Genomic DNA, 230,686 nt, shown 5'->3' with positions numbered 1-230,686 from the left:
AAATGATTAGCTTGTTCAAGCTGTATGAGAATGATTCCAAGTAATATAATCATTGACATGAGTAAGCCTTTATAAGGAATTTTCCCTCTAATTTTTATAGGGCCCTTTTTAGTTAGGATTGTTTCATAAAAAAGCGGGGCAAGTAGTGAACCAGAAATGATGGTTACTTGCCAAGTAGCCGCGATTAACCAACCTGGTGCATAGGCAGCTGAAAAACAAATAGGTCCATAGAACAATCCGAACCCCACTGTACTCCAAATTATCCATGAAGTTGGACGACTTTTCATCTCTACAAGCAATGGTCTAAGGTTCTTCCTACTAAGAACAATCAAGAAAAGAAAGGGTACCATAAAAAAATACCTGAGTGATGCACTCCAAATCCAGCTTCCTCCAGCCAAGTCCATTGATCTGTTTAATATAAATGTAAATGCAAAAAAGAAAGCTGCAAAAACTCCTAAAATGATAGGCCTCACTTTTCTAATACCTCCTTTTCTGAAAATATAAAATAATCTATGTATTAAAAGAGTATATAGTGTATTCTCCAATAAAAAACGGAAACCATCAAGCGATTTCCGTTTTTTTACTGAAGTTAACCTCTATTCTTTTTTATTTCAACAAATAGGGCCGATTTATTAATAAATGCAACAATAAAAGAAGCTATAAAAAAAATAGTAGCCACCAAAAATGTTACTCTCACCCCGAATCTTTCAGTAATCCAGCCCATTACAAGGGATGAAAGTCCGAATGCTGCAAATATTAAAGTTCCTCGAGCTGAATAGACCTTTGCTAAAAGATGTTCCCGAGCGCTATTTTGGATAATGGTTGTTTCCGCAATATCACGTGCCATTTGTGGAAAACCGAATAAAAAAGAGACAAATAGAGCAAACCATGGGATAGAGGTAGTTCCGAATAAAAAGGTTATCACAATTAAAATGAAAGTTGAATAGAAAATGGTCTTTCCAAGATTCCTTTCAATCAGGGAAGAAAAACGATAAATGACTAGCCCCCCAAAGAGCATACCTCCAAAGAAAGAGCCATTAATAAATCCCCACCAGCTCTCCCCTTTATTTAATGCCTCCGATACATATACATACAAGATAGCAGCAATCCATACCCCGTTAGCAAATGTTTCGAGAATGTTCATCAAACTGATTATTCGAAGCAGTCTCGACCTCCAAATAATAGCCCAGCCTTCCTTTAACACATCCATATGCGCTTCGTTTCCTTGGGGTGATTCTTTCCAGCCACCTTTAATCTGCCACATAAAAACAGTTGAAAGAAGAAACAGTATGAAAGCTAACCAAAGTATATTTATCGAACCAGATAAAACCAACAAAATACTCCCAATCGGCCAGGCAATAAGCTGAACTAATTGATCAGATATAGAGAGTAAACTATTAGTTTTCAGCAGTTTACTCTCATCAACTAGACTAGGAATTAGTGCGTTCCGAGCTGGGGACGCCCACCCGTCTAAAAAAGATATAAGGCAAATCAGAAGATAAATCCAAAACAACCTTTCTTCTCCCATAGTGGCCCCAACAAAACATAACAAAAGCAAAAGCACCGTCTTACCGGTTTGAGAATATGACAAGATTGATGTGAGCTTAAATTTATTTATTATTAACGGGGCTAATAGCCCGCTAATTAAGGCAGAAATGGTATTAAAAAATGGGACAAGCGAGATATAGGTAACTGATCCAGTCGCGTCAAAAATTAACTTAATTAAACAAACTACATACAAAATATCCCCTAGGTTAGCAAATATTTGCCCACACCAAAGAAACCGAAAAGAAGTCTCTTTTCTAACAAAATTGGACATAAAAGCACCCTCACTTTTTATTAAATTATTTATAAAAAAGTATAGGTGCTTACATTGGCCTACCTCCATTCACATTAGGTTCATTTTTAAGTTTAACAAATTTCTTTATTATCCGTAATACTGTTAACTCATACACTGACCATTATGATCATAAAGTGTTTTGTAGTTCGAAATTTTAAAAAATAGTTGTGAAACTTTATGCCGCATCGTTCGTACATATGTATGTCAAGATTCTTAAAAAGTGAGGTTGAGAGAATGTTTGGAAAAGTAGCTGCTGATATTTTAGGATTAAGTGATGTTGGTTCTGTTATTAAACCAGAGAATTATGATAAGGTTGATGCTGATGATTATGTTATGCACGAAGATAATGAGAAGATTTATTTTCTAATTAAATCAAAATCGGATGAATATTGTTTTACAAATAACGCCCTAATTCACCTTGATGGTACAAGTGCTACAAGCAAGAAGCGTATGCTGCATCGATATAGCTTTGCAACCAATCGGATTTCTGATGTTAAACTTGAAACAGCTGGGACTGTAGACCTTGATGTTGAAATTAAGTTTAAAATTGGCTCACAGCCTTTCTCAATTGATATTCATAAAAAACATATTGAAGAAGTGAAAGATTTATATAAAGCTTTGATAAAAATTGCCGAAATATCTCATGAAAATGAAATTAGCCTTCAATTTGCCAAACAAAGCCTTGATGTTGCCTCTACTACTATAGGTCGAATAACAAGTCCAGATAGCAATTTAGTTGTACAATTTAAAATGCTAAACCAAGCAGCTTTTCAATGGTTAGAAGATAGTAAAAAACAGTATTGTGTGAAAGATTTTGGTTTTGTATTTGAAAAATACATTAATAATTGATAAAAAATGGGCCTCACTATTAGTATAGTGCAGGCCCATTTTTTTCTTATGAGGGACTAGGACGATGAAACAGTCCCATTACTTCTATCGTTTCAGTTATATTGACGAATGCTGAAGGATCTACTTCAACAATGAGATTTTTAATCTCATTCAGTTCATATCGTGATATCACTGTTATTAATACATTTCGTTTATTATTGGAGTAGCCGCCAACACCATCTATAATTGTCAACCCTCGATACAGATTGGTTAACAGATGTGACCTCATCTCTTCACCCTTTTCTGTAATGATCATTATCGTTAGCTTAGCATGGTCAGTATAGATGGCATCAACTACTTTACCTGTTACAAAAATAGATACTAAGGTATTCAAAGCAGCATCCCAATTAAACAGAAATCCACTTATCAAAATAACAACTGCGTTCATACCTGATAGAAGTGCACCTATTGGAAAGTCCTTTTTTCTCGAAACAATCATTCCAATAATATCAAAGCCACCTGTAGATCCAGAACTTCGGAAGACAATGCCTACCCCAAGACCTGTTAAAGCGCCGCCAAAAATGGAGGATAATATCTTATCATTTGCAATTTCGTAGACAGGTACCACATAGAGCCCAACTGATATGATGAGCACTGAAAAGATCGAGTTCATAATAAATTTTTTGCCTAACATTTTGTACCCAATAACCAGTAACGGAAAATTCAAAAGAAAATTTGCTAACCCAGTATTAAGTGGTGTAACCATACCTACTATCATGGAAATACCACTTAGTCCACTGCTTAACACTTCGTGAGGTATTAAAAAAAGGTTAAATGCTAGTACAACAATTAGTGATCCCGTAATAATCCCAAAAATCCGCATGGAAAATACCTCCGAATACCTGCCATCATTATACTTAAAAATAATACCGATTATCATTTTTAAAGTAAATTTAATAGTTTTTTTCCAAAAGATTTAATTATCTGTTAATTACTGTTAGGTTGAATGAGTAAAAAAGTTATTCAAGAAAAACATATTGACAAATGTACAATATTATTTATACTTTAGAAATATATTAATTTCATAAGCTAAATCCTCATCAAACCGATGAGGTAGAGGTCGCGGTTTTTATTAGTAAAGCGGATGAGATGCAGAGACATTTTTGACCCCGTTTGAAAGGAAAAACTGCCGAAGTGTGCTTTACTCTCTGACAAAGCATGCTGGGGCTGTCTCCAAATAGGAACAGAACTGTCACGAATTGGACCTACCAGCCATTCGTGTTGAGCTATCTTTCGAAAGGTATGATGCGGGGTATTGATAATGCCATCGATTCTACTTCGATGGCATTTTTTATTCCAAACTCCTTCTCGAAAAAAGAAAGAAAACAAAAAAGGAGTAAAGATAATGCAAACAGCAAAAGTATTAAAAGAAAATGAATATAATGGTGATTTATCACCTAAAAAAGAACCCTCAGAGTTAAGACGAAGCCTTAAATCTCGTCACCTTACCATGATTTCTCTTGGAGGAACAATTGGTACAGGTTTATTCCTTGCCAGTGGCGGGGCCATACATTCTGCAGGACCAGGCGGAGCTATTCTCTCCTATATTATTATTGGTCTAATGGTTTACTTTTTGATGCAGGGGTTAGCAGAGATGGGAGCCTATATGCCCGTTGCTGGAAGCTTTAGTACGTATGCAACTAAATTCGTCGATCCTTCCTTAGGTTTTGCACTAGGTTGGAATTACTGGTATAACTGGGCAATTACCATTGCAGCCGAGTTAGCAGCTGTTACGATGATCATGAAATTTTGGTTCCCACAAACACCATCCTTCATTTGGAGTGGAATCTTTTTAGTCATTATGTTCCTATTAAATTATCTTTCTGTTAAAGGATTTGGTGAAGCAGAATACTGGTTTTCCTTAATAAAGGTAGTAACGGTTATTGTCTTTATCATAATTGGTACACTAATGATTTTCGGTATCATGGGAGATGAGGCAATCGGCTTCAAAAATTTCACAGTTGGTGATGCTCCTTTCCATGGCGGTTTTATGGCAATGCTAGGAATTTTTATGGCAGCTGGATTTTCCTTCCAAGGAACAGAGCTTTTAGGTGTTGCTGCTGGTGAGACGGAAGATCCAAGGAAAGCTATTCCACGAGCAGTGAAACAAGTATTTTGGCGAATTCTTTTATTTTATGTACTAGCTATTTTAGTAATCGGACTTCTAATTCCTTTTACAAATGAAAATTTAGCAAATGGTGATGTTACGGTTAGTCCCTTTACGCTTGTCTTTCAAAAGGCTGGAATTGCTTTTGCTGCTTCAGTAATGAACGCGGTTATCTTAACAGCAGTTTTATCTGCTGGTAATTCTGGTATGTACGCTTCTACCCGAATGCTCTGGGACTTAGCACGTGAAGGAAAAGCTCCCAAGTTTCTAGGGAAACTAAATAAAAATGGTGTACCTGTCAATGCTCTATTTGCAACAACTTTAGTAGGTACTTTGGCCTTTCTTGCCTCTTTCTTCGGAGATGGCACGGTTTATGTCTGGTTATTAAATGCTTCAGGTATGTCCGGCTTTATTGCTTGGCTGGGAATTGCAATCTGTCACTATCGATTCAGAAAAGCCTTTATAGCGCAAGGAAAGGATTTAAGTTTATTACCATATAAATCAAAATTCTTCCCTTTCGGTCCTATTTTCGCTTTTGCTGTCTGCGGATTCGTTGTTTTAGGACAAAACTATTCAGCCTTTATTGGAAGCACTATCGATTGGAATGGTGTGTTGGTTTCTTATATTGGTTTACCGCTTTTCCTTATCTTATGGTTGGGATACAAATTAACAAAGAAAACTAAAGTAATTCCTTTGGATAAATGTGATTTATCTAACTAAAATTGTTGAAAAAGCTAAAAAAAAAAACAGACTCACATGAGTCTGTTTTTTTCTTTAAGATTATGCTTCTTCAGCAGTCCATACATATAAATCTTCAATCTTGCAATTCAATTCTTTGGAAATGGTCATTGCAGAATTTAAACTCATTACCTTCTTGGATAAATAGTCATTGAGTTGACTTCTAGGTATATTAGTATTCTTTTCCAAACCAACCAAGTCCATGCCGTTTTTTGATAATAAGGCCTTGAGGTTACTCTTTTTTGCTTTATAATTTGTCAAAATGACACCTCACTTTTAACCATCATATCATAGTAGCATTAAAAATGAAAGGAAAAGGCAGTGTTTCCAATTTTTAACTTTATAGTATAACCTAAATGAAGGACAAATAGAATAAATTAATTTGTGTTATACTTAAGTTGTAATATAGAAGGGGTGTAATTAAATGAAGAATTCAAACAACCGATATAGTAGCGGCCAAACTGTAAACATTAAAGAAACTGGTGAAAATGTCACAATCTTAAAATGGCAATATGTAAAAAATATGAAGAGATATTCCTATACCGTTAAAGAGCACCCAGGTACATTTTATTTTGAAGAAGAATTACAGTAAGAAAAGCGCAAGCGCCTTGATCAGCCCCAACAATGTGAAAAAACACAAAAAAGACCAATTCACTGAATAAAATGTACCCGATAGAGTAGACACTTAAAAAAGTCCTCTATCGGGTACTTTTTTGTATACTTAAGAAAAATGGGATTGGGGAATGCAGATGAGTAAGAGATTATTTACAGAGAAAGAGGTTAAGATTCTTTCTAATAACCCTTATGTTAAATCAGTTAGATCAAAGGGAATAACCTATACAGATGAGTTTAAGCATCTTTTCATTGAAGAAAATGCAGGTGGAAAGCTACCTAGAGAGATATTTGAACAATGTGGATTCGATATTGATGTTTTAGGAATGGATCGTGTTAGAGCTGCTGGTAAGAGATGGCGCGCCTCCTATAGAGAAAACGGAGTAGCCGGTCTACGCGATACCAGAGGTGAAAATTCAGGGAGACTTGGTGAAAGGGAGCTAACACTAGAAGAGAAATTTGCGAGATTAGAAGCTCAAAATAATTTATTAAAGGCAGAAAATGAACTATTAAAAAAGATACGATTTGCAGAAAGGGGGCTGAAAAGGAACCTATAACCTTACCCACTGATCAAAAGTTTATCCTTATCCGTTCAGTTATACAGAAATATAAGTTGAAGAATATGGTGAGCTATTTATGTAACGTGGCTGGTGTTTCACGGTCTGGTTATTATAATTATTTCTCTGAACGGTCACAAAAAATAAGAAAAGAAAAAGAAGCGGAAGATGAGAAAGTGAAGGAGATCATCCTAAAAGCCTTTCATTTTAAACGCCGTAAGAAAGGGGCACGTCAAATTAAAATGACTTTGGCGGGTCAATTTAATGTTAAATACAATTTAAAACGGATTAGAAGAATCATGAAGAAATACGGTATTATTTGCCCTATTAGAAAGGCAAATCCCTATAGACGGATGATGAAAGCCACACAAGAACATAGAGTCGTACCAAACCTTTTAAATCGGGAATTTAAACAGGAAATCCCTTATAAAGTTCTTCTAACAGATATCACTTACTTATTTTACGGTGAAGGTCGGAAAGCTTATTTATCAGCCATAAAAGATGGTTCCACAGGTGAACTATTAGCCTATAATATTTCAGAACGTATGACCATTGATTTAGCCACAGACACTCTTAAAAAACTAAAGAAGAATAAACACTTTAAAAAAGCGAAAGATGCATTGATCCATTCAGACCAAGGAGTACATTATACGCATCCGGATTTTCAAAAAGCTGTAAAAAAACTTAAACTACGCCAATCTATGTCAAGAAGAGGTAATTGTTGGGATAACGCACCTCAAGAATCTTTCTTTGGCCACTTAAAAGACGAAGCTTATATAAAAGAATGTACAACCCTAGAGGAGCTAAAAAGAGAAATTAAGCAATATATGACGTATTACAACCACTATAGATATCAATGGAATTTAAAAAAGATGACCCCTGTTCAATACAGAGACCATCTTCTTAAATCTGCCTAGGCTTTTTTTAAAAATGTCCTTTACAACGGGTACACATTAGAATGAATTGGTCTTTTTTGGCTTAAAATTCTGCATTACCTGGAGTTCTTGGGAATGGAATGACATCTCTGATGTTTGTCATACCAGTTAAGTACATAATTAAACGTTCAAATCCAAGGCCATAACCAGAATGTTTAGTTCCGCCGTATTTTCTTAGCTCTAAGTACCACCAGTAATCTTCCTCATTCATACCAAGTTCATTAATTTTTCCAGCTAAAATATCTTCACGCTCTTCACGCTGGCTGCCTCCAATTAACTCTCCAATTCCTGGAACTAGTAAGTCTGTTGCAGCAACTGTTTTATTATCTTCGTTCAATCTCATATAGAAGGCTTTAATTTCTTTTGGATAGTCAGTAACAAATACTGGCTTTTGGAACACTTTTTCGCACAGATATCGCTCGTGCTCTGTTTGAAGGTCTGCTCCCCATTCAACGGGATAAGCAAAATTTTCACCGGATTCTTTTAACAGGTTAATTGCTTCTGTATATGTCACTCTGCCGAAATCCGCCGTAAAGGCATTATTTAAGCGATCTAATAAGCCTTTTTCAACGAAACTATTGAAGAAGTTCATTTCCTCTGGCGCTTGTTCAATAACATAACCAATAACAGACTTAACCATCTCTTCAGCAAGATCCATAATATCAGGAAGCTCCCCAAAAGCGATTTCTGGTTCAATCATCCAAAACTCTGCTGCGTGTCGAGCGGTGTTAGAATTTTCAGCTCTAAAGGTCGGTCCAAAGGTATAAACATTACGGAAAGCTAAGGCAAATGCTTCTGCTGAAAGCTGTCCACTAACAGTTAAGTTAGACTCTTTACCGAAGAAATCTTTTGATGTATCCGTTTTTCCTTCTTCATTTTTCGGAAGATTTTCCAAATCCAATGTAGTCACACGGAACATTTCTCCCGCACCCTCCGTATCACTTCCAGTGATAATCGGAGAATGGACGTTTACAAATCCTTTATCTTGGAAGAATTTATGGATGGCATATGCTGCTAATGATCTCACCCGAAAGACAGCCGCAAATGTGTTAGTTCTTGGTCGTAAATGGGCTATCGTTCTAAGGTATTCAAATGTATGTCGTTTCTTTTGTAACGGATAATCTACATTTGAGGTACCTTCAATAGTGATTTCAGTTGCTTTAATTTCAAATGGCTGCTTTGCTTGAGGAGTATAAATAAAATCTCCTTCTACTTTAATCGTTGAACTTATCGGAAGCTTTGTTATTTCTTTAAAATTATTTAATTGCTCGTCAAAAACGATTTGAACTCCTTTAAAGAAGCTACCATCATTTAATTCAATAAAACCAAATGTTTTGGAATCGCGGATGGTACGAATCCATCCTGATAATTTCACCTTTTGTTCCACATAACTTTCTGTGTTTCTGTACAAATCCTTGATTAAGGCCTGTTTCAAAGTAGTTCCTCCTAAATCATATGTATAAGGTCATCAATTGGCCAATGGCATTGTATTCCACCAATGGACTAGGTGACGAAATAAAAAACCTCCCATCCCATTGGGACGAAAGGTAAAATTCACTGACTATCCTCGTTTTTCTTTTATCCCTTCAATATTATATAAAATACCATTCAATGAAGCAATTTTCAACAAAATTCCCGTTTGTGAGCGAATTAATTTTTTGTTTACTGTTTATTCCGTTACAAAGATGTCATTGGGTAGTCCAATCTTATCAAGAAGCCAATTATGGCGATCTAAAAAGGCTTCTTCACACTGTGAAAATCCATGGTCTGTTTGATACCAACTTATTTTTTTTGGAGAGCTTGCTGCAGTATAAAAGGAGGTTGCCTGGTCACAATCAACATATTCATCATTTTTTGCAAATTGAAAATAAATAGAAGCGGGGGCTGCATTTTTAATATAATGCGTAGCAGCGAATTTACGTAAATTTGAAATAAAAAAATCAAATCGTTCTGGTGGCAAAAAACTCCGAATTAAAACAGCCATTGGATGTTCACTCGTCATATGCCAGGATGAGGTTTGGGAGGCACCAGCTATTAAAACAAAAGCCTTAATTCGGTTTTCAATGCCTGCAAGCACTCCTCCCCATGTAGCGCCGAAGCCGTGTCCGACGTAGGCTATTCGATTCGCATCTACAAATTCTAGTTTACTAAGAAGAGTAATCCCACGCCTTATATCCATTATCATTTGAGTGTAATTTTGAATATCCACCAACGTCTCTATTGTTTGAATGAATTTTTTATACTGTTTCCCTTCTTGATGACAGCCTACCAAAAACGGAGATTCAATAATAAGAGAAACAAACCCCTTTTCAGCAAGCAATTGAGCTTCCTTATAAAAACTTTTTCTACTCTCCTGGCCAGGATGCATAAAAATCACAGCAGGATGAGAACTTTTTTGATTAGGTACAATAAGAAAGGCTTTCACGCACCTTTTGTAAGGGCTTTCAAAATAAACTTCTCTAATAGAATATCCTTCTTTTATAATCGACTTCCTAACTTCAACACTTGTTAGATGTTCTTCTTTGAAATGAAACATTGTACATCGCCTCCAAGAAGAATCTTTAAAGTTAATTTATTTGAATTTTCTGTAAAATAGACTACCATAGTAGAAATTTTATTTTTTGGCTCTGTTAAACTTGTCTGTTGATTTCCGCTCCAATCAACAGGGTATAAAAATCAACAATGTTCTTTAACAAAGCCTATTTTATAAAATTGATTCCATGTGAGCGGTACAAACTACTAATAAAAATAAACCTATTAAAATCAACTTCCCACCTATTTTACCATGGTTATAGACAATTAAAAACCTTGACCGGAGAGTCAAGGCTTAAGAAATTCTAGTATATTATAAAATGAGATTCATATCACCAAACTCATGCCATAAATACCCTTCTTTTAGCGCTTCTTGATAGGCGTTGCATAAATGATCTTTCTCAATAAAGGCTGAGAGCAAATCTAGATGACTAGCTTCTGGTTCATGCATTCCCGTAATAATCCCATCTGCAATCTTTAGATTGTATGTTGGCTTTATATAAAGATTGGTCCATCCCTGTAGACAGCCATCCAAAGCTGCTGTTTCCATGGCACGTACCACTGTCGTTCCCACTGCAATCACTCTTCTCCTCTCCACTTTTGCCCTTAAAATAGTATCCCATGCTTCCTTTGGAATGTTATATTCCTCGTAGTTTTCTGTTGGGGAGTGGTCCCACTTGTCATCCATTAAATAGCTAAGCCCCGTGTGAAGTTGAATAAATACAAGATGAATCCCCTTTTTTTGGAGCTTAAATAATAGCTCCCAACTGAATGCCCTACCTGCGGATGGCATTTCTACAGAACCAGGCTGGGTAGCAAAGACAGTCTGATAATAGTTTAGTTCCCAAGGATTATTAATATATTCATATCGAACAGGTTCTCCAAGTGCGTAAATTTCATCATACAAAGCTGTTCCTTGCTTTGAGAATTGAATCGTAATAAAAGGGGTATTCGTTGAAGCGCGTGACACAACCCCATGAAGAGTTGAAGATAAGACTAGAAAATCTCCATTCTTTATTCCAGCAGATACTGCTATCGCTTCCCAAGTATGACCATTCTTCCGTCTTGCTAAGCGAACTTCTATCCCTTTTTGGATACAATTTTTGTTACGATATAAGTCTGCTAATAATATAGCAGGAACAGTTCTACTACTGTTTAATACAACTACATCTCCCTTTGATAAATAATGATCAAGATTAAAAAATATATCATGATTTGTTTGCCCTGTTCGCCGATCCTGAATCATTAACTTAACATGATCTCTTCGTAACCCCCTTCTTTCAGGTGGCATTTTGGCATTTAAGAAAGGCGGGATTTCAAAGTTAAGTGTCTCTACATGCATACTTATACCTCCCTTCCCATAAATTCCTGCGCCTGAAATCTCTGACCATTGATATGCTTGGATGAATCGGAGGCTAGATAAAGAAAAATATTAATTACATCTTTTGGATTCGCCAGTTCATAATCACAGTCTGGAACTGCCAATTGATGCATCTCTGTATCCATCTCACCTGGATCTACCATATTTACTCTAACTCCTGTTTCTTTGAGCTCATCTGCCCATGTTTCTGTTAAACCTTCTAGTGCAAATTTTGATATCCCATATGCCCCCCATCCAGCATAGCCTGTGTTCCCAGCCTCTGATGTGACATTAATAATTGACCCTTTATTGTTTAGGATCATTCCCGGAAGAATCCTTCTCGTCACTAAGAACGGGCTCACCGCATTTACTTTTAATACCTCTACAAAATCTTCTTCAGGATAATCCAGTAACAGTGGCATTGGGCTCGGACCGAGAATTGACGCATTGTTTATTAAGACATCTACTTTCCCGTATAATTCTTCTGTCATAGCAACAAATCTCTCTACATCCCTTGATTTAGATACATCCCCTGTGACTGCAAGCACACAAGAGGCACCCTTACCTTCTGCTTCTTTTTTTACTTCTTGTAAGTTCTTTTCACCTCTTGCACATATAGCCAAATATGCTCCTTTTTGTGCGAAGGCTAGCGTCAATTCCCTGCCAAGCCCTTTTGAAGCTCCTGTAATCATGACAACAGGTTTGTTTTCCATTTTCAAAACTCCTTAAGATCAATTTATGTTCTATGCTTCTATCTTAAGAAATCTTTGGTTTTTTCTCCTCGTAAAGAAGCTTGATTCTTTCTACAACTTTGGTCCGAGATAACTTCTTATTTTTTTGTCGGAATTTTCAATAATCATCATGAATTGTAGAAGGAAAAAGTTGGTTTCTCGTCGAATATGTATTAAACAAAAGATACTCGATTCTTGATAGGAGGTTACTTTGTGGACAAGATCACTTGTATTGCTTATCTTCTTTACACATCATCTAAGAATCAAGACATCAAAGAAAAAGCCATTCAATTATTGAATGGCGAGGTATCTATTCGTGATTTAAAAAGAAATATTTCTATTCAAGCGCACATCGTTTTAGCAGAATCTTTACTGAAGAAAAATAAAATAAATAAAAATGATGTTCAGTTGTTTGCAGAGGAATTTATGGTAATTGAAGTTTAGAGCTTCCTTTTGGAAGTTTTTTTAGCCCAATTGTTTTTGATAACATAAAATTCCACTTCCATTTTGTGCAATGACTGTATTATAATAGTCAAATCCTAAGGATTCCCAAAAGCGAATCGCTTTTTTATTTTCACTCAAAATACCAATACGAACTTTATTGACACCTCGTTTTAGCATCTCATTTTCATATATTGAATATGCCTGCTTGCCAAAGCCATAACCCTGGTAATCGCCATGAATCAATAATAGTCCTAGCCATGGATGATGATCTTTTGGATTTTCCATCAAGTAATCAATTACTCCAATATAGGTGTCATCAAGCTTAATAAATGCACTCGTTGAATGAGGATTTAAGAACTCCTCCTCTACTTCTACTAGTGTCCTTTCCTCGTTTCCGTTCTCAAATACATTATATTCTGGATTTGAATTAACCATCTCTAAAGCAATATACAGCGTTTCTTTTGTTACTTCTTCAAAATAGATTGACATGCTTACTCTCCCTACAAATAACTTTATGAAACAATTATATCAAAATTCATACCCGCTAACACTTACTGTCATACGCATAAGGCAGCATTCATACACTGAAATGTTGTTTATTTTTTATCCAATAAATAAACAACATTAGCAATAAAAAAAAGAAAGGTGATAACTTATGGTACAAATTGAAGTAACTATTACATTCGAAGGAAGAAGCTATTTAACCAACGTGATTACAAATCCTGAAACTTCAAATGAAGAGATCCTCCGCCTTGCATATGAACAAGTACAAAAGCAATGGAAAAAGTAAAACAGCCGGCGGCTGTTTTTATTTTTTCATTTTCATTAACTGTTGTGAATGAGTTTTACACAGTGTTATATAGGAAATAATTGCGCCGATTAATGCAAATAGCATATCCCACTGAGTATCCCATACATCTCCTTGAGTACCAAGGAACGCTTCGGCAGCTTCTCCAGTTAAAACAGCCACAAAAAATTCAACTAATTCATAAACTGCACTTATTGCTAAACACATCGACACCACTGTAATAGGCAGCCATTTAGAATTTTTTAATGGCGAAGTCCGTATGAGTAATTCTCGAATAATTATGGCTGGAATAAACCCTTGTGCAAAATGACCTAGCCGGTCATAATAATTACGGTCCAATCCCAAAATGTCCTTAAACCAATTAAACAATGGCATTTCTGCATAGGTATAATGTCCGCCAATAAATAATATTGACGAATGGATAAAGACTAAAAAATAGACAAGAGTTGTAAAGGTGAAGAAGCGATACGTGAAAAACAAAATTAACATACCTATTAATGCTGGGATGACCTCCAACCACCAGGTAAAACGATCAGAGGGGTGTATGGCTGACCAAATTAGTACTGTTGAAAAAAGTAGTAAGAAAACAATCAATAATCGATGTTCCTTTAACATTGAGACTCCCCATTTTCCATCATTATTAGCAATTACTTTATGTAAAAAGCTGCAAGACTCACTAGAGGATCTTACAGCTTTTTTAAACAGTTTAAACTAACTCGTAAGCATCCCTTGGAACAACCTCTAATAGAGGCGAAACCTGTCCCGTGGCAAATATATGCAGTTCATGCATAGCTCGAGTACAGACGGTGTAGAATAGTTTTCGTTCATTTTCTCTAATGTAAGGGGAACAATCATATAGAATGACCGCATCAAACTCTATACCTTTAGCTAAATACGATGGAATGACAAGGTTTCCGCGCTCATAAGAAACTGTCCCCTTCTCGATTAAGTGCAGTGGCACATCTTGTTTAAGTGCTTCAAAAACATTTTTACTTTCTTCTGCCGTCCTACAAATTACTGCAATCGTTCGATGTCCATCTGCTTTCCATTCTTTGATTTTTTCAAGAATCAAATGATTAATTTTTTCGTGATTAACCATTTCAATAACCGGCTTCCTACCTTTACGATTAAAGGGGATGATTTTCTCACCATCTGTAAGCAAACCACTCGTAAAGTGAACAATTTCGCTTGTAGACCGATATGTTTTTGTTAATACAAACCTTTCAATTTCCTCTCCTTTGATGTCTAATTCTGTTAACACCGTTTCGGAACCCGTCGCTCCAGAGAAGATAGCCTGATTAAAATCGCCTAGAAGTGTCATTTTACTATAAGGAAAAAGTTTTTGAATAAAAGCAAACTGGAACGGTGTATAATCCTGGGCTTCGTCAATAAAAATATGACGAATGGCAGTATTTGACTTTCTTCCTTCTATTAAATCCTGGAGGTACACATAGGGTGTGGTATCTTCATAGGCAATTTCCATTTTACTTAATTTATTTATTGTGAGACCGCAAATCTGTTCCCAATTAGATGGTTGTGTTTCTGTAATTATTTCCAAGCCTTTAAACAATTGAAGATAAATTTCCGGCATATTAATAAATTTTAAACTCTTCACCCGTGAAAATAAGGGTTTGAATTTTTCTTTGACTATCATTTCTGCTAATAATTTTTGCTCCCGTTCAAAATCATCAAATGTGTTATCTGAAAAACGATCTTTCTCCTGTAGTTTTTTGAATGCCTCCATAAAATCTTCTTTTTCAAGGTATTGCAACTCATCCTCTACCCAGCTTCTAGTACGCTCACGTTTCATTGCACGTTTTATTTCTTTCAATATCCAATCCTTTACTAGCTGAATTCGGTTTGGAATGGAATAACTATCCGGCAATGAATAAAAATAATTATGAATTTCTTCTTTAGAAACCAAGACATCTTTTCTAAAAGTTAAATCCTTAAAGATTAAGCCCTTCCTTGATAGCACTTTTGCGTACTGATCAATTTTGTCCTTAAACTCAAGACTCGCTTTATAACGAATTCCTAGGACTCTTATTTGATATTCAGGATTTCCTGATGTACGAAGTAAATATTCCATTTGTGTAAAGGGATCTTCTACCTCAAATTCCTTCCCAAGTCTATGCGTTAAGTATTCCTGAAAGGTGGATTGTTGCATGTTTTCTTCACCAAGCTCAGGTAAAACCGTTGCCACATAACTATTAAATAACGGATTAGGTGAAAAAAGCATAATATTTTCGGCATTTAATATTCCACGATAACGATATAACAAGTATGCAACCCGCTGCAATGCAGCTGATGTTTTACCACTACCTGCGGCCCCTTGAACAATAAGGATCTTACTTCTCTCGTTTCGAATAATTTCATTCTGCTCTCGTTGGATGGTTGCCACGATACTTTTCATTTGTGTGCTTGCATTGTTGCCAAGGACTTCTTGAAGTATTTCATCACCAATTGTTACACCTGTATCAAACATACCTTTAATTTTAGATGCCCTAATAATGAATTGTCGCTTCAATAACATTTCCCCTTTAATGTCGCCTTCAGGGGTTTTATATTCAGCAGGTCCTGGAGCATAATCATAATAAAGGCTAGAGATTGGGGCACGCCAGTCATAAATTATAAAATTTTCGTCATGTTGGTCCATTAATGATGCAATCCCTAAATACACTTGATCAGCGGACTTTTCTCCTTCTTCAAAAAAATCAATTCGACCAAAGTACGGAGAATATTTTAATTTTGCTAAGATTTTAAGTTGTTGATCCAATTGTTTATGTGTTCGTTCTCGTTCCGACAGCAATTCAGCCTGTTGCTTAATACTTGCTGCGGTCTCAATAATATCATCTGGTTCTTCGAAATTTACAGTTACATCTTCCCAAAAGGTCTTACGAAGCTCTAGAACGTCTGAGCTAACCTTACTGGTATTTCCCAATAGGTTCGCTACCTTTTGGTCGATTTCCTCTACGACTGCACTAACTCTTTCTTGTTCTAGTTGCCAGTCCTTGTTTTGTAAATCGCTCATTTAACCACACTCCAGATAATATTTTATTCTACTTACTTGACAATCAATAACCTATATGATAATGTTATATTAGGTTATTTTTAACTACATTATAATGATTTTTTTGTGCCAATTGTCATCTTATCATCACTTTACATAATTTTCAAGGATTTTTTATACAAAAAGCAAACGCCTGTTTAGGCGTTTTTTTTGTACATTAAGAATTCTTTTCTATTTCTCCTTCTCCATACACCCACTTCCTGTATTTTCCGTATAATGCAACCATTATGACCCTTTTTAATACATATGGATAAAACTTTATATTATTTTTTAAAAGCTTAATTTTTATAAAGAATTGATTTAAAAGAGTACAAAATATGACGACCCTTAGCTTGGCATCAAGAGTATTATGATTTTTTAAAGAAAATGCAGTGAATAAAGACACGGAAATAGAGTATAACGGTGAGATAATAAAATGTTCCTTCCATGAGTGATGTCTTCCCACCCCAAATCTTATCTTTCGAAATAGGGCCAGTATTAAAAACAAATTAGTCTCTGTAACCATGATCATTAAAAAGAAGGAAATACATCGGACAATCTCATTCTTTTTTTCAAGCAGGTGATACCAAATATCACTCCATTTAAAGTAAAAAGGAATTAAAACAAATGTATAAATAGTTTTCCATCCGGTGTGTTTATACACTCCCAAACGTAAAAATAACATTTCTATAAGATAAAAATAAATGCTAGCAGATATCTTCTTTAACCATCCCGAGTTTGAAACCGTCAAAAAAACAGATGTAAATGGGACAAAAACCGCTTGGGATAAAACAGCTCCAAAAATATTATCAAAAAAATTATTCCTAATGATATTCGGTTTATATTTATATAACTTAAATAAATTAAATACAAAATACTCAAACAGGTACGCAAGTCCTATATTGGATACCAGCAAAATAAATATGTTTTTTCTATTTTTGCTTTTATAAAAGGTTATTCCAAGAAGACAAGAATGAATCACGCATAATAACAAAAATGGAAGGTTCATTCCTTTTATTTTCCTCATTCAATTTCATTCCCCCATATTAGATATATAAGTAGTATTCGATAAAAATGAAAAAACATAATAAAAAAACAATTGACAATCAAATCATTTCCATCATATAATTTATCTTGAATTAAGTTATTTCAATTTCAAGATAAATGATTTCAAAACAAAAAGGGAGAGATTTACTAATGACAAAAACAAAATGGGCACTAGATACTGCACACAGCAGCGTAGATTTTTCAGTTCGCCATATGATGATTGCGAACGTAAAAGGAAGCTTTAATAACTTTAACGCAACAATTGAAGCAGATCCTACTGACTTAACAAATGCAACAATTGAATTTTCAATCGAGACTAGTAGTGTAGATACTCGTAATCAAGATCGTGATGGTCATTTAGTTTCTGCAGATTTCTTTGATGTCGAAAATCACCCAACAATGAACTTCCGCGCAACAAAGATTGAGAAAACAGACGAAGGTGAATACAATGTAACTGGAGATCTGACCCTTCGCGGCGTAACAAAACCTGAAACTTTTGTTGTTACATTTGAAGGCCAAGGAAAAGATCCATGGGGCAATGAAAAAGTAGGTTTCAGCGCATCAGGGTCCATCAATCGTTCTGACTACGGTTTAGTATGGAATGCTGCACTTGAAACTGGCGGCGTTTTAGTTGGCGATAAAGTTAAAATCAATCTACAGATCCAAGCTGCTAAAGCTTAATAATTATAAGACAACAAAGAGGCTGACCTTTTGGCCAGCCTCTTTTTCTATATGGTTATATTCAATAATTTAAAGTTGTGACTTCAAAAATTTAGCCAATTCTAGCATACCAAATTTCTGCGCCTTAGCTTCTGCCTCTGAATTGTAGTTTGTATTTGTATTAATATCATACGTATATATTTCACCCGCTGCATTGCGAATAAATTCAATGCCGGCCACCTGAATATGATTGGCAGCTAGTACCTTCTCATACTTATTAATAATAGGATCTGAAAAACCATCAATAATTTCAAACTTTGGTTTCTCTTCTTTTTCTTCCCCTACAGGACAGAATAAATCACCTATTTGACATGCATCCGCAGGACATAATTGGAAGCCTTCTGAAGTATCTACCTTTACTGCATAAACGAACTTTCCACCTACAAATTCACAGCGAGTAATATAGCTTTCTGGCGCTTGTATGTACTCTTGAATTAAAGTAATACCATCAACTGGCTCCTCAAACACTGGGCCTTCGATATAACTCTTCAAGCCATCATACGTTTGAAATAGTTGTACACCTAACCCCTTCCCTGCACGGTTATGTTTCGTTATAAAAGGGGTATCTAAAAATTCAACAGCAGCCTCGAGGATTTGTTCCTTCCCCACTGCAGCTATTGTACGAGGTGTCTGGATTTCAAATTTGTTTAGCTCTAAATATTGGATCACTTTGCTAATCTCCAGCTGAAGGGCACGTGTACCATTGATAACCTTCCTATCGTGCGCTTCTAACCAAGCAAGTACTTGAGCAGTAAATTCCGGTGCAAAACGGTGCCCCCTTGTATGGGAAGATGCACTCATCCTATTATAAAAAACGCCTTCTGGAGGCTCCTTTGTAAGATCGAGACGTCCGCTATCTAAATGCCACTCCTCGTAAGGCACCCCTATTTCATCTAGGCGCTTGGTTAAATGCTGTGTCCAATCACTATTCTCGTGTATAATATGAACTTTTTTCAAAAAGAAAGTCTCCCCTCGTGCTGAAACCTATATGTATTTTATCCTTAATTTATTCTATTTCCTATTTATATTTTAGTTTTCTATTGTCGATTTGTGAAGTAGAGAAAGTGGTAATTGTATAATATTTCTTTTTTGATTTACACAATTTGTAAATCACTTCCCTTTGTCGGAGTAACGCTTTACAGACTCTCTTTTAAACATAATTTATACAGATTTACTATTGTTAATTAAGATTTGTTCCTGTTGTTTTGCTAAATTTTTGCAAAAAAAATAGAATTGTCGTCGATAAATGAGTCAATTTAACTATAAATTGTTAGAATTTACAGAAATTTAAGGAAAATATCCTATTGTCTTGTCCTAATTTTCAAAATATTATTGAAAAGCAAGCTGATATTTTAAGGGGGAGTTTCATGAAGAAACTATTAAAAACAGGACTTTCCACTGCAGTCATAGCGGGAACATTGTTTGCCGGATTTCCTGGCAATTACGCTAGTACTTCCAGCGATGTCCTAAAGAAACCAGCAACAGTTTCACATAATTATGGTTCACTGGATATGGCTGTTGTAAACGAGGACAAATTATTGGAAGCCCTTATTAAACGTGGCGTTATTTCAAAAAATGCTTCTACTGCTGAGAAACAAAAGGCTCTACATAATTACTTAGTGGTTAAAGGGAAACAAGATAAAGTAACAGTAACTGACCCTTTGGCTGCAAAAGTTAAAGCTGCAGAAGCTGAAAAACAGCGGAAATTCAAAGACTTTAACAATGGTCTATTAAAAGGAAAAGGTAACAAGTATGGACAGTTAAAGGGTAATCCTGATCCTGTGCAAGAAGGAAAATCACCTGGGGTACAGAAAACAGGGAAATTACTAACATTAACAGTAGAATTCTCAGATCTCCCACACAATAGCATTCAACCAGGAGAAACAGACAATTATTACAGTGATTATAATCTTAAACACTACGAAGATATGATTTTTGGTAAGAATGACGATTATAAAGGGCCTAACGGTGAGGACCAAATTTCGCAAAAACAATTCTATGAAGAGCAATCCGGTGGCACTTATACCATTGAAGGTAAAGCATATGGCTGGTTAAAGGTGCCCGGTACAGCTGCCTATTATGGTGCTGATAAAGCCACTGGCGGTCATGACAACGTAACCCCTGGGGGTTCCAAGCAATTAGTAGTAGATACTTATAAAGCTGCATTGGCTGCAGGTATACCTTTACAAGATTATGATTTAGAGGATCCGCATGATTTAGATGGTGACGGAGACTTTTGGGAGTCAGATGGTTTAGTTGACCACCTACAAATCATTCACTCGGGTATTGGACAAGAAGCTGGCGGTGGAGCACAAGGTAACAATGCAATTTGGTCACATCGTTCTGCTAAATATGTTGACTCTGACCCACTAGGAGTTGGACAAGTTGGTTTTTACGATTATACTATGATGCCAGAAGATGGAGCAACGGGGGTTTTTGCTCATGAATACGGTCATGATTTAGGATTACCTGATGAATATGATACCGTATACTCTGGTACGGGTGAAGCAGTTGGATATTGGTCTATTATGGCAAGTGGCTCTTGGGCTGGTAAAGTACCAGGTGCAGAACCAACTGGATTCTCTCCTTGGGCAAAACAATACTTCCAATCCACTCTTGGTGGTAAATGGACAGCTCCAACTGTTGTCAATTGGGAAGATGTTTCTACTAAAGGAACACAATTCTTACTTGATCAAGCTAATTCTCCACTCGGTCAAAACAGTCAAGCAATTCGTGTGAATTTGCCTGGAAAGAAAACTCCTGTTAACACTCCAGCTGCTGGAAGCTTTGAGTATTGGGGTGGTCAAAAAGATGAAATGGATACAACTATGGTAACTGATGTAGATTTAACTGGAAAATCCTCTGCTACACTAACATTTGATGCTTGGTATGATATGGAGGAACAATGGGACTTCGCTTTTGTCCAAGTATCTACAGATAATGGAGCAACATGGAAATCACTAGGAAACGATAATACTCGGTCGGATGTGGTTCCTGAAGGTTATCCAACAATCTTAAACTCAATGCCTGGTTTCACTGGAAATTCAAATGGGTGGAAAGCTCAGTCGTTTGATTTATCACAGTATAAAGGTCAAAAAGTTAAGCTACGTCTCCGTTCTGCAACAGACTGGGGTCAATCAAATATCGGTTTCTTTGCCGATAATATCAAAGTAGTTGCAGATGGGCAAACTATTATTAATGATGGAGCTGAGAATTCACCATCGTCATTTACTCTAAATGGTTTTACTAAGATGGACGGAAATAAACTAACTGATCATTACTATTTGCTTGAATGGCGTAATCATAAAGGTGTTGACCTTGGTCTTAAAAACATTAAACGTGGAAATTCCTTAATGAGTTATGATGGTGGACTAGTTGTATGGTATGTGGATGATAGCTATACTGAAAACTGGACGGGCGTTCACCCAGGTGATGGTTTCTTAGGAGTTGTGGATGCTCATATTGGAAATGACTTAAGGTGGTTAGTAAATGATGGTACAACACCAGAAGCCAGCACTCGTTACCATATTGCAGATGCTGCCTTTGGATTAAATCCAACTTCTGGTTTAGACCTCATATATCCAACTCAAACATTAACTGTACCAAGTCAGGATGCCGTTTCATTATTTAACGACAGTAACTCTTTCTTAAATACCTTTATGCCAGATGCAGGCCGAAATATTGGTAATTATGGACTTAAAGTTCGTGTAAACGGACAAGCAAAAGACAAATCTGTTGGATCTATTGTAATCTACAAATAATAAAGTAATCCCACCTTCCTCTTTTCAAAAGGTGGGATTTTTTTGTAATTTTAACAAAAGCATCTTTCCTTTTTATATACTTTCGATTATCATCTAATTAGAAATATATCTAATTAGATGATAATCATATTTGGAGGATGGAGAGATGTTTCAAATTTTAAAAACAGAAAAATCCTATCGAAAATTATTTTTTGCTGGGATTATTAACGGTGTGGGAGACCGCTTTAGCCAGGTGGCGTTACTTGCATTACTTTTACACTTAACTGGTTCAGGCTTGACTGTTGGGATTACAATGGCTTTACGTATGATTCCCTTCCTTCTATTTGGTCCACTTAGCAGTATGATTGCTGAAAAATGGTCTCGAAAAAGCGTACTAGTTTTCACAGACTTTTCAAGAGCATTTATTGCACTTTCCTTCTTATTTGTCCAATCGTCCTATGATTTATGGATTGTCTATATTGGCTCCTTCCTTCTTGCAAGCGGAGAAGCCTTGTACGGACCTACACGAAAATCTAGTATTCCTGCCATTGTTCAATCAGACCATATTAAAGAAATCAACTCCTGGGAGCAAGTTTCACTTGGGTTTGTATTGATTGTCGGAGCACTTAGTGGAGGACTTGTCTCCTTTCTTTTTGGAGCAAAAGCGGCATTTATCGTAAATATCTTTTCTTTCATACTTGCAGGCTCTATTATTCGTACGATTCCAAATCTCGAATCTTCAGGAACTAGCATTAATGAGGGAAAAAAGACAGAGACATCTGGGAAAATTCTTCCCCTCGTCATGGCATCCTCTTTTTTATTCATGATTTTATCATTTGATGTCCTTGTTCCATTGGTAAATGGGATTGAAAATATATTGTTGAGTGTGTACGCTGTTAAGACCTTCCATGCAGGCGATCTCGGTGTAGGAATTTTATATAGTGTTCTTGGAACAGGGTTTCTAATTAGTCCGTTGCTAACAAAATGGATTACAGGAAAATATCTTTCCATTGCCTTTATGTGTCTGTTTATGGAAGGAGTGGTCCTATCCGGCATCAGCCAAGCCAACTCCTTTATTTTAGTAGTTATTTTGTTTGGGATCTTAACTATTTTTAGCGGAGTAGGAAATACCCTTTTGGATACTGCCGTCATGCAAACAATTCCTTCTAAATACCATGGAGTTTATTTTGGACTGTCAGCAACTATTGCTAATACTTGTATCGGGATTTCAATGTTCACGACTGGTGTATTACTTGAGTTTATCTCACCGCAAATGATGGGTCTAATTGGAGGGATTTTTTATAGTAGCCTGGGTATAGCCTACTTTCTATGGACAATGCGAATGGATCTTTTTAATGAAAAAAGGAAGCTTGTTACTGTTGCTGATAATTAAAACGGCTGATTCTATTCAGCCGTCTTATCTTATGGACGAATCATTACCCGAGTACCATTTGGGACCATATCTGCGAGTTGCATCACATCTCGGTTATACATTCTTACACAACCATGTGAAACAGCTTTTCCAATAGAACTTGGATCGTTGGTTCCGTGAATCCCGTACCCCTGTTTGGATAATGACATCCACAATACTCCGAATGGACCCCCTGGATTATACTGACGATTAACAATTACATAATCACCCGATGGGGTCTGTGTTAACATTTTTCCAACGGCAATTGGAAAAATTTTAACAAGCCTTCCGTTGTTGAATAAAGTAAGTCTTCGTTTCCCAACAGATATTTGGATGGAATAGGGAATGCTGCTTGGCTCTGGCAAACCAGGAATCTGGATTTGCTGCCCCACTTGCAAATGCCCCACCCCTGGATTTGCAGCATAAAGGCGGCGGAGACTTACTCGATAATTAGCTGAAATAATACTCAACGTTTCACCGGGGTTAACAATATGGATCATGCTATCCCACCTTTCTCTGATAGCATATGCCCATGACAGTTACTGGTTGCCTGCCTTGTTTTAAAAAGAAAAACGCCTATCAATTATTGATAGACGTTTCCCTATTTACCTACTTTTCACTAGCATATTAACTGCCTCTTCAACAAGCTTTGAAGAATCTTCATTGCCGGCTTCCATGGACTCACGAATGCAATGTTCGAGATTAGAACTAACAATAACAGCAATTGTCCTGTCAATCGCAGATCTTGCAGCAGATAGCTGGGTAATCACTTCTTTACATTCCTTACCTTCCTCTATCATTCTCAAGATGCCTTTTATTTGTCCTTCAGCCCGTTTCAAACGATTAATTGCCTTATCGTCGTAGATCAATATACTCACCTCTGTTGTATAGATTTTAAGCGATAATCCTACAGAAGTCTATCGAAATACTTATTAAATAAACAAATTCAATCCAGAATCCTCGGCATCACCAAGGTAGGAAGCCACTCCACCTATATCAACGCCGTCGATTAATTCTTCTTGTTTAATCCCCATAATGTCCATTGACATAGAGCAGGCTACAAGTTTAACCCCTGCATCCATTGCATTTTTCATCAATGTTTCTAAGCTATCAACATTCTTTCTTTCCATTGCATGGTTAATCATTTTGGCACCCATTCCCCCCATATTCATTTTTGAAAGAGGAAGCTCGCTAGCACCCTTGGGCATCATCATACCAAACATTTTCTCTACTAAATCTTTTTGTACAGGAGGTGCATCTTTACGTCGCAGAACATTTAAGCCCCAGAAGGTAAAGAACATGGTTACTTTTTTGCCCATGGCTGCAGCACCGCAGGCAATGATGAAGGAGGCAATTGTTTTATCAAGATCACCACTAAATACTACCATCGTAGTTCCATCCTTTGCTGCTGGCACAGCTGTTCCCTGAACAGGGTTCACCGCTTCCTTCGATCCTTTTTGAATATAAGCCTTAAATTTCTTATCTTCATATTTACTATTTAATAACGTATTTCCTGTTTTACTTGACCAAGATTGAATATCTTTAGCAAACCCAGGGTCAGTAGCATGAACTTCCAGAATCTCACCATCCTTCATACCATCTATTGCTTGGTATACCTTCATGATTGGTCCAGGACATTGTAAACCACAGGCATCAATTAATATAGTATCAACAGGTTCAACATTGGTCTTATTCACTTTTATCCCCTCGATCATGCCAGAATCATCGATTTTGACCTCACTATTTTTTGGCTTATTATCAAACACACTTGAATAAGTCTTAAATCCTCCGTCAAGATTCTTTACTTTAAATCCATTTTGTGAGAGGATACGTGCACCTAAATAACCACGTAGACCAACTTGACAAGTTAAATAGATCGTTTGATTTTTAGGCAGTTCATCTAAACGATCCCTTAATTCTCCAAGAGGGATATTAATTGAACCTTCTATATAGCCCATTTCTCTTTCAATTGGATCTCGAACATCGATTAATAACCCACCGTTTTGTACAATTTCATCGATTTCATGCCATTGAACGGTTTCAACTCTTCCTTCCGCAATATTACTTGCTGCATAGCCAGCCATATTAACTGGATCTTTCGCTGATGAAAATGGAGGTGCGTAAGCAAGTTCTAGGTCTGGCAAATCAAATATGGTTAACCCGCCTTTAATGGCTGTTGCAATCACATCGATTCTCTTGTCTGCCCCATCATAGGAAACAGCTTGTGCACCAAATATTTTTCCAGTTCCTTTTTCAAAAATTAGCTTCAGTGCGATTGGAAAAGCTCCTGGATAATAGCCAGCATGTGAACCGGGATGTACGTGTACAACCTCATAAGGAATTCCTAAGCGTTTTAACGTCTTTTCGTTATTTCCTGTTGAAGCAACTGTCATATCAAAGACCTTTGCGATAGAAGTTCCCAGTGTTCCTTTGTAACGTACTGCAATTCCATTGATATGATCCGCTACAATTCTTCCCTGGCGGTTGGCTGGCCATGCTAATGGAATTTGAGTTGGTTGGCCATTGATATAATCCTTCACTTCAATGGCATCCCCAATCGCATATATACTTGGATCTTCTGTTTGAAGGTATTCATTCACCTGAATGCCACCGCGCCCGCCTACTTTTAATCCCGCGCCAACCGCTAACTGATTTTCTGGTTTAACTCCTATAGCTAGGATAATCATGTCCGTGTCCATTTTTTGACCACTAGTTAACTTTACGATTTTACCATTTTGTTCAAATGCTTCTACACCATCTTCAAGGATTAAGTTCACTCCTTTTTCACGAAGATGACCATGTAAAATAGTAGCCATTTCAAAATCAATTGGGGCCATAATTTGGTTAGACATTTCAATTAAAGTTACTTCAATTCCTAAATCCCATAGGTTCTCTGCCATTTCAATTCCGATGAATCCTCCGCCGACAACTGTAGCTTTCTTCGGTTTGTTTGTATCAACATAGGACTTAATTTTATCTGTATCTGGAATATTTCTTAAAGTAAACAGAGATTCCGCTGTCTCAATTCCTGTGATTGGTGGTTTAATAGGACTTGCACCTGGTGATAAAACAAGTACTTCATACGATTCTTCGTATGTTTCACCCGTCCTCACATGTTTTACTTCTACTGTCTTTCTTTCTCGATTAATTTTTATTACTTCGCTTAAGTTACGAATATCAAGATTGAATTTTTTAGACATACCCTCTACTGTTTGAACTAACAGCTTGTCTCTTTCTGAAATCGTACCACCAATATAGTAAGGCAAACCACAGTTTGCAAAGGAAATGTATTCCCCTCTTTCAAACATGACGACTTCAGCTTGCTCATCTAATCTTCTCAATCTTGCTGCTGTTGTTGCTCCCCCTGCTACCCCACCTACTATAACAATTTTCTTAGACATCTATGATTACCTTCTTTCGAATGACTAGTAAATCAATACCATATGTGAAGTATAGCACAAACTTTTATTACGTATAGGGGTATAGGTAATTGTTCAAAAAATGGTCATAAATTGACCATTTTTAATGATATCATTCAAATCGAAAAAGATTCCCCATGTCTTCTCTCTTGTAGTTAACAAAGAAGTAATCATTGCTAGTCGAGTCATAAATATAGTCCTTTTTCCATTCATTTATGTTTATTGAAATTTCCTTCACAGCTTTTACAAACATAATAATTTCATCATTTGTCATAATTGGATGTAAGGAAAAGCGCACCCAACCGGGTTTACCAGATAAATCTCCAAGATTTATTTTTTCAGTAATCTCATTTGAAGAATCCTGATCAATTTCAAATAGATAATGACCATAGGTTCCTGCACAAGAGCATCCGCCCCGTACTTGGATTCCAAAGCGATCATTCAGTAGGCGAACCATTAAATTGTAATGTATATTCTCCATGTAAAATGAAACAATCCCCAAACGGTTTGTTATATGTCCATCTAAAACATGTAGTCCAGGGATTTCTGCCAATTGAGGCAATAAAATATCAAGCTGCTCTTTTTCTCTTTTGAGTATATTGGATATCCCCATTTGATATTTCAAGTTAATACATAGTGCCGTTCGGATTGCCTGTAATATTCCAGGGGTTCCACCGTCCTCACGGAGTTCGATATCCTTATAATACTGGTGATTCCCCCACGGATTCGTCCAGGTTACCGTCCCGCCTCCTGGGTGATCTGGAACATGATTGAAATATAATCTTGTATCAAAAACTAATACCCCACTTGTTCCAGGTCCCCCTAAGAATTTATGGGGAGAGAAAAAGATTGCATCGAGTTTCTCTAATGGATCCTTGGGATGCATATCAATCGTTACATATGGTGCAGAAGCAGCGAAATCAACAAAACACACACCTCCATGTTGATGCATGATTTTTGCTAATTGGTGGTAGGGTGTTTGAATCCCCGTGACATTGGAACATGCTGTAAACGAACCGATTTTCAGTGGTCTGTCCTTATACTTATAAAGCAGTTGTTCGAGTTGTTGCACATCCACTTCCCCGTCTTTATCTGGACATAATATAACCACGTCGCCCAAAGTTTCAAGCCAGGATGTTTGATTTGAATGATGTTCCATATGGGTTAGAAAGATAATTGGTCGCTCTTTTTCGGTTAGGTTCAAACGATGCTTCCATTTCTCATGTACTCGAATACCTAATAAACGCTGCAACTTATTGATTACTGATGTCATTCCAAATCCATCCAGGATAACCGCATCATGCTGATCCCCATTTACATGTTCCTTTATGATTTTCCTAGAATGCTTATAGATTCCAGTCATCATCAAACTGGTAATGTTTGATTCAGTATGTGTATTTGCCATAAAAGGTCCAAAAATCTCCGAGATTTTCTGCTCAATGGGACGATAAAGTCTTCCACTTGCCGTCCAATCTGCATAGATAATTTTCTTTTTTCCGTAAGGAGCATCAAACTCCTGATCCATCCCAATGACATGAGAACGAAATCTTTGAAAATATTTTTCGAGGTTATCCGGTATTGTGTAGGTTTTACTTCCAATCGTCGCGGTGATCATTTGTTTCACACCTCACAAAAAAATTCTGTTATTTAATATATGCATAACACTTAACCACTTGTTCATACAAAAAGCCGCCAAATGGTTGGCGACTTTTTGTATTTTACTCTTTAATTAAAATGTAGTAATTTTAGCTGTTTCCTTTTTTGTTACTTCTTCAATTTTTTGAATAAACATTTGAAAAACTCTTCTTTTTTCCTCTAAATCTTTTATGTATTCTTTCAACTGATTATAACTTTCCTCAAATGGCTTATGGTACATTTGGCGAATATTTTCTATTATTTCTTCATTAACCGTTGATTGTATTACTTGCTTTGTAATTCCATATTTATATGAATAAACCTTCAGTTCCTGCGCAACTTCATCATATTCATTAGCTATCTCATTTAAGACTAATGAAATATCGTCCTTCCACTCGTCCAGTGACTTTTGCAAATATGATTTTGCTATGGTCTCTTCCATATTGACACCTGCCTTCTAAAGTCTACATAACGTTTACACTATTATAATAATATTTGGTTACATAGAGATGTCGGGCAGTTTACAAGATTTTATCAATCACTTCAAATTATGAGGATTTAATAGATTAAGTAGTGTTAGATGTACTAGTTAAAAAAAATGCACCATTTTTCAGGTGCATCGTTCCAATTTTTTAGATAAAAGATGGTTTTCTTAACGAACACTGAGAACCCTCTGAATGAAGTACTGGGGCAAAATCCGCCAGTTTTTTTATGAAATAACAAGTTTCAGGAAAGTGATGTTCAATAAACCGTAAAGTAGTTTTATTTAAAATCCGTTCGCCTTTATATTTTTCTACGGAAGACCTAACAAACAAATTCATTTCAATAACAGCTCTTCCTACCTCTAATGCAAGTTCTTTTTGTCGTGGGAAACCCTGTTCGGTAAATCGTAAATACCCTTTTATATGGTGATTTTGCAAGATAAACATTTGGAACTTCTGTGCGAATGCCTCCGATTGTCTTTCTATCGCTATTTCTATAGGGTCAAGTACATTCCTTAATAAAATGATATGCCCTAACTGATCCTCCAGCCATAAATCTAAAAGCTGGTCAAGCCTTAGCGGCTCTGGAATTTGACCATTTACGAAGTAAGACAATAAACGTAAATATTCTTGATTTTCATTCAATGTCCCATTTAAATACGTTGGAGACAAGTTTAGGTTAATTTGATTTTGGATTCTTAGATTTTGCATATGGCCTTCAAACCGGTAATACTCATATGCTACTGAATATGCTTGCTTTGCCAATGCAATTTGTTCTTCAGACGAAATTTCAACCCCAGAATGTAACTGCCTAAGGTTATTGAGTACTATCCCAAAAGATTGGATAAATCTTTCAGCAATTGATATTTCCTTTTGTTCTTCAACAGACAAATGATCACGAACAAAAATCGCATGATCCTGTAATATTTCCAACCAAAATAAATGTTCTTCCCACACACTAATTGCAGTCATCGCTTTCCCCCCTCTTAAAAAATCATATTCAAGAGGATCTTCGACTATATCATGTTACTTTACTAAATTAATAAATTCGTCAAGAGTAGTTGAATACTTAACATATATTCTTGGTAATAAATAAAGCTCATTTTTAACTCCTGACGGAGAAAATACTTCTGGTGTGGTGGTAAGAGCAAATCTATAATATTTCTTTACCTCTGAAATTACTTTGTCATTGGTATTTCCATAAGGATAAGAAAGGACAATAACCGGTTTTCCTGTTATTTTCTGGACTTGCTCCTTAGAATTCTTTAATTCATAACCTACATTCTCCACCTTCGTTAAATCAGGGTGTGTAACTGTATGTGATTGAATTGAAAACAATCCGGAATCTGCCATCATTTTCAAGTCTGAGTTTGAAAGACGGTTGGACCTGCCGATAAAATCAGAGATAACAAATATAGTTCCCATCGGTTTAAATTGCTGAGTTTTTAATTTTTGAAAAATAGTATACGCATTTAAGTTATTTTTGTATCCATCGTCAAAGGTAATAAAAATGGGTTTAGGTACATAGTCGACTTCTTGCCACCGTTCAAATGTTAAGAGAGTGTATCCATGGTCTCTTAAAAACGCCATCTGTTTCTCAAAATTTCCTGGGGTTACATACAGTTCCTTTGATCCATGACCATTGTATTCTGCAATAGAATGATAAACTAAGATTGGCACTTTTTTCTCTGCACTCGCGATTTCCTCATGTCCGAACACAAAAAAACATAGGAATAGGAATAGAAACTTTTTCATAGAATTCCTCACTTTTTCCTTTTTGTTAGTATTCCACATGTGAAAAATCCTATAAAAAAAAGCTGCATGCTGCAGCTTTTAATCACTATACTCCTCTTTTGTTTCCCCACAAATAGGTATGCAATTGTGGTAACACTCTTACATTGGAAAATTCTTGATCTTCCATCACCTTGTTAATTAGCCAATCATATTTACTTAATAGACGGCTTATCAGCTCCTGATTATCCGATGTTGTTATATCATCATTACCAACCTGTAGATAAAAAGGGATCGTTGGATATCGGAGGTACACACCTTTTGCATATTCATAATCACGCTCATCAAATATGACTACTTTTAAACTAACACGATTGGACGAATCCTTCTCTTCCAACTTCTTTATAATGGAATCTAGAATCGTGAAGTCTGTAACCATTGTTGAGCTTGGTGGCTTTGGAGATAGGGTTAATTCATCAATTTCTAAAAACCAATCCTGCCATTTACTCCCCTGAGTTTCAAGGCAGATTTTAATATCGTTTTTCTTTAAAAGAGTGATTAAGTTAGCTAAATTCTTTAATAAAGCAGGATTACCGCCTGATATAGTAACATGGGAAAATCCAGCTCCACCAAGATTTCTTAGCTCTTCCCATATTTCTTCTGCCAGCATCATCTTTGTGTCATCTTTACCGGTCCCATCCCATGTAAAAGAGGAATCGCACCAGCTGCATGAATAATCACAGCCAGCCGTTCTCACAAACATCGTTTTCTGACCGATGACCATTCCTTCCCCTTGAATAGTTGGACCGAAGATTTCCATTACAGGTATTTTACTCAACTTCCATCCACTCCCTTCTAACTTCAGCATAGCTAGTAGGTGTTTCAAATAGGCGAACAAACTCCACTCTTGCACCAAGGTATTGCTGCTGTCTTTCTTCCTTAAGGAGAGCCTCTGCCATTTTTTCATAAATCCAAACAACAATATTTTCTGCCGTTGTATTCATAGGGGGGAGTGTTTCATTCAAATATTTATGGTCAAGGTAAATTTCAATTTCCTTCTTCCAAATCTCTTTTATATCGCCAAAGTCCATCATTAAACCACGGTCATCGACAAACCCGCTTAATCCGAAGACTACCTTATAGGTGTGACCGTGCAAATTCTTACATTTTCCCTCGTAGCAATGTAAATGATGTGCAGAATCAAAAGTAAATTCCTTACTTACTAATACTCGCTTTTGATGATATTTCAGCTGTTCTTTTTTAATATCTTCATCAATCTTTTGGAGTTTATCGACAATTCGAAAGCCATACATTAGATTATAACTCCTTTCTTACTTTAAGGTATTCGTCCAAACCTCTTTTTCTTAGTTTACAGGCAGGACATTCCCCGCAACCATCGGCAATTACTCCGTTGTAGCAAGTAAGTGTCTTTTCTCTGACAAACTCTAACGCTCCAAGTTCATCGGCTAATTTCCAAGTTTCTGCTTTATCGATCCACATAAGTGGAGTATGAATGACAAATTGTGAATCCATTGATAAGTTAAGTGTTACATTTAACGATTTAACAAAAATATCTCGACAGTCCGGATAACCGCTAAAGTCCGTTTCACATACACCAGTAACAATATGTTTAGCCCCAATTTGACTCGCTAAAATACCGGCAAACGTTAAAAACACTAGATTTCTTCCAGGAACAAATGAAGATGGTAATCCACCTTCTTCTCCATCCTTTACATCTATATCATCCCGCGTCAAAGCACTAGGAGCTAATTGATTTAAGAGAGCCATATCTAAAATATGGTGTTTGACACCAAGCTCATTTGCAATACTTTTTGCACACTCGATTTCAAGGCTATGACGCTGGTTATAATCAAAGGTCACTACCTCAACTTCATTAAAGTTTTTTAATGCCCAAAATAAACAAGTAGTACTATCCTGACCACCACTAAAGACAACTAAAGCTTTGCTGTTTTTCATATCCTTCATTCTCCTTAAATAGGAAAAACAGCACTACTAAGAAAGCAGTGCTGTTTCTCTTAGTTTTTTTTGAGAGGGGTGCTAGAACCTCTTTCGCAAAAAGCGAATTTTATTTTTATTTTCCGCTACTAACTATACCATAAATAATAAATTTTCATAGAGAAAAATTTTTCTAACTATCTTTTATCCACCGTTGAATGAAATATCTATGAAATAAGAAATAAGTGGTAAACTAGTTGTATGATTACAAAAAGGAGACCATTTATGACCGATTACAAAATCTTATTTTTAGATATCGATGGAACACTAGTTACACCAGAGGACACGATTGAAGAATCAACCAAAGAGGCTGTTTCTCAAATTCAGGAAAAAGGAATAGAAATTTTTCTAGCAACTGGTCGTCCGCTTCACGAAATTGCTGACCTTGCGAAGGAATTGAATATTAACTCTTTTATTGGCTATAACGGAGCATACGCAATATATCAAGGACAAGATATCTTTCAAGAACCGATGAACAGCGAAACTGTGAGACATTTTCTAGACATTGCCGCAGCAAACCAGCATCAGGCAGTTCTGTATACGCATGAAAAGAACTACTATACAGATTTAAACTCACAAATGATGAATGAATTTATAAAAAAATTCCATTTACATAAGAATGAAATCTATTCTCCTTCTATTAACAGCAGTGTATTGGGGATGACATTGGTCAATCTCCAAGAAAATGAAGCATCTCTTTATAACAGTGAGGAAGGAATCCATTTATCCCAAGTCAATGTAGAGGGCATGAGGCATTGCTATGATGTGATTAGAGACAAAGTGAACAAAGGCTATGGGGTTCAAATGGTTTTAAAGCGTCTCGGCTTGAATAAAGAAAGTTCTATTGCATTTGGTGATGGAATGAATGATAAAGAAATGCTTCAGAATGTAGGAGAGAGTTTTGCTATGGGGAATGGTCATCCGGAGCTTTTTCAATATGCGAAACACAAAACCACAGATGTGACCAACTCTGGTATATATAATGGGTTAAAAAAGCTTAAACTAGTAAAATAAATATGAAGAATAATTTCAAATCAAAAGAGGTTGACTCAAAACAAAGGAGTCAACCTCTTTTCCCATTTTGAATTACAATTTCGTAAAAATGATTCCAATTAATGCTGAAACTACACCTATGAGCTGATATCTTTTTAATTTTTCTTTATAAATGAAATAGCCTGAAAAGACAACTACTAAGCAATTTAAACTCACAATAGGGAATACAATACTGGCCGTCCCCGTTCTTAATGCAAAAAAATAACTACTGTAGCCTAAAATGCTTATTAGGCCAACGAGTGCACCCACATTTACTACTAGACCATTCCATTTTTCCTTCATTGTAAAACTACTTATTGCTAAATATATACTTCCCCCACCATACATAGCGATTAAGGTTTCTAACGAATGAATATGCAAATAAGAAGTCGTCTTCATTAAGATTCCAAGTAAACCAAAAGATAATATGGCTAGCCCAACTCGCAATATCCATGACAGATAATTTATATTTCTATTCTTATCAGATGAATACTGGATAATCATAGCAGACGCAAGCATAATAATTATTCCTATCCACTGGATTACAGTAATATGTTCATGAAAAATAAATCCAGCACATAGTATCGGAAAAATGGCATTAATACCAATTAAGGGAGAAGTTAAACTTGCTGGTCCCCTTTCAAATGCTTTTGACATTTGGATATTTCCGTTAGCATTTAATATCCCTATCAGAGAACCAAGTAATAAAGTTATTAGATTCATATGTACAGCGTCATGAACCATTCCAAAACCAAGTGTTAATATAAATGCTACAAAATAGAAAAAGAATTGAATATGCACTTTTGACAGTCCACGTCCAGTACTCCACTTAAAAATAGTATTATTAACTCCGAAGCTAACCATTGTCACAAATGCAGCTGCAATCCACATGTAGATCCTTCTCTCTTCCATCATTTCAACTCCCATATTAAACCTCTTTTTTTCTTTGCTCAACCACTTTTTTAGAATTTTTACAACAAAGCGCACCTTTTGCAAAAATATGTTGGTTTTCCAAGTTTTCAGTCTTGTTTTGATAGCTTTTGTCAGGTAGCAGGAAAATTGGATGCCTAATGGTGAATAGTTAATCTATCAAGAAATATTTCCTAGAAACAAAAAGAAAGGAAAGATTTTAATGAAAACTTATACCCTAAAAGAAGTGTCCAAAAAGATAAATGTTGCGCCTGGAATCTTACGCCAATGGGAAAAGGAGTTTGAAGATTTATTAGAAATTCCCCGTTCAAAACAAGGTGCAAGAATTTACACTGAGGTAGAAATTGATTTCCTACTAGAAATAAAACAAATGGCTTCAAAAAAATTAAGCAAAGTTTTAATCCGTGAACAATTACTAAAAGGATCGGAAGCTGAAATGGAGACAATTACAGCCGAGGTACCGCTAAGTGAAAAACAAGTAGAGCAAACACAAGAATTTGAACCTGAAAGTGAGACTATTGTAAGTGAAGTACCATTAGAAGTAATTGCTGATTCCCTAACACCTGTAGCTGTCCATGATGATGTTTTTAATAATACAGAACTATTTTTTGAAGCTATGGAGACTTATAAGAAAAATTTCTTAAATGAGGTAAAAGAAGAAATCAGGAATGTAGTTCGGAAGGAAGTCGTTGAAGAAGTAAAAAAAGAGATATATAAAGGAACATATCATACGGTTAAATCCATATCTGACTCTATTTATAAATCCTCAGCAACGACAAAAGCTGATATACAAGAATTATCGGAGTCACTTGAAAGAACATCAGAGAATACCTCCCAATCATTACAATACCTTTCCAAAAGCATTGCTAACGTTTCAATAGATACTTCAGAAGAAATTTTTACACTTTCAAAGCAATTATCTGAGACGACCGAGGAATTAGCGCATTACGTTGATGTAACGAATACCGAAATCTCAAGTCTCACTGAAGCTATAACAAAAGACCGGGATTTTTTCATTGAGGAGCGCAATCAATACCGTCATGAAGTTACGCAAAGAGAATTAGCTTTCCAACAAATGCTGACAGGTTTCAGAGATGTAGCTGCTGCTAAAGAAAAGAAATGGTGGAAATTTTGGGCTAATTAAGGAACATTCATTAAATGTTAAAGCTCCTTTTATTCATAATCATTTTACTTAGCCTATCGTCACTCGTGGTTTGGGATTATTTAATTAATAGGAGGTTTTGACATGAATACAAGTGAAGTAGCAAAATCATTAGGGGTATCCTCTAGTACTATTCAAAGGTGGGTGAAACAGCTCGAGCTTCCGATGGAAAAAAATGATCGGGGACATTATCATTTTTCTAACGAAGATATTAACCTACTAAAAAAAATTCATGAAGAACTTCAAACTGGTACTCTCTTGCATGATATTACTCCGGTACGAACAAAGAAGAGTGCTCGAAAAGGAGCTGTGAAAGCAGTTGAGAATGAGGAGGCCCTTGAAAAAGTGTGGAAGAAGGTAAACGAATTAGAACTTGGCATAAATTCTAAGGCAGATTCTGTTGCCTCCTATCAACTTTTACAACATCGCAGCGATATTGAGGAATTACAGAGTCAGGTAAATGAATTAACTAGTCAACTTAGACTACTTCAAGAGCAATTGGCTGAACAGAGAAACCAATCCAAAAAGGAAAAAACAATGGTTATTGATTCGTCTAAAGAGAGAAGAAAAAGAAAAAATATGATTGGTTCCCTTTTTGGCTTCTGATCAATTCAATAGAAATGAGGCTGAACTCTTTACTTTTGAGTCAGCCTCATTTCTATTTATCCCCCCCTGTTACTAAGGGGAAATTCAAGTTCAACCAATGGTCGCGTATATTTCTTTATTAAAAAACTTCCTAGTATTAAACAAATAATCAGTGAGATGAAGATGAGAAGAAAATAATTACCAATGATAGGATCTAGAACTTCTTCAGGAATAATGGATTGTATGGATTTAATGATAAATCCATGAAATAAATAAACATAGATTGTTCTTTCACCTATTTTCGTTACTTTGAATTGGCCAGATGGAATTAACATCATAAATCCGAAAATAACAATAAATGTAAGTATATATTGGATACCTCTAATTAATCCATCTGAAATCTCTTTTCCACCCATGTTCGCATAGGAAGTATCTCCTAACAGCCATGGGACAGCATCTTTCGGAAAAGCAACTCCAAAGTATATAAGAGTTCCAGCAATTATTATTAAGCCAATTGGAAGAGAATACCTGGTTCGAATAAGGCGTCTAAGCTGATTTTCTTTAAGTAAATATCCTAATAAGAAATATGGGAAAAATACAAATGTTCTTGATAAGCTTAAAAAACTTCCGGCTTGGTCCACATAACCTATACAAATACCTATTACAATGGCTAAAGCAAATCCTATCCATTTTAATTTCGCAAATAGATATAACAGTAAAATCCAGAAAAACAAACTTAACAAAAACCATAGCGACCAATGGGGATGTAAAAAATCAAAAGATAACCTTTCTTCTTGGCCATTAAAGTAATAATAAATGGAATAAATAATTTGGAAAATAAAGTAAGGTATTAATATTTTTTTTACTGATTTGGATAAATAGCCTTTCTTTTTAAAACCTTTTGCAAAATACCCTGATATCATGATAAAAGCTGGCATATGGAAAAGAAATATGACTGTATATAAAGTAAATAGAAAACCATCCTGTTCCTTTAAAGGACTAATGAGATGTCCAAAAACAACGAGAAATATTAAAATAAATTTTGCATTATCAAAATATTTACTCCTTTTTGAAGTAGAAGCCATTTTATCACCCCGTTGTGTATAGTTGACCCTAAAGGTATACAAAAAATTTATTACCCACTAAACGTAGACCTTCATTTATTAAGCATAACGGTCTAATTATTATACTACCCTTCTAAGATTACAGAATTGTGTTGTTCAATTTACATTTTGTTGCACACCAATTACAATTCTGAAATAATAATTCGAAATACCTACGATAAATTTACCAATATTAAAGAGAGCTTAGTAAACTAAGCTCTCTTCCTCAATGTTCAATAACATCCATTATTCTGCTGCTTATTATCTCATCGTAATTTTCCTTAATCTCTTCAAGTGATTCCCCAAGAACGTTCGAAAGAAATTTAAGAAATTCATGATCTGGACGAAGCCAGCATGAATTTTTTCGTTTAAGAAACCTTTCTGCTTCCGTAAATGTGTTAAAACTTCCCTCCAATTTCTTTCCATTATGTAAAATGCTAAAATCGTTATCCTCTTTTGATAAAACATAAAAATTTTCGCCCTGTTGGTTTTGATAACTTGTAACGGATGTTGAATTTTTCACATTGTATTCATTTCGATCTGAATCTGGTTTAAGTGGCATGAATTCAAAAATGTTCTCAATAAATAATTTAAAGGCCTCTCTTGTCATTTCTGAACCAGATGCTTTAGGGTGACCTCCTCCCCCATATCTCTTTGCAAATTCTGCCACATTGACCTCATCATGAATGGTTCGGAAGCCCATTTTCTTACCACTCACATTTAATAGGACAATCATATCCAAATGGGGATAAAGATTGTTTAAGGCATTCCCGAGCTCTGACAAATACTGCTCCGCATGGACAACTCCTACGCAGTAATCATCAACAAAGGTCTGAACCATTTGCCTGCTTTTAGAATGAATATATCGACTAATTTTCTGTTCTTCAATATCAAGAAGCAAATTTTCAGTCTCATTTAACATAAATGATTCTTTATTTTCAGTTAACCTTTTTAGCATTTCTTCTTCGAACTTTTCCCGATTCAAAATATAAAACAAATCATTTAACCGTTTTGCTGTTACATTATTGTTTTGATCCCATTCCCAAGTATCATACTGTCGAACTAATTCAATAAACTCCTCTAAAGCATTATTTCGCTCTATTTTTTGATTCTCAATTAAGTAATCATAAAACAAAGATGTTGCACAAGTTAGATTTCCTGTTTCATATTCTGTTTTTACAAAACCCCATTTATATTGGTTAAAATGCATCGCTGTTACATGGTGATCAATCATTTGAACTTGTTTCCCCTGCTGATAACGTTCTTCAAGTTTCTTCTCGATAAGTTGATTTACTGCTAAATCGGTAATATAGATTTCTTCCTTAGCATTCTCTGGATTTGTGATTACTGACTCAACTCTTTGATTGAGATTTCGATATGAACAATAATATACATTGACCTTATCCCCAAAAGCCATTTTTGCAATTAGTCCACACCCAAGTCCGTCTAAATCGATATCTGTAAAAAGCTTGACCATATATACACCTTCCCATCTCTATCCATAACTTTTAGTAGTTTGTTACCTTAAGATTACTATTATCCAAATAAAATTACAAAGTATAAAACCTACTTATATGACCAGGTGATAGTAATCACAGACATGAATAAATTCGAATGTTATGATTCAGGAGAAGTAACTAAACATTGAAATGAGGTAATGAATTGAATTTTCCACAATTAAAAATTGGACATATGATGCCAAAGGTTCCGATTCTACAGGGTGGCATGGGCGTAGGTATCTCACTAAGCAAGTTAGCTTCGGCTGTCGCAAACGCAGGAGGAATTGGGATAATATCTGGTACTGGAATAACCGTAGATGAGATGCGAACACATATCCGTAAAGCCAAGGAACGTATTAAGGGTGCAGGGTACATTGGTGTAAATGTCCTTTTTGCCATGAATGACTTTGCTGAAAAAATGAAAGCCGCTTTAGAAGAGAAGGTTGATTTTATTATTTCCGGCGCAGGAATCTCTAGAGATATGTATTCTTGGGGAAAACAAGCTGGAATACCTGTTATTTCCATTGTCTCTTCCGCAAAACTAGCAAAAATTTCCGAACGTCTCGGAGCAGCGGCCGTGGTCGTAGAAGGTTTTGAGGCTGGGGGACATCTTGGAACAGATCGCCCAATGTTCGAAATCCTACCAGAAATTGTTGATGCAGTATCCATACCTGTTATCGCAGCTGGAGGAATCTTGAATGGATATGATATTGCAAAAGCACTGTCCATGGGAGCGTCTGGAGTACAAATGGGAACGAGGTTCGTAGCGAGTGAGGAATGTGATGCTCCATTAGCATTTAAGGAAAAGTATGTAAACGCAAATAAAGAAGATTTGGTCCTAGTGAAAACCACCGTTGGACTGCAAGGCAGAGCAATAGTTAACAACTTTACTAAATTAATTAGTGGTGCAAATAAATTAAAAATCGCTAAATGCCATGATTGTTTAAAAAATTGCTCTTACCGATTTTGCACATTAGATTCATTACTAACTTCCGTTTCGGGTGATGTTGAAAATGGACTTGTGTTCGCTGGAGCCCGAGTGGATGAGATTAAAGACATCCTTCCGGTCCAAAAAATTATTGACAATCTTACAGAAGAGTATCGTTCCGCAAAAGTGGATTCAATATTACCACTATCATAATAAACGCTCGACCATATCATTTTGATACGGTCGAGCTTTTACTTTAAGTTACGAAATAAAAATCGGGAGTAAAAAACCACATGATGCAAAAAATATTGCAGAAGACACTGAAAGGAGGTAACAATCATGACAAACCGTAACGATAACCGTGAACGTAAAAATAAATATCCAAACAATAAGAAACAAGATACCGAATTCTCTAAAGAAACTAGTATTCGAAGTGAGATGACCAAAAAAGACTTAGGGAAATAATTACGGTAATTAGCTGACTCATAAGACTAGAATTTCATAGCTTTTGGGTCAGCCTCCCGCTTATTTACCTAGTCTATAATAGCCTCTTTTTAATCCAAAGTAACAAAACCAAATAGATTGAAGGAAGAAGAAGATTCCCCAGATTTGCGTAGGGATGATCACCGTTAAACGTGCCAGATTTGCCGCATCCCCTGCACCCTGAGGATGAAGAAAGCTGATATACAGAATTTCAAAAGCACTATTGACCGAGTCAACAAGTAAAATAGATGCTATTAATAATAATGAATGATCTCTTACGTTTTGACTTCCTTTAATGAGTAAAAAAAGAAAACCCACTGCGAATGAACAAAGCCAAAATATCCCATAAGGATTTCGTACCCAAAAAATTAGATTTAAGAAGATAAACCCTAACAAAATATCAATTAAAAGCGTTTGTTTATTTTTACCAATAAATAAAAAAGATAAAAATGCCATAAATGAAGCGAATATATATCCAGCAAGGCTTGTCACGAAACTACCGATCCATGTTGACTGGCTGCTATACGTAACTCCTTCAGAATTCATAAATAAAGAAATACGCTCTACTTTCCCACTGAGTAAAGCAATCATTGCGTGACCCGATTCATGGATGAGGGTATTGATTATTTTTATATAACTTCCAAGAAGCGGGACATGAATCAATAAAAAAGCAAACAATAGAAAAAGAAAAAATTTTATACTCAACTTATCACGTATTATGCCCATTACAATCCCCCTCATCTAAATTATCTATATTAATTTCATTTTAACATTTTCTTGTTATAACAACTAAACTTAAACTCTAACAAATAGAACTAGACCACCCGATTCGACAAAGTAACAACCTTTATGTTATGATTAAGTTGTTAGTTTATTGGGTAAGTAATAATTATTTAGGGGGAATGAACTTGATAGAGTTTAAGAACATCGTAAAAAAATATCGCAACAAAACCATCATTAATCCTTTCTCATTGGATATAGAGGCTGGTCAATTAGTTGTTTTTATTGGGCCGAGTGGCTGTGGGAAAACAACATTGCTTAAAATGATCAATAAATTAATTCAACCAACCTCTGGAAGTATATTTGTCAATGGAACAGACATTTCGAAAATGAATCCAATAGAACTCCGCAGGAATATTGGATATGTCATTCAAAACACCGGGCTATTTCCCCATATGACCATCGAAGAGAACTTAGAATTAATTCCTAAACTTAAAGGAGAAGATCCAGAGGCAATTGAGGAAAAGACAAAGGAATTGCTTTCTTTGGTTGGTTTAGAACCAAATGAATTCTTACACCGTTTCCCAAAAGAGTTAAGTGGTGGTCAACAGCAAAGAGTTGGTGTAGCAAGAGCCTTCTCAACAAACTCCGATATCATTTTAATGGATGAACCCTTCAGCGCACTAGACCCAGTTACAAGAAGCTCTCTACAGGATGAACTTTTCCAAATGCAAAAGGAACTTAATAAAACTATTATCTTTGTTACCCATGACATGGATGAAGCTATTAAAATAGCAGACAAAATCTGTATATTAAAAGATGGTGATATTTTACAATATGATACACCGGAAAATATTCTTAAAAATCCTGCTAATGACTTTGTAGAAGACTTTATTGGAAAAAGAAGGGTTTGGAACAATCCTGAATTATTATTGGCAGAGGATATTATGATTCATCATCCAATTAAAATTAATGCAATGCGAAACGTATTGCAGGCGATTGAGATCATGAAAGAAAATAAAGTGGATAGTTTAATGGTCACTGACAAAAGCAACGTCCTTAAGGGGCTAGTTACATTAAAAAGCATCCAGCTGCTTAATCGGAACACTTCAATCGAACTTGTCATGGAGAAAAAGGTATTATCCGTTTCACAAGATGCCAATTTAATCTCCGTGTTAGCAATGATGAATGAACATAAAATTGGTTATTTACCCGTTGTAAATCATACTAACCAGTTAACTGGTCTAATTACAAGAAGCAGTATATTATCCGCATTAAGCAGCCAACTAATTGATTTGGAGGTGGCATTTTGATGAGTAATTTTTGGAACTATGTAACTTCAAACTATGAACAAATTACCGACTTACTAGGACAACATCTTTATTTAAGCATCATTTCTGTACTCATTGCTATTATTATCGGTATTCCACTTGGAATCTTAATTTCAAATGAACCAAAGCTTTCAAAGCCAATAATTGGAACTACAAATGTTATTCAAGCTGTTCCAAGCTTAGCTTTACTCGGTTTCCTCATACCATTTATTGGGATTGGTAGTAATCCAGCAATTGTAATGGTCGTGTTATATTCTCTCCTCCCTATTGTAAAGAATACGTATACGGGATTAACAAACATTGATGGAGACATTCTGGAAGCCGCCAAAGGCATCGGTCTGACCAAAAGTCAAACGATGAGAAAGGTTCAATTACCACTTGCCTTCCCGATGATTATGGCGGGTATCAGAATTTCAGCAGTTACTGCTGTTGGTTTAATGACGATTGCTGCCTTCGTAGGTGCAGGTGGGCTTGGTTATTTAGTATTCTCAGGAGTACAAACTGTTGATAACAACATGATTTTAGCTGGAGCAATACCGGCATGTATTTTAGCCCTATTGATTGACTTTGTTGTCGGAAAACTTGAAGCTTCACTTTCTTATACTAGCAAGAAAAACACGTCCAAGAATTCAGTTAAAAATGGAAAAAGAGCAAAAAAAGTTATGATTGCCATTGCGTCCTTACTATTGGTAGCTGCTGGCACCTTTAAAGTGTATTCAACAGCAAATGCAGAAGAAAAGATTGTCATTGGTTCAAAAAACTTTAGCGAACAATTAATATTAGGAAATATGCTTGCCGATTTAATCGAAAATAAGACAGATATCCAAGTTGAGAGAAAGCTGAATCTTGGCGGTAGTCAGGTAGCCTTTAGCGCAATTAAAAACGGAGATATTGATTTATATGTGGAATATACCGGAACAGGATTGGTAAATATTTTAAACCAGCCTCCACAAAGTAATCCGGATCAAGTCTATAATTATGTTCAAAAAGAATTTAAGAAAAAGTATGATATAGAATTATTAAAACCGATTGGATTTAATAATACGTATGCTTTGGCAGTGAGACAAGACACAGCTAAACAATATAATTTAAAGACCATTTCCGACCTTGCTAAAGTGAGCAGCGGACTAATCATGGGGCCAACTATAGAATTTCCTAATCGTGAAGATGGGTTAATTGGACTTTCTAAGACGTATAATATGACATTTAAAGATGTTAAAGCAGTAGATGGTGGACTTCGCTATACCGCTCTCAAGAACCATAAGAGTGATGTAATTGATGCGTTTTCTACAGATGGCTTACTTGAAGCCTTCCAATTAATGGTATTAGAAGATGATAAAAATTTCTTCCCACCATATTACGCAGTACCTATTATTAAGGGAGAAACCTTAAAGGAACACCCAGAGCTTAAAAAAGTCTTGAACTCTCTCTCAGGAAAACTTACAGACGAAAAAATGCGTGAGTTGAATTATAAGGTGGACAGTCTCAAACAGTCACCTGCAAAAGTAGCCAAAGAATTCCTGAAAGAAGAAGGTTTACTTAAATAAAATTTCATTCTATCTACGTAGAAGAGACAGTCACTTAGGAGACTGTCTCTTCTTTTTGGTTCAATCGTGTAAAAAATGAAGCACCCTATCATATGTTTGATCATCACCTATAACGAGGAGTATATCCCCCTCCATAATTAATGCGTAGGGCCCTGGTGAAATAATCAATTCACCCTTACGTTTCATACCAATGACAGTTCCACCAGTATTTTGCCAAAACTTTGTCTCCGAAATCGTTTGACCTATATGAGTACAACCCGGAAAAACCTCTACCTCAATAGGGGCTAATGGATTCGTATGACGAAGTTTTCCTGAGTAATCCATAATTTTTCTTAATGTTTCAAATAACTGTTCATCCAGTTTATCTCTTTCATCTATAAGTGTGTTCATTTGTTTCTCAAGATCTTTAATACTCTCTAGATTTGAAAAACGATGAATATATTTATAGGCATTCTCCCTTGATGAGATCACAATCCCACTGCCTTTAGTGGACTGTACAATCTCAACATCCTCTAATATCTTTATCGCTCTCCGCACTGTTTCAGGAGATACTTTGTATTCACTCGCTAACGTGGATCTTCCATGAATTTTTTCTCCTACTTTAAACTTTCCATCATATATTCTATTTGCCAAATCAATTGCAATACGTTCGTATGTTGGTATTTGTGCTTTTTGCATAGAAACCTCCACCTATTCATTCTACACACTTGTTTCTATCGTCTCATTCAATATACCTCTTTATAGATTTGGATGCGAGAATTAAATCAATGATTTCAAATTTATTAATTGGACATAATTGTAAAGAGCGTTTTATTATGAGGTGAACACATGAAACGAAAATTAATCGTAGGGTTAAGTGTGGTTTTTATCATTTTTATGATTTCTCTGGTAGTTTTCTACTTAATAAAAGGAGATTCTTCCAGATGGCAGGTATCTCTTGGGGGCATATTCGTAAGTGCAATTCCACTTCTATTGTTATTTAAAAAACACAATCCCTTTAATGTCCCACTAATATTGGGATATTATCTCTTCATTTTTTGTTCCTTGTTTCTCGGATCGATATCTAGTTTTTATCTTCATTATAAATGGTGGGATTCTACCCTTCACTTCTATAAAGGGCTGTATGTTGCTCTCGCCGGCATTACTTTGTATAAAATCTGTATCCCTGAAAAGGTACGCGATGAACTCTCAAAATGGATTCTTTTTTTGTTTGTACTTTCACTTGCTGCTTTAGCAAGTGTCATTTGGGAGGTTTATGAATTTTTAGGGGATTTGACGCCTATTACACACACCATGCAGCGAGGAGGAAATACAGATACCATGCTAGATTTACTCTGTGGATTGGTAGGCGGACTTTTAGTTGCTATTTATTCCTTAACACGAAAACAAAATATATAGTGCGAGGTGATAAAAATGAATCGGAAGCTTGTTATCCTTCTAAGTTTGATTTATGTACTCTTTATGGCAGCATTAGCTGTTTACTATTTCACTCATAATGTGAGCTTTAAAGGAACAGTAGCAATTGGTGGAATTATTTGTGGTGCAGTCCCGTTATTGTTAGCCTTATTCACCAAACTTCAATTCAATTTACCTATTGTTATCTCTTATTTAGTATTTTTAGTTGGCTCCCAATATTTTGGCTCAATCCTCGGCTGGTACGGGCTAGGCTGGTGGGATACATTTATGCACTTTGTCAGTGGAGCCATTCTTGCTTTTTCAGGAATTGCCTTATACGAACGATTAATCCATAGAAATGCAGGAGATGAGATATCCCCTTGGTTTGTTTTTTTATTTACTTTATCTTTTGCAGCACTCGGGGGAGTTTTATGGGAAGTATATGAATTTAGCTCCGATCAATTTTTCAATATGACCCTACAGGGTGGAGGTAACAAAGACACCATGACTGATTTGATTGCAGATACTATTGGTGGTCTTGTAATAGCGGCCGTGGCGGGAATCAGAACTCGAGCGAAGTTAAAGAAGAAAACATGAAGGCTGACTCAAGAAAAGAGTCAGCCTCTATTTTTATTTCCATTATACTGTCACAGGAACAAAAAACTCTTCATAAAGTGCTTGAACTGCTCGTTTCTCATCCACCTCCTTCACTCCAAACATCATGCTAACCTCTGATGATCCTTGATTAATCATTTCGATATTAACACTATACCTTGCTAATGCCTTAGATGCTCTCGCCATCGTACCGACATTATGACGCATCCCCTCACCGACAACCATAATGAGTGCTAAGCTATGTTCAACTTTCACCTCGTCAGCCTGCAATTCTGTCTTAATACGATGGATAATCTTTTCTTCTAGGCTAGCATTTAGTTGATTCTCTCTCATAATAACTGATATATCATCTATCCCCGAAGGTGTGTGTTCGTAAGAAAGACCAAAGTCCTCTAATACACCCAATAGCTTCCGCCCAAAGCCAATTTCTCTGTTCATTAAATACTTGCTTACGTAAATGCTGCAGAATCCTTTGTCACTGGCTATCCCAATTACCGGACCATTTGTGTTGTGCCGCTCATTAACAATCCTTGTACCAGGAGCTGCTGGATTATTAGTATTTTTTATCTGAACAGGTATTTCAGCGCGAAAGGCCGGTACTAGTGCTTCATCATGCAATACGGTAAAACCTGCATATGAAAGTTCTCTCATTTCACGGTAGGTTAATTCCTTAATTTCTCTTGGATTACTCACAATATTGGGGTTTACGGAATAGACCGCATCCACATCAGTAAAATTTTCATAAAGGTCGGCTTTTACTGCATTTGCTAGGATAGATCCTGTAATATCGGATCCACTTCGAGAAAATGTGAACACTTCCCCCTCCTTGCTGTAACCAAAAAAACCTGGAAAGATCAATACCCCAGACCGATACTTGAGTAAGTGCAAATTTTCATAAGACTCTGGTAATACTTGAGCATTTCCTGGTTCATCACTGACGAGGAGCCCAGCCTCAAGAGGGTCAATATAATGGGCTTCAAGACCCTTTTTCCGAAAATAAGCGGCTGTTAGTTTAGCTTGGTTATCTTCTCCACTTGCTTTTACCCGGTCCATAAACCGATCAGGTTTTTCTTTGTCGGATTGTAGTCTTTTCATTAAATCATCACGAATCTCTTCAATAACAGTATGCGATAGGGAAAGTTCCTCAGCAATAAAAGCATAACGCTCAATCACTGCATCCACCTTTTCCTTAATGGTATGGTTCTGTATAGCTGCCTCAGCACACTTTATCAATAAGTCTGTTACCTTTTCATCGTTTGTAAATCTTTTTCCAGGTGCAGAAACAACTACAATTTTTCGCTCAAGGTCTGATATTACAATTTGGTATACCTTCTCCATTTGTTTTCCAGAAGCCAATGAGGAACCTCCAAACTTAACTACTTTCATGTTACATCTCCCTATCCTCTGAAAATATTATCTTAATTTTATTCCAATTCTGAAAATAATCAAGTATTTTTTTCCTTTCTATACGTACATTTGTCCACTCTGGACAAACAAACAAAAAAAACAGTGAGAATAGCAAACTAACCTAGTCTCACTGTTTTTTATTATATTAATTGTCTAGCGAACCATTTCAATAAAATGGGAGAGGATTCTGGCAGTTAGCCCCCAAATCACTTTATCATGATAAAGATAAAAATATTCTTCTAGGTCTCTTGTCCGCCAATTATAGTTCTCTCCACCCGCTATTAGCTCATAAGGAAAATTCTCTTCAGGCTCTGCTTTAAAGTTAATGTGGTAAATAGATGGAGAATGATGAATAAAAAAAGAAATTGGGACTGTAAAGACCTCCCCTACTTCTGACGGATTTGGGTGAATGTTTTCAGGATTAGTAATTAATCCGACAAACGGATAAACAATCATTCCAAAAGGGGAGATCATATAATCTAGCGGAAAAATGTTTGTGATTTCTGAACGACTAATTCCTAGTTCTTCAACCGTCTCTCGAAGGGCTGCCCCCTTTTCATCAATATCCTGTAAATCAATCCTTCCTCCTGGAAAACATATTTCCCCTGGCTGCCTTCTTAATTCAAGCGACCGCACTTCAAATAACACATGAATTTCATCTTCTTTTTGTACGAGCGGCAGCATAACAGCATATTTCGAAAACTTCTCACTGCCTAAAATAGTTGGAGTATGACTCTTTAGTTTCTTTATAATTCTTTCAAGCTCCATGAGTTCACCTCTATTCCTTTTGTACTATTTAGATATTTCTACCATACCATTTTTATAAGTATAAGCGCTTTTTATTTACGTATACAGGAAAAAAAATAAGGCCGACTCAAAGGACTCTGAGTCAGCCTCATCATTAATTCTCATTCCAAGTAAACATATAGCCGGGATCTTCTATCTCTTGTGCGGTTTTTACAATCTTAAGAGGATGGAAGGTATCGATCATAACAGCTAGTTCAAGCGTTTCTTTTTTCCCAATACTTGCCTCCGTTTTACCAGGGTGTGGACCATGGGGTATGCCACCTGGATGGAGTGTGATTGAACCCTCTTGGACTCCCTTACGACTCATGAAATTTCCTTCCACATAATAAAGGAGCTCATCACTATTCACATTACTGTGATAATACGGTGCAGGAATGGCTTCAGGATGATAGTCATACAGGCGTGGTACGAAAGAACAAACAACAAAATTATTTCCTTCAAATGTCTGATGTACGGGAGGTGGCTGATGAACCCTACCTGTAATAGGCTCAAAATCGCCTATATTAAACGCCCAAGGATATAAATACCCATCCCAGCCAATTACATCAAGCGGATGATGACCAAGAATATGAGAAGAAATGACCCCTCTTGATTTCGTTAATACCTCAAATTCACCCTTTTTATCATAAGAAACAAGGGTTTCAGGTCCGCGTATGTCACGTTCACAGAACGGGCTATGTTCGAGAAGCTGACCATATTCATTCCGATAACGTCTAGGGGTAGTAATCTGGCTAAAGGACTCCACGAATAACATTTGTGTTTTTTCTTTTTCATTTGGCACTACACGGTAGATAGTTCCAATGGGGACAATTATATAATCCCCTGGTCGATAAGAAATGGTACCAAACATTGTCTCCAACTTCCCGGTACCATGATGAATATACAGCATTTCATCCCCATCACCATTTCGATAGAAGCTTTTCATCGGTTTAGTCACTTTTGCCGTTCCAATTAGTAAGTCCTGATTTCCTAAAAGATAATTTCGAGCAGTTAGACCATCCCCTTGCTTATCCGCCTTACTAGTAAAAAAGTGCCGATGCTTCAAAGACTGCTGTTCTTCATATTCAGGCAAATAAGTACTGATTAGTTCTGACTTTACTATTTCCGTTGGCATGTACTGATGGTAAAGGATAGATTGGGTTCCTGAGAACCCTCTCGTCCCCATTACCTGTTCACGATACAGACTACCATCTTCTTTTTTAAACATCGTATGCCGTTTATGCGGAATTTTTCCCATTTGCCGGTAATACATTATTTCACCTCATTTCCATCCGTAATTTTATTACAAAGGATACCAAGATGTTCAATTTCTAATTCTACTAAGTCACCTGGTAAAAGCCATCTGTGTACCTTTTGACCAAGTTCGAGAATACATCCTGTACCAACTGTTCCTGAACCAATCATTTCTCCAGGGTAAAGTGTAACGCCCGCTGAGGCTCTCTCTATCATCTCTCCAAAAGAATAATGAAGTTCCTTCATATTTCCATTCGAAAGCAAGGTACCATTCACACGCGCCATCATTGGTAGATCATAACCCTTGCCGGCCCTAAACGACTCCAATTCTTCTTTCGAAACAATCCATGGACCAATAGAAGTTGAAAAGTCCTTCCCCTTTGCCGGACCAAGCCCCACCTTCATTTCTTTCCTTTGTAGGTCCCTTGCGCTCCAATCATTTAATATGCAATAACCAAAAATATAGTGATCGGCGTCTTCAGCTCGAATGTTGTTACCTTTTTTCCCAATGATACAGCCAATTTCCAACTCGTAATCTAGCCATTCACATTCATTTGGCATCATGATAGCATCATTTGGACCCTTAATTGCTAGATGATTAGAAAAATAAAAAACAGGGATTTCGTACCATTCCGGAATCATTTCAAGCCCCCTGTTTTCCCTTGCTGTTTTTACATGTTGTTCAAACGCATAAAAATCACGAAAGCTCCTAGGCATGGGAAGAGGTGCTTTTAATCGAATTTCACTTAATGGATACCTTCCTTTTTGTTCACTAGTTACTGGAGCGAGATTCATCACCAATTTCATATTTTCTTCGCTATTATCTAAAAACTCCAGCATGCTTTCAGGCAGTTTGCCATCAGATACCTCGTACATATCCACCACAAAGTCACCATCCAGCCACCCAGATCTAATTGTTTTGTCTGCTTTTTCAAAGGTTACAAATTTCATGGCACTCACCTATTATCTATTTTCGAGTCATATCAAATATTTTTGCCAATGGGTTAGTAAAGGTGTTACCAGCCATTCGGCCTATCGGCTGTAATTTAGATGTATCAATTCTCCCTTTATCATAAAGCTCATCGTTTACATGGACATGTATTACTTTACCAATCACAAGACTGCCTGCACCGGGCTTGTCACCAAAATGCAATACTTGATAGAGTTCACATTCTAAGTGAACGAGTGATTCTTTGATTCGCGGTACTTTTACTTTAATACTTTGTTCCTTTGTTAGATTCACTTCCTCTATTTCATCCACAGAAGAAGCAAACTCAATGGCACAATCGTTCATTTGTGCAGCCATACTTTCACTGACAATATTAATCACAAATTGACCTGTACTTTCAATATTAACTAACGTATCTTTCTTCGCTCCATCCGTTCCCTTCCTCATTGGGGAAAAACAAATGAGCATGGGGTCCGCGCAAATAGCGGTGAAAAAACTGAAGGGTGCTGCATTTGCGATGCCATTTGCATCTATTGTTGATACAAAAGCAATAGGACGTGGCAAAATCGATCCGACTAAAAGTTTATAGGCTTCTTTCCATTCAAGTGTTTCTGGTGAGATTTCCAATTCCCGTCCACCACTCTTTCAAATAACCATATGTTTCACAAGGGAGAACACCTCTCCCTTGCTCTGATCATATTTCACCTAAAAATACATTATATTACTTTCTAGTGTTATAGATTGCCGCGTCGTTCTTGTTCACGCTCTATCGACTCAAATAGTGCCTTGAAGTTTCCTTCCCCGAAGCCTCTGGCTCCTTTACGTTGAATGATTTCAATAAATAATGTAGGGCGATCAACGATTGGCTTTGTAAAGATCTGCAGTAAATATCCCTCATCATCACGGTCTACTAAGATATTTAACTCCCTAAGCTTTTCTATTTCCTCATCAATTTTTCCAATCCGCTCACCTAATGATTCATAATAAGTAGCAGGTGTCTTGAGGAACTCCACACCATTCTTCTTTAAAGTGGTTACTGTTGAAACGATATCTTCAGTTAAAATCGCTAAGTGCTGCACTCCTGGTCCATTATAGAATTCTAGATACTCTTGAATTTGGGATTTCCGCTTCCCCTCTGCAGGTTCATTGATAGGAAACTTAATCCGACCACCATTGTGCATAACCTTTGACATTAGTGCAGAATATTCCGTGGTAATGTCCTTGTCAGAGAAATGCTTCATTTCTTTGAAGCCCATTACTTTTGAATAGTACTCCACCCACTCTTCCATACTTTCAACGTTACCAACCACGTGATCAATACCGATTAATCCTGCATCCTCAATTGGCAATGCAACTGAATATGGTTCAAATCCTGGTAAAAAAGCACCTTGGTAGTTTTTCCGTTCAATTAACGTATGGATGGTGTCACCATATGTACCAAGAACGGCTTTCTTAATTGTCCCTTGACCGTCTTTCATTTCAAATGGGGGAGCTATAGCAATTGCCCCTCTATTTACAGCTTCCTCGAATGCTTTTTCTACATTATCAACCAATAACGCTACGTCTTTCACACCATCACCGTGTTTCTTTACAAACTGTGCAACCCTGTTGTCCTCCTTATAGGTACCAGTAATAACAAGACGAATATTTCGTTGTTTTAAACAATAGGAAACGCTTTCACGATTTCCCGTTTCAAGTCCAGAATAAGCAACTGGTTGAAAACCAAAAGCCGTGCAAAAAAAGTGACAAGCCTGCTTAGCATTTCCAGTGTAGATTTCAATATAATCCACATCTCTTACAGGAAAAAAATCATCTACAAGTTGTTCTGCTGTTAATCTATTTTCTTTCATCGAGAAACCCCCATTAAATAAAGTAATAATATTCAGAATTAATTTTAATTGAAGTTGTCTTGTCCTCTCAAGAGTAGAAAGTAAAGCAATACCGCTTTTGGGCATTAAAGAAATATCTTTTGAATCAGTTATTTCCCTAAGAAAAAACAAAAGAAACTACCTGAATATACAGGTAGTTTGCAACATATACACATTGGAAATATTCCTCTAAGAGGGGGGCTATCCAAAAATTCATTTGAAAAAATTTTTTCTATGACAGAATGGCCCGATCGCTTGCCATTTGTGACCCACGAATTCTCTTAAACTCACTTAATAAGCTGTTGATTGTAAGATGCTTCTTATTTTCTTCGTTGACCTCAAGAATCACTTGACCTTTATCCATCATGATTAAACGGTTCCCCAGGTCAATAGCTTGCTGCATATTATGTGTGACCATAAGTGTAGTCAATTTGTATTTATCAACAATTTCCTTTGTCAGTGCGGTTATAAGCTCTGCCCTCGATGGGTCAAGAGCTGCAGTATGTTCATCTAATAACAGGATTGAAGGCTCTGTAAATGTAGCCATCAATAAGGATAGAGCCTGCCGTTCCCCACCCGACAATAAACCAACCTTTGCATTGAGACGATTTTCTAACCCTAGGTGCAAAGATTCCAGAACGTCACGAAAATATTCACGTCTTTTTTTGGTTACGCCCCACCTGAGCGTTCTCGTTTTATTTCTTGAATAAGCCATTGCCAAGTTTTCTTCAATGGTCATACTAGGAGCTGTTCCAGCCATAGGGTCCTGAAAGACACGGCCAATCATTTTTGAACGATTGAATTCAGACATATGTGTCACATTTTTACCACCAATATGAACTTCCCCGATATCCGGAAATAGTACACCCGAGATAATATTCATTAGTGTTGACTTACCTGCCCCATTACTACCAATCACTGTGACGAAATCCCCTGGTTCAAGAGTAAGGTTAATATGATCAATGGCAATTTTCTCATCTGGTGTTCCCTCATTAAAGATTTTATGAATCTGACTTAAGTGCAGCATGATTTTCCCCCTTTGCCACTGCGGAAGCCTGTACCATGTTTATTCTTTCGTTTCGTCTTATCGCTTTCCGCTTTCTCTCTCTAGAACCTTCTATAATTTTCGGTGTAGTTAATGCAATAATAACAATGAGTGCAGTAATTAGTTTCATATCGCCCGGATCTAAGAATTCAACTCGTAAAGCTAATGTAACCACTATTCGATATATAATGGATCCCCCAATAACGGCGAGTGTAGTTCTCGCAATCGTCTTTGTACCAAATAAAGCTTCACCGATTATTACCGATGCCAATCCAATGACAATCATTCCTATTCCCATACCAACATCCGCAAATCCACCTTGTTGTGCAATGAGTGCACCTGAGAACGCAACTAATGCATTTGATAAGCCTAATCCAAGAACAACAAGAAGGTTGGTATTGGCTGAAAGGCTTCGAATCATTCGTTTATTATCACCTGTTGCCCTTACAGCAAGCCCAATTTCTGTTTGTAAGAAAACATCGGTTAAGAACTTAATCAGCAAGGTAACAATAATCATAAAAATCAATATCCCCCATGTTTCTGGAAGACTGTCACCAAGACCTATCAGTGAAAGAATACTATTAAAAAAAGAATCAATTCCTGTCTTTTCAAATAAACTACTTATTTTTGTAAAAGCCGTATCCGTATTTAATAAAGGTATATTTGAACGACCCATGATTCTAAGGTTAATAGAGTAAAGAGCGATCATCATAAGGATACCTGAAAGCAGGTTATTAATTCTTCCAAATGTGTGTAGAAGGCCTGTCATACAGCCAGCTGCAAATCCGGCAAACAAAGCCATGATTGTCGCTAAAAATGGATTTGCCCCATTTGCGATCATGACAGCTGAAATCGCTGCTCCCGTTACAAAACTTCCATCCACTGTTAAATCAGGAAAATCTAAAATGCGAAAGGAAAGATAGACGCCCAGCGCCATAATCGCATAGATGATACCTGCCTCAAAAGATCCAAATATGGCTGTAAACATTGAAATCATCCCTTCTTTATGGCCATTTTTTTTACATAGGCTATGTTAAAGAACATTGTTGATTTTTTTACCCTGTTGATTGGAGCGGAAGGAGCGAAGACTCCTGTGGGAGTATGGTTCAGGAGAGACCCCTCAGGCGCTAGCGCCGAGGAGGCTCGCCGAAACACCCACGAACCGCTCGCTCCTGGAGCGGAAATCAACAGTCAAATTTAACAAAGCCTTTACATAAAAAAACACCATTACTTAACTATCCTATGTATAAATCAAGGAGAGAATTGCGAAATGTTCTCCTCCTTGAAATAGTTTTAATCTTATTTTCCGTCGTAAAACTCTCCAAGCTTCTTCCAATCATCTTTAACCTTTAATCCTTGTGCTTCAGCTGCAGACTTATTAATGACTAGTTTTAAGCTGCTTGGAAGTTGAACTGGGATTTCTGATGGCTTTTTCTTTCCAGATAAAATTTCAGCTGCCATTAAACCAGATTGATAGCCGAGATCAAAGTAACTAAAACCACTTGCAGCAACCGCTCCTTTTTTCATCGAATCCAGTTCACCTACGAACAATGGAATCTTTTTGCTATTTGCAATCGCTATAACAGAATCAAGGGCAGTAACAACTGTATTATCTGTTGGTATATAGATAGCATCCACTCGACCTACAAGAGATTCAGCGGCCTGTTTTACTTCAGCAGTCGTAGACACGGAAACTTCTACAAGTTTTGCTCCCTTCTCTTCTGCCAGCTTCTTCACTTCTTTAATCTGAACAACAGAATTTTGTTCTCCAGAGTTGTAGATGACTCCTACCTTTTTGGCTTTCACTTCTTCTGTAATAAAGTTAATTGTTTTTTTCGTTGCATCAGGATGATTGTCAGTTGTACCTGTAATATTTTTCCCTGGTTTATCGAATGCTTCAACTAATCCCGCTCCTACAGGGTCTGTAACAGAAGTGAAAATGATAGGAATTTCCTTCGTCGCATTCAATGCTGCTGTCGCACTTGGAGTAGCATTTGCAAATATTAAATCTACTTTGTCTCCAACAAAGTTATTGGCAATGGTTTGGGTGTTATTCATGTCTGCTTGTGCATTTTGTTCATCGAATGTAGCTTTTATCCCCTTGTCCTTTAATGCTTTTTTAAAGCCTTCTGTCGCAGCATCTAAAGATGGATGAGGCGCAAATTGTGTAATGCCAATTTTAAATTCTTTCTCTGCCCCACCCTTTCCTGTTTCTCCTGAAGATTCCTTACTGCCACAACCTGCTAACATCAGCATCCCTGCTAATGCAAAAGATAATGCTCGAGCTGTTTTCTTCATTTAGATCCCCCTTAATGTCGTTAAAATTAATTTTCTAAAAATTTTTTATATTAAAAATTATTCTAGTATTTTTTTTGGACAAAAGCAATAGAAATACAAAAAATATTTTTTCACTTTAAAGCGGCATACCAAGTTAGTGGAAGATTTTAATTTAAAGACTGTGTTAAAAAACAGTGTTGATTTTTACAACCTGTTGATTGGAGCAGAAGGCACGAAGACTCCTGTGGGAGTATGGTTCAGGGGAGACCCCGCAGGCGCAAGCGCCGAGGGGGCTCGCCGAAACACCCACGGAAAGCGAAGTGCCTGGAGCGGAAATAAACAGACAAGTTAAACAAATCCTAATTTAAAAACAAAAATGCCTTCTATCTAAATAGAAGGCTTTAGTGAATATATATAAGATTATGAGTGGAGAAACAAAAATATGTGTTTTACCAATCGCGAGTATTCTCAAGTAACTGATCTATCTCAACAGTGTTTACTTTATAACCATTTTTCTCAGATGTTAGACCCGAAGTAGCTTCTAGTAATTTGTCGATATCAATAATAACGATTCCCATATCTAACCTCCATGGAATTTTTGTTTTGAACCAATCGTTGGTTCCTTTACCAAACGATTCGTCCATTCTCTATTAAACATGGGGGTCGTTTTATAAAAAATCCAAACTCCATATTTATGAACAAGTCCTTTTTTTAAAGATTACTAGTAAGGTATGATAAATTTCACTATTTTTTCACAAAAAGGGGTTTACAATGGGATTTGGAATCAGACAAGTAGTTGGGGGACTTTTTGTTTGATATTCATATAACGGGAGGGGATTTTATGTACCAATCTATTGCGTGGTACGCTACATTATTTTTCGTATTCCTCTTAGCACTTGCATTTTCTTTTGTGTACGGGGAATCGAGAAAATTTAAAGAGTATGGACCAATTCAAGAAAAAGGCTACAAGATTCGTAAATTCTATTTTCTTGGGTTACTAGCTGTAATGGGTTTTGCTTCAGCGATATCACTAAGCAAACTTCCTTACCATGACCAGCATGCACATGCTGAAGCAAATGGTAAAGTTGTTGATGTGACAGGAATGCAGTTTAGCTGGATTTTAAGCAATGAGGACTTTGTAGTTGGAGAACCTATACAGTTTCGTGTGACTAGTAAAGATGTAACACATGGTTTTGGACTTTATGATAGAGACCTTAAGCTAATCGCACAAACACAGGCTATGCCAGATTATACCAATACTGTTTCGATTACATTTGAAAAGCCAGGAACATATAAAATTCTATGCTTAGAGTATTGCAGTACGGGTCATCATGTAATGATGAAGGATATCATTGTTAAACCGAAAGGAGGTAAATAAAATGGAGAATTCGTCTAGAAACTACATAAAAAAAGGCGTGTCGTTATCCTTACTTGTTACCTCTGTCGTACTGGTACTTATGATGTCTTTTGGCGTCATGATGTTATTAAATCAAGGAAATGTATTTAAAATCTCACCACAATTATTTTATAAAATTATGACCGTACACGGAACAGGAATGGTTGGTATTGCAGCTTTAGGTGGAAGCGCAATCATGTGGTATTTTTTATCAAAGTATATTCACTTAAATCATAAGGTGTTTTTTACAAACCTCATCTTATCTTTGATCGGTGTCGTAATGATTCTTACAGCCATTTTTGTCTTTAATTTTTCAGATGGTTGGACCTTTCTTTACCCACTTCCATCCTTTTCAGCGAAGATTAATGGAACAACTGGTGCATTACTATTTCTTTTTGGTCTTCTCATTTTAGGTGTTGGATATTTGGTCATGTATTTTTACTTAGCCGCTAGACTCATAAAAGAATTCGGAGGTTTAGGTAAATCACTTGGTTGGGATTATATTTTCAGAGAAAAAAAAGGATACGGGCCACCTGCTGCAGTGGTTGCGACAACAATGGTTATTATCGCCAATTCTACAGGCATTCTTGCAGGAGCTACTGCATTGGTAGAATCAATCTTAAATATTTTAAATCCTAATTTGACCTTTGATCCGATGTTAGCAAAGCATCTAACCTATGCATTCGGTCATATTTTTGCCAATTGCACAATCTATATGGCGGTTATTGCGGTCTATGAAATTTTATCAGAATATACAGGACGTCCGTGGAAATCAAATAAAGCCTTTTTGATTGCATGGAACTTCTCAACGTTATTCACGTTAATGATTTATACTCATCATTTATTAATGGACTTTGCAGTACCAAAGTGGATGTTGATCATCGGTCAAATTTTTTCATATGCAAATGGGTTACCGGTAATGGTTGTTACCGCATACGGCGCATTAATGATCATATTTCGTTCTGCGGTTAAATGGGATTTTGCATCAAGTATGATGTTTTTAGCTATGTTCGGTTGGGTAGCTGGTGCGGTTCCTGCCATTATTGACGCGACAATTGTTGTAAACCACGTTATGCATAATACTAAATGGGTTCCTGGACATTTCCATACGTACATGGGCATGGGTGTAGTTGCCATGATTTTCGGATTTATGTACTACTTTAATAAAACAGAAGGTACACAAAAGCAAACTGGGCTTGATAAATTTGCGATTTCAATTTACTTCTTATTCTTTACCGGAATTGCTGGCTCGTTTCTTTACGCAGGAAAAATAAGTGCCCCACGACGTTGGGCTGAACATTTGCCAGAATGGACCGGTTCAGACCAAGTGGGAGCCCTTTGTGGTATCTTTGTCATTGTAGCCTCAATTATTTTTACCATTAGATTTTTCAATGGATTAAAAACGGTTGGTAAGCAAACAGACATCAAAATTTCAAAAGCTGCCTCGTAAAAAAGTAGTAAAAAAGAGGCTGACTCATAAGGGGTCCGACACCACTGAAAAAACAATATCTAGACTAGATTTCACTTTGTTTTTTCTAGATATTGAATTGTGGGGTCTGACACCTTTGCTTTTGAGTCAGCCTCTTTTTATTGTCCTCAAGCAGATGGCTTCATTTCTCTTACATCAGAACGCGTATTAAAAAAGTATTTCATCATTGGTGGAGTAACTATAGTAGTTATTAGGACGACAATAACTAAGATTGCAAAAAGTTCTTGGTTAATTAACTTGGTTTCAAGCCCGATTGTCGCAATAATTAAGGCGACTTCTCCACGTGAGACCATTGCAGCTCCAATCCCAAGAGAGCTTCTCCAAGGGAATTTTGCCATTCTTGCTCCTACAGCCGCTCCAACCAATTTAGTTAAAATCGCTAGTACACTAAGCCCAATAATAAGACCTATGTGTTGAGTGATTCCATCAAAGCTTGCCTTTACGCCGATGGAAGTAAAGAAAACAGGTACGAAAATAGAATAGCCAATAGTCTCTACCTTTTCAAAAATTTCATGCTTGTAATCGGTCACGCTTATAGCTACTCCAGCAATATACGCTCCTATAATTGCCGCAACACCGGTTATTTCTGCTACATAGGCATACAAAAAGCAAATAATTAGTGCGGCTGAAATGAGGGATTCAGTTACCTTTAACGGAGCAAATTTCTTAAGGACCCAAGGAACAATCTTCCAAGCTACTAAAAAAGATCCTCCAAAGAATAGTACCTTTTTAATAATGACCATACTTAAGTTAACGTCTCCACCTGCCATGCTCATTAAAAACGCTAATGCGATAATGACAAGAACATCATCGATTACCGCGGCACCCAAAATGGTTATTCCTTCTTTCGACTGCATCTTATTTAACTCTTTAAGAGCTTGAACAGATATACTTACACTTGTAGCTGAGAGTAATAAGCCTAAAAACATGGCCTCAATGTTTGTCATATTCATTATGATTCCTGCTATATAACCTACAAATAAGGGTACAACTATCCCACTTACACCTACTAATGCCGAAGCTTTCCCAGATCGTTTGAACTCATTAACATCAGTCTCCAGTCCAGCTATAAACATTAATAAAATGACACCTATTTGACTTATTTCTTCTAACGTTTTTGTTTCTGAAACAAGTCCCAGCACAGCAGGACCTAAAACGATTCCAATCAACAGCTTACCTAAAACGGATGGCTGACCTAATTTTACACTAATGTCACCTGCTAATTTAGAGGCAAGTAGAATAATTGCTAATTCGAAAATTAATTCCATAATATCACCTTTCTTTTTTTAAAAATTAAAAAGAGTCTGTTTATTTTTAAACAGACTCTTTCCTTAAAACACAAAAAAGTCTGTCAAACCAAAGGACATAGATATCCCTTGGTGACAGACTCCTCCAAGTACAACAGTTATTTAATTAATTTCATTATATCAAACTTTTTCATATTAATCAACTTACTTAATCCCATTGCTTAATCTTATCAATTACCCTTTGCTTCAAGAAGGTAATAAAGGTTGATTCTCCTTTTTGAACTTTTTGTTTATGCCACTCATTAAAGCTTGCAATCGTTATTAATATTAGTCCGGTGATTAGTAAATAGAACCACCATGGCATGTTGCCCCAATACGGTCTTGTTTGGAGAAATACATTTAAAAGCAGTACTCCTGCTCCAACAAAGAAATATGATTTTATTTGTAGGAACATCCCAGCAATCATCGATAGTAAGGAAAGGGAACCAATAATGATGGCGTCATAAATTGTATTGCTAGCTAATCCATCCTGTATTAATAACATTGACACAATAATTAATACTGCCCATTGTAATATTTTCGACATCTCTGAATAGCGTCCTTTTAAAGTCTTTCGGATAAATATAACTAAAACAATAAAAGGAAGTACACGTACCTCTCGATCCCATAAAGGCGGAATATTTAATTCGTTTATTATTATATAATATGGTTGAAGTAAATATGTGCCCCCAAGAATTGACATCACATAGGAAACAGCTAAGGGGACTCTTCTCCTTTGCATCCATAGTGTTAGCGCAATTAGAAATCCAGGTAAAGCATCACTCCAAAAATATTGATTCTCCAAAAAGTACATACACCCAAAATATAAAAACGAAACGATTGTATAACCATCTAACTTTATTTCGTGAATCTTTTTACCATTTTCAAATAGCTTTTTATAGATCATATGACCACTTAAAGTCATGATTATTCCTAATACGCCTACTAGAAGCATTTTAAACCATTCATCCATTTCAGTAAGGAAAACAAATTCCACTGTTGCTACAAAAGCTAAAAATAGTGGTATGACGCCTAGAATATCCCACTGATTCTTGTGTAAATAAAACACGAGTAAGATTACATAGACACACGTTACTAGAAAAGGAACCAAGCCAAATGGGTAGGTCGAAAGCATACCTGTAACTCCAATAATGGAGAACGGGACGAAAAAATACATAGTACGCCTTTTATGTAGTTCATTGGTGAGAAGTATGAAAATGAAGATAATTCCGCTGGTAATAGGGAATTCATACAACCCATTATAGTGATTTAGAAAGGTGTTTAATCCCGTTGATACAACAACAAAGAAGGATAGGAAACACCCATAAAGAGATACTTTGATAACCCATTCCTTCGAAGCAGCTCTGGTACTTAGTGCGTATACCAAGGTAGCCACCATAAAACTGAAACTGGCATCAGATTGGTATGCAATCAAAGTAAAAGCAAGGGCTAATGGAAACAAAATATGCCCAGTCCAAGCAAACGCACTTGCTAAGTTCCGGTCCTTTATTCTGTAAAGAAAGGCAATGAACAACAGGAGGACTGAACTGATTGACGGAATTAAAGAATCGACAACTCTAGCAAATGGAATAGTTGCATTTATGGCTTGAATAATTGAAAAATAAGCTAGTAATGTTGTCAAACTAATTGTATATGGAATCCAGTTTGTACGAACTTTTTTATATAGATAGCCGTACATTCCAATTCCCGCTACTAATACTAGAGGCTGCACCCATAGTTCATTAATAGGATTCATTAATGAATGAAAAATGGCGATGGTATAAAGGACTGGTGCAACGTAAAGAGATCTTATGTTTATTTCTATTTCACCTATTCTATTCCACACAAATCTGGACCATAAGACAAGAAAGGCACCAGCAGCAAAATTAACTGCATAACCGTATTCTTCATAATAAACAGTAGAGTTAGAACATAACTCCTCCCCAAAAGCAACAACTGACAAACCAAGTGAGGATGGTAATATCCATACAGATAGTCCCTGTAATACTATTCTTTTTTCCTTTTTATACAGGAGATAGGTAGCTACCACTAACAGGAGGAGAATAACCCCTAATTCCCACCAGAAAAAGAAAGTGACTGCGGCCAATATGGACACCCCCATAATGGCTAACCCCACATCTCTAGAAGCAATTTGGATGATTGTTAAGTACTTAGATAATGGTGCAATCCCAAATACCGTCAATAAAATAAAGCCTGTAAGTGAAAGAGCTAACGAAAAGTTGATCATGTAAAATGATTGAGCGCAATATGAAATAGCCTCGTAAATACCCGTTGCAACAAAGACTGAACTTAAATAAGGAAATAGCCATCTTGGATTATTGTAGGAAAGATAAGCAAAATTGACTGCAATGATAAAATACGCGAGCATAAGTACAATAGAAGGCTCTCCAGCTCTAAGTAGCATTCCTTCTAAACTAATATAAATAAAGGCAAACCCTGATATCACTGCACTTGTATAATGAAAGACTGTTTCTAACTTAAATTTCCCATCAAGAGCCTTTGGAACAAAAATTATACCAAGACCAATTAAAGCGTAGAAAATCTCTCCAAAATAGTCAAGGAAGCTATGTTCAATCAACTGATATGCACCATAAACAATTAGTACACTGAAAATAAAATGATATTCCTTTTTTCCACTGACATACATCATTGATAAATAAATGATTGCTGTCAGGAATAGATTGAAGCTATAAACAACTTCATTATTAAAGAAAAAAAGCATAAAAAGTGTACAAAGAACGAGATTAACCTGTACATATGGAACAAATTCTTTTGTAAATAATCTTAAGGATTCTGTTTTCTTTATCCGATGGTATACAAGTATAAGGACAGCATTAAAAATCATCATACCAAAATAGAAAAAATCAATTTCTAACTTGCCACCTGCTAATAAAAATGCCACCCCAGCAGAAAATGATACATATATGAACCATACAAACAATCTTGAGCCTAGTTTCCTTGCGAAAAGTATGTAAATAATAATAGGCAAAAAACTTCCGAGCATTCCGAGAAGATATCGCCCTTCCCCATAAATGGATAAATAGGACCCTAAAAGGCCGAACCATCCCAAAGACAGAATAAATATTGGTAAGAACAAGCTACCTAAGACAATAAAGGCAAAGGCCGTTTTATTTATATGTAAGATTCGTTTCGCTAAGAAAGCAATCCCATAAAAAACTAGCGCAACAATAGCGATCGACCCACTCTTCATAAAGCTTGTCATTGACTCCCAATTACTCGTTGCGACAAACAAGCCTCCGATTAACAAGAAGATTACTCCTAAATTTAATGACCAGGTAATATTCCTTTCACGAATCTCTTCTGGTGTTAGTGATTTTTTCACTTTTGGTGGTTTTGCTGGTACCTTTTGTTGAATAGGTGTACTTATTTCCGATACTTGCTGACTAGCCTCTGATTCTAACAAATCCAAATGATATTGATGATGGGCTTTCGCCACAGTTCCCACGATATCATCTGATAAATAACCCTCATCTTTTAAAGTGAATAGCTCTTGTCTAAATATTTTTCTTTTTTCATCTCTTTTAATAGGCTCCAATTGATTCCCCCCCATTTAAACCTCCCTATAAACAACTTTAGCATATAGGAATCCCTAATTTTTCCTTTAGTGTAATTTTACACTACTCATCGAATATTTTCCAATATATTCTCAAAAAATAAAATGTACCGTCAAATATTAAAAAGGTTTTACCTTTAACCAATAAATCTGTATGATTAAAAATATGTGAATTAACTAATGGAGGAATTGCATGCTTACATTTAATGAAAAATTAGCTATTATCGAATCTTTCCCTGAATTAGAAAGAAAGAACGTTTCTTTAGGAAGAATCAATTTTCAGTACCTAAATAGTATTTCTGATAAGAAGAATATTGTTTATCATTTACATCCAAATGGGAATGGCTTTATATATGCAGGACATTTAGATCAATATGATACAGATGAAAAAGGTTTGGTCAATATTCGTGATTTTACAAGTGATCAACTGCGCGAGATTTTAAAGGATTCTATACAAATGTTATCACCCAATGAAAAAATTGAATTTGAGGAAGCAATCATAGGAGATTCGAAAGACGAAGAACGCTGGGTAGATAGTGAAAACAATCAACTAATAGTGATAAATGAAAATGATGCCTGGAATATTTACTTTGGGTTGAATCTTTATAATAGCTTCGATACCTATGAGGAAGCGGTAGAATTTTTGAAGGAAGAAGGATTTTCACGTAAGGGCTAAAACAATGAACAAAGGTCTGTGCTTGGACATTTTAAGCACAGACCTTTTTTATTCGTATTCCTTATCAATCATTTGATCTAAACGAAGAATACTTTGTTTCGCTCGTTCGTAATCAATTGTTCGATAATGATGGAGACCTCCTTCTTCTTCATCCTTTTCGTCTGCCCATTTTACAATCTGCTGAAGTGGGGTTCGCACAATATCGTTTGAAGGCAAAAAGGAGTCAGTATGGAATAGTATGGAAAGTGCAACGGCTTTCGCTTTAATCGGGTTTTCACCAAGCCGAATCAAAAGCTTATGTGCTCTTTCTGCCCCCTTAATGGCATGAATATCATTTTGTTTATACAAATCATAATCCCATTTTCCATTTTTATACCAAGTGTAATGTCCCATATCATGGAGTAGTCCTGCTTTTACAGCAATATCCACATCCTGTTGATGCTCCTTTGCTAAATGGAAAGCATGATAGGCAACAGCAATTGCATGGGCAAGCCCAGAACGATTCAAATATTTTTGGGCGATATGATGGTTAAATATATTTAATAAGGTGACGTCTCTCATACGTTCCCTCCTTACTTTTGTAATATAGTATATTTTATTTAGTATATGAGAATCAACAATTCCTTGTTAATTTTATGGCTTTGTTAAAATTGTCTGTTGATTTCCGCTCCAGGCTCTAATCAACAGGGTATAAATATCAACACTGTTCTTTAACACAGCCAATTTTATAAAAAAAGAGAGAAGAATAAGATCTTCTCTCTTAGGTTAATTATTTTCAGTTGTTTTTACCGTTTTGCTTCCTTTTGGCCCTAAATATTCGTAGTCATTAGGATTAATTGGTGTGTAGCCTTGTGGTTTATAGAAGCGTAAAAGGTCTTTATAAACAATTTCATCGGACATTTGAAGTTCTGTATTCACTTTTTCACCAATGGCCTTACAAGCATCATTTTTATCTAACAGGTCACCTGTTTCAAATGAATAACACTTTTCATTGATTTGAATGGCATCTGATGAAACAAAGTCACCATTTCTAAATGTAGCCCAATTGCGGTGTTCTGTCGATAATAAATCAGAACCAAACTCCATGTAATCCTTGGTATCTATACCTAGTAAATGAAGAAGAGTTGGACGAACGTCAACTTCACCACCGATTTGCTTTTGAACTCCACCTTTTACACCCGGAACATGAATAAACAATGGTACCCGCTGTAATTTCGCATTTATAGCTGGAGTAATTTCGTCGACTCCCAGTACTTTTGCCATCGCATCATTGTGGTTTTCAGAAATACCGTAGTGGTCTCCATACATAACGATTACGGTATTATCATATAGACCAGATGCTTTTAAATCATTAAAGAATTGCTCAAAGGATTGGTCCATATAATGCGCAGATTGGAAATATTGATTAACAACTGTATCTCCGTAATCTCCTGACGGGAAGTCAGTATCTTCCGGATCCATTTCAAATGGGAAATGGTTTGATAATGAGATAAACTTTGTGTAAAACGGCTGTTTCATATTTTCAAGAATTGGCATCGATTCCTTGAAGAAAGGCTTATCTTTCATCCCATAATTCTTGGTATTTTCATCTGACATACTATAGTACTCTGCATCGTAGAATTGATCATATCCTAACGCTTTATACATGACATTTCGATTCCAGAATGTTTTATAATTACCGTGGAATACAGCTGAATTATAACCATATCCTTTTAAAATAGCAGGAGCGGCCTGAAAAGTATTCTGAGCTTTATTAACAAACACTGCCCCTTGAGCCATTGGATATAAAGAGTTTTCCATCAGGAATTCCGCATCTGATGTTTTACCCTGACCTGTTTGATGGAAGAAGTTTTCAAAGTAAAAAGTATTGTTATCATGCGCTAACGAGTTCAAGAACGGTGTAACTTCCTGACCATCAGGCATTTTGTAATCAATCATAAAGCTTTGGAATGACTCCATTGAAATATATATAACGTTCATTCCTTTTGCCTTACCAAAATAAGCTGGATTTGGAGCTGCATAATTTGCTTTTCGGTAGTTCTCCACCTCAGTAATATCACTGCTGTCTGCTAATGCACGCTGAGATGATGACTTAATGTTTTGAATCACGTCATATATGGTAAAGTTATATGCACCTAAATATTTAACTAAATAGTTGCGGTCAAAAGATCTTGTAAGTAGCTGCGGACGATCCTTTTCAGCTAATCCAAGATTAAATAAGAATGTAGTGATTGAAAATAATAGAACAATCTTAAATGACTTTCTGTTTGAAACTGTAACTTTTTTGAAAACTGTTAATGCAAGAGCAATCAAGATAAACATATCTGTAAAATAAAACACATCAAATGGGGACATTAACGACAGTGCACTATCACCAAGCTGTCCAGCATTTGTTTTAGTTTGCATTAACACAGGTACTGTTATGAAGTCATTAAAAAAACGATAATATGCAATATTTGCATATAACAAGAAGGACAAAAGGAAGTTTGTGATAATCATGACAAGCTTTGTCCTTTTCTTAAATAACAGTGCAATCCCAAAGAAGAAAAGCGCCGAACTAAGTGGGTTTATTAGTAATAAAAATTTCTGTAGGCTATTATCAATTCCTAGGTTAAATTCAATTTGATAAGCTGCATAAGTTTTAATCCAAAATAATACTACAGCAATAGCAAAAAATGTAATATGGCTATTTTTTAATTTTAAAGGCAGTCTTATTTTATTCATTTCTCTACTCTCCTCTCACTTACCAATCATGCTCCGGTAAACGAACCTCAATTACTATATCATACTTTCTATAAAAATAAAAACATAAATTATGCCATTTTATGTATTTATTAACGCATTATTTACGCCATTATTTTTACGATTTCGACATTTTCAATCTTACATCCTCGGATTAAACCCTTTATTTGATTTTCCCTTTTATCTTTATGTTAGTCTCATGTTGGACATGACTCTTTTTCATTTATCATCTATATATGACGAATGAAACTGTTAAAGGTTTCACAATTTTTTCGTTTTCTTTAAAACAGATTCTTCATTTGCACGATTAAGAGGAATCATTTCTACATATAATAAACCTCAAACGGTTGTGTAAGCAATATGAATTTAGACTTATCTTTTTAGGGGGATTGAAACATGCCTAGAATTAGGCCTGAATTTACAAAAAGTCCTTATTTTGTGGATGAACCGGGAAATTGGCATTTAAAACCGGGGGCTCCAAAGGCACTGAAAGTGGAATTTGAGAATTATTTGTCCAGTTTAGAGGATGTGGATGAACCTGGAACAATAAATGGAGTTCAAATTGATTATCCTTTTTATCATTAATAATTCTTTAAAACGAGAGTCTATTACAGTCCACTTTATATAATAGAAGAAAGCGGTTAAAACACCTAAAAAATCTAATTTTTTATATTAAATGACTAAATATAGGAGTGAATTCAATGAATGTTAATCGCGTAAAACAAATATTATCATCCACTAAAGATATTGATGTTAAATATAATGGTGCCTCCGTCTGGATTGATCAATTAAATGAAGACGGGAGAACTGCTACGGTCCACCTAAGAGGACCACTCGAAGAAAGGTCGACTGTTGAAATTGGAGAGTTAATAGAAGAATAGAGCCTAATGCCACCTGGTTTCAACCGGGTGGCATTTTTCATATTTGAATCTTATTAAAGATTTATGAACTTTTTCGTATACATATTGTCATATGAAATGAACTAGTTCTATTATTAAAATATGATTCAAAAGGAAGTTTATGGGAGTGTATGTCGGAATATGACAATTAATAAGCGATGGTTTACCATTATCCTCATTTACCTAATTCCCCTTTTCTTAGATCAAACCAATCAATCTGAGGAACTTATTTGGCTTATCTATATTTTCCCTTCTGTATGGCTAGCATTCTTTTACGGCTTAAAAGGCGGATTACATGCTGCATTATTTGGAACCTTGATTCATGGTATAAACGAGTTTGTTGAAATCGTTTACAAACATAATGTTTATTCAATGAAGGAGGTTTGGAGTTTAACCATACTTACCCTTGTTAATATCACGGTAGCGATTACCATTGGAAGGTTAGTTGATAAATTAAAATCTGAGCAACACTCCTTACAAAAAGTAATAGCTAAGATGGAGTATATGGCCTATCACGATTATTTAACAGGATTACCCAATCGATGGCATTTTGAGATGAATTTAAAAACTGCCTTAGAGAAGGCATCTAGGACAAATTCATTAGTTGCTGTCCTTTTTCTCGACTTGGACAGGTTCAAGTTAATAAATGATAGTTTAGGGCACGCTGTAGGAGATCAATTATTAAAGGACGTTTCAAAGAGGATTCAACTCACAATAAAAGAAGAGGATTGTCTTGCGCGACAAGGTGGAGACGAATTCATTTTATTTTTAACGGGTTCCTCCACTAAAAAAGAGATTGAATCTATTGTATCCGCCATCCATCAGTCCATACAATTGCCTTTTAAAATTGGGAGGCAGGAATATTTTATTTCGTCAAGTATTGGAATAAGTATATATCCAACTAACGGGTCTGTATGGGAAGATTTAATTAAACAGGCAGACATTGCTATGTATACAGCTAAAGAAAATGGCGGTAATGGCTATCAATGGTATAACAGTGACATGCAACAAGAAATCCATGATATGGTTAAAATCGAAACGCAACTTAGGAAGGCATTAAAACAAAACGAATTCACTTTAAACTATCAGCCCTTGGTTGATATTAAAAATGGAAGGATCTTTGGATTTGAAGCACTCATTCGATGGAACAATGCTGATTTAGGTATGATTCCACCCTCAGAATTCATCTCTCTCGCTGAAGAAATAGGTATGATTAGTCAGCTTGGTGAATGGGTGTTAAAAGAAGCATGTATAAAAGCAAAAACCTTTTCTAAAATATGCCGGGAACCTATTCAAATTGCTGTAAATATCTCTTCCAAACAATTTCAAGAAGAAAACTTTGTAGAAATTGTTCAGCATGTACTATCAGAAACAAAACTTCCCCCTTTCCAGCTTGAACTTGAGATAACTGAAAGTGTTTCTATGGATAATATGGACACGGTAATTACTAAACTTAATTCATTAAAAGAAATGGGTATTAGTATTTCCATTGATGATTTTGGTACGGGATATTCTTCTATCAGTTATTTAAAATATCTTCCTGTTAATACATTAAAGATAGACCGTTCCTTTGTACAAAATATGTTAAATAACACAAAAGACAGGGCATTAGTGGAAAGTGTCATCTCTCTTGCAAAAAGCTTCGGTTTTAATGTAATCGCAGAGGGTGTTGAGACAGAAGAACAATTAGAGTTATTAAAATCCTTCGATTGTGGTTATGCACAAGGATATTTATTCTCTGCGCCACTACCGATGAAGGATTTATATAGACTATTTGAAGAAAACAAGAAAAAAGTTAGTGCCATTGAATATGTATCCTAGACTTGTATAATAACCAGCCGCTGGAAGAACGGCTGGTTTTATTACTAATCGACAGTACTGTATTTTGCTAGTAATTGAATTGTTGCATCGTCCATAGGCGGATTATGAAGTCCTGCTCTAACATCACGGTAATACCTTTGTAACGGATTACTGATTGACAAGCTTCTTGCACCGACTATTCTCATAGCTAAATCAACCACTGAAATAGCTGTATTAGTAACAGTTAATTTGGCAGCTCCTAATGCTGGACCTAACTTGCTCCTTTCCGCTTCATTTGAAAGATCCCATTGTTTAGCTACTCCATATAGAAAATATTCTGCTTGCATCAACTTTAATTCTATTTCACCTATTTTTTGTTGTATGTTTGGTAATTCTATAATTGCTCCAGTGATACTATTTGGGGTATAATTTTTTGCAAATTCAATCGCATAACGCTTGGCTGCTTTGGCGATGCCAAGGTAACAGGCAGGGATATGGAGCAGCCACCCGTTTGCCCTCTTCCCTTCCATGACCAATGTTTCCACAAGAAACTCTTTTGGTACAATTACATCTTCAAGAATTAAATCATGACTTCCTGTTCCCCTAAGGGAAATACTGTCCCACGTTTCATCAATACTTACTCCTTTTGTACCTCGGGGGATTAGAAAATTTCCTATGTCATCGGAATCATTTATGGTAGCAGAAACTATAAAATAATCAAGAACAGGCGACATGGTGGTAAAAGTTTTTCTTCCATTAATGACCCAGTTTTGATCTCTTTTTACTGCCCTAGTTTCTGGTTTACCACCTCGAGTCGGACTCCCTGTATTTGGTTCAGTTGCAGCGCTATTTATTAAAGCACCACTTTTTACACGTTCACAAAGATATTTAAACATGCTCTCGTTCCATGAGTTCTTTTCATGTAGATTAAATATAATCCCCATGTGCCATCCGATGGAAAGTGCTGTGGCACCGTCACCCTCTGCTATTATTTCCTGTAAGCGAATAAATTCATAAAGAGATATTTCCTTTCCTTCATATTTAGTTGGAATTGTTAGAGTTGTGTAGCCCACATCTTTTAATTCCTGAATGTTTTCAAATGGAAAACTTCCTTCTACATCCACCTGATGCGCCCTTGTTAGAAAATTTTTCGAAAGATTTCTCATGAGCTCCAATCGCTTTTCCATGGTCTCAACCGCTCGAAAGTCCACGTCATTCCCTCCCAAATCTATTTTAAAAAGTATATATTAATATTTACATTACCATAAAATTCTCGTTAGGCTGTTTGAAAGCTACAAAAAAATAAAAAAGCAATCTAGTGAATGCTTTTTTTAGGAAATATATATATGTTTGTCACATAATTCTTTTTCCTCTATCATTACTTCCTCCATTAGTTTTTTTATCTTTTTTAATGCACGATGTTGAGTGGTCTTCACTTTGCTCTCTGACCATTCGAGTGCTACAGCAGTTTCACTAATGGACATTGAATGAATATATCTTAAAATTAATACCAATCGATAATCAATAGAACATTTATCTAAACAAGAATAAAGGATATGGATTTGTTCATTTTGAAGGGAAATTTCTTCAGGTAATGGTGATAAATCTTTAAATTCATTTTTATCCCAATCAAACGTACTAATAATTCTTTTTTTCCAGCCTAAATTCTTGCGAAAGGAATCAATGGCAACATGCCGGGCAATAGAGAATAGCCAAGTTTTTTCACTGCTCTTGCCTTGGAAAGTCCCATATGATTTAAATATTCGTATATATACTTCCTGTATAAGGTCTTCAGCTTGCTCACGGCTATTAACTAAATAATATAGAAAAGAAAATAGGTCCTGATGATATTTTTCATAGAGCTCCTCAAATTGACCTGGCAAAAGATTCGCCCCCTTTCAATGGATAAGGCGAAATTTGGCCATTAAAAGTTACACTCCAGGGATAATTTTATTATTTATCAATGTTTTTTAAAAAAAGATCATTCTAGATTTGCAAATTTTTCTAAGTCACGGTTTTCTCCTATTACTACTAATACATCGCCATGATTTATGATTTTATCTGGTGATGGTGATATATTAATCTCATCTTCATGTCTGATAGCTATTACACTTAAATTAAACCTAGCCCTTAAGTCAAGCTCTCTTAATGTTTTTTCAATCATGTATTCAGGTATTTTCACTTCTTCCACACTATAGTTTTTAGAAATTTCAATGAAATTTAGCACTTTGGGTGAAAGTAACTGGTGGGCAACTCGCATCCCCATATCCCTCTCAGGAAATACAACCCAATCGGCCCCTACCTTATCTAAAACCTGTCCATGAAGCTTATTTAAGGCTTTAGCAATTACCCTTTTCACTCCCAGTTCCTTTAAAAGTAAAACAGTGAGAATGCTTGCTTGTATATCGTTTCCTATAGCCACAACGACGGTATCAAAATTTCGTATACCGATAGATTTTAATGCTTCTGCATCTGTTGAGTCCGCAATAACAGCATGCGTAACAAAAGAATGCGAATCTTCCACTCGTTCCTCATTTACATCCACACCTAACACTTCTTGTCCAGATTCAAATAACTTTTGAGCAATACTGATACCAAATCTACCTAGACCAATAACCGCGTATTGATTAGCCATTTTCAAGTCCCTCCTTGAACCCAACCTAAGAACATTAAGAAGATGGGTTATTTATACTACTTTTACCCTTGGAGGAATAAAATATTTAGCTCTTTTTTCACAGGATACACTAAAAATGATAAAATAAATTTTATTTATCAAATGCACATTATGTGTCATACCTCACTGTATTATTTTAAAAAGTGTTCTATAATACTGAAGAAAATTTTTCCATAACTGAAGAGTATGTAAGTAAGACAGTATGTTTTGGCAATAATAATACACATGGGAGTTAAGGGGGATAAATATGAATCAAGGAACAAAACAACTTTTTATTCAAACGGGAAGTCTTGTCGCAGGATTTATGGTTTGGGTGCTCATATCTTCGCTTATGCCTTATATAAAGGCAGATATACCGCTCTCATCCACAGAAATCGCTTGGGCAACAGCGGTACCGGTTATACTCGGGTCACTCCTTAGGGTTCCAATAGGTTATTGGACTAATCGCTATGGAGCACGCATACTATTCACAATTAGCTTTATCATTTTACTGATTCCTATTGCAATTATTAGTTACGCAAATTCATTATTCATGTTAATACTTGGTGGTTTTATGCTTGGGATCGGTGGAGCAGTTTTTTCCATTGGTGTTACTTCTCTTCCTAAATATTATGAAAAAGCTAAGCATGGTTTCATAAATGGAATTTATGGAGCAGGAAACATTGGCACAGCTATTACCTCCTTTTCAGCACCCGTTCTAGCCAACATGTATGGATGGAGAAATACCGTAAAGATTTTTTTAGTTATCATGTTAATCTTTACAATAGTCAATTTCTTATTTGGAGATAGGAAAGAAAAGAAAGTAAACAATTCTTTATCTGAACAAGTGAAAGAAGTTTATAAAAATCCTAAACTTTGGTTTTTAAGTTTATTTTATTTTATTACGTTTGGTTCTTTCGTGGCGTTCACTATCTACTTACCGTCCTTCTTAGTCAATCATTTTGAACTAGATAAAGTTGATGCTGGTTTACGTACAGCTGGTTTTATAGCACTTGCAACATTTTTCAGACCAGTAGGCGGATGGCTAGGAGATAAAATTAATCCTTTTCTAATCCTAATGGCGGTTTTTTTCAGTTTAACCTTTGCAGGCTTTCTACTCTCATTTACCCCATCCTTACCTATTTATTCCTTTGGGTGTTTGTTAGTTGCTTTTTTCGCCGGCATTGGTAATGGTGCGATTTTTAAGCTTGTACCATTTTATTTTTCAAAGCAGGCTGGCATAGTAAATGGAATTGTTGCAGCAATGGGAGGATTAGGTGGTTTCTTCCCTCCAATCATTCTGACTATTCTATTTGATTGGACTGGTCATTACGCAATTGGATTTATGTCCCTTTCCGAGTTTTCACTTGCAAGTTTAGTCATTGTTGTTTGGCTATACTATCAGGATAAACTAGATATTTCTGCTAAAATCGTAAACCATGCTGTTGACGGTATTTGCGTTACAGATTTAAATGGAATAATTCAGAGCGTAAATCCGGCTTTTACAAGAATTACAGGTTTTAGTGAGGACGAAGTGGTTGGGAAAACACCTAGTGTCCTTCAATCTGGCGAACATGACAATGAATTTTATAAGCAAATGTGGAATCGTTTAAAAACAGAAGGTTTTTGGGAAGGGTATATTTGGAATAAACGCAAAAATAATGAGATTTATAAAGAATGGTTAACTATTACTGCAATTAAAGATGATGTAGGGGATACAAAAAATTACGTTGGAATGTTCAATGAAGAAAAAGAATCTTAACGTAACTATATGTGGTAAACAGAGAGCTTCATAGATGAAGGTCTCTTTTGTTTTGGGCGATAAATTTTACAACTTTTTGTCAAACGTGCTGAGTTCACAGTTCCTTCACTATTTTTGTGACGAACGTCACAAAAATCATGTTACCATGTGTCTTATAGTAATAACACAAGGAACAACTTGATATTTGTGAATGAATTAGATTGCACATATAGGAGGAAAAAATCATGGCTCGAATTAATTATTGGAATCCAGAAGATGAAACGTTCTGGAATGCAGAAGGAAGAAAACACGCTAAAAGAAATTTATGGATCTCCGTCCCGTCTTTGATGCTTGCATTTATTGTATGGCAAATATGGTCAGTTGTAGCCGTCAGACTTAATGATATTGGCTTCCATTTTACAGACGAACAATTATTCACACTTGCTGCTATACCAGGTCTTGTTGGTGCGACACTCCGCTTTGTATATACATTTGCAGTTGGGTCTTTTGGTGGTAAAAATTGGACAGTGATTTCAACAGCAATCTTAGCCATCCCAGCAATCGGAATAGGTTTTGCAGTCCAAAATCCTGATACACCATTTTCAATCATGCTTCTCCTAGCAGCCCTTTGTGGTCTAGGTGGAGGAAGTTTTTCATCATCTTCGGCAAACATAAGTTTCTTCTTTCCAAAAAAGGAAAAAGGAACAGCACTTGGAATTAATGGCGGCTTAGGAAATATGGGTGTATCTGTCGTACAGTTTGTCACACCATTAATTATTACATCAGGAACTTTTGCATTGGTTGGCGATAAACAAGTTTTAGCAAATGGTCAAGAAGTATGGTTACAAAACGCAGCGTTTATCTGGGTCATTCCCATTGTCATTATGACACTTTTAGCAATCTTTAAAATGGATAACGTTCCAGGAGCAAAGCAATCTGTTGCTGATCAATTTGTGGTTGTAAAACGGAAACACACATGGATTATGACAGCACTTTATGTAGCTACCTTTGGTTCATTTATTGGTTACTCAGCTGCATTCCCACTTTTATTAAAGTCTCAATTTCCTGAACACATTTCACTTGCCTTCCTTGGGGCATTAGTGGCAGCTGCAGCACGACCTGTGGGAGGCTGGATGGCTGACAAAATTGGCGGCGCGAAAGTAACGGCTTATGTCTTAGTTATAATGGGAATTGGTGCAGCAGGTGTTATTTACTTCTTAAATGACAAGCAATTTGCTGGATTCTTAATTGCTTTCCTAGTTCTTTTCCTTGCAACTGGAATCGGCTCAGGCTCAACGTTTCAAATGATTCCAACCATCTTTATTCCAAAAGAGGCAGCACCTGTAATCGGTTTTTCTGCAGCATTTGCAGCATATGGTTCATTCTTTATTCCTAAGTTATTTGGATGGTCTGTTAAGGCGACTGGAACACCTGTTACTGCGTTCTATTTCTTTATTGGATTCTATGTTGTCGCATTTGGTTTGAACTGGTTCTTCTACCAAAGAAAAACAGTCACAGCCAAAACACTTGTAAAACAAGCCGGCTAATCCGGCTTGTTTTTTTACAATAAAAAAAACCGGGCAAAACCGTAACGGGTTCTTTTACCTATCACAAAACTTAAAAATGTATATGAAAATGACCATTAATTTGTATGTGAATTTGATGGTCATTTTTTATTGATATAACGCTGAAAATCACAAAAACAGGCGTGAAACTGTAGTCCAATTTGTATATCAAAATGTAAGATTACAGAGACTTCTGTTACCTTACATTTAAGACTGCAAAATGCTTTTTTTTATTAAAAAACCACGCTTTTTCTTTGGTCTTGGCTCTGTTATTATTCATTTTTGATTTTCGTGTAGGTATGAGAATTCATAGGCGGAGAATTTCCGGTTAATGTATAAAGAAGAAGAGTAAGAAGCAGATATAAGCGGAGATATTCCGGTTAACTGCTCTAAATAAGACAAAATCCAAAGATTTTGATCATATAACCGGAAAAACTCCCTTTATTTTTAAGGAAATATGGGTATTTCCCAAGATAAACGGAATTTTTCCGTTTATTTTTCAGAAGAAATCCACATCCAGTTGTAACCGAGCCTTGACCTTAAAATGCTCTAAACATTAGGTTTAACAGCACTTTGTAATGTTTTTACATAACAAAAAGCCCTGCATTTAGCAGGACAAAATGTATAACAAATAGGAGCACATTTTTAAATGCATTTTTATAAAATTTGACAAGTATCCGAACCCGTTAGCAAAACCGCCCGGTACTTTTTTTGTTAGAGAATATCCGACAATCTGTATTTTATGCCATGGAATCCCTCATAATATCCTAGATACATTTGCCCACCACATTTTTCGCATAAAAATATTGGTGGAGCCATTGTTCCCCATCATCCATTAGGTCAAGAAACTTCTTCTATTTACCGATCGTAAGCTTTTTCCCTTACCTCGGGCATTAGAACCTTCTTCTATTTACCATTCGTGAGCTTTTTCCTTTACCTCGGGCATTAGAACCTTCTTCTATTTACCATTCGTGAGCTTTTTCCCTTACCTTGGACATTAGAACTTTCTTCTATTTACCGGTCGGACTTCTTTCTATTGGGTTGAGGCATAATATACCACAGTATCAAGGAACGTGGAGGTGAAAATGTTTATACTTGCTTATCAATAAAAAAACTGCCAAATTCGGCAGTTTTTTGTTTTAATCTAATATTTTAACTTTTATTTCCTTCCTACCCCATTCAAGTGCTTTTTCTTCTGAAGGGATAAAAACGTCAATTCGGTTCCCTTTGATTGCTCCACCTGTATCTGATGCGATTGCTTCACCATATCCCTCAACCAGAACTTTACTTCCTAGTGGAATGACAGATGGGTCAACTGCAATTACCTTGGCACCAGGGTTAGCATTTAAATCGAGTCCTGTTGCAGTAGTTCCGCTGCACCCTTCACACGATGCAGTATATGCAGTAGCCTTAACGGTAATTTCCTTTGAAGTTTCCTCGGCTTTAGTTGTTACTGGAACTACAGGTTTACTAGCAACACTTGTTGAAGCGGTCTCCACTTTTGTCTCCTCGCTCTTTGGAGTAATTGATTCCTTAGTAGAAACCTCCGGGGCTTTTGAGACTACTGGAGCTTTTGCTGGTTCAACCATCTTCCCAGAAGAAAAGTTATTTATTTCATCATAGATCACTAATTGTAACCCTGGATGAATCAGATCAGTATTTAATTTATTCCATTCTTTAATCATTGCAACCGATACTTGATATTCCTTTGCAATATCCCAAAGTGTATCATCCTTCACCACTGTGTATTGCTTTTCAGTTGCAATCTTTAATACATCTCCAGGATGAATAAGGTCAGTGGAAAGGTGATTCCACTTTTGAATGTTTTCTACAGATGTATTATGTGCTCGAGAAAGATCCCACAAGGTATCTCCATCTTGTACAGTTAACTCTGCCGCTTGTACATTAGCACCTACAGTTCCTGAGAGTGCAACAACTGCAATGAAAGTTCTAATTTTATTTATCATTTTTTTACCTCCCATGTTCTTTCGCAGCTAACTTTAATCATCTTAACATGAAATTTTTTGATACAAAGAACAAGGGCATGTTAATTCGTTTACAAGAATGGCAGTTATATTACAATAACATTTCCGAACAGCTGTATCATAGAAGTTTAATGAAATCATTTCCTACAGTGGGAATCTTTGTACATAATAGATAAAAAATAATAGTGCAGGTTTAACCCTGCACTATTTTACAAAAATATTCTCTTTTAAATTCTCGATATTGCAACAGCACATGCTTTATATTCCGCTGTCCCGGATATTGGATCATACTCATTTAATGTTAAGACATTCGTAGGTGTTTCACTCCAGTGGAAACTCATAAAAACAAGGCCAGGAACCACTTGATCGGTTACCTTCGCCTTAACCTTAAGTTCACCTCTTCGAGATCGAACCTGAACGATCTCCCCATCCGAAATTCCTAGTTTAGTTGCATCTTCTGGATGTATATCGACTGTCTCTTCTGTTTGCTTGACTTTTACTCCAGTAGCATAGTAGCGTGTTTGAGTGTGGGTATTATATGACTCATAGCGCCGTCCAGTCGTTAGCGTAAAAGGATAATCATTATCTGGCAGCTCTAAAGGCTTTGTATAGTCAACAGGCACGAATGGCGCTTTTTTCACCACAGTGTCTTGTTGATGGAACCTCTCATGCATAACAAATGTGCCTGGATGGACTTCATCAGGGCAAGGATAATGAAGACTATACTCATTTTCCAGTCTCTCATAAGAAATTCCACCGTACATTTCCCAAGCTAACCTTCTTACTTCATTCCAAATTTCCTCACTATTTTCATAATGCATTGAATAGCCCATCAGGGTAGACAGTTCACAAAGGATTTCCCAGTCTTCTTTCGTATTAGGGTCTGCCTCAACAGCTTTTCGAACGCGTTGAATTCTTCTATCTGTATTTGTATAAGTTCCATCTACTTCTCCCCAGGATCGGGCTGGTAAAACAACGTCAGCTAATTTAGCTGTTTCTGTTAAGAAAATATCTTGCACAATTAATAAATCAAGTTTTTTAAATATTTCTTTTGTATGGTTCATATGAACGTCGGCTAGGATTGGATTTTCTCCAATGACATAGAGTGCTTTTAATTCACCCATCTCTAAACGGTCAAATGTTCGTGTTTGTGTGTCACCGGCTTGTGGATTAAGGACCACATTCCATTCCTTTTCAAAACGTGCTCTGAACTCATCCTTTGCCAGGCTCAACGCTCCAGTCAATTGGTTCGGTAAACATCCCATGTCACCTGCACCTTGGACATTATTTTGCCCCCTAAGCGGCATAATACCTGCACCCTGTTTACCAATATTACCTGTTAGTAAGGCTAAGTTCGCAATATCAAATACATTATTTACCCCACAATGGTGTTCAGTAATGCCCAATGTATATGCAATCATGGAACCATTCGAAGTAGCATATTCTCTAGCAGTTGCTATAATATCCTCAGCTTTTACGCCGGTAATTGCAGCAGCATATTCAGGAGTGTACAGATCAACCTGTTTCCTTAATTTTTCAAAGTCAACAGTAAACTGCTCAATAAACGTTGGATCAAATAGGCTTTCTTCTAAAATAACTCGTATGAAGGCATTAATAAGAGCAATGTCAGAACCTACATTGATTTGTAAATGGCGATGTGCCACTTTTACCATATCTATTTTCCTTGGATCTATTACAATTATCTTTAATCCGGACTTTGCTGCTTTCTTGATTCGATTGGCAATAATAGGATGTGCTTCTGTTGTGTTTGAACCCATTAAAAGTAAAACTTCTGCCCTTTCAAAGTCTTCTAGTGTATTCGTAGGGAAACCGCTTCCAAAAACAGTTGCCAGACCGGCAACGCTAGGAGCATGTCACGTTCGGTTACAACCATCAATATTGTTACTATTAATAACTGTCCTCATAAACTTTTGTGTAATGAAATTGGATTCATTTGTACTTCTCGCACAGGCAAACATGCTAATAGCATTTGAGCCCCAAGTATTTTTAATTTTATTTAGATTCTTCGAAATATATTGATAGGCTTCTTCCCATGTTGTTTCCACCAGCTTACCTGCTTTACGGATGAGTGGCGACGTTAACCTATTCTTGGCATGCACATATTCATAGGCAAACGCACCTTTTACACATGTTTGCCCCTTATTTACAGGTGCTTCCTTATCACCTCTTATTTTCATTATTTTATTGTCCTGAACTTCCAGAACTAAGCCACAACCTGTACCACAATAGCCGCATATTGTTTTAACAAAGTTTGGTTCCCCCACGTTCTTTCCTCCCTTACAATCATTATTACCTATATAACTATCTTAATCTATTTATTACATTTGTAGCTTTCTTTTTTACGAAAATTATGGCATTTTTTCGACGGAATCAAGGGAAATAAAAAAACGAGAGGGGTACTCTCGTTTTAAGCAGTTTTTGCTGGTAATAAAATATTAAAGGTTGTTCCTTTATTAGGTTCACTTTCAACAAATACCTTACCATTATGGCTTTCAATAATCTTGAAACTCACCATTAAGCCTAAGCCGTTGCCATTCTTTTTCGTAGTGAAAAATGGCTCCCCTAGCTTCTTTAATTTCTCTTTAGGAATTCCAACCCCTGAATCTTGAATGGATATTTGCACATTATTTTCATGAATGACGGTCTTAACATACAGGTCTCCACCATTCGGCATGGCTTCAATTCCATTTTTAATAAAGTTTAAGAATACTTGTTTTAAGCGGTTTTCATCACATTCAATTTGAATAATCTCTTGATTACAGTCAAAGGACAAGTGAACATTTTTCTTTCTAGCTTCGAATTCAAGTAGAGAAACCACATTTTTTATGACAGGAACAACATTCTTTTCTTCTAATTCTACTGCCTTTGGTTTTGCTAATACCATGAAATCTTCAACAATGGTATTGACCCTTTCAATTTCATCAAGAATAATATTCAGAAATTCCATCCGTTCAGGATCTTTCTCATCCAACTGTAAGAATTCAGCATATCCTTTCATGGATGTAAGAGGGTTTCGAATTTCATGTGCAACTCCAGCAGCCAGTTGACCAACTGCAGCAAGCTTATCCTGTCGATGTAAAACCTCTTCCGTTTTCTTTCGCTCAGTAATATCGTTTCGAATTGCAAGATACTGATAGGGCTTGCCATGCTCATTTAAAAACGGAACAATAGTTGTGTCTACCCAATAATAGGTCCCATCTTTCGCCTTATTCCTGATTTCACCCTTCCATACTCTTCCTTCACCAATAGTTCTCCACAGATTTTTGAAGAAGTCTTTAGAATGGTATCCAGAATTTAGGATATTATGGTCTCTCCCCAAAATTTCTTCACGGCTGTATTTAGATATTTCGCAGAACTTGTCATTGACACTTGTAATGATTCCTTTTGCATCAGTAAAGGCTACAATAGAGGATTGATCCAAAGCAAATTTTATATCATTAATTTCTTTAATCGTTTCTTTTAGATGCTCTTCTGCTTTTTTTCTATTAGTGATATCCGATCTAATTGCTATATATTGAACTGGTTTCCCTTTTGAATTCAGGAACGGAACAATAGTTGTATCAACCCAATAAAAAGAACCATCCTTTGCTTTATTACGAATTTCCCCCCGCCAAATTTGGCCTGATTGGATGGTTTTCCATAAATTTTTGAAGAATTCCTTTGAATGATATCCTGAATTTAATATCCGGTGATTTTTTCCAAGAATCTCTTCCTTTTTGTATTTAGAAATTTCTTCGAATTTATCATTAATATAAATAATAGTTCCGTGGGGATCAGTTATAGCAACAATGGCTGCAGCGTCAAGTGCAGCCTTAATATCCTTTAAATTAGTATCTGTTGTAGCTAATTGTTTACTTATTAGTGCACTTGAAATGATGAGTCCTCCAATGATTAGAACCGCAACAAATAATACTAAATAAATAAAAAAAGGACTGTCCGTACTTGATCCTCTAACTACTTCACTAGTGGTAATTGTGGCCCTTTTTAGAAGAAAATGCCCTTGAGCAATAGAAGCAGTCATAATGATTGCACTTAATGGTTTTAACCAAACCTGATTACTTTTATTAAAGCTTTTTGTGGAGTAAAGGATCCAAAAGGAAAATAAAAATAATCCAAATATTAACAAAACCGTAAATAAGTAAAGTGGAAAATTATATTTTATGCTTACATTCATAGCATATAAACTAATGACTTGGACTGAAAGCACCGCAAACGTCAAAAATGTGCTACCAACAATTAGATGGTAGTATCCAATTGATTTTCCAAAAAACGAAAGGAACGCCATTCCTGTAAATGCAATTCCGATAAAAATAGAAAGAATAGTAAGTGGAATATGGTAACTAGCGAATCTATTTGTATCAGCAGCAATATGTCCAATAAAATTCATGATCCATATGCCAATTCCCATGGAAAATGTTCCGCCAAGAAAAAGAAGTCTTTTATTTTGGTCAGTCGACCTAATTAAGGTAAACATATCTAAAGCTGTATATGATGCCATTATGGTTAATCCGATGGCAATAATAATAAAATAAGGATGAAAAGTTCCAATCATCGCATTCATTAACCAGCATCCCCCCAAATTCTACATTTAATTTCTACTATGATTGTAATGTAAACAATCAAGATATGAAAGTATTAATTAATAATCAAGACCCTTTTCATCTATTTTTAACCCTTAATTTCTTGTACAAGACAATAACTTCGTAAAAAAGAACTTGTGACAAAAGACTTATTTTAATAAAATTTTCTGTTTTTTTAAAAAAAAGTCTACACAATTTCTTATTTTTTGTTTATACTGTACTATAACAAGGCGGTTATTAATAAACTGTACTAATAAAGGAGGAGTTTTACATGTTAATGAGTCCGGTTGAGTTTTTCCGTAATTTACCTAAGAAGGAATGTTCAGAGTGTGGTCAGCATATGGAGGAACAAGCTGAAAGTTATTTTATGGAATGTGACCACTGTTTAGCGAAAAAAGAAGAGTAGTTGTAAAACTCTCCAATAATTGGAGAGTTTTTTATTTGTTTCCGTTTCGAAAATAATTAGGCAAGGATAATCTGTTATAACATAGCACATGCTTTATGTAAGGAGATGATGTCATTGACCAAAATTGAAGATTCTTTAACAGCTTCAAATATTAATAACGGGTCTACACTTTCAAAGAAAAAATATGTAGCTGGAGAATCGGTGGATGAGCACACATTCTTAGAGGAAGCCAACATTAATCTAACTGGTGATGAAATTCGGCAGCAAAATGAAAATCTTTAAAGGACGGTTATTATAAATGAGTTATATCGATATCAATAACGCAAAACCAGGCGATGAAGTCTATGTCATATATCGAAATCCACATGTTCCCTCGGTAGCAAATGTAAAGGCTGCTGAAATTGTTCAGCATCCAAAAGACCCTAATGCATTGGCTTTATTTTTAAATGAGACGTTCCATGTCATTGAGGATGATGACGCATTATTTTCAACCTCTGAAGCAGCACAACAAGCTTATGATGATCATTTCTTTAGTTCCTACGATGAATAAAAGACTGTCCCATTGCTGTGACAGTCTTTTTTCCATCAAGTTTTATTAGATTTTGGGAAGCTCTCTCATTTCCTGTATCATTTCATTGCCACACATCGGACATAATAAATCATCTGCAACAAATTCTTTTCTCATCCAGCCAATACATGAGTCATCCATACAAGAATAGATTTCGGTATCCACCAGTATTATTTCAATCTCTTCTTCTTTAGCTCGTTTACCGTAAAAAATTGGAACCGCCTCCTTTAATAGTTAGTATGGACAAAAATGTGACTTTTCATTTCATAAATATCCCTTTTCAAAGGAAGGTCTAAACCATGGATGGTACTAAACATAGTCGTTACACAAAAGTTGGCACTAATATTGAAGAGGTAAAAAGATTAAATAGCCAATCAGGCTTAAGTTATAATGAAGTGAAAAAATTGCTCGCTTTAAACTATCTTCAGAATAAATAATGAAAGTGGAACCAATTTAGGTTCCACTTTCTTAACTAATCAGAAAGTATAAAAATCGACTTCGAGAATTGTCCAGCTCCAGCGCCTAGCCCCTCGGGTCAATAACCTTCTGCAATAAAAGTCAAAGAGCGACTTTTCTTGCAGAAGGTTATTGACCCGAGGGGCTGACCAAGGCGCTTTCGCTTTTCTTATTCCATTTTATTTTTAGAACGGTTTGTTGACATCGCGATTAGACGTCTTCCGATAATGGAACGATATACAATAAATTTTCGGCTTAAATACTCTAGCGGGAGACTCCATACATGAACTAATCTGGTAAAAGGCCAAATACCAAAAAGTAACAGGGCTGATACCACATGAATTTGAAAACCTAGCGGAATACCTACCATTAAGCTTGGTGTCGGACGTAAAGAAAGAATACCACGGAACCATGGACTAATTGTTTCCCTGTATTCAAATGCTACCCCTCTACCTGTATACCAGACTGTGTTAACAAAGCCTGAAAAAATAATAAGTGTTAATAAAACGAGAACAATAATATCCCGAAAGGTGCTATGAATATAGATCCGCTTTACGGTAAATCTGCGAATCATAAGTAATACAACTCCTATAATAGTAGAAATTCCAGCAAGTCCACCAATCCATACTGCCCCAAAATGGTACATATGATCTGTAACTCCAATAACATCGTAAAATACCTTTGGAACGAGTAAGCCAGCCACATGTCCAAAGAAAACGAAGACAATCCCATAGTGAAATAGAATACTTCCCCATTTCAACTGTTTTTTTTCAAGAAACTCACTTGACTTTGCTGACCATCCAAACTGATCAACGTTATATCGATATATATGCCCCACCACGAACATCGTCAACATGATATAAGGGAAAGACACCCAAAAGAAATTTTGAAAAAATGTCATTATACAGTCCCCTTTACGAAGCCTTTTGTTTTCTTTGCATGTCTTCAATTGTTTGTACGCATGCTTGCAAAATCATTTGGTATGGACTTTCGATTAATGATAATTCTTTTAATAAATTGTCAATGGACCTGCGATGAATCAATAGCATTTTTTGTGCAGGTTTTGTGGGTACTAAAGAGCAAAATTCAAGTATTAAAGGTAAATAATCTGGGAGCTCCTCACTTTTTATCGGGAGACCCGCTTCATAAAACTCACTCTTTAATTTCAAAAGGGCTTTACCTCGATCTGGATTCTCACCAAAAAGTGGATAGGTTAAATAAAGGGTTGTTTTATCACTGAAATCAAATGTTTTCGCATATCCAGTACATAGCTCTAAATAGGTAGTTGATTCCAAATATGATTGAAATTGCTTAAATAAGATCTTCACTAGCTGATTTTCAATTAAGGCAATTTCATCTTTCAAATCTTTCAACTCATTTGTTTCAAACCAATCTTTTTCAGGATGCTGAAGTAAAATAGATGCTAGACCAAAAATACGTTGATACTCATCCATTTAACTCCCCCCAATAATCGTCCCCTACTTTATAATCTCCCGGTACCCCTGGTGTAACCGAGCAGCCAGAGCACGCCTCCATAAAATCGAACCCTCCAGTTCCTTGTCCTAAATATTGGTTTGCAGCATCCTCCCGATGTGAAGATGGAATAACATAGCGATCATCGTACTTCGCAATTGCTGCAAGTTGATACATTTCATGCATTGTTTCTTCTGTCATTCCAACAGCATCAAGTATACTTTTCTCTGGTTTCTTCCCTAAATTAAGTGACCTCATATAACTTCTCATCGCGACCATCTTCTTAAGCACCTTCCGAATAACTTCGGTATCCCCAGCACTTAACATATTGGCTAAATATTCGATGGGAATTCTAAGCTGGTCAATTTGAGGGTAAATAACATGAGGATTGACCCCATCTAAGCCTCCATCAAATGCGCTCATCACTGGACTGAGCGGTGGAATATACCACACCATAGGCAATGTCCTATATTCTGGATGAAGGGGCAAAGCGATCCGTTGTTCAACTGCTAATTTATAGACAGGTGACCTTTGTGCAGCTTCAATCCAATCCTCCTGATAACCCGCTTTTCGCGCTTCCTTAATTACCTCTGGATCATGTGGATCTAGAAAGATTCCTAAATGGGCTTCATATAAATCTTTTTCATTGGTAACAGACGCTGCTTCTTCAACCTTATCTAAATCATAAAAAACAATCCCTAGATACCGAAGTCTTCCAACACATGTTTCTGAACACACCGTAGGAAGTCCAGCCTCAATTCTCGGAAAACAAAAGGTACATTTTTCTGCTTTATGGGTTTTCCAATTAAAATAGACCTTTTTATATGGACAACCTGTTGTACAATACCGCCAGCTTCGGCATGCATCTTGATCTACCAACACAATTCCGTCCTCTTCCCTTTTGTAAATGGCACCAGATGGACAGGAAGCTACACAAGTTGGATTGACACAATGCTCACAGATTCTTGGCAGATACATCATGAAGGTTTGCTCATACTCAAATTTTACTCTTTCTTCAATCCCTTTTATGTTAGGGTCATTTTTCCCAGTCTGATATACACCGGCCAAATCATCCTCCCAATTTGGCCCCCACTTAATATCCATATACTCCCCTGTCACCTGAGACTTTGGTCGAGCCACCGGCTGGTGTTCTTTTTCGGGGCTATTAATTAGGTTCTCATAATCATAGGTCCATGGTTCATAGTAATCATCTAATTGGGCTAAGTCAGGATTGTGAAAAATATTTAAGAGCTTCGAAACTCGACCACCTGACTTTAGTTCAAGCTTCCCATTCTTTAACACCCAGCCCCCTTTATATTTTTCTTGGTTTTCCCATTCCTTTGGATAACCAATCCCTGGTTTTGTTTCAACATTATTCCACCACATATATTCTGCTCCGGGACGGTTTGTCCACGTATTGTTACAGGTGATGCTGCACGTATGACACCCGATGCATTTATCTAGGTTCATCACCATTCCAAATTGGGCTTTAATTCTCAAGCCAGTCCACCTCATCCCTATCTAGTTTACTAATAATAACTCTCTCATCACGCTGGCTTCCGCATGGTCCATAATAGTTAAACCCATAACTTAGCTGGGCGTATCCGCCAATTACGTGCGTTGGCTTCATTTGTAAACGCGTGGGGCTGTTAAATGTTCCACCACGTTCGTTCGTAATGGTTGAACTAGGGACGTTAATATGCCGCTCTTGCACGTGATACATGAAAGCAACTCCCCTTGGTAAACGATGAGAAACAACTGCCCTTGCAACGACAACTCCATTTCGGTTATACATTTGCAGCCAATCATTATCTGCAATACCAACTTCATCCGCATCTTGAAGATTCATCCATACGGTCGGTCCGCCTCTAAATAGCGTTAACATTGGGAGAGTATCGAAATAGGTACTATGGAATGACCATTTAAAATGTGGCGTCAAATAACGTAAATTTATTTCCTTGCCCATATTAATTGGCTTTCGATCCTTTGATCGGAATGCCACCTTTTTTAATGGTGCCTTAAATACAGGAAACTCTTCTCCAAATTCAAACATGGTTTCGTGGTCTAAATAAAAGTGTTGGCGACCGGTTAATGTACGCCATGGAATTAAACGTTCCACATTTGTTGTAAATGGTGAATACCGTCTCCCTCCCGTTTCCGTACCACTAAAAACAGGTGTAGAAATGACCTGCCGTGGCTGTGCTGTTATTTCACTAAATGACATATGCTCTTCTGCTCTTTCTTCTGCTAAATCTTTTAATTTTTGGCCTGACTTTTTCTCCAGCGCATCCCATGCCTTCATAGCTAGAGAACCGTTTGTAGAACTTGAAAGAGATAGAATTGCCTCAGCAGCATCCCGAGCAGTGTATAGACTTGGACAATCCTTGTAGGAGGTTTTATTGGCTGTTCCAAGTATCGTTTTTAATTTTTCATATTCTTCTTTTGCATTCCAGCCAATACCCTTAGCTCCAATCTGTTCCTTAATAACAGGTCCAAGGGATATAAATTTTTCATAGACCTTTGTATAGTCACGTTCAACAATATGCAAACGCGGAAAGTTCTGTCCAGGTACTGGCTCAAATGAACCGTTTTGCCAATCTGGAATTTTCCCAAATGTACATGCCTCGGAAATTTCATCCCTAGAATCATGAAGCATGGGTGTTGCCACAACGTCTTGTACGGGCCCGCTAAAATATTGTTCGGCCATGGAAGAAAACTTCTTGGCTAATCCCCTAAATGTGTCCCAATCCGATTTCGATTCCCATGGTGGCGCAATTGCCGGGTTAAACGGATGAATGAACGGGTGCATATCCGTACTGCTTATATCATATTTTTCGTACCAGGTAGCTGCCGGAAGAATGATATCCGAGTATAGACCTGTTCCTGCCATGCGAAAATCGATATTTACCATTAAATCGAGTTTTCCCTCTGTTGACTGTTCGTCCCAATTTATATCTTCCGTTTTTAATTCTGTATTTTGCTCACTTAAATTTCCATGATGGGTTCCAAGCATATATTTCAGAAAATATTCGTGTCCTTTGGAAGAGCTGCCAATCAAGTTTCCTCTCCACACAAACATAACTTTTGGAAATGATTTAGGGTCCTCAGGATTTTGAATCGCAAATTTTGTTTTTCCATCTTTCACATCATCTACAATGGATTGAATTATTTGCTCTTTGTCGGTCCCTTTCGATTCCTCTACAAATTTGAGTGGATTCTTATCAAACTGTGGATAGGCTGGTGTCCACCCTAATCTTGTTCCTAAATAATAGTAATCACCTGTATGCTTATATCTTGGTTCACTAATCAAAGGTGATATTTGGTCTTCAATGGATTGATCATCGTATTTCCACTGTTCTGTTACAAAATAAAAGAACGGCGTAGCAGCATGAAGCCTAGGAGGTCCACCCCAGTCTCTTGCCATTGCAAGTGTCTGCCAGCCTTCTAAAGGACGTACTTTTTCCTGTCCTACATAATGAGCCCAGCCGCCTCCGTTCACTCCTTGTGAACCTGTTAATAGAACTAAATTTAGGACGGTACGGTATGTCGCATCAGCGTGATACCATTGGTTTATACCAGAACCCATAATAACCATGGAACGGCCTTTTGATTCATCGGCATTCTGTGCAAACTCTCTCGCAATCTGTGCTGCTAGCTTTCGGTCCACTCCAGTTAGGGCCTCTTGCCATGCTGGGGTGTATGGTTTTGGATCATCATAATCCTTTGGAAAATCACCTTGGAGACCCTTTCTTGCTACCCCAAATTTAGAAAGCATTAAATCAAACACAGTAGTTATATAGGTTTTTTCTCCATTTATTTGAATTTCCTTTACTGGTACCTCACGTTTGAAAGTCTCTCTCTTTTCCACTTCAAAGTGAGGAAATTCAACGTTAACAACTGTATCTTCATTCCCTAACATAGTTAATAATGGGTTTAAATCAGAAATGTTTTGTTCAGTGTCTTGTAGGTGGAGGTTCCATTGACCTTTTTCCTCCCATCGATGTCCAATCGTTCCATTAGGAAATGCAGGCTGATTGGTTTCTTTGTTCCAAACAGCAGTTTTCCACTCCCCGTTTGAAAGCTTAGTGTCTAGCTCACTAGCCCTTAAAAACGTACTGGAAACAAAGTTTTCTCCATGTGGTTTTAACTTCACCAAGAATGGGAGATCCGTGAATTTTTTCGCATAGTCATAAAAATACTCAGTTTCTTGATCTACATAAAACTCTTTTAAAATTACATGCGTCATTGCCATTCCGAGAGCTCCGTCCATACCAGCCTGAACATTTAGCCAATTATCAGCGAATTTTACAAACTCAGCATAATCAGGGCTAACAGCAACAACCTTTGTCCCACGGTACCGTGCTTCAACCATAAAATGAGCATCTGGTGTCCTTGTTTGTGGAATATTAGAACCCCATACTAATAGATAAGATGAATTAAACCAATCTGAGCTCTCAGGTACATCTGTTTGTTCTCCCCATACTTGCGGAGAGGCTGGCGGGAGGTCTGCGTACCAATCATAAAAACTTAATAAGGAACCACCTAGTAGTGATAAAAATCGGCCGCCTCCTGCGTAGCTAACCATCGACATCGCTGGGATGGGTGAAAATCCAAAAATACGGTCTGGACCAAATTCTTGAATTGAATGAATAAGAGAAGCACAGATTAGTTCATTCACCTCATCCCATGATGCACGGACAAGTCCCCCTTTTCCCCTTGACTGTTTATATCGTTTTGATTTCTCTGGGTTTGTAGTAATCTCCCTCCATGCAGCAACAGGATCGTTAGATTTTTGCAACTCTTCACGCCACATATCCAATAAATGACCACGAATATATGGGTAACGAACCCGGAGAGGGCTATAAATATACCAAGAAAAGCTTGCCCCTCTTGGGCAACCACGTGGTTCATATTCGGGCATATTCGGTCCTGTAGATGGATAATCTGTCTGCTGTGTTTCCCATGCGATAATTCCATCTTTCACATGAACTTTCCAGCTGCATGATCCTGTACAGTTAACCCCATGCGTCGTTCGAACCGTTTTATCGTGCTGCCATCTTCTGCGATAGATCTTTTCTGAATCTCTATCCATTGGAGACATCACTGCATGAGTAGCTACATCCCTTGATTTTCCAAAAAATTTTATTTTTTTCATAAGTGGTGCTCGTTTTCGGCCCATAGACTCACCTTCCTACGACATTTTTACCTATTACCGTTTCCCAAAAATGTAAATGTATACAAAAAATAAGACTCCTAGAAAGGTAATCTTGACCTTTCTAGTTTTAAAAATATAAGTTTTGGACAAGAATGGGATATAGTATTTACGAAGGAGAACACATATGTCTGGACCGTCTTTAAGAAAAAAACATTCTCATCATTCGATTCATGATGGCATATATACAGAAGCCCGCGATTTAACAAAAGTGCTAAAAAAACTTTTATTAGAAAATAAAGCGAAAGAAACAAAGGAAATTTGTGATGCTCTAATTGAACATTGGGAGACGAGAACACTTGCCCACGCGCAATCAGAAGAGGAAGGATTTTTTATTGAAAAATTGAAGGAAAATCCTGAGCTTAATGAGATGATTATAAAATTGAAGAGGGACCATCAAATTTTAGAAATCATCGTACACTCAATTAAAGCGAAGATTGAGAATAAGGGAGTAACAGAAGATATTCTCTCCTATTTCGATGCTTTACTTGTAGTTTTCGAGCTACATAATCATGAGGAAGAAAACAATCTGTTCATTACCGAATAAGATATAAAAAATAACTCATACTTAGAAAAAAAGCTTTGTAAGTTCAACTAAATTAGGTGATGAGGGAACCAAATGAAAGAGTTAGTCTTAAGCTTAATTGCAGGGATGGCTGTTGGAATTTTGTTTCGATTTTTAAAACTGCCCTTACCAGCTCCTCCGGTCTTCTCCGCTGTTGTAGGTGTATTTGGAGTCTATTTTGGAGGAGTTTTTGTAGATTGGATTATGCAAAATTATATAAAATGAAGAAAAACGTCAGCTAGAAATTTACTCCTAGCTGACGTTTTTTTATTCTGTATAGTCAATTGTTAGATTTTCTTCATGACCTTTACTGATTATTTTACTTTTCTTTCTATTTTCCTTTGATTGAAAAATAATATCAAAATCATAATCTTCCGGATAAAGCTCACTTGCAGGAATATACAAACCAATTCTTTTATGGTTGATTGACATTTTTTCCCCTTTCACTTGGACTATATAATTTCCAAATTGATCTGGACCCTTATAAATTATGCCGAATTCATTAGAAGGGGAAACCTTTACATTATCACCTTGTTGGTAGTGTTGTACTTTCGTCTCTGTTTTTGAAGCGTTTTTTTCATTACGATGTTTATTAATAATTACCTGTTTTTCTATCTCTTTCAATTTCCACGTATCTGTAATTTCCGTTGTATATTCTTTTGCTTCCTTGTAGGTAACGAAATGTGCTCTCTCGATTATTTTTGGATGGATGCCAAGTTTTAATGCAATGGCAAACGCCTGACTCTCGCCCCCTCGCCCGATAATTAACCGGTAAGTTGGGCTTAACGTTGCTAAATCAAATTCCATCGATCCATTTAAAAATCCTTCATGCGTGTCAGCAAAATCCTTTATTTCACTATAATGAGTGGTTGCCAGAAGCACTGCCCCTTTTTCGTATAAGGTTTCTAATATGGCTGTAGCAAGCCCCATACCTTCTCCTGGATCTGTCCCAGAACCCAGTTCATCTAATAAGACCAATGTCCGATTGTTTGTTTCCTTTAAAATATCAATAATATTTACAATTCTTGAACTAAACGTACTTAAATTTTCAGCAATGCTTTGCCCATCACCTATATCAACTAAAATCCGTTCAAAGAGGCAAAGATTGCTCTCTTTAGCCGCTGGTATATGAAGACCACATTGGACCATAATCGTCAAAAGGCCTACTGTTTTTATTGTTACTGTTTTTCCTCCTGTGTTTGGTCCAGTAATAACTAATGCATGTTGCCCCTTACCCATTTTAAACGACAACGGGACAGCCTTTTCACCTAAAAGAGGATGTTTCGCTTGAATTAATTCAATTTCATCTGATTGATTGACCCCTACTTTTGTTCCATTTATAGAGCGACAATACTTAGCTTTAGCAAACAAAAAATCATAATGCACCATGGTCTCAATGGCACTTAGAATTTGTTGCTCCTTTTCTTCCACCAACCCGGTTAAATAACTAAGAACTTTTTGTACCTCTACCTCTTCATCCGCTACTAACCACGTTAATTGATCCTGATAAACGGCAATCTCCTCGGGCTCAATAAAAAGAGTGGAACCTGATGCGGATGTATCCAGCACAGTACCCTTCAATTTATTTCGATATTCTTTTTTGATGGGAATGACATATCTTCCATTCCTCTGACTAACCACATTTTCCTGTAGAAAAGATTTATATTTATTTGATCGGATTAGCTGCAGTGTCTTTTCTTTCAAACGCTCTTCTTGAATGGCAATTTGTTTTCTAATCTTTAATAATTCTTTACTTGCGTAATCATCCACCCTTCCATTGCGGATGCAGCGAATAATCTCACTTGCGAGTTCAGGTAATTCATCGATCGCATCTACATAAGCAGACACTCTTGGAGCGTAAAACTCCTTATCCTTCATATATCTTCTCATTTTCCCACAGCAATCTAAAAAATCGTAAAGCTTCACTAGCTGATCTGCTCGTAATGCAACTCCCTTGTTCATGTTATTTAGTAACTGTTCCATCCCCTCTAACCCATGGACAGGAACACTAGCACTCTTTTTTATAATTTCAACCGCTTCTGAAACTTCGTCTAGCCATGCTTCAATTTGCTTTTGATTGGTCGATGGTGTCAGGTACCTAATTTTTGTTTTTCCCTCTTTTGTTAACGCAAAGGTTGATATGGCTTCTTTAATTTCTTCAAATTGTAATACTTGAAAAGTATGTTGATTCAATTGTATAACCTCCTAATAATAAAAATAGCCGCAATGAACAATGTCATTGCGGCTAAATGAAACGATAAATACGTTCAATTTTCCATACCCAAATTTAACCAAAATAAAAACTGTCTACACGAGTGTACACAGGCTACATTGGTTGAAGAATGTATGCGTATGTTTGCCCATTGTTCTTAACTTCACTCCATAACTACACCTAAATAAACCTTTATTGACTCTCAAATAAAAGGTTATACTGGCTATTATAGAATGAGTGTATCCAATTGATTGGATTAGTTAAGAACGACACCTAACATAAAACATACTCCCTTTAGAAAAAATTTAAATTCTTATAAATTATACAATAATATTCAATTATTTGTCAATTCAGATATTCAACTGATGAAATTAATAATATACGGAATGATTAGAGAGGTTAATACCGCTGCGATTCCCATTGCAGCACCTGACACAGCTCCCTGTATCTCCCCTTCTTTCACCGCCTCTGCTGTTCCTATTCCATGGGCAATGGTTCCAATTGACAATCCTCGAGCAAACGGATGGTTTATTTTAAACCAATCTAAGAGTTTTGCACCAAACATAGCTCCAATCATTCCTGTTATAATAACAAAAGCTGCAATTAGTGAACCATTGCCTTTTATGATTTTTCCAATTTCGGTAGCAACTGGAACGGTAACAGATTTAACGGTTAACCCTCGAATAAACATCTCCGATAAATCAAACCAATGAGCTAGTATAATAGCAGAGGTAATCGTTGTAACTGTACCAATAAATAGACCCACACAAGCTGCAGTAAAATATTTAGTGAACAGATGACGATTTTTATAAATGGGTAAAGCAAGTGCAACTGTTGCTGGGCCCAGGAAAAAAGTTAAGAAGTTTTTTGCAGGAATATACTCTTCATAGGACAGATTAGATGCAACCAATAATCCAATTATAATGACTGTACTTAAAAAAACAGGACTAGTTAACGGAGTAGAATATTTTTTTGAAATGACCCTTGCTAAATAATAGACAGAAACAGTTAGGATAATATTATATAGCGTGATCATGATGGCTCACTTTATCCTTTTCATTTTTTATTATTACTGCTTGCGTCGCTTTACCCGCCGACAAAAGCCCTATAAATGCACTGACAATCAGTATAAACATAAGTGGTAACGCCTTATTAACTAAGGTATTCCCTAAGGTCATTAATCCAACTGAAATGGGGATAAAAAAGAACCCAAGGTGTTTTAATAGCCAGCCAGCTGCTGTTTCTATGTGGTCCACCTTAATAATACCCATCAAAAGAAAAAGGAAAAGAAGAACAATCCCAATAACATTCCCCGGAATAGGCATCTTAAAAAATCTTACTATAAGATTCCCCAGCTCGTATATGACAATCAGTATCACCATCTGTAAAGTAAATTTAAACGTTTGTTTTACCATAACAAACACCTATCCTCCAAGATTTAAAATCCAATTATACTTTTTGCCGAACCAATTCATACTCTCTATTACTATTAAAGTATAATTGATTATTCTTTTGAAGGCATAAACTTTTGTTCACAAAATATCCATATCTTTTTTTTGAGAACTTCATTATCTTATTGTTAGGAGGGATCGTTATGAAAAAAATCTATCTCATTTGCGGTCTAGCAATATTTTTGGGAATTGCAGGGGGAATCTCCTTCTTTCTCATTAGAGACGCAAATGCGGAAATACCCGCAGAAGTAAGTTTGATTAATCAAAATGGTACTACATATAATTTTGGTAGGGATCATACTAAATTGAAATTAATTGAATTTATCTACACCCATTGCCCAGATATATGTCCTACCACCACACAAAAGATGGTCGATTTGAAGAAAGATTTAGAGAAGAGTGGCGTATACGGCAAGAAAATTGAATTCATTACCATTACCATTGACCCCTATCGTGATACTCCTGAGATATTGCAAGGGTATATGCAAGGGTTTGGAATAAACAACGATGAGAAATGGACATTTTTAACAGGAGACAAACAACATATTAAAAAAGACCAAGAGCAAATTCAAAAGGTAACGGATGCCTTGAAATTTCAATACAAAGACCCCGGAAATGGACAATTCGTACATTCCACCTTTACGTACCTAGTCAATCAAGACAATAACTTTATAGCAAAGTTTCCTATGGGAAATGACTTTAATAAAAAAGAAGTATATGAAACAATTATGGATAAGCTAGATTAGTCAAAAATGGTTTACTTATAAATAAGGCTATGTAAAAGAAGATTGTTGATTTTTAAACCCTGTTGATTGGAGCGGAGGACGCGAAGACTCCTGTGGGAGTATGGTTCAGGGGAGACCCCGCAGGCGCAAGCGCCGAGGAGGCTCGCCGAAACACCCACGGAAAGCGAAGCGTTTGGAGCGGAAATCAACAGACAAGTTTAACAAATCTATAAATAAAAAAAGCGGTTAGTCCTTAGGATTAATCGCTTTTTATTACCAATTTTTCCTATTTAATTCACTAATTCACAGAAGAAGGATATTTTTTAATTTGCTGCAAAGTTAAAAGATAATTGGACTTAGGTTTAGTTAAGCTCGCTTTTATTCCAGCTTTTTTTAATTTATTTACGAGTTCAGTAAGCTGTTTTTTCGCCATACTTCTCACCTTCTTTAAAACTTCTTAATCCAATTCTACAACAAAATTATGAATAAAGTGTGAAAATGAAAAAAAATTTTAGAAAAATTTTCTTACTACCAAGCCTAATGAAAGAATTCGCTCTTCGACTGCTTTAGTGATATAATTAGAAGATATTTTGTTTTGGAGGATATTAAATATGATTACAGTAAGTAATGTAGGATTAAGATATGGTGACCGGAAATTATTTGATGATGTGAACATTAAGTTCACACCTGGTAATTGCTATGGTCTAATCGGTGCAAACGGTGCAGGTAAGTCCACGTTTTTAAAGATTCTTTCTGGAGAAATTGAATCACAAACGGGAACTGTTCAACTTGGACCAAATGAACGAATGACTGTGTTAAAACAAAACCATTTTGAATATGAAGAATTTGAAGTCTTAAAAGCGGTAATCATGGGTCATTCAAGACTTTACGAAGTTATGCAGGAAAAAGACGCGATCTATATGAAAGAAAACTTCACTGATGAGGATGGCATGAAAGCCGCTGAACTTGAGGGTGAATTTGCTGAATTAAACGGATGGGAAGCTGAACCTGAAGCAGCAATCCTCTTAAAGGGCCTTGGAATTGGTGAAGACCTTCACTATAAGACGATGGCTGAATTAACTGGTTCTGAAAAAGTAAAGGTTCTACTTGCACAAGCATTGTTTGGCAGACCAGATGTTTTGCTTCTGGACGAGCCTACTAACCACTTGGATATTAAAGCGATTCAATGGCTAGAGGAATTCTTAATTAACTTTGAAAATACAGTTATTGTTGTATCCCATGACCGTCACTTCCTGAATAAAGTTTGTACCCATATTGCTGACTTGGACTATGGGAAAATCCAAATTTATGTGGGTAACTACGATTTTTGGTATGAATCAAGCCAATTAGCATCAAGATTAACCTCGGACGCAAACAAGAAGAAAGAAGAAAAAATAAAGGAACTGCAAGCCTTTATTGCCCGGTTTAGTGCAAATGCATCGAAATCCAAACAGGCTACTTCTCGTAAGAAGCTACTGGATAAAATAACACTCGATGACATTAGGCCTTCCTCTCGCCGTTATCCATTTGTTGGATTTACACCGGACCGTGAAATCGGGAACGATTTACTAAGAGTTGAGGGATTAACAAAAACGATTGATGGCGTAAAAGTGCTTGATAATATTAGTTTCTTTATGAATAAGAACGATAAAATTGCTCTTGTAGGAACAAACGAAATTGCGAAAACCATACTTTTTAAAATTTTAATGGGTGAAATGGAACCTGACAGCGGTACCTTTAAATGGGGAATTACCACTTCACAAGCATATTTCCCTAAAGATAACTCCGAGTACTTTGAAAACTCCGAGCTTAATTTAGTAGACTGGTTACGCCAATTCTCTCCAAAAGACGAAAGTGAAAGCTTCTTACGCGGATTCTTAGGAAGAATGTTATTTTCCGGAGAAGAAGTATTAAAGAAAGCTAGCGTTCTTTCCGGAGGAGAAAAAGTTCGTTGTATGCTCTCTAAAATGATGTTAAATGGTGCCAACGTTCTACTTCTAGACGAGCCAACGAACCACTTGGACTTAGAATCTATTACGGCACTCAATAATGGTTTAATTAATTTTAAGGGCTCATTGATCTTTTCATCACACGATCATCAATTCATTCAGACAGTTGCAAATCGGATCTTTGAATTAACACCTAAAGGATTAGTAGATAAACAAATGTCCTACGATGAATACTTAGAAAATGATGAGGTTCAAAAGCAAGTAGCAGAAATGTATAAATAAACTATAAGAGGCTGACCTAGTTGCAAAGTTAGGACAGCCTCTTTCTTTTTAACCTTACATTTGTTTTTGTTTTCTTCGTGAAGAAGGCTCAGCTCTTGATCCCGTTTCGGTAGTTGTTGTACCTTGTCCCTCTACTTGGGGTGAATTAAGTCCAATTGTCGAAGGATCAGCTTTCTTTTTACTCCGTTTACCCATCATTACACCTCCCCTAATAGCTTTTGGAAGATTATTGCTACTTATACCGAATATTTACGGTAAACTTAGGCATGATAATCTACAGGAGGAGGTGTTTTGTATGGCAAAAGTTGGAGTAGAACAATCTCTTACAAATATTCAACAAGCACTACGCGAAAAAGGCTACGATGTAGTTGAACTTAAGCAAGAATCAGATGCACAAAACTGCGATTGCTGTGTTGTAACTGGTCTCGATTCAAACGTGATGGGAATGCAAGATACAGTTACAAAAGGTGCAGTTATTGATGCAAACGGGATGTCCGCTGATGAAGTATGTCAACAGGTGGAAAGCAGACTTCAATAACACATTTTCAAAAGACTAAAGGATTAGCTTTAGTCTTTTTTATTTGATTGAAAATTTATTTTAGGACCTTTTTGGGAAGGGGTACTTCTTTTGAAATTATTCTTTTGTTGTTGCTCCCCTTCCCCTTCATCTTCAAAATTAGGTTGGTATTCACTTCCATAAGTTGCTCCAATATTTAATTTCCCTTTAAGTTCTTTAATTCCCAGTTGACCAAAATTATTATTTAGTTCGTATTTATCTAAAATAATCTTTTCAATATTTATCTTCTCAATGATAATTGGCGGATCTTTTGTTTTGCCTATCTCTTCATGGGGAGATTGTTGTTGGAGGGTTTGTAGCGACTTCTTTAATTCCTCTATGTTTAATTCTAAGGAAGTCAACTTTTTCTTTAAATCTTTTTCATAATCACTTTTATTAAAGATTAGGAATAAATCTTTTAATGACATGCTCACAAACGCTCCCTTATTTTTTACCTTACTATCATATATATGGGAAATTTAGTCTAACATGTCCACTATTAAAAGGACGATCTAAAATTGAGATATATCTCAGAAATCACCATTCAGCACTATCTAATCAATTGGAATGCTTTCTCCTTTTTCAATGATTCGGTGATAACTAACAAATAATAATCCATTCCAAAATTTAGCACTCAATTGATTAGGACTAACCGTATCAGGCAACCTAATTTGTCTTTGAAAATCTCCATAAAACCTTTCTGAATAGGTAAGCTTCAAATCAGAATGGTTTAATATGGCCTTTCCTTTAATCGTTAAGGAATTTCCGTTCAGGCCAAGTTCAAGATTTTCTTTTTTCATTCCAGGAACCTCAATCACCACCAGGACTTCACTTTCACCTTCCAATATATCGATAGCGGGGAATGGGGGTGTATTTTTTTCTTCCCTTCCAGATTGTTTTGCCGTACTCGAATTTGGCGCAGTATAAGGCTGCTCATTCATAAATTGCTTAGCAAAGTCCTGATCAAATATATTGTTCCAAAAATCTCCTCCATTCATATTTTTGGCTACTTCCATCCATTGCTTTAATTTATCCATGTCCATCTAATCCCACCTCCTACTTCGTGTTTTACACAATAGAGGATATTCATTCATTACTATTATCTTACTAACGATATTTATAATTTAATCCAGTTATTACTCTTCCTTCATAAACGGACACGAAAGACATATATTAATAAACAAGGAAAAGGAGGAGATATAAATGCCGGCACCAGTTCCGTATATAAATATTAATATATTTATGATTAAAATTAATTCCTTCGAAAATGCCTCTGCCGTAAATATTGGTCAAAACCTTTTGGCCGAATGGCATAATTCCGATAAGAAAAATCAAGGCTACGGACAAAATTTTGGAGATAAAAGTGATTTTGTCGGAACTAGAAGTTTTGTCGATGACAAAGATCAAATCGACTCCCCATCCTCCTTTAATGCCCGTCCACTTCATTATGAAACTGATTGCCCATGAATTCTGACCGCTTGCAGAAAAAAATAGTCATAACGAAAACTGCTTAGGCAGTTTTTTATATTCTCATCTTTAACATTCCACTATATTTAGCTATAATAATGTGGAATATGTGATTGTTATTGAGAGGACGTATTGAATGTACAAAAAAATAATCCCCTGGTTGATGTTTTTCTTTATTTTTCTCGTTTCAGCATGTTCTTCCACTGATACTACTGAGAAGAAGAGTAAAATAAATCAGGTAGAAATTACGATTTCTGCTGCAGCAAGCCTAAAAGATGCATTGATGGAAATAAAAACTGAATTTCAAAAAGAAAACAAACAAATTATCCCACTTTTCAATTTAGGTGGTTCTGGAGCCTTACAACAACAAATTATTCAGGGAGCTCCTGTTGATGTTTTTATCTCTGCTTCTAAGGATCAGTTTGATGCATTAACGAGGAAGGATTTAATAGACTCAAAAGAACATGTGGATTTACTTAGTAATCAGTTAGTCTTAATAACTAATAAAAACAATAAAGTACCGATAAAAAAGTTTGAAGATCTTGATAATAATGAAATACATAAAGTAGCTATCGGCACTCCAGAATCTGTACCCGCAGGCATGTATGCTAAGCAAGCTTTAAAAAAATATCAAGTTTGGGAAGCATTGCAGCCAAAATTAATCCAGACAAAAGATGTTAGACAAGTATTGACCTATGTTGAAACGCGCAGCGTTGATGCGGGTATAGTTTATATGACGGATGTACGTATATCAAAAAAGGTAAAAGTAATAGCCATTTCGGAGGAAGGCTTCCATGAACCAATCATTTACTCTGCAGGGGTAATACATGCATCTAAAAAGAAAGATGCCGCCATCCACTTCTATGAATATTTACAAAGCAGCACGGCTAAAGAAATTTTCAAAAAATATGGTTTTACAGTATTGGATTGATGACTTTGTTTCATGATGAATTTTGGACACCCATAGTGTTATCTATAAAAGTAGCAGCCATTTCAGTAACTATAGTATTTTTCCTCGGCATTTTACTTGGCAGATTATTTGCAAGAAAGCAATTCAAGGGCAAAATTCTACTCGAAACTTTCCTTCTTCTTCCGATTGTCTTGCCACCTACTGTTATTGGGTTCTTACTAATATACCTATTTGGAATAAACAGTCCATTTGGAATAATTTTAGAAGAAGTATTTGCTCATCCCATTATTTTCACCCCAACGGCAGCAGTAATTGCATCAACCGTTGTTGCCTTTCCATTAATGTATCAAACAGTCAAAATCGGTTTTCAAGCAGTAGATAGAGGAATTGAAGAAGCAGCAAGGGTAGACGGTGCTGGCGAAATAAAAGTGTTTTTATATATCACTCTACCATTATCTATTAAATCAATATTTGCAGGATTAATTCTGAGTTTTGCACGAGCACTAGGGGAGTTCGGTGCTACCTTTATGTTTGCCGGAAATATCCCTGGAAAAACTCAAACAGCACCTACTGCAATATATATTGCAATGGAATCTGGTAATATGAATTTAGCTTGGTTTTTAGTTGCAACCATGGTTTTTATCTCCTTTTCTTTCTTGTTACTGACAACAATTTCACAAAAATAGCCATGGAAGGTTCTGTACCCTCCATGGCTTTTTTATATTTTGGCTCTGTTAAACTTGTCTGTTGATTTCCGCTCCAGGCACAAGCGGTTCGTGGGCTTTTCGGCGAGCCTCCTCGGCGCAAGCGCCTGCGGGGTCTCCCCTGACCCGTACTCCCACAGGAGTCTTCGTGCCTTCCGCTCCAATCAACAGGGTTTAAAACTCAACGCTGTTCTTTAACACAGCCTATATTTTTAATAGTTTCTAGTAAATACCTTGCGTCTTCGCATTCCAATTAAAGTCGCCGTACACAGAATAATGAGTACACCAATTAACGTATTAACAAGTATTAGCGGTGATTCTTTTTTGTTAACCTTCTTACTTACTACAGGTGCTTTTTGGGGCTTAGGAGGTTCTTTTAATGTTAATTGAACCGATTGAATCACCTGACCATTATTATTCTCAATAGAAAGTAGCCCTTCATTATTTATCTTCTTTACACTCCCACTATTGTTCTCTGTGATCAGAATATCATTTTCAGAGTAAAATTCCTTATTATCTACCTTAAAAATTTCCCCTTGCTTAAGCATTTCATGCTGATATCCTTTAAAACCGTAATCAAACAATGTAGCGGTATCATGATATTTATCGTTTTTTAAACTCGATTTAAGTACAACAGCAGTTAACTTTAAAGTTCCATTATCTGCGGTCGTTGCCAACGTTTGTTTTGCTTCGGTTGTATACCCGGTCTTCCCTCCTGAAATACCAGGATACGGCAGCTCTCCCTTAAGCATACGATGATGGGTTAATATTTTTGTGTTCCAAGATTGCCCCTGCCAATCGAGTACTTTGGTCCCGAAAATTTCGGCAAAAATAGAATTTTTCATAGCGTAATTTGTCATTAATGCCAAGTCCATTGCTGTTGTATAATGATTTTCATTATGCAATCCATTAGGATTAGTGAAGTGAGTATTAGTAACACCAATTTTTGTTTTAAGGTATTGATTCAGGTTATCAGAAAATTTTTCTACACTACCATCCAAAAACTCTGCGATCGCGACAGCTGCATCGTTTCCTGAGTTAACTAGCATACCTTGAATAAGCTTCTTTAAAGGCACTTGTTCCCCTTCAACTAAATAAACCCTCGTACCATCCTGTCTAACTGCATTTGCACTCACCGTAACAATGCTGTCTAAATTCCCTTTATCAATAGCATAGATTGCTGTTGCAATTTTTGTAAGACTTGCAGGGTACATTCTTTCATTAGCATTTTTTGCATAGAGAACAGCATTCGTTTCAGTATCTAATAAAACAGCTCCTTCACTTTTCAAGTCCAATTGCTCCTGCGTTTCCATTGCAAAGACATTGGATTGATAGGAAAATAGGAGTAAAACAATCATTATGAGGTACGAATAAATTTTTTTCATTATTACACCCTTACTATTACATTTAATCCCTATTTGATTTTAACAGATAATTTGAATAAATAAATAGATTTCCAAGAAAATGTTATGAATTGGAAGGATTTCAAATAATTTTAAATAAAGGCTGTATTAAGAACAGTGTTGATTTTTACACCCTGTTGATTAGAGCGGAAGGCACGAAGACTCCTGTGGGAGTATGGTTCAGGGGAGACCCCGCAGGCGCATGCGCCGAGGAGGCTCGCCGAGGAGGCTCGCCGAAACACCCACGGAAAGCGAAGTGCCTGGAGCGGAAATCAACAAGCAAGTTTAACCAGAGCCTAAATAAAAAGAAAAACCGGCTGCGTAATTGCAACCGGTTGAAGCTATGCCCTTTTTTTGGAAATTAATAATGTTATTTGCGCCATTATAATCGGTAATGAAGATTTTCTTCTGTAAGCAAGATATTTTGGTTCCCAAATATTTGTATATTTCTGCTTAAATTGTCGTAAACCTTGAAATTGATAAATAAAGTGACCATGTAAGAATAATTGCGCAGCAATCTTCTCACTTAAAAAAGCAAATCGAGATAAACCGACATTAGCCAAAGGGGCCATCCCCATATTAAATTTCTCATATCCTTGTTCCTTAGCCCAATCAATTAATGATAAAAAGAGAAAATCAATCATTCCAGCAGGTGAGTTAGGTCTAAATCTCATTAGGTCTACAGATATGGTTTGTTTATTATCGTATACATACAAAAGACTCATGAAGCCGAGAATCTTCTTTTCTTCATCTCTAACTATTGCAATTGGTGCTTTATCTAGATACTCTTCATCAAAAAAACCTAGAGAAAAACCTTTCTCTCTTCTACCTTGAAGCCACTCATTCGAGACCTCGCGTAATTCTTCAATAAATTCGTTAGAGTATGGTGGCTTAATAAGTTCAAAAACAAAACTTTCTCGATTAAATTTATTTTTTAATGCTCTTAACCCTTTCTGCTTGCTACCAAATAGTGAGAATGTTTTTAGGTCTACAAAGGCCTCTTCTCCAAGTTTAAAAAACGCAAAGCCATGTCCCTGTAAATATGGGAGCATTTCATCACTAACTTGATAGAAAACAGGAGTAAAACCATAAAGATCGGCTATTTCTTGAAATTCCTCAATTGCATTAGAAATTTCACTTTGTTCACCGATAGGATCACCGAGAATGACTAATTTGTCAGCATACTTCTGAAAAGGAATTAACACATTTTTCTTGCTGTTCCAAAAGATATATTTATCATGTAAAAAAATAAGATGAGATAAAACCTTTCCATGATATTTTTTTAAATGATTGTAAATTTCCTTTTCATGATCAATTGATTTCTCTAGCTTCCATTTCTTTGGCAAACTAATTAAATAACCTGTAAATAAAATCATCATTGCAATGACAAGTCCAATAATTGCACTTGTAAACAAATCACGATAATCCAAGATTACATATGGCAGAAATTTATCAGGTATGGTTAATTTCGAGATTGGTAAATTTAAATAACCGATTAAAATATACATTGAAGTGATTACTAGTATCACCGTAACATCAAAAATAGTTTTCCCCCATGTTAAAACATAACTTTCACGGTAGAACTGACCCTTAGAAATTCTAAGTAAAAGCGCTACTATGATTAAAAAAGTAGCTTCTTCGTAATCTATCCCTTTAAATATGGAGAATAAAGCAGCAAGTATTAATGCAAGCATGGTTAACTCATATGCTCTTTTTACACTGTATTCAATACCGCGAGACAAACCTAATAACAAAAAACCAGCAGCAACTGATAATTGATGGGATACATTTATTATTGGGAATGATAATAACTCCTGAGCAATCTTAAGTCTTGACATAATTCCCGGAACACTCGCAGACAAAAGAAGAATTAAGCCAGATAGAAAAACCAGCATCGTTAATATCACGTGACTTAACCCTTGAATAATCGCTTTCGGAAGTTGATTCCATGATTGATTCCATCTTTCCCAATAAAGCTTTACAAAAAAAACAAGGCTAATAAAAAATGGTACAAAGTAATAGCCCAATCGGTAAAATAACAACAATACTAGTACCTTTTCATCCGGAACGTGTAACTCCTGCATCCCCCATAGAAATATCAAATCAAAGGAACCTAATCCCCCGGGAATCATACTAATAATACCTGCACAAGCGGCCACAATATAGACCGGAAACAAATCTTTTGTGGCTACAGGAATCCCTAATAACCGGCTCAATAGTAAAATGGCTACAAACACAGCCAACCATTCTATGACCGATACAATGACCAGTTCTATACCTACCTTAGCAGTAATCACTGACTCCTTCCTGGACTTTATCATGTGTACACTAAAGAAAATGGGTAGGTACAAACCAACACCTAATACTGCAAAATATAGCCATTTAGTATCAACAAACAATGGAAAATGACGAAAGCCAATGGTTACAATCCATGCGAGCACAGATATACCTGTTAAATAAAAAAGTGAAACTGATGCAATCACACCAAGAAGCTTGCGTTTATCCTGTTCAAGTTTATGGAAAAAGTATGTTCTAAGCATGGCCCCTACTAGACCACCGAATCCTATTAAATTAGAAAATGAATTTGCAATAAAAGATTGTTCTAGCAGTTCCCTACTAACTACCTTTAACTTTAAAATCCGTACAAGTATAACGTCGTAAAGCAACATAGGTAAAACAGCAATAAATGTGATCATTAAAATCAGCAATAAGACCCATATATTTAACTGATTGATTTCGTTCTTCAGCAGTTCGACATTCAAATCTCCAGTAAACCTTTTCATTTCTACAATTGCAAAAATTAATAATAATAGCGGAAAGATAAATTTAATTACTTTAACTATCTTTTCTTTCTTAATTCCCAACAATATGACCACCTATTATTTTTTTCCTGACTTAAATATAAACTTTTCAACTGTAAAAACAAAGAAATATATTCTGTTATAGATGATTTATTATTCTTCATTGTAGACATTTTCTCTTAGGTTCAACCGTTTTCTCTGTAATTCAATAGTACGCATCCTATTGTCCTAGCCTTCAGCAAGATGAAAAGTTTAAAAAAAAAAGACAAGTTTTCTAACCTATTATGCATAAGTATTAAATAGGACAAATTTAGGAGGCGTTTATTAATGAAGTTTGTAGTGTTTAAGAAAGAGACCCTGCTCTTTTTTTTAGCGTTAGGTACCGTAATAGCCAGTATTTCTGCTTGGTTGATGTTAAAAGCAGGCGATACCACTGTTTTTAATCAAAAAGCAGATAAGAATATCCGAGAAATCCATATGGTAACAGGTGAATTCAAAACAAAAATGAAGGATGGAAAAGAAATAGAGGCATACCGTTGGGATCCTGGCACAATATTAATAGAAAAAGGGGAAAAGGTCCGTTTAATTATTAGTGGAATCAACGGTGAGGAGCACCCATTTTATATTGAAGGAACTGCCATTAAAGGAAAAGTAAAAAAAGGAGAAGATACAATTGTCCCACTAGAGTTTAAAAAAGAAGGAACGTATCGTCTCATATGTGAAATCCATTCGGACAGAGTTCATAATGGACCAATGATTGCTTATATAGTAGTAGATTAAAAGCAGGAGACAATCTCCTGCTTATTTCTTTTTTCCGTTGCTCTGTTTCATGGATTTACACTATACATACGTTGTTATTATTGAATTCTTCCTGTATAACAGATTCTATTTTTTCTTGTTTTTTTATAGTACAGTTCACATTTTCATCTTTATCCGTTCATAAAAAGTTCAAAAAATAACACAGAAAACCCCTGAAAATCCAGACTTCACAATATCTTAACATTTATCTGTTTTTCCGGTGACATTAATCACTTTTAAACTGTTATACTCAATGTAAGATATAAACAGTAAAACAGTTTAATGTTTTCTATAAATTGAAGAGGTGAAAAATAATGGAACAATGGCAAGGATTTGATAAAGGTACATGGACGAAAGAAGTTAATGTTCGAGATTTTATACTTAGAAATTATAAGCCTTATGAAGGAAATGATTCTTTTTTAGCAGATGCAACTGAAGCTACAATAAACCTTTGGGAACAGGTAATGGGATTAACAAAGCAAGAGCGTGAAAACGGGGGTGTCCTTGATATGGACACAGAAACTGTTTCTACTATTACTTCACATGGGCCAGGTTACCTTAATGAAGACCTCGAAAAAGTAGTGGGAGTACAAACTGACAAACCATTTAATCGTTCTCTACAGCCCTTCGGCGGTATTCGGATGGCTAAAAGTGCATGTGAAGCATACGGTTATCAATTGAATCCTGAAATCGAAAGAATCTTCACAGATTACCGTAAAACTCACAATCAGGGTGTTTTCGATGCCTATACTGATGAAATGATGCTTGCTCGAAAGGCAGCGATTATTACTGGACTTCCAGATGCATACGGGCGTGGACGTATTATAGGTGACTATCGTCGTGTAGCTTTATATGGTGTTGACTTCCTTATCCAGGAAAAGCAACTAGATAAAAAAAATATAAGCAAGGTAATGAACGAAGACAATATGCGTCTCCGTGAAGAAATTGCAGAGCAAATCCGTGCCTTACATGAACTAAAGGAATTAGGTACTAGCTATGGTTTCGACCTTTCTCTACCTGCTGCTAACGCACAAGAAGCATTCCAGTGGCTATATCTTGGGTACCTTGCAGCTATTAAGGAGCAAAACGGTGCAGCAATGAGTCTTGGACGAGTTTCAACATTTTTAGATATTTACATCGAAAGAGATTTACAGGCTGGCACAATCACTGAGGAAGATGCACAAGAAATCGTTGATCACTTTATTATGAAGCTTCGCTTAGTGAAATTTGCCCGTACTCCCGATTATAATGAATTATTCAGCGGTGACCCTACATGGGTAACAGAGTCTATCGGAGGAATGGCACAGGACGGTCGCTCTCTTGTAACAAAAAGCTCTTTCCGTTTCCTACATTCACTAGATAACTTAGGACCAGCTCCAGAGCCAAATTTAACCGTTCTTTGGTCTCCGCAGCTACCTGAAAACTTTAAAAAATATTGTGCAAAGATGTCGATTAAAACTAGCTCCATTCAATATGAAAACGATGATATCATGCGCCCTGAATACGGCGATGATTATGGAATTGCCTGCTGTGTATCCGCGATGGAAATTGGAAAGCAAATGCAATTCTTCGGCGCACGCGCAAATTTAGCTAAAGCTCTTCTTTACTCCATTAACGGTGGTGTAGATGAAAAATTAAAAATTCAAGTTGGTCCACAGTATTTGCCAATAACAGCAGAAGTACTGGACTATAAAGAAGTTATGCAACGCTTTGACCAAATGATGGAATGGTTAGCAGGTTTATATATTAATACCCTAAATGTTATCCACTATATGCATGATAAATACAGCTACGAACGCATTGAAATGGCTTTACATGATACAAAAATACTTCGTACTATGGCAACTGGAATTGCTGGTTTGAGTGTAGTCGCTGACTCATTAAGTGCCATTAAATATGGTGAAGTGAAAGTAATACGTGATGAAAATGGGATTGCAGTTGACTTTGAAATTAAGGGAGATTTTCCTAAATACGGAAACAATGATGATCTTGTTGATAGTATAGCAGTTGAAATTGTTGAGACCTTTATGAAGAAATTGCGCAAACATGCAACCTATCGCGATTCACTTCATACCTTATCTGTTTTAACAATCACTTCAAACGTGGTCTATGGAAAGAAAACTGGAAACACTCCTGATGGACGCCGTGCAGGAGAACCTTTTGCTCCTGGTGCTAATCCAATGCATGGTCGTGATACAAAGGGAACCTTGGCATCTTTATCATCTGTTGCAAAAATTCCATACAGCTACGCAATGGATGGAATTTCCAACACTTTCTCCATTGTACCAAAAGCACTAGGAAAAGAAGAAGAGAATCAGATTCGCAACCTTGTTTCTATATTAGATGGCTATTCCATTAAATCTGGACATCATCTAAACGTTAACGTCTTTAATAGAGAAACTTTAATCGACGCAATGGAACATCCTGAGCTGTATCCACAATTAACCATTCGTGTTTCTGGTTATGCGGTAAACTTTATTAAATTAACTAAAGAACAACAGCTTGACGTTATTAATCGGACTTTCCATGAGTCATTATAAAAAAGCAAACTGAGGCCGACTCAAATACAAATGGGTCAGCCTCCCTGATAAATGAAAGGGGATATTATCATGATTGGAAATATACATTCCATTGAAACTTTAGGAACAGTTGACGGACCTGGAATAAGGTACGTGATTTTTACACAAGGCTGCTTATTACGGTGCCAATTCTGTCATAACGCAGATACTTGGGAAATCGGCTCTGGTAAGCAAATGACTGTTTCTGACATAATGGAAGAACTCATGAGTTATCTCCCCTTCATTCAGGCGTCAGGTGGCGGTATTACTGTTAGTGGTGGTGAACCCTTATTACAAATCCCTTTCCTTACTGCATTATTCAAGGAGTGCAAAAAGAAAGGGATTCATACCACTATAGATTCTTCCGGAGGCTGTTTCTCCCATTCTAGGCTTTTCATCGAACAGCTTGAAGAGCTCTTGTTTTACACTGACCTTGTTCTTCTAGACTTGAAGCATATTAACCGGAAGAAACATATTCAGCTTACAGGAATGGCAAATGATCACATTCTTGAATTTGCGAAATTTTTATCTGATCGAAAAATACCAATCTGGGTGAGACACGTTCTTGTCCCAACAGTTACAGATGATCAAGAGGACCTGCAGAAACTCGGAGAATTCATCGGAACCCTTGAAAATGTTCAGAAGGTTGAAATTCTTCCTTACCATAAACTTGGGGTTTATAAATGGGAAGCTCTTGGACTTGAATATCCTCTCAAGCATGTAGTACCACCATCAGAGGCTAAAGTAGAATACGCCTATCAGATGCTAACCGCTCATTGGAGGACTCCAGTAGAGAAAGAATAACGTTTTAACGAGGCTGATTCTATCATAAAAGGCTGAACCTATTTTTTAAGGTGTCAGCCTTTTTGTTATTAATGTTCTTCGTCGAGATTCACTAGTACATCCATAATTTTGGCATGTTCTTTGTCTGCTACTTCATTTGAGATAACATCATCTTTAGTTAACTCACTGATTGCTTCGTATTCAGCATACAATGCCTGCCTTAAGAGTAATTTCTTTTGATTTTCTTTTAATTCAGTATGATCCTGATATAATTTTTGAATTTGCTTTTCAACGGATCCCTTTTTATCTTCATACTCCTTAACAAGCTCATTAGAAAGTGATTCTGTAATAAAAAGCCTCTTCCTCACTTTGTGAATTTCTTCAATTGCAGCCTCAAATTGATGAATTTTGGTTATTAAATACTCATATTCACTGGCCGCTTCTACTTTTGGGTTTACACCAAGAAATCTGATTAGTGTTTTAACTGATAAGCCTTGAACGACCAGGGAGAAGAAAACCACGAAAAAAGTTAATACTAATAACTCGTCTCTTCCTTTGAAGTTGTAAGGAAGGCTCAATGCAAGTGCAATCGATAACGAACCCTTTAGTCCCCCCCAATTAATGATATGTTTCCAGGAATGAGGAAAATTTTTGATGAATGCTAAACTTGCATAGACTGCCACACTTCTCGCTACCAAAACAATACCTATTGCTGCAAAAATTGTTCCCCATTTATTAAAGATCCCAATTCTTGTTATTTCAAGTCCTACCATTAAAAAAACAATTGAATTCGCTAGTAGAGCGGCGACGTCCCAAAAATTCCCGATATTTAATTTGGTAGTAGGGGTCATTCCAATTCTTGCTCCAAAATTTCCAAAAATCATCGCAGCAACAACAACAGCTATGACTCCAGAAGCATGTATACTTTCTGCTAAAAGATAAGATCCATAAAATAAAATAATACTGAAAATAATCTCAAGAGGATAATCATCATAGAACTTTGTCAAAATTGAAAACCCATATCCAAGTGCACCCCCGATTAGTAGGCCTAGGAATATGACTTTCACAAAAGTCCATGCTCCTAGACCTAACCCTTCCCACCCTAAGTCTAGATAGGATAATAAATAAAAAGCAGAAAGTTGAAAAAGAACCACTGCCATTCCATCGTTGAATAAGCTTTCACCTTCTACGACTATTGCCAATCTTTTATTAACACCGATGCTTTTAAAAATACTTAAAACACTTACTGGATCTGTAGCACTCATCAAAGCCCCAAATACAAAGGCTGCTGTAATTGTTAACCCCAAAAGATAATAGGTCGAGAAACCAACAATGAGAAACGACAATAATGTTCCACCAAACGCCAGAGAAAGAATAGGTATCTTGTTGGTCTTCAACTCGTCAAAAGGTAGTTTTAACGATGCTTCACCTAACAGGGCTGGTAAAAACAAAGTGACAATGACAAAATGGAATACTTCTCCTTGTGTAATAAAGTTCTTTAATGGATCTAACGTAGGAAAATTCATTAAACCGATCAAAGCCCCTACTATCACCAAAGCAATAGGGTATGGTTGCTTAAACTTCTTGGCAATCGCCGTAATACCCGCAGCTATCATAACAAGAAATAAAGACATCACAAAAATATGATGTAAATCTAGATGCTCCACATTGCACCACCTTACTCTATTTAGAAAAAAGTACAGTTAATCCTACTTAATATTTGTTAAAAGTAAAAACTTAAACAATATCCTTCTAACTGAGTTTGATAAAACATTAGCAAACTCTTCATATTCTGGTATTTTGCCAAACAATAAATTGATTCTTTATCTATTCTCCTTTATACTCATATCATTGGCATTTAAAAGAGGTGATTATTTTTGTTTCAATTGCTCATCGATCATTCAGATATTCATGCCTTAAACGCGCTATACGTCAGTATATACGTAGGTATTACATTAAAATTTTTATGGGCATGGGGCGTTGAATATTCATTTAGTAGTTCTCAAACTAATCCTGCCGACACAAAAATGATTCAGCCTTTGTTTTTTTACCGAAAAAAAAGCTGTTTAAATGGCAATATGATTTTAAATAGAATTGTTAAATATATTCGTAGAAAAGAATGCTCTAAGGATGATTCTGAAGAACCTATTTCCTTCCTATATTCATAAAGAAAAACTTACTTACACATTAGGAGGAAATATGAAAACAAAACGTTCTTCACTTATAATTATCTCTATTCTTACTATTACAACATTCCTATTATCTGCTTGTTCAGCTCAGGCTCAAAGCGGTAAAAACGACGGATTTTTCCATACTTATTTTGTGAATCCATTTTCATTTACTATTCATTCAGTAGCAGATTTTTTTGGTGGAAATTACGGCTTAGCGATTATTCTTGTAACCTTAATTATTAGACTTATCCTAATGCCATTAATGTTAAGACAATATAAGAATCAAATGGGTATGAAAGAAAAAATGGATGTACTAAAACCTGAGATGGATGTTATACAAAAGAAAATGAAGGCCGAAAAAGATCCAAAGAAAAAACAAGAACTTCAAGCAGAAATGATGGGCCTTTATCAAAAGCATGGTGTCAATCCACTAAATATGGGCTGTTTACCTATTCTCATTCAAATGCCTATTTTAACTGGCTTCTATTATGCGATTAGAGGTTCTGAGGAGATTAAAACACACGAATTTTTATGGTTTAGTCTTGGACATCCTGATATAGTCATTACCATTATTGCTGGGATCATTTATTATTTTCAATTTAAAGTATCCCAATCCAACATGCCGACACAACAGCAGGATCAAATGAAATATATGGGCTTGCTTTCTCCATTAATGATTGTTATGTTCTCTTTTAATGCACCTGCCGCTCTCCCTCTTTATTGGGTTGTAGGGGGTACATTTTTAATTGTTCAAACCTACATTAGTCGCAGCCTATATCAAAGCAAAAAACCTAAAGTACAGGTTAAACAATAATAAAAGGTTAACAAAAAGATGCCTGGTACAAGTACCAGACATCTTTTTTCCGTACTGTTTCCCCTTCTAGGGAAACAAAATTTATTTATACATTTTGAAAGTAATCCTTGTAAAAGCCACCGACTTTGCCAGTATTGTCAATGATATAATAAAATTCTTCTGTTTCATTTTTTACATCATAAACTTTCCCTGCTGTCAGTGCATTGTTGACCAGGTATTTCTCCGCATCTGTATGAACGCATTTTACTTTCTTAACGGTTTCCCGCTCACGCCAAGATAAATGAATCATCGTTGCCATCGTTCCTTTCCGTCTTTGTCCAATTATTAGTATAATCAATACAACCCTTGATACGCAACAATATCCATTCATCTACCCTTGAAAAAAATTAATGCTTTGCCAATACATTTCTCGCATTCTCTCGTAAACGGTATTTTTGAATTTTTCCTGATGCTGTCATTGGAAATGACTCTGTAAACTCAATGTAGTTAGGGATTTTATGCTTAGAAATCTTACCCATACAATATTCCTTAATCTCTTCTGCAGTTGCTTTCTCCCCCTCTTTTAGTATGATCCATGCCATGACTTCCTCACCGTACACTTCGTCTGCAACACCTATTACTTGGATATCGAGTATTTTGGGATGGGAATATAGAAACTCTTCAATTTCACGAGGATAAATATTTTCTCCTCCTCTGATAATCATATCCTTCAAACGACCTGTAACCTTGCAATACCCATTTTCATCCATAATGGCTAAATCACCCGTATGTAACCATCCATCCTGATCAATTGCATCATTTGTCGCTGCTAAATTTTTATAATATCCCTTCATCACATGGTAACCTCTTGTACATAATTCCCCTTGCAAACCTCGTTCCACTTCTCTGTTTGATCCAGGTTCAACAATTTTCACCTCAACCCTTGGAAGTGCTTTCCCAACTGATTCGACTCGTAATTCAATTGGATCGTCAGTCCTGGTTTGGGTAATGACTGGTGAAGCCTCTGTTTGGCCATAAGCAATCGTTATTTCACTAGCACCCATTTTCTCTATAACAGCCTTCATTACCTCAATCGGACAGTTGGATCCTGCCATAATACCCGTTCGCAAGGTTGATAGGTCATAATTATCAAAATCTGGCTCATTCAGTTCTGCGATAAACATCGTTGGCACACCATGGAGACCGGTACACTTTTCATCTTGAACCGTTTGAAGCACTTTTTTTGGATTAAAATCTTGAACTGGAACCATTGTTGCACCGACAGAAACACATGCCATCGTACCAAGAACACAACCAAAGCAATGAAAAAATGGAACAGGGATACAAAGTCTGTCTTCAACAGTCAGTTTCATGCAATTAGCAATATTAAATCCGTTATTGACGATATTGTAATGTGTGAGCATAACACCTTTTGGAAATCCAGTTGTCCCTGAGGTATACTGCATATTAATCACATCATCAGGCTCTAGGGAGTCCATCCGTCGGTTTAATTCTTCATCGGTGACCTCTTTACCTAGTAGCATGATATCCTCCCAGGAAAAGGTTCCTGGATACTTCTTATCACCAAGAACAATTACATTCTTTAGAAAAGGAAGTCTGCTGCTATTCACCTTCCCTGGTTCTGCGTTCTTCAATTCAGGAACAATTTCGTAAATCATATCTATATAAGATGAATCCTTCCAAATATCCATCAAAAGAATGGTGGTAGAATCAGATTGTTTTAATAAATATTCGAGTTCAGCTGTACGATAGTTGGTATTCACAGTAACCAAAACAGCCCCCATTTTACCTGTAGCAAATTGGGTTACAAGCCATTCAGGAGTGTTACTCGACCACGCTGCTAATTGTTCCCCTTTTTCTATACCAAGCTTCATAAAGCCCTTAGCCGCTTTTCTACAAATACTGTCAAATTCACGATAGCTCCATCTTAAATTTCGATCTGAATAGATCACTGCTGTATGGTCTGTATGTAATTCTGCTTTTTCTTCTAATAATTTACCAATAGTACAATTTAATAAAGCTGTCATTTTTTCCTCCCCCTCAATACAAGTAAACCAAGCGACAAATTAAAACGCTTTCAAAAGTATGTTACCATATTTATGAGAATATTCAATATTTTTAGAATATAATTTTCCCTTTTTTACAAGTTTGTGAACCTTAAAAAAAATGATAAATAAGGGTTCTCAAAGTGGATGAAAACCATTACAATAATAAAAACTGAATATTCAATCCACTTTCCAAGGAGGCATTCTTATCTTGAAAATTATGAGTAACGAGCAATTGGTTGTTTCGTATCGGGATGCATTAAAGTCAGGTAAGGAAAAGGAATGGATTAAGATTCTAAAAGATGAGATTCAACGTCGTGGACTAAGGGCGATTAAGAAACGTTAGCTATCTAACATTGAAAGACCGCTGAAACATGTTTCAGCGGTCTTTTATCATTTTCAACATCATTGCATTGGTATTAGGATTTCCCTTTATTAGTGACGATTGGTACGGAAAAACTCACTTTTGTTCCCATCCCTTCTTTACTTTCAATTAATATAGACCCATTGTATTTTATTACTAACTGCTTAGCAATGGAAAGGCCTAAACCCGTACCACCGTTTTCACGTACACGTGCTTTATCTACTCGATAAAAACGGTTAAACACGTCTGGGATATCCTCATTAGCAATCCCAATTCCTTGATCTGAAACAGATACAATCACATCCCCCTCGTCTCGGACTGCCGAAATGGAGATTGTTTTATTCCCATTCGAGTATTTTATTGAATTATCTAATAAAATAATTAATATTTGTTCAAAATGATGTTCTGCCATAGGAATCATCGGTAAATACTTTTCCATTTTAATTTCAAACTGATAATCCGGATGAATGATTTCTAGTTTACTAATTATTTTTAAAACAAGGTTAACTATATCTGATTTCTCAGCAGTTACAACTCTTTGGTTTTCTGCACGTGTTAATACTAAGAGGTCGTTAATTAACTTTTTTAATCTTGATAGTTCTTGTAATGAAGCATCTAATGATTCTTCTAAAATAACAGGATCCTTTTTTCCCCACCGATTTAATAAGGAAAGGTGGCCCTCCAGAATAGAAACAGGTGTCCTTAGTTCATGAGAAGCATCCTCTACAAATTGTTTTTGGGCCTGAAAGGATTTTTCAATTTCGTCCATCATTTCATTAAACACATTTGTAAGCTCAGTTAAATCATCCTTTTGTTTATAGACCTCCACTCTTCCCTGAAAGCCATCTTCCTTTATTTTTTTCATTCCTCTTGCTAACCGTCTAACAGGCCTTAACAACTGTTTAGCAAGAATTAGGCCGCTAATAGCACTAAAAAGAATAGCTGCAATTCCAAAGATAGTCATTACCCAAAAGAGATTGCTCATCATTTTATGATAGTTATTTAAATGACGGACGACCTCTAGTGTCCCTTTAAATTTGCCTCCATTGATTGGGTATCTTGCTACAATAGCCTCTTTTCCCTCAATTGAGATCCTATCGGTTGTACTAACCCTCGTCGGAACGGGCTCCAGTACAGGAAAGGTACCGTTTTTATCAGATACTAGAATATTCCCCTTACTGTCATAGACTCGAATTAATTGGTCTTTGTCATTCATGTTCCTTAAAAAGTCTTCACTATCAATTATGTCAGTACGGTTTAACGTTTCCGCCTTTGCTTTATAAAAGGTGGCAATATCCGTAATCGTTCGATTAATAGCAATTTCCTCACGATTCATCATCCATTTCGAAACAGTATGATATTCTAAAAAACTAAACAAGAAGAACGTAAGAAAAATGGCTGATGAACCACTTAGCACCAGTTTGGTTTGCCATGGCAATCTATTAAACATTCGTGTTATTTTCTTAATCATCTCATTACATATCCTGTACCGCGTACTGTATGAATGTAGCTTCCATTAACTTGATCATCTATTTTGTTTCTTAAATATCGGACATATACATCTACAACGTTTGTTTCAACACCAGTACTGTAACCCCAGACTTTATTTAATAGTACTTCTCTTGTTAATACAATGTTAATATTACTCATAAAAATGATTAATAAGTCAAACTCTCGCTTAGTAAGACCAATAATTTTTCCTGCTTTTTTTACAATACATGATTCAAGTTCGACTTCTAAATCCTTGAAGGTAAGCGTTGTTAATTCATTTGAATTGATTGCCTCTATTCTTCGAAACAAGGACCTTAATCTGGCCAATAATTCTTCAATAGCAAATGGCTTAACTATATAATCATCTGCCCCGCTATCTAAACCAGAAACACGATCAAGTACACTGTCTCTTGCCGTTATCATAATGATGGGAATCGTCTTATTTGCCTGTCTAATTCTACGGCACACTTCCATTCCATTTAATTCTGGAAGCATTAAATCGAGTAGAATGGCATCCCAAGTTTTTGAGAGTGCCAATTCTAATCCACTTCGTCCATTTGATGATACGGTGGTGTTGTAACCATCATGATTCAGTTCAAGCTCAATAAATCTAGCTAAATTCTTTTCATCTTCAATAATTAGTATATTTTGCATACATCCACGCTCTCAATTCATTTTTGCTTTCTATTTTAACTGATGTTTGTCTTTAAAAAAATCAATAAATGCATGAAGAATTTCAACTGATTGATATGACATGAGAGAAAGTGCTGTTAAAGAGAAAAATCCAACCATAATTAGTCTAACCCATAACATGTTACATTCCTCCTTACTATACATTTTGAAACATAAACACGGAATAATTGGTAGGGAAGAAGTAGGTGGATTAAAAGGATTATAAAAACATTTTACCTTTTTGAAAGGAGACCATGATGAGAGGGAGATTAGAATTTTCTTAGAAAGTATAAGAAAAAGAACAAAAGGCGGAAGCGCCTCGTCCAGCCCCGACAGGCAAATGTTCTTCGGCGGGAAAAGTCCGCCTTTTGACTTTTCTTGCCGAAGGTTATTTGACCCCGAGGGGCTAGGCGCTGGAGCTAGATTAAGACAACTAGTTCAGTTATCCATACTCGGACCTTTTTATAATTTCCGTGTAAACAATGAAAAAGGCAGACTCATTTTCTGAGTCCGCCTCTTCTTAGCCGTGCTTTAAGTATTACATGAATTTATTTGTTTCGATTTGTGATCGAAAGGATAGATCAGTAAGTTTTTTTTCAACTTTTTCGGCTGCATCAACCGGGTTATCGGCAAAAATATCGAAGAATTCTCCTTCGTATTCTTGTCTTGCATGGTCATAACGAGGGTCGTAATAATGTTCCAGTAAAATTCGAATTAATTCGTAATAGTTTTTTTCATCTAAATAGCTCAATAGTTTGTTTCTTACTTCCAAATCCCTGACTCGTTTTAATACCTTCTCCATATTACTTAATATTTTACTCTCATACCATGGTTCATTCTCATATGGCAGTACATATTCGGAAATTAGTTGCTGCACTCTTTGTTCAATCGGAGAATGAATATAAATATTTATCCCCTTAAATTTGATCTCCATTAGTTCCTCAGGCTGAACAGCTTTTCCAATTCGTTTACTTTCGGCCTCAACTAGAAAATAATTTGATCCTTGTATTTCTTGAAGCCCTTTAAATAAGAGCGAGTCAAAAGTTTTTTGGTTATGACCCTCACCTAGACCAATAGTGCCAAAAATTGACCCACGATGCCCAGCCATCTCTTCAAGATCTAAGATTGGATAACTCCTTTGTTTCAGAAGCTTTAGCACCTCTGTTTTTCCTACACCTGTCATCCCATGGAGTACTACTGCATTTTTGGGAATGATTGTTGGTATTTTTTCAAGTATATGATGTCTATAAGCTTTATACCCACCGATTAAACGCCACGCATATATCCCAGCAAACTCCAAGAAAGTCACAACTGCATTACTTCGCATCCCTCCACGCCAACAATGGATGACTAATTCCCCATTGGTATGATGGTCTTTAATGGTATGTAACAATTCAGGAATTTTAGGTGAGACGAGTTCCATTGCTCTCCACTTTGCTGCAGCCTGACCTTCATGCTTGTATATAATACCAATCTCATGCCGCTCTTCATCTGAAAATAATGGGACATTAATTGCTCCAGGTATCGCACCGTCTTTAAACTCAATCGGCGAACGTATATCAATAATAATTGGGGTCTTTAGCGTAAAAAGATTTTCAACAGTAATTTCTTTCATCTATATTGCACTCCTACAGAAAATGGGTCATCCCCATAAAATATTTGTTCTAGAAACAAACAAAACTTCCACAACGGGAAGTTTCAAACATAACAAGACCTATCGAACGAATTAAAATTACGTATTCCAAGAAAGAGTTCATCATACGTCTAACTATATTATATAGGAGTTAGATATCACTATCAAGAAGTAGAATATGCCTATAGTAGCATTACATCTTCAATTAGCGAAATGGTGTACCTGTTAATTTTAATATTAACACGTACCTGAACAAAAAAAGTCTACTCTTAAAAAAGAATAGACTTTTTTACTTAAACTATCTTCGATTTTTGTTTAAAGCTGGACATCAGCCCTTCCATCTCGTCTAGATTGTTTGACTCAAATAAATCCACTATTTTACTCCCTACAATTACCCCATCACAGTGTTTGGTTAACACATTAATTTGCTCTTCACTGGAAATTCCAAAACCAGCAAGCACCGGTATCAGACTTATCTCTTGTACTGCCTTTAGAAATTGATACAATTCAGCATCATAGTCATTCCTTACCCCCGTTATTCCCTTCACAGTTACTGCATATAAAAATCCATTACCCTTACTGGATATTAACTTGATTCGCTCCATAGGAGTGGTTGGAGTGACTAAGCGAATTAATTCCACATCAACATTCTCTAGATTTGGTGCAATCATGTCCTCCTCTTCAATAGGAAGGTCTGGAATAATACAACCATCGACACCTGCATCACTTATCTCTTTAACAAAAGCCTCTATCCCAAAAGAATATATCGGATTAAGGTAGGTCATAAGAATAATAGGTATAGATACAACCCTCCGTGCTTTTGCCACTTCTGAAATGATTGCTTTTAACGTGGTCCCATTTTCAAGAGCTCTTATCCCAGCACGTTGAATGGTTGGCCCGTCAGCCACTGGATCTGAAAATGGTACACCTAGTTCTATTGCCGTTGCACCGAATTTCTCTAATAATACCATCCGATTAACTAAATTATCTAATCCTCCATCCCCAGCCATTATGTAGGGAACGAAAGCCTTTCTATTATTTCTCTTTAGTAAAGAAAAGGTATGTTGTAAACGATTCATCTTATTTCTCCCCTTCAAGCCTAGTTTTCACAGTATCTACATCTTTATCTCCACGTCCTGATAAACAAACGACAATGTTTTGTGTATCTTGCATTTCAGCGGCAAGTTTTACAGCAAAGGCAACTGCATGTGAACTTTCTAACGCTGGTATTATTCCTTCTAGCTTCGATAGAAGGCGAAAAGCATCAAGTGCTTCATTATCGGTAATAGAATGGTAGTTTGCTCTTCCGATATCCTTTAAATAGCTGTGCTCTGGTCCAACACCTGGATAATCAAGACCAGCAGAAATCGAGTGCGCTTCTTGAATTTGACCATCTTGATCCTGCAGTAAATACATTAATGCACCATGTAAAACTCCTGGTTTTCCCTTGGTTAAAGAAGCTGCATGATAATCTGTATCTACACCCTGACCTGCTGCTTCTACACCATAGAGACTGACCCTTTCATCCTCTATAAATGGGTAGAACATCCCGGCTGCATTACTTCCCCCACCGATACATGCTACCACGGCATCCGGAAGGACACCTTGGGCTTGTAAAAATTGCTCCTTGGTCTCTTTACCAATAACACTTTGGAAGTCTCTTACCATTTGAGGAAATGGATGTGGCCCCATAACTGATCCTAATAAATAATGGGTATCATCAACATTTGCTACCCAGTATCTTAGGGCCTCATTAACGGCATCCTTCAATGTAGCACTACCTGATGTAACACTAACAACCTTTGCACCGAGTAATTCCATCCTAAATACATTTAATGCCTGCCTTTTGATATCTTCCTCCCCCATGAAGATAATGCAATCAAGGTTTAATAGGGCACAAACAGTAGCCGTTGCTACACCATGCTGTCCCGCTCCTGTTTCAGCCACAATTTTTCTTTTTCCCATTCGTACAGCTAGTAATGCCTGACCAATAGCGTTATTAATTTTATGTGCACCTGTATGGTTTAAATCTTCTCTTTTTAAGTAAATCTTTGCTCCACCAGCATATTTTGTAAGATTTTCAGCAAAATATAAGGGGGTTTCTCTTCCGACATAGTCCTTTAATAATCGATTAATCTCTTCTTGGAAACTCGGATCATTTTTTGCCTTCTTATAAGCTTCATCAAGTTCAATCACTGCTTTCATGAGTGTTTCAGGAACAAATCTTCCTCCAAATTTCCCATAATGTCCTTTTTCATTCGGTAATGTATATGTGTTCATTTTGTTTCCCTCCCGTTAAGTTACCTTTTACCTTTTCAATAAAGGCTTTCATTTTAGCCAGATCCTTCATTCCATTGGTTTCTACTCCAGAACTTACATCTACCATAACCGGTTTGATGATTTTTATTGCCTTTTCTACATTTTCACTATTCAGGCCACCTGCAAGGATTACTTTTTTTCCATCAATTAATTGTTGATTCACTTTTCCCCATTCAAATGTAGTTCCATTTCCACCTCTATATTTACCTTTAGGACTGTCGAGTAATATATAATCACTAGGAAAATTAGCCATATCTCCCAAGCTATCGTTGTCTTGAAAGCTAATTCCTTTAATAACAGGTAAGGATAGTGATTTAGAAAAAGCAGCTGTTTCGTCACCATGTAATTGAATATGAGTAAGTCCCACAGAGGCAGCTATTTTTTCTATTTGCTCTTTTGTTTCATTTACAAAAACACCTACCTTATAAACTTGTTCTGGTAGTTGCAAAACAATTTCTTTTGCCCTTTCTACTGAGATCCTTCTTTTGCTTTCAGCAAATACGAGTCCTATTGCATCTGCACCATATTGAACAGCAGCCATTCCTGTTAATTCATCTGTTATCCCGCAAATCTTAACTTTCATCTTCCTACCTCTTTTGATAAGGGCAAACGGAAGCTTAAAAATGATTGTTTCACATCCGGACTTTTCATTAACGCCTCACCCACTAAGATGCCGTTTGCTCCTGAGTCTCTTACTCTCTCAACATCCTCTTGATGGAAGATTCCACTTTCACTTATGAGAAAGGCTCCAGAGCTTTTAACAATAGATGCCATCTTTTCGGTCACCTCTAGGGAGACATGAAAAGTCTTTAAATCTCGATTATTTATTCCAATTAGCTTTGCTCCCGTTTTAAGTGCTATTTCTAGCTCAACTTGATTATGAACCTCTACCAATACCTCTAATCCTAATCCTTTAGCATATTCATAAAGCTCAACTAGCCTTTTTTCATCTAATGCAGCAACAATTAACAAGATAATATCTGCCCCATTGGCTGCAGCAAATTCAATTTGTATAGGATCAATAATAAAGTCTTTACATAAGATCGGCAGATCCACTGTATCTCGTACCGTCGATAAATCAGTGAATGACCCTTTAAAAAACGTATGATCTGTTAAAACAGAAATGGCAGATGCCCCATACTCTTCATATAATCTTGCCTGTTCCGCAGGGAGAGTAGTATTATTAATCACCCCTTTAGAAGGTGATGCACGTTTGAATTCAGCAATGATTGAAATTTCATTTGCTGTTTGCAATCTTTTAATAAGTGACCTATTGGGATGTATTTTAGTGTGTAAAGGGCGATTTCCTTCACGGAGAAGGAGAACCTCTCTCTTTTTCTGTTCAATAATTTTATCTAAGATGGTCCCCACTTATATCGCCTCCTTCTGTCCTACTGCTTGAGTTCTTTCAATTAGCTTTTTTAGCTTTTCAAACGCAGCGCCGGAATCAATCATTTCTCTAGCTATTTCAATACCATTCTGAATAGTGGTTGCTTTACCAGCTGTATAGATTCCAATTCCTGAATTAAGAAGTACCGTATCACGGTGAGCACCTTTCTCACCTTTTAAAACGTTAATTAATAGTACAGCATTCTCCTTCGAATCCCCACCCTTTATACAGCTGTTATCATACCGAGGAAGATTAACCTCTTCAGGGGAAAAAGACCGATTGGTAATGATGCCGTCCTCAAGTATCGTGATGTAGTTCTCCCCTTGAAGTGAGGCTTCGTCCATAAATCCAGCTCCATTTATTACCGTCGCACGTTTGCGACCTAGTTTATTCAAGACTTCTGCAAATACCGGAAGTAAATCTCTTCTGTACACACCGAGCAATTGGAAATCTAATTCCATTGGATTAGTTAGGGGTCCAATAAAATTGAAAACAGTTGGGATTTTCAATTGTTTTCTAACTGTCATAACTTTTTTCAATTTAGGATGGACATTCGGAGCAAACAAAAAGGATACTCCAATTTCATGAAGAATATCTTCGGTTCTTTCTGGTGATAAATTCAAATTAATCCCTAAGTACTCAAGTACATCCGCACTTCCTGTCTTGCTGGAAACACTTCTATTCCCATGTTTAGCTACCGGAATACCAGCACTAGCAATAACAAAAGCAGATGTAGTACTGATATTGAAGCTCGAGGAACCATCTCCACCTGTACCACAATTATCTAAAACACCTGAGAATTTCTTCTTAAATGTCACTGTGTTTGCTTTCATCGCTTTTACAATACCTGTTATCTCTTCCACTGTTTCTCCTTTAGATTTCAAGCCCATTAAAAAGGCTGCAATTTCTGATTCAGAAACTTCTTCTCCTAAAATAAAATCAACGACTTCTTGCATTTGGGTTTCAGAGAATGACTCCCTTTCAGCTAACTGGAGTAAGTACTTTTTCATTTCCGCTCATCCTTTCTACTTCAAGTAAGAAGTTATTTAATATTTGTTTTCCTGATGGTGTTCCAATTGACTCTGGATGAAATTGCAGTCCGTAAACAGGATATTGTTTATGTTTGATAGCCATTACTACCTGATCATCGTTGGAATGCGCGATACATTCAAGCTGTTCAGGAAGACTGACCTCCTCCACGATTAAGGAATGGTAACGCATGACTTCGAAGTGGTCGGGAAGATCGGAAAATAGTTCACAGTCATTATGTGTAACCAGTGATGTTTTCCCATGTTTTATTATTTCTGCCCTCTGAATTACACCTCCGAATGCTGCTCCAATGGCTTGGTGTCCGAGACAGATCCCGAGAAGTGGAATCTTATTAAAAAATTCTCGGACCACTTCCATACATATTCCTGCTTCCTCCGGCTTTCCAGGACCAGGAGAAAGTATTATTGCTTTAGGGTTTAAATCTACAATTTGTTCTGTAGTTAGCTGATTATTTCTATAAACAACCAATTCTTCCCCTAGTTCACCTAAATACTGATAAAGGTTAAAAGTGAATGAATCGAAGTTATCAATCAATAAGATCATTTTTTACCCTCCAGGAAGGAATTTAATTTATTTATTGTCTCTTGGTACTCAGACTCTGGATCTGAATCAAAAACAATCCCCGCACCTGCTTGGATATAGGCATTTCCATCTTTTAAGATCAATGTTCGGATAGCTAGTGCAAAATCCATGTTTCCATTTGCAGATAAATATCCCACTGCTCCAGAGTACAAGCCTCGTTTTGATTTTTCTAATTTGTTTATTATCTCCATCGCCCTAACCTTAGGAGCACCTGAAACAGTACCAGCAGGAAGGCATGCAGCAAGTGCATCAATGGCTGATTTATCTTGAAGAAGGCTACCGCTCACTTCTGACACTAGATGCATCACATGACGATATTTTTCAACTGCCATGTACTTGTTAACATGGACGGTCCCAAATTCACAAACTTTCCCTAAATCATTTCTCCCAAGATCCACAAGCATTTTATGTTCAGCAAGCTCTTTTTCATCCTGCTGCAATTCCATCGCAATCAATTGATCTTCTTCAGGATCTACTCCCCGTTTTTTTGTTCCTGCAATTGGATTGGATATTACTATCCTGCCATTTGTTTTAATTAAGCTTTCTGGTGATGACCCAATAACCGTATATCCGTCAAATTCGATATAGAACATATATGGTGTTGGATTATGGGAACGATGTTTGCGGTAGAGAGACAATGGATTTCCGCTAAAGGTAGACTTCATACGTCTTGAAAGAACGACCTGGAAGATATCACCCTCGAGAATATGTTCTTTTGCAACCTTGATATTGTGAATAAAATCCTTTTTTGAAGTTTCTGAAACAAATTCCGATAAATAATAGGGCTCCTCCTCGTGATAAAAGGTAGGTTGTTTTATTTCTTTGATCCTTTGTAGCATCCTATTTTCTATCGCTTCTTTATCACTGTCAGAGGAAAGTGGAAATCCGCAAATCAATACCTTTTCTTCTAAATGATCGAAGACGATGACCTCTTCATAAAACATCAAATGAACATCTGGCATTTCCATTCCGTTCCGGTATTCTTCACCAATTATTTCGAACTGTCTGATGATGTCATACCCTACAAAACCTATAGCTCCTCCAATAAACGGGAAGGGAAATTCATCGGAGTTCTGTACCGGGATTAGCTCTTTTAACACCTCTAGCGGGTTTCCGCTTACTACCTTTTTTTCGCCATTCCGTTTGATAATCTCATTATGTTCCCCTCTAGAAATAAGTTCGTAGGAAGGGTCTACACCAATAAACGAGTAACGCCCCGTGTCATTGTATTTAAGGGAGCTTTCTAATAAGAATTTCTTATCACCACTTATTTTTTGTAATATTGAGATTGGTGTAAGGGTGTCACCCTTTATTTCATTTATAATAAGACTTGTTTTTGTTTTCATAACGAACCCCTTTTCAAAAAAATAAAAAATCGCCCTCTATATGCATAACGAATTACGCATATAGAGGGCGATTCTTTGACCGCGGTGCCACCTCCATTGAAGTAGAAATACGAATCCACTTCCTCTTTTCAGGTACAGAAAATGAATTCGATACCCTATCCTTTTAACGGTGGAACTCCGTACATCCCTACTTTACTGTTCAAGATGTCTCTTACAAGTCCATTCCACAAATCCATTCTTATCGGGCTCTCACCTCCCCCGACTCTCTGAAAAGAATAAAACATGTGTACTCCTCTTGCTCAACGATTTACATTATTTAATTTTTTGAATACAAAAAGGCCCCCTATCCAAAAAGGACGGGAGACCCGTGGTGCCACCTTCATTAGCTAAAAATTTAGCTCACTTTACCGATATCGAAGCAGATGCCTGAATATCTGTCTCTTGTAACGACGAGATTTTCGCCAAAGCCTACTACCCATATAGGAGTTCGGTTTGGAGGCTCAGAAGTCCATTCACTTATACGTCTACACTGATTTACACCAACCATCAGCTCTCTAAAGAATCCGTAAAAGTTACTACTCTTCGTCAATGCCCTTCATTCATTTTATTGTTTATTATGTTATTATACATCCCCATCTAATGTCAAGGATATTATTAAAAAAATTTTCAAAATATAAAATATCTTCACTTAATCAACTTTCCATTAAAAGGATTTTAGTTTCGAGTTTTTTTAATATGAAAGTGAGAATATTAACTGTAGAAACTAATTTAAGGCGGGATAGATGATAAATGGAACATATTGAACATTTGTGCCAAAACCCAACAGCTGATAAAAAGAAAGCAGCAGCTGGAAAAAAGGGATCCAGTGAGGTATCAAACCAAAAGTGGGCAATCATCTCAATGTCGTCTATTCCTTTGGTTATGACCTTAGGAAATTCAATGTTGATTCCTGTATTACCTTCAATGGAAAAAAAATTATCGATTTCGTCCTTTCAAACAAGTATGATTATTACGGTTTATTCTATTGTGGCGATTTTTTTAATACCTGTTGCAGGTTATTTATCTGATCATATTGGAAGAAAAAAAGTTATCATACCGAGCCTTATTATTGCGGGAATAGGCGGCATTATCTCTGGTTGGGCTGCTTGGAAATTAGATTCTGCCTATTGGTTAATTTTACTTGGCCGTGCACTTCAAGGGGCTGGAGCAGCAGGAGCAGCACCAATTGTCCTTCCTCTTGTCGGCGATATGTTTAAAAACGAAGATGATGTGAGTAGTTGTTTAGGACTAATTGAAACCGCTAATACCTTCGGCAAGGTACTTAGTCCCATTTTAGGAGCGTTTCTTGCTGGTTTTATTTGGTTTCTTCCCTTCTTCTCCATCCCAGTATTTTGTGCTATATCTGTTATTATGATGTTATTACTGGTTAAATGTCCTAAAACTACAGAGAAACCGATACCCTTCAAACAATTCTTTATCAATGTAAAAAAAACCTTTACGGAAAAAGGCCGTTGGCTTTATGCCATCTTTTTTATTGGAGGCATTCTTATGCTCGTTCTTTTCGGGATCTTATTTTATCTCTCAGAGGTCTTTGAAAAGGAGTATGACATTAAGGATATTAAAAAGGGCTTTTTTTTAGCCTTGCCCCTTGGGGCTCTTTGTTTGTCATCGTTTATTAGCGGGAAGGTAATTAAAAAAAATAAAGTCTTAATGAAATGGCTGACCTTCATCGGGATCTTAGCTGCAGCTATTTCCATTGCAGCGCTATGGTTTTCAATAAACCTATGGTATATGCTCTTGATGTTCTTAATAAGTGGAATAGGAATTGGGATCAGTCTTCCTTGTCTCGATGCTCTAATTACTGAAGGAATTGAAAAAGAAGAACGGGGTACGATTTCCTCAATTTACAGTTCGATGAGATTTATTGGAGTCGCTGCTGGTCCCCCAATTATTGCGTTATTGTTAAAGCAATCAAGTCATTGGATATTTATATTATTAAGCAGCTTAAGTATTTTGGCTGCACTTGTAGCTCTAATGTTTATTAAACCTCAATCAGAAGCTCAGAGTTGATAACAAAGAAGAGGCGGACTCATAAAGAGAGTCCGCCTTCTATTAAAATTATTTAATTGGTTTCTTAAGGAAGCCAATCAATAGTGCTGCTACAATTGACCCAATAATAATTGCAAGTGCATAAAGTAGTGCGCCACCTTCCACCAATGGGACAACGAATATTCCTCCGTGTGGTGCACGTAGTCCTATACCAAAAGCCATTGAAAGCGCACCTGCAATGGCTGAACCAGCCATTACAGAAGGGATGACTCGAAGCGGATCAGCTGCTGCAAATGGAATAGCTCCTTCTGTAATGAAAGATAATCCCATTACATAACATGCTTTTCCAGCATCTCTATCTTGATCATTAAATTTATTTTTAAATAAGGTCGTCGCAATGGCAATCGCTAATGGTGGTACCATTCCAGCTGCCATTATTGCTGCCATTGGCCCATAAACACCACTTGCCAATAAACCAGTTCCAAAAACATATGCTGCTTTATTTACTGGGCCGCCCATATCAAAGGACATCATAAGCCCCAACACAATTCCTAATAAAACTGCATTTCCTGTTCCTAGACCTGTTAACCAATCTGCAATCGTTCCATTTAACCATGCAACTGGTTTATTTACGACATATAGCATGATAAATCCTGTAATCGCAATACCAAAAAGAGGGTAAAGCAAAATACTTTTTATGCCTTCCAATGAGCGCGGAAGCCCCGAAAACATTTTCTTTAGAAGAAGAACGACATAGCCTGCTAGAAAACCGGCTACTAAACCGCCTAGAAAACCCGCTCCGCCACTTGCAGCCATCATTCCGCCAACCATACCTGGAGCAAAGCCTGGACGATCAGCTATGCTAAGTGCAATAAACCCTGCAAGAACTGGGACTATTAACCCAAAAGCATTCCCACCACCAATGGTCATTAATGCCTCAGAGATCTGGTTATAAGATGGATCATCCGGCTTAAATGAGTTATACCCAAACATGAAGCAGATGGCAATTAAAATCCCACCACCCACAACAAATGGTAGCATATTAGAAACACCGTTCATTAGGTGCTTGTAAAATCCAGTACGTGAACCTTTTTTCTCAGATTCTTGATTACTTTTATTCCCATTTCCATGATAGATAGGCGCATCTTGTTTCAATGCCAGATCAATTATTTGCTGTGGACGACGGATCCCCTCAGCAACAGCTGCTTGTATAACGTGCTTGCCTTTAAAACGTTCCATTTCTACATTGATATCTGCAGCAATAATGACAGCCGTAGCCTGCTTAATTTCCTCACTTGTAAGGACATTTTTTGCTCCGCCTGAACCATTTGTCTCTACTTTAATATCTACACCCATCTCAGCAGCTTTTGCTTTTAATGAATCAGCTGCCATATACGTATGGGCGATCCCTGTTGGGCACCCCGTAACAGCTACAATGAAGTGCTTCTTATTAGGGGTATTTGTTTCTTTCTTTTCTTCTTTATCCTCTTTATCATATCGATTAATTGTTTCAATAATTTCTTCCGGTGTCGTTGCCTTTAAAAGTTCGTAACGCACTTCAGCTTTCATTAATAATCCAGAAAGCTTTGCTAATGCTTCTAAATGTGTATTATTTGCACCTTCAGGGGCAGCAATCATAAAGAATAAATGTGCAGGTTTCCCATCAAGTGATTCATAATTAACACCAGAAGCCGATTTACCAAATACAATAGCGGCTTCCTTCACAACTTTAGTTTTGGCATGCGGAATGGCAATTCCATCACCAATTCCTGTGGTGCTTTGCTCTTCGCGTTTTAGAATAGCTGCTTTAAATTCAGAAGCGTCTGATATTTTATCTGCTTTTAATAAAATATCAACAAGCTGGTTAATCGTTTCTTCTTTTTGATTCCCTTCAATATTTAATAGAATCGTATTTTTTGATAACAATTCGGTAATTTTCATCATTTACCTCCCCCTACTTTATCTCTCTTATATAAACTTGTGGAAGTAGTTCTTCAACTATTTCCTTTGTACAAAGTCCTAATGAAAATGCGGTTGCACTTCCTGAAGCAACACTATAGCGAAATGCCTCTTCAATATTTGAAGTAGATTGATAGGCAGCTAAAAATCCTGCCACCATGGAATCCCCGGCACCAACTGAGTTCTTCACAACCCCTTTTGGTACCTCTGCAAATAAAACAGTATCCTTATTGATCAGAACTGCTCCATCTCCTGCAAGAGAAACAATTACATTCTTTGCACCCAAATCTACTAGTTTTTTTCCATAGGGCACGACTTCCTCCACGCTTGAAATCACTGTATTAAACAGTTCACCCAACTCGTGGTGATTAGGTTTAATTAGGAATGGTCGATAGGATAGGACTTTTTTCAAAAGATCTCCTTCCGCATCAACAACAAATTGAGCCCCATTTTCTTTACAGATTTTAACTATTTCTTCATATGTGGTTTTTGGTAAGGAGGAAGGGATGCTTCCAGCCAATACCAACAAATCTGTCGAATCCAGTTTTTCAATCTGGGACTTCAAAAGTTCGAAAGCATCTTCTGATATGTTTGGTCCTTTTGCATTAATTTCTGATTCTTTCCCTGTTTTTAGCTTGATATTAATTCGAGTATCTTCTGACACCTCAACAAAATCCGTTTCAATTTCTTCTCTTTTAAGAAATTGGTCAATGTAGGTACCAGTAAATCCACCAATAAAACCAAGTGCTTTACTTTTAGTCTGAAATTGTTTTAAAACCCTAGAAACATTTATTCCCTTCCCACCTGGAAACTTAGCTTCACTTACTGTACGGTTCAATTCACCAAGTTGAAAGCTTTCAAGTTGAACAATATAGTCAACTGATGGATTTAAAGTTAATGTGTAAATCATGCTGTCACTACCTTTATTGAAGTTTTATTTCGATATTGCTCCTGAGTTTCATCTTCTAAATCATTGGTTATAATAGCTGCTTCATGTATATCAGCAATTTTCGCAAACGATATCTCAGCAAACTTTGTATGATCTGCTAATATATAGGCCTCTCTTGAAAGTGATATTGCCTTTTGCTTTACCATTGCCTCTTCCTGGTCAGGAGTGGTGAAGCCAAGCTGTGGGTGTATACCATTAATCCCCATAAAGCATTTATCAAAACGATAGAGATCGAGACTCGCTAAAGCACCTCTTCCAATGAAAGCATTGGTATTCGGCTTTATTAGTCCACCAATCAAGTAAGTAGAGATCCCTTTATTAAGTAACGGTGATAAGTGCATTAGTCCGTTTGTTACAACGACAATATTTTTATTAGGTAAAAATTCAATCATTTCCCTTACTGTTGTACCTGCATCCAAATAAATAGTGTCCCCTTCTTCGACTAACCCAGCTGCATATTTTGCAATCTGTCGTTTTTCTTGAAGGTTTTTGAAAGATTTCTCAATCATGCTTGGTTCTTGAAGCTTGCCTTGTAATCTTGACGCTCCTCCATGAATTCTTTTTAGGAACCGTTGTTCTTCTAGCAGAGAAAAATCTCTTCGGATTGTTGATTCGGAGGACTTTGTCAGGTCCATTACCTCTTGAATTTTAACAATGCTTTTTTCTTTTAATAATTGAAGAATAATTCGATGCCGTTCTGGTGTTAACACTTAAATCACCTTCAACTTGTTTATTTGTTTTTATCATACTGAAAACGATTCCATAAATCAATCATTTTCTTTCAAAAACAATAAAATTTTGGATGTTTTTGAACGTTTTCAGAAAACTACTGTCATAATTAGTTTTTGAATCAGATGGTATTCTTCCCAATAGGATTTTTTATATAAACGGCTCTGTTAAATTTGCCTGTTGATTTCCGCTCCAGGCACGAGCGGTTCGTGGGTGTTTCGGCGAGCCTCCTCGGAGAAAAGCGCCTGCGGGGTCTCCCCTGAACTATACTCCCACAGGAGTCTTCGTGCCTTCCGCTCCAATCAACAGGGTGTATAAATCAACACTGTTCTTTAACACAGCTATATAATTAGAAAGTGAAATCACCATAAAAAAACACCAGAACGAATATTCTGGCGTTTTTCATTATATTATTGATATGGACTTAACCATGAAGGGTCTCTATCCTTACACACATGACATTTCAAGGTTTCAGGGTGAAAGGTAACAAAAGACTGTCCACAATTTAAACAGCTTTTTGAATAAAGCCCTACATTCTCCACATTCATTTTCTTTACTTCTGTTCTAATGTGAATAGCATCCTCCGAACAAATATCACTACATGCCGTACATCCTACACATTTTTGATGGTTTAATTGCAGCGTTTGATTGATAATTTGGAATACCTCTTGGGTACAAAACGTAATACAAGCTTGGCAAAGTGTACATTTTTTTCTATCCATCAGGATGGTGTAAAATTGATATTCAGGGTAATAGTTTGCAAGTTTCCACTGATTCACTTCCAGTTTCCAGGATGCTGGTGCCATACTTTTTGCTAACTGCTTCCCTTCTCGTTGCAAAGAGGTAAAAAAGGACCTTCTCGAAAACTTCTCCTCTTCTTGTGCCTTTTGAACAACCTCTATTACAGGTTCACCCACAACTTCTAGAGCCTTATTTGTTTCAGTTAGTACCCTTTTCCACGGGTCATTCAGTGGTAAATTTTGAGTCTGTATGCTCTTTACTCCCCTTTTTAAATATATTAATAATTCTTTTACGGTCGGGGTGTAGCTTTCGTTATATAGTAGTGACCCTTTAAAAAAATCTCTTGAATCGACAATTCCTTCGATTGCTGATAATGGACAAGCAATCACACACTCTCCACAGGAGTTACATCCTTCAAGATTTATTTCTATTGATTGTAGATTAAGAAATAGTGCCCCCTTTGTACATGCCTCTACACAAAAAGTGCACGTTGAGTGAAGATTACTTTGTCTTGAACAGTTCTCCGTTATCTTCAAATCCATATGCATACTTTCAAGCAGATGAATGATTAGAGACATACTATCACCTACAATTTGGCATCCTTGTGAGGTGTAATCACAATATTTGGGTGGGTAATTGACGCTTTCGGCATGCCTTTTATTTGACTTATACTTCCATACTTTTTCCGTAGCTTTTCTACGGGGCCAAATTCAATAGCTCTCATCGGACAAGTGGAAACACAAACAGGTTCCTCACCTTTTTCTTGAAGATTCATGCAAAAATCACATTTATCAGATTTAAATTCTTTTGAATTATATTGTGGAGCTCCATATGGGCATGCTTTTACACATAATTGAGCACCTTGGCAAACCTTTTGATCAATCGTTACAACTCCAGATTCTTTATTCTTCGTAATGGCCCCCGTAGGACAGCTTGGGATGCACTTTGGATTTGTACAATGATTACAAGCAATAGAATAATAATAGGCTTGTACGTTTTGAACCAGCCCCTTGCTTTGCTGTTGTATAAAGCTGCCGTTTTCATAGGAGTATACTCTTCGGAAGTTAATACCAACATCAAGATTGTTTTTATCCTTACAGGAGACACTACAGGCTTTACACCCCGTACAAAGACTTTGATTTATATAAAATCCTAATTGAGCCAAACTTCCTCACTCCTTATGCTTTCTTCACTTCAACAAGGTTGGTTTGTTGCGGGTTTGCTTTTGCAAGTGGCGTTGGCCTCTGAGATGTAAGAACATTTAATGACCCCCGTTGATCCAATCCATCTTTATCAGGTGTGTACCATGCCCCTTGAGGAATTCCTATTACACCTGGAGTTATACGTGGAGTAACCTTTACATCAATTACCAAGGTCCCTCGCTCATTGAACACCTTTGCACGGTCTCCGTTTTTCATTCCACGTTTCTCCGCATCCAAAGGATTCATCCACATTTCCTGCTTTGCAGCTTCCTCTAGCCATGATTGGTTATCATAGGTGGAGTGGCATCTTCGTTTATAATGCCAGCCAATTAACTGTAAAGGATACTTTTCTGTTAATGGATCTTCTGGACCTTCCCATGAAGGAATATATTTTGCTATGGCAGGAATCTCATCATGCTGATTCATATCCCATAATGCCTTTGAAAATAATTCAATTTTTCCTGAAGGAGTTTCAAATGGCTGTTTTTCAATGTTATCAATTTGTTCTTTGAAGCCAACAAGTGGTTCGTCAAACTTAAAGTGATGCACTCCTTTATCTCTAAACTCTTCAAAACTAGGGAAATTTGGATCTAGCTCTTTTTTTGTTCTTTCCACACTTTCTTTCACCAGATCAAAGGTGGTTTTTCCCTCGGTGAATTTATCTTTGATCCCTAACTTTTCTGCCACTTCAGCAAATACATCATATTCATCTCGACATTCATATAAAGGATCGATTGTCCTTTCACCAAGGATTACATAATCTCCAAAGCACCATGGGACCCCTATATCCCAACGTTCAAAAAAGGTGGTTCCAGGTAATAAAATATCAGCAAACTTCGCACTTGGAGTCATAAATAGATCACTTACAACAATAAATTCCACTTTGCTTTCATCTTCCAATAAAGCACTTGTTTTATTAATATCTGAATGTTGATTGATTAACATATTTCCAGCCATGTTAAAGATACATTTGATATTGGACGTTAGCCGTTCAACACCTTCTAATCCATCCTCTGCTGTCATTTTAATTCCTTTTTCAACTGCCTTTGTCCATAAGAAACAGGGAATGGAGGCTTTTACTGGATTCTCAAACGAAAAGGGATACACAATATCCGATCGACTCCAATACCCAGTTCCTGCAGCCCAACCACCTAACTTACCAACATTTCCAGTTAGACAAGCTAGCTGTGCTCCCCCCCTCATAAACTGTTCACCATATGCCTGACGTTGTGCTGCCCATCCTTGTATAAGCGCTGCAGGCTTTATGTTGGCATAGTTACGAGCAATTTCCCTGATTTTTTCGGCAGGCACGCGACAAATCTTTTCTGCCCACTCCGGTGTTTTAGGGACACCATCTTTTATACCTAACAGATAATTCTTTAAAGATTCCCCTTTTGGTATACCATCTGGCATGTGACTGTCATCAAACCCAAGACAATATTTATCTAGGAATTCATGATCATGTAGGTTTTCGGTTATAATTACATAACCCATTGCATCCATCATGGCATTATCAGTTGTAGGGAGAATGGGAATCCATTCATCCGCGAACGCTATAGCAGTATCTGTATATCTAGGATCAATAACAATAATTTTTGCCCCATTTTTTTTTGCCTGCATCAAATACTCCCTATAAGGGGTTGAAAATATCATTTCGGAAGGATTTTGTCCCCACAGAATAATATATTTAGAGTGTAAGAGTGAATCAAAACTGCTGCCTGAATTGTTTGTACCATATGTGTATGGGGTTGCTACATTTCCTGCCCCTGAACTATAATCATTACGGTAATTTAAAAAGCCACCAGTAAGTGATAAAAGCTTTCTGGCTGCATTTTTACCTCCATGTAACCCCCAGCTCTGACCGGATGCATAGTTTACATATCTAGACTCTGGACCGTAATGGTCGCCAATTCGTTTCACTTCAGTTGCAATGGTTTCGATTGCTTCCTCCCAGGAGATTCTTTCAAATTTTCCTTCTCCTCTTTTTCCAACTCGCTTCATCGGATATTTTAAGCGGTCTGGATGGTACAACAAACTCCGGTAATTTCTTCCCCTAACGCAAGCCCGTAATGGAAGGGTGGACAAGTCACCACTTTCCTGCGTGTCCGTGGTGACCCTAACAACTACGCCATCTTTCACATGCGCCTTAATGACACAGCGTCCGCCGCAATTATTAATACTGCAGGTAGAAACAATCTTTTCTTCTACTTTTGCACTTGATACTTCCTCTTTTTGTTGGCGCTCCACTAACAACTTGGTACCTACTCCTCCAGCTATAACAGGAATTCCAATTGTACTAGACCATTTTAAAAATGTTCTTCTCTGCATTTTATTTTTTAGAAGTTTGCTAATATGGCCATTTTCAGACATCGGCTAATGCCTCCTTCATCTCATATAAAGTTGTTAAGTCATCATTGATAAAATCATCAAGGAGCATGGCTGCTCCTAAAAATAATTGACTATTGGTAGTTTGAATTACTCGTTTACAAAAGTATGGAATCCAAACTGTTAAATGTTTTTCAAGAAACTGGTGTTGACTAGAAATTAATTCAATAAACCGATCATACTGGGTTTCCAACAAGCATAAATCAATAAGATTAATCATAAACTCCAATTCTAGTAATAAATGATCATCTGGCTCATTATTTTCTCTCACATATTTGAGTCCAATTTGATGATATTGTTCTCTAACTTGATAGGTCCATTCCTCAAATAGGAGTTGCTCTTTACTCCGATAATATGACTCCCATGGTGGCGCAGGTAATGGTCCCGGCCCAATGAAAAGGCGTTGATATTCTTCTCGCTCTTTCTCGAGATACTTGTTGGGTAGATGTTGAAAAAAATCACTTAATATTTTACCGCCCTCATGAATTTCTTCTAATTCTTGTAAATTGCCTTTATCGCGAATCTCAAAATATTTAATACCACTAGTTGGCATTTGAAATAATAAATGAAGCAGTTGATAAAAATTCTTTCTAGACTTTAATAGAGGCTGTAACAACTCCATATGTACTGACGCGGCCATGTTAGCCATTTTACCCTCTCCTATTTGTGAAGTTATTCACAATATATCTGAAAATTTTTTCACCTACTTTTTCCCATTATTCCTTATATGTTTATCTTACCTTAAACTTTTTTAGTTTGATTAACTTTGTGCAATAATTCACAATAAATTCAAATTCCTTAAAGTAATTTTAATGTTACTTAAAATTTGATACACATCTTTTTCTGTTATGACAAAAATATGTGTATAATAATAAAGCCGAATAAAAAGAAAAGGATGATTCCCTTGAATATTACAGGTCATGAAGTTGAAAAACTTGAAGATCCATTTGGTTTACTTTCAGGTGACCGATATGAATTTTTTATAGAACTTGATGTGGAAGAAGAGGACGAGCTATATTCCGAGAAGGGAGTAGGGTTAAAAGTAATTTACGTTTCTGATGAAAATGGAGACAAGATTACTAATTATTATTTCTATGAGCGCGAAAGTGAAAAAGTTCTTGATTTCGAACTGGAAGAAGACGAAGAAGAGCTTGTCTTAGCTTATTGTAGAGAAAACGCTGTAGAATAAAAAAAACAGGGAGTCTAGCTCCCTGTTTTGAAAAATCACATAAAATTTTTACTATGGTTATGAATTACCTGTAGTTCTTTCGTCGTTTGTCTCATTTCACTTTTACAAATAGGACAGAGGGGTACTTCAGTACTCTTAAAATTGTCGCGAATCCAACATTTACAAGCATCAGAAGTACATTCCCAAATTTTCGTTTCTTCTAATTTTATTTCTTCATCATTTTTTCTACCAAATGCCAAAACGATCACCCCTTGTACTTAGTTAATAAATGGTATGAACACTTTGTTTGTTAGCTCTAAAGCTCTTTTTCTAGTGAAAAAATATAGATAAAAAGGTGATGCTTTAGTCGTATGCATCACCCTTTTATTTTCTAAAGATTAAGCTGATTTTACGTTAGAAGCTTGTGGTCCGCGAGCGCCTTCAACGATTTCAAAAGAAACTGATTGGCCTTCTTCTAATGTTTTAAAGCCTTCTGATTGGATAGCTGAAAAGTGAACAAATACATCTTGACCGCCTTCTGCTTCAATAAATCCAAAACCTTTTTCTGCATTAAACCATTTTACTTTACCGTTACTCATCAATATAACCCCCAAGATTTTGTTCACTTTAAGTTTATCTGAACATTTAAAAATAATAAAAAAGACGTACTGTCACGTTTGGGCAATAGACATCACCCACATTTCCGTGCAGTTACGGCTACTTAAACGAATAAATATTTAACGAACTTATAAGCGTAATTTTAGTTTATTACACTTTACACTAATAGTCAATTTATTTTAACTCTCATAAAATACTGAATTAATTCATCCAATACCTCATTTAAATCAGTAAATTGGTATCCTAAATGGTTCACTCTGTTAGTATTAATAGACCAAGAACCATCCATACCATATGGTGAGGAATTTTCCTTTGTTACTTCTGAAGTTATGTCTGCTGCTTCCCCGGTTATTTCCTCTATTTTCCCAAGAAAACTCCTTAAGGAAATATCGGCCTTACACCCTGGATTAATAGGTCCTGTAAACACATCACGCCCCATATGTAAAAGGAATTTAGCTGCTTCATCTGATGTAATAAAACTGTATTTCGCATCCGGAAATTTAATGCCTATTGGCTTCCTATCTAAGACCCTGTCTACATGAAACTTGAGTCTATTCGTATAATCGTCTTTACCTATGACAAGTGGAAAACGAACGGCCACTACATCAAAATCGGTCTCTTGAAATAAATAAGCTTCTGCAGCCCTTTTTGCCTCCTGGTATCCCAAATATCCTGGATAATCCCTTCTTGCTTTAAATTGAAAGTGAAAGCTGAATGGATCAAAATCTTCTTCTACATGCTTATCCCCATACTCATAAACAGCCATAGTTGAGGTGAAAATATACCTCTTTACCTTCCCCTTCAGTGCTTCCGCAGCATCCTTTGCTTCTTGCGGGGAAAGACACGATTGGTCATAAACAACATCCCATTTCCTTTCACTAAATGCATGGATAAGTGAAGCCCGATCCTCACGATCAATAATTAATCTTTCTACTTTCTCTCCAAAAGGGTCTTTCGATTGTCCTCTTGTCGCAATTGTCACAGCAATGTTTTCGTTGAGCAGCTTTTCCACAAGCAACTTCCCGAAAAATTGTGTTCCCCCTAAAACCAGCACTCGTTCCATTTCACTTTTCCCCCTTTCCATTCTTTCTTAATATTCACCGTCCAATTGAAAAATTCCTTTTTTTAAATCCCAACATGAAAAACTACCGTTCACAATAAAGAAAATGAAACCCCATAAGAGTTTCATTCTTTTTGAAATTCACCACGCAAAAAAGTTTCTGTAAAATTCTGGGCGAATTTCTGTATATCTGCTTCCATTCCAATGTAGTCTAAACTTTCAATTGGTTCTTTGTCAGGTTTTGGACGGAAATCTGCAATACTTTTTCCTTTTGCATTACCAAACTGTTCAACTCTTACACGCCTTGGGATATACTTTACGAGTTCAGGATTGGTCAAGGCCATAAGGGGGACAACATCATGAAGGGGGGCGCCTTTTATTCCAGGGACATTTGTTTGATAAGCATTAAAATAATAATCAAAGGCTGGTTTAATTAGTGGTTTAAAAGGAGTAGGACTATTCTCTGAGAGGTAATTAATGATTTCTGGTGTAATAATTGCTTTATTGGTTATATTCAATGGGTGTAGGTATATATTATGCGCTTTTTCCATGACTGTATACGCCGCGATTGGGTCCACAAAAAAATTAGCTTCCGCTTCTGAAGTGATATTTCCTGGCACCAAAAAGGCCCCACCCATTATATAAAATGCAGCGACATCTTTTAAAACATTATCTCCATAGAGAATAAACATCAAGGACAATTCAGTCAATCTACCAACAGAGACAATAATAAGATTTTCTCTATATTGATTAACAATATCAAGAATCTTATTAAAGTCATAAACCTTTACATTTTTTAACGTATCAGGAGGTTTAATGGGGCCTAATCCTTCCTTCCCATGTATTTCTGGATAGTATTGCACGAGTTCTCCTGATAAGGGACCTGCCGCTCCGCCAATAATAGGGATATCTCCTCTACCACCTAGACTTAAAAGATACGCGGTATTTCTGATTGACTGCTCCTTTGGTGTATTGCCATATCCGCTTACCACACCAACTAAATTAATTTTCGGATTAAGTAAGGCGTACATTATTGCAAATGAATCATCTACTCCGGGATCTGCAAACAAAAGCACATTATAAGCCATTGCCTCTCCTCCATTTAGTTGCTAATTTTTATAAACCTATGCTTAGAACAGAAATACAAGAACATGGATAGGCACAGAAAAAACTGACTCTTATATAGAGAATCAGCCTATTGTGAATCATTTATTTTATGCTTCCTTCTTTACTTTAGGCACTTTTGTTGCCTTGGTTGCTTTTGTTGCTGCTTTTTTCTTAGGTGCCGCTATTTTGTTTGGCTTCGTACGGTCTATTGATGCTTGTAAAGCTGCCATTAAGTCTGTCACATTTGAAGGTACTTCCTTTGCAGCCGTAGTAACTGTCTCTTTACCAGTCCGCTTGGATTCAATTAATTCAAGAAGTGCGGTTCGATAATCATCCGTATATTTTTCAGGCTCGAAAACGGAAGTCAACTGATCAATTAATAAAATAGCTGTATCTAGTTCTTTTTGTGTCACTTTATCCTCTGAAGGGACATTCGGCACATCACCAGCTTTACGAACTTCATCAGGATAATGAATCGTTTCCATCACTAATGTATTTTCATATACACGAATAACCGCAAGCTGTTCTTTTGAACGAATTATTATTTTGGCCAATCCTACTTTTTGTGATTCCTGCAATGCCTTTCGTAACAAGGAGTATGCCTTACCTCCTCCTTCATTGGGAGACATGTAATAACTTCTATCAAAATAAATCGGGTCAATTTCCTCTATTTTTACAAAATCAATAATTTCTACTGCCTTTTCCTCGTTTTCTTTTCTTAATTTTTCAAGTTCTTCTTGATCAAGAACAACAAATTTTCCCTTTGTGTATTCATATGCCTTTACGATATCCTCCGGTTTCACTTCTTCTTCACAAACGGAGCAAATTTTTTCATATTTAATCGGGGCATGACATTTGTTATGCAAGGTGCGAAGCTTTATGTCTTTATCTTCTGTTGCCGTATGGAGCTTGATGGGGATATTAACAAGTCCAAAACTGATACTTCCCTTCCACATCGTATGCATAAATCATTCTCCATTCTTTTTGTTTTTATTTTGTGTTTCTTCGGTTCTTACATTCATAAAAACAATTGGAAAAGGATGAAGAAACTAAAATTGTAACAATATAATAAAAAAGAAGGGACGTTGTGCCATGAAGCCGATGCTGCCTAGTTTGACTTTTGAACTGCCTGTTCGTCCCAATTGGGTGTACGAGGTGAAATACGACGGTTTTCGTGCCATTTTAGACTGGACCTCCAAGGGGATTGAGCTAACAAGCAGAAATGGGAAGACCCTTTTACCTCAATTTCCTGAAATAAAGGAGTTTTTATTGAAACATGAAGAACAATTTAAACCATATCTCCCTCTTCGTTTAGATGGAGAACTTGTATCACTAGAAAATACGCACAAAGCTAATTTTTCGGCTATCCAAGTTCGTGGCCGATTAAAATCTGAAAAAAAAATCAATGACCAAGCTACACGCTTTCCTTGTCGCCTAATGGTCTTTGATTTATTGCTCCTTCGCGGAAATCCTATTTCTATTCAACCATTCGAAAAACGAAAAGAAGAATTAAGGAATTTATTTATCATCATGGGTTTTGACTTAGATTCCGACCCGTATAATGACCAATTACTTCAATTTGTAAATGCATATGAGGATTTTAATGAACTTTGGGAGAAAATTATCTTATATGATGGTGAAGGAATTATTGCTAAGTATAAAAATAGCCAATGGGAGGAAGGAAAACGATCCATACAATGGTTGAAGTATAAAAACTGGAAATATGTCAGCTGTTTCATCACAACTTATGATAAAACAAATGGATATTTTTATGTTGGTGTATATAGGGATGAAAAGGTTTATAGTGTAGGGCAAGTCCTATTCGGATTTAAACCTGAGGAAAAAAAGGCACTGCAACAAACAATTAAGCAAAATATGATACGAGAAGATGCACAGTTTATTTATGTCGAACCTGCTATCTGCCTTGAAGTGAAGTATTTGGAACTATACGATAACCAGCTCCGTGAACCTCATTTTGACCGTTTTCGCTTTGAAATTGAACCATCTTCTTGCACATATGAACGATTTATTTTTGCACAAAAGAACTTACCAGCAGACCTTGAGATTACCCATCCAGATAAACCACTCTGGGAAAAACTGGCGATTCAAAAAGCAGATTATATCCTGTACTTACGGGAAATTTCCCCGTATATGCTGCCATTTTTAAAAAACCGGTTATTAACAGTCATTCGGTATCCTCACGGAATGTTCGGTGAAGCTTTTTATCAAAAGAACTGTCCTGAGTATGCACCTGAATTTGTACAAACCTTTACTTCTGAAGGAATTGACTACATACTTTGCAATAATTTAAAAACTCTCGTTTGGCTTGGTAACCAGCTTGCCATTGAATTCCATATCCCATTTCAAACAACCACTAGCAAGGGCCCAAGTGAAATTGTTTTTGATTTAGATCCTCCTTCAAAGGACTACTTCCATTTAGCCATAAGAGCCGCCCTCTTTATAAAAGAAGTTCTTGATCAATTAAATTTAATTGGGTTTATTAAAACCTCTGGAAATAAGGGATTACAAATTTATCTTCCCTTGCCGGAAAACACATACTCCTATGAGGATACGAGACTCTTTACCAGCTTTATTGCAGACTACTTGATATCAAAGGATCCCGACTCCTTTACCATTGAAAGAATGAAGAAAAATCGGGGAAATCGCCTCTATGTAGACTATGTTCAGCATAGTGAGGGCAAGACCATTGTTGCTCCCTATTCTATGAGAGGGAATGAGCATGGTGGGGTAGCGACACCACTTTACTGGGAGGAAGTAGATGAAAGTCTACAGCTGATTTCCTTTAACATGGAAAATGCCCTAAAACGTATACGAGAGCAAGGAGACCCTTTTAATGATTACTTCCAAACCAAACAACTTCAACCGTTTGGACCAGTACTTGAGTTTTTAAAAAAAGGTATAGTAGAAAAAGGATAAGGAGAGCCCTTATCCTTCCATGTTATTCCCAATAAATTGTTGCGCTTGTGTTTGAAGCTTCTCATAGGTCCTTTGTTCGGAAAATTCATTCCTAATTTTGGTTGAAATTAATGCATTATCAAGATCAACTGTAACCTCAGTCTTGTAAAGATAAGTTGCATTTCCTATTAAATCTATTGTGTATTTTCCTTCCTTTTCATGGACAACACACTGGACCTTTCCTCCATTATTATAAACCTGTATGACCTCTTCTAATGTATTTAAACCTGTTAAACACGTCACAAGTGAGGACGCAGACATAGCCGTACCACAAGCATTAGTAAACCCTACACCTCGTTCGTATGTTCTAACATAAATGGACCCCGGCTCCAAGGATTTGACAAAACTGACATTTACTCCGTCTGGGAACAAATGATTCGGACCATTTACTCTCTCACTTAGGTTCTTTTGCAGATCCCCTTGTATTTGTTCTGTTTCTACAATTGTAATTAAATGTGGGTTAGGAACCGCAAGTGCAGTAAACCTCAACTCATCTGAAAGTTCTTCTATTCGCTCATTAAAAAGAGTTGGTTTTTCTAAATTTAACGGTAAAGCTGATAAATTAAACAATACAGGGGAAATTTCCACTTGATAGGTGTTTATATTTGGAAATATGTCATTTTGTTTACTAACTCTTAAATTGGCTTTCATTGTTTCTATTACTGCTTCATTTAAGCCGAGTAATTCACATATATATCTCGCAACAAGTCGTAATCCATTGCCGCACATTGATGCTTCCGAACCGTCCGCGTTAAATACACGCATTCTCCCATCAGCATGGTCGCTCTTCATAACAAAAAGTATTCCATCTGCACCTAAATCAGTATTTCTATTACAAAGCACTTGTGCCATTTTAGCCCGTTCACTTTCAGTAAATGAATATTCATTGGATATCTCATCGATAATCAGGAAATCATTGCCCGACCCATGACCTTTTATTAGTTCAATTTGCACTGTATATCCCCCACTTGAAGATGTAAATTTGTTTAATATATCATATCAAACATTGGTAATGAGGGAAACCATCTGACTCCTTTATCTCTCAATAAAGTATTCATTAATTAATAACGACATTTTTAGCAGCTTGTCCTTTTCTGAAAGAACCTCTCTAAAGGACAGTACAGGAGTATTGGGATCTGGGAATAATGGACTCCACGATACCGGCATCCAACCTCTTCGAAGTCTTCCTAGTTGATGATGACTATGATCTAAAACCTTTTCATCCATAAAAGTAGTTGCTCCTTGGATAAAGCCAATCGTTTTTCCTGTTTGATCCAAAAATTCCTTTTTATATTTTAGAAAACCGTTTTTTTCTCGTTTAAAGCACCCCAAATATGTCAGCTGTTCATCATATACTTCTATCTTTAGAACGCTGCCTCCCTTTACTTTATAGAATCCAATGGGTTCTTCCTCCGAATTGTAAAGTACATACATTTTTCTAAACTTAATCCTATCCAGCCACTTTCCATCATGTTTTTTAAGAACCCCTGCTAAGTGACCGTCAGGAAAATAAAGAGATAAACGTACCGTCGGTGTACTCATGTAAAATACTAAAAGATTCCTAGCAGAGGCTATAGAGTAAGATCTGTTCTTAGACTTTGCTTCTCCCATATGTCTGCTAATTGAAATGGATTGCTTTAGTCTAAATAGACAGAATTGAAATGAGATCAAACTATAAATAAGAAATGGAATGGTTAATAACATAACTTCATTACTTTTAAAAAAAGAGAGATTGCCTGCCACGATTATGATGGCTGGTACTAGAGCTGCAATACTACCATTTAAGTTTATATTGGCTGTATCTCGGTAATATTCATGTATTTTCATTAAGATAACTCCTTATCAGTTCTCTTATACTAGTTTATTTACTAGACTGCAAAAAAATGATAGAAGTTTTCTTATTATATAGGCTCTGTTAAAATTGCCTGTTGATTTCCGCTCCAGGCACTTCGCTTTCCGTGGGTGTTTCGGCGAGCCTCCTCGGCGCATGCGCCTGCGGGTCTCCCCTGAACCATACTCCCACAGGAGTCTTCGTGCCTTCCGCTCCAATCAACAGGGTATAAAAATCAACACTGTTCTTTAACACAACTTTTATCTAAGAAAAGAGAAGTGCCTTCTAGGGACACTTCTCTTACATTTCAATATATTGACGTATGGAGGACATAGATGCTTTGGCGTCCTCATACCCTTGATGATACAACGCTTCTAACCTAGTTGGGTTTCTTTCCATTCTCCCTACCGTTAATGGCTGTAAAGGACGAATGATAAGGACGTTTCCAGCTTTCTCTTCTTTTTCTAAAAAGGAGAGTGTTTCATTGTATATTTGATATCGATTTCTTAAGGACTGTTGTAAGCCTTTATATTCCGGATACTTACGATTCACAAGAAAATGAAACTTGGAAGGTTTCTTCAAATATCCTTCATTTCTTGTAAGGATGACAATATTCTTTTTAAAACCATCCTGTTGAGCTTTTTTAATAGGAATAGGGTCACTTATTCCCCCATCAAGCAGGACCTTGTCTTTAAACCGAACTTCAGGGGCTATAAATGGCAAGGAGCTCGATGCCCGTAATACGGTAAGAAGATCCTTATCATAATCTTGCTTCTTAAAATAGACAGGCTCTCCCGTTAGGCAGTCTGTCGTCCCTACAACAAATTCAGAAGGATTTTTGTAGAATTCATCATAATGGTATGGCACATGTTTATTGGGAATCTCATCAAAAATAAAATCCATTCCAAAAAACTGACGGTTTTTAAAATAATTTTGCCATGAAATATACCTTGGGTCCGCTGCATACTTTATCGTTACGGTTTTATTTCTCCCTTTTTGCTTTGACAAATAAGAGGCCGCATTACAAGCACCAGCTGATACACCAATAACATAAGGGAAAAATAATTCTTGTTCCAAGAAATATTCAAGGATCCCAGCGGTATAAACCCCACGCATCCCGCCACCTTCTAAAACCAAGCCGACTTGATTGAACATGGTTGCTTCGTCCTTTCTCTTTACCTTTGCAAATTCCAATAATAGTCATTATAGACCATGAAAGAATTTTTGCCTAACGAAAAGGCTTCTATTAAAAGTGTTAAAACCATAAAATGCAACAAGAGCTTACCACTAGACGGCAAGCTCTTTTTTTCTGAAAACATATACACTTAAAAATAATAGAATAATGATACAAGCGGCGGCAGTTAAACTTGCTGGTAAAGTATAATCTGAAAATCCTTTATGCATAAGTACTTCATTTGCATAACTTGTTAGTTGAGCTGGACTCCATTCCAAACGATTTGATAAGGTACTGCTAACTAGACTGATAACAATTACAACTGCCAATGAACTGAAAGCAGCAATCCCTGGCGTTAATAGTAAAGCACTAAAGAACAACGTGATTGTTATGACAACTGTAAGCCATAAACCGTATAGTAAAAACGATTGGAAAAAGCTTGCAAACGATATCCAGTCAAATAAAATACCAGTGTAATACCAAGTAGCCAAGTAACCCATCAAGAAAGAAAACCAGATTAAAAGTAGAGCACCCATCCATTTGGAAGTTATAAAGGCAAGATAGGAAACAGGTTTCACTAGAATCATAGCAGCGACTCCGCTTTTCCTTTCTCCAGCAATAATCCCCATAGTTGTGAGAACAATAATTAATACGCCAAGTGACGTGTATTCTCCAAGGCTTTGAATTAATACCTCAGCTGCAGAAGGTGTTGGAATTTCGACCTTAGCTCCCTCAGGAAGACCTCCAAATGAGTCTAGGATTTGCTCCATATAATAAGAGGTTAAAGGTTTTTGAACGCCAAGTAGGATAAAAGTTATCGGTACCCAAATCCATTTATAATTTCTCCACATTTCCAGCATTTCTTTTTGCAGCAAAATCATCCATTGGTTCATTTCCCCACCACCTTCATAAACACATCTTCGAGGGTCATACTACTAATCTCAAACTTTTCAAGGGGTAGATTATGATCAGAAATTACCTTTAAAAATGCCGACCTCGCAAGAACTAAATTTTTAACATAAATGCTCATCCGATTGCTTTCGTTCATAACAGAGTTTGTTACCTCATGGGTTGAAAAGAATGAGGCATATTCCTCTGCTTTACCTTTAAAATACAAATCAATTTTAGCTTGCTGATAACGTTCACGTAATTCTGACATGGACCCAGATTCGACAATTTCCCCTTTATGTAAAAACAGAATTTCGTCACACACTTCTTCAGCATCACCTAATATATGGGTAGAAAATAGAATAGTAGTTTCTTTTCTTAATCCCTCAATAAGATCTAATACCTCTCTCCTGCCAATCGGATCTAATGCAGAAACAGGTTCGTCCAGCATGATGAGCTGAGGACGATGGATTAAAGCCTGAGCAATTCCGAGCCTTTGCTTCATCCCTCCAGAATACTTACCTACTCTTCTATTTTTCGCCTCTACTATTCCTACCAGCTCTAAAAGCTCATTTGACCGCTCCCTGGCCTCTTTACCTGTTAATCCTGCCAATTTCCCTGTATATGACAAAAATTCCAATCCAGTCATCCATTCGTAAAACACAGGAAATTGCGGTAGATAACCAATTAAATGACGGATGTCTTCTCCTTTTTTAGCATCATTAAAGATAATTGATCCCTCTGTTGGGCTCATTAAACCTGAAAGCATCCTAAGTGTCGTGGTTTTCCCTGCCCCGTTTGGACCTAATAGGGCAATACATTTCCCTTTTCCTAATGTGAAATTCAGCCCTTTTATTACTTTCGTCCCTTGGAAACTCTTTTTCAACCCACGTATTTGGACAAGAGACATCAGTTATTTCTCCTTCCAATCACAAAATAAAGAATCGGTCCAATTATATTTACGAACAAGATGATAATTACCCATATCCATTTCGGTCCCTTGGTTTGGTCGATCCTAACTAAATCTATGATTGCAACAACAATTAAAATAAGTTGGATAATAAAGATTGGTGCAATAATCGGAAGATTACTTACGATAGAATCCATTCTTAAATCCCCCTTCCATAATTTCTTAATTTATAAGACTATTGTACTATAAACGCAATGTAAACTCGACAAAAAATTTTGCCGAGCAGGATTTTTTATTTAATTAATCTGAAAATTAAAGGGAATCTGTACTCATTTCCTTCATAAGCTTTTATAGCCGCAATAATAGTAAATACCAGCAGCATTATACCCAAGATCGCAGTGGTCACAATTCCTACAAGAATAATCATTAATAATCCACTAATAATAAAGTAAACGGTATAAGAAATTAAGAAGTTAAAATATTCTTTGCCATGATAATCAATAAATGAAGACTGATCCTTCTTTATCAGCCAAATGATTAATGGAGCCAAAACTGGAAAAAATAAACTTAAAACATAGATACCAGCAGCCAATAATCTCTCTTCACTTTGAGCCATTTTCTTTTCCCCCAATTGGAAATATTTAATCTTACCTTATTATTTACGCTTCATCCTTCTAAATGTTTCAAAAATCATAAGAAATCGGAAAAATATAATAATACTAACAATTTCCTGCTTTTCCTTAGGCACATATGTTGCTAAAATAGATAAAATACATTATCACCTAGAAGAAAGGTTCTATTATGATGAAAATACTATTAAAAAACGCAACTATTCATCCAATTACCACCAATCCCATTCAATCAGGGGATGTGCTGATTGAAAACGGTAAAATTAAAAAAGTGGGTTTGAATATCAAAACAGATTCTAGTGTTAAAATTATTGATTGTCATCAGCACTTTCTTTTTCCTGGCTTTATTGATGTGCATACCCATTTAGGTCTATATGATGAAGGAACTGGCTGGGCTGGAAATGATGCTAATGAAACGGCTGAAGCTTTAACACCCCATATTAGGGCTATGGATGGGGTATATCCATTAGACCAGGCGTTTACCGATGCAGTTAAAAGCGGAATAACAACCGTACATGTCATGCCAGGAAGTGCAAACGTCATTGGCGGGACTACCTCTGTAATTAAAACAACAGGTAAAAATATTAAGAAAATGATTGTACAGGAAGTGGCAGGATTAAAAATTGCTTTAGGAGAAAATCCAAAGCGGATACACAGTCAAGGAAATAATGATTCCATTACTAGAATGGGGATTATGGGGATGCTAAGAGAGGCTTTTTATAAAGCTTTTCATTCTGATACCCCAGAGGATCTTAGAACGGCTCCAATTGTTATGGCACTTAAAAGGGAGATTCCTGTAAGAATTCATGCTCACCGTGCCGATGATATTATTTCTGCCCTTCGCTTTGCTGAGGAGTTTAATTTGGATTTACGAATAGAACATTGCACAGAAGGTCATTTAATTGCTAATGAGCTATCCGATTTAAATCTAAAAGTTTCTGTGGGTCCAACTTTAACTCGTAGGTCTAAGGTTGAATTAAAGAACAAGACATGGAAAACATATCAAGAGTTAACCAACCACGGTGTCGAAGTATCCATTACAACAGACCATCCCTATACACCTATACAATATTTAAATATTTGTGCAGGAATTGCTGTACGGGAAGGATTATCTGAACAAAAGGCCCTTGAGGGTATCACTATTCTTCCAGCAAAGAACTTAAAAATAAACCAAAGTGTAGGAAGTATTGAAGTAGGGAAGGATGCCGATTTAGTCCTTTGGAGCCATCATCCTTTCCATTACTTAGCAAAGCCGAAATGGACGATGATTGGTGGAGAAATAGTGTATTCAGAAACGTAGAATTTTGTTGAAAATTGGTAAAAAATATTATCGAAATTCCACCAAAAAAACTATTCCTTTTTTTCTTTTTTTCTTGTATCATACTCTAAGTGAGTCCATTTAGGACTGAAGAATTTTGGGGGTTTTTTCATAAATCCATTAACAAAAAAAATGATATAGGGAAGGCAAATGGTGCGCCACCAGTTTTACTGGTTCTAGTGGGTTCGATTCCCACCCCGAAATTTTTTAAGTAACTTTATAAAAAATTTCGAGGGTGGGCCGCTTCTTCTTCTGACATGGGATCGGTATGCCCTAATGGAGGGATATTCATGCTTAAAAAACGTGATCTTCATGACAGCCACACATTATACGAATTAATGACGCACCCAGATGTCTTCCCTTTTGTACGTCATAAAGCTGATTCATATGAAGAATTCTTATTTATTACAAAACAAACGATTGAAGCTGAAGAGCGCGGTGAATTAATCTCAAGAACGATTCTTGATGAATGGGGTACGCCGATTGGTACCATTAATTTATTTGATATTGAAGATAACGCTGGGTTTTTAGGCACATGGCTTGGGAAACCTTACCATGGAAAAGGATACAATAGCCCAGCTAAAGACGCCTTTTTCAACGAGCTTTTTTACGAAGTAGGAATTGAAACTGTTTTTATGCGTATTCGAAAGGTAAATGTTCGCTCATTAAGAGCAGCAGAAAAACTACCTTATGTAGTGAAAGCTAACGAGTCAAGAAAAACAATTTATGAACAATTAAATGCTAGTGGCGATATATACGATTTATACGAGATACCAAAAGATTTATACACTTTATATCATTTGCGCAATGGCCTATCACAAACAGACGACCAACAATTATTGGAAGCATAAAAGCAATCGGTTCAATCCCGATTGCTTTTTTTTACTTATTTTAGTAATGATATTAGTCCGTCACGTTTTGCTCTATCGTTTCATTCACATCAGTTAAACCCATTTGGAGCATAAAGTCTTCTAATTCCTCATTTGTTAATGTTTCAAAGCGGCCATCATGAAAAAATACTTGTGTTTGATTTGGATTAATTCTATTCATATTAAAACTCATATTCTGTGCTCCTTTCATGGATGATTACTTTCTATTATCCACAAAAGGAATTGTTTTCATTCCCGAAAATCAAATTGTTCTAAAAATTTGGTTATCAGAAATTTATGATTTTGATACCTTACCTAATACATCCACCCCACCTGTGACTGGAATAATACTCCCTGTAATAAAATCAGACTTTTCATCTGTTAAAAAGGCAATGACTCTTGCAACGTCCTCCCCAGTTCCCTGCCTGCCAATTAATCCATTATTAGCTTCATAAGACTCTTTAATATTGCTTACTTTCCACTCATTTGTAATATCTCCAGGACAAACCATATTAGCAGTTATTCCGAATTCTGCTTCTTCGATTGCAATCGTCCTAGTTAAAGAGGCCAATCCTGCCTTTGCTGCCGCAAAAGCTGAACGATAAATCCAACCAGGTGTTGTTTCAACTCGATCATAACCTAAGGTAACAATTCTTCCCCATTTTTGTTTACGCATGGAAGGAATAACTAATTTCGACAAACAGAAAACTGACGTTAAGTTCCCACTTAATAGATAATTCCATTCTTCAAATGAATATTCAGTCAACTTTTTTCTTTCATGTATGTAGGGTCCAGCATTATGTATTAAGACATCAATGGAAGTAAAGAAGGAAAAAGCTTCACTTACTATACGATGACAATCCTCTTCTATAGCTACATCCCCCTGAACGGCTATATTTTTTGTCCCATAGCTTTCGTTCAGATGCTTTACTAATGATAGAGCTTCTGATTCACTATTTCGGTAGTTGATCACAAGCTGATATCCATTTTCCGCAAGATGCTCTGCCGTTTTTTTGCCAATGCCAGAAGCTCCTCCTGTAATCAAAGCCGTTTTCTTTTTCACGAACATTACCTCTCTATTTTAGAATCCTTCTCTATACTATATGTTAAAAAGATTCAATTATATATGCAAATAATAAACTTTGGAGAATGGAACCCGCTTCTAAATGGGATTATCTTAAGAAGTAATAACGGATGGGCAATCAGTTGCATAGTATGAGGTAACAACCAAAGCGGAGCCCCGAAAGATTGCGCTCCAATGGAAAACTAATAAAGGATGTGACAGGATGCAGACTGTAATAAATATTTTTAGCCTGAAAATAAACAGTGTATCTAACAACGGGTCTGTCAACATCGGGGAAGCCCTTCATAATGCGCATACTGCCAACCAGAAATCACAAGGACAAAATGCATCCTTTGGAGATTTTGCCCCTCCTACTGCAGCCATGGAAAATGTATTTATTGATCCTGATGTAAATGATATGGGGGATATTGCAAATCCAGCAAACGTTGTTTCTAATCAAATGTAAAAGGACTGAAAATCCATGCCTTTTCAAATAAATATTTTTAATATCAAAACTAATTCCATAAATAACAATGCCAATATCTCTTTAGGGCCCGCAGTCCATAATAGCCATACTGCAAATACAAAATGGGTAGGAACTAACATGGCACTTGGAGATTTTTCCCCAAGCACTTCTTTTTCAACAAATGGGGTAGCGGATACAGATATAAGTGATCAGGACCAAATTCTGAACCCATCCTCACCGATTACTAATCAATTTTAACAAACTGAAAGGATGAAATGTGATGTTCCCTTGGAATATTTTCCCCTTCAATAAGGATATGAAAGACAAAATGCAGAAAATGAAGCCTGAGGAAATTGATAACTATGTTCAGGATTTATTGGGGAAAATCATGCCTTCAAATATGCGTGGGGGGATGAATCCGCAAGATTTTTTCAGCGGTTTTCAATCACCCGTATCTCACCAACAGTCAGCAACAGGAGGGTTGAATTCTACAGCCTTTGAAACCCATGATTTTGTCTTCGTTCGTATACCGATCAAACATGATGAATGGATAAAAAATCTTCGTATTTACCATACAACAAACCAGCTGATTGTTGAACATATCCCACAGCATGACGATAAACATGTCATTACCCTGCCAGCCATTGTGAGAAAAAAGGGAGCAACTGCCAACTATAAAGATAATATGCTTGAGGTAAAAATCCCAAAAAATATTGATATGCAGTATTCACAAATCGACGTCACAGAAATTTTGTAAACGTCTTTTTTTTTGCATGTTTCTTATAAAGTTAAATATGATGAAAGTAGGTCCCCTTCATCTTACCTTTCATATTCCAATTCTGAATAGAGGGTTTATATGCAATTCTTCTTTCGTTTATTTAAAGTAAATAAAAAATTGACACTGAGAATAGCAGAATTGGAAAAGAAGCTCTCTTTCTTAGAAGCGTCTATTTATGAATTTCAGCATACTGCAGAACCAGAAAGCAATAGTCAACCTACAGACTCAAAGGAAAGAGAAAGCCCTCCAACCATTTTAATTGAGCAATTAAAAGTAGATCAAATTGTCATTCACCATGTAGATTACGCCAACAACTTCGGACAGTTAGGAATTAAGGAATTATCAGGGCGATTAAATATTGGAACCAACTACGAAGGTGAACTTTCAGATAAAATCAGCAAAAAGGTAAACGAAAAACTAAACGAAAAACTTAATGATAAGCTAGGGAAAACAGCTAAAGTGAATTTAAAAGCAAAAAAAGAGGAACCTTCATAAAAAACAGCCCCAAAGAGGCTGTTTTTTAATTATGGTCTTTTTTTTCCTTTTGATCCATTTCCATTCCATCCATCGAATCTTTTACATCTGCATCTTCTGGTTCACTCGGTGTTCCAACGATGAATTCCTTTTTAGGCATATTATGCATATCTCTTGCGGTGACATGAGAGATAATATAGTATGTCCCTTCTTGCTGGAAGGCCTTTTCCAGACTATAGACACCATCCTTTGGATTTTTAATTTCTACTTTTTCATGTTTTTCATCTTTTGAACGCCAAATCTCAAATATGACATCATCCGCGTCATTAACCATTTCCTTACCTTGTGTAACTTTTGCATTGAATGTTATTGGTTCATTAATTTCTCCCTTTTCAGGATTAACAGTCAAGTCTACATCTAGCATTTGAGGTTGTTCTGAATGATTTTCATCCTGATTACTACATGATGCCATAAGGCTTAAAACTAAAACTGAAATAAAAACAAGTACAAGCTTTTTCATCTCTCTCCCCCTAACTGATTGTTTCCATAATTTCCATGTGAATTTTTATTAAAGCTACTTTTGTTTGATCGGAGACTGAAGAATTTATTATCCTTTTTATCGCAAAAAAATATTTTTCATACTTATTTTTTCTAATTCTTGGATGTGAGTTTTCATCTAGCAGCTCTCGTTTAATTGCTTCGGTTAATATTTCTTCGCTACTACATTCTCCTTTATGTAATAAACGGTTATTCCAAATCGAACGATACTCCTCTAATAATTGATCGAAATTTTCCAACTCTTGCTGCAACTCCATTCCTCCTTTAGCCTCAATAGCATTGTTACATATTTACTAACATTATTGCAAAAAATAGATTTTAACAATTTATTGAAAGGAGAAAAGCAATGACAACTCCATATAAATGTCCAAATTGCAAAACGAATCGAAGTCGATTTAATATCATTCAGCAAGTATCCCATTCGGTAAAGCTAGATCCTCAGTCTGGAGTAGTGGTTCGTGAATACGAGGAAAGCACTCTAGAACCATTTCATCTCCCCTACAATGGACCAGACTATCGAGTTCAATGCGGTGCTTGCGGGTTAATTGAAGATGAGCGAACGTTTATTAAGTTTGGTGAACAACCTAGATAATTTTCACATAATAAAAACACCTTTATTTGAGGCAACCCTCATATAAAGGTGTTTTTTTCCTATGGGAGATTATTCTTAGTTAAAAAATGCTCTGAATCCACTTTCCAGGCATCTGATGGTGAAAAGCGAACTAAATGAATCGTTTCTTTATAGGTCTGTCTTCCCCTATTTTTTATGTACCAATCAACTTCAACTGGAACATCCAAACTAATTTCGCTTGTTAAGTCCTCTGCTGGTAGACGTTCCATTCGAGCTAATCTAATATTTTCAACTAATTTAAATACTGATCTCCACTTATTCTTTTGCAAAGAAATTTGTGAGGTAATTCTTGTATCATGTTGTTTTATACCTGCAATATAGGCGTCTATTACGTCATAAGGATTTGCTTTACCCAAGTATTCATTTAATTTTCCAGATGCTTTTAAGACCATCAGCATATGTGATAAGTCCATGGAATTTGTTCGATGAGTCGTACTACCATAAAAGTGAATACAAAAATGACCAGGAAAATTATTTTTAAGCGCACCTGCTCCATGGGGCATTCCATGCATCGATGCTCCAATCCACTGATTCTTATGAATAACAATTATTGCCCGTCGTTTCCAACTCCATTTACCCCCATATATTTTTTTCATTATTTTCGTATCCTTTGGAGTTAACGGCTGCACATCCGCATGGTGACTACCTGCTCGCCTTTGCACATGAAATTGTTTTCCGGTCTCTACATCCAAGACAATAAATTTTGAGTACTTTGGTAAGATTTGATTGACTTCATTCCAATTTAACATTTCAATTTTATAGTCAATATCAGATTGAGCAAGAACCCATTGTCCATTAAAGAGGATATAGAGTAATACTAAAATGCTAACTGCCTTCTTCAATTGAAATCCCCCTTTTAATGGTTTTTGACTACATTAAAAGAGTTACCTGAAGAGACTTTTATCATTCACTCTAGTTTCATTATTCTTTATTTTTTTCAAGAACGTTGAGCTGTTGTTGAAGTATATTCCAATCGATATTCTCACCAATAAACACAAGGTTTAAGGGTAAATTCATGTTTTCCTTCATGTATAAAGGCATACCATATGAAAATTGAAATAAAGTTGGAAAATCAGATGAACTAAACTTTACATAACCTTTTATTCGGTAAATTGTTTCAGGGAGTTGTTTTAAAAACACTTCAAAATCAGAGTGACTGACTGCGCCTTTAAATTGATAAACGAATGTTGTCAGATTTAGTGGTATTCGTTGGGAATCTTTTTTGGCAGCATCCTCAAATGAAACAGAGAGCTTTCGAATATCCCCTATTGCTACTTGTGAAAAGTTTGTAAGAAGACATCGTGCATTCGAATTAATGGATTGAATTTCAAAGGTAATACTTGCTTGATCCTTCTCTTCTAATTCATTTATTTTATTTACAATAATTATGTCCGCATGCCTTACTTGCTCTAAAATTAACTGTTGTAGCTGTGGACTTAATGCCTTTCGATTTTTCCACCTTGCACCGTCTATTGTCGTAATAATACCCTTAACAAATAACTTATCTGCAAATAATGGAGAAAGGATGGCATCTAATACTTCCACAGGATGGGCCGCTCCCGTTGTTTCTATGTAAATGACATCCGGTTTCTCTTCAACTAATAAACCTTGAAGCTGGGATTCAAGCTTATCTTGAATGGAGCAGCAGATACATCCCCCAAGTAACTCTTTCAACTCGACGTCATCGTCTATCGCATCGGAGTCAATCGAGACTTGTCCTAATTCATTCATCATGACAGCTACTTTTCTACCTAGGCTCCGTTCATCCTCTAGTAAGCGTTTTAATAAGGTCGTTTTCCCGCTCCCCAAAAATCCTGATAAAATATAAATCTCTGCTTTTTTCATCTTTCTATCCCTTCTTCTATCTTGTTCCCTTTATTATATATGAATAAGTGGATAAGAATCCAAAAAAGCGAATGATTCCATTCGCTTTTTTAGTCGTTAATTAATCATTGGTTTTTTATCTTTGTCCTCGAAATCACCATTGACTGCTTTTGACTGTTCTTCATTCATGTGAATCAGTTTGAATTTAGTTATAGGATTCATGATGGCTGAGAGACCTATCTCCAATAATTCTCCCTTAGCAATATCCGTTTTTACGCTATGTCGCGCTTCATTAAGGAGTGCTGGGACCATTGTAAACCATTGGTTTGCAGCTTGATTCTTATTCACTTCATTTCTTATCGCTGAAATTACACCCACAAGGTAGTCCTCACTATTAGGTAGTTCACGCAGTTGATTTATAAGGTCAACAATTTCTTTTCCTTTCAGGACTTCTGGGTCTGACACATCATGGTATGTTGCAAGTGGACTCGGAATTCCATTTGGAGCAAGTAAATCAAGAATTCTAGCTGCACCAGAAGAATCAATAATAAAACAATAGTCAATTGGTATGTGATAATTTTTTTCAACCGTTTCTTTTAGAGTGCCAAAGTCCCCTTCATCATTAATAGGAGGAATTTGAGCAGTTCCATAAGATAATTTTTTGTTAGCAGCATCACGACTAATAATAATAGCTAGATTCGGTCTTGAAGAATTATTATTAATCTCATTTTCCGTTATTAAAAATGTTTCTACTTTTGAGTTTTCTCCACTTAAGGGAAGAAATTGGGTTGTCTCTTTCAATTTTTGCATAAACGAATCTTCACCAATTTGATTACCATCTGTTTTTTCATCATTTTGAAAAAATGATTTCAAGGGACCAAAGCCTAAAAATGAAAATACAATAACAGCAATACAAAGCTTTCTCAAGTTACTTAACCACCCATCCCATTTATTTATTGTCCATTCTCGGAAAGATGGTTAATAAATATACACAATAAATTCTTTTCATTTTAAAAAATGGCTTTGTTAAAATTGTCTGTTGATTTCCGCTCCAGGCTCTTCGCTTTCCGTGGGCGTTTCGGCGAGCCTCCTCGGCGCTTGCGCCTGCGGGGTCTCCCCTGAACCGTACTCCCACAGGAGTCTTCGAGCCTTCCGCTCCAATCAACAGGGAATAAAAATCAACACTGTTCTTTAACATAGCCAAAAAAATAAACCCGGCTCTTGTATGAGCCGAGTTTATCTTATTTTTATTTCATTCTTCCTTTTAAAACCTCAACAGCCTTTTGCATTTGTGTATCACTTGTTTTAATTTTTTCTCGTAATAGCTCCATCAATTTCAAGGTCGATTCACCTTTTAATACTCCATTTGCAGGAAGCTTTTGTGCCGTTTGTAATGCAATGACAGCCTGTTTTGTTTTTTCATCAAAGAAACCATCTTCACGACCCGGATCATAGCCAATCGCTTTTAACATCTTCTGTGCTGTTTGAATTTCTGTTGAAGAGTTAGAAATGGCCAGCTCTTTTTCTGGATCAATAATCGGTAATGTCGCAAATTCAGGAAGGGCTACTGCAATATCTGGCTCAATTCCCTTTTTGTGAATCCAGTTGCCATTTGGTGTTAACCATTTAGCGATTGTATATTTTAGGTTAGAACCATCTTTAAAATCTTCTGCCGTTTGTACAGTACCTTTACCAAAGGATTTCTCACCTATAAGCGGGATTCCTGCTGATTCCTTTACAGCAGCAGCAAAAATTTCAGAGGCACTGGCACTACCCTTATCAATCAATACAACTAACGGTAAGTCAGGATTACCTTGATTCTGAGAACCAATTTCCTTAATCTTTCCGTTTCTATCTTCTTCTTTGACGATAATTTTCCCTTTAGGAACAAACATACTTGTGATACTTACTGCCTGATCTAGTAATCCACCAGGGTTTTGTCGCAGGTCTAATACTAAACCTTTCATACCCTTCTTTTGTAAATCATTTAAAGTAGTAACTAATTCTTTTGAAGTGTTACTAGAAAAACTTGTGATTTGTACCTTTGCAATAGAGTCATCAACCATTTCTCCGTAGACAGTCTCGATTGGTATCGTATCACGAACAATAGGAACGGTCATAGGAGCTTCTGTTCCTGGTCGTTGGATAGTTAATTCTACCTTCGTTCCCTTTTTACCTCTGATTAAGGTAACTGCCTCAGTAGAGTTCATTCCCTGAAGGCTTTTTCCATCTACTGATATAATCATGTCATTTGGCTTTAACCCTGCTTTTTCAGCAGGAGAACCTTTGATTGGAGAAACAATAACAATATGTCCATCCTTTTCTTGGATTTCCGCCCCAATTCCTTCAAAAGATGAAGAGATACTACTATGAAAGCTTTTTGCTTCCTCATTACTCATATAATCAGAATAGGGATCATCAAGCGATTCCACCATTCCATTAATTGCCCCATTAATAAGCTTTTTCTGATCTACTTCTTTAAAATAACCATTTTTCAAGGTATCAAATGCTTCATAAAGTTTATTGAATTCTGTTCTTTCTGCTCCAACTGTTACCACTTTTTCTTTACCAAATGCAAAGGCAATTGTTGTAATTCCAGCTGATAAAAACACCATTAAAAATAACAGCATAATAAAGTGAAACTTCTTTAATCGGATATAACCGGATCTGTTCTCAGTCACTTGCTCCTGTTCAACTTTCTCTCCTTCAAGCTTTTCTTGCTCAACGTTCTTACCTTCCAAAGCTTTCACCACTTTCATTTACCATAAAAATAAGATATGTACTAGCTAGTCTTAACAATTGTCTTAAGCAAAAAGCAAACCCTTAGTGATTAGAATAACATCTTTTTATTAAAATTAACAAAGAAAAGTTAATGAAATTAATAAGAAATAAATAATAGAGAAATTTCAGATACAATAAAAGAGGCTGATTGGTCAGCCTCTTCAAAAATTCATCAATTTTTTTAAATCTTGACTCGTTTCAAACGAAGTGAGTTAGTCACGACAGATACAGAACTAAATGCCATTGCCGCTCCAGCTACCCACGGGGCTAATAATCCTAGAGCAGCGATTGGAATGCCTGCAGAGTTGTAGATCAAAGCCCAAAATAAGTTTTGACGAATGTTTTTCATTGTTTTTTTACTTAAAGATATAGCTTTAGGAATCAATGACAGTTCTCCACCTAGAATGGTGATATCTGCTGCTTCAATAGCGACATCTGTACCTGAACCTATGGCAATACCGATATCAGCAACTGCAAGAGCGGGTGCATCATTTATTCCATCCCCTACCATTGCAACCTTCATTCCTTTATGCTGAAGTTCTTTTATATGATTTGCCTTTTCTTCCGGGAGAACCTCAGCAATAACATTCGTAATTCCCACCTGAGAAGCAATGGCTTTTGCTGTCCGTTCATTATCCCCTGTAAGCATATAAACTTCGATGCCTAATTCGCATAGTTGAGTAACTGCCAGCATAGCTGTCTCTTTTACTGTATCAGCAACTGCAACAAGTCCCATGATGGTTGAATTAATTGCAATGTACATCGCTGTCTTACCTTCGGTTTCAAATTGAAGTAATTCTTTTTCTTTCTCTGTATAAGAAATACCTTTTAAATCCATTAGCTTCCGAGTTCCCACATATATTTCATCATCGCCTATTTTCGCCTCAATTCCATAACCTGGAATAGCCTTAAAGCGTTTGACCGGGAGAGTACTGGATCGTCTTTCCATACCATATTTAACAATAGCTTCAGCAAGCGGATGTTCTGATGATTTCTCAGCAGAGACTAAATATTGAAGGACCTTTTTCTCCTCTTTATATGCGATGAAATCAGTAACAACTGGTTGACCTTTTGTTATCGTTCCCGTTTTATCAAGGACTATGGCGTTTATCCTATGCGCAATTTCTAAATGCTCTCCACCCTTGAAAAGGATGCCCATCTCTGCACCTTTTCCTGTTCCCACCATTATAGATGTGGGGGTTGCCAGCCCTAGAGCACATGGACAGGCGATCACAAGAACAGCGATAGCCGTTTCCAAAGAGGTTGGAAAATCACCGGGATTCACTATAAAATACCAAATCAAGAAAGTAACGAATGAAATACAAACAACAACGGGTACAAAGTAGCCAGAAATGATATCAGCAATTCGTTGAATGGGTGCTTTCGATCCTTGAGCTTCTTCTACAATCTTTATAATTCCCGCAAGAGCTGTGTCTTTTCCCACCTTTGTTGCTTTCATTGTTATCGTTCCATTTTTATTAATAGTCGAACCTATTAAATGATCCCCCACTGATTTCTCCACTGGGATCGATTCGCCTGTAATCATGGATTCATCGACGGAGGATTGCCCTAATAAAACTTGTCCATCTACTGGAATTTTTTCTCCTGGCTTCACTAGTAATCGATCTGATACCTGCACTTCTTTTATTGGGATTTGAAATTCCTTACCATCTCTTATGACAGTTGCTTCCTTTGCTTGAAGACTTAGTAATTTAGAAATGGCGATAGTTGTTCTCCCTTTTGCTAAAGTTTCAAATAATTTTCCTAGTAAAATTAAAGTAATAAGAACAGCACTTGTTTCAAAATATAGATGCGGCATATAAACAGGATTGCTAATGGTTTTAATGCCTTCTGCAAGACTGTAGAAATAGGCTGCGGATGTACCTAAAGCTACAAGAACATCCATGTTTGCACTCTTATTTTTAAGTGCTTTATAAGCACCCATATAAAAAGGTCCACCAATATAAAATTGCACAGGTGTGGCTAACAACAATTGAAACCACGGATTCATCATCACTTCAGGCATTGGGAAGCCAATATCCATTGGCATATGGGCAAGCATAGTGTACAAAAGTGGCAAAGACAAGAGCACAGAAAGGGAAAACATGCGTTTCTTATGCTTTATCTCCTCTTCTTTATATTGCTGTTTTGTTTCTCTTTGATCCTCTTCTAAACGAGCACCATATCCAAGGTTTTCAATTTTCGTAATGATTTCATTACTTGAAACTAAATCTTTATCATATGAAATGGATGCGGTTTCCAAAGCCAAGTTGACATTTGCTTCAACACCATTTACCTTATTTAAAACCTTTTCAATCCTGGCTGAACAGGCTGCACATGTCATTCCCGTAATATCAACTTTGAGTTGCTCTTTCATTTCGTTCACCTCATTTGTACTATACCCCTGCACCCTATTTATATCAATATAATCATTTAATTAGTCACATATTTGCCTTTTTTATTTTACATTTTATCTCTGTTAAACTGGTCTGTTGATTTCCGCTCCAGGCACGAGCGGTTCGTGGGTGTTTCGGCGAGCCTCCTCGGCGCATGCGCCTGCGGGGTCTCCCCTGAACCATACTCCCACAGGAGTCTTCGTGCCTTCCGCTCCAATCAACAGGGTGTAAAAATCAACAATATTCTTTAACACAACCTACATTTTAATTCTCCATCAGGGACCTAAGTTCCTTTTTATAAAAGAAAATACCTCTTCCTATTTGGAAGAGGCATTGTATTCTTTATTACTTAGTGGCAGCCTCTAAGGCTACCTCAATCATATCATTAAAAGTTAATTGTCTTTCTTCTGCTGTAGTCTCTTCTCCTGTTAGAATATGATCGCTAACAGTTAGAACAGAAAGAGCTTTACGATTAAATTTGGCTGCTAATGTATATAATGCTGTTGTTTCCATTTCAATGGCCAAAATCTGATACTTGGCCCATTTTTCAAGTTCTGCATTATCATTATAGAATGAATCTGCAGTAAAGATATTCCCAACTTTTAAATTAAGTCCCTTTTCGACTCCTGCATCATACGCCTTTTTAAGTAAGTCAAAATCGGCACAAGGTGCAAAATCAACATGTCCAAAAGTTAGACGATTCATGTTCGAGTCTGTAGAACTTGTCATAGCAAGGATAACATCACGTACTTTTACATCCTTTTGGATCGCCCCGCACGTACCAACTCTTATTAAGTTCTGCACATTATAGCTTTGCATAAGCTCATTAACATAAATAGAAATAGATGGAACACCCATCCCAGTTCCTTGAACTGAAATCCTTTTCCCTTTGTAGGTTCCTGTGTAACCAAACATATTTCTAACTTCGTTATAACATTTAGCATCCTCTAAAAAGGTTTCTGCAATATATTTCGCTCTCAGCGGATCCCCGGGCAACAAGACCGTTTCTGCAATTTCATTTTCTTTTGCACCAATATGTACACTCATTAAATTTAACCTCCAATCAAAATAAGTACGTTTCACTCCGTACCATAGACAATATATCATAAACCGTTTTTATTGAAAAACACTTCTGAGAAATAGTTATGTTTTTTCTGATTTGTGGGAAGCTATCTTTAGATGTAAAAGGAGGTATGATAATGGGAAAAAAACATAGAAGTCGCATAAATGGTCAAAAGAAAAATAATCATATTCCAGCCGAGGCTATTGTGGCAGAGCACGAAGCGCATGCAAAAGAGAACCGCGCAGATGGTGGAAGAAAGCGATAATATAAAAATAAACCTAAGGCTGTTCCCTTAGGTTTTTAACGTATCATTATTCTATTAATTGGGGTCCATCCTCCAGTTTGTAACTGATAATAGTGCTGACCGCCACGTCCCTCATCTATTAATATAATGTCACCGGTTGAGAGAAATCTCCCTTTATAATTTGAAGGTATTCTGTCAGTCACATTAAAGCGGCTAAAGGTTTCTTCCAAGCATTGTTCACGGCCGGCAGCAGGAATGGTCGTTCTATAGACCTGTTTATAGCCTTTATTTTCACGGTACTTTGGAGTTTGAAAGATTGTCACATCATATTTGATACAGGGCTTTCTCGTTAATACTCTGATCATCTTGTACCTCCAATTATTAGAATTTATTTTCTATTCTAATAATTAGATGTAGACCTTGTCGAACCCTCTGTAGAATACTAACTTTTTTTGTCGATAACCCATTTTTTTATTTATTATGAGTATCTTTGTATTACACTCTGGATTTTTTGTTGTAAATTAGGAATATCTGCGTTAGATACAGTTAATCTTACGTTCGTTTCATCCATTCCCATCGCTTCTGAGAATAATCCTGAAAGTCCCTTTGCACGTCGATCCACTTGGAACATCAAATCTAGTGTGCCATTACCTGAAGATAAAAACACCACTTCTAACTCATCTAATTTACCACGAAATAGACCTGATGTTGGGACAAATTCAAATTCTTGAACGAAGGGTAACCTGCCGCGTAAGCGTCGTGGTGCTTCTTCACAGTCCGCTTCTCTAATTCTAAAGCCTAAATTATCTACGGCGTTAAAAACAGCAGTCATTAATTGATTAGGAATTACTTTTAAATAATCCTTATCACTTGGGTCCACCCCACCTTTTATTTCCAGTCCTGTTGTTACCCACACTTTTGACTTGCCAATAGATAATGGTGTATCATACGGCAACTGGAAGGTAAACGGAATTTCTTTTCTTTCGTTGGACCTGATTGTGAAAGGTGTAGTTAGACGAAATCGGTCGATGGTAGCAGTTATGTTATATTTTCGATCATCTGACTCTTTTAAGTAAGTTGTATTGAGTGAAAGATAAATCTCATCAATTTGCTGTTCAACTTTTCCACCCTTAATTTCAACAACCCCTTGTACGGTTTCTCCAGGCATATAAGTGTCTTTTTCTAGTTTTGTGTCCACTGATGCAGCACCAATACCTACGCTAGCAAATACTTTGTCAAAGAAAGACATAAAATTCTCCTCCTAAATTAAGTGAAATTTTTTATATCAGCTCTTATTTGTGCGCATTGATCATACGCGGATTCTATCTGCAAGAGCCTTCTAATGATTTGTTTGGCTTCTACTGTAATATCTAGTTCTTCTTCCCAGCTTCTTTCCTTCCTGTCATCTTGGAAAGTAAAGTTCGAATAAAGGAGAAACAAAAGAAAATGGCCAAGTCCGTAAAAATCTGCTTGGTAGTTAATTTGCTTTCTTACATCTTCTATTTTTTGTAGATCTCCATCTCTCGGTTTAAGATACCTTCCTAATCCTAAATCTATCAGGCGAATCCTCGTTCCATCAAAAATTACATTCGGAATGCGAATGTCTCTATGAATGATGTTATGGCTATGCAAGAATTCGATGTACTGTAGTAATTCATCTGCAAACTTAAAAGCTTCTGTTTCAGTGAATTTCTTACCTTCATGAAAAATAAGCTGTTCAAAATTTTTTCCATTAATATATTCCATTGTATAATAGGGAATGTTTTTAAAAGTGCCATCCTCAAAATATCTAGGAAATCCTGGATGATTAATCGAGCCTAATAATTCTTTTTCTAATTCAAATCCCTTTCTTCCAGATTGGGTTATTCTCTTATGATATCGAAGGGATTTTAATACTTTATTCTGTTTGCTTAAGAAATCAAAAACTAAATAACTATGTCCGTAGCTTCCGCTTCCGAGATACTCCACTACCCTATAACGATCAGCAATAACCTCATCAATAGGTAGTGGCTTCTCCATCATCTTGGAAAAAAATAATGTAAATTTCCTAAGCATATACACACACCTTGCTAGCTGCTAAAAAAACTAGATATAGAACTTCTGCTCTTATATTTCTTTTTATAATGATGATGTCCTAAATGACTGTGCTTATGATGTTTGTGCTTCTTCCATGCATCGCTTGAGGAACTGTACTTGTGAGTCATCTTACTTTTAAAAATTGATTTAAGGATTTTTTTAAACATAAAGTCCTCCTCCTTTTATTCACACTCCTTAATACGATGAAACTCCAACAAGGTTTCACGATGGTAAAAATATTTCAAATAGTCTATAAAAAACAAAAAGCGAGCAACTTATGCTCGGCTTTCGTTTTCTTTTATCATAAAGGTAGAAAACATATCATTTCTCCCTAAAATATTCACTTACTAATCCTCCTGTACTTCCTCATCGATAATACTCTTTTCAATTAAATATTCAAAAGTAATATCGGCTAATTCCTCTAATTCCTCTTCACTAGGAACGTATCCCCTTTTTACAAGCTCATGAAAGAAAAATTCGGCAATTTCTTCTGTATCAATAAATACTTCAATTTCTCTCATAGCATCGCCCCCTTTTTACAGAATGTATGATGTACATGGCCTTTTCATGCTATTTACTTTGGTAAGCAGTTGCCTATAAACCTGTTCTCTTTACTGAAATTGAATAAAGAGGTTTCAATGAAAAAAACATGTCTTTTATCGGTTGGACAAGCATAGGATTAGTAAAAAGAAAACGATGGGGTGAAACAATGTCTAAATTCCAATTGATGTTAGAGGCTTGGGTTGAAGATGTGAATCAGGAGGATAGTCTTACCCTCCAACTATTTGAGAAAATATTAGAAACGATGTTTCTCCTAATTAAATGGGGTGGCATTCCTTTTGTTTTGTATTTATTATTTGAAATAGCTAGGTGGTAGGATTATACAGGGCTTTTGCCATCATTATTTACAAGACTTTCTAATTTTCTAAGAATGACCCGCATTACTTGATAGTACTCTTGGTCATGAAACAATTCATATAGGATCCGATAATCATTAAATATATCTAAGAGATTATCAATAAGTTCTTTCTTTTCTTTTTTTCTTTCTATTTCTTCAAACTCTGCTTTTCTTATCAAATTTTTTAAGTTTGTATTTTTTACTGCTTGATCCTGTTTATTTACTAAGTATAAAAGACCCAATTTTTGTATAAATGTATCTGCACTTTCAGCGTCCGCAACTAGTGTTAGTTCCTCTTCTCCTGCCTCCAGCCATTCTCCGTCACTTACCCTTGAAAGCTCATAAATAACATCTTCCCAGGCGTCTTCTTTATAGCGCCAAATTTCTGTGCGAAAGCCGACCACTTTAAATAAATCCGCACCATAACCACTTACCTGAACTAAATCACCGAAAAAAAACTTATATTCAATATCAATTTGCTCCTGTTCTACAACAGAACCATCATATTCTGATAGCATTTGTAAGGCCGATTCAAGGAACAAACCATCACTCTTGTTTACTTCATATACATATTTTCCATCAAGCCATTTTACATCTGTTACCCTGCCAACCGTACCATAAATGGTAATCACGACCGTATCACCGATCTTATACTTCGGTTTTCTCCGTTTTGCCATGTCCTCCCATCCCCTCAAATGCTAAGTCGTGAATTTTAATTACAATAGTATATGCATCGGAAGTGATATCGCGCATACCATTTGTAAAATGAAAAAATCGCCTCCATATAAAGAAGCGATTTCTTCCAACTGATTAATTTTTGCTTTCAGCATTAATATAAAGCTGCCATGCCTCATCAAAAATAGACATTGACTCTAGATATTGACCATTTAGTTCTAAGTAGGAACTGAGTTCGTGGTAATCCTTGGAGGATTTCGGAAAGCTATGGTCCATATAGGCATGGTTTGCAAATAAACTAATACGATCTTTTGGTGCCGGATGTCTATATTTCATTAAAAAATGATAAAAGGATTTACTCATCACACAAACGCCTTTCCATGAAATTCACTTATGTGATATATGATAACGAATACTCACAGTATCGTCCAGCCTATATATTTATGAGGAAAAATCAAAATAATTTCTTTTCAACAACCTTGGTATTTTCATTAAGTCCTCAAAGGTAATTACTTTAGAAACTTGTTTACAATCAATTAAGAATAAGTGATTTTCTATTTCCTTTACTATTACCTCACTTTGGTAAGTCATAGAACAATCTCGACAGAAATAGGTAGGAGTTTCTGAAATCTCGATTGCTCTCGTCCCATCGGGTAATTCCCAGTATACCGAGTCTACGATTCTATCTACATTTGGACTAGCACACCATTCACATTCCATTTTCATGCTCCCACCTCTTATTCTTTCATAACATCTATACTAGGTTGTGTTTCACTGCTTCCTTTTTCCTTTTGGGTAACCGCTTTGAATTTTTTTTCTTTTAATTCATCACGTTTACCTCGCTTATCCTTTAATGAAGTATGTGTAGGATCTTGATTGTAATCTTTACGGCGGTTTAATCTTGTTAGGCCTTCTGGAACAAGATTAAAATGCTGATCATTCATAATACCAGCAATACCCGCAACAGATCTTTTTGCTTCCATCTCAGGATAAATTTCTTTAAAATAGCCTTCCGCTCTCCCAGGGATGTAGTTTTCCGGCTCAGGATAAGAAGTAATTACACCCTCAAAATTACGTAGGACGACCTTTTCAGGACTTTGAGAAATTAAATAATTGGGCTGTAACGCAATTTTCCCGCCTCCACCGGGTGCATCAACCACGAATGTTGGTACTGCGTATCCTGACGTATGCCCACGGAGTCCCTCGATAATTTCAAGTCCTTTAGAGACTGGTGCCCGGAAGTGTCCAATGCCCTCTGAAAGATCACATTGATAAATATAGTATGGACGTACTCGGATTTTCACAAGGTCATGCATGAGTCTCTTCATGATTGGAACACTGTCATTAATGCCTGCTAAAATAACAGACTGGTTACCTACAGGTACACCTGCATTGGCAAGCATTTCACAAGCTCTCTTAGAATCCTCAGTAATCTCAATAGATGTATTAAAATGGGTATTCAACCAAATTGGATGATACTTCTTTAGAATGTTGCAAAGGTTCTCTGTAATTCGTTGTGGGAAGACAACAGGTGCACGAGTCCCTATTCTAATTATTTCAACATGGTCAATTTCTCGTAAATTTTTAAGGATATACTCTAAAATATTATCATTTATTAATAACCCATCACCACCGGATATTAATACATCACGTACCTCCGGATTTTGCCTAATATAGTTAATGGCTGCATCCAGCTGTTTTTTTGGAACACCCATTCCAATTTGTCCTGAAAAGCGCCTCCTAGTACAATAGCGGCAATACATCGAACATTGATTGGTGACAAGAAAGAGAACACGATCGGGATAGCGGTGAGTTAATCCAGGGACAGGAGAATCTTCATCTTCATACAAAGGGTCTTCAAGATCATATTTTGTTTTATAAATCTCTTTTGATATAGGTACTGATTGCATTCTGATTGGACAACGTGGATCATCTGGGTTCATTAATGATGCATAGTAAGGTGTAATATTTAAAGGGATTGTTTTGGTTGAAATTCGTACCCCTTCTTCTTCTTCTGGAGTTAAATTGATTACTTTCTTAAGGTCATCTAAAGTACGAATCGTATTTGTTAGTTGCCAGAGCCAATCATTCCATTGCTCTTCTGTTACATCTTTCCAAAGTTCTATATCCTTCCAGTATCTGCTTGGTTTATATAAGAATTGCTTCATATTCATTTCCCCCTATCTGGCTTTACTAAACAATATGCAAGTTTCGTGCCAACGTTATAAAACAGGAGGAGAAGTACATTTTTCTAAAATTTCTTAAATTTCAGTTTTTAAAACATAAAAAAGTGCCAAAAATTCGGCACTTTTCAATCCATCCACTTCTTAATTTTGTATTGCAGTGTTTGTCTAGGAATCTCCAAAAGCTTCGCCGCTTGATTCACATTACCTTCACTCAATTCAAGAGCATTCATAATAAGTTCTCTTTCTAATACCTCCATATTTTTTCTTAACGACAAACTTTCAAACGGGTGATTACTCTTACCTTTTAAAGAGGGAGCATGATGTTTTAGCATCATCGGCAATTCTTCAACGCATAATTGTGTCCCTTCGCAAACATTCATCATGTATTCAAGCGTATGTTTTAGTTCTCTTACATTTCCTGGCCACTGATATTCAATAAAAAACAACTCCAGTTTCTTTTCCAAACCATAGATATTTTTCCCGAGTTTACGGTTAAATTCCTTCATAAAATAGTTTGTTAAAAATAAGATATCATCTTTTCTCTCTCTCAAGGGGAGAAGAGAAAAAGTGAACACATTTAACCGGTAATAAAGATCAGATCGAAGTTTTTGGTCTTGTAATGCAATACTCGGATGCACATTCATTGCTGCAATTACGCGTACATCTACAGAAATGTTTTGCGAACTTCCAACCCTTCTAACAATTCCGTCCTCTAACACCCTTAACAGCTTTGCTTGAAGTTCAATGGGCATCGTATGTAATTCATCTAGAAATAAAGTTCCCCCATCCGCGAGTTCAAATAAGCCTTTACGGTCCACAGCACCAGTATAGCTTCCTTTAGCTGTACCAAAAAGAATACTTTCTAATAAAGTTTCTGGAATAGCTGCACAATTTTGAGCTATAAATGCCCCCCCAGAACGGATGGATTCATGATGAATCCCCTGGACAAATAACTCCTTACCTGTCCCGGATTCCCCATAAACAAGGATAGGAGAATCTGATTTTGCAAGTTTCTTCCCTTCCTCTTTCGTGCTGATAAAAACGGGGTTTACCGTTTTTAAATCCGCAAATGTATAATTTACTTGTTTTATTACCTTTTTCTTGGTAGTCCTATTGACACCTTTTTGTAAATCTAATAGCCTTTCTGCAAGGAGCTTCATCCGTGAATAGTCTTTAGCAATTTCAACTGCACCGATAATTTCTTTTCCTAAAAAAATTGGTAAAGTGGTATTAATGGTATCAATTCTTGTACCATGGACATTAAGGTAAACCTGTGTTTGGTTGTAGATAGGCTTACCCGTTTGAATCACTTTTAATAGAGTACTAGATTCCTCTGTCAGGGAGGGAAATGCATCAATTAAATGCTTCCCTTGTACTTCCTTCACTTCCATGCCATCATGCTTAGCTGCCACTTCATTATAAAAGATGGTCTTTCCTTCTGTATTAACAACATGAATACCTTCATCTATACTTTTTAGAATAGCTGATAACACTTCTTCTGTTAAAGCTGTTAATTGAACCATTACATCACCTGCCCTTCTTGCCATTTTTAAGGTGCCAAAAATTCGGCATGAGCAGCCGAATTTTTAGCAGGTTGCCAGATTTTTCACCCACATATTCATATTTTCTAACTTATCATAAATATAACAATTATTCATTAACCTTCCACGATAGGAATATCCTAGCTGAAATAAAACGGCATTCATACCGAACGATAACGACCTCGCAATTGAATAAGAACAAAAGATTCCCTTTTTTTTCAATTCACCCTCAAGCTCTTGAAGAATCATCTTCATTAATCCATACTTCCTGTGTTCGGATATGGTGGCACAATCGGTTAATTCTGCATTCTTATAAAAAGAATTTATTTCTGCAGAGGCTGCACTGACAATTTTGCCTTGATGGAAATAAACGTAGTAAATCGTCCCATCTTCCATCGTCTTTTTTACATATTCAGGATCATGCAACGGTGTTGGGTATACCTGAAAGACTTGGCGATACAATGTGGATAACTCAGCAGCACAATTTTCATCTGCCTTCTTTAGCTCATATTCCTTAGGAGGATAGTTTTTCTCCATGGTGGGGTCTAATTGATAAATACTATGAATCATGCCATCCTCGGTTATCCAATGATCGTTTTTTTTACGGTCATGTGAATAAAATTTTGAAAAGAAAAAAGCATCTGAACCTAAAAAAAATCGATCAACCACTGCTTCAGGCTGTAGTCCATTTTCCATTAATATCATAAAATCATTGCTGCGTCCCTTCACAATGAGCTTTTCTGCATGTTGATCCTGCACTAGTTCCTCTACTCTTTTAAGAACCAATTGTATATTCCCGCGATAATCATCAACCCGAATCCTTTTGTTAAAAGGATCAAGGTAGACTTCGACAAAAAAGTTGCTTTCCTCAATATAAGTAGTGGATGCAGTCTGATTCATTTTTCTCACTCCTTCACTACTTCATCTTTTGAAAAAATGCCTGGCTTTGGAAATAGCCAGACATTTTTTATTTACTCACTCTTGAAGCTAATTAACTTTAATTCTGTCATTTCTTCAACCGCATACTTAATTCCTTCCCTGCCCATTCCACTAAGCTTTACTCCACCATATGGCATTTGATCCACACGGAAGGTCGGGATATCGTTTATCATAACCCCGCCTACTTCGAGTTTTTTAGCTGCCCTCAACCCATAATGTATATTATTTGTAAAGATTCCTGCCTGTAGACCGTATTTTGAATCATTTACAAGGTTAATTGCTTCCTCCATTGAACTGAAGCGGTTAATATGAACCACTGGAGCAAAGACTTCTTCGCAAGAAATCTTCTCCCTAACAGGAACATCTACTAGAACAGTAGGTTGAAAGATTCCATCATTAAAATTTCCACCTATTTTTAGATCTGCCCCATTGGCAATTGCCTCATCAACCCATTCTTTTGTACGCTCTACATCCGCTCTAGTTATAAGTGCGGATACATCTGTTTGTTCGTCAAGTGGATTACCCGCTTTTAATTTTTTCGTTTCTTCAATAAACTGTTCGACAAACTGATCTATCATTTTTTCATGTACAAAGACACGTTGAATACTTATACATACTTGACCTTGATAAGAAAATGCCCCCGTAACGATTCTTGGAATGATTTTTTCCAAACTTACCCCATCATCGACAATAACAGCGGAGTTGGAACCTAATTCAAGGGTTACTTTCTTTAACCCTGAATTTTCACGAATATATTTCCCCACCTTGGGACTTCCCGTAAAGGTAATCATCTTAATTCTTTCGTCTTTCATCAATATATCACCGAGCACACTGCCGCTTCCTGTGACCACATTTAATGCACCCGATGGCAATCCAGCACGATGAAAATATTCAGCAATTTTATAAGCGGATAATGGTGTCTGGCTCGCTGGTTTTAAGACAACTGTATTTCCTGCAGCAATGGCCGGGCCAACCTTATGTGCGACAAGATTCATAGGAAAGTTAAATGGAGTAATGGCTGCAATTACTCCAAGGGGTTCCCTAATCGTAAATGCAAGTCTGCCTTCTCCGCCAGGTGCAGCATCCATCGGAACTGTTTCTCCATGTATTCTTCTAGCCTCATGGGCAGCGAACGTGTAAGTCATGATGGTCCGGTCGACCTCAGCTCTGGCAGCTTTAAGAGGTTTTGCTGCTTCCTTGGAAATCAGCTTTGCACACTCTTCTCTTTCATTTTTTAGAAAACTGGCTACTTTTTCTAAAATCTCGGCACGTTTAAAGGCAGGGATTTCTTGCATATCCACAGTAGCTTGATGCGCTGCCGTGATGGCTGCCACAACATCTTCCTTTTCCGCAACGGCGATATCAGCTATATGCTCCAGGTTATATGGATTTTTTAATTTTATATAAGATAGGGTTGGTCGATATTCACCGCCAATCCATAGTGACTGTTTCAAAAGACATCCTCCAATCTTTTTGCATGTAAATCAAATAGCTAATCTCGACAACATACTCCGATGGCATTTTCCAGAACATCCAACCCTTCCTCTAATTGGTCATCTGTGATGACGAGAGGCGTTAGTAGTCGGATGATGTTTCCGAACAATCCTGCTGTCATAATAATAAGTCCATTTTGATGTGAGGTATGAATAATTTGTTGAACTAGTTCTTTATTTGGTGATTTTGATTTTGAATCTTTTACAAATTCGATAGCACACATAGCACCAATATTCCGAACGTCACCAATCTGAGGATATTGTTTCTTAAGAGCAGAAAATCGTTTTTGAAAAACCTCTCCTATATGTTCGGCCCTATCTAATAAATCTCCTTCCTCAATCGCTTTTATCACCTCAAGTGCAGCCACACAACCGAGCGGACTGCCCCCATATGTTCCTCCAATTTCTCCTACATTCGGTGAGTCCATAATTTCCGCTCTACCTGTTACGGCACTAATCGGAAGACCTGCCCCCAATGACTTTGACATAGTCATTAAGTCAGGCACAACATCAAAATGTTCTATAGCAAACATTTTACCCGTTCTGCCAAAGCCAGTTTGAACCTCATCAGCGATAAATAAGATTCCATGTTTTTCACATAGATCCTTAACCCCTTTTACAAACTGCTTTGACGGGATAACAAAACCACCTTCCCCTTGAATCGGTTCCATGATTACTGCAGCAATTTCTTCAGGTGGAACCTCACTTTGGAAGAAGGTTTCAAAGCGCTGTAAAAGATTTTTATCTAATTGTTCAGGCGTATCGAATTCAGAACGATAATAATAAGGATAAGCCCATTTATACGTTTCCGGTACGAATGGTCCAAATTCATATTTGTAGGGTTTCACCTTGCTCGTTAACGACATCGCCATGTACGTCCGTCCGTGAAAGGCTCTTTCAAAAGAAATGATTGCTTTCCTCCCAGTATACTTTCTTGCAATTTTCACGGCATTCTCGACAGCTTCGGCACCACTATTTAAGAAGAACGTTTTCTTTTGATGGTTACCCGGAGAAATCCGATTAAGTGTTTCCGCTAACTTAACATATGGTTCATACATCATGACATGGAAGCAGGGATGAAGGTAGGCATCAATTTGCTGTTTTAGTGCTGCAACTACACCCGGGGGACAGTGACCCACATTTAAGGAACCAATAGCACCTGCAAAATCAATAAAGGTATTACCATCAACATCCGTAATGAGTGCCCCTTCTCCCTTACTAGCAAACGTATGGATTGTATTAAACGGGCCTTTCGGTACATTTTGCGCTTTCCTGGTGAGTAATTCTACCGCATTTGGACCAGGAATCTTGGTTCTAAGTTGGATCGATCCCATTGGCTTCCCCCTCTTTTATTCACAAACTTCACACCACTTCACCAAGGTTAGAGCAATAATCTCGCTAGCCGCAAACAAATCCTCCAAATCAATGTGTTCATTCGCATCATGTGCTGTTTCGGTAATTCCCGGTCCGAATACCACTACGGGGGTATCACCAACAGTCGAAAGAATTCCACCATCTGTTCCCCATGGACTTGCTTCAACGATTGGTGGATCCCCTTTCACCACTATAAAACTCCTAGATAGTTCATTCATTAACGGGTGATCACTTTCTAAACTTCCCGGTAGCCACCTGCCTCCAAACCACTCAATTTGAAGCGGGTTTTCCTGTAACCATTCATCCGCTTCATTTAATTCCTGTAGGCATGCCTCCATTTCTAACTTGGCGGCTCGAATCGTTTCTTCTGGTAACACACCCATTCTCCCCTCAATAATGGCGGTGTCAGGCACTGAAGAAGGCCATTCTCCGCTGTTAATCATTCCAATATTGATAGGGATGGGAATAGGTATTTTTTCAAAGAGAGGGTCAGTAATCTTAGCATTTCTATCTTTCTCTAATTGTTGTAATCTTTGAATGACCCGCATTGATTTTTCAATCGCACTTACCCCTTCGTATCTAGTTCCACCATGTGCCGCCCTTCCCTTAACCGTGATTCTGAACCACATTGAACCCTGTTGTTTTGGGAATAATTTCATATTCGTAGGCTCAGGTATAATGGCTCCATCTGCCCTGTATCCTCGCAAGACGGCAGCTAGCGTTCCTGCTCCACCACTTTCTTCTTCTATGACACTTTGAAAAATTACATCTCCTTTTAATTTAATTCCATTTGCAATTAAGGATTCAATGGCTAGTAAAAGAGCCACATTCCCCCCTTTCATATCTGTAGCTCCTCTTCCATAAAGCTTACCGCACTCAATCACTCCACTAAATGGATCATGTCTCCAGTTTGATTCATCCCCAACAGGTACGACATCAATATGACCGTTTAAAATAATTGATTTCCCACCTCCTGCTCCTTTTAGAACGGCAACTAGATTAGGATTCCCTTCAAAGCTCTGACGGTCACAGCAATAAGCAGGATGGTTTTTTAGTTCTTCTCCGCCAATTTCCCATATATCAAGAATCAAACCCATCTGACGGCATTTTTCAATAACAATGGCCTGTGTACTACTTTCATTTCCCCTCGTGCTATTCTCCTGTACAAGGATTTGTAACAGTCTGGCCCCTCTCGCTCGATTCTCCTTTAACCAATGCTTGATACGGCTTTCATAGTTTTGCAAATCATTCACTCCTTCGACCTGCATCCGGATTAGTACGGAATTTTGCGGATTTGTTCTTCAATTTTGAACTGACATCCAGTTTTGCTTTTCACATCAGCTAAACTGTACGGCGCAAACAGTTCTGTCAAAAGTAACCCCTCTTCATTAACCTTGAATACAGCTAATTCTGTAATAATCAGATCCACACAACCTGCAGAGGTTAATGGTAAGGAGCAAGTTTCAACTATTTTTGGTTTTCCATTTTTATCACAATGATTCATAACAACAATGACTTTTCTTGCCTTCTGAGCAAGTTCCATTGCCCCTCCCATCCCTGGAACCTTCTTTCCGGGGACAATCCAGTTTGCTAAATCTCCTTTTTGACTTACCTGAAGTGAACCAAGAATGGTAATGTCCACTCTCCCTCTTCGGATCATTCCAAAAGCAATAGCACTATCGCAATAGGAACCGCCCTTGTTTAAGGTAACGGGAAATCCCCCTGCATTACATAGGTTTTCATCCTCTTCTCCTTTGGTCGGGCTTGGTCCCATTCCGGTAATCCCGTTTTCGGCATGGAACATAACCATTGTTTCCTCTGTTAAGTGGTTCGGTACTAATGAGGGAATACCAATACCTAGGTTAACGACCATCCCATTTTGAATTTCCTCAGCAGCTCTTTTTGCAAGTTTATCTCTAAGATCTATTCCCATGCCCATTTCCAATTCACCCCCTTCGTTGGAATGACATAATCAACAAATACTCCCGGGGTAATAATTTCGTCAGGGTTAAGACTTCCTATTGGAACAATTTCTTCTACTTCTGCTATCGTTAAATCCCCTGCCATTGCGACCAGTGGATTCGTATTGCGTGCGCTTTTGTCATAAATTAGATTTCCATACTCATCAGCCTTCTTGGCATAAACAATAGAAACCTCTGCAGTTAAGGCAGTCTCTATCAGATATTCACTGCCATTTAGTTGAATACGTGGTTTATTTTTCGAAACCATTTCATTATCCATCCCAATATCAGATAAAATGGCTGCTAATCCAACACCCCCTGCGCGGATTCTTTCTGCCAAAATACCCTGAGGGGAAAACTCCACTTCAAGCTTTCCTGCATGCATAAGGTCTCCTGCAATGGGATTAGAACCAATATGGGATGCAATGACCTTTTTAGCTCTGCCACGACTAACTATTTTTCCTATTCCTATATGTGGGAAACCTGTATCATTTCCAATTAAGGTGAGTTCTCGGATTTCCTTTTCCAGAATACCGTCAATTAATGTCGGGGGGGTTCCGACCCCTCCAAATCCCCCAAACATGATGGTCATTTCATCATGAAAAAATTTCAAAACTGCCTCTAATGTTGTAATTTTTCCGAACGAATTCTCCATTTACACATCACCAACCATTTCAGCATTTCTTTCATTTAAAAAGGCGGTAAATGTTTCTTTAAGTAAACTCACTAACTCTTCAATTTCTCTTTTTGTAATGATTAATGGCGGTGAAATAATAATAGAATCACCGTTCATCCCATCAATCCCTGCACCCGCAGGGTACACAATCAAGCCTTTTTCCTTAGCTAAAGCTACCATCTTCTGTGTAATTAATGCTTTTCTTGGATATGGTGTTTTATCAATTTGGTTCTCGACAAATTCAATACCAAGTAGTAGCCCCTTCCCTCGGACATCCCCGATAAATGGAAATAGCCCTTTTAGCTTTTCAATTTGATTTTTTAAATAAATGCCCTTATTTTCTACTTCACTAATAATCTTGTATTTTTCCAAGTATTCTAGAACGGCTAAGGACACAGCGCATGATTGGGGGTTCGCACTTAATGTATGTCCACTCATCACTGATTTTGATCCGGCCAATATAGGTTCCATCACCTTTTCACTCGCTACAGCTGCTGCTATAGGGGCATATCCAGCCCCCATCCCTTTGCCAAAAGCTACAATATCGGGGATTACACCCCAATAATCACAAGCAAGCATGGTTCCTGTCCGTCCAAAACCTGTCATCACTTCATCAGCTATAAATAGAATGTCATGTTTTTCGCATATCTCTTTAATCTTTTTAAAATAATCCTTTGGAGGGGCAATAGCTCCCCCTGCTGCACCAATAACTGGCTCGGCAATAAAAGCAGCTATTTGTTCGGCTCCTATTCTCAAGATGGCTGTTTCGAGTTCTTGTGCACAAAGAAAATGACAGGATGGAGCCTCAAGATTATAGGGACAGCGATAGCAATAAGGAGGATTAATCACTGGGAATTCTTCTAGCAGAGGAACAAATCTAGCTCTTCTCCCTGTGTGTCCAGACATAGAAAGCGCGCCAAGCGTAATCCCATGATAACTAACCCATCTTGATAACACTTTGTTTTTGGTTTGAATCCCTTTTTCTTGCCAGTATTGAATGGCCATTTTCATTGCTGTCTCAGTGGCCTCTGATCCGCTATTTACAAAGAAGCTCCAGTTCAGGTCACCTGGGGTTAATTCGGCAATTTTTTTGGCAAGCTTCTCAGCTGGTTCACTTGTAAATTGAGATCGATAGACAAAGGAAACTTTTTTAGCTTGTTCTTGCATGGCTTCAATGATTTCCTCTGTCCCATGACCAATATTGGCAGTTACTGCACCTGAGGCAGCATCCAAATATTTTTTCCCGTCCAAATCAAATAGATATATGCCCTTGCCATAATCAATAACAGGGTATATTTCATCCAACATTGGTTTGATTAGAAATGAGTTTTCCACTTTGACACCACTTTCTTTTACGAAATAAGTAAACCACTTATATAATTGTATGAAGTGATTTTTCATTCTATCTCCATGTGTTGAGATGACAGAAAAAAAACAGGCTTTTAAGCCTGTCTTTTACTTTTTATGGGTAATATTATAGAATTACACTTAGACTGCTGAAGGAAATGATGATATGAACACAATTAAAAAAATACAAACAAAATCCAAAGAGATCTCCACTATTCAATTAATTGTTATCTTTTATTTCTCTGCGTTAATTATTTCTACATTATTATTAAAAATCCCATTTGCACATCGTGAAAATGTTTCATTAAGTTTTATTGATGCCATGTTCACTTCTGCAAGTGCGATTAGTGTGACTGGACTAAGTGTGATTTCAATAAAAGATACATTTAATAACTTCGGAATATTTCTCTTATGCATCATTTTACAGCTGGGTGGATTAGGGGTTATGTCTTTAAGTACATTTTTATGGATCATGTTGGGGAAAAAAGTGGGCCTAAAAGAAAGGCAACTAATCATGATTGATCAAAACCAATCTAACTTGGCTGGTTTGGTTCAGCTTGCCAAAAGAATCTTCATTATCATTATTTCTTTTGAAATTATCGGTGGGATTATTTTAGGAATTCGGTTTTTACATTATTTTAAAAGTCCCTTGGCTGCATTTAAACACGGATTTTTCGCATCTATCAGCGCAACCACCAATGCAGGCTTTGATATCACAGGTGAGTCTCTAAATCCATTTAATAATGATTATTTTATTCAAAGCACAATCATTTTATTGATGGTTGTAGGAGCGATAGGTTTTCCGGTTATTGTAGAAGTTTTAGAATTCTTTTTAAGTCGAAAGGAAAAGAAGAAGTTTCATTTTACTCTGTTCACTAAATTAACAACGGTCACCTTTATCAGCCTTACCGTTGTGGGAGCTTTATTCATTTACCTATTTGATAGTCGCCATTTTTTTGTGAACAAAGAGTGGCATGAAGCCTTTTTCTATTCACTTTTCCATTCAGCTACAACAAAAAGTGCGGGATTGGCTACTCTAGATATCAACGAATTTACTCCAAGCAACCAACTTTTCCTATCTATCCTAATGTTTATTGGGGGATCACCTAGTAGTGCAAGCGGGGGAATTCGGACGACGACATTTGCCATTGTTATTTTAGCCATCGTCTTCTACGCCCAAGGGAAAAGTACAGTTAAAATATTCAGACGAGAATTACTTAGCGAGGATATTCTTAAATCCTTTATCGTTATTACAACGGGTGCCTTCCTTTGCTTAATTTCTATTTTAATTTTAACTATTACAGAGAAAGGTACCGTCATTGAGGTTATTTTTGAAGTTTCTTCTGCTTTTGGTACTAATGGTTTATCAATGGGCTTAACACCACGGTTAACCACATTTGGCGAAATTATGATCATACTATTAATGTTTATTGGGAGAGTTGGAATCGTTACATGCTTGCTTATTTTACGTGGTAAAAGCAGCAAAGAAAAGTTCAATTATCCGAAGGAAAAAGTAACGATAGGTTAAATTGATGTAAAAAAGAGGAGGTTTATATGGATAACCTCCTCTTTCAGTAAAAAACCAATAGTATTTTGCTGCTTAAGCCATAATTGTTACACGTTTTTGTTCCATTGGTGTTTTTTCAATGATATCCCTAGCAATCCAAACCCCACAAGCACTAGCCTGAGCAAGACCACGAGTAACCCCTGCCCCATCGCCACCAACATACAGACCGCTAATTTCCGTTTCAAATCGGTTGTTTAACTTTGGTCTTGCTGAATAAAATTTGGCTTCCACACCGTAGAATAACGTGTGTTCTGACGCAAGACCAGGGGTAACTTGATTCAGCGCCTCTGTCATTTCTACTAAACTTTTTAATGTATTATACGGAAGTACTAAACCAAGGTCTCCAGGGACTGCTTCTTTTAAGGTTGGCTCTAAGAAACCTTCCTTAATTCTTTTTTCTGTCGATCTTCTTCCTTTTAAGATGTCCCCGTACTTTTGTACAATTAGTCCACCATTAGAAAGGGTATTAGCAAGACGCGAAATTTCATGCGCATATTCATTCGGCTTATCAAATGGTTCAGAGAACGTATGGGAGACTAATAAAGCAAAATTGGTGTTCGGACTTCCAAGATTTGGATCTTTATAAGCATGTCCATTTGCTAACATAATACCCGAATGATTTTCCACAACCACATGTCCCGAAGGATTGCTACAAAAAGTTCGAACCCTAGTTCCTACCGATGTGTTAAATACAAACTTTCCTTCATACAAATGCTCATTAATTTCTTGCATAACAATGTTGGAAGTTTCCACTCTAACACCGATATCCACTTGGTTACTAATCATCCGAAGTCTACGAGATTTTAATAGATCAGAAAGCCACTTCGAACCATCTCTTCCTGGGGTAATAACCACTTTATCTGCATAAATATTTTTGTCCGCTTTCAGTTTTATACCTTTTACAATATGCCCATTTGCTGTTTTCTCTGTTATTAAATCTTCAACTTCTGTTTTAAATGACATCTCAATCTTTGTTGTTAAGTACTCAAAAATGCTTTTTAAGATTTCTAGATTTTGCTCCGTACCAAGGTGACGAACTTGGGCACGTAACAGTTTTAGCCCCGCAGCATAGCCACGGCGTTCAATATCCCTAACCTCATCTGTTAATGGGTCTGTAATGCTTTTTGTCGCACCATGCTTTAAATTAATTTCATCGACGTAACGAATTAACTCAACCACTTGAGAATCTGAGAGGTAATCTGTCATCCATCCACCAAATTCACTAGTTATATTAAACTTACCATCAGAATAAGCACCCGCACCACCAAACCCATTGGTAATGGAGCAAGCGGGCAGGCAACCTGCAAACTCTTTTCTTCCCGAAGCAGGTGGACATTTTTCAATTTTTTTCTGTAAGATTGGGCAATTTCTCCGATAAATATCATGTCCTTTATCCACTAATAGCACCTTTGCGTTCGGCATTTTTAGCGTAAGTTCATAGCAGGTAAAAATCCCTGCGGGGCCAGCACCCACTACAATCACATCATATTTCGCATTCATTGTCCAATACCTCCAAAGTCATTTTACTCATCCACTGGTAAATATATCAGACGATAATGGTGACGTCAACATTAAAAACGAACTATTTATAATAAAAATAATTTAATGTTCGTCTTTTGGTTCTTTTTCAGAAAAATAAGCATATAAAAAAAAGTGACTCATGGAGAACATCCATGAGTCAGTCCTTATCTATTTAGCAAAAGTTCCAGCTTGCTCCGATGATGATTAACAAGATGAACAATACAACGATTAACGCGAATCCTCCAAAACCAAAGCCAACTCCACAACCAGCTGCTGGGTATGCAGGACCACAGCACCCATCAAAACCACCATATCCGTATCCATGATACATAAACATTCACTCCTCGATAATTTGTTTCTTTTCCCTGTTACTTTATGAACTAGATACTTGACCTGTATGTGCATTCGCCTATATTATGAAAGACAATGATAAAAATTGCAGGTGAAACCATGAAATCAATGATTAAAAGTTTTATTAATGGGATCTTAACAATTGTTCCAATTATTCTCGTTTTCTATGTTATTTATAAGACCTTTCTCTTTTTAGACGGATTACTTGGCAATAGCTTGAAACCTTTTTTAAAGGAAGATTATATTCCTGGATTCGGATTACTAACCACCATCATCTTAATTACCTTTTTAGGCTGGCTGTCAACCAAATTTATTACTAGCAAGATCATCAAACTGATTGATCATCTACTAGAAAGAATCCCAATTGTGAAAACCATTTATTCAGTTATAAAAGATACCGTCCAATCCTTTCTTGGTGACAAGAAAGCTTTCTCCAAGGTTGCGCTTGTGGTCATTCCCGGAACTGACATGCGGAGTATGGGTTTTATAACTTCCGAACAGGTAGAGGAGTTTTATAGTCCTCTAAAGGATCATGTAGCAGTCTATATCCCACAAACCTTTCAGGTAGCTGGATTTACCTTCCTTATCCCAAAGGACCAGGTGGAGATTATCGATGTTAAGCCTGAGGATGCAATGAAATTTATCCTTTCTGGTGGAATGACCTCTACATCGAAACAAAAGGGAAAAGAATAAAGAACAAAAGGCGGAAGCGCCTCGTCCAGCCCCGACAGGCAAATGTTCTTCGGCGGGAAAAGTCCGCATTTTGACTTTTCTTGCCGAAGGTTATTTGACCCGAGGGGCTAGGCGCTGGAGCTAGATTCAGACTACTAGTTCTGTTATCCACACTCGGGCCTTTTTATAATTTCCTATCCAAAAATAAAAGCCGCTCAGCTGAGCGGCTTTTATTATTTTTCTTCAAATAGTTTTACGAATTCACCGTACCCTTCCTCTTCGAGTTTTTCCATTGGAATAAACCTTAAAGCGGCCGAGTTAATACAGTACCGTAATCCTGTTGGAAGAGGTCCGTCATCAAACACATGTCCTAAATGGGAGTCAGCAGTTTTACTTCTGACTTCCGTCCGAACCATAAAATGGCTGAGATCAGATTTTTCTACGACTTCTTCCTCTTGGATTGGCTTCGTAAAACTTGGCCAGCCACATCCTGCATCAAACTTATCTAATGAGCTAAATAAAGGCTTACCTGAAACTAGGTCCACATAAATTCCGTCTCTAGTTTCATTCCAATACTCATTTCTGAAAGGAGGCTCTGTCCCATTATTTTGTGTTACTTCATATTGAATTGGAGTTAATTCCTGCTTTAGCTTATCCTTATTTATCACTTTCATCTCCCCAATGCTTTTGAATAAAACCTGCCCTACCCGAGCCTATTTGATAGGACTCATAATGAGCGCGATTTTTCTTATAATACTGCTGATGGTATTCTTCAGCCGGATAAAAGGTCTTGGCGGACAATAGTGGAGTAACAATTGGTTTACTAAACTTACCACTTTCCTGCAACACTTTCTTGGATTCTTCAGCCAATCTTTTTTGCATTTCGTTATGGTAAAAAATCGCCGTTTGATACGATTGTCCGCGGTCATAAAATTGACCGCCAGGATCTGTTGGATCAATTTGCTGCCAAAATAATTCGAGTAATTTTTCATATGGAAAAACCTCGGGATCGTAGGTTATTTGTACAGCTTCATAATGACCGGTTGTATCCGTGCATACTTGCTGATAAGAAGGATTTTCTACAAAACCTCCCGTATATCCGGAAATAACACGTTTAATTCCAGGCTGTTCATCAAACGGTTTGACCATACACCAAAAACAGCCTCCGGCAAAAGTAGCGACTTCGTAGTTTTTCTCCAAATACCCCACCCTTTCTGTTGCTTTTAGTTTGTATTACAAGTATATAGAAAATTAATTCAAAAATAAAATCTGCTGTTTGAAACAAAAAGAGGCTGATACCCAGCCTCTTCGTTTCTATCTGCTCTTTCGTTGCTTGATTTGTTTATTAATGTTTTTCCACTGTTTTCGAACTTCTGCCTGAGCTCGTTTATCCGTTTTTCTCTCAATATATGCGAGCTCTTTTTGCAACTTATTATAGCTAGTTAACCTTTCAATCGAAACGTACCCATCTTCAATGGCCCTTACTACAGCACAGCCTGGTTCATCCTTATGTTGACAATCACGGAAGCGGCATTGTCCGGCCAATTCCTCAATTTCCGAAAAGGTTTCAGATAAGCCCTCAGCACTTTCCCACAACTGTAATTCTCTCATTCCAGGGGTATCAATGAGTACACAGCCGTTCGGTAAAAGGATCATTTCTCTATGGGTAGTCGTATGTCTTCCTTTATCATCACCAAGCCTTATTTCCTGTACCAGTTGCTTTTCTTTCCCTAGTAACCTGTTAGTTAACGTCGATTTCCCTACACCTGATGACCCAAGCAGGGCAATTGTTTTTCCTGGTTTCAGGTAAGGCTCTAAGCTAGCAAGTCCAAGACTCGTTTCCGAGCTGATTCGAATAACAGGTACAGCGCCCAAGGCAATAGCCTCCACTTCATTTAGTTTCGAATGGATGTCTGAACAAAGGTCTGCTTTGCTTAAAACAATTACTGGTGATGCCCCACTTTCCCATGATAACAATAAATAACGTTCGATTCTTCTTAGATTTAGATCCTCATTTAATGAATTAACTAAAAAGACCGTATCCACATTTGTAGCAACGATCTGCTCTTCTGCTGTGTCACCTGCAGATTTTCTTGAAAATTTACTTTTTCGTGGCAATACGGCCATAATTGTGCCCTTTTCTTCTGAATATCTAGGCTTCAAACAGACCCAATCTCCTACAGCAGGGAAATCATCACGGTTCTGAGCTTGAAAGCTAAATTTCCCTGATACTTCACAAAGCAGCTCACCTTGCTCCGTCCATACTCGGTACAAGTGTTTATGCTCAAGTGCTACACGTCCAAGAACTAATTCTTCACTTGTTTTAACATGATCAAAATCATTTTTTACTTTATCTGTTACTCCCATTGTTACTAAATTCATCTTAATTCCTCCAGCGAGAATGTATTTTTTACATAATAAAAAACCATAGGCACACACAGCCCATGGTTTTACTCGCATAGTGGAATCAAGGGTAGAAATCTCCCTAAATTGAACCTCTTTGGGCTGTGCAAACAATATTCACATCATGAGTTCTACGAATATTTCCAATTAACATTGCACTTCACCCGCTTTCAATCGTAATTATTTTAAGTATATGTTTAACTTATCCATTTGTAAACAAATAATGAAAAATTTTCAACATTCAACAAGAGATGGTAGACACCTACCTAAATAAGCATGAATAAATTATCATGTAAACCAATAGATAGGAGTTGAAACGAATGTCTGATAAAAGAACCTCTACCGATTATCTACAAAGAGCGGCAATGTATGATTTGTTGGCACAACACTATAAATATTCACTCCCAAACCTGCACATGCACTATTATGGCAAACATCTAAAATACATGAATAAAGCTTTGCAATTTATGCGGACTCCTCCCCCTCTATCTCAAACTGAGGCGAAAATACGCATCCTTCATACTTCTCCAGATGCACCCAATGTAGATATCTATATTAACGGGAAGCGAGTAATCAGAGACTTATCATTTAAACAGGTAAGTAATGAACTATCTTTAAAGGCAGGGAAATATCATATTGATATTTATCCAGCAGGGAACATGGTAGATAGTGTTTTAAATAAAAAAATAACAGTAGAGCCAGGAAAGTCCTATACCTTAACGGCTATAGACTCTGTAAAAAAATTACGCCTGCTGGTATTTCAAAATGAGCCTTCCACACCATTAAATGAAGCAAAGGTGCGTTTTATCCATTTATCACCAGATGCTCCTCCACTAGATATTGCCGTAAAGGACCAAGATGTAATCTTCCCTAAAGTCTCTTATAAACAAGCAACAGAATATTTAGGTTTAACCCCCATGACAGTTGACCTTGAAGCAAGGGAGGCGGGTAGTAAAGAAGCAGTTCTTTCTTTGCCAAGTGTTTCTTTTAAACCCAATGAAAGCTACACCATCATTTTTCTAGGCTTAGTAAAAGAGAAACCTGAAATCCATTATATTAGCGTGAAGGATTAAAAAAAAGAGAGGCTGACTATAAGTCAGCCCCCCTATTTCACCGGAACTAAAATGGTAAATGCGATATCATCTTTCTTTAAATCAAATTTATCTGCTTGGATTTTCAGATCACTTTTCAACTTTAATTGCTGCATATGAACGTAAACCAAGTGATCATCTGGACGAATATCCACTCCCCTAGGGAGCTTGTAATTGTCACTTATGAATGATAAAACGTAAGCAATTGGTAGATGTAATCGGCCAATCGCCATTGATTTTTGTTTAAGAACCAAATCGCCATTTTTTAACGCTTCAGGTACAAAAGTAAGTTTCATATTTAGTTCTTCACTAAAAAAAGGTATTGTTCCATATAGTTCCACTTCATCCCCAAGTACCACTTGGTACTCTATAGGTGAATCAGCAGCTTCTTCCTTCAAGTAATGATTGATTAGCTGATTAAGATCATTCTTATTTGATTTTACATGGAAGGATACATGATCATCCTCCTTTAAATCTTTTTGTTTGCTACTTTCCTTATTACTCGTTGGCATCATTATTAAAGATAACATGATAATAGCGATTAATACGTTGAGTCCTAACAAGAGAAGGAACCCAATCTTCCACTTGTTTTTCATAAATGTCTAATTCTCCTCTGTACTGACTGTATAAGATTTTCTCTCCAGATCAGGTAATACACTTTCTCCAAGTGTCTGATTCAACCTTTGTGCAATCAGTTCATATCCTTTGTTATTTGGATGGAAATTATCTGTATAGAAAAGGTCTTCGGATGCATTTAAGAACACATCCTCAATTGGGACAAAATATGCACGAGGATAATTGGCAATAACCATTTGACCAGTTTGGTTCCAATCGGCAACAATTTGATCCATCTCTTTAATATCTGAAAACCATTTGGCGAATGGATTATATAGGCCAACTAAAACGATAGATGCATCCGGATTTTCTTGTGCAATAGCCTCCATTATTTGAGTTAAATGGTCTTTATAATTTTCTCTTTCCTTCATAAAGTCAGAAACCTGAAGATTAGAGAAATGATCCTTTACAACTTTCATAATATCATTGCCGCCAATTGTCAGAATTACTAAATCAGCCTTCTTTATTGCTAATTTCATTTCCGGCGATTGTAGTCTTTTTAAAAGTTGAGTGGTTCGATTACCCTTTACACCAAAATTATAAAAATCAACTTCTTGAATCCCTTTTTCTTTTTCTAGCATTGATTCTAAATATGGTAAGTATCCACCTTTACCAGTACTATCCCCAATGCCTTTCGTTAAGGAATCACCTACTGAAACAATCGTTAGTTTACGCGGATAAAAATCAGCAGGAATTTGTTCAAAAACCTGTGCTGCTACCTTCTTTTCTTGATGAAATTCTAAAGGGTTAGATTGACTACATGAACTTAAAAATAATATCGAGAGAATTAGAGCGGTGAAATACTTTTTCATCTTTATTCACCTGCTTTCTAAACTAATTTTATTATACCACTACCCAAATCATTCAAAACAAATTTACACTATATCCTATTCTTGGTAAAAAAAATAGACCATTTCATTGGTCTATTGTAACGATTTTATATCAGAAATTATTTCTTCAAACGGGACATTCTTGTAGCCATTATAGGACTTTTTAATATTCCCTTTTTGATCGACCAAATAGATAGAGGTTCCATGAATCACTTGATTTCCTTCTTCCGGTTTTTTTACAAGAGCCTTATAGTTCTTCAAAGCAAATTCTTCAATAAACTCTTGAGAATAACCCGTTAGTAACGTCCAGTTTTTAAGATCGGCACCGAACTGCGTAGCATAGTTCTTTAATGCTTCTGGAGTATCCACTGAAGGATCGACACTGAAGGAAACAAACTCTACGTTTTCTAACCCTTTGTCGTTTACCATTTTTTGTAGTTTAGCCATATTAGCAGTCATTGGCGGGCAGACATCGGCACAGCTTGTAAAAATAAAATCTGAAATCCAAACCTTACCTTTTAAATCTTTTAATCCAACCGTCTTATGCTCCTGACTAGTTGCTGTGAAATCTTTAATAGGCCAATTAACGGCATTTTCTATTTCTTTTTTTCCACATCCAGCTAATAAAAGCATACCAACGATAACAAAATACAACAAATACCGAATCTTCATCTAATCACCTGCAACCTTTTCTATTCATTTCGTGAATAGTTTAACAAAGAAAGACAAAAGTGAAAAGAGAAAGAGTTTATTCAATCAATTACACCTGTTTTCTCAATCCTATTCTTTACTTGTACATCAAACTCAGCCTTTTTATATAGTTCTCTCCATTTCTCTTTGGATATTTGCTGGCCTCTGTAATGTACTTCATACTCATTTCCAAAGCCTATAGGATCAATATCTAGTTCCCTTAAATGATAGAGTAGATCCTCTACTTGCTTTTCCATTGCTTTGTTCATTTTTTTCTCTAGTAGCTTTACTGTCGCTGGTTTCGACAAATCCAATGGCTCTGTCATCTCTAATAGCCTTGAATCTAATTTTATTTCCACTTTGAATTTGAGATTCTGTTTGTCAATCAATTTTATTTTAGACTTGCTCCTTATATTATCAATCGTGAGGTAGATATTATTATACAAGGGGGTTTGTACTAAACCTTTTAACATAATATCTTGAAGTTCTTCTTTTTTGAAGCCTAATTCCAGTGTTCCGGCTTTGTATTTATCAACTAAAATCTTCAAAAAGAATAGCTGCGATTGCTTCAGCTCATCAACCAATCGATCCTCTCTGAATAGTCCGACGCCTGAAATAACCACGTCCCCACCTTGCATTTTTAAGATGGGAAGAACGGGATCTTTACCAATATCATAGTAATTATGATTAAATTCTTGTAAGGTGGGTGAGATAATTTGCTCTCCCTCGACATTCTGTTTGATTAAATTATAGATGTATGTGCCAAGGTTAATATTTGTTTTACTATAGTCAATTTTCATAATCTCCTCAGCTGTTTGGTCTGCAATTGTTAAATAAACCATGTTGCCAATAGCAGCATCACGGTTTAACGTATCAACTAATTGTATAATCCCTTTTTCAGCAAGTTCTCTACTATAAACAACCGACCGAAGCTGTCCTGAGACCAGTTTTTGGTTGGATTTAAGATTTTCTGCTTGCCTTAATCCTTTGCTTGTTTTTGAAATCGCACTTATAACCTTTGTTGCTGATTTAGCCATAGGATCAAACTTTTGTACGACTACAATTCCTTTAATTTGCTCCTTGCCTATTAAATCGTATCCGGCAGTAGTAATGAGGCCCAACTTTTCAAGCGGCTTTTGTTCCACACATCCTGTCATGATTGTCATGCAACAAGCAAGTAATAAAAGTAATTTACTTCTGCTACACTTCAGCATTCGATTTCTTCCTCCTTTGGAGCCACTTTTTCACAGAAACAATCACTGAAAGGAGTATTGGATAACAGAACGCTGCAACGAATCCAAGCTTAGCCGTGTAATCAGTTACTACATTCATTTGGTATCGAGCTTTAATAAAAAAGGTTCCTATCCAAACTAAAAGTCCAATAATCCAAATCCCTTTTTTCTGTTTCAATTGAAAGATTCGTTTAAGGCCTTTAGATGCGGCCCATAAATAACCGCACATATTTGGTAAAATAATTAACATCCAAAAGGAAACGGCAATAAATTCAAATCGTTCTAAGTTGGGCAATTTCACAATCTTGAACATCGATAAAACCGGCCAAATGGTTCGTGCTAAACCATTTTCTGAGAAAAACGCAATACAAACTAGAGTAATCAAAGTAAATATTGCAGTGGTATAAAGATTTCCTATCTGTGTGTACAGCATGACTTTCTTTTTGTCTTTTACATAAGGATAAAAGAACATAATTAATTCAAACCCCATGAGCGATAGAGTGGTTTTGTACATGCCTTTCACTAGCTGCATCATATTAATGTTCATAATGGGAAGAAGATGTTTGAAATCGGAATACCTAATAGGTACAATGATGAAAAAGTTAAGCCAAAAGGTTCCCAGTACTGATAGGAAGGCCACTCCTACAATTACACGAACACCACCAGTTACAGCATAAATAGTCAGAAGGATTAAAACTAAAGAAATTTGCCAGGTTGGAAGATCTGGAAAAATCCAAACTTGGATAATTTCTATATAATTCATAAGGATAATAAAAAAGCTAAGACTTAAATACAGCATATAGAAAATACTTAATGCATGACCTATCCATTTACCAAAAACATCAACATGGATTCCGTACAAATCAGCACTATCATATTTTCCAAGCATACGCACCATCATGACTAATACAAATGCAGTAAAAATCCCTCCAAGAAGGACAGCAATCCACGCATCATGTTTGGCTTCCATATAGACAACCCTCGGAAGTCCTACTAAACCTACTCCCGTTTGGATGGCATGGACAATAAACACGACAAGAAATGCTTCAAATAACAGTCCCTCTTTTGGATGTAAATTCACTTTCATCTTGACCGCTCCTATTCATCTACATCCTTCTTTTTATTCGCCTTTTTCTCTTTAAATCGACTACTATCTACTGGATGATTAGTAACTGGTCTAAAAGGCAAGTATTGAACGGGAAATTTAATGATACTGTATCCTAAGTCCCTCCAACGAAACGGGTAGACTGGCATAAAATACGGACTCCCTAAGGAAGTCAGTTTCAACAAATGAATAAGGAAGAAACAAAATGACAGCATGATACCAATACCACCCCATATACCCGCTAACAGAATAATCGGGAACCGAATCATTCGAATCGCGGTACCCATGATATAACTTGGAGAAGTAAAAGACCCTAGTGCACTCAGGGCAATAATAATAATTAATATATTACTCGTAAACCCAGCCTGAACAGCAGCTTGTCCGATGACTATACCACCAACGATACCCATGGTTTGACCCACTTTTGTTGGTAGTCTAGCACCAGCTTCTCTTAAGAGTTCAATAACAAATTCTAATAGCAAAGCTTCAAATACAGGAGGAAACGGAACATTCGCTCTGGATTGACCTAATGAAACAAGCAGGGGAGATGGAATAACCTCATAATGATAGGTCAAAACCGCTACATATGCTGGGGTTAATAAAACCGATAAAAAGATCGCTACAATTCGCAGCATTCTTAAAAATAGCCCCATGTTCCAGCGCATATAAACGTCTTCAGTGGACTCAAAAAAGCTTAAAAATGGGGTTGGTCCATATATCGCCGCAGGTGACCTGTCCATTAAGACCGCAACTTTACCTCTCATTAATGAAAGGGATACGCGGTCTGGAAGCTCGGAGGACATAATTTGTGGAAATACAGTCCAACTATTATCCTCAATCAACTGCCCTAATACGGTTGTATCTGGAATATAATCAAATTCTAAGTCATTAATTCTTTGTTTAAAGGTATTTATATTTTCTTCATCTGCAATATCCCTTATATATACAATCTTTCCAGGTGTTTTTACTCTGCTCCCAATACTTATATCTTCCATACATAATTCTTTATCCTTAAGATTACTTCTAATGATATTTAAATTTCCTATTAGCGACTCTGTAAAAGAAATCTTCGGTCCATAAACTAATGATTCTGTTTCCGCTTTTTCTAAGGATCTCTCTACTGTTGTACCGATATTCGCGAGGATTCCGAACGGCTCACCTTCAATATAAATATAGGCATAGCCCTCAATTAAGGAGGAAACGACTTCCTTTAATTGATTGGCTGCTTGCAGTTCAGCAATAGGTAAAATCTGTGCCAGATTTTCTGTTGTCCAATCCATTGAATCTTTTTGCTGTTGAATAGCTAATAAAATAAATTCGTCTAGACTGGTTTTATCTATCAGGCTACTAAGGAAAGACACAAGAATTTTTTTACCATCTTTTTTTAAGGTTCTAAAGTTAATATCTGAACATGCTCCCAGTTCATTGTTTAACTGCTCTTTAAGTTCATCTACATCAAAACTATGCTTTTTAAATTCATCGGATTGATTATTTTTGGATTTTCGCTTAAACATTGTCAGCACCTTTATAATTACTATTTTTTTTAGGTTTACCGAAAATCCTATTTTTACCCATTATAAGGATACCTTTATTTGCATAGTGGTTTCTTTACAAATGACAATATGATACAATGAATGAGTGTTCATTCATTGTATTTGTTTGACCAAGGATACAGTTTTCTATTTTGAGAGGTGATTTTTATGGAGCGAATTGGTCCAATTATGATACTGGAAGGTCCAAATTATAGCAAAGTTCCTTTTTCAAGAAGTCTTTATATAGATTGTCCTGAAAAAGTGTTAATCGATAGTGGGGCCGATGCCGATCAACTGTTAGAACTTGATAGGGAATATGGTGTAGAGCTAATCATTAACACCCACTACCACCCTGACCATACTCTCCATAATCATTTGTTTAGGGATGCTACAAAACTAATTAATCCCATTGAGTACGAGACCTCATTAACGATTGAGGGGGTAGCAAGTGTCAATGGCGTTTATCAAGAATGGGGCAAGGAAGGCGTCGAGCAGTGGAAAAAGACCCTTCCACAAGAATGGGTTAAAAACCTTGGCGAGATTTCGGGAACCTATGAATATGAAACAACCTATTTATTTGGGGACGTAAAAGTACAATTTCTACATACCCCTGGGCATACGATGGGCTTATCTTGCCCTTATTTTCCTGAATTGGGTGTGGTTTTCGCTGGGGATTATGACATGACGTCTTTTGGTCCGTGGTATAACGGCAGTGATGGAAATATTGAGGATTTCATTGCTTCTGGTAAACGATTACTTTCCCTTGATGCCGATACATATATAACCGGGCATCAAAAAGGAATTTTCAATAAACAAGAGTTTTATCAAGCCATGGAAACATTCCTTGCCATCATCGACAGAAGAGACCAGGTAATTGATCAATATATAAAACAGGGCATGAACTTTGAGGAATTAACAAATATCGGTATTTTTTATCCAAAGAAAATGCTGCAAAACTCGATCCTTAAAACTTGGGAACGCGGAGGAATTCGAAAGCATCTGCACCGCCTAGGCTATACAGTTGTGGAGTCTTCTCTCGAGCTAGTCAGTAAAAAATAACAGGATGGTGTCAGGCACCATCCTGTTATTCAATCCTCTATTCATAATAATACATGAGAGCTATTGTACCAGGACCGGTGTGTGTACTAATAGTTGGACCGGTATAATCAATTTGAACATCCTGGAATCCAGTTAAATCGAAGATGCTCTCTTTTACTTTTACTGCAAGTTCATGGGCACCAGAATGGACTAGACCAACACCACGAATCGTTTTCCCCTTCACATCTTCCGCAAACTGCTTGGCCAAAAATTTAACGACCTGAGAATGGCTGCGAACCTTTGTAACCGGAGTATATTCTGCCCCTTCAAGTGACGCAATCGGTTTGATATTTAATAGAGAGCCAATGAATGCCTTTCCTTTTCCGATTCTACCACCCTTAACGAGATTTTCTAATGTATCAACCATGATATATAGTTTGGTATGTTCCTGGATTGTTTCTAATCGGGATAAGATTTCATTCATTTCTTTCCCTTGCTCAGCCATAAAAGCAGCTTCCTTCACTTGAAAAGCTAGAGCGGTAGAAATAAACTTTGAATCGACTACTGTTACCTTGGTATCTGTCATTTGTGCTGCACTTTCAGCTGAACGCACTGTACCGCTCATTTTCCCTGTCATATGTATGGATAATACTTCATAGCCTTCATTCCCAAGTTCATCGTAAACCTCTAGAAAAACACCAGCCGCAGGTTGGGAACTTTTAGGTAATTCTTTTGCTTTGCTCATTTTATCAATAAATTCAGCCGGCTCTATATCCACCCGGTCTAAATAGGTTTCATCATTTATCGTAACGGATAAAGGAACTACAATAATACCTAGTTGTTTAGCCATTTCTTGTGAGATATCTAAGGTTGAATCGGTTACAATTTTAATTTTACTCATTCGGTCACATCCCTACACTTACTGTTTAGTATTATACAGGTTTCAACTATTGAAAGAAACCAAAACTGGACCTAATTTACTATTAATCATTGTTTTCATAAATTTCTGTAAAAATAAAAGAGCACCGTTTCCGATGCTCGAATGAAATTATGCATTATTCTTTAATTCTCCGACTTTGAATAGTTGCTCATAGTCTGGCCATTTCATGACCTTTTTCAAGTAATCTTTAAAGGAGTAGCATCTCTTAGGTTTGCTTTCCTGATTAATGGACGTTAAAAACGTCTGTAAACGGACTTGGATCATAAATTTATAAGTACTATCTTCCTCCAATACAGGAATTTCCATGACTTTAACCTTCTGTCCAACAACATTTTTGAACTCTAGGCTTTTGAATAACAAAATATCAATCCTCTTTTTCACCCGTTTGACTATATTATACACCTTTTCCGCCTCGAAAAGTGTCTAATTCTGCTTACTAAAGAAAAATATTTGTGAATGATTACAGCAAATAACAGGACCTTTTTAATGTCCTGTTTTTAGTCGAATGATTTGAATTTGTAAGATTTTATTTTGGCATTTAATTGTGGGTTTTCTTGAAAATCATCGTTTTTAATAAGGAATAGTCGTGGCTTACTTTGTTTACGTGTTTCTGCGTCTTGAAGAGTGGTATGGGTAAGATTGTTGTTACAGGATGGGCAAGTCCACGGACCGGTATCACAACTGCTGAAAGATGGTTTGTGGCATTTTGGACAGGTTTTTTTATACATAGGAGACAACTCCTGTTCTTTGGATTACTATACTAATAGTTATGTATTTTAATTCTAAAAATAGACCTTGATTACAAATTTCACAAATCAAGGTCTATTTATGCACGTCTTTCAATCTTTCTTCGTCTTAACATCATGGAAAATTGAAAAATGGAACCAGTTAAAACTATAACTGCCCCAGCTACTAAAATGTTGAACATATTTGTTCCTGTTTCAGGTAGCTTAGGACCATCTGCTGGTAAAACACCACCGAGGGTACCTTCAACATACAATTTAATTTGAAAATTGGTACTTAACCCTTGGAATCCATTACCTAAATCCAATGGTACCTTAATTAAAAATTGTAACTTTTCACTCTGTTTACTTTTTAAAATTCTTGATGATAATTTGTTAAATTCAAATAATTTACCTTCATAAATAATGCCGGCATTATCTTTAATAGTAAAATCTAGTTTATTAAAAAACTCTTGTGATCCGGAAAGATATTTGCTTGAAGCAGTATAGTTAAAATCCTGTGTTCCATTATTTTTAATAATTAAATCACGGGTTACGGAATCTCCTGGTTTAATGTTTGTTAAATCAAATAGAACCTTACCAGGGTTTGTCGTTAAGTCAATTTCATTGTTGTATAATTTTCCATAAGCAGTTAAAGGAGTTACAAACAAGAGAAATACTGATAATAGGAGAATTATCTTTCTCATAAAATACCTCGTATCTTTCAAAATTTTTATAGAGAAGGTGGAAAAACCCACCTTCTCTATTACACTTTGTTAATTTAGTTCTGAGTTCCTGGTTCAACAACTTCGTCATTATTTTTAAATGTACGAAGGTCGTTACCATTTGCATCATTTTTAATTGATCTTGGATTTGGATCAGATGATCCATCAGCAGATCCTTGTACACCATTGTTTACAGCACCGTTACCGTTAGAGCTGTCAAGCGATCTTCCATCCCACTGAGTTGCTTCTAAGTTAAAGAAGAAGTTGGCACTGTCATTTTGGAATTTATTTTGAACGTATTCACCAAATTGGCTACCGTTAACTCTTCTGTTATCTTCTTTAAACTTAATTACAAACATTACGTTATCATGGTCAGCTGGAGTTACAGGAATACCTCTGTAAGCTTCCTGACCTGCTGGAACTGTAAGTGGAGCTAAATTGATACGTTTAGTACCATCAGTAGCTAAATACTCAGGTTTAATTTTAGCTTCATAAGCTGTTGAACCTTGAACTAAATCAGCCAAAGTTAAAGTTTGGTTAGGTTTAACTACACTTGCTCTTGGTTCAAATAAACCAGAAGTATTTTCTGAGTCTACAGAAAATGCATTGATTTCAAACTGAGAAAGGTAATCCATAAATTCAGCATTATCTGTAGAAGCAGCACCATTATCCATAAAGTTACTTGCTGTGGTATTTAGCAAAACTTCTTTAATGGCTAAGGATCCATTATTATTCAATGTAAATACCCGTTTAACACTATCCCCTGGCTTCATGTTACTTAAGTCAAAGTTTGCAGCAGCATTTACTTTTCCAACAACTAAATCTAAGGTACCTGCAGCAAAATGATTGTTAATTGTTGCAGTGTCGTTGAATGCTGCCCATGTTCCTCCACCGATTAATGATAAACCTAGTGCTGCTGATGCTACTCCCAAACCTAATTTCTTTTTAATAGACATTCTTTCTTCCTCCTTGGTTTCTCCCCCGTTTTTTCGAGGTATGTAGTTTTATATTGAATCCCTACGTTTCCATAAGGAATGCAACCATTGTTATGCAGTTTTTTCAGTTTCTCTCTTAGGCTTATCCAGTTCTTTTAAGGCCTTAAGGATGGTTAGCGCTGAATAAATTAGTAACAGCACACCTGGTGTAATTAGCAAAGTAGCCATTCCTTTACTTGATTTAGCAAAATCTAATAAATAACCTAGGAATGGAATAGTGACTCCCGTGTATTTTGCAACGACATTTTGTGCCATAACAGGATTCACATCTGCATCTTCGTTGTTATCACCTTTTGTTTGGTAAATTACCTGATCACCCTGTTTTATTACCTTAATTATTCTGTGAGTTACGATTGTTTGATCCTGCTGCATAAAAGTTATGACGTCTTTTTCTTTTAAATTTGTTGTATCACTAAGAGGCTTTACAGCTATAATTGAACCCGTTTTAAATGTTGGTTCCATTGATCCTGATAGTACTGTTTTTAATTGATAACCCAATAAATTTGGTTCACCACCTGAAGCCTTTGACGAAACTACTACAAAAATCATAAAGATCAATAGCAGGAATAGGAGCCCTGTTATTAAATTGCTAGTAATCTTCCAAACTTTTTTCGCTGTCATATAAACACCACCAATTTATTTTTCGTTATTATTTTCACTTGTATCTTTACTGGTAGTAACATAAATTGTTACTCCTTTAGATTCTTTCCCAGAACTATCAACTGTAGTAATTTTGTAACTATATTTTGTTGAAGGTAATAATCCTTCACCTACATAAGAACCTTCTTTTAAGTTATCTCCAACTGGGGTTTTATCGCGATTTCGATATATTTTCACAAATGTATCATTATTTAATATGTTAGGATTTGACCATGTTAACGTAACTGATGTACTCGTATGAGTTTCATTTATATTGGTAACCTCTGTACAAGGAGCGTTAGTATGGTCATCACAGCCACCTTTATTATGACCTGGGTTATCTGGATCGGTGTGCTCACCGGTATCCTCATCTGGGGTGTCAGGGCCATTTCCAACTCCTGCATTATCTTTACAATATTTGTGCCAAAAGTCTGTTCCTTTTTTTACATCTTTACAAAAATCCTCAGAAACACTAATTGTTCCGCTTATTTTTTCGACATCATTAAAGTAAGCACCCGTATCAGTTGTAAGATATGAACCTGTTAGGATTAGAAGATACCAAATGGCGACAATCTTAGCTGCAAGTAACAGCTTTTTACTTCTCTTCTTAAATTTCTTCAAACGTGTTTGTCGAATGGTATTCCCTCCCTCATTCGTTCTATTTAATGAATGAAGCTTCTTATGTAGAGTAGGAAGAACGAAGTTGGTGATTTTTTTTAGCATGTTCATCAACTTCCTTATAAAATTCATTTCGTTTGTTATAACGAACTTGTAAGTTGAGTATATGACAAATTTCCTATATTGAAAAATCCCATATTCCTCCAAATTTTCTTAATAAAGAACGTTTTTGTAGGTTTTTCTCGTTATATCTCTCGTTTTCTCAATATTTTGTATTTTATAAAGAATCTATTGTTCTTTATAATGTATACATACAACTAGATTAATAGTGGATTATAGTAGAAAGGGTTTGACGCTATGATAGGAAGAAAGATTAAGGAGATGAGGCAAAAGAGAGGATATTCTTTAAGTGAGTTAGCCAAGCAGGCAGATGTTTCGAAAAGTTATTTAAGCCAGATCGAAAGGGGATTTCAATCCAATCCTTCTCTTCAGTTTTTACAAAAGATTTCTATACCATTGGGAACAAATATTGATTATTTTATTGGTGAAAGTCTTGCTCAAAAAGAGGTTCATATTGATCTAGATGATGAGTGGAAATCATTGATAAAAAAAGCGCTCGAAAATGGTTTAAAAAAAGAAGACTTCCGAGAGTATCTTAATTATATAAAGTTTCAAACTTGGATAAAGGAACAAAAAAAATAATATTTAGCCCACATTCTCAATTGGAATGTGGGCCTTTTTTAGCATATTCTCGGAAACATCGTTCCTGATAATCTAGTTAATAATCTTTTGGAGCCTAAGGGGGTTTCTAATAATAATTGTCCTTTTCTTTTACCCATAATCGAACCAATGACTACAGCATCCTGACCCTCAGAGAATTCTCGTAAAATATCTATCACTTTCTCCTTTTCTTGATCGGCAACGATAAGAATGGCTTTTCCTTCATTGGCCAGATACAGCGGATCGAAGCCTAGTAAATCACAGACCCCGTGTACTTCTTCTTTTACGGGAAGGTCCAGTTCATTAATTTTCATCGTCAAATGAAAGTCTTCAGCAATCTCAACGAGTGTGGTGGCTAGACCACCTCTGGTAGGATCCCGCATAATTCGTACACCTGAAGTAGAGTTAAGAACTTCCGCTAACATAGTATTTAGGCTCGCACAGTCACTATTTACGGGCGATGATATACCTAACTCTCCTCTCGCAGCCAATACAGCGATGCCATGATCTCCAATCGTGCCTGACACAATAATAGCATCGCCTTCTTCAAATTCAAGGCTACAACCTTTGTTAGGCTCATAGATTCCTATCCCAGTTGTATTAATATAGACTCCATCAGCGCTACCGCGTTCCACTACCTTCGTATCCCCTGCAACAATGGAAACTCCTGTCCTACGTGCTTCACTCGCCATGTCACTGACTATTTTTTTTAATTCAGAAATAGAGAACCCTTCCTCAATCACAAATCCGCAGGTTAGATATATAGGTTTTGCTCCACTAACAGCTAAATCATTAACCGTTCCTGCTACCGCTAATTTTCCGATAGAGCCACCCGGGAAGAAAATAGGCTTAATAACAAACGAGTCTGTTGTCACAGCAATTTTGCCAATTGGTATGTCCACCGAGGCTGCATCAAATAATGCCGAATTCCCATCACCAAATGCTTCAATGAAGACTTCCTTGATTAAACGGTGGCTTAACTCACCGCCGTCACCATGTGCCAGGCTGATAAATTGATCCATTAAAAGCTCTCCCTCATGTATTGATAAAAAGCCGCACAACTTCCTTCTGCAGAAACCATACACGGACCGATTGGCTTCATCGGGTTACAGGCTTTACCAAAAAGCGGACACTCATTTGGCGTAATTAATCCACGAATGACTTCACCGCAGCGACATTTCGTTTTTCTTGGTTCGCCAACCTCTACCGTAAACCTCTTTTTCGCGTTATATTTATCGTATTCAGGTTTTAAGTCCAGCCCGCTGTTAGGAATAACCCCTATTCCCCTCCAGGCTTCGTCACACTTGATTAAGTATTGATCCATCCACTGTTGAATCACTTGATTTCCCGTTTTACTAACAATAGAAGGGTGGTTATTGATTATGGCTGTTTCTTCTTTTAATGCCAAATCAATGCTTTTGTAAATTCCAAACAGCAATTCTGCCGTTTCAAAACCAGTAATCACACCTGAAATATGATATTCATCAACTAAATACTGATATGATTCTTCACCTAATACAATCGAAACATGTCCTGGCAGCAAAAATCCATCCAAATGAACTTCACCAGCATCAAGCAAGTAGCGGAGAACTGGTTCCACTAGTTTAGTAGTCATCCAAATCGAAAAATTCTCAATTCCGCGTTTTTCCGCTTCTCCCACCATTAATGTGAGGATAGGAATCGTTGTTTCAAAGCCTACTCCAAGAAAAATAACTTGTTTATCCGGATTGTCTTCGGCTACCTTCACCGCATCTACAGGCGAATAAAGAACACGAATATCCTTACCGGCAATCTTCGAATCCAATAATGTTTTATTTGAGCCAGGAACTCTCATCATGTCACCGAAGGTACAGATGATTCGGTTTTCGCCTTCTGCTAGAGCGATCATGGCATCAATTGAACGTTGATCCGTGACACACACAGGACAGCCTGGTCCGGAAATAAGGTTGACCTCATCCTTTAGACATGGCTTCACTCCTGTTCTTGCTAGAGACATGGTGTGCGAGCCGCATACCTCCATGAAAGCAGGCATGCGTCCAAATTTCCGCTGAAATTCCTTAGCTTTTTCGATAACGGCCTCCACAAGTGGCTTACAGACCTCCGGATTATTGGACTGTTTCAGAATCTCGAGCATTGACAAGTTTCCTCCACTCCTCCACACTCTGTCTTGCATATGTTTCATCGACAATACTCATGGCCTGACCAGCATGTACGATGACATAATCTCCAAGCTCCAATTCGGGAACAAATATCGTTCCAACGGTTGTCTGCGAACCCATGACATCTACGACTGCACTGTATTCCATTTTCTTCACTACTCTAGCCGGTACACCTACACACATTGCAAAGCACTCCTTTTTGCCTTGGCAACCGCTAATTGCCCATATGATAAACCACCGTCATTGCACGGAACCTGCTCTGGTACGAATACAGTAAACCCTCTTTCTATCAATTCTGAAGTCAATCTCTTCCTTATGAACCGATTATGGAAGCTGCCACCTGAAAGGACAACTTGTTTATTAGCATTGGAGGTTGTAACAAGCAGCTTCTCCACTACTTCTACCGTCGCCTGTACGACTGTTTCATGAAATCTTCCACTAATAAGCGAAACGTCTCTTTCTGCTAAAACTTCCAGTGCAATCTCTTTCAACATTTTTGAAAAATCAATGGTTAGTACATCCCGTTCAACGAAGTCAAATAAATAAGGCTCAAAACTGTTGTTTTCATCAGCTAATTCTGCTAATTGAATGGCTGCTTCCCCGACATAACTTGATATTTTAGTCACTCCACATAAAGCACTAACAGCATCAAAGAGTCTACCGCACGTGCCAGCGTAAACCGTATTTATATTACGATCAATCATCTTTTTTAAGGTATCAATCTCTGCTTTTTTATCAGTAAAGATCGTTTTTGCTAACGTTTCCCCCTCCGCACCAAGCAGTGAAATAAGCATGGCCACTGCATTTCTCCACGGCTCACGAATACACTTTTCACCTCCTGGAAGGGGGGTATAGTGTAAATGGGCCATTCGTTTAAAACTTAGAGCATCACCATAGAGAACCTCAAAGCCCCAAATGTTTCCATCGAGACCATAACCGGTTCCATCTAAAATGATTCCATATGCCTCACCCTTAACTTGGTGCTCTTCCATACATGCTGCCATATGTGCGTGATGATGTTGAACTTCCATTACTTCCTCAAATGGATATTCTTTTACTAGCTTCTGAATGTGATAGCCAGGATGGGCATCGATCACAGCCAGTTTTTTAGGAATATCAATCCACTTTAGAAGATGATCTAATTCTTGTTTGTAATGATTAATTGTTTCGATGTTTTCTAATTCACCAATATGCGGACCGACAAAAATTTGCTCATTTCGACCAATCGTAAAAGTGGTCTTTTGTTGACCGCCAAAAGTGACGATTCCAGTCACATCTTGGTTTGTCGTAAAAGGATCTGGAACGTATCCTCTTGACCTGCGCAGAAAGTCGAGCTTTCCGTCATTGAATTGGACCACTGAATCATCGACCGGATGAAGAATTTCCCGATTATGTACAAGATAATAATCAGCTATTCCCTCCAAGTATCGAAAGGCTTCCTCATCTTTGTATAGGATGGGCATTCCAGATGGATTGGCACTAGTCATTACGAGAGAAGCGAGTTCAGGATCAGTAAATAACAAGTGATGAAGTGGTGTATACGGAAGCATCACTCCAATCGTACTCATGCGTGGTGCGACACTTTCAGCCAACTGGTACCGTTCATTTTTCTTCAACACGACAATAGGTGCTTCTGGGCTTTTCAAAAGATCACATTCAGCCTCATTCAACTTTGCCAGATGTTCTACTTCTGACATCGATGCAACCATAATCGCCAGCGGACGTAAAGGACGTTTTTTCCGTCTTCGCAATTCCGCTACCGCCTTCTCGTTACTTGCATCACAGCAAAGATGATAGCCTCCTATCCCTTTAATGGCTACTATCCTTCCTTCTTTTAAAAGCGTCACTGTTTCTACCAATGGATTCTCTATCTCTTCTTGCTATCCACTTTGGTCAAGTAACCATACTCTAGGGCCGCACTTTGGACAAGCAATCGGCTGCGCATGATGCCTCCGGTTCGTTGGATCTTCATATTCCCTCCGACAATCCTCACACATAGGAAAGTCCTTCATAGAAGTATAGGGCCGGTCATATGGTAACTCGTTAATGATTGTGTAACGAGGGCCGCATTGGGTGCAGTTAATGAACGGATATTGGTAGCGAAAATCATTCGGATCATTCATTTCATTGAGACAATCGTCACAAACTGCTGAATCAATTGGAATAACAAGCATAGATGTCCCACTGCGTTCACTTGGGATAATCGTAAAGTCTGCTATGTTTTGCGCTACTGTTCCTTCTACTAAAATCTCATTTATTATTGATAGTCGTGGTGCGTTATTTTTAAATGCAAATAGAAATGCCTTAATATGACCGGCGTCTCCTTCAAGATAAATTTTCACCCCATCCATATTATTTTGGACGGTCCCACTCAACTGATATTTCTCGGCTAGCTGAAAAACGAACGGTCTAAAACCAACTCCCTGCACTCTGCCACGGACGGCAATTTTTACTGCAGTACGCATCGCTCGTATGCTCCTTCAATCCAAGAAAACCATTCATGCAGTCCTTCATTTGTCCGGGCTGAGAGAGAAATCAATATTGATTCCGGGTTTATTTCCGATAAATCTTTTCTTGCTTCCTCCACACTAAAGTCCAAATAAGGGAGTAAATCAATTTTATTTAAAAGCACAAGTTCTGTTCTCATAAACATTTGTGGGTACTTTGGTATTTTGTCGTTACCTTCTGGTACACTTAAAACCGCCACTTTATGATGCTGTCCTAAGTCGTAGCCAGATGGGCAAACGAGATTACCAACATTTTCAATAAAGAGAATATCAATTTCATCTAAATCAAATTCACCTAGAGTTGCCGCAACCATACGTGCATCTAGGTGACAGCCACCATGGGTGTTAATTTGGACAGCTTTTGCACCCATTGCACGAATTCGATCCGCATCTCTTTCCGTTGCCAGATCTCCTTCGATAACGGCGATCCGAAAGTTTTCAGATAATGCTCTGACTGTTTCCTCTAATAATGTGGTCTTCCCTGCTCCAGGAGAACTCATTAAATTAATGACCAACGTTTTGGTATTGTGGAATAGCTCTCGATTGAATTCAGCAGCCTTATTGTTATTTGTTAATACGTCCGTCCTTAATGTAACCTTCATTGTGCATGACTCCCTTCGTATGATAATACCTGAAACGTTTCCCCACTTAGTACCTTTCCAGAAGGGACGAGGCAATTTGGACAAAGAGCAATTTTTTGGTCTGGTTTATATTCCATGCCACAAATGACACAACTGGCTTTTGCCTCTTCAAGATGTATAACAAGCTCAGCTTTATCCGAGAAAAGATGAAGATTTTGATCTCTGAGAATATCAAAAGCCATCTGTAAGGCATCTGGCATGGCATTTGTGATTTCTCCGACAATCAATTCCACCTTTCCAATTTTTTGAATCCCCTTTTCGAATGCATCCTCCTGCACCAGCTGAAGAATATCTCCCATCAATGACATTTCATGCATGGCTACCACCCGATTTCTTCTCATACTTCTGAAACCCAATATAATAGATATCTTCCTTCCGTTTTATTGGATAGGAAGCAAGCTGTAACTCACCTGACTGTGTCTTAAAATTGTATTCTTTTTGACAATTCAAACATTTCCCACTTGAATATAGTGTTGTTAGAATAATAATATTCGAACATACAGGACACACTCCATCCATTGCCTGCATGTTCGTTCCATTCCGAATAACTATTACGGGTTTCCCACCTATAAACTTCAATTCTAGCTCCGAAAAAAGTTCACTTTCTTTAATAAATGGAATCCATCTAATCCCAAGAGCGCGATCTGCTGCTGACTCTACTTTTTCCAAATCCTCACTAATAAAAGGCTCATAAACAGATTTCACCGTTTGGAAAAGGCTGCTGCCCATCTCCTTTAAGAAATCACCCCGTCTCATGAAACATTTCTCCAGTTATGCACCTGCTCAATCACGGCATTTGCCAGTTCACCCAGTTTTTTTCGGTTTGTTTCTGTTAACTCTACTCCTAATTCAAGTGACGTTGGCTGCATGCCGAACATGACAATTTGTTTAGGATAACGTTCCCTCATTTTTGCCGCTAACAATACCTCTTGGAAGCCTAATTGGTGAATGGACATCTTGATTCCAAAATAAGTAGGAATTTCCTCCCCAACAAGTGAGATAATTGTGCCACCCTCTTTCCCGGCATTGATGGCATCAATAATGATAAGATTTTCGGCTTCCTCCACTGGCCCCAGAAGTCTCATGCCATCAGTTAAACCCTCAATAATTTCGATATGATCAACTTCCTTTAATGCTTCCTCTAATAAAGGCAAAAGGTGGATGCCAACACCCTCGTCAGAGAAGAGGGTGTTGCCAATTCCTAAAATTGTAATCTTTGATTCTACCTTTCTATTTGTCATCCTTTTCACCTACTGATTTCTTCGTCGTTGTTTTGTAGCCTGTAATCATGGATGAGATGGATCCATTTCGCTCAAGATAGTCATCGCGGAAAGCCATATATACATGTATAAGGGTAAATAACATAAAGCCCCATGCTGCTAGATGATGCCACGAGCGAAGCGTATAACTCTCGCCACCAAATAAATACGGCACCCAGACAAACAATTTTGCCCAAAAAGATTCTTGCTGCGGTTCAAAGTACATATAAAATCCTGTCAACATGACAATCCAGGAACCCAGTCCAATAAAAATCCAATAACTTAATTGTGCCAGCGGGTTATGCCCAACATAATGGGGCTTTTTATTTTTCAAAAATAAATAGAATTTAATTGTTTCAAAAACTTCCTTCCAAAATACCCATCTGAGTGGATTAGAGGTGGCAAACTTATTCCCTACAACAACCCAATACAAACGGAATAGAAGATTCACTACAAATAGGAAGGCAGCAAAAAAGTGAATATAGCGCATCCAACCCATCAGATTTGAAAAGTAGGCCTCTTCTGGGATACCAGCCGATGCAAACGGTTTACCAATGTAAATGCCCGTTCCCATTAATACAATGATGGCGAACATATTTAACCAGTGAAAAATCCTCACCGGTAATTCCCAAACATAGGCTCTGACTTCATTTTTAACTTCTTTATAGACAATTGGTCTTTCTGTGTGAAACGAATTCTCGCTGTTAATCACCGGTTTATCAGGGAACGGCCCCGGCGTTTGAGTCGGTAAGTTTGGCGCGGCCATTTGTTTCACTCCTAACCTAAACGAATTTCGGTCGTATTATTAGTTTCCAAATCGGTTAAGTGGACAGCACATGCAAGACAAGGGTCAAACGAATGGATAATCCTCATAATTTCTAATGGCTGCTCCTTATTCAACATCGGTGTTCCTTTAAGGGCTGCCTCATATGCCCCGATATTGTTTTTATGATCTCGAGGTGAGGCATTCCATGTGGAAGGTACAACGGCCTGGTAGTTATGTGTTTTCCCATCCTTGATATCAATCCAATGGCCAAGTGCGCCGCGTGGTGCTTCCATCCAGCCTACGCCTTTGGCACGTTCCGGCCACGTACTTGGTTCCCATTTTGTCCGATCAAAGGTCGTTTGGTTTCCGCTTTTCACATTTTTTAATAATTCATCCATGTCATTACGCAACCATCCGGAAATTAACACCGTTTCAAGTCCCCTGGCAACGGTACGTCCTAATGCTGATTGTAAGGCTGTGATTGGTAAATCCAGCTTTTTCAATGTTTCATCTACGATATTTACAATCTCTTCTTTTCCAGCTGCATAACCTACGATCATTCTTGCAAGTGGTCCTGTTTCCATTGGATGCTCTTTCCAGCGCGGTGCCTTTAGCCAGCTATACTGTTTGTCAGTATCCAATGTTTTAAACGGTGCTTTCGGTCCTGTGTAATTAAAAGTTGTTTCTCCTTCGAATGGATGCTTACCTTTTCCGCCTTCATTTCCATCGTAGGTATACCAGGAGTGGTCAATAAACTCCTGAACATGTTTAGGATCCTTTAAATCAACATCCAACACTTCATTCAAATTGCCATTTAAAACAATTCCTCTTGGCATGCGATATAGCTTTGTATCATAGATGTCTCCTGTAGAGAAATCTCCATAGCAAAGATAATTATTTAAGCCGCCGCCATACGTCCAATCCTTATAAAAGGAACCGATAGCGAGTAAATCAGGAATATATACTTGATTCACAAATTCCCGGGCTTGATCAATTAATTGTGATACATGCATGAGTCGTTCAGCATGGACTCCATTATCGCTATCAATATCGAGAGGAGTCGCCATTCCACCAACGACATAATGCGGATGAGGATTTTTGCCGCCAAAAATGGTATGAATTTTAACGATTTCCTTCTGCCAATCTAATGCTTCCAGGTAGTGAGCAACAGCCAATAGATTTACTTCAGGTGGAAGTTTATAGGCTTTGTGCCCCCAATAACCGTTTGCAAAAATACCTAATTGACCACTTTCAACTAGTTTTTTTACTTTGTTTTGCACATCTGTGAAGTATCCTGGCGATGACTTTGGCCAGCTTGAAATGGATTGAGCCAGCTTAGATGTCTCTGCGGGATTGGCACTGATTGCACTTACAACATCTACCCAATCCAATGCATGAAGGTGATAGAAATGGACGATATGGTCATGAACAAATAACGCTTCATTCATTATGTCTCTTATTAAATGGGCATTTCTCGGAATCTTTATTTTTAAGGCATCTTCAACAGAACGAATGGATGCCAATGCATGTACTGTCGTACAAACACCACAAATACGCTGCACATATGCCCAGACATCCCTTGGGTCTCGGTCCTTTACAATCAACTCAAGACCACGGACAGCTGTTCCTGAACTATACGCTTCCTTAATTACACCTTTTTCATCTACATCTACTTCTACACGAAGGTGACCTTCTATTCTTGTTATTGGGTCTACTACTATTCGTTCACTCATTCTTCCTCACCCCGTTTGTCGTCTCTCTTCTTCTTTATTACCGTTCCAGTTGCATGAACAGCAATACCAGCTGCTGTTAATCCAATGGCTGCTAACCCGACCTCATCAGGTTCAATTGTTGTTTGCGTTCCAGGTATTTTCGCTCTTCTTGTATAGAATGGGCCATTATCCCAGAAATCTTTTTCTGAACATCCAAAGCATGGGTTACCTGATTGAATCGGATAGCTAACCCCGCCATTCCAGCGCATTTCTGCACAAGAGTTATAAGTGGTTGGACCTTTACAGCCCACTTTATATAAACAATAACCTTGTTTAGCCCCTTCATCGTCGAACGATTCTACAAATAATCCCGCATCGAAATAGGCTCTTCTATTGCATTTGTCATGTATTCGGTGACGATAGAAAGCTTTTGGGCGTCCGAACTGATCCAATTCTGGTAATTTACTAAATGTAATAAAGTGAGCAATCACTCCCGTCATTACTTCTGAAATAGGCGGACATCCCGGTACGAGAATAATTGGGGTATCCTTTACAAAGCTTGTAACTGGCTTGGCACCCGTTGGATTTGGATGTGCAGCAGCAATTCCTCCCCATGACGAACATGAACCATAAGCGATTATCGCCTTTGCCCCTGCGGCCATTTCCAGGAAGGTTTCTTTTGCCGATTGTCCTGCAACAGTTAAGAACGCATCATCATCAGGGATACTTCCTTCAACAGCTAGAATGTACTCCCCTTTATAATCCTTTAATACTTGTTTCATGGAAGCTTCAACCTGATGCCCTGAAGCTGCTGAAAGCACTTCTGAATATTCCAGTGAAATCATTTCGAGTAAAACGCTTTCAGTCTTTGGTTGTGATGATCGTATGAAAGATTCGGAACAACCCGTGCAATCTTGAAATTGCAGCCATACAACTGGTACTCTTGATTTTGTTTCCATGGCTTTCACCACTTGATCAGACTGCGTGAATTCTAGACCTAATGTAGCAGCAAGCGCAGTACACATTTTTAGAAAGTCACGCCTGCTAAAGCCATGGTCGATCGCGGCTTCGTATACTGTTTTCTGTCTCTTCATCCGCTTTCCCCTCCACTTATCATGAAAATAAATAATAGTTGATTTCAAAGAAATTGTAGTATAACACTAGGCCATTCGTCTTGAATTTTCAAAAAAGTACACAAAGTATCCTTAACTGCATTTTTACAATATTTTCTTTTAATAAGTTGAGAATAATAGAAAATGCATCCAATAAAATGGTTATGTTACTGCAATATGATGATTTGATACACCTGTTGATTGGAGCGGAAGGTGCGAAGACTCCTACGGGAGTAGCGGTCACGGGAGACCCCGCAGGAGTGAGCGACGAGGAGGCTCCCGGAACGCCCGCGAACCGCTCGCTCCTGGAGTGGAAATCAACAGACAATTTATCAAAGCCAACAAAAAAAGACCTTAAGAGAATTCATCCCTTAAGGTCTTTACATTTTCCTATGCTTCTATTAATTCATCTTCCTTTTGTTTCTTTAACCGTTTTCGGTAAACAAATTTAGAAAGGTTAATACTAATTTCATAAAGCATTAACAGTGGCAGGGTTACAACAAAATCGGACATAAAGTCAGGAGGAGTAATTACCACAGCTATAATAATCAAAACAAAGTAGGCATACTTCCGTATCTTTGCCAATACAAACGGATTAATAATTCCAAGTGAGGTTAAAAACATAACAACAACCGGGAGTTCAAACAACACCCCAAATGGTAATGTCATATTCATAATAAAACTAAAATATCGATCAGCCGTGAAATTGGTAACAAACATATCACCGCCAATATTCACTAAGAATTTAAGAACCATTGGAAAAATAACAAAATACCCAAATGAAAGACCAATTAAAAATAAAAAGAATAAGGCTGGTACGTATGAAAGAGTGATTCTTCTTTCTACTGGTCTTAAAGCTGGTTTTACAAACAACCAGATTTGCAATGCTAGAACCGGTATCGTCCCAGCAACTGCTACAACAGTCGCTAACATAAAATAAATCCAAATAATGTCACTTGGTCCAAGTACCATTAATTTCACTTCTAGGTCGCGAACGAACCATTTATAAATATCATCCACATAAATAAAACCGATGGCAAAAAAGACGATAAAAGCGAGTGCGGAAATAATAATCCGCTTACGTAGTTCTTCCAAGTGGTCAACTAAATTTAATTCTTTATCTTCCATGTACTTCCCCTACCAATTTCAAAGGTTGAAAATGTTTCTTGTTCTGCATTTTATTTACAAGCTTTTTCATGTATTTATAGTTAAAATTCCGAGAAGAAAAGGTGCAAGACACGAAATCTTACACCTTATTTTGTCAAGTTTTTCTTTTCTTCGTCAATATCCTTCATTACATCGTCTGTAAGTTCACGTGTCGACTTTTTAAATTCCTTTAATGTTTGCCCAAACGCACGTCCAATTTCAGGAAGCTTCTTTGGTCCAAAAATGATTAGAGCAAGAGTTAAAATCAAAATTAGTCCGGGTACTCCGATATTTGAAAACATGGATTTACATCCCCTTCAAGTGTTGTATATTTCTACTATGATTATAGTATTGAAAAACCAGTTTGCGTTAAATATCCAACAAAATTCATAGTAAATTCACAAAATCGTGTAAAACTAACAGCAGAGTGATTTTTAGCATTTCCAACTTTGTTTTATAACACTATAGACAATTTAACAATTACCTCTATTGAAGTCAATGACCATTTTTATGATAGAATTTTTAAAATATTTTGACAACTATACTTTTTTTGCATATAATTTGAACCATAAGGACATATACTAAAGGAAATTATAAGGAATGGATGTGATGAGGATGGAATTTTCACTATGCAGTTTTGATGGAGCTCTCCCTGTTGAGGTAACCATTGATGATGACAATGGCAGATACACCATTCGAAAAAGTGATCGAAGTGGGGAATATTTTAATAGCTCAAATGAGTTAATTGCTTGGGTGAAAAAGCACTTTCATGAAGAAGAGTTTTGCCATCCACATGAATTTAGAGGTATGCTTGCGAAAATAGCCGATTACGAAGTGAATGGTTCCTATTTTTAATAGAGAAAAGAAAGCACCAGCAAAAATTGCTGATGCTTATTTTTTATGATTGAAACCTTCTAAACTTTCCTTTTATAGATTCTAAATTCATAATCATATGGGTTATTTTCATTTATTGGCCCTTTTTCGCGGGATGTAAGTTCCCACTGACTTAGGTCAAATGGAGGAAAGTATGTATCTCCTTCAAATGTTTCATGTATTAGCGTTATGTACAAGCAGTCAACATAGGGAAATGCCTCACGGAAAATTTCCGCTCCGCCAATGACAAATATCTCATCGTCCACACCTCGGCAATAGTTCACAAACTCCTCAACCGAGTAAAACATCGTACAGCCTTCGCTTTGGTAGCCTTCCTGACGGGTAATCACAATATTCTCCCTGCCTGGTAGGACACGACCTATGGACTCGTGCGTTTTTCTCCCCATTGCAATTGGATGACCCATCGTCACCTTTTTAAAAAATTTTAAGTCTTCCGGTAAATGCCAGGGTAACTGATTTTCTCTTCCAATCGTTCTATTTTCGTCCATTGCAACGATAAAAGAAATCATACACTGACAACTCCTTTGATGTGTGGATGAGCTTCATAACCCTCTAAAGTAAAATCATCATACTCAAATGAGAAAATATCCTTTACATTTGGATTAATTTTCAGAGTTGGTAGCCTCTTTGGCTCTCTTCCTAATTGGAGCTTGATTTGTTCTAGATGATTTTGATAAATATGAACATCTCCAAAGGTATGAATAAATTCACCGGGCTTTAAATCACACACTTGAGCAATCATATATGTTAAAAGTGCGTAGGAAGCAATATTGAATGGGACTCCAAGAAATACATCCGCTGAGCGTTGATATAACTGACAGGATAACTTTCCATCAGCAACATAAAATTGGAACATACAATGACACGGAGGTAATGCCATATGGTCGATTTCTGCGACATTCCAGGCATTGACCAATAGTCTTCTTGAGTTTGGATTTGTTTTTATCTGATGGATTAGCTCACTAATCTGATCCACTGTTTTTCCGTCTGCGCCTGTCCATGACCGCCATTGATGTCCATATACAGGTCCTAATTCACCAAATTCATCTGCCCATTCATTCCATATTCGTACCCCATTTTCCTGAAGGTAACGAACATTGGTATCGCCTTTTAAAAACCATAGCAATTCATAAATAATAGATTTTAGATGTAGTTTTTTTGTAGTTACTAGTGGAAATCCGTCCTCTAAATTAAATCTCATTTGATACCCAAACGTACTAACCGTTCCAGTCCCCGTTCGGTCCCCTTTTACGGTACCATTTTTTAATACATGCTCACATAACTCTAAATATTGCTTCACTTCGTACACTCCCCTTCCTGTCATTCATATTTTTTCATTTTAACATAAAAATTTTCCGGAAGTTTAATGAAGTTGGTCATTAAATAGAAATGTTTTCGGTGCATACCAAAGAAAAGAGGCTAGCACAATGCCCGCCTCTAGTTTTTATATTTATACTTCTAATCCAAAGTTTCTACAGAGGGCAGCCAAGCCTCCTGCAAAACCACTACCTACTGCATTGAATTTCCAATCACCATTGTGACGATAAAGCTCACAAATCACAACAGCAGTTTCAACAGAAAAATCTTCACCCAGGTCAAATCTTAGGATTTCACGGTTTGTTTCTTCGTCTACTACCCGAGCAAAGGCATTACTGACTTGACCAAAATTCTGGTTTCTCGCTTCAGCATCATGGATGGTTACAGTAATGGCAATCCGACTAATATGGGATGGAACCTTACTAAAATCAATCTTAATTTGCTCATCATCCCCGTCACCCTCACCCGTGCGGTTGTCGCCAGTATGTTCAACGGCACCTGAGGTATGCACCAAGTTATTGTAAAAAATAAAGTCCAGATCTTCCGTCACCCTGCTGTTGGCATCTGCTAAAAATGCCGATGCATCAAGATCAAAATCATTTCCGCCATGATAGCGATTTGTATCCCAGCCAAGACCGATGATGACCTTCGTTAATCCGGGATTTGTTTTCGTTAAGTCGATTCTTTGTCCTTTTGATAAATTAATTCCCAAACGTATCACCTCATTTTGACAATAATAACAAATTAACTATAAGAACGAACCACTTCAGAAAGGCTAGCTGCATTAGTACCACTGCCAATCGCAGCGAACTTCCAGTCATTTCCATGTCGGTATAGTTCACCTGTCACAAGACATGTTAATCCACTGTAATTGTCAGTTAGATTATAATGGATCAGTTCCTGGTTATTAGAAGGATTTACTACCCTAATGAATGCATTTTGAATCATTCCAAAATGCTGTTTTCTTTTCACACAGTCATAAATATTAACAACGAAAACAAGTTTCTGTATGTTTGACGGCACTCTACTTAAGTCAATCATTACCTGCTCGTCATCACCGTCTCCGTCCCCTGTTAAGTTGTCTCCTGAGTGTTGTACACTGCCGTCATTGCTTCGTAAATTACCAAAATAGATAACATCTTTATTATTTTGAAGCTTATCATTCGAACCAAGCATAATAACTGACGCATCACAGTCAACATTTGGAGCACTGCCGCCGCCGAACAAACCGCCAAACAAGCCGCCGCCCCCTCCGCTTTGAACTGGATCCCAACCTAATCCTACCAGGATTTTAGTAAGTCCTGGATTTCCTTTCGTTAAATCCACTCGCTGCCCTTTTTGTAAGTTAATAGCCATGTCATTCACCTCAAATTAGATTTTTTAAATTATCACAATAAAAATAATTATGATTGTTTCAATCTCTTAAAGTTTTCCTGTAACTGCTCTAAACGTTTTGTACCTTCCACACGCAACCGTTTATTTTCTTCTTCAATCGCCTTTGTTTCCTGCATACCCTTGATGATGATATTCCAAGACTCTTCAATTGTTTCAATTTTAATGCTTGGAGCACCTGCTAACCTTGCAATATCAGTGCTCTGTTGTGAAATATTCTGAGCATTTTTAAGCAGCATTTCATTGGTTCTGCGGTCAAGCTCACTCATAGAATCAGCAACAAGCTTCTGACGCTTTGCTGCAACTGCTTGAATTAATCCATTTTTAAAAATAGGGATCGTCGTCACAAATGCTGAATTAATTTTTCCTATCAGCTTTGTATTCCCTCTTTGCAATAAGCGTATTTGCGGTGCTGTCTGTAGCGATACCATTTTCGCCATTTCTAAGTCATATATTCTCTGTTCTAGTAGCTCAATGACATTTTTTAATGTATCTAACTGCATGGATGCTAATTGATCTCCTGATGCAACCCGTGATTCTAGCTGTGGCAGCTGATTGTTCTTCAGCTCCTCTACTTTCATTTCACCCGCAACAATGTACTTTTCAAGTGTCAAATAGTATTGGTAGTTTTGCTCATACATTTGTTCAAGCATATTGGTTGAATCAACCATCTCATGCTGGTATTTGGAGATTTCGATGTAAATCTTGTCGATTTCAGAGCCCATCGTCTGGTATTTTCCAAAAAGCTTTTCTACCATTTTTTCGCCCTTTTTAAATAGCTTTCCGAAAATACCACCAGATGTCTTCTGAAAGTCCTTAGCATCAAATTTATCCATGATGCGTCCAAGTTGTTTCAGAAGTTCACCAGAATCTTCTACTTTTGTTGTCCGCATATTGCTGAGAATTTGATCAGAAAAGCGAGAAATTTGCACGGCTGGTTCTTTCCCGAATTCCAACACTTGAATTTGGTCTCGCTCATCAATCGTACGGACTAAATTTTGAACTTCTGGTTCTTTACGGAGTGCTAGCTTGATATCAGAAGCTTTTGTTTCTGATAGTTTGTCATTATCGCTTATTGGCATCATACCGCTAGATTGATTTGAAGGTAAAGTCACTACTTAATCTCCCCTTAAGTTTTTTAGTATTCCTTGAAAAAGCCCCTTTTTAAAAACAGAAGGCTCTTTATATTCCAAATCAAAGACCATTTCCTCAAGCCAGTGTTTATCGAATAATCGTTCATCGATATAATTTTCAATGTCATTATGGCCTGGTGGATTATAAAGGATGATATCTATACCAAATTGATTTAAGAGCAGAAGCAATGCTGCATCCGACCTTGAAAGCATGCCGGATAATTCATTATTAAAGATAATCAATTTAGGAACCTGCTGGGAATAATCAAATCTCTCAAGCAATTGAATGATCCTTTTTGGCATAAATTGAGCCTGAGTAAACAAATACATTTTCACATCTTCTAAACTTTCCATCGGCAAAAGCTTTAAACCTGGTTTCTCACAGATTTTCCTAATTGCATGAGCGATTCCCTTTTGTAATCCAGATGCTAAGAATGAATAGGGCCAATAGTGTGCCTGCATCATTTTTTCAGGTTCTAGCAAGCCATCCTTCCCAAGGGCATTCCGGTAATGGAAGCGAAAATCGCTGGTACTCTGCATCGTAAAGGGTAGTTGTCGAATGAGGTAACTGTGCTCCAACTGACTAAGAGATTGAAGGCGGTCCCAATATTCTTTACGATTCTTACTCACACCCTGGACTTTTGCAAAAATAGAGGGAATCTTAACTTGTCCTTCACCTACTTCAAAATCCGGACGGATCATTGCTATCTCTTTACAAAGGATAAATAGCTCGTCATATGTAGTTTTTAACGTAATGGAAGATGGGGTATATTCCCTTAACTGCCATGGTTTATAAAGTCCGGATCCTTCTTGGTTTAAAATCGTCTCAATCTCTTTTGAGGCCCGATAGGCAACCGTTGATTTCCTGTTTCTTCTTTCCTTAGGAAAGGTCTCTGCAGGAAGTCTATTTGGATAGTGATGAGTGAAGACCGGTTCTGAAACGTAACCTGCTAGTATATCTTTACCCTCAGGATCAAAAACGACGATATCACAGCCAAGCTTTATTAAATAATATAAAAAATATTGGTGACTTTTCTTAAAATTGCCATACCAAAGATATTTGGGCATGGCCCTCTCAGGATCCGCATGGTCTAATTCTGACTGTAAATGATTGATTGACCACTTCACCAAATCAACGAGAACTCGCCTTAGTTCGTGATTCTTAAGCCCATCCTTCTCAAGGGTAGCGTACAATTCAAGTGTGGCAATCATCGCTTCCCTTAATTTCCGGTGAATGACAGGTACTTTTGACTTTAACAAAAGCTGCTCCCCATCAAGAAAGGCTGCAAAGCGGTTAATTGACAATTTTTGCTCTTGATTAATATTGATCACTTTTTGAATGGACTGAAAATACGTGTTATTTATTGTTTTATCAAGTGAATCCTCACTTAATAACTGTAACCCCCATTCTTCAGAGTTTACATAATCAAATAACTGGTTGTAGTATTCATCCGTGTCAATTGGAATCCCTAGAAATTTACCTAATACTTGCCCAATCTGGATGGTTCCATTTTCTAATGAAAAATGGGGCCGTTCTGGTAAGGTTTTTTTTAACAGATCAAACCAATTTTCATACGTTAGGGATATAGGACGGACGTTCAATTGATTTAATGGTGGATACATTCATAATCCCTTCCCTCTAGAAGCGAAAGCTTATTTTCCAAAGAAGATCTATATACTTTGTCCTGCTTCAGTACTTAAGCACTTCCGCATAATAATAGAAAATTATGTAAGGTTCCTTATCATCATATCACAGTTATTTAATTGGTTCATTTGTTAATACGAATGTGCCTCAAAAATGTTTCGTTATTAAAGTGATTTCTTCATTTTTCACCTTTTTTCTTGTCCTTACATACTATTTGAGTACTCATACTAAAGTAGGTGACTCGAATGAGATTTCTCTATAAACGTCCAAGTATGGAGCAAATGCAAGAGGAATTAAATACGGTAATGGAAGTAATGGTATCTGATTTATTTATTTACTTGGACTTATTTATTTTCAGTATCATCTTTACCCTTCTTCTTTTCCCCGTTATGCATTCACTTGTCATGTCCATTCTTTTCTTTTTTGCTTTTTATAGTCTATTTTCCTGCCTATACTTTTTTGTTTTTAATAGGTTAATGAAAAAGAATTAAACTTTAAGTGGCAACAGTTCTAAAACCTGTTGGAGAATTTCTTCACCCGCACATACCCCACGACTTTTAGTAAAAATAAGATCACTCGTATCTGTCGCCTTAGCAAGCTCACCCTGGTTGGGAACGAACCGATATTGACATTTCTGTAGAAAATCCCAATCTAAAATGGAGTCCCCTGCACCTGCTATTGCTTGGGTTCCTTCAGTTTGACAGAGATATTCAAGTGCACTTCCTTTACTAATTGCCAGCGGAATAAAATATAGTTTTCTCCCCTGTATTGAAATTCTCCAGCCAACCTTTCCAACTAAATCATTGATTAATTGCATTTCGACTGTTGATGGAAGGCTATTTAAAATAAAATAGAAAAAAAGCTTCCCTGCCTGCTTTTTTATCCCATCAAAACGGATACCCTCTCTTTGAAAAATTGACAGTAGTTCCTCTTCTAAAGCGGATTCCATTCTCAATCTATTTTTCACATACTCTGTCCATCCCTCTATAGGCTTTCCATGTTCTAAAATAACAGCCCCATTAGTAGTTATCGCATATTTGAATTCAATCTTGTTTTTAAAAATAGATAATCTGTTAAACTGGTCTGTTGTCCTCGTTGTAACTGGAATAAACAAGCTTTTCTGAGAAATCATTTCAAGGGCAAATAAGGCTGCTTCTGTCATAAAGGCAACCTGTTCACCATCTTTTATTTCTACCAGCTTCAATTGCCCTTCTGGTTGTTCTTCTAGATCAGCCATTGCTCTTTTTGAATAAATGATGGTTCGGTCAAGGTCAGAAGCAACTATCATTTTTTATTCTCCTTCACCGACTTAATTATGCCGCAGCATAAATAACGTAACTCAGGATATTCCACGACCTCAACCCCTTTTTCCTCGGCAAGCATGAGAATGTGTTTAACAAATGGGCTTGAAGGATCACGCATGAGAATTTTCCATGGAACCCTTCGCAGAAGAACCCTCGTTGTTTCTCCTACTCCAGGTTTTATATAATGTGTGTTCTCAATGGCAAATTCTGCTTGGATTTTCATTACATCCTGCATCCCTAGAAATCCCGTTTCTATTTTTTCGTGTTTCTTCTGCGATGAAATATCGGCCGCTTCCTCCCAAATCGTAGAAAACTCAGTAGAGATTAGATGGATAAATTCATTTGAAACATCAGCAGGAAGCAAATCCCTGTAAAATTTAGCACCGTGAAAATCGTCTGTTCCAATGTATGTTTTATTTAGTACAGTCCTGCTAACAAGACCGGAAACAGTTGAATTTAAACATGCACTCGGAATCAAGAAATCCTCCCTCGTACCAAATAGAGTTGTACAGTAGCCTGGATCTGCAATAACAGCAAGTGTATCATCAAGCTTTGTCCCGTATTTTCGTTCAAATTCCTGACAGGCCTTTGTTAATTCAATCGAAATGGCCCCTTTTCCTGTCCAGCCGTCAACAAATTGAATGGCACCATCTGGATGCTCGCTGATAATATACTGAAGGGCTTTTTCATCGATTCCCCGATCTCTGATAATAGAGATGCTATAATGGGGCAAAGATACATTGTATCGGAATTTAAGATATCTCTTAATCAATATTCCTACTGGAGTTCCTGCTCGTGCTAAAGAAACGAGAACAGTCTTATTCTCTTTTATTTGGTAGATTTGTTCCGCCACAATCCCTACAGACAAAGCCACTTTTTGTTTGTATTCCATCAATGTTTTCCAGAATAATTCAACATATTCTTCTGGAGGCTGGTACTCGATAGGTAATGATTCGCTATAATGCATACCTGATTGAACCATCAATTCCCGGTTTGCTGTTGAGTCCTCAAGCTTTATTTCACTTAAATCTTTAAGTAAGAAAAGCACATCATCTTCATGGTATGTCCCCATTTTTGCAGGCTTATTGACTGTTTTTTGCATTTCTTTCACCTCTAACTTTTAGAAAAAAAGACGATCTTTATTGATGGCACCCCTATACGTTTAAGTTCGTCTAGTAAGGGCTGGAGATTCTCTAACTCTACTTCTCTCTCAAAAAAAATAAATATTTCATCATAATAATCTGGTGGAATGTTATAAACAAAATTTGTAACTGTTAAATCTTCTGGATTGGGAAATGTCACACCGAACTGAGCCCCGTATCCCATTTTATTTTCTACATGTATTGGACTTCTAGTGGTGGAGTGATAATACACACCCTTTCCCATCTTAGAAGCAAGCTGCATAGGAAGATACATAAACTCTCCTGTACCTAAACAAAGCGTTTTTTCACCTGTCCTTTTTTGCTCTAAGTAACAAGCTGCCTCTGATATTTTTTCATGAAAAGAGTTTTCATAACTACGGAGACCAAAACGACCCGTTTCTTGGATATATGGTGCCTTATTCCCAATCGTCTTAGAGGAAAAGGGGACTGGGGTAAACAAAGAAAACAATTGCAGAAATTCGACTGACTGCTCCGCCTTATTATTCCCATTATTTCCAGGAGTTTGACTAATAATTTCTTTATGCTGCTTAATTTGTACATGGCCAGCTACTAGACTTACCACGTGAATCTTTATACCCAGTTCGTTCTCAAGCTGTTTAAATCTATTTTTATTTTCTTGTGAACGCCAATCCAATATGGAAACAACTGTATATTCTTCTCTTGGGTAATTTGCATGAATAGACTGGATGATATTTAATGCTGTTTTCCCAGTTGTTATTTCATCGTCTACTAGAATAATTTCCCGTTGGTTATTAATCATGTTATTGGGAATGTAGCACCGGTGGGAGGTTGCATGTGAATGTTCTTCCTCAAAAGTGACGTTTGGATTTTCCTCCCGCATTTCCTCTCTTGTTGTATGAAAGAATTCAGCTGTATAGAAACAATCAAAGAAAGCATGACCGAGTGCAGTTGCCGTTTCTGCAAACCCTATTACAACAGGTTGAATCGAATTTGGCACAAACGGAAGATGGTTGTATGTTTCTCCTTCTTTTGAAAATAAGGACACTAGCTCTTCTTTTTCCTCACAATGTAACCCCTTAACCGATTCCATGTATCTAACAGCTAATAAAGCAGCCGTCAGCAAACCCTTATATGGTTGGATGGGTAAATGTTTGCCTAATACTTTGCTTACAAATAGGAACGAGCGCTTTTTATTGATTCTCGCAGCCATCGTAAAAAGCTCATCAATTGGTAAATCGTACATATTTTTTTCTATTTCTATTTCCGTTTCAATCGCATCAAGGATATTAAACGTATACTTCTTTTTTGATAAGGTCAATGGTTGTGAATTCTTCATGTAACACCCCGTAAAGCTGTGATTTTAAGATCATTTTTTTTGCCCAATAATAGTGAGGCTTTATCTCATTCATTTTATTAGAAAAGTCGCTCTTAAATACTCCAATGTCTCCCGTTGCTGCTTCAATTATATTTTTCGCATCCATATATTCCTCATAGGAAACTACATTAAGAGCTTGAACTATTTTAATATGTGATGGATGGATAATCGTCTTTCCAGTCAAACCGTTTGCGATATCCATAAGGACTTCCCGAATGAAACCATCTGTGTTCTCATCTATTAATTTAGCTCTCCACTTCAGCCCTTCATCACCATATCTTTCACGGAAAGGGGTTTGCCTTAGCTGAGGCTTTAACATTCTTTTTTTAGCAGAAAAGTATTCCCATACCGGCCCTGATACAACATATGGGCAATCAAATCTCTGAAAAACATTTATTATATCTGAAATGCAATCTCTTAATACAGCAATATCATATACGGTTGTGTCAGCACTTCTTCTAATCCCATATAACCCACAGAAGTCAGTCGCCCCTATTCGAACATTCAGAATATTTCCCTTATACCGGTCGAGTAGGTGCTTAATATTCATTAATTCTTCCATTCTTGTTTCCTTTTGGATGACTGTTGCTGTCTCTAGGATTGGCATTGCATAAAAGGGGTGCTCGTTTGTATGAACTTTTAGGACCTCAGTTAATAACTCTTCACCACATTCTGCAGTGAACTTTGGTAAAACGACCCCTGTAAGAAGCTTGGTCGCTTCTCCTAATTGTTCATTCACCCTTTTAAATTGTTCTAAATTACGAACCCTTATAAACATCAACGGTAAGTCTACAAAATTTAAAAATCCTTTATTCAATTCTCCGTACAGTTTAAGCAACTCAGTCATAAGAAGCATTTCTGCTCTATCAACCTCGTTATCACCCACTGCATCTTCAAGATCGATAACAAGCGAGGTTAATCCCTCATGCTTTTTTGAAAGAATCTCTTGATGGATGTTTGGACGTGTTGCCGGCATGTAAAGTGTTGCTCCTAATCCATATGACAACAGCTCACGATTAAAGTATTTATTAAAGGTTTGGGGTCTTTTATAGAAGAAACGATTAAGCTCCTCCTCATAGAAATAGGTAAAAAAATTCATTTTATTTCTCCTCGTTATAAGGTAAAAAATAAAGGAAACAGACTTTCGTCAGCTCCCCTTTTAATATTATTATAAAATTAAATTAATTGCCTTTACTTTCTTCTTTCTTTTTATTCATAAAGTGAACGACAAATGTAGCTCCGAATGTCACTAATAGGATAATAAAGAACGTTAAATGTCCCATATCTATATGGAATACAGCTAGAAGCATCTTTAAGGCAATGATAAGAATTAAGATATATGCTGTTGTTTCAAGTTCAGGTACGCGGTCTATCAATGTTAAGAATACACCTGCAACTCCTCGCATCATTAATACGCCAAGCATACCTCCAACTAGTAATACCCAAACCTGTTCACTTACTCCAAAGGCAGCTAGAACACTGTCCACAGAGAAGGCAATATCCATTAATTCAACCGCTACAACTGTTCCCCAGAAGGTACCAAATAAGCGAATGAGTAAACCACTTTGATTTAACCCCTCAGACTCTTCATCGCCCTCTTCAGAGCCTTTTCGTTTATCAATAAAGTACTTGATTGATAACCATGCAAGATAGCCTGCTCCCAATATTTTTACCCACCAAAGCTTAATCAGGAATACTCCAATTCCGATTGCAATAAAACGGAAAGCATAGGCACCTAATAGTCCATAGAATAGAGCTTTCTTTCGTTTTTCAGGTGGCAAGTGCTTAACCATTACTGCTAGAACAAGCGCGTTATCAGCTGATAGTAAGCCTTCTAGAATAACAAGTGTACCAATCAAGCCCCAGCTTACGGGATTTGTTAATACTTCTGCCCACATACTCCAATTAAAAAATTGAGAATACGTGTCTAAGATATGATTTAAAACAGACATTAAAAAAATTCCTCCTAGAGTAGAAAAGCCTAAGCGCCCTTGGATTATAAGGAAGTCTCAGGCGCTTTAGCTCAGTATTTAAATGAAGTATACATTTTGTAAAAAGACCCATGAACACCTGGGTCTTCTCCATTCTATTTATTAACCTACAGATAAACCAAAGTCAGTTGCAAGTGCTGCTAAACCACCTTGATAACCACTGCCGATTGCACTAAATTTCCATTCACCGTTATGACGATACAACTCTCCAACAACAATCGCAGTTTCAATTGAGAAATCTTCCCCTAAATCATAGCGAATTAATTCTTCTCCTGTTGCTTCATTAAAAATTCGTGCATAGGAGTTAGAAACCTGACCAAAATTTTGGTTTCTGCTGTCAGCATCATGGATCGTTATTGTAAACGCAATACGCTGAACGTTTGCTGGAACTGTTGTTAGATTAATTTTCACCTGTTCGTCATCACCATCACCAGCACCTGTGCGATTGTCACCAGTATGTACAACGGCCCCGTTTGCTCCTTGCGGATTATTGTAAAAAACAAAATCAGTTTCATTGGTAACTTTTCCGTTTTCTCCTAAAAGGAAAACAGATGAATCCAAGTCAAAGTCATTTCCGCCGTCATATTTATTAGTGTCCCAACCAAGTCCAACTACAACATTCGTTAATCCTGGATTTGTTTTTGTTAAATCAACTTTTTGACCTTTTGATAAACTTACTGCCATTTTTTCATTCCTCCATTTTAGGTAATAGTCTATTTACGAGTTTCTCATAAAAAGGTTTCATTTATTATAAAAATTTTTTTCGTTCTCAATAGAAATTGCTAACCTAACTCATCCACTTAGGAGGTGTGTTTTTAGCCCAATAGATTGTTCCTAATTCATAATGGCTTTGATAGCCGTCATAAATGGTATGATAATGAAAATTAAACCAGTAACCTGCTTGTGGTGGATTGTCACGTCTAACATGGAAACGTAAAATATCTTCCCCTGTTAAGCGGCTTTTAATATTAAATATTTTTTCTGAAAGACCAGAACCTGGCTGTTCAGAAATGGTAAGGTTCTTCAAATCCTCTTCTGGGAATTGGTCAGCCGTTTGTGCAATGGCCAATTCAATATTAGGCAAAATAACTTCGCGAAATTCATCTTCTATTACAGGCTTAATTTTTGTTCCAAACTTTTGGTAAGACTGAATTTCTGCCTGCTTTATTAATTGTTCCATAAACTCTTCCCGGTTAAACTCTGATTCTTCATAAAATTCATTTTGTCGAGTAATATTTCTATCTGCCGTCGCTTCAAAAGCATCTATGTCTTTGAAGTTCTCCGCATATACAGAATTCATTAGTTGTGTTGGTGTAACAAGACCAAAGGTTAAAATAGAAATTAATACAAATAACGGTTTACGAAGCCACTTGTTCATCACTAGTTCACACCTTATTCTATCGAAGTTAATATTTACTAGAATTTTTACTATCTTAAAAGATATTATACTTCTTTTTTTAGAAAAATGGAAAAAACCAGTTTAATATTTTTTATATTGTAATAAATAAAGAACTGAAGCGAAAAGCCTTCAGTTCTTTATTTATGGCTTTGTTAAACTTGTCTGTTGATTTCCGCTCCAGACGCGAGCGGTTCGTGGGTGTTTCGGCGAGCCTCCTCGGCGCTTGCGCCTGCGGGGTCTCCCCTGAACCATACTCCCACAGGAGTCTTCGCGTCTTCCGCTCCAATCAACAGGGTTAAAAAATCAACAATGTTCTTTAACACAGCCTTATTTATCAATCACACCAAAGTGAAATTTAGAGGTTTTTCTCCTAGCTACTTGAAAACCGTATTTTTCAAATCGGGTACTTTTATAATGATCCTTTAATATAATTCGAGTTTTAGCTACCCTATTTGCTTCCTGTAACAATTCTTCTGTTAAATCGTCGTACACTGCAAATTGACCTAAAGCCTTTATTCCATCCGACTCTAGGACACTTTCCTCAAACATTGGGTCAAAATAAACACAATCTACAGATTCATTTGGCTGATTCTTTAAATAATCAAGTGAAGAAGAATGAACGACTTCAATTCTTTCCATTGCCCCATTCATACTTTCCAAACTAGAATCCCATGTTTGGAGCCCCTTCTGAACAATGAAAGCCAAATATTTTTGCCCTTCTATTCCTATCACCTTCCCTTCTTCCCCAACGAGGAAGCTTGCTACAATGGCATCTGATGAAAGTCCAAGTGTGCAATCCAACACGGTCATTCCTTTTGAAAGCTGAGCAATATCTGCAAAAGGATCGTGATCCCCTTGTAACAACCGCTTAATCCTGAACATTGCTGAATTAGGATGGAAGAAGAAGGGCTGCGTGCTCCCTTTTTCAAATAGTTCAATTCTTTCCTTTCCTACCACAAGACATCCACTCTCCCATTCTTCCTGTAAAAGAGATATGGATTTCTTTCTTCTTGGCACATAGGGTACTTCTAAAGTTTTTGCTGTATGAATAGCATTTTCAATCATTTGCTGATTTGTTCTTCCTGCAGTAGTTATAAACATGTCATCATCCTACTTACCCCTAAAAAAAAGGCTTTGTTAAACTTGTATGTTGATTTCCGCTCCAGGCGCGAGCGGTTCGTGGGCGTTTCGGCGAGCCTCCTCGGCGATCACGCCTGCGGGGTCTCTCCTGAACCATACTCCCACAGGAGTCTTCGCGCCTTCCGCTCCAATCAACAGGGTATAAAATCAACACTATTCTTTTACATAGCCAAAAAAAAGGACGTCGAATGACATCCTTCTTAGCAATGTGCTTCTAGTGCACTCATTACATTTTGCATAACCATTTCCATTGGCATACCTTCAATATCATGTCTTGGAATAAAATGAACTACCTTGTTATCCTTTAACAGTGCCATTGATGGTGAAGATGGCTCAATCCCCTCAAAGAACTCACGCATTCTAGCAGTAGCTTCTTTATCCTGTCCAGCAAAAACAGTAACTAAATGGTCAGGTTTTTTTTCACTATTTAATACAGCTTGAGTTGCTGCAGGACGCGCTAAACCAGCCGCACAACCACATACTGAATTCACCACTACAAGTGTCGTACCACTTACATTTTCCATAAATCCCTCAACTTCTTCTGCTGATTGTAGCTCTGCGAACCCTGCTCTAGTCAACTCTTGGCGCATAGGTAAAACCATTTGTTTCATATATTCTTCATATGCATTTGACATAATTGATCACTCCGTTTCCCTTTATCCCTATTAGAATACAATACTCAATCAAGAGTTTGCAATTTAATCCTATTATTCCTCGTTTTTTCTCGCTTCTGTCATTTGCTTCCAAACAGAACCTCTTGCTTCTTCTCCACCTTCAATACGTTCGATGGCCATTTTCACTTGCAAACTCACTTCAAATTCCTGATCTTTCTCAGCAGCCTTTAAAGCAGCTAGTGCCTTTTCATCTCCAACCTCATATAAAAACATTGCAGCCCGCCAACGAACTAATTTACTTTGGTCCTTCAGTGCGTTTATCATCTCTCCTTGTGCTTCTTGGAAGCCTAAATCAGATAAACAATCGCCTGCTGTTCGTCTGACTGTTACAGTCTTATCTTTAAGTGCCTTATATAGGAGAGGTAAAACTTCCTTTTCTTTAATCATACCAAGGTATACAGTTGCAAGTCTCCGAATAGATGGCTTCTCATCTAATATAGCTTTTTCGAGTATTGGTAAATCCTGCAACTCAGGATCCTCCATTTGTTCTAGTGCCTTGTAACGGATCTGCCAATCAGGATGATTTAAATCCTCAGCCGTTACTTTCTTTCGAATAGGTCTAGTCTTTTGTTCTATGATTGGTTCATTTGACTGTGCTTTTTCGACTAGTTCTTCAATTCGTTCAATAGGATAGGCTGCAATTAATTCTTCTACCACATCCTGTCCAATTTGCTCAAATTCCCCGTAACGAACCCCTTCATTCTTCCATTTTCTAAGGAGAATATAATTATCTTCAGGAAGCTGTGCTTGTTCTCTTGCTTTTAAGAAATATTCCGGCATCCCGAATCTGCGCTCAGTGTTACCATCTGACAGCTTCACTTGCAACGGAATATCTTTAAATAGTTGAATTTCAACCTTTATTTCACCAAAGTGTTCATCCACTTTTCTCGTATCTGCCGCCTCTACATCCAGTTCACCAAAGGCAGATCGGACCTTTGGCAATAATTCCTTCCAATCGTATTTCGCGTTTCTTTCAACAGCAAGAAAATCTGCCACATGATAGACGCCCTTGATGCCCTCAATGTGTAAGATATCCTGTATGATGATTGGTGCATCAGTTGCGTTTTCTTTTTTATAGTTATGACTTTTTCCCATTGGGAGTTCTTGATTTAAAATTATCTTCATCGTATTTGGACTTGGCGTTGGTTCAATCGCCTTAATTTTCAACACAATCACCTCATTCTTTTTCGGCAAGCTCTGAGAGGTACGACCAGCGCTCAATTAATTGCTCAAGCTTTTCGTTTAATTCTGCTTCCTGCTTCATTAATTCCTGTGCTTTTGTAAAATCACTACCAATATTCGCCATTAGCTCAGCTACTTCTTCTAAGCGTGATTCGGTTTTTGCGATTACTTCATCTATTTCTCCCAATTCCTTTTTCTCCATATAGGTCATGTTCTTCTTTTTTTCTTTTTCTGGAGTTTTAACAGGCTGGGTTAGTCCAGTATTCGTTTTTTGGACTTCTAAAGTAGTTTCTTTTTCAAGGTATTCTGTATAATTCCCGTAGAAAGAATCAATAATCCCTTCACCTCGTAACACAAGAAGCTGTTCAACCACCTTATCCAGGAAGTAACGATCATGGGAGACTGTAATAACCACTCCTGGAAATTCATCAAGATAATCTTCTAAAACGGTTAATGTTTGTGTATCCAAATCATTGGTCGGTTCATCTAGCATAAGAACATTTGGTGCTGTCATTAAAAGCTTCAATAAATATAGTCGTCGTTTTTCTCCACCTGATAGCTTTCGAATAGGTGTTCCATGAGAATATGGCGGGAATAGAAAACGTTCCAGCATTTGAGCGGCAGAAATCGTCTTTCCATCCGATGTTTCAACAATTTCGGCCGTTTCCTTAATGTATTCAATCATCCGCTTATTTTCATCCATATCTTCGCTTTCTTGTGTATAGTAAGCGATTTTGACGGTTTGCCCCATGATGAATTCTCCATCATCAAGCGGAATTTTTTTTGCAAGTATATTTAATAGTGTTGATTTTCCCGTACCATTTCGTCCAATAATCCCAATCCTGTCACCCGGTTTTACTAGTATATCAAAGTGATTCAAGATTGTTTTATCCGTATATCTCTTAGATGCGTTCTTTAGTTCAAAAACCTGTTTACCAAGCCTGCTTCCATGCAAAGAAATATCAAGCTTCTCGCCTGTCGATTTTCCACTTGAAAGCTTATCATCAAGATCTTCAAAACGTTGTATTCTAGCCTTTTGCTTGGTTGTTCTTGCTTTTGCACCACGTCTCATCCATTCAAGCTCACGTCTGAAAAGATTCTTTCTTTTTTCAAAAGTTGCCGCTTCATTCTCTTCACGAATGGCCTTCGCTTCTAAAAAGGCTGCATAGTTGCCCTTATAGCTATAAAGATTTCCACCATCCAATTCAAACATTCTATTAGCCACACGATCTAAAAAGTAACGATCATGTGTAACCAAAAGGATGGATCCGCTATATCTCCTTAAATAATCTTCCAGCCATTTGACAGAATCAAAATCGAGATGGTTTGTTGGTTCATCTAATATTAGTAAATCTGGCTCTTCAATTAATACTTGCGCTAAAGAAACCCGCTTTTTTTGTCCGCCAGAAAGCTCGCCAATTTTCTTTGTAAAATCTTCAATTCCTAATTTCATTAAGATTGACTTGGCATTCGTACTCGCATCCCATGCATTTAATGCATCCATTTGTTTATGTAATTGAAAAAGTTCTTCTTGTATAGACGTGTCGTTTGGAGCTGTGTCAAGTAATAACAAAGTTTTTTCATATTCACGCATTAGCTTTAATATTGGTGCTTCGCCATGAAAAACTTGCTCAAGTACTGTTTTACTAGCATCCAAGTCTGGCTGTTGATTTAAGAACGAAATAGAATAATCTTTCCCAGCGATAATTTTTCCCTCATCCGCCTGATCCAAACCAGCGATAATACTTAGTAAGGAGGATTTCCCGGTTCCATTTATTCCGATTAAACCAACACGCTCTTTTTCACTGATTGTAAATGATATATTGTTAAAGAGTTGTTTCTCGCCATACGTTTTCGAAACATTCTCTACAGTGAGCATTTTCATACTTGTCCCTCCCATTCTTGGAAAAATTGTTCTAAAAATAGACCCATTATGTGGTGACGACTCTCAGCCATGCTTTTTGCTGCATCCGTATTTAATAAATCTTTTAATTTTAGCAGCTTCTCGTAAAAATGATGGATGCTAGTTGATTTCCCTTTTCGATATTCTTCCAGGCTCATTTTTTCCCTTACTTGAATGTTCGGGTCGTATATTTGCTGTCCTTTTTTACCGCCATATGCAAACGCCCTTGCAATTCCGATTGCTCCAATAGCATCTAAACGGTCAGCATCCTGGACTATTTTAGCTTCAACAGACTCAAGATCTGTTTTACTGCCGCCTTTATATGAAATAGAATGGATTATTTGGAGGATATGCGAATGTTCTTCACTAGAAAGTGTAATTGATTGAAGAAAAGAAACCAGTTTGGCTCTCCCTTTTTCGAGACTTTCATTTAGTTTTTCATCCGGGATATCATGTAGCAGTGCGGCCATTTCAATAATAAATGGATCTCCTTGCTTTTCTTCCTTGCATATATGTAAAGCATTCTTTCGAACACGGTCAACATGATACCAATCATGCCCAGTCACATCTTCACCTAGTCCATTTCGAACAAACGCCTCTGTCTTCTCAATGATTTGATTTTTCACTATGTGCACCTACTTTCACCCTAGCTATTTTACCATGAAAAACGGCAAAAAAATAACCCCGACATATCGGAGTTATTTTTTGTTTACTTGACGTCCGCTCTTCTTCTGACTTTGAGACCCTGAGTTTCCAATTTGAAACTCATTACCAAGTTCAACATCGTTTTTATTATCCTGTTTTTCAATTTGCGATCTTGTTTGATTTGCATTTTGTCTTCCTTGCTTACTCATAACGCATCTCCTTCTTTTTTTGTATATTGAATGCGTTATTAGTATGCACTTCAGATGAAAAAGTTATTTCAATGCATTGTGCCAGCTAATTCCAAGCGTGTTTTCTCCTGCGTGTACGCCAATGACAGCACCTAATGGACAGCAAATTACTGTTAATGCTGGAAACTGTTGTTCTAAATCAATTTTCCAGCTATTTGCCTGGTCTTCATGTAACCCGTACAAAATATAAACTTCCTTAAACTGATACTTCTCATAGGAGGATTTTAAATAATCTAGGATTTTTTCCTTTGCCTTTTTCTCACTGCGAACTTTTTCCTTTACATTAAGCACCCCGTCTTCGATCGATATAATCGGCTTCACGTTTAGCAAGCTGCCCAAGAAAAATTGTACCCCATTCATTCTACCGCCACGATGAAGTTGCTCTAAGCTCCCTACCAGGACATAGGTCTCATTTGTATCCCTAATTTTCCCCATGTGATCAAGAACGGATTCTAGATTGCTACCACTATTAAGTAGTTCCATTCCTTTTTTCAGTATGGCCGTCATGGGATAGGTGAGTATTTTCGAATCAAAAGTAGTGACAGGGATATCTACAAGTTTTGCCGCTTGCTCACTAGAGGACACTGTGCCACTAAGTTTACCCGAAAGAAGGACGGTTACGATCTGGTCGTATTCCTTTGCAAGCCGTTCATATAGTTCCTGAAACGCACCAATAGAAGGCTGTGATGTTTTAGGTGGAGTATTCAAATGCTTTAATCTTTCAAATAGTTCTGCGGGAGATAAGTCAATTCCATCTGAGAATTCCTCCCCATCTAGCAAAATGGTTAATGGTACTGTATATAAATCTGGATGATTTTTTAATTCCTCGTCTAAAAAAGCGGTACTATCCGTAACCCATGCCGTTTTGACCAATGTGATCTCCCCTTATAATTAGTATGAGGTCATATTATCTAGGTAATAATATCGTACCTTTTAATTTGAATATTGTAAATATTTAAAACTTGAAGCTACTAAAATTGTCTGTTGATTTCCGCTCCAGGCGCTTCGCTTTCCGCGGGCGTTCCGGGAGCCTCCTCGTCGCTCACTCCTGCGGGGTCACCCGTGACCGCTACTCCCGCAGGAGTCTTCGCGCCTTCAGCTCCAATCAACAGCTGTGTCAAATTTATATACGGCATTAATAAAGCCAATGCATAAATAAAAGGCTGTTCTCAAATGAGACAGCCTTTAATCATAAATGTACAGTTATTTATTTAGATACTCTGTTAATTTTTGTTGGGTCGTTATCATGAAATCTGTCATTTCAACTAAATCATCCATTTGGGCTTCGGTTATTAAGCGTTCAAAGTCCACTGTTATTATCCCTTTTTCCCTTTTAGTAGGCTGTAGTGGCTCATGTTGAATGGATAGTGTAATTTTCCTTGAATTTCCCCATATACCAAAAAGAATCGTATTTACTTCATAGTAATCAATTTCAACCTCTTCTATATCAAAGGTAAAATAAAGCTTTACCAAACAGCCGACAAGCTGTTCAGTATGAGAACATGGCAGAAGCTCTGCTGATAAATGGACAAGCTTGGATTCCAGTTCTATTTTTCCTAAAACAGCTTTTGTCTCTCCTTGTGGAATGGAGAAGCTAATGTTGAAATGACGGGACATTTTGGCCATATTGATTATGTCATTGCGGTCGGTAATCATTATCTCCCCACTAAGGTCCCTGTCATATAGTGCACCTTCAACAATTACTTTCATATTATCAAAGGCTGTTGGATCAAACATCTATCATTCGACTCCTTTTTAGAAAGGCTCTGCTAAAATTGCCTGTTGATTTCCGCTCCAGGCACGAGCGGTTCGTGGGTGTTTCGGCGAGCCTCCTCGGCGCTTGCGCCTGCGGGGTCTCCCCTGAACCATACTCCCACAGGAGTCTTCGTGCCTTCCGCTCCAATCAACAAGGTGTAAAAATCAACCCTGTTCTCTAACACAGCCTTTAGAAAAGACCTACTGCATTTCCGTTTTCATCAACATCCATATTTAATGCAGCTGGTTTTTTAGGTAGTCCAGGCATGGTCATTACTTCTCCTGTCAACGCAACAATAAAGCCAGCCCCAATGGATGGTTTAAATTCTCTTACCGTGACGATAAAGTCTGTGGGTCTTCCAAGCTTTGCAGGGTCATCAGATAAGGAATATTGTGACTTTGCCATACAGATTGCCAAATTGGACCAACCGAACTTTTCAAAATCAATTAATTGCTTTTTCGCTTTTGGTGAGAATTCAACATCTTTTCCACCGTACACCTTTTGCACAATGGTTCTTACTTTTTGCTCAAGTGAATCAGACAATTCATATAACGGCTGGAATTTGTTCTCTTCTTTTTCGATGACCGATAATAGCTTATTAGCAAGCTCTATACCACCTGCTCCACCTTTTTCCCACACTTCTGTTAAAGCAACGGCCACGTTTTCTCGTTCACACCATTCTAATAATGTTTGTACCTCTAAATCTGTATCGGTGATAAATTTATTAATGGCAACAACAACTGGTAACCCAAAGCTTTTTATGGTTTCGATATGCTTTTGCAGGTTAGCAAAACCAAGCGTTAAGGAAGCAACATTTTCCTTGGCTAACTCAGTTTTTGCTACACCTCCATGCATTTTAAGCGCGCGAATGGTCGCAACAATAACTACAGCTTCTGGTTTAATTCCCGCACTTCTTGATTTTATATGTAGAAATTTCTCTGCACCTAG

Annotated in this window: 236 protein-coding genes, 1 pseudogene, 1 riboswitch and 2 other annotated features (2 of these 240 running past the window's edge); of the genes and pseudogenes, 63 read left to right on the top strand and 174 right to left on the bottom strand. The window is 37.0% G+C overall.

The features are described 5' to 3' along the window. Both RCG25_RS10805 and RCG25_RS10800 read right to left on the bottom strand, forming a co-directional pair. Positions 1 to 473, bottom strand: the 5' end (the start) of a protein-coding gene (locus RCG25_RS10805) for a DMT family transporter (RefSeq protein WP_308083670.1). It extends 496 nt beyond the left edge of the window; only the first 473 of its 969 coding nucleotides appear in the window; it begins with the start codon at positions 471 to 473; its stop codon lies off the left edge, out of view. 116 nt (positions 474 to 589) lie between these two features. Continuing rightward, entirely contained in the window at positions 590 to 1,819 is a 1,230-nt protein-coding gene (locus RCG25_RS10800; RefSeq protein WP_308083669.1) for an MFS transporter, read from the bottom strand. 255 nt (positions 1,820 to 2,074) lie between these two features. Here RCG25_RS10800 and RCG25_RS10795 point away from each other — a divergent pair, with 255 nt between their 5' ends. Continuing rightward, positions 2,075 to 2,689: a PH domain-containing protein gene (locus RCG25_RS10795; protein WP_308083668.1), complete on the top strand. Its 615-nt coding sequence runs from the start codon at positions 2,075 to 2,077 to the stop codon at positions 2,687 to 2,689. Positions 2,690 to 2,735: 46 nt separating this feature from the next. Here the strand turns inward: RCG25_RS10795 and RCG25_RS10790 are convergent, their stop codons facing one another. Then, on the bottom strand, positions 2,736 to 3,551 hold the full coding sequence (locus RCG25_RS10790) for a YitT family protein (RefSeq protein WP_308083667.1): 816 nt from the start codon (positions 3,549 to 3,551) through the stop codon (positions 2,736 to 2,738). Between the two features lie 223 nt (positions 3,552 to 3,774). Further along, positions 3,775 to 3,965, top strand: a riboswitch (Lysine riboswitch). A gap of 108 nt (positions 3,966 to 4,073) precedes the next feature. Here RCG25_RS10790 and RCG25_RS10785 point away from each other — a divergent pair. Next, on the top strand, positions 4,074 to 5,555 hold the full coding sequence (locus RCG25_RS10785) for an amino acid permease (protein ID WP_308083666.1): 1,482 nt from the start codon (positions 4,074 to 4,076) through the stop codon (positions 5,553 to 5,555). A 60-nt stretch (positions 5,556 to 5,615) separates the two neighbouring features. On the opposite strand, the gene RCG25_RS10780 is transcribed toward RCG25_RS10785, so the two are convergent. After that, the gene (locus RCG25_RS10780) at positions 5,616 to 5,834 is read right to left on the bottom strand and encodes a helix-turn-helix domain-containing protein (RefSeq protein ID WP_308083665.1); all 219 of its coding nucleotides are present in this window, start codon (positions 5,832 to 5,834) and stop codon (positions 5,616 to 5,618) included. A gap of 163 nt (positions 5,835 to 5,997) precedes the next feature. Between RCG25_RS10780 and RCG25_RS10775 the strand changes: the two genes are divergently transcribed. Next, a complete protein-coding gene (locus RCG25_RS10775) occupies positions 5,998 to 6,165 on the top strand; it encodes a hypothetical protein (protein ID WP_308083664.1) in 168 nt (55 codons plus the stop codon). A 157-nt stretch (positions 6,166 to 6,322) separates the two neighbouring features. Continuing rightward, positions 6,323 to 7,659, top strand: a protein-coding gene (locus tag RCG25_RS10770) for an IS3 family transposase (RefSeq protein ID WP_308080071.1) whose coding sequence is annotated in 2 segments (ribosomal slippage) — positions 6,323 to 6,710 and positions 6,710 to 7,659 — 1,338 coding nt in all. Because the reading frame shifts where the segments join, the coding sequence is not laid out codon by codon here. Positions 7,660 to 7,720: 61 nt separating this feature from the next. Here RCG25_RS10770 and asnS read toward each other — a convergent pair. The 4 genes from asnS to RCG25_RS10750 form a co-directional block, all read right to left on the bottom strand. After that, positions 7,721 to 9,112: an asparagine--tRNA ligase gene (gene asnS / locus RCG25_RS10765; RefSeq protein ID WP_308083663.1), complete on the bottom strand. Its 1,392-nt coding sequence runs from the start codon at positions 9,110 to 9,112 to the stop codon at positions 7,721 to 7,723. A gap of 234 nt (positions 9,113 to 9,346) precedes the next feature. Then, complete coding sequence (locus RCG25_RS10760) at positions 9,347 to 10,213, bottom strand: alpha/beta hydrolase (protein ID WP_308083662.1); 867 nt, start codon at positions 10,211 to 10,213, stop codon at positions 9,347 to 9,349. 309 nt (positions 10,214 to 10,522) lie between these two features. Next, positions 10,523 to 11,551, bottom strand: a complete 1,029-nt coding sequence (locus tag RCG25_RS10755) for an S-adenosylmethionine:tRNA ribosyltransferase-isomerase (RefSeq protein ID WP_308083661.1) — start codon at positions 11,549 to 11,551, stop codon at positions 10,523 to 10,525. A 2-nt stretch (positions 11,552 to 11,553) separates the two neighbouring features. Further along, positions 11,554 to 12,282, bottom strand: a complete 729-nt coding sequence (locus RCG25_RS10750; protein WP_308083660.1) for an SDR family oxidoreductase — start codon at positions 12,280 to 12,282, stop codon at positions 11,554 to 11,556. A gap of 231 nt (positions 12,283 to 12,513) precedes the next feature. On the opposite strand from RCG25_RS10750, the gene RCG25_RS10745 reads away from it, so the two are divergent. After that, complete coding sequence (locus RCG25_RS10745; protein ID WP_308083659.1) at positions 12,514 to 12,744, top strand: hypothetical protein; 231 nt, start codon at positions 12,514 to 12,516, stop codon at positions 12,742 to 12,744. Positions 12,745 to 12,765: 21 nt separating this feature from the next. Here the strand turns inward: RCG25_RS10745 and RCG25_RS10740 are convergent, their stop codons facing one another. Further along, positions 12,766 to 13,233: a GNAT family N-acetyltransferase gene (locus tag RCG25_RS10740; RefSeq protein WP_308083658.1), complete on the bottom strand. Its 468-nt coding sequence runs from the start codon at positions 13,231 to 13,233 to the stop codon at positions 12,766 to 12,768. Positions 13,234 to 13,399: 166 nt separating this feature from the next. Here RCG25_RS10740 and RCG25_RS10735 point away from each other — a divergent pair, with 166 nt between their 5' ends. Further along, entirely contained in the window at positions 13,400 to 13,534 is a 135-nt protein-coding gene (locus RCG25_RS10735; RefSeq protein WP_308083657.1) for a BA3454 family stress response protein, read from the top strand. Positions 13,535 to 13,552: 18 nt separating this feature from the next. On the opposite strand, the gene RCG25_RS10730 is transcribed toward RCG25_RS10735, so the two are convergent. Together RCG25_RS10730 and helD are read right to left on the bottom strand one after the other, a co-directional pair. Continuing rightward, positions 13,553 to 14,167: a DUF2238 domain-containing protein gene (locus RCG25_RS10730; protein ID WP_308083656.1), complete on the bottom strand. Its 615-nt coding sequence runs from the start codon at positions 14,165 to 14,167 to the stop codon at positions 13,553 to 13,555. A gap of 91 nt (positions 14,168 to 14,258) precedes the next feature. Beyond that, positions 14,259 to 16,583 (bottom strand): RNA polymerase recycling motor HelD, encoded by a 2,325-nt coding sequence (gene helD, locus RCG25_RS10725; RefSeq protein WP_308083655.1) that lies wholly within the window; start codon positions 16,581 to 16,583, stop codon positions 14,259 to 14,261. A gap of 1,215 nt (positions 16,584 to 17,798) precedes the next feature. On the opposite strand from helD, the gene RCG25_RS10720 reads away from it, so the two are divergent. Beyond that, entirely contained in the window at positions 17,799 to 18,329 is a 531-nt protein-coding gene (locus RCG25_RS10720; RefSeq protein WP_308083654.1) for a YceI family protein, read from the top strand. A gap of 69 nt (positions 18,330 to 18,398) precedes the next feature. On the opposite strand, the gene RCG25_RS10715 is transcribed toward RCG25_RS10720, so the two are convergent. After that, a complete protein-coding gene (locus RCG25_RS10715) occupies positions 18,399 to 19,325 on the bottom strand; it encodes an ATP-grasp domain-containing protein (RefSeq protein ID WP_308083653.1) in 927 nt (308 codons plus the stop codon). Positions 19,326 to 19,735: 410 nt separating this feature from the next. On the opposite strand from RCG25_RS10715, the gene RCG25_RS10710 reads away from it, so the two are divergent. Then, entirely contained in the window at positions 19,736 to 22,129 is a 2,394-nt protein-coding gene (locus RCG25_RS10710) for an immune inhibitor A domain-containing protein (RefSeq protein WP_308083652.1), read from the top strand. Positions 22,130 to 22,274: 145 nt separating this feature from the next. Then, positions 22,275 to 23,501 (top strand): MFS transporter, encoded by a 1,227-nt coding sequence (locus tag RCG25_RS10705; RefSeq protein WP_308083651.1) that lies wholly within the window; start codon positions 22,275 to 22,277, stop codon positions 23,499 to 23,501. 29 nt (positions 23,502 to 23,530) lie between these two features. Here the strand turns inward: RCG25_RS10705 and RCG25_RS10700 are convergent, their stop codons facing one another. From RCG25_RS10700 to queC, 10 genes are all read right to left on the bottom strand, one after another. Then, the gene (locus RCG25_RS10700; protein ID WP_308083650.1) at positions 23,531 to 24,019 is read right to left on the bottom strand and encodes a L,D-transpeptidase family protein; all 489 of its coding nucleotides are present in this window, start codon (positions 24,017 to 24,019) and stop codon (positions 23,531 to 23,533) included. A gap of 105 nt (positions 24,020 to 24,124) precedes the next feature. Next, entirely contained in the window at positions 24,125 to 24,388 is a 264-nt protein-coding gene (locus RCG25_RS10695; RefSeq protein ID WP_308083649.1) for a metal-sensitive transcriptional regulator, read from the bottom strand. 63 nt (positions 24,389 to 24,451) lie between these two features. Continuing rightward, positions 24,452 to 26,920 carry a CoA-disulfide reductase gene (locus tag RCG25_RS10690; RefSeq protein ID WP_308083648.1) on the bottom strand — a complete coding sequence of 823 codons (2,469 nt, stop codon included), beginning with the start codon at positions 26,918 to 26,920 and terminating at the stop codon, positions 24,452 to 24,454. 130 nt (positions 26,921 to 27,050) lie between these two features. Next, the gene (locus tag RCG25_RS10685) at positions 27,051 to 28,553 is read right to left on the bottom strand and encodes an aminotransferase class V-fold PLP-dependent enzyme (RefSeq protein ID WP_308083647.1); all 1,503 of its coding nucleotides are present in this window, start codon (positions 28,551 to 28,553) and stop codon (positions 27,051 to 27,053) included. Between the two features lie 114 nt (positions 28,554 to 28,667). Then, positions 28,668 to 29,015, bottom strand: coding sequence for a hypothetical protein (locus RCG25_RS10680; RefSeq protein WP_308083646.1), 348 nt, complete (start codon positions 29,013 to 29,015; stop codon positions 28,668 to 28,670). Between the two features lie 190 nt (positions 29,016 to 29,205). Further along, the gene (locus tag RCG25_RS10675) at positions 29,206 to 30,027 is read right to left on the bottom strand and encodes a DUF2935 domain-containing protein (protein ID WP_308083645.1); all 822 of its coding nucleotides are present in this window, start codon (positions 30,025 to 30,027) and stop codon (positions 29,206 to 29,208) included. Positions 30,028 to 30,081: 54 nt separating this feature from the next. Beyond that, entirely contained in the window at positions 30,082 to 30,810 is a 729-nt protein-coding gene (locus RCG25_RS10670; RefSeq protein ID WP_308083644.1) for a polysaccharide deacetylase family protein, read from the bottom strand. Between the two features lie 85 nt (positions 30,811 to 30,895). Beyond that, positions 30,896 to 31,624, bottom strand: coding sequence for a 7-carboxy-7-deazaguanine synthase QueE (queE, locus tag RCG25_RS10665; protein WP_308083643.1), 729 nt, complete (start codon positions 31,622 to 31,624; stop codon positions 30,896 to 30,898). Next, positions 31,617 to 32,099 carry a 6-carboxytetrahydropterin synthase QueD gene (queD, locus tag RCG25_RS10660; RefSeq protein ID WP_308083642.1) on the bottom strand — a complete coding sequence of 161 codons (483 nt, stop codon included), beginning with the start codon at positions 32,097 to 32,099 and terminating at the stop codon, positions 31,617 to 31,619. The genes queE and queD overlap by 8 nt, the downstream gene beginning before the upstream one ends. Before the next feature lie 4 nt (positions 32,100 to 32,103). Continuing rightward, complete coding sequence (queC, locus tag RCG25_RS10655) at positions 32,104 to 32,763, bottom strand: 7-cyano-7-deazaguanine synthase QueC (protein WP_308083641.1); 660 nt, start codon at positions 32,761 to 32,763, stop codon at positions 32,104 to 32,106. A gap of 264 nt (positions 32,764 to 33,027) precedes the next feature. Here queC and RCG25_RS10650 point away from each other — a divergent pair, with 264 nt between their 5' ends. Beyond that, on the top strand, positions 33,028 to 33,816 hold the full coding sequence (locus tag RCG25_RS10650; protein ID WP_308083640.1) for an HAD family hydrolase: 789 nt from the start codon (positions 33,028 to 33,030) through the stop codon (positions 33,814 to 33,816). A gap of 72 nt (positions 33,817 to 33,888) precedes the next feature. Here RCG25_RS10650 and RCG25_RS10645 read toward each other — a convergent pair whose 3' ends face one another. Then, positions 33,889 to 34,761 carry a DMT family transporter gene (locus RCG25_RS10645; protein ID WP_308083639.1) on the bottom strand — a complete coding sequence of 291 codons (873 nt, stop codon included), beginning with the start codon at positions 34,759 to 34,761 and terminating at the stop codon, positions 33,889 to 33,891. A 205-nt stretch (positions 34,762 to 34,966) separates the two neighbouring features. Here RCG25_RS10645 and RCG25_RS10640 point away from each other — a divergent pair, with 205 nt between their 5' ends. Continuing rightward, entirely contained in the window at positions 34,967 to 35,908 is a 942-nt protein-coding gene (locus tag RCG25_RS10640) for a MerR family transcriptional regulator (protein ID WP_308083638.1), read from the top strand. Between the two features lie 102 nt (positions 35,909 to 36,010). Then, positions 36,011 to 36,532 carry a MerR family transcriptional regulator gene (locus tag RCG25_RS10635; RefSeq protein WP_308083637.1) on the top strand — a complete coding sequence of 174 codons (522 nt, stop codon included), beginning with the start codon at positions 36,011 to 36,013 and terminating at the stop codon, positions 36,530 to 36,532. 56 nt (positions 36,533 to 36,588) lie between these two features. Here RCG25_RS10635 and RCG25_RS10630 read toward each other — a convergent pair whose 3' ends face one another. Beyond that, positions 36,589 to 37,596 (bottom strand): acyltransferase family protein, encoded by a 1,008-nt coding sequence (locus tag RCG25_RS10630; protein WP_308083636.1) that lies wholly within the window; start codon positions 37,594 to 37,596, stop codon positions 36,589 to 36,591. 244 nt (positions 37,597 to 37,840) lie between these two features. After that, entirely contained in the window at positions 37,841 to 39,091 is a 1,251-nt protein-coding gene (locus tag RCG25_RS10625; protein WP_308083635.1) for a DHH family phosphoesterase, read from the bottom strand. A gap of 215 nt (positions 39,092 to 39,306) precedes the next feature. Here RCG25_RS10625 and RCG25_RS10620 point away from each other — a divergent pair, with 215 nt between their 5' ends. Both RCG25_RS10620 and RCG25_RS10615 read left to right on the top strand, forming a co-directional pair. Further along, complete coding sequence (locus tag RCG25_RS10620) at positions 39,307 to 40,254, top strand: NAD(P)H-dependent flavin oxidoreductase (protein WP_374121072.1); 948 nt, start codon at positions 39,307 to 39,309, stop codon at positions 40,252 to 40,254. Between the two features lie 126 nt (positions 40,255 to 40,380). Then, on the top strand, positions 40,381 to 40,506 hold the full coding sequence (locus RCG25_RS10615) for a hypothetical protein (protein ID WP_308083633.1): 126 nt from the start codon (positions 40,381 to 40,383) through the stop codon (positions 40,504 to 40,506). Between the two features lie 60 nt (positions 40,507 to 40,566). On the opposite strand, the gene RCG25_RS10610 is transcribed toward RCG25_RS10615, so the two are convergent. Beyond that, the gene (locus RCG25_RS10610; RefSeq protein ID WP_308083632.1) at positions 40,567 to 41,250 is read right to left on the bottom strand and encodes a M50 family metallopeptidase; all 684 of its coding nucleotides are present in this window, start codon (positions 41,248 to 41,250) and stop codon (positions 40,567 to 40,569) included. 182 nt (positions 41,251 to 41,432) lie between these two features. Here RCG25_RS10610 and RCG25_RS10605 point away from each other — a divergent pair, with 182 nt between their 5' ends. After that, complete coding sequence (locus tag RCG25_RS10605; protein ID WP_308083631.1) at positions 41,433 to 42,557, top strand: ABC transporter ATP-binding protein; 1,125 nt, start codon at positions 41,433 to 41,435, stop codon at positions 42,555 to 42,557. Continuing rightward, complete coding sequence (locus RCG25_RS10600) at positions 42,557 to 44,122, top strand: ABC transporter permease/substrate-binding protein (RefSeq protein ID WP_308083630.1); 1,566 nt, start codon at positions 42,557 to 42,559, stop codon at positions 44,120 to 44,122. Before RCG25_RS10605 ends, RCG25_RS10600 begins: the two co-directional genes overlap by 1 nt. A 60-nt stretch (positions 44,123 to 44,182) precedes the next feature. On the opposite strand, the gene RCG25_RS10595 is transcribed toward RCG25_RS10600, so the two are convergent. Further along, entirely contained in the window at positions 44,183 to 44,800 is a 618-nt protein-coding gene (locus tag RCG25_RS10595; protein ID WP_308083629.1) for a GntR family transcriptional regulator, read from the bottom strand. A gap of 150 nt (positions 44,801 to 44,950) precedes the next feature. Here RCG25_RS10595 and RCG25_RS10590 point away from each other — a divergent pair, with 150 nt between their 5' ends. Further along, entirely contained in the window at positions 44,951 to 45,520 is a 570-nt protein-coding gene (locus tag RCG25_RS10590; RefSeq protein WP_308083628.1) for a DUF2238 domain-containing protein, read from the top strand. Between the two features lie 15 nt (positions 45,521 to 45,535). Further along, entirely contained in the window at positions 45,536 to 46,114 is a 579-nt protein-coding gene (locus RCG25_RS10585) for a DUF2238 domain-containing protein (protein WP_308083627.1), read from the top strand. A gap of 42 nt (positions 46,115 to 46,156) precedes the next feature. Here the strand turns inward: RCG25_RS10585 and RCG25_RS10580 are convergent, their stop codons facing one another. From RCG25_RS10580 to RCG25_RS10535, 10 genes are all read right to left on the bottom strand, one after another. Then, complete coding sequence (locus tag RCG25_RS10580; RefSeq protein WP_308083626.1) at positions 46,157 to 47,518, bottom strand: aspartate kinase; 1,362 nt, start codon at positions 47,516 to 47,518, stop codon at positions 46,157 to 46,159. A 174-nt stretch (positions 47,519 to 47,692) separates the two neighbouring features. Beyond that, on the bottom strand, positions 47,693 to 48,307 hold the full coding sequence (locus RCG25_RS10575) for an NUDIX hydrolase (RefSeq protein WP_308083625.1): 615 nt from the start codon (positions 48,305 to 48,307) through the stop codon (positions 47,693 to 47,695). A gap of 133 nt (positions 48,308 to 48,440) precedes the next feature. Further along, positions 48,441 to 49,598, bottom strand: a complete 1,158-nt coding sequence (locus RCG25_RS10570; protein WP_308083624.1) for a homogentisate 1,2-dioxygenase — start codon at positions 49,596 to 49,598, stop codon at positions 48,441 to 48,443. Further along, positions 49,598 to 50,530, bottom strand: a complete 933-nt coding sequence (locus RCG25_RS10565; protein ID WP_308083623.1) for a fumarylacetoacetate hydrolase family protein — start codon at positions 50,528 to 50,530, stop codon at positions 49,598 to 49,600. Before RCG25_RS10565 ends, RCG25_RS10570 begins: the two co-directional genes overlap by 1 nt. A gap of 16 nt (positions 50,531 to 50,546) precedes the next feature. Next, complete coding sequence (locus RCG25_RS10560; protein WP_308083622.1) at positions 50,547 to 51,155, bottom strand: flavin reductase family protein; 609 nt, start codon at positions 51,153 to 51,155, stop codon at positions 50,547 to 50,549. 107 nt (positions 51,156 to 51,262) lie between these two features. Then, positions 51,263 to 52,378 carry a 4-hydroxyphenylpyruvate dioxygenase gene (gene hppD, locus RCG25_RS10555; RefSeq protein ID WP_308083621.1) on the bottom strand — a complete coding sequence of 372 codons (1,116 nt, stop codon included), beginning with the start codon at positions 52,376 to 52,378 and terminating at the stop codon, positions 51,263 to 51,265. Between the two features lie 250 nt (positions 52,379 to 52,628). Further along, entirely contained in the window at positions 52,629 to 53,423 is a 795-nt protein-coding gene (locus RCG25_RS10550) for an ABC transporter ATP-binding protein (protein WP_308083620.1), read from the bottom strand. Then, positions 53,398 to 54,429: an ABC transporter permease gene (locus tag RCG25_RS10545; protein WP_308083619.1), complete on the bottom strand. Its 1,032-nt coding sequence runs from the start codon at positions 54,427 to 54,429 to the stop codon at positions 53,398 to 53,400. The genes RCG25_RS10550 and RCG25_RS10545 overlap by 26 nt, the downstream gene beginning before the upstream one ends. A 311-nt stretch (positions 54,430 to 54,740) precedes the next feature. Then, entirely contained in the window at positions 54,741 to 55,739 is a 999-nt protein-coding gene (locus RCG25_RS10540) for an ABC transporter substrate-binding protein (RefSeq protein WP_308083618.1), read from the bottom strand. A 428-nt stretch (positions 55,740 to 56,167) separates the two neighbouring features. Further along, positions 56,168 to 56,296: a hypothetical protein gene (locus RCG25_RS10535; protein ID WP_308083617.1), complete on the bottom strand. Its 129-nt coding sequence runs from the start codon at positions 56,294 to 56,296 to the stop codon at positions 56,168 to 56,170. A 263-nt stretch (positions 56,297 to 56,559) separates the two neighbouring features. Here RCG25_RS10535 and RCG25_RS10530 point away from each other — a divergent pair, with 263 nt between their 5' ends. Both RCG25_RS10530 and RCG25_RS10525 read left to right on the top strand, forming a co-directional pair. Continuing rightward, the gene (locus RCG25_RS10530) at positions 56,560 to 57,096 is read left to right on the top strand and encodes a cupredoxin domain-containing protein (protein ID WP_308083616.1); all 537 of its coding nucleotides are present in this window, start codon (positions 56,560 to 56,562) and stop codon (positions 57,094 to 57,096) included. A 1-nt stretch (position 57,097) separates the two neighbouring features. After that, positions 57,098 to 58,564 carry a cbb3-type cytochrome c oxidase subunit I gene (locus RCG25_RS10525; protein WP_308083615.1) on the top strand — a complete coding sequence of 489 codons (1,467 nt, stop codon included), beginning with the start codon at positions 57,098 to 57,100 and terminating at the stop codon, positions 58,562 to 58,564. 146 nt (positions 58,565 to 58,710) lie between these two features. Here the strand turns inward: RCG25_RS10525 and RCG25_RS10520 are convergent, their stop codons facing one another. Together RCG25_RS10520 and RCG25_RS10515 are read right to left on the bottom strand one after the other, a co-directional pair. Next, positions 58,711 to 59,871: a cation:proton antiporter gene (locus RCG25_RS10520; protein ID WP_308083614.1), complete on the bottom strand. Its 1,161-nt coding sequence runs from the start codon at positions 59,869 to 59,871 to the stop codon at positions 58,711 to 58,713. Positions 59,872 to 60,058: 187 nt separating this feature from the next. Next, complete coding sequence (locus RCG25_RS10515; RefSeq protein ID WP_308083613.1) at positions 60,059 to 63,466, bottom strand: hypothetical protein; 3,408 nt, start codon at positions 63,464 to 63,466, stop codon at positions 60,059 to 60,061. Between the two features lie 211 nt (positions 63,467 to 63,677). On the opposite strand from RCG25_RS10515, the gene RCG25_RS10510 reads away from it, so the two are divergent. Further along, positions 63,678 to 64,160 carry a hypothetical protein gene (locus RCG25_RS10510; RefSeq protein ID WP_308083612.1) on the top strand — a complete coding sequence of 161 codons (483 nt, stop codon included), beginning with the start codon at positions 63,678 to 63,680 and terminating at the stop codon, positions 64,158 to 64,160. Positions 64,161 to 64,208: 48 nt separating this feature from the next. Here RCG25_RS10510 and RCG25_RS10505 read toward each other — a convergent pair whose 3' ends face one another. Both RCG25_RS10505 and RCG25_RS10500 read right to left on the bottom strand, forming a co-directional pair. Beyond that, positions 64,209 to 64,721, bottom strand: a complete 513-nt coding sequence (locus tag RCG25_RS10505; protein ID WP_308083611.1) for an HD domain-containing protein — start codon at positions 64,719 to 64,721, stop codon at positions 64,209 to 64,211. A 204-nt stretch (positions 64,722 to 64,925) separates the two neighbouring features. Continuing rightward, positions 64,926 to 66,884 carry a lipoteichoic acid synthase gene (locus tag RCG25_RS10500; protein WP_308083610.1) on the bottom strand — a complete coding sequence of 653 codons (1,959 nt, stop codon included), beginning with the start codon at positions 66,882 to 66,884 and terminating at the stop codon, positions 64,926 to 64,928. A gap of 414 nt (positions 66,885 to 67,298) precedes the next feature. Here RCG25_RS10500 and RCG25_RS10495 point away from each other — a divergent pair, with 414 nt between their 5' ends. The 3 genes from RCG25_RS10495 (at position 67,299) to RCG25_RS10485 (ending at position 69,622) form a co-directional block, all read left to right on the top strand. Then, positions 67,299 to 67,487, top strand: coding sequence for a hypothetical protein (locus tag RCG25_RS10495; protein ID WP_308083609.1), 189 nt, complete (start codon positions 67,299 to 67,301; stop codon positions 67,485 to 67,487). Between the two features lie 116 nt (positions 67,488 to 67,603). Further along, entirely contained in the window at positions 67,604 to 67,783 is a 180-nt protein-coding gene (locus RCG25_RS10490) for a small, acid-soluble spore protein, H family (protein WP_308083608.1), read from the top strand. Positions 67,784 to 67,942: 159 nt separating this feature from the next. Then, positions 67,943 to 69,622: a putative bifunctional diguanylate cyclase/phosphodiesterase gene (locus RCG25_RS10485; RefSeq protein ID WP_308083607.1), complete on the top strand. Its 1,680-nt coding sequence runs from the start codon at positions 67,943 to 67,945 to the stop codon at positions 69,620 to 69,622. A 44-nt stretch (positions 69,623 to 69,666) separates the two neighbouring features. On the opposite strand, the gene RCG25_RS10480 is transcribed toward RCG25_RS10485, so the two are convergent. From RCG25_RS10480 to RCG25_RS10470, 3 genes are all read right to left on the bottom strand, one after another. Further along, positions 69,667 to 70,788, bottom strand: coding sequence for an acyl-CoA dehydrogenase family protein (locus RCG25_RS10480; protein ID WP_374121071.1), 1,122 nt, complete (start codon positions 70,786 to 70,788; stop codon positions 69,667 to 69,669). A 144-nt stretch (positions 70,789 to 70,932) separates the two neighbouring features. Then, complete coding sequence (gene sigX, locus RCG25_RS10475) at positions 70,933 to 71,484, bottom strand: RNA polymerase sigma factor SigX (RefSeq protein ID WP_308083605.1); 552 nt, start codon at positions 71,482 to 71,484, stop codon at positions 70,933 to 70,935. Between the two features lie 98 nt (positions 71,485 to 71,582). Then, positions 71,583 to 72,236, bottom strand: coding sequence for a potassium channel family protein (locus RCG25_RS10470; RefSeq protein WP_308083604.1), 654 nt, complete (start codon positions 72,234 to 72,236; stop codon positions 71,583 to 71,585). A gap of 286 nt (positions 72,237 to 72,522) precedes the next feature. Between RCG25_RS10470 and RCG25_RS10465 the strand changes: the two genes are divergently transcribed. Together RCG25_RS10465 and RCG25_RS10460 are read left to right on the top strand one after the other, a co-directional pair. Next, positions 72,523 to 74,016: a NarK/NasA family nitrate transporter gene (locus RCG25_RS10465; protein WP_308083603.1), complete on the top strand. Its 1,494-nt coding sequence runs from the start codon at positions 72,523 to 72,525 to the stop codon at positions 74,014 to 74,016. A 224-nt stretch (positions 74,017 to 74,240) separates the two neighbouring features. Further along, positions 74,241 to 75,542 carry a NarK family nitrate/nitrite MFS transporter gene (locus tag RCG25_RS10460; RefSeq protein WP_308083602.1) on the top strand — a complete coding sequence of 434 codons (1,302 nt, stop codon included), beginning with the start codon at positions 74,241 to 74,243 and terminating at the stop codon, positions 75,540 to 75,542. 1,157 nt (positions 75,543 to 76,699) lie between these two features. Here RCG25_RS10460 and RCG25_RS10455 read toward each other — a convergent pair. The 4 genes and pseudogenes from RCG25_RS10455 to RCG25_RS10440 form a co-directional block, all read right to left on the bottom strand. Beyond that, positions 76,700 to 77,527 (bottom strand): 3D domain-containing protein, encoded by an 828-nt coding sequence (locus RCG25_RS10455; protein ID WP_308083601.1) that lies wholly within the window; start codon positions 77,525 to 77,527, stop codon positions 76,700 to 76,702. A gap of 245 nt (positions 77,528 to 77,772) precedes the next feature. After that, positions 77,773 to 79,665, bottom strand: coding sequence for a formate dehydrogenase subunit alpha (fdhF, locus tag RCG25_RS26075; protein ID WP_374121070.1), 1,893 nt, complete (start codon positions 79,663 to 79,665; stop codon positions 77,773 to 77,775). A 6-nt stretch (positions 79,666 to 79,671) separates the two neighbouring features. Next, positions 79,672 to 79,830 (bottom strand): annotated as a pseudogene (locus RCG25_RS26070) (hypothetical protein); the annotation flags it as partial. A gap of 143 nt (positions 79,831 to 79,973) precedes the next feature. Further along, positions 79,974 to 82,127, bottom strand: a complete 2,154-nt coding sequence (locus RCG25_RS10440; RefSeq protein WP_308083600.1) for a PAS domain S-box protein — start codon at positions 82,125 to 82,127, stop codon at positions 79,974 to 79,976. Between the two features lie 290 nt (positions 82,128 to 82,417). Between RCG25_RS10440 and yhfH the strand changes: the two genes are divergently transcribed. The 3 genes from yhfH to RCG25_RS10425 all read left to right on the top strand — a co-directional run bounded on the left by yhfH (position 82,418) and on the right by RCG25_RS10425 (position 83,102). After that, positions 82,418 to 82,552 (top strand): protein YhfH, encoded by a 135-nt coding sequence (yhfH, locus tag RCG25_RS10435; protein ID WP_307287180.1) that lies wholly within the window; start codon positions 82,418 to 82,420, stop codon positions 82,550 to 82,552. A gap of 114 nt (positions 82,553 to 82,666) precedes the next feature. Beyond that, positions 82,667 to 82,834: a hypothetical protein gene (locus RCG25_RS10430; protein WP_308083599.1), complete on the top strand. Its 168-nt coding sequence runs from the start codon at positions 82,667 to 82,669 to the stop codon at positions 82,832 to 82,834. A gap of 16 nt (positions 82,835 to 82,850) precedes the next feature. Beyond that, positions 82,851 to 83,102: a transcriptional regulator SplA domain-containing protein gene (locus RCG25_RS10425; protein WP_308083598.1), complete on the top strand. Its 252-nt coding sequence runs from the start codon at positions 82,851 to 82,853 to the stop codon at positions 83,100 to 83,102. 45 nt (positions 83,103 to 83,147) lie between these two features. Here RCG25_RS10425 and RCG25_RS10420 read toward each other — a convergent pair whose 3' ends face one another. After that, entirely contained in the window at positions 83,148 to 83,333 is a 186-nt protein-coding gene (locus tag RCG25_RS10420) for a cold-inducible protein YdjO-related protein (protein WP_335535101.1), read from the bottom strand. 86 nt (positions 83,334 to 83,419) lie between these two features. Here RCG25_RS10420 and RCG25_RS10415 point away from each other — a divergent pair, with 86 nt between their 5' ends. After that, positions 83,420 to 83,557 (top strand): hypothetical protein, encoded by a 138-nt coding sequence (locus RCG25_RS10415; RefSeq protein WP_308083597.1) that lies wholly within the window; start codon positions 83,420 to 83,422, stop codon positions 83,555 to 83,557. Positions 83,558 to 83,745: 188 nt separating this feature from the next. On the opposite strand, the gene narI is transcribed toward RCG25_RS10415, so the two are convergent. The 4 genes from narI to RCG25_RS10395 are packed head-to-tail and all read right to left on the bottom strand — an operon-like array spanning position 83,746 to position 90,228. Next, the gene (gene narI, locus RCG25_RS10410) at positions 83,746 to 84,477 is read right to left on the bottom strand and encodes a respiratory nitrate reductase subunit gamma (protein WP_308083596.1); all 732 of its coding nucleotides are present in this window, start codon (positions 84,475 to 84,477) and stop codon (positions 83,746 to 83,748) included. 13 nt (positions 84,478 to 84,490) lie between these two features. Then, the gene (gene narJ, locus RCG25_RS10405) at positions 84,491 to 85,030 is read right to left on the bottom strand and encodes a nitrate reductase molybdenum cofactor assembly chaperone (RefSeq protein ID WP_308083595.1); all 540 of its coding nucleotides are present in this window, start codon (positions 85,028 to 85,030) and stop codon (positions 84,491 to 84,493) included. Continuing rightward, positions 85,023 to 86,549: a nitrate reductase subunit beta gene (gene narH, locus RCG25_RS10400; protein ID WP_308083594.1), complete on the bottom strand. Its 1,527-nt coding sequence runs from the start codon at positions 86,547 to 86,549 to the stop codon at positions 85,023 to 85,025. The genes narJ and narH overlap by 8 nt, the downstream gene beginning before the upstream one ends. Further along, complete coding sequence (locus RCG25_RS10395) at positions 86,539 to 90,228, bottom strand: nitrate reductase subunit alpha (RefSeq protein ID WP_308083593.1); 3,690 nt, start codon at positions 90,226 to 90,228, stop codon at positions 86,539 to 86,541. The genes narH and RCG25_RS10395 overlap by 11 nt, the downstream gene beginning before the upstream one ends. A gap of 160 nt (positions 90,229 to 90,388) precedes the next feature. Here RCG25_RS10395 and RCG25_RS10390 point away from each other — a divergent pair, with 160 nt between their 5' ends. Together RCG25_RS10390 and RCG25_RS10385 are read left to right on the top strand one after the other, a co-directional pair. Further along, positions 90,389 to 90,808, top strand: a complete 420-nt coding sequence (locus tag RCG25_RS10390; RefSeq protein ID WP_308083592.1) for a hemerythrin domain-containing protein — start codon at positions 90,389 to 90,391, stop codon at positions 90,806 to 90,808. A gap of 72 nt (positions 90,809 to 90,880) precedes the next feature. Beyond that, entirely contained in the window at positions 90,881 to 91,051 is a 171-nt protein-coding gene (locus RCG25_RS10385; RefSeq protein WP_308083591.1) for a XapX domain-containing protein, read from the top strand. Positions 91,052 to 91,093: 42 nt separating this feature from the next. Here RCG25_RS10385 and RCG25_RS10380 read toward each other — a convergent pair whose 3' ends face one another. The 3 genes from RCG25_RS10380 to RCG25_RS10370 form a co-directional block, all read right to left on the bottom strand. Then, on the bottom strand, positions 91,094 to 93,019 hold the full coding sequence (locus RCG25_RS10380) for an endonuclease MutS2 (RefSeq protein ID WP_308083590.1): 1,926 nt from the start codon (positions 93,017 to 93,019) through the stop codon (positions 91,094 to 91,096). 377 nt (positions 93,020 to 93,396) lie between these two features. Beyond that, positions 93,397 to 94,074, bottom strand: a complete 678-nt coding sequence (locus RCG25_RS10375; RefSeq protein ID WP_308083589.1) for an LrgB family protein — start codon at positions 94,072 to 94,074, stop codon at positions 93,397 to 93,399. Further along, complete coding sequence (locus RCG25_RS10370; RefSeq protein ID WP_308083588.1) at positions 94,058 to 94,453, bottom strand: CidA/LrgA family protein; 396 nt, start codon at positions 94,451 to 94,453, stop codon at positions 94,058 to 94,060. The genes RCG25_RS10375 and RCG25_RS10370 overlap by 17 nt, the downstream gene beginning before the upstream one ends. Before the next feature lie 179 nt (positions 94,454 to 94,632). Here RCG25_RS10370 and RCG25_RS10365 point away from each other — a divergent pair, with 179 nt between their 5' ends. Beyond that, a complete protein-coding gene (locus RCG25_RS10365) occupies positions 94,633 to 95,235 on the top strand; it encodes an SCO family protein (RefSeq protein ID WP_308083587.1) in 603 nt (200 codons plus the stop codon). A 277-nt stretch (positions 95,236 to 95,512) separates the two neighbouring features. Here RCG25_RS10365 and RCG25_RS10360 read toward each other — a convergent pair whose 3' ends face one another. After that, entirely contained in the window at positions 95,513 to 95,647 is a 135-nt protein-coding gene (locus tag RCG25_RS10360; protein WP_308083586.1) for a hypothetical protein, read from the bottom strand. A 178-nt stretch (positions 95,648 to 95,825) separates the two neighbouring features. Here RCG25_RS10360 and RCG25_RS10355 point away from each other — a divergent pair, with 178 nt between their 5' ends. Beyond that, the gene (locus tag RCG25_RS10355) at positions 95,826 to 97,445 is read left to right on the top strand and encodes an ABC-F family ATP-binding cassette domain-containing protein (protein ID WP_308083585.1); all 1,620 of its coding nucleotides are present in this window, start codon (positions 95,826 to 95,828) and stop codon (positions 97,443 to 97,445) included. A 54-nt stretch (positions 97,446 to 97,499) separates the two neighbouring features. Here RCG25_RS10355 and RCG25_RS10350 read toward each other — a convergent pair whose 3' ends face one another. Continuing rightward, complete coding sequence (locus RCG25_RS10350) at positions 97,500 to 97,640, bottom strand: YuzL family protein (RefSeq protein WP_308084151.1); 141 nt, start codon at positions 97,638 to 97,640, stop codon at positions 97,500 to 97,502. Positions 97,641 to 97,740: 100 nt separating this feature from the next. Between RCG25_RS10350 and RCG25_RS10345 the strand changes: the two genes are divergently transcribed. Further along, positions 97,741 to 97,983, top strand: a complete 243-nt coding sequence (locus RCG25_RS10345; protein ID WP_308083584.1) for a YkuS family protein — start codon at positions 97,741 to 97,743, stop codon at positions 97,981 to 97,983. A 29-nt stretch (positions 97,984 to 98,012) separates the two neighbouring features. Here RCG25_RS10345 and RCG25_RS10340 read toward each other — a convergent pair whose 3' ends face one another. Then, a complete protein-coding gene (locus RCG25_RS10340) occupies positions 98,013 to 98,429 on the bottom strand; it encodes a hypothetical protein (protein ID WP_308083583.1) in 417 nt (138 codons plus the stop codon). A gap of 126 nt (positions 98,430 to 98,555) precedes the next feature. After that, positions 98,556 to 99,044: an Hsp20/alpha crystallin family protein gene (locus tag RCG25_RS10335; protein WP_308083582.1), complete on the bottom strand. Its 489-nt coding sequence runs from the start codon at positions 99,042 to 99,044 to the stop codon at positions 98,556 to 98,558. A gap of 160 nt (positions 99,045 to 99,204) precedes the next feature. On the opposite strand from RCG25_RS10335, the gene RCG25_RS10330 reads away from it, so the two are divergent. The 3 genes from RCG25_RS10330 (at position 99,205) to modB (ending at position 101,064) form a co-directional block, all read left to right on the top strand. Further along, positions 99,205 to 99,468 (top strand): hypothetical protein, encoded by a 264-nt coding sequence (locus RCG25_RS10330; protein ID WP_308083581.1) that lies wholly within the window; start codon positions 99,205 to 99,207, stop codon positions 99,466 to 99,468. A 136-nt stretch (positions 99,469 to 99,604) separates the two neighbouring features. Further along, positions 99,605 to 100,399: a molybdate ABC transporter substrate-binding protein gene (modA, locus tag RCG25_RS10325; protein ID WP_308083580.1), complete on the top strand. Its 795-nt coding sequence runs from the start codon at positions 99,605 to 99,607 to the stop codon at positions 100,397 to 100,399. Next, entirely contained in the window at positions 100,399 to 101,064 is a 666-nt protein-coding gene (gene modB / locus RCG25_RS10320; protein ID WP_308083579.1) for a molybdate ABC transporter permease subunit, read from the top strand. Before modA ends, modB begins: the two co-directional genes overlap by 1 nt. 230 nt (positions 101,065 to 101,294) lie before the next feature. Here the strand turns inward: modB and RCG25_RS10315 are convergent, their stop codons facing one another. Together RCG25_RS10315 and mprF are read right to left on the bottom strand one after the other, a co-directional pair. Beyond that, positions 101,295 to 102,467 (bottom strand): D-alanyl-D-alanine carboxypeptidase family protein, encoded by a 1,173-nt coding sequence (locus RCG25_RS10315; RefSeq protein WP_308083578.1) that lies wholly within the window; start codon positions 102,465 to 102,467, stop codon positions 101,295 to 101,297. A gap of 359 nt (positions 102,468 to 102,826) precedes the next feature. Continuing rightward, positions 102,827 to 105,349 (bottom strand): bifunctional lysylphosphatidylglycerol flippase/synthetase MprF, encoded by a 2,523-nt coding sequence (gene mprF / locus RCG25_RS10310; protein ID WP_308083577.1) that lies wholly within the window; start codon positions 105,347 to 105,349, stop codon positions 102,827 to 102,829. A 264-nt stretch (positions 105,350 to 105,613) separates the two neighbouring features. Between mprF and RCG25_RS10305 the strand changes: the two genes are divergently transcribed. The 3 genes from RCG25_RS10305 (at position 105,614) to pflA (ending at position 109,446) form a co-directional block, all read left to right on the top strand. Next, positions 105,614 to 106,066, top strand: coding sequence for a cupredoxin domain-containing protein (locus RCG25_RS10305; RefSeq protein WP_308083576.1), 453 nt, complete (start codon positions 105,614 to 105,616; stop codon positions 106,064 to 106,066). 332 nt (positions 106,067 to 106,398) lie between these two features. After that, positions 106,399 to 108,624 (top strand): formate C-acetyltransferase, encoded by a 2,226-nt coding sequence (gene pflB / locus RCG25_RS10300; protein ID WP_308083575.1) that lies wholly within the window; start codon positions 106,399 to 106,401, stop codon positions 108,622 to 108,624. A gap of 69 nt (positions 108,625 to 108,693) precedes the next feature. After that, a complete protein-coding gene (gene pflA, locus RCG25_RS10295) occupies positions 108,694 to 109,446 on the top strand; it encodes a pyruvate formate-lyase-activating protein (protein WP_308083574.1) in 753 nt (250 codons plus the stop codon). Between the two features lie 68 nt (positions 109,447 to 109,514). On the opposite strand, the gene RCG25_RS10290 is transcribed toward pflA, so the two are convergent. Then, positions 109,515 to 111,092 (bottom strand): Na+/H+ antiporter, encoded by a 1,578-nt coding sequence (locus RCG25_RS10290; RefSeq protein WP_308083573.1) that lies wholly within the window; start codon positions 111,090 to 111,092, stop codon positions 109,515 to 109,517. Between the two features lie 210 nt (positions 111,093 to 111,302). Between RCG25_RS10290 and RCG25_RS10285 the strand changes: the two genes are divergently transcribed. Then, positions 111,303 to 111,593: a hypothetical protein gene (locus RCG25_RS10285; protein WP_308083572.1), complete on the top strand. Its 291-nt coding sequence runs from the start codon at positions 111,303 to 111,305 to the stop codon at positions 111,591 to 111,593. A 31-nt stretch (positions 111,594 to 111,624) separates the two neighbouring features. Next, positions 111,625 to 112,410: a membrane protein insertase YidC gene (yidC, locus tag RCG25_RS10280; protein ID WP_308083571.1), complete on the top strand. Its 786-nt coding sequence runs from the start codon at positions 111,625 to 111,627 to the stop codon at positions 112,408 to 112,410. A gap of 85 nt (positions 112,411 to 112,495) precedes the next feature. On the opposite strand, the gene RCG25_RS10275 is transcribed toward yidC, so the two are convergent. Beyond that, positions 112,496 to 112,699, bottom strand: coding sequence for a DUF6501 family protein (locus RCG25_RS10275; protein ID WP_308084150.1), 204 nt, complete (start codon positions 112,697 to 112,699; stop codon positions 112,496 to 112,498). Positions 112,700 to 112,796: 97 nt separating this feature from the next. Beyond that, the gene (locus RCG25_RS10270; RefSeq protein WP_308083570.1) at positions 112,797 to 114,437 is read right to left on the bottom strand and encodes an AMP-binding protein; all 1,641 of its coding nucleotides are present in this window, start codon (positions 114,435 to 114,437) and stop codon (positions 112,797 to 112,799) included. 238 nt (positions 114,438 to 114,675) lie between these two features. Here RCG25_RS10270 and sda point away from each other — a divergent pair, with 238 nt between their 5' ends. Further along, positions 114,676 to 114,801 (top strand): sporulation histidine kinase inhibitor Sda, encoded by a 126-nt coding sequence (sda, locus tag RCG25_RS10265; protein WP_374121069.1) that lies wholly within the window; start codon positions 114,676 to 114,678, stop codon positions 114,799 to 114,801. 73 nt (positions 114,802 to 114,874) lie between these two features. Here the strand turns inward: sda and RCG25_RS10260 are convergent, their stop codons facing one another. The 11 genes from RCG25_RS10260 to trpE form a co-directional block, all read right to left on the bottom strand. Next, complete coding sequence (locus tag RCG25_RS10260; protein ID WP_308083568.1) at positions 114,875 to 116,290, bottom strand: HAMP domain-containing sensor histidine kinase; 1,416 nt, start codon at positions 116,288 to 116,290, stop codon at positions 114,875 to 114,877. Next, the gene (locus RCG25_RS10255; RefSeq protein WP_308083567.1) at positions 116,287 to 116,964 is read right to left on the bottom strand and encodes a response regulator transcription factor; all 678 of its coding nucleotides are present in this window, start codon (positions 116,962 to 116,964) and stop codon (positions 116,287 to 116,289) included. Before RCG25_RS10255 ends, RCG25_RS10260 begins: the two co-directional genes overlap by 4 nt. Before the next feature lie 30 nt (positions 116,965 to 116,994). Continuing rightward, complete coding sequence (locus tag RCG25_RS10250) at positions 116,995 to 117,123, bottom strand: hypothetical protein (protein ID WP_308083566.1); 129 nt, start codon at positions 117,121 to 117,123, stop codon at positions 116,995 to 116,997. A gap of 397 nt (positions 117,124 to 117,520) precedes the next feature. Further along, complete coding sequence (gene mnmH / locus RCG25_RS10245) at positions 117,521 to 118,597, bottom strand: tRNA 2-selenouridine(34) synthase MnmH (RefSeq protein ID WP_308083565.1); 1,077 nt, start codon at positions 118,595 to 118,597, stop codon at positions 117,521 to 117,523. 311 nt (positions 118,598 to 118,908) lie between these two features. Then, positions 118,909 to 119,694: a tryptophan synthase subunit alpha gene (trpA, locus tag RCG25_RS10240; protein WP_308083564.1), complete on the bottom strand. Its 786-nt coding sequence runs from the start codon at positions 119,692 to 119,694 to the stop codon at positions 118,909 to 118,911. A gap of 1 nt (position 119,695) precedes the next feature. Further along, a complete protein-coding gene (gene trpB / locus RCG25_RS10235; RefSeq protein ID WP_308083563.1) occupies positions 119,696 to 120,895 on the bottom strand; it encodes a tryptophan synthase subunit beta in 1,200 nt (399 codons plus the stop codon). Continuing rightward, a complete protein-coding gene (locus tag RCG25_RS10230; protein WP_308083562.1) occupies positions 120,870 to 121,517 on the bottom strand; it encodes a phosphoribosylanthranilate isomerase in 648 nt (215 codons plus the stop codon). Before RCG25_RS10230 ends, trpB begins: the two co-directional genes overlap by 26 nt. After that, positions 121,514 to 122,305, bottom strand: a complete 792-nt coding sequence (trpC, locus tag RCG25_RS10225) for an indole-3-glycerol phosphate synthase TrpC (RefSeq protein WP_308083561.1) — start codon at positions 122,303 to 122,305, stop codon at positions 121,514 to 121,516. Before trpC ends, RCG25_RS10230 begins: the two co-directional genes overlap by 4 nt. Beyond that, positions 122,306 to 123,334: an anthranilate phosphoribosyltransferase gene (trpD, locus tag RCG25_RS10220; RefSeq protein ID WP_308083560.1), complete on the bottom strand. Its 1,029-nt coding sequence runs from the start codon at positions 123,332 to 123,334 to the stop codon at positions 122,306 to 122,308. Continuing rightward, complete coding sequence (locus tag RCG25_RS10215) at positions 123,306 to 123,917, bottom strand: anthranilate synthase component II (protein WP_308083559.1); 612 nt, start codon at positions 123,915 to 123,917, stop codon at positions 123,306 to 123,308. The genes trpD and RCG25_RS10215 overlap by 29 nt, the downstream gene beginning before the upstream one ends. Next, positions 123,914 to 125,302 (bottom strand): anthranilate synthase component I, encoded by a 1,389-nt coding sequence (trpE, locus tag RCG25_RS10210; RefSeq protein WP_308083558.1) that lies wholly within the window; start codon positions 125,300 to 125,302, stop codon positions 123,914 to 123,916. The genes RCG25_RS10215 and trpE overlap by 4 nt, the downstream gene beginning before the upstream one ends. A gap of 60 nt (positions 125,303 to 125,362) precedes the next feature. Then, positions 125,363 to 125,614: a binding site (T-box leader), on the bottom strand. A 37-nt stretch (positions 125,615 to 125,651) separates the two neighbouring features. After that, positions 125,652 to 125,900: a binding site (T-box leader), on the bottom strand. 191 nt (positions 125,901 to 126,091) lie between these two features. Between trpE and RCG25_RS10205 the strand changes: the two genes are divergently transcribed. Next, the gene (locus tag RCG25_RS10205; RefSeq protein WP_308083557.1) at positions 126,092 to 127,372 is read left to right on the top strand and encodes a bacillibactin exporter BcbE; all 1,281 of its coding nucleotides are present in this window, start codon (positions 126,092 to 126,094) and stop codon (positions 127,370 to 127,372) included. Positions 127,373 to 127,420: 48 nt separating this feature from the next. Here RCG25_RS10205 and RCG25_RS10200 read toward each other — a convergent pair whose 3' ends face one another. The 7 genes from RCG25_RS10200 to RCG25_RS10170 form a co-directional block, all read right to left on the bottom strand. Next, entirely contained in the window at positions 127,421 to 129,292 is a 1,872-nt protein-coding gene (locus RCG25_RS10200; RefSeq protein ID WP_308084149.1) for a PTS fructose transporter subunit IIABC, read from the bottom strand. Positions 129,293 to 129,305: 13 nt separating this feature from the next. Further along, the gene (gene pfkB / locus RCG25_RS10195) at positions 129,306 to 130,220 is read right to left on the bottom strand and encodes a 1-phosphofructokinase (protein WP_308083556.1); all 915 of its coding nucleotides are present in this window, start codon (positions 130,218 to 130,220) and stop codon (positions 129,306 to 129,308) included. Beyond that, entirely contained in the window at positions 130,217 to 130,969 is a 753-nt protein-coding gene (locus tag RCG25_RS10190) for a DeoR/GlpR family DNA-binding transcription regulator (RefSeq protein WP_308083555.1), read from the bottom strand. Before RCG25_RS10190 ends, pfkB begins: the two co-directional genes overlap by 4 nt. A gap of 429 nt (positions 130,970 to 131,398) precedes the next feature. Beyond that, the gene (locus RCG25_RS10185; protein ID WP_308083554.1) at positions 131,399 to 132,307 is read right to left on the bottom strand and encodes a 4Fe-4S binding protein; all 909 of its coding nucleotides are present in this window, start codon (positions 132,305 to 132,307) and stop codon (positions 131,399 to 131,401) included. A gap of 8 nt (positions 132,308 to 132,315) precedes the next feature. After that, positions 132,316 to 132,894 (bottom strand): DMSO/selenate family reductase complex B subunit, encoded by a 579-nt coding sequence (locus tag RCG25_RS10180; RefSeq protein ID WP_308083553.1) that lies wholly within the window; start codon positions 132,892 to 132,894, stop codon positions 132,316 to 132,318. Between the two features lie 13 nt (positions 132,895 to 132,907). Next, a complete protein-coding gene (locus RCG25_RS10175) occupies positions 132,908 to 135,301 on the bottom strand; it encodes a DMSO/selenate family reductase complex A subunit (protein ID WP_308083552.1) in 2,394 nt (797 codons plus the stop codon). Beyond that, positions 135,294 to 135,965 carry a TorD/DmsD family molecular chaperone gene (locus tag RCG25_RS10170; protein WP_308083551.1) on the bottom strand — a complete coding sequence of 224 codons (672 nt, stop codon included), beginning with the start codon at positions 135,963 to 135,965 and terminating at the stop codon, positions 135,294 to 135,296. Before RCG25_RS10170 ends, RCG25_RS10175 begins: the two co-directional genes overlap by 8 nt. Positions 135,966 to 136,211: 246 nt before the next feature. Between RCG25_RS10170 and RCG25_RS10165 the strand changes: the two genes are divergently transcribed. Continuing rightward, positions 136,212 to 136,505 carry a DUF6509 family protein gene (locus RCG25_RS10165; protein ID WP_308083550.1) on the top strand — a complete coding sequence of 98 codons (294 nt, stop codon included), beginning with the start codon at positions 136,212 to 136,214 and terminating at the stop codon, positions 136,503 to 136,505. A gap of 35 nt (positions 136,506 to 136,540) precedes the next feature. Here the strand turns inward: RCG25_RS10165 and RCG25_RS10160 are convergent, their stop codons facing one another. The 5 genes from RCG25_RS10160 to RCG25_RS10140 all read right to left on the bottom strand — a co-directional run bounded on the left by RCG25_RS10160 (position 136,541) and on the right by RCG25_RS10140 (position 140,234). Beyond that, complete coding sequence (locus RCG25_RS10160; protein ID WP_308083549.1) at positions 136,541 to 136,744, bottom strand: cold-shock protein; 204 nt, start codon at positions 136,742 to 136,744, stop codon at positions 136,541 to 136,543. A 138-nt stretch (positions 136,745 to 136,882) separates the two neighbouring features. Continuing rightward, positions 136,883 to 137,083, bottom strand: a complete 201-nt coding sequence (gene cspD, locus RCG25_RS10155; protein WP_308083548.1) for a cold-shock protein CspD — start codon at positions 137,081 to 137,083, stop codon at positions 136,883 to 136,885. A 188-nt stretch (positions 137,084 to 137,271) separates the two neighbouring features. Beyond that, positions 137,272 to 138,165 (bottom strand): NAD-dependent epimerase/dehydratase family protein, encoded by an 894-nt coding sequence (locus RCG25_RS10150; RefSeq protein ID WP_308083547.1) that lies wholly within the window; start codon positions 138,163 to 138,165, stop codon positions 137,272 to 137,274. 122 nt (positions 138,166 to 138,287) lie between these two features. Then, positions 138,288 to 139,250 (bottom strand): nucleoside hydrolase, encoded by a 963-nt coding sequence (locus tag RCG25_RS10145; RefSeq protein WP_308083546.1) that lies wholly within the window; start codon positions 139,248 to 139,250, stop codon positions 138,288 to 138,290. 126 nt (positions 139,251 to 139,376) lie between these two features. Further along, positions 139,377 to 140,234 (bottom strand): non-homologous end joining protein Ku, encoded by an 858-nt coding sequence (locus tag RCG25_RS10140; RefSeq protein ID WP_308083545.1) that lies wholly within the window; start codon positions 140,232 to 140,234, stop codon positions 139,377 to 139,379. A gap of 127 nt (positions 140,235 to 140,361) precedes the next feature. On the opposite strand from RCG25_RS10140, the gene RCG25_RS10135 reads away from it, so the two are divergent. Then, complete coding sequence (locus RCG25_RS10135) at positions 140,362 to 142,206, top strand: DNA ligase D (RefSeq protein WP_308083544.1); 1,845 nt, start codon at positions 140,362 to 140,364, stop codon at positions 142,204 to 142,206. 9 nt (positions 142,207 to 142,215) lie between these two features. On the opposite strand, the gene dapF is transcribed toward RCG25_RS10135, so the two are convergent. The 7 genes from dapF to RCG25_RS10100 all read right to left on the bottom strand — a co-directional run bounded on the left by dapF (position 142,216) and on the right by RCG25_RS10100 (position 147,664). Next, positions 142,216 to 143,199, bottom strand: a complete 984-nt coding sequence (gene dapF / locus RCG25_RS10130) for a diaminopimelate epimerase (protein WP_308083543.1) — start codon at positions 143,197 to 143,199, stop codon at positions 142,216 to 142,218. An 81-nt stretch (positions 143,200 to 143,280) separates the two neighbouring features. Next, positions 143,281 to 144,072: a hypothetical protein gene (locus tag RCG25_RS10125; RefSeq protein WP_308083542.1), complete on the bottom strand. Its 792-nt coding sequence runs from the start codon at positions 144,070 to 144,072 to the stop codon at positions 143,281 to 143,283. 304 nt (positions 144,073 to 144,376) lie between these two features. Further along, entirely contained in the window at positions 144,377 to 145,231 is an 855-nt protein-coding gene (locus RCG25_RS10120; RefSeq protein WP_308083541.1) for a patatin-like phospholipase family protein, read from the bottom strand. Positions 145,232 to 145,363: 132 nt separating this feature from the next. Beyond that, positions 145,364 to 146,143, bottom strand: coding sequence for an ABC transporter permease (locus tag RCG25_RS10115; RefSeq protein ID WP_308083540.1), 780 nt, complete (start codon positions 146,141 to 146,143; stop codon positions 145,364 to 145,366). Next, the gene (locus tag RCG25_RS10110) at positions 146,140 to 147,048 is read right to left on the bottom strand and encodes an ABC transporter ATP-binding protein (RefSeq protein ID WP_308083539.1); all 909 of its coding nucleotides are present in this window, start codon (positions 147,046 to 147,048) and stop codon (positions 146,140 to 146,142) included. Before RCG25_RS10110 ends, RCG25_RS10115 begins: the two co-directional genes overlap by 4 nt. Continuing rightward, complete coding sequence (locus RCG25_RS10105) at positions 147,048 to 147,245, bottom strand: PLDc N-terminal domain-containing protein (RefSeq protein WP_308083538.1); 198 nt, start codon at positions 147,243 to 147,245, stop codon at positions 147,048 to 147,050. The genes RCG25_RS10110 and RCG25_RS10105 overlap by 1 nt, the downstream gene beginning before the upstream one ends. A 95-nt stretch (positions 147,246 to 147,340) precedes the next feature. Further along, positions 147,341 to 147,664, bottom strand: a complete 324-nt coding sequence (locus tag RCG25_RS10100; protein WP_308083537.1) for a DUF4870 domain-containing protein — start codon at positions 147,662 to 147,664, stop codon at positions 147,341 to 147,343. A gap of 185 nt (positions 147,665 to 147,849) precedes the next feature. Here RCG25_RS10100 and RCG25_RS10095 point away from each other — a divergent pair, with 185 nt between their 5' ends. Together RCG25_RS10095 and RCG25_RS10090 are read left to right on the top strand one after the other, a co-directional pair. Then, a complete protein-coding gene (locus tag RCG25_RS10095) occupies positions 147,850 to 148,977 on the top strand; it encodes an amidohydrolase (RefSeq protein ID WP_308083536.1) in 1,128 nt (375 codons plus the stop codon). Positions 148,978 to 149,285: 308 nt separating this feature from the next. Next, complete coding sequence (locus RCG25_RS10090) at positions 149,286 to 149,846, top strand: GNAT family N-acetyltransferase (RefSeq protein WP_308083535.1); 561 nt, start codon at positions 149,286 to 149,288, stop codon at positions 149,844 to 149,846. Between the two features lie 52 nt (positions 149,847 to 149,898). Here the strand turns inward: RCG25_RS10090 and RCG25_RS10085 are convergent, their stop codons facing one another. Together RCG25_RS10085 and RCG25_RS10080 are read right to left on the bottom strand one after the other, a co-directional pair. Next, positions 149,899 to 150,057 carry a hypothetical protein gene (locus RCG25_RS10085; RefSeq protein WP_308083534.1) on the bottom strand — a complete coding sequence of 53 codons (159 nt, stop codon included), beginning with the start codon at positions 150,055 to 150,057 and terminating at the stop codon, positions 149,899 to 149,901. Positions 150,058 to 150,159: 102 nt separating this feature from the next. Then, positions 150,160 to 150,927 (bottom strand): SDR family oxidoreductase, encoded by a 768-nt coding sequence (locus RCG25_RS10080; protein WP_308083533.1) that lies wholly within the window; start codon positions 150,925 to 150,927, stop codon positions 150,160 to 150,162. A gap of 223 nt (positions 150,928 to 151,150) precedes the next feature. Between RCG25_RS10080 and RCG25_RS10075 the strand changes: the two genes are divergently transcribed. The 4 genes from RCG25_RS10075 (at position 151,151) to RCG25_RS10060 (ending at position 152,666) form a co-directional block, all read left to right on the top strand. Then, complete coding sequence (locus tag RCG25_RS10075; protein ID WP_307287127.1) at positions 151,151 to 151,393, top strand: spore germination protein; 243 nt, start codon at positions 151,151 to 151,153, stop codon at positions 151,391 to 151,393. A gap of 15 nt (positions 151,394 to 151,408) precedes the next feature. Beyond that, positions 151,409 to 151,651, top strand: coding sequence for a spore germination protein (locus tag RCG25_RS10070; RefSeq protein WP_308083532.1), 243 nt, complete (start codon positions 151,409 to 151,411; stop codon positions 151,649 to 151,651). A gap of 22 nt (positions 151,652 to 151,673) precedes the next feature. Then, a complete protein-coding gene (locus RCG25_RS10065) occupies positions 151,674 to 152,150 on the top strand; it encodes an Hsp20/alpha crystallin family protein (RefSeq protein ID WP_308083531.1) in 477 nt (158 codons plus the stop codon). Positions 152,151 to 152,249: 99 nt separating this feature from the next. Further along, positions 152,250 to 152,666, top strand: a complete 417-nt coding sequence (locus RCG25_RS10060; RefSeq protein WP_308083530.1) for a hypothetical protein — start codon at positions 152,250 to 152,252, stop codon at positions 152,664 to 152,666. Between the two features lie 25 nt (positions 152,667 to 152,691). Here the strand turns inward: RCG25_RS10060 and RCG25_RS10055 are convergent, their stop codons facing one another. Beyond that, positions 152,692 to 153,165, bottom strand: coding sequence for a FixH family protein (locus RCG25_RS10055; protein ID WP_308083529.1), 474 nt, complete (start codon positions 153,163 to 153,165; stop codon positions 152,692 to 152,694). A 10-nt stretch (positions 153,166 to 153,175) separates the two neighbouring features. Next, the gene (locus RCG25_RS10050) at positions 153,176 to 153,460 is read right to left on the bottom strand and encodes a hypothetical protein (protein WP_308083528.1); all 285 of its coding nucleotides are present in this window, start codon (positions 153,458 to 153,460) and stop codon (positions 153,176 to 153,178) included. Between the two features lie 89 nt (positions 153,461 to 153,549). On the opposite strand from RCG25_RS10050, the gene RCG25_RS10045 reads away from it, so the two are divergent. Then, positions 153,550 to 153,795, top strand: a complete 246-nt coding sequence (locus tag RCG25_RS10045) for a DNA alkylation repair protein (RefSeq protein ID WP_308083527.1) — start codon at positions 153,550 to 153,552, stop codon at positions 153,793 to 153,795. Positions 153,796 to 153,854: 59 nt separating this feature from the next. On the opposite strand, the gene RCG25_RS10040 is transcribed toward RCG25_RS10045, so the two are convergent. The 6 genes from RCG25_RS10040 to deoD all read right to left on the bottom strand — a co-directional run bounded on the left by RCG25_RS10040 (position 153,855) and on the right by deoD (position 161,882). Next, complete coding sequence (locus RCG25_RS10040) at positions 153,855 to 154,676, bottom strand: hypothetical protein (protein WP_374121044.1); 822 nt, start codon at positions 154,674 to 154,676, stop codon at positions 153,855 to 153,857. A gap of 79 nt (positions 154,677 to 154,755) precedes the next feature. After that, on the bottom strand, positions 154,756 to 155,679 hold the full coding sequence (locus tag RCG25_RS10035; protein WP_308083526.1) for a CobW family GTP-binding protein: 924 nt from the start codon (positions 155,677 to 155,679) through the stop codon (positions 154,756 to 154,758). A gap of 96 nt (positions 155,680 to 155,775) precedes the next feature. Continuing rightward, on the bottom strand, positions 155,776 to 156,585 hold the full coding sequence (locus RCG25_RS10030) for a hypothetical protein (RefSeq protein ID WP_308083525.1): 810 nt from the start codon (positions 156,583 to 156,585) through the stop codon (positions 155,776 to 155,778). 320 nt (positions 156,586 to 156,905) lie between these two features. Beyond that, positions 156,906 to 158,417 carry a lmo1851 family serine protease gene (locus RCG25_RS10025; protein ID WP_308083524.1) on the bottom strand — a complete coding sequence of 504 codons (1,512 nt, stop codon included), beginning with the start codon at positions 158,415 to 158,417 and terminating at the stop codon, positions 156,906 to 156,908. Positions 158,418 to 158,620: 203 nt separating this feature from the next. Continuing rightward, positions 158,621 to 160,816, bottom strand: a complete 2,196-nt coding sequence (locus tag RCG25_RS10020; RefSeq protein WP_308083523.1) for a heavy metal translocating P-type ATPase — start codon at positions 160,814 to 160,816, stop codon at positions 158,621 to 158,623. A gap of 364 nt (positions 160,817 to 161,180) precedes the next feature. Continuing rightward, positions 161,181 to 161,882 (bottom strand): purine-nucleoside phosphorylase, encoded by a 702-nt coding sequence (gene deoD / locus RCG25_RS10015; protein WP_308083522.1) that lies wholly within the window; start codon positions 161,880 to 161,882, stop codon positions 161,181 to 161,183. Between the two features lie 152 nt (positions 161,883 to 162,034). Here deoD and RCG25_RS10010 point away from each other — a divergent pair, with 152 nt between their 5' ends. Continuing rightward, positions 162,035 to 162,163 (top strand): hypothetical protein, encoded by a 129-nt coding sequence (locus tag RCG25_RS10010; RefSeq protein WP_308083521.1) that lies wholly within the window; start codon positions 162,035 to 162,037, stop codon positions 162,161 to 162,163. Positions 162,164 to 162,198: 35 nt separating this feature from the next. Here RCG25_RS10010 and RCG25_RS10005 read toward each other — a convergent pair whose 3' ends face one another. The 4 genes from RCG25_RS10005 to RCG25_RS09990 form a co-directional block, all read right to left on the bottom strand. Further along, positions 162,199 to 162,507: a YodL domain-containing protein gene (locus tag RCG25_RS10005; protein ID WP_308083520.1), complete on the bottom strand. Its 309-nt coding sequence runs from the start codon at positions 162,505 to 162,507 to the stop codon at positions 162,199 to 162,201. Between the two features lie 113 nt (positions 162,508 to 162,620). Continuing rightward, positions 162,621 to 163,391 (bottom strand): sporulation protein, encoded by a 771-nt coding sequence (locus tag RCG25_RS10000; RefSeq protein ID WP_308083519.1) that lies wholly within the window; start codon positions 163,389 to 163,391, stop codon positions 162,621 to 162,623. Positions 163,392 to 163,408: 17 nt separating this feature from the next. Then, positions 163,409 to 164,197, bottom strand: coding sequence for a serine/threonine protein kinase (locus tag RCG25_RS09995; RefSeq protein WP_308083518.1), 789 nt, complete (start codon positions 164,195 to 164,197; stop codon positions 163,409 to 163,411). 368 nt (positions 164,198 to 164,565) lie between these two features. Further along, a complete protein-coding gene (locus tag RCG25_RS09990; protein WP_308083517.1) occupies positions 164,566 to 164,739 on the bottom strand; it encodes a YozD family protein in 174 nt (57 codons plus the stop codon). A gap of 188 nt (positions 164,740 to 164,927) precedes the next feature. Here RCG25_RS09990 and RCG25_RS09985 point away from each other — a divergent pair, with 188 nt between their 5' ends. Continuing rightward, complete coding sequence (locus RCG25_RS09985; protein WP_308083516.1) at positions 164,928 to 165,095, top strand: hypothetical protein; 168 nt, start codon at positions 164,928 to 164,930, stop codon at positions 165,093 to 165,095. A gap of 2 nt (positions 165,096 to 165,097) precedes the next feature. Here the strand turns inward: RCG25_RS09985 and RCG25_RS09980 are convergent, their stop codons facing one another. The 12 genes from RCG25_RS09980 to RCG25_RS09925 all read right to left on the bottom strand — a co-directional run bounded on the left by RCG25_RS09980 (position 165,098) and on the right by RCG25_RS09925 (position 177,296). After that, a complete protein-coding gene (locus tag RCG25_RS09980; RefSeq protein WP_308083515.1) occupies positions 165,098 to 165,793 on the bottom strand; it encodes a hypothetical protein in 696 nt (231 codons plus the stop codon). A 133-nt stretch (positions 165,794 to 165,926) separates the two neighbouring features. Beyond that, positions 165,927 to 166,154, bottom strand: a complete 228-nt coding sequence (locus RCG25_RS09975; protein WP_308083514.1) for a YozE family protein — start codon at positions 166,152 to 166,154, stop codon at positions 165,927 to 165,929. Positions 166,155 to 166,232: 78 nt separating this feature from the next. Beyond that, the gene (locus tag RCG25_RS09970) at positions 166,233 to 166,517 is read right to left on the bottom strand and encodes a YokU family protein (protein ID WP_308083513.1); all 285 of its coding nucleotides are present in this window, start codon (positions 166,515 to 166,517) and stop codon (positions 166,233 to 166,235) included. An 11-nt stretch (positions 166,518 to 166,528) separates the two neighbouring features. Further along, positions 166,529 to 167,959, bottom strand: a complete 1,431-nt coding sequence (ablA, locus tag RCG25_RS09965; RefSeq protein WP_308083512.1) for a lysine 2,3-aminomutase — start codon at positions 167,957 to 167,959, stop codon at positions 166,529 to 166,531. A 143-nt stretch (positions 167,960 to 168,102) separates the two neighbouring features. Continuing rightward, complete coding sequence (locus tag RCG25_RS09960) at positions 168,103 to 169,500, bottom strand: sigma-54 interaction domain-containing protein (RefSeq protein ID WP_308083511.1); 1,398 nt, start codon at positions 169,498 to 169,500, stop codon at positions 168,103 to 168,105. Between the two features lie 63 nt (positions 169,501 to 169,563). Continuing rightward, positions 169,564 to 170,418: a putative beta-lysine N-acetyltransferase gene (ablB, locus tag RCG25_RS09955; RefSeq protein ID WP_308083510.1), complete on the bottom strand. Its 855-nt coding sequence runs from the start codon at positions 170,416 to 170,418 to the stop codon at positions 169,564 to 169,566. Positions 170,419 to 170,489: 71 nt separating this feature from the next. Next, positions 170,490 to 171,911, bottom strand: a complete 1,422-nt coding sequence (locus RCG25_RS09950; RefSeq protein WP_308083509.1) for an aldehyde dehydrogenase family protein — start codon at positions 171,909 to 171,911, stop codon at positions 170,490 to 170,492. A gap of 38 nt (positions 171,912 to 171,949) precedes the next feature. Continuing rightward, on the bottom strand, positions 171,950 to 173,284 hold the full coding sequence (gene gabT / locus RCG25_RS09945) for a 4-aminobutyrate--2-oxoglutarate transaminase (RefSeq protein WP_308083508.1): 1,335 nt from the start codon (positions 173,282 to 173,284) through the stop codon (positions 171,950 to 171,952). Positions 173,285 to 173,299: 15 nt separating this feature from the next. After that, positions 173,300 to 174,568: a peptidase gene (locus tag RCG25_RS09940; RefSeq protein ID WP_308083507.1), complete on the bottom strand. Its 1,269-nt coding sequence runs from the start codon at positions 174,566 to 174,568 to the stop codon at positions 173,300 to 173,302. A 29-nt stretch (positions 174,569 to 174,597) separates the two neighbouring features. Next, positions 174,598 to 175,263, bottom strand: coding sequence for a 3-oxoacid CoA-transferase subunit B (locus RCG25_RS09935; protein ID WP_308083506.1), 666 nt, complete (start codon positions 175,261 to 175,263; stop codon positions 174,598 to 174,600). Further along, positions 175,248 to 175,940, bottom strand: a complete 693-nt coding sequence (locus tag RCG25_RS09930) for a CoA transferase subunit A (RefSeq protein ID WP_308083505.1) — start codon at positions 175,938 to 175,940, stop codon at positions 175,248 to 175,250. Before RCG25_RS09930 ends, RCG25_RS09935 begins: the two co-directional genes overlap by 16 nt. Further along, a complete protein-coding gene (locus RCG25_RS09925; protein ID WP_308084147.1) occupies positions 175,941 to 177,296 on the bottom strand; it encodes an aspartate aminotransferase family protein in 1,356 nt (451 codons plus the stop codon). 178 nt (positions 177,297 to 177,474) lie between these two features. Here RCG25_RS09925 and RCG25_RS09920 point away from each other — a divergent pair, with 178 nt between their 5' ends. Continuing rightward, on the top strand, positions 177,475 to 178,836 hold the full coding sequence (locus RCG25_RS09920; RefSeq protein ID WP_308083504.1) for a TrkH family potassium uptake protein: 1,362 nt from the start codon (positions 177,475 to 177,477) through the stop codon (positions 178,834 to 178,836). Positions 178,837 to 178,908: 72 nt separating this feature from the next. Here the strand turns inward: RCG25_RS09920 and RCG25_RS09915 are convergent, their stop codons facing one another. Both RCG25_RS09915 and RCG25_RS09910 read right to left on the bottom strand, forming a co-directional pair. After that, complete coding sequence (locus RCG25_RS09915; RefSeq protein ID WP_308083503.1) at positions 178,909 to 180,375, bottom strand: NAD(P)/FAD-dependent oxidoreductase; 1,467 nt, start codon at positions 180,373 to 180,375, stop codon at positions 178,909 to 178,911. 193 nt (positions 180,376 to 180,568) lie between these two features. Beyond that, a complete protein-coding gene (locus RCG25_RS09910) occupies positions 180,569 to 180,727 on the bottom strand; it encodes a YjcZ family sporulation protein (RefSeq protein ID WP_308083502.1) in 159 nt (52 codons plus the stop codon). A gap of 119 nt (positions 180,728 to 180,846) precedes the next feature. On the opposite strand from RCG25_RS09910, the gene RCG25_RS09905 reads away from it, so the two are divergent. Beyond that, complete coding sequence (locus RCG25_RS09905; protein ID WP_308083501.1) at positions 180,847 to 181,440, top strand: DUF502 domain-containing protein; 594 nt, start codon at positions 180,847 to 180,849, stop codon at positions 181,438 to 181,440. Positions 181,441 to 181,652: 212 nt separating this feature from the next. On the opposite strand, the gene msrB is transcribed toward RCG25_RS09905, so the two are convergent. The 3 genes from msrB to rsgA all read right to left on the bottom strand — a co-directional run bounded on the left by msrB (position 181,653) and on the right by rsgA (position 183,801). Then, entirely contained in the window at positions 181,653 to 182,093 is a 441-nt protein-coding gene (gene msrB / locus RCG25_RS09900; RefSeq protein WP_308083500.1) for a peptide-methionine (R)-S-oxide reductase MsrB, read from the bottom strand. Beyond that, positions 182,077 to 182,568 carry a peptide-methionine (S)-S-oxide reductase MsrA gene (gene msrA, locus RCG25_RS09895; RefSeq protein ID WP_374121068.1) on the bottom strand — a complete coding sequence of 164 codons (492 nt, stop codon included), beginning with the start codon at positions 182,566 to 182,568 and terminating at the stop codon, positions 182,077 to 182,079. Before msrA ends, msrB begins: the two co-directional genes overlap by 17 nt. Before the next feature lie 165 nt (positions 182,569 to 182,733). After that, the gene (gene rsgA / locus RCG25_RS09890; RefSeq protein WP_308083498.1) at positions 182,734 to 183,801 is read right to left on the bottom strand and encodes a ribosome small subunit-dependent GTPase A; all 1,068 of its coding nucleotides are present in this window, start codon (positions 183,799 to 183,801) and stop codon (positions 182,734 to 182,736) included. A 341-nt stretch (positions 183,802 to 184,142) separates the two neighbouring features. Between rsgA and RCG25_RS09885 the strand changes: the two genes are divergently transcribed. Further along, positions 184,143 to 184,895 carry a DUF4397 domain-containing protein gene (locus tag RCG25_RS09885; protein ID WP_308083497.1) on the top strand — a complete coding sequence of 251 codons (753 nt, stop codon included), beginning with the start codon at positions 184,143 to 184,145 and terminating at the stop codon, positions 184,893 to 184,895. A gap of 32 nt (positions 184,896 to 184,927) precedes the next feature. Here the strand turns inward: RCG25_RS09885 and RCG25_RS09880 are convergent, their stop codons facing one another. From RCG25_RS09880 to RCG25_RS09855, 6 genes are all read right to left on the bottom strand, one after another. Continuing rightward, on the bottom strand, positions 184,928 to 185,509 hold the full coding sequence (locus RCG25_RS09880; protein WP_308083496.1) for a YpmS family protein: 582 nt from the start codon (positions 185,507 to 185,509) through the stop codon (positions 184,928 to 184,930). Positions 185,510 to 185,515: 6 nt separating this feature from the next. After that, entirely contained in the window at positions 185,516 to 186,340 is an 825-nt protein-coding gene (locus RCG25_RS09875) for an SGNH/GDSL hydrolase family protein (protein ID WP_308083495.1), read from the bottom strand. A gap of 111 nt (positions 186,341 to 186,451) precedes the next feature. After that, on the bottom strand, positions 186,452 to 187,030 hold the full coding sequence (locus tag RCG25_RS09870) for an SCO family protein (protein ID WP_308083494.1): 579 nt from the start codon (positions 187,028 to 187,030) through the stop codon (positions 186,452 to 186,454). Between the two features lie 80 nt (positions 187,031 to 187,110). Further along, positions 187,111 to 188,262 (bottom strand): Ger(x)C family spore germination protein, encoded by a 1,152-nt coding sequence (locus RCG25_RS09865; protein WP_308083493.1) that lies wholly within the window; start codon positions 188,260 to 188,262, stop codon positions 187,111 to 187,113. Beyond that, positions 188,249 to 189,367, bottom strand: a complete 1,119-nt coding sequence (locus tag RCG25_RS09860) for a GerAB/ArcD/ProY family transporter (protein ID WP_308083492.1) — start codon at positions 189,365 to 189,367, stop codon at positions 188,249 to 188,251. Before RCG25_RS09860 ends, RCG25_RS09865 begins: the two co-directional genes overlap by 14 nt. 11 nt (positions 189,368 to 189,378) lie before the next feature. After that, a complete protein-coding gene (locus RCG25_RS09855; RefSeq protein ID WP_308083491.1) occupies positions 189,379 to 190,899 on the bottom strand; it encodes a spore germination protein in 1,521 nt (506 codons plus the stop codon). A 186-nt stretch (positions 190,900 to 191,085) separates the two neighbouring features. On the opposite strand from RCG25_RS09855, the gene RCG25_RS09850 reads away from it, so the two are divergent. Next, on the top strand, positions 191,086 to 191,976 hold the full coding sequence (locus RCG25_RS09850) for an MBL fold metallo-hydrolase (RefSeq protein WP_308083490.1): 891 nt from the start codon (positions 191,086 to 191,088) through the stop codon (positions 191,974 to 191,976). A gap of 37 nt (positions 191,977 to 192,013) precedes the next feature. Here the strand turns inward: RCG25_RS09850 and RCG25_RS09845 are convergent, their stop codons facing one another. The 6 genes from RCG25_RS09845 to RCG25_RS09820 form a co-directional block, all read right to left on the bottom strand. Continuing rightward, on the bottom strand, positions 192,014 to 192,856 hold the full coding sequence (locus RCG25_RS09845; RefSeq protein ID WP_308083489.1) for a DegV family protein: 843 nt from the start codon (positions 192,854 to 192,856) through the stop codon (positions 192,014 to 192,016). 147 nt (positions 192,857 to 193,003) lie between these two features. After that, complete coding sequence (locus RCG25_RS09840) at positions 193,004 to 193,255, bottom strand: DUF2535 family protein (RefSeq protein ID WP_308083488.1); 252 nt, start codon at positions 193,253 to 193,255, stop codon at positions 193,004 to 193,006. Positions 193,256 to 193,721: 466 nt separating this feature from the next. Beyond that, a complete protein-coding gene (locus RCG25_RS09835; protein ID WP_308083487.1) occupies positions 193,722 to 194,324 on the bottom strand; it encodes an LPXTG cell wall anchor domain-containing protein in 603 nt (200 codons plus the stop codon). A gap of 74 nt (positions 194,325 to 194,398) precedes the next feature. After that, a complete protein-coding gene (locus RCG25_RS09830) occupies positions 194,399 to 195,298 on the bottom strand; it encodes a TasA family protein (RefSeq protein ID WP_308083486.1) in 900 nt (299 codons plus the stop codon). Positions 195,299 to 195,388: 90 nt separating this feature from the next. After that, positions 195,389 to 195,958: a signal peptidase I SipW gene (sipW, locus tag RCG25_RS09825; protein WP_308083485.1), complete on the bottom strand. Its 570-nt coding sequence runs from the start codon at positions 195,956 to 195,958 to the stop codon at positions 195,389 to 195,391. A 15-nt stretch (positions 195,959 to 195,973) separates the two neighbouring features. Then, the gene (locus tag RCG25_RS09820; RefSeq protein ID WP_308083484.1) at positions 195,974 to 196,699 is read right to left on the bottom strand and encodes a SipW-dependent-type signal peptide-containing protein; all 726 of its coding nucleotides are present in this window, start codon (positions 196,697 to 196,699) and stop codon (positions 195,974 to 195,976) included. A 252-nt stretch (positions 196,700 to 196,951) separates the two neighbouring features. Between RCG25_RS09820 and RCG25_RS09815 the strand changes: the two genes are divergently transcribed. Then, on the top strand, positions 196,952 to 197,296 hold the full coding sequence (locus tag RCG25_RS09815) for a helix-turn-helix domain-containing protein (RefSeq protein WP_308083483.1): 345 nt from the start codon (positions 196,952 to 196,954) through the stop codon (positions 197,294 to 197,296). 38 nt (positions 197,297 to 197,334) lie between these two features. On the opposite strand, the gene hypE is transcribed toward RCG25_RS09815, so the two are convergent. The 14 genes from hypE to RCG25_RS09750 all read right to left on the bottom strand — a co-directional run bounded on the left by hypE (position 197,335) and on the right by RCG25_RS09750 (position 208,918). Next, on the bottom strand, positions 197,335 to 198,336 hold the full coding sequence (gene hypE, locus RCG25_RS09810) for a hydrogenase expression/formation protein HypE (protein WP_308083482.1): 1,002 nt from the start codon (positions 198,334 to 198,336) through the stop codon (positions 197,335 to 197,337). Further along, positions 198,336 to 199,448 (bottom strand): hydrogenase formation protein HypD, encoded by a 1,113-nt coding sequence (hypD, locus tag RCG25_RS09805; RefSeq protein ID WP_308083481.1) that lies wholly within the window; start codon positions 199,446 to 199,448, stop codon positions 198,336 to 198,338. Before hypD ends, hypE begins: the two co-directional genes overlap by 1 nt. Then, positions 199,420 to 199,656 carry a HypC/HybG/HupF family hydrogenase formation chaperone gene (locus RCG25_RS09800; RefSeq protein ID WP_308083480.1) on the bottom strand — a complete coding sequence of 79 codons (237 nt, stop codon included), beginning with the start codon at positions 199,654 to 199,656 and terminating at the stop codon, positions 199,420 to 199,422. The genes hypD and RCG25_RS09800 overlap by 29 nt, the downstream gene beginning before the upstream one ends. Further along, a complete protein-coding gene (gene hypF, locus RCG25_RS09795) occupies positions 199,647 to 201,344 on the bottom strand; it encodes a carbamoyltransferase HypF (RefSeq protein WP_374121067.1) in 1,698 nt (565 codons plus the stop codon). Before hypF ends, RCG25_RS09800 begins: the two co-directional genes overlap by 10 nt. 9 nt (positions 201,345 to 201,353) lie before the next feature. Then, on the bottom strand, positions 201,354 to 201,938 hold the full coding sequence (locus tag RCG25_RS26065; protein WP_374121042.1) for an acylphosphatase: 585 nt from the start codon (positions 201,936 to 201,938) through the stop codon (positions 201,354 to 201,356). Beyond that, positions 201,923 to 202,582 (bottom strand): hydrogenase nickel incorporation protein HypB, encoded by a 660-nt coding sequence (gene hypB / locus RCG25_RS09790; protein ID WP_308083479.1) that lies wholly within the window; start codon positions 202,580 to 202,582, stop codon positions 201,923 to 201,925. Before hypB ends, RCG25_RS26065 begins: the two co-directional genes overlap by 16 nt. Then, positions 202,579 to 202,938, bottom strand: coding sequence for a hydrogenase maturation nickel metallochaperone HypA/HybF (locus RCG25_RS09785; RefSeq protein ID WP_308083478.1), 360 nt, complete (start codon positions 202,936 to 202,938; stop codon positions 202,579 to 202,581). The genes hypB and RCG25_RS09785 overlap by 4 nt, the downstream gene beginning before the upstream one ends. Beyond that, positions 202,931 to 203,377, bottom strand: coding sequence for a hypothetical protein (locus tag RCG25_RS09780; RefSeq protein WP_308083477.1), 447 nt, complete (start codon positions 203,375 to 203,377; stop codon positions 202,931 to 202,933). The genes RCG25_RS09785 and RCG25_RS09780 overlap by 8 nt, the downstream gene beginning before the upstream one ends. Then, a complete protein-coding gene (locus RCG25_RS09775) occupies positions 203,374 to 203,862 on the bottom strand; it encodes a HyaD/HybD family hydrogenase maturation endopeptidase (RefSeq protein WP_308083476.1) in 489 nt (162 codons plus the stop codon). Before RCG25_RS09775 ends, RCG25_RS09780 begins: the two co-directional genes overlap by 4 nt. Continuing rightward, a complete protein-coding gene (cybH, locus tag RCG25_RS09770) occupies positions 203,852 to 204,646 on the bottom strand; it encodes a Ni/Fe-hydrogenase, b-type cytochrome subunit (protein WP_308083475.1) in 795 nt (264 codons plus the stop codon). The genes RCG25_RS09775 and cybH overlap by 11 nt, the downstream gene beginning before the upstream one ends. A gap of 11 nt (positions 204,647 to 204,657) precedes the next feature. After that, complete coding sequence (locus tag RCG25_RS09765; RefSeq protein ID WP_308083474.1) at positions 204,658 to 206,379, bottom strand: nickel-dependent hydrogenase large subunit; 1,722 nt, start codon at positions 206,377 to 206,379, stop codon at positions 204,658 to 204,660. After that, on the bottom strand, positions 206,376 to 207,452 hold the full coding sequence (locus RCG25_RS09760) for a hydrogenase small subunit (RefSeq protein WP_308083473.1): 1,077 nt from the start codon (positions 207,450 to 207,452) through the stop codon (positions 206,376 to 206,378). Before RCG25_RS09760 ends, RCG25_RS09765 begins: the two co-directional genes overlap by 4 nt. 408 nt (positions 207,453 to 207,860) lie before the next feature. Further along, a complete protein-coding gene (tatC, locus tag RCG25_RS09755) occupies positions 207,861 to 208,598 on the bottom strand; it encodes a twin-arginine translocase subunit TatC (RefSeq protein WP_308083472.1) in 738 nt (245 codons plus the stop codon). Positions 208,599 to 208,723: 125 nt separating this feature from the next. After that, the gene (locus tag RCG25_RS09750) at positions 208,724 to 208,918 is read right to left on the bottom strand and encodes a twin-arginine translocase TatA/TatE family subunit (protein ID WP_066256906.1); all 195 of its coding nucleotides are present in this window, start codon (positions 208,916 to 208,918) and stop codon (positions 208,724 to 208,726) included. A 313-nt stretch (positions 208,919 to 209,231) separates the two neighbouring features. Here RCG25_RS09750 and RCG25_RS09745 point away from each other — a divergent pair, with 313 nt between their 5' ends. Further along, positions 209,232 to 209,471, top strand: a complete 240-nt coding sequence (locus RCG25_RS09745; protein WP_308083471.1) for a hypothetical protein — start codon at positions 209,232 to 209,234, stop codon at positions 209,469 to 209,471. A 59-nt stretch (positions 209,472 to 209,530) separates the two neighbouring features. On the opposite strand, the gene RCG25_RS09740 is transcribed toward RCG25_RS09745, so the two are convergent. The 6 genes from RCG25_RS09740 to RCG25_RS09715 form a co-directional block, all read right to left on the bottom strand. Then, positions 209,531 to 210,019, bottom strand: coding sequence for a dihydrofolate reductase (locus RCG25_RS09740; RefSeq protein ID WP_308083470.1), 489 nt, complete (start codon positions 210,017 to 210,019; stop codon positions 209,531 to 209,533). Then, complete coding sequence (locus RCG25_RS09735) at positions 210,016 to 210,810, bottom strand: thymidylate synthase (protein WP_308083469.1); 795 nt, start codon at positions 210,808 to 210,810, stop codon at positions 210,016 to 210,018. Before RCG25_RS09735 ends, RCG25_RS09740 begins: the two co-directional genes overlap by 4 nt. Positions 210,811 to 210,960: 150 nt before the next feature. Further along, the gene (locus RCG25_RS09730; protein ID WP_308083468.1) at positions 210,961 to 211,539 is read right to left on the bottom strand and encodes a TerD family protein; all 579 of its coding nucleotides are present in this window, start codon (positions 211,537 to 211,539) and stop codon (positions 210,961 to 210,963) included. Positions 211,540 to 211,571: 32 nt separating this feature from the next. Next, complete coding sequence (locus tag RCG25_RS09725; protein WP_308083467.1) at positions 211,572 to 212,183, bottom strand: TerD family protein; 612 nt, start codon at positions 212,181 to 212,183, stop codon at positions 211,572 to 211,574. 47 nt (positions 212,184 to 212,230) lie between these two features. Further along, positions 212,231 to 213,304 (bottom strand): toxic anion resistance protein, encoded by a 1,074-nt coding sequence (locus tag RCG25_RS09720; protein WP_308084146.1) that lies wholly within the window; start codon positions 213,302 to 213,304, stop codon positions 212,231 to 212,233. Positions 213,305 to 213,337: 33 nt separating this feature from the next. Further along, positions 213,338 to 214,975 (bottom strand): YceG family protein, encoded by a 1,638-nt coding sequence (locus tag RCG25_RS09715; protein ID WP_308083466.1) that lies wholly within the window; start codon positions 214,973 to 214,975, stop codon positions 213,338 to 213,340. Between the two features lie 267 nt (positions 214,976 to 215,242). Here RCG25_RS09715 and RCG25_RS09710 point away from each other — a divergent pair, with 267 nt between their 5' ends. Further along, positions 215,243 to 215,488, top strand: coding sequence for a hypothetical protein (locus RCG25_RS09710; RefSeq protein ID WP_308083465.1), 246 nt, complete (start codon positions 215,243 to 215,245; stop codon positions 215,486 to 215,488). Here the strand turns inward: RCG25_RS09710 and RCG25_RS09705 are convergent. The 16 genes from RCG25_RS09705 to RCG25_RS09630 all read right to left on the bottom strand — a co-directional run. Next, on the bottom strand, positions 215,485 to 216,285 hold the full coding sequence (locus RCG25_RS09705; protein WP_308083464.1) for a hypothetical protein: 801 nt from the start codon (positions 216,283 to 216,285) through the stop codon (positions 215,485 to 215,487). The genes RCG25_RS09710 and RCG25_RS09705 overlap by 4 nt on opposite strands. Then, positions 216,282 to 217,403: a cysteine protease StiP family protein gene (locus RCG25_RS09700; protein ID WP_308083463.1), complete on the bottom strand. Its 1,122-nt coding sequence runs from the start codon at positions 217,401 to 217,403 to the stop codon at positions 216,282 to 216,284. The genes RCG25_RS09705 and RCG25_RS09700 overlap by 4 nt, the downstream gene beginning before the upstream one ends. 11 nt (positions 217,404 to 217,414) lie before the next feature. Next, the gene (locus tag RCG25_RS09695) at positions 217,415 to 218,761 is read right to left on the bottom strand and encodes a phosphoribosyltransferase family protein (protein ID WP_308083462.1); all 1,347 of its coding nucleotides are present in this window, start codon (positions 218,759 to 218,761) and stop codon (positions 217,415 to 217,417) included. Further along, positions 218,712 to 219,899: an HpcH/HpaI aldolase/citrate lyase family protein gene (locus tag RCG25_RS09690; RefSeq protein WP_308083461.1), complete on the bottom strand. Its 1,188-nt coding sequence runs from the start codon at positions 219,897 to 219,899 to the stop codon at positions 218,712 to 218,714. Before RCG25_RS09690 ends, RCG25_RS09695 begins: the two co-directional genes overlap by 50 nt. A gap of 82 nt (positions 219,900 to 219,981) precedes the next feature. Beyond that, on the bottom strand, positions 219,982 to 220,752 hold the full coding sequence (locus tag RCG25_RS09685; RefSeq protein ID WP_308083460.1) for a TerC family protein: 771 nt from the start codon (positions 220,750 to 220,752) through the stop codon (positions 219,982 to 219,984). A 141-nt stretch (positions 220,753 to 220,893) separates the two neighbouring features. Continuing rightward, positions 220,894 to 221,475: a TerD family protein gene (locus RCG25_RS09680; protein ID WP_308083459.1), complete on the bottom strand. Its 582-nt coding sequence runs from the start codon at positions 221,473 to 221,475 to the stop codon at positions 220,894 to 220,896. Between the two features lie 103 nt (positions 221,476 to 221,578). Then, positions 221,579 to 222,169 carry a YpjP family protein gene (locus RCG25_RS09675; protein WP_308083458.1) on the bottom strand — a complete coding sequence of 197 codons (591 nt, stop codon included), beginning with the start codon at positions 222,167 to 222,169 and terminating at the stop codon, positions 221,579 to 221,581. 348 nt (positions 222,170 to 222,517) lie between these two features. Beyond that, a complete protein-coding gene (locus RCG25_RS09670; RefSeq protein ID WP_308083457.1) occupies positions 222,518 to 223,291 on the bottom strand; it encodes a class I SAM-dependent methyltransferase in 774 nt (257 codons plus the stop codon). Between the two features lie 239 nt (positions 223,292 to 223,530). Beyond that, a complete protein-coding gene (locus tag RCG25_RS09665) occupies positions 223,531 to 223,965 on the bottom strand; it encodes a BrxA/BrxB family bacilliredoxin (protein WP_308083456.1) in 435 nt (144 codons plus the stop codon). Positions 223,966 to 224,037: 72 nt separating this feature from the next. Continuing rightward, positions 224,038 to 225,171 carry a conserved virulence factor C family protein gene (locus RCG25_RS09660; protein WP_308083455.1) on the bottom strand — a complete coding sequence of 378 codons (1,134 nt, stop codon included), beginning with the start codon at positions 225,169 to 225,171 and terminating at the stop codon, positions 224,038 to 224,040. A 10-nt stretch (positions 225,172 to 225,181) separates the two neighbouring features. After that, on the bottom strand, positions 225,182 to 227,071 hold the full coding sequence (locus RCG25_RS09655; RefSeq protein WP_308083454.1) for an ABC-F family ATP-binding cassette domain-containing protein: 1,890 nt from the start codon (positions 227,069 to 227,071) through the stop codon (positions 225,182 to 225,184). Then, a complete protein-coding gene (locus RCG25_RS09650) occupies positions 227,068 to 227,718 on the bottom strand; it encodes an HD domain-containing protein (protein ID WP_308084145.1) in 651 nt (216 codons plus the stop codon). The genes RCG25_RS09655 and RCG25_RS09650 overlap by 4 nt, the downstream gene beginning before the upstream one ends. 69 nt (positions 227,719 to 227,787) lie before the next feature. Continuing rightward, positions 227,788 to 227,943 (bottom strand): hypothetical protein, encoded by a 156-nt coding sequence (locus RCG25_RS09645; RefSeq protein WP_308083453.1) that lies wholly within the window; start codon positions 227,941 to 227,943, stop codon positions 227,788 to 227,790. Between the two features lie 63 nt (positions 227,944 to 228,006). Further along, positions 228,007 to 228,855 (bottom strand): DegV family protein, encoded by an 849-nt coding sequence (locus RCG25_RS09640; RefSeq protein ID WP_308083452.1) that lies wholly within the window; start codon positions 228,853 to 228,855, stop codon positions 228,007 to 228,009. 330 nt (positions 228,856 to 229,185) lie between these two features. Then, positions 229,186 to 229,719, bottom strand: a complete 534-nt coding sequence (locus RCG25_RS09635) for a hypothetical protein (protein WP_308083451.1) — start codon at positions 229,717 to 229,719, stop codon at positions 229,186 to 229,188. A gap of 208 nt (positions 229,720 to 229,927) precedes the next feature. Next, positions 229,928 to 230,686: the end of a formate--tetrahydrofolate ligase gene (locus RCG25_RS09630; protein ID WP_308083450.1), read on the bottom strand. The gene runs 921 nt beyond the window's last position; only the last 759 of its 1,680 coding nucleotides appear in the window; the start codon falls outside the window, past its right edge; it ends in the stop codon at positions 229,928 to 229,930.

Source organism: Neobacillus sp. PS2-9 (assembly GCF_030915525.1).
GTDB lineage: Bacteria > Bacillota > Bacilli > Bacillales > Cytobacillaceae > Neobacillus.
The sequence above is the reverse complement of the archived record's forward strand: the minus strand, read 5'-3'. Positions and strand labels throughout refer to the sequence as shown.

Excerpts from the sequence above, each read along its gene's own strand:
- RCG25_RS10800 (WP_308083669.1), bottom strand. The coding sequence starts at position 1,819 with ATGTCCAATTTTGTTAGAAAAGAGACTTCTTTTCGGTTTCTTTGGTGT.
- RCG25_RS10795 (WP_308083668.1), top strand. The coding sequence starts at position 2,075 with ATGTTTGGAAAAGTAGCTGCTGATATTTTAGGATTAAGTGATGTTGGT.
- RCG25_RS10790 (WP_308083667.1), bottom strand. The coding sequence starts at position 3,551 with ATGCGGATTTTTGGGATTATTACGGGATCACTAATTGTTGTACTAGCA.
- RCG25_RS10785 (WP_308083666.1), top strand. The coding sequence starts at position 4,074 with ATGCAAACAGCAAAAGTATTAAAAGAAAATGAATATAATGGTGATTTA.
- RCG25_RS10775 (WP_308083664.1), top strand. The coding sequence starts at position 5,998 with ATGAAGAATTCAAACAACCGATATAGTAGCGGCCAAACTGTAAACATT.
- RCG25_RS10760 (WP_308083662.1), bottom strand. The coding sequence starts at position 10,213 with ATGTTTCATTTCAAAGAAGAACATCTAACAAGTGTTGAAGTTAGGAAG.
- RCG25_RS10755 (WP_308083661.1), bottom strand. The coding sequence starts at position 11,551 with ATGCATGTAGAGACACTTAACTTTGAAATCCCGCCTTTCTTAAATGCC.
- RCG25_RS10750 (WP_308083660.1), bottom strand. The coding sequence starts at position 12,282 with ATGGAAAACAAACCTGTTGTCATGATTACAGGAGCTTCAAAAGGGCTT.
- RCG25_RS10740 (WP_308083658.1), bottom strand. The coding sequence starts at position 13,233 with ATGTCAATCTATTTTGAAGAAGTAACAAAAGAAACGCTGTATATTGCT.
- RCG25_RS10735 (WP_308083657.1), top strand. The coding sequence starts at position 13,400 with ATGGTACAAATTGAAGTAACTATTACATTCGAAGGAAGAAGCTATTTA.
- RCG25_RS10730 (WP_308083656.1), bottom strand. The coding sequence starts at position 14,167 with ATGTTAAAGGAACATCGATTATTGATTGTTTTCTTACTACTTTTTTCA.
- helD (WP_308083655.1), bottom strand. The coding sequence starts at position 16,583 with ATGAGCGATTTACAAAACAAGGACTGGCAACTAGAACAAGAAAGAGTT.
- RCG25_RS10720 (WP_308083654.1), top strand. The coding sequence starts at position 17,799 with ATGACAAAAACAAAATGGGCACTAGATACTGCACACAGCAGCGTAGAT.
- RCG25_RS10710 (WP_308083652.1), top strand. The coding sequence starts at position 19,736 with ATGAAGAAACTATTAAAAACAGGACTTTCCACTGCAGTCATAGCGGGA.
- RCG25_RS10705 (WP_308083651.1), top strand. The coding sequence starts at position 22,275 with ATGTTTCAAATTTTAAAAACAGAAAAATCCTATCGAAAATTATTTTTT.
- RCG25_RS10700 (WP_308083650.1), bottom strand. The coding sequence starts at position 24,019 with ATGATCCATATTGTTAACCCCGGTGAAACGTTGAGTATTATTTCAGCT.
- RCG25_RS10690 (WP_308083648.1), bottom strand. The coding sequence starts at position 26,920 with ATGTCTAAGAAAATTGTTATAGTAGGTGGGGTAGCAGGGGGAGCAACA.
- RCG25_RS10685 (WP_308083647.1), bottom strand. The coding sequence starts at position 28,553 with ATGATCACCGCGACGATTGGAAGTAAAACCTACACAATACCGGATAAC.
- RCG25_RS10680 (WP_308083646.1), bottom strand. The coding sequence starts at position 29,015 with ATGGAAGAGACCATAGCAAAATCATATTTGCAAAAGTCACTGGACGAG.
- RCG25_RS10675 (WP_308083645.1), bottom strand. The coding sequence starts at position 30,027 with ATGACTGCAATTAGTGTGTGGGAAGAACATTTATTTTGGTTGGAAATA.
- RCG25_RS10670 (WP_308083644.1), bottom strand. The coding sequence starts at position 30,810 with ATGAAAAAGTTTCTATTCCTATTCCTATGTTTTTTTGTGTTCGGACAT.
- queD (WP_308083642.1), bottom strand. The coding sequence starts at position 32,099 with ATGTATGGCTTTCGAATTGTCGATAAACTCCAAAAGATTGATGAAGAT.
- queC (WP_308083641.1), bottom strand. The coding sequence starts at position 32,763 with ATGAAAAACAGCAAAGCTTTAGTTGTCTTTAGTGGTGGTCAGGATAGT.
- RCG25_RS10650 (WP_308083640.1), top strand. The coding sequence starts at position 33,028 with ATGACCGATTACAAAATCTTATTTTTAGATATCGATGGAACACTAGTT.
- RCG25_RS10645 (WP_308083639.1), bottom strand. The coding sequence starts at position 34,761 with ATGGGAGTTGAAATGATGGAAGAGAGAAGGATCTACATGTGGATTGCA.
- RCG25_RS10640 (WP_308083638.1), top strand. The coding sequence starts at position 34,967 with ATGAAAACTTATACCCTAAAAGAAGTGTCCAAAAAGATAAATGTTGCG.
- RCG25_RS10635 (WP_308083637.1), top strand. The coding sequence starts at position 36,011 with ATGAATACAAGTGAAGTAGCAAAATCATTAGGGGTATCCTCTAGTACT.
- RCG25_RS10630 (WP_308083636.1), bottom strand. The coding sequence starts at position 37,596 with ATGGCTTCTACTTCAAAAAGGAGTAAATATTTTGATAATGCAAAATTT.
- RCG25_RS10625 (WP_308083635.1), bottom strand. The coding sequence starts at position 39,091 with ATGGTCAAGCTTTTTACAGATATCGATTTAGACGGACTTGGGTGTGGA.
- RCG25_RS10620 (WP_374121072.1), top strand. The coding sequence starts at position 39,307 with ATGATGCCAAAGGTTCCGATTCTACAGGGTGGCATGGGCGTAGGTATC.
- RCG25_RS10615 (WP_308083633.1), top strand. The coding sequence starts at position 40,381 with ATGACAAACCGTAACGATAACCGTGAACGTAAAAATAAATATCCAAAC.
- RCG25_RS10610 (WP_308083632.1), bottom strand. The coding sequence starts at position 41,250 with ATGGGCATAATACGTGATAAGTTGAGTATAAAATTTTTTCTTTTTCTA.
- RCG25_RS10600 (WP_308083630.1), top strand. The coding sequence starts at position 42,557 with ATGAGTAATTTTTGGAACTATGTAACTTCAAACTATGAACAAATTACC.
- RCG25_RS10595 (WP_308083629.1), bottom strand. The coding sequence starts at position 44,800 with ATGCAAAAAGCACAAATACCAACATACGAACGTATTGCAATTGATTTG.
- RCG25_RS10590 (WP_308083628.1), top strand. The coding sequence starts at position 44,951 with ATGAAACGAAAATTAATCGTAGGGTTAAGTGTGGTTTTTATCATTTTT.
- RCG25_RS10585 (WP_308083627.1), top strand. The coding sequence starts at position 45,536 with ATGAATCGGAAGCTTGTTATCCTTCTAAGTTTGATTTATGTACTCTTT.
- RCG25_RS10580 (WP_308083626.1), bottom strand. The coding sequence starts at position 47,518 with ATGAAAGTAGTTAAGTTTGGAGGTTCCTCATTGGCTTCTGGAAAACAA.
- RCG25_RS10575 (WP_308083625.1), bottom strand. The coding sequence starts at position 48,307 with ATGGAGCTTGAAAGAATTATAAAGAAACTAAAGAGTCATACTCCAACT.
- RCG25_RS10570 (WP_308083624.1), bottom strand. The coding sequence starts at position 49,598 with ATGTATTACCGGCAAATGGGAAAAATTCCGCATAAACGGCATACGATG.
- RCG25_RS10565 (WP_308083623.1), bottom strand. The coding sequence starts at position 50,530 with ATGAAATTTGTAACCTTTGAAAAAGCAGACAAAACAATTAGATCTGGG.
- hppD (WP_308083621.1), bottom strand. The coding sequence starts at position 52,378 with ATGAAAGAAAATAGATTAACAGCAGAACAACTTGTAGATGATTTTTTT.
- RCG25_RS10550 (WP_308083620.1), bottom strand. The coding sequence starts at position 53,423 with ATGCTGCACTTAAGTCAGATTCATAAAATCTTTAATGAGGGAACACCA.
- RCG25_RS10545 (WP_308083619.1), bottom strand. The coding sequence starts at position 54,429 with ATGTTTACAGCCATATTTGGATCTTTTGAGGCAGGTATCATCTATGCG.
- RCG25_RS10540 (WP_308083618.1), bottom strand. The coding sequence starts at position 55,739 with ATGAAGAAAACAGCTCGAGCATTATCTTTTGCATTAGCAGGGATGCTG.
- RCG25_RS10535 (WP_308083617.1), bottom strand. The coding sequence starts at position 56,296 with ATGGGAATCGTTATTATTGATATCGACAAATTACTAGAAGCTACTTCG.
- RCG25_RS10530 (WP_308083616.1), top strand. The coding sequence starts at position 56,560 with ATGTACCAATCTATTGCGTGGTACGCTACATTATTTTTCGTATTCCTC.
- RCG25_RS10525 (WP_308083615.1), top strand. The coding sequence starts at position 57,098 with ATGGAGAATTCGTCTAGAAACTACATAAAAAAAGGCGTGTCGTTATCC.
- RCG25_RS10520 (WP_308083614.1), bottom strand. The coding sequence starts at position 59,871 with ATGGAATTAATTTTCGAATTAGCAATTATTCTACTTGCCTCTAAATTA.
- RCG25_RS10510 (WP_308083612.1), top strand. The coding sequence starts at position 63,678 with ATGCTTACATTTAATGAAAAATTAGCTATTATCGAATCTTTCCCTGAA.
- RCG25_RS10505 (WP_308083611.1), bottom strand. The coding sequence starts at position 64,721 with ATGAGAGACGTCACCTTATTAAATATATTTAACCATCATATCGCCCAA.
- RCG25_RS10500 (WP_308083610.1), bottom strand. The coding sequence starts at position 66,884 with ATGAATAAAATAAGACTGCCTTTAAAATTAAAAAATAGCCATATTACA.
- RCG25_RS10495 (WP_308083609.1), top strand. The coding sequence starts at position 67,299 with ATGCCTAGAATTAGGCCTGAATTTACAAAAAGTCCTTATTTTGTGGAT.
- RCG25_RS10490 (WP_308083608.1), top strand. The coding sequence starts at position 67,604 with ATGAATGTTAATCGCGTAAAACAAATATTATCATCCACTAAAGATATT.
- RCG25_RS10485 (WP_308083607.1), top strand. The coding sequence starts at position 67,943 with ATGACAATTAATAAGCGATGGTTTACCATTATCCTCATTTACCTAATT.
- RCG25_RS10480 (WP_374121071.1), bottom strand. The coding sequence starts at position 70,788 with ATGGAAAAGCGATTGGAGCTCATGAGAAATCTTTCGAAAAATTTTCTA.
- RCG25_RS10470 (WP_308083604.1), bottom strand. The coding sequence starts at position 72,236 with ATGGCTAATCAATACGCGGTTATTGGTCTAGGTAGATTTGGTATCAGT.
- RCG25_RS10465 (WP_308083603.1), top strand. The coding sequence starts at position 72,523 with ATGAATCAAGGAACAAAACAACTTTTTATTCAAACGGGAAGTCTTGTC.
- RCG25_RS10460 (WP_308083602.1), top strand. The coding sequence starts at position 74,241 with ATGGCTCGAATTAATTATTGGAATCCAGAAGATGAAACGTTCTGGAAT.
- RCG25_RS10455 (WP_308083601.1), bottom strand. The coding sequence starts at position 77,527 with ATGATAAATAAAATTAGAACTTTCATTGCAGTTGTTGCACTCTCAGGA.
- RCG25_RS10440 (WP_308083600.1), bottom strand. The coding sequence starts at position 82,127 with ATGAATGCGATGATTGGAACTTTTCATCCTTATTTTATTATTATTGCC.
- yhfH (WP_307287180.1), top strand. The coding sequence starts at position 82,418 with ATGTTAATGAGTCCGGTTGAGTTTTTCCGTAATTTACCTAAGAAGGAA.
- RCG25_RS10425 (WP_308083598.1), top strand. The coding sequence starts at position 82,851 with ATGAGTTATATCGATATCAATAACGCAAAACCAGGCGATGAAGTCTAT.
- RCG25_RS10415 (WP_308083597.1), top strand. The coding sequence starts at position 83,420 with ATGGATGGTACTAAACATAGTCGTTACACAAAAGTTGGCACTAATATT.
- narI (WP_308083596.1), bottom strand. The coding sequence starts at position 84,477 with ATGACATTTTTTCAAAATTTCTTTTGGGTGTCTTTCCCTTATATCATG.
- narJ (WP_308083595.1), bottom strand. The coding sequence starts at position 85,030 with ATGGATGAGTATCAACGTATTTTTGGTCTAGCATCTATTTTACTTCAG.
- RCG25_RS10395 (WP_308083593.1), bottom strand. The coding sequence starts at position 90,228 with ATGGGCCGAAAACGAGCACCACTTATGAAAAAAATAAAATTTTTTGGA.
- RCG25_RS10390 (WP_308083592.1), top strand. The coding sequence starts at position 90,389 with ATGTCTGGACCGTCTTTAAGAAAAAAACATTCTCATCATTCGATTCAT.
- RCG25_RS10385 (WP_308083591.1), top strand. The coding sequence starts at position 90,881 with ATGAAAGAGTTAGTCTTAAGCTTAATTGCAGGGATGGCTGTTGGAATT.
- RCG25_RS10375 (WP_308083589.1), bottom strand. The coding sequence starts at position 94,074 with ATGATCACGCTATATAATATTATCCTAACTGTTTCTGTCTATTATTTA.
- RCG25_RS10370 (WP_308083588.1), bottom strand. The coding sequence starts at position 94,453 with ATGGTAAAACAAACGTTTAAATTTACTTTACAGATGGTGATACTGATT.
- RCG25_RS10365 (WP_308083587.1), top strand. The coding sequence starts at position 94,633 with ATGAAAAAAATCTATCTCATTTGCGGTCTAGCAATATTTTTGGGAATT.
- RCG25_RS10360 (WP_308083586.1), bottom strand. The coding sequence starts at position 95,647 with ATGGCGAAAAAACAGCTTACTGAACTCGTAAATAAATTAAAAAAAGCT.
- RCG25_RS10355 (WP_308083585.1), top strand. The coding sequence starts at position 95,826 with ATGATTACAGTAAGTAATGTAGGATTAAGATATGGTGACCGGAAATTA.
- RCG25_RS10350 (WP_308084151.1), bottom strand. The coding sequence starts at position 97,640 with ATGGGTAAACGGAGTAAAAAGAAAGCTGATCCTTCGACAATTGGACTT.
- RCG25_RS10345 (WP_308083584.1), top strand. The coding sequence starts at position 97,741 with ATGGCAAAAGTTGGAGTAGAACAATCTCTTACAAATATTCAACAAGCA.
- RCG25_RS10340 (WP_308083583.1), bottom strand. The coding sequence starts at position 98,429 with ATGTCATTAAAAGATTTATTCCTAATCTTTAATAAAAGTGATTATGAA.
- RCG25_RS10335 (WP_308083582.1), bottom strand. The coding sequence starts at position 99,044 with ATGGACATGGATAAATTAAAGCAATGGATGGAAGTAGCCAAAAATATG.
- RCG25_RS10330 (WP_308083581.1), top strand. The coding sequence starts at position 99,205 with ATGCCGGCACCAGTTCCGTATATAAATATTAATATATTTATGATTAAA.
- modA (WP_308083580.1), top strand. The coding sequence starts at position 99,605 with ATGTACAAAAAAATAATCCCCTGGTTGATGTTTTTCTTTATTTTTCTC.
- modB (WP_308083579.1), top strand. The coding sequence starts at position 100,399 with ATGACTTTGTTTCATGATGAATTTTGGACACCCATAGTGTTATCTATA.
- RCG25_RS10315 (WP_308083578.1), bottom strand. The coding sequence starts at position 102,467 with ATGAAAAAAATTTATTCGTACCTCATAATGATTGTTTTACTCCTATTT.
- RCG25_RS10305 (WP_308083576.1), top strand. The coding sequence starts at position 105,614 with ATGAAGTTTGTAGTGTTTAAGAAAGAGACCCTGCTCTTTTTTTTAGCG.
- pflB (WP_308083575.1), top strand. The coding sequence starts at position 106,399 with ATGGAACAATGGCAAGGATTTGATAAAGGTACATGGACGAAAGAAGTT.
- pflA (WP_308083574.1), top strand. The coding sequence starts at position 108,694 with ATGATTGGAAATATACATTCCATTGAAACTTTAGGAACAGTTGACGGA.
- yidC (WP_308083571.1), top strand. The coding sequence starts at position 111,625 with ATGAAAACAAAACGTTCTTCACTTATAATTATCTCTATTCTTACTATT.
- RCG25_RS10275 (WP_308084150.1), bottom strand. The coding sequence starts at position 112,699 with ATGATTCATTTATCTTGGCGTGAGCGGGAAACCGTTAAGAAAGTAAAA.
- RCG25_RS10270 (WP_308083570.1), bottom strand. The coding sequence starts at position 114,437 with ATGACAGCTTTATTAAATTGTACTATTGGTAAATTATTAGAAGAAAAA.
- sda (WP_374121069.1), top strand. The coding sequence starts at position 114,676 with ATGAGTAACGAGCAATTGGTTGTTTCGTATCGGGATGCATTAAAGTCA.
- RCG25_RS10260 (WP_308083568.1), bottom strand. The coding sequence starts at position 116,290 with ATGATTAAGAAAATAACACGAATGTTTAATAGATTGCCATGGCAAACC.
- RCG25_RS10255 (WP_308083567.1), bottom strand. The coding sequence starts at position 116,964 with ATGCAAAATATACTAATTATTGAAGATGAAAAGAATTTAGCTAGATTT.
- RCG25_RS10250 (WP_308083566.1), bottom strand. The coding sequence starts at position 117,123 with ATGTTATGGGTTAGACTAATTATGGTTGGATTTTTCTCTTTAACAGCA.
- mnmH (WP_308083565.1), bottom strand. The coding sequence starts at position 118,597 with ATGAAAGAAATTACTGTTGAAAATCTTTTTACGCTAAAGACCCCAATT.
- trpA (WP_308083564.1), bottom strand. The coding sequence starts at position 119,694 with ATGAATCGTTTACAACATACCTTTTCTTTACTAAAGAGAAATAATAGA.
- trpB (WP_308083563.1), bottom strand. The coding sequence starts at position 120,895 with ATGAACACATATACATTACCGAATGAAAAAGGACATTATGGGAAATTT.
- RCG25_RS10230 (WP_308083562.1), bottom strand. The coding sequence starts at position 121,517 with ATGAAAGTTAAGATTTGCGGGATAACAGATGAATTAACAGGAATGGCT.
- trpD (WP_308083560.1), bottom strand. The coding sequence starts at position 123,334 with ATGAAAAAGTACTTACTCCAGTTAGCTGAAAGGGAGTCATTCTCTGAA.
- RCG25_RS10215 (WP_308083559.1), bottom strand. The coding sequence starts at position 123,917 with ATGATCTTATTGATTGATAACTTCGATTCATTCACTTTTAACCTTTAT.
- trpE (WP_308083558.1), bottom strand. The coding sequence starts at position 125,302 with ATGAAAACAAAAACAAGTCTTATTATAAATGAAATAAAGGGTGACACC.
- RCG25_RS10205 (WP_308083557.1), top strand. The coding sequence starts at position 126,092 with ATGGAACATATTGAACATTTGTGCCAAAACCCAACAGCTGATAAAAAG.
- RCG25_RS10200 (WP_308084149.1), bottom strand. The coding sequence starts at position 129,292 with ATGAAAATTACCGAATTGTTATCAAAAAATACGATTCTATTAAATATT.
- pfkB (WP_308083556.1), bottom strand. The coding sequence starts at position 130,220 with ATGATTTACACATTAACTTTAAATCCATCAGTTGACTATATTGTTCAA.
- RCG25_RS10185 (WP_308083554.1), bottom strand. The coding sequence starts at position 132,307 with ATGTCTCTAATCATTCATCTGCTTGAAAGTATGCATATGGATTTGAAG.
- RCG25_RS10175 (WP_308083552.1), bottom strand. The coding sequence starts at position 135,301 with ATGTCTGAAAATGGCCATATTAGCAAACTTCTAAAAAATAAAATGCAG.
- RCG25_RS10170 (WP_308083551.1), bottom strand. The coding sequence starts at position 135,965 with ATGGCTAACATGGCCGCGTCAGTACATATGGAGTTGTTACAGCCTCTA.
- RCG25_RS10165 (WP_308083550.1), top strand. The coding sequence starts at position 136,212 with ATGATTCCCTTGAATATTACAGGTCATGAAGTTGAAAAACTTGAAGAT.
- cspD (WP_308083548.1), bottom strand. The coding sequence starts at position 137,083 with ATGAGTAACGGTAAAGTAAAATGGTTTAATGCAGAAAAAGGTTTTGGA.
- RCG25_RS10150 (WP_308083547.1), bottom strand. The coding sequence starts at position 138,165 with ATGGAACGAGTGCTGGTTTTAGGGGGAACACAATTTTTCGGGAAGTTG.
- RCG25_RS10145 (WP_308083546.1), bottom strand. The coding sequence starts at position 139,250 with ATGGCTTATAATGTGCTTTTGTTTGCAGATCCCGGAGTAGATGATTCA.
- RCG25_RS10140 (WP_308083545.1), bottom strand. The coding sequence starts at position 140,234 with ATGCATACGATGTGGAAGGGAAGTATCAGTTTTGGACTTGTTAATATC.
- RCG25_RS10135 (WP_308083544.1), top strand. The coding sequence starts at position 140,362 with ATGAAGCCGATGCTGCCTAGTTTGACTTTTGAACTGCCTGTTCGTCCC.
- RCG25_RS10125 (WP_308083542.1), bottom strand. The coding sequence starts at position 144,072 with ATGAAAATACATGAATATTACCGAGATACAGCCAATATAAACTTAAAT.
- RCG25_RS10120 (WP_308083541.1), bottom strand. The coding sequence starts at position 145,231 with ATGTTCAATCAAGTCGGCTTGGTTTTAGAAGGTGGCGGGATGCGTGGG.
- RCG25_RS10115 (WP_308083540.1), bottom strand. The coding sequence starts at position 146,143 with ATGAACCAATGGATGATTTTGCTGCAAAAAGAAATGCTGGAAATGTGG.
- RCG25_RS10110 (WP_308083539.1), bottom strand. The coding sequence starts at position 147,048 with ATGTCTCTTGTCCAAATACGTGGGTTGAAAAAGAGTTTCCAAGGGACG.
- RCG25_RS10105 (WP_308083538.1), bottom strand. The coding sequence starts at position 147,245 with ATGGATTCTATCGTAAGTAATCTTCCGATTATTGCACCAATCTTTATT.
- RCG25_RS10100 (WP_308083537.1), bottom strand. The coding sequence starts at position 147,664 with ATGGCTCAAAGTGAAGAGAGATTATTGGCTGCTGGTATCTATGTTTTA.
- RCG25_RS10095 (WP_308083536.1), top strand. The coding sequence starts at position 147,850 with ATGATGAAAATACTATTAAAAAACGCAACTATTCATCCAATTACCACC.
- RCG25_RS10090 (WP_308083535.1), top strand. The coding sequence starts at position 149,286 with ATGCTTAAAAAACGTGATCTTCATGACAGCCACACATTATACGAATTA.
- RCG25_RS10085 (WP_308083534.1), bottom strand. The coding sequence starts at position 150,057 with ATGAGTTTTAATATGAATAGAATTAATCCAAATCAAACACAAGTATTT.
- RCG25_RS10075 (WP_307287127.1), top strand. The coding sequence starts at position 151,151 with ATGCAGACTGTAATAAATATTTTTAGCCTGAAAATAAACAGTGTATCT.
- RCG25_RS10070 (WP_308083532.1), top strand. The coding sequence starts at position 151,409 with ATGCCTTTTCAAATAAATATTTTTAATATCAAAACTAATTCCATAAAT.
- RCG25_RS10065 (WP_308083531.1), top strand. The coding sequence starts at position 151,674 with ATGTTCCCTTGGAATATTTTCCCCTTCAATAAGGATATGAAAGACAAA.
- RCG25_RS10060 (WP_308083530.1), top strand. The coding sequence starts at position 152,250 with ATGCAATTCTTCTTTCGTTTATTTAAAGTAAATAAAAAATTGACACTG.
- RCG25_RS10055 (WP_308083529.1), bottom strand. The coding sequence starts at position 153,165 with ATGAAAAAGCTTGTACTTGTTTTTATTTCAGTTTTAGTTTTAAGCCTT.
- RCG25_RS10050 (WP_308083528.1), bottom strand. The coding sequence starts at position 153,460 with ATGGAGTTGCAGCAAGAGTTGGAAAATTTCGATCAATTATTAGAGGAG.
- RCG25_RS10045 (WP_308083527.1), top strand. The coding sequence starts at position 153,550 with ATGACAACTCCATATAAATGTCCAAATTGCAAAACGAATCGAAGTCGA.
- RCG25_RS10035 (WP_308083526.1), bottom strand. The coding sequence starts at position 155,679 with ATGAAAAAAGCAGAGATTTATATTTTATCAGGATTTTTGGGGAGCGGG.
- RCG25_RS10025 (WP_308083524.1), bottom strand. The coding sequence starts at position 158,417 with ATGAAAGTGGTGAAAGCTTTGGAAGGTAAGAACGTTGAGCAAGAAAAG.
- RCG25_RS10020 (WP_308083523.1), bottom strand. The coding sequence starts at position 160,816 with ATGAAAGAGCAACTCAAAGTTGATATTACGGGAATGACATGTGCAGCC.
- deoD (WP_308083522.1), bottom strand. The coding sequence starts at position 161,882 with ATGAGTGTACATATTGGTGCAAAAGAAAATGAAATTGCAGAAACGGTC.
- RCG25_RS10010 (WP_308083521.1), top strand. The coding sequence starts at position 162,035 with ATGGGAAAAAAACATAGAAGTCGCATAAATGGTCAAAAGAAAAATAAT.
- RCG25_RS10005 (WP_308083520.1), bottom strand. The coding sequence starts at position 162,507 with ATGATCAGAGTATTAACGAGAAAGCCCTGTATCAAATATGATGTGACA.
- RCG25_RS10000 (WP_308083519.1), bottom strand. The coding sequence starts at position 163,391 with ATGTCTTTCTTTGACAAAGTATTTGCTAGCGTAGGTATTGGTGCTGCA.
- RCG25_RS09995 (WP_308083518.1), bottom strand. The coding sequence starts at position 164,197 with ATGCTTAGGAAATTTACATTATTTTTTTCCAAGATGATGGAGAAGCCA.
- RCG25_RS09990 (WP_308083517.1), bottom strand. The coding sequence starts at position 164,739 with ATGAGAGAAATTGAAGTATTTATTGATACAGAAGAAATTGCCGAATTT.
- RCG25_RS09985 (WP_308083516.1), top strand. The coding sequence starts at position 164,928 with ATGTCTAAATTCCAATTGATGTTAGAGGCTTGGGTTGAAGATGTGAAT.
- RCG25_RS09980 (WP_308083515.1), bottom strand. The coding sequence starts at position 165,793 with ATGGCAAAACGGAGAAAACCGAAGTATAAGATCGGTGATACGGTCGTG.
- RCG25_RS09975 (WP_308083514.1), bottom strand. The coding sequence starts at position 166,154 with ATGAGTAAATCCTTTTATCATTTTTTAATGAAATATAGACATCCGGCA.
- RCG25_RS09970 (WP_308083513.1), bottom strand. The coding sequence starts at position 166,517 with ATGAAAATGGAATGTGAATGGTGTGCTAGTCCAAATGTAGATAGAATC.
- ablA (WP_308083512.1), bottom strand. The coding sequence starts at position 167,959 with ATGAAGCAATTCTTATATAAACCAAGCAGATACTGGAAGGATATAGAA.
- RCG25_RS09960 (WP_308083511.1), bottom strand. The coding sequence starts at position 169,500 with ATGGTTCAATTAACAGCTTTAACAGAAGAAGTGTTATCAGCTATTCTA.
- ablB (WP_308083510.1), bottom strand. The coding sequence starts at position 170,418 with ATGAATCAGACTGCATCCACTACTTATATTGAGGAAAGCAACTTTTTT.
- gabT (WP_308083508.1), bottom strand. The coding sequence starts at position 173,284 with ATGGGATCGATCCAACTTAGAACCAAGATTCCTGGTCCAAATGCGGTA.
- RCG25_RS09935 (WP_308083506.1), bottom strand. The coding sequence starts at position 175,263 with ATGGGCATGGGAATAGATCTTAGAGATAAACTTGCAAAAAGAGCTGCT.
- RCG25_RS09930 (WP_308083505.1), bottom strand. The coding sequence starts at position 175,940 with ATGGAGAATTCGTTCGGAAAAATTACAACATTAGAGGCAGTTTTGAAA.
- RCG25_RS09920 (WP_308083504.1), top strand. The coding sequence starts at position 177,475 with ATGAACACAATTAAAAAAATACAAACAAAATCCAAAGAGATCTCCACT.
- RCG25_RS09915 (WP_308083503.1), bottom strand. The coding sequence starts at position 180,375 with ATGAATGCGAAATATGATGTGATTGTAGTGGGTGCTGGCCCCGCAGGG.
- RCG25_RS09910 (WP_308083502.1), bottom strand. The coding sequence starts at position 180,727 with ATGTATCATGGATACGGATATGGTGGTTTTGATGGGTGCTGTGGTCCT.
- RCG25_RS09905 (WP_308083501.1), top strand. The coding sequence starts at position 180,847 with ATGAAATCAATGATTAAAAGTTTTATTAATGGGATCTTAACAATTGTT.
- msrB (WP_308083500.1), bottom strand. The coding sequence starts at position 182,093 with ATGAAAGTGATAAATAAGGATAAGCTAAAGCAGGAATTAACTCCAATT.
- msrA (WP_374121068.1), bottom strand. The coding sequence starts at position 182,568 with ATGGTCAAACCGTTTGATGAACAGCCTGGAATTAAACGTGTTATTTCC.
- rsgA (WP_308083498.1), bottom strand. The coding sequence starts at position 183,801 with ATGAATTTAGTAACAATGGGAGTAACAGATAAAGTAAAAAATGATTTT.
- RCG25_RS09885 (WP_308083497.1), top strand. The coding sequence starts at position 184,143 with ATGTCTGATAAAAGAACCTCTACCGATTATCTACAAAGAGCGGCAATG.
- RCG25_RS09880 (WP_308083496.1), bottom strand. The coding sequence starts at position 185,509 with ATGAAAAACAAGTGGAAGATTGGGTTCCTTCTCTTGTTAGGACTCAAC.
- RCG25_RS09875 (WP_308083495.1), bottom strand. The coding sequence starts at position 186,340 with ATGAAAAAGTATTTCACCGCTCTAATTCTCTCGATATTATTTTTAAGT.
- RCG25_RS09870 (WP_308083494.1), bottom strand. The coding sequence starts at position 187,030 with ATGAAGATTCGGTATTTGTTGTATTTTGTTATCGTTGGTATGCTTTTA.
- RCG25_RS09865 (WP_308083493.1), bottom strand. The coding sequence starts at position 188,262 with ATGCTGAAGTGTAGCAGAAGTAAATTACTTTTATTACTTGCTTGTTGC.
- RCG25_RS09860 (WP_308083492.1), bottom strand. The coding sequence starts at position 189,367 with ATGAAAGTGAATTTACATCCAAAAGAGGGACTGTTATTTGAAGCATTT.
- RCG25_RS09855 (WP_308083491.1), bottom strand. The coding sequence starts at position 190,899 with ATGTTTAAGCGAAAATCCAAAAATAATCAATCCGATGAATTTAAAAAG.
- RCG25_RS09850 (WP_308083490.1), top strand. The coding sequence starts at position 191,086 with ATGGAGCGAATTGGTCCAATTATGATACTGGAAGGTCCAAATTATAGC.
- RCG25_RS09845 (WP_308083489.1), bottom strand. The coding sequence starts at position 192,856 with ATGAGTAAAATTAAAATTGTAACCGATTCAACCTTAGATATCTCACAA.
- RCG25_RS09835 (WP_308083487.1), bottom strand. The coding sequence starts at position 194,324 with ATGAGAAAGATAATTCTCCTATTATCAGTATTTCTCTTGTTTGTAACT.
- RCG25_RS09830 (WP_308083486.1), bottom strand. The coding sequence starts at position 195,298 with ATGTCTATTAAAAAGAAATTAGGTTTGGGAGTAGCATCAGCAGCACTA.
- sipW (WP_308083485.1), bottom strand. The coding sequence starts at position 195,958 with ATGACAGCGAAAAAAGTTTGGAAGATTACTAGCAATTTAATAACAGGG.
- RCG25_RS09820 (WP_308083484.1), bottom strand. The coding sequence starts at position 196,699 with ATGCTAAAAAAAATCACCAACTTCGTTCTTCCTACTCTACATAAGAAG.
- RCG25_RS09815 (WP_308083483.1), top strand. The coding sequence starts at position 196,952 with ATGATAGGAAGAAAGATTAAGGAGATGAGGCAAAAGAGAGGATATTCT.
- hypE (WP_308083482.1), bottom strand. The coding sequence starts at position 198,336 with ATGGATCAATTTATCAGCCTGGCACATGGTGACGGCGGTGAGTTAAGC.
- hypD (WP_308083481.1), bottom strand. The coding sequence starts at position 199,448 with ATGCTCGAGATTCTGAAACAGTCCAATAATCCGGAGGTCTGTAAGCCA.
- RCG25_RS09800 (WP_308083480.1), bottom strand. The coding sequence starts at position 199,656 with ATGTGTGTAGGTGTACCGGCTAGAGTAGTGAAGAAAATGGAATACAGT.
- RCG25_RS26065 (WP_374121042.1), bottom strand. The coding sequence starts at position 201,938 with ATGCGTACTGCAGTAAAAATTGCCGTCCGTGGCAGAGTGCAGGGAGTT.
- hypB (WP_308083479.1), bottom strand. The coding sequence starts at position 202,582 with ATGAAGGTTACATTAAGGACGGACGTATTAACAAATAACAATAAGGCT.
- RCG25_RS09785 (WP_308083478.1), bottom strand. The coding sequence starts at position 202,938 with ATGCATGAAATGTCATTGATGGGAGATATTCTTCAGCTGGTGCAGGAG.
- RCG25_RS09780 (WP_308083477.1), bottom strand. The coding sequence starts at position 203,377 with ATGAGACGGGGTGATTTCTTAAAGGAGATGGGCAGCAGCCTTTTCCAA.
- RCG25_RS09775 (WP_308083476.1), bottom strand. The coding sequence starts at position 203,862 with ATGACAAATAGAAAGGTAGAATCAAAGATTACAATTTTAGGAATTGGC.
- cybH (WP_308083475.1), bottom strand. The coding sequence starts at position 204,646 with ATGGCCGCGCCAAACTTACCGACTCAAACGCCGGGGCCGTTCCCTGAT.
- RCG25_RS09765 (WP_308083474.1), bottom strand. The coding sequence starts at position 206,379 with ATGAGTGAACGAATAGTAGTAGACCCAATAACAAGAATAGAAGGTCAC.
- RCG25_RS09760 (WP_308083473.1), bottom strand. The coding sequence starts at position 207,452 with ATGAAGAGACAGAAAACAGTATACGAAGCCGCGATCGACCATGGCTTT.
- tatC (WP_308083472.1), bottom strand. The coding sequence starts at position 208,598 with ATGGAAGATAAAGAATTAAATTTAGTTGACCACTTGGAAGAACTACGT.
- RCG25_RS09750 (WP_066256906.1), bottom strand. The coding sequence starts at position 208,918 with ATGTTTTCAAATATCGGAGTACCCGGACTAATTTTGATTTTAACTCTT.
- RCG25_RS09745 (WP_308083471.1), top strand. The coding sequence starts at position 209,232 with ATGGAATTTTCACTATGCAGTTTTGATGGAGCTCTCCCTGTTGAGGTA.
- RCG25_RS09740 (WP_308083470.1), bottom strand. The coding sequence starts at position 210,019 with ATGATTTCTTTTATCGTTGCAATGGACGAAAATAGAACGATTGGAAGA.
- RCG25_RS09725 (WP_308083467.1), bottom strand. The coding sequence starts at position 212,183 with ATGGCTATTAACTTACAAAAAGGGCAGCGAGTGGATTTAACGAAAGGA.
- RCG25_RS09720 (WP_308084146.1), bottom strand. The coding sequence starts at position 213,304 with ATGATGCCAATAAGCGATAATGACAAACTATCAGAAACAAAAGCTTCT.
- RCG25_RS09715 (WP_308083466.1), bottom strand. The coding sequence starts at position 214,975 with ATGTATCCACCATTAAATCAATTGAACGTCCGTCCTATATCCCTAACG.
- RCG25_RS09710 (WP_308083465.1), top strand. The coding sequence starts at position 215,243 with ATGAGATTTCTCTATAAACGTCCAAGTATGGAGCAAATGCAAGAGGAA.
- RCG25_RS09705 (WP_308083464.1), bottom strand. The coding sequence starts at position 216,285 with ATGATAGTTGCTTCTGACCTTGACCGAACCATCATTTATTCAAAAAGA.
- RCG25_RS09700 (WP_308083463.1), bottom strand. The coding sequence starts at position 217,403 with ATGCAAAAAACAGTCAATAAGCCTGCAAAAATGGGGACATACCATGAA.
- RCG25_RS09695 (WP_308083462.1), bottom strand. The coding sequence starts at position 218,761 with ATGAAGAATTCACAACCATTGACCTTATCAAAAAAGAAGTATACGTTT.
- RCG25_RS09690 (WP_308083461.1), bottom strand. The coding sequence starts at position 219,899 with ATGAATTTTTTTACCTATTTCTATGAGGAGGAGCTTAATCGTTTCTTC.
- RCG25_RS09685 (WP_308083460.1), bottom strand. The coding sequence starts at position 220,752 with ATGTCTGTTTTAAATCATATCTTAGACACGTATTCTCAATTTTTTAAT.
- RCG25_RS09680 (WP_308083459.1), bottom strand. The coding sequence starts at position 221,475 with ATGGCAGTAAGTTTATCAAAAGGTCAAAAAGTTGATTTAACAAAAACA.
- RCG25_RS09675 (WP_308083458.1), bottom strand. The coding sequence starts at position 222,169 with ATGAACAAGTGGCTTCGTAAACCGTTATTTGTATTAATTTCTATTTTA.
- RCG25_RS09670 (WP_308083457.1), bottom strand. The coding sequence starts at position 223,291 with ATGTTTATAACTACTGCAGGAAGAACAAATCAGCAAATGATTGAAAAT.
- RCG25_RS09665 (WP_308083456.1), bottom strand. The coding sequence starts at position 223,965 with ATGTCAAATGCATATGAAGAATATATGAAACAAATGGTTTTACCTATG.
- RCG25_RS09655 (WP_308083454.1), bottom strand. The coding sequence starts at position 227,071 with ATGAAAATGCTCACTGTAGAGAATGTTTCGAAAACGTATGGCGAGAAA.
- RCG25_RS09645 (WP_308083453.1), bottom strand. The coding sequence starts at position 227,943 with ATGAGTAAGCAAGGAAGACAAAATGCAAATCAAACAAGATCGCAAATT.
- RCG25_RS09635 (WP_308083451.1), bottom strand. The coding sequence starts at position 229,719 with ATGTTTGATCCAACAGCCTTTGATAATATGAAAGTAATTGTTGAAGGT.